The 229326-nt window shown below is 53.7% G+C and carries 222 protein-coding genes, 12 tRNA genes, 7 pseudogenes and 1 riboswitch (2 of these 242 cut by a window edge); of the genes and pseudogenes, 97 read left to right on the top strand and 144 right to left on the bottom strand.

Annotation, left to right across the window (positions count from 1 at the left end; translation table 11 throughout):
* A protein-coding gene (gene clsB, locus ACLHV8_RS05585) for a cardiolipin synthase ClsB (protein ID WP_208593800.1) crosses the window boundary here: on the top strand, nt 1-135 show its 3' end. The gene continues 1104 nt to the left of window position 1, outside the view; 135 of the gene's 1239 nt are visible here — the last part of the coding sequence; its start codon lies off the left edge, out of view; the stop codon is at nt 133-135.
* On the top strand, nt 135-1097 hold the full coding sequence (locus ACLHV8_RS05580) for a YbhN family protein (RefSeq protein ID WP_208593801.1): 963 nt from the start codon (nt 135-137) through the stop codon (nt 1095-1097). Before clsB ends, ACLHV8_RS05580 begins: the two co-directional genes overlap by 1 nt.
* A gap of 77 nt (nt 1098-1174) precedes the next feature.
* On the opposite strand, the gene ACLHV8_RS05575 is transcribed toward ACLHV8_RS05580, so the two are convergent.
* The 6 genes from ACLHV8_RS05575 to moaA all read right to left on the bottom strand — a co-directional run bounded on the left by ACLHV8_RS05575 (nt 1175) and on the right by moaA (nt 4654).
* The gene (locus ACLHV8_RS05575; RefSeq protein WP_028019386.1) at nt 1175-1882 is read right to left on the bottom strand and encodes a Bax inhibitor-1 family protein; all 708 of its coding nucleotides are present in this window, start codon (nt 1880-1882) and stop codon (nt 1175-1177) included.
* A 64-nt stretch (nt 1883-1946) separates the two neighbouring features.
* Nucleotides 1947-2399 (bottom strand): molybdopterin synthase catalytic subunit MoaE, encoded by a 453-nt coding sequence (gene moaE, locus ACLHV8_RS05570; protein ID WP_208593802.1) that lies wholly within the window; start codon nt 2397-2399, stop codon nt 1947-1949.
* 1 nt (nt 2400) lies between these two features.
* Nucleotides 2401-2646 (bottom strand): molybdopterin synthase sulfur carrier subunit, encoded by a 246-nt coding sequence (moaD, locus tag ACLHV8_RS05565; RefSeq protein WP_023310854.1) that lies wholly within the window; start codon nt 2644-2646, stop codon nt 2401-2403.
* Entirely contained in the window at nt 2639-3124 is a 486-nt protein-coding gene (gene moaC, locus ACLHV8_RS05560; protein ID WP_049008689.1) for a cyclic pyranopterin monophosphate synthase MoaC, read from the bottom strand. Before moaC ends, moaD begins: the two co-directional genes overlap by 8 nt.
* Nucleotides 3125-3127: 3 nt before the next feature.
* Nucleotides 3128-3640: a molybdenum cofactor biosynthesis protein B gene (gene moaB / locus ACLHV8_RS05555; protein WP_049008692.1), complete on the bottom strand. Its 513-nt coding sequence runs from the start codon at nt 3638-3640 to the stop codon at nt 3128-3130.
* 24 nt (nt 3641-3664) lie between these two features.
* Complete coding sequence (moaA, locus tag ACLHV8_RS05550; RefSeq protein WP_032667018.1) at nt 3665-4654, bottom strand: GTP 3',8-cyclase MoaA; 990 nt, start codon at nt 4652-4654, stop codon at nt 3665-3667.
* Nucleotides 4642-4776, bottom strand: a riboswitch (molybdenum cofactor riboswitch). Its footprint overlaps the gene before it by 13 nt.
* A 225-nt stretch (nt 4777-5001) precedes the next feature.
* On the opposite strand from moaA, the gene yvcK reads away from it, so the two are divergent.
* Nucleotides 5002-5910, top strand: a complete 909-nt coding sequence (gene yvcK, locus ACLHV8_RS05545; protein ID WP_028019391.1) for a uridine diphosphate-N-acetylglucosamine-binding protein YvcK — start codon at nt 5002-5004, stop codon at nt 5908-5910.
* A 72-nt stretch (nt 5911-5982) separates the two neighbouring features.
* Here yvcK and uvrB read toward each other — a convergent pair whose 3' ends face one another.
* Nucleotides 5983-7998 (bottom strand): excinuclease ABC subunit UvrB, encoded by a 2016-nt coding sequence (gene uvrB / locus ACLHV8_RS05540; protein WP_049006456.1) that lies wholly within the window; start codon nt 7996-7998, stop codon nt 5983-5985.
* 753 nt (nt 7999-8751) lie between these two features.
* On the opposite strand from uvrB, the gene ACLHV8_RS05535 reads away from it, so the two are divergent.
* Nucleotides 8752-9474 carry an ABC transporter ATP-binding protein gene (locus ACLHV8_RS05535; RefSeq protein ID WP_129996408.1) on the top strand — a complete coding sequence of 241 codons (723 nt, stop codon included), beginning with the start codon at nt 8752-8754 and terminating at the stop codon, nt 9472-9474.
* On the opposite strand, the gene bioD is transcribed toward ACLHV8_RS05535, so the two are convergent.
* Genes bioD through bioB form a run of 4 tightly spaced genes read right to left on the bottom strand, consistent with a single transcriptional unit; the run spans nt 9437 to nt 13064 of the window.
* The gene (gene bioD, locus ACLHV8_RS05530; protein ID WP_208593803.1) at nt 9437-10138 is read right to left on the bottom strand and encodes a dethiobiotin synthase; all 702 of its coding nucleotides are present in this window, start codon (nt 10136-10138) and stop codon (nt 9437-9439) included. The two genes, ACLHV8_RS05535 and bioD, sit on opposite strands and share 38 nt — an antisense overlap.
* A complete protein-coding gene (gene bioC / locus ACLHV8_RS05525; RefSeq protein WP_208593804.1) occupies nt 10131-10886 on the bottom strand; it encodes a malonyl-ACP O-methyltransferase BioC in 756 nt (251 codons plus the stop codon). Before bioC ends, bioD begins: the two co-directional genes overlap by 8 nt.
* Nucleotides 10870-12027 carry an 8-amino-7-oxononanoate synthase gene (bioF, locus tag ACLHV8_RS05520; RefSeq protein WP_208593805.1) on the bottom strand — a complete coding sequence of 386 codons (1158 nt, stop codon included), beginning with the start codon at nt 12025-12027 and terminating at the stop codon, nt 10870-10872. Before bioF ends, bioC begins: the two co-directional genes overlap by 17 nt.
* Nucleotides 12024-13064 (bottom strand): biotin synthase BioB, encoded by a 1041-nt coding sequence (bioB, locus tag ACLHV8_RS05515; RefSeq protein WP_108090558.1) that lies wholly within the window; start codon nt 13062-13064, stop codon nt 12024-12026. The genes bioF and bioB overlap by 4 nt, the downstream gene beginning before the upstream one ends.
* Nucleotides 13065-13132: 68 nt before the next feature.
* Between bioB and bioA the strand changes: the two genes are divergently transcribed.
* Nucleotides 13133-14440 carry an adenosylmethionine--8-amino-7-oxononanoate transaminase gene (bioA, locus tag ACLHV8_RS05510; protein WP_208593806.1) on the top strand — a complete coding sequence of 436 codons (1308 nt, stop codon included), beginning with the start codon at nt 13133-13135 and terminating at the stop codon, nt 14438-14440.
* Nucleotides 14441-14488: 48 nt separating this feature from the next.
* Nucleotides 14489-14965 (top strand): kinase inhibitor, encoded by a 477-nt coding sequence (locus ACLHV8_RS05505; RefSeq protein ID WP_108090560.1) that lies wholly within the window; start codon nt 14489-14491, stop codon nt 14963-14965.
* Between the two features lie 84 nt (nt 14966-15049).
* On the opposite strand, the gene hutH is transcribed toward ACLHV8_RS05505, so the two are convergent.
* The 5 genes from hutH to hutI all read right to left on the bottom strand — a co-directional run bounded on the left by hutH (nt 15050) and on the right by hutI (nt 21295).
* Entirely contained in the window at nt 15050-16570 is a 1521-nt protein-coding gene (gene hutH, locus ACLHV8_RS05500) for a histidine ammonia-lyase (protein WP_407220336.1), read from the bottom strand.
* Nucleotides 16567-18255 (bottom strand): urocanate hydratase, encoded by a 1689-nt coding sequence (gene hutU / locus ACLHV8_RS05495; RefSeq protein ID WP_049005771.1) that lies wholly within the window; start codon nt 18253-18255, stop codon nt 16567-16569. The genes hutH and hutU overlap by 4 nt, the downstream gene beginning before the upstream one ends.
* Nucleotides 18256-18382: 127 nt before the next feature.
* Nucleotides 18383-19117, bottom strand: coding sequence for a histidine utilization repressor (locus ACLHV8_RS05490; protein ID WP_028019402.1), 735 nt, complete (start codon nt 19115-19117; stop codon nt 18383-18385).
* 19 nt (nt 19118-19136) lie between these two features.
* Nucleotides 19137-20075, bottom strand: a complete 939-nt coding sequence (gene hutG / locus ACLHV8_RS05485) for a formimidoylglutamase (RefSeq protein WP_049005772.1) — start codon at nt 20073-20075, stop codon at nt 19137-19139.
* Nucleotides 20072-21295, bottom strand: coding sequence for an imidazolonepropionase (hutI, locus tag ACLHV8_RS05480; protein WP_208593808.1), 1224 nt, complete (start codon nt 21293-21295; stop codon nt 20072-20074). Before hutI ends, hutG begins: the two co-directional genes overlap by 4 nt.
* Nucleotides 21296-21519: 224 nt before the next feature.
* Here hutI and ACLHV8_RS05475 point away from each other — a divergent pair, with 224 nt between their 5' ends.
* Nucleotides 21520-22803 carry a putative acyl-CoA thioester hydrolase gene (locus ACLHV8_RS05475; protein ID WP_049005775.1) on the top strand — a complete coding sequence of 428 codons (1284 nt, stop codon included), beginning with the start codon at nt 21520-21522 and terminating at the stop codon, nt 22801-22803.
* An 87-nt stretch (nt 22804-22890) separates the two neighbouring features.
* Here the strand turns inward: ACLHV8_RS05475 and pgl are convergent, their stop codons facing one another.
* Complete coding sequence (pgl, locus tag ACLHV8_RS05470) at nt 22891-23886, bottom strand: 6-phosphogluconolactonase (protein ID WP_208593809.1); 996 nt, start codon at nt 23884-23886, stop codon at nt 22891-22893.
* 140 nt (nt 23887-24026) lie between these two features.
* Between pgl and ACLHV8_RS05465 the strand changes: the two genes are divergently transcribed.
* Nucleotides 24027-24845 carry a pyridoxal phosphatase gene (locus ACLHV8_RS05465; protein WP_049005776.1) on the top strand — a complete coding sequence of 273 codons (819 nt, stop codon included), beginning with the start codon at nt 24027-24029 and terminating at the stop codon, nt 24843-24845.
* On the opposite strand, the gene modC is transcribed toward ACLHV8_RS05465, so the two are convergent.
* The 4 genes from modC to ACLHV8_RS05445 all read right to left on the bottom strand — a co-directional run bounded on the left by modC (nt 24846) and on the right by ACLHV8_RS05445 (nt 27697).
* A complete protein-coding gene (gene modC / locus ACLHV8_RS05460) occupies nt 24846-25904 on the bottom strand; it encodes a molybdenum ABC transporter ATP-binding protein ModC (protein WP_208593810.1) in 1059 nt (352 codons plus the stop codon).
* Between the two features lie 2 nt (nt 25905-25906).
* Nucleotides 25907-26596, bottom strand: coding sequence for a molybdate ABC transporter permease subunit (gene modB, locus ACLHV8_RS05455; RefSeq protein ID WP_028019409.1), 690 nt, complete (start codon nt 26594-26596; stop codon nt 25907-25909).
* Nucleotides 26596-27369, bottom strand: coding sequence for a molybdate ABC transporter substrate-binding protein (gene modA / locus ACLHV8_RS05450; protein WP_208593811.1), 774 nt, complete (start codon nt 27367-27369; stop codon nt 26596-26598). Before modA ends, modB begins: the two co-directional genes overlap by 1 nt.
* A 178-nt stretch (nt 27370-27547) precedes the next feature.
* Nucleotides 27548-27697, bottom strand: a complete 150-nt coding sequence (locus tag ACLHV8_RS05445) for an AcrZ family multidrug efflux pump-associated protein (protein ID WP_008501118.1) — start codon at nt 27695-27697, stop codon at nt 27548-27550.
* A 127-nt stretch (nt 27698-27824) separates the two neighbouring features.
* Here ACLHV8_RS05445 and modE point away from each other — a divergent pair, with 127 nt between their 5' ends.
* The 7 genes and pseudogenes from modE to gpmA all read left to right on the top strand — a co-directional run bounded on the left by modE (nt 27825) and on the right by gpmA (nt 35575).
* Nucleotides 27825-28613: a molybdenum-dependent transcriptional regulator gene (gene modE, locus ACLHV8_RS05440; protein WP_208593812.1), complete on the top strand. Its 789-nt coding sequence runs from the start codon at nt 27825-27827 to the stop codon at nt 28611-28613.
* 67 nt (nt 28614-28680) lie between these two features.
* A complete protein-coding gene (modF, locus tag ACLHV8_RS05435) occupies nt 28681-30153 on the top strand; it encodes a molybdate ABC transporter ATP-binding protein ModF (protein WP_208593813.1) in 1473 nt (490 codons plus the stop codon).
* Nucleotides 30154-30354: 201 nt separating this feature from the next.
* Nucleotides 30355-31371: a UDP-glucose 4-epimerase GalE gene (gene galE, locus ACLHV8_RS05430; RefSeq protein ID WP_128347831.1), complete on the top strand. Its 1017-nt coding sequence runs from the start codon at nt 30355-30357 to the stop codon at nt 31369-31371.
* 9 nt (nt 31372-31380) lie between these two features.
* The gene (galT, locus tag ACLHV8_RS05425; RefSeq protein ID WP_208593814.1) at nt 31381-32427 is read left to right on the top strand and encodes a galactose-1-phosphate uridylyltransferase; all 1047 of its coding nucleotides are present in this window, start codon (nt 31381-31383) and stop codon (nt 32425-32427) included.
* Nucleotides 32428-32431: 4 nt separating this feature from the next.
* A pseudogene (galK, locus tag ACLHV8_RS05420) lies at nt 32432-33580 on the top strand (galactokinase).
* Nucleotide 33581: 1 nt separating this feature from the next.
* Nucleotides 33582-34616 (top strand): annotated as a pseudogene (gene galM, locus ACLHV8_RS05415) (galactose-1-epimerase); the annotation flags it as partial.
* A gap of 206 nt (nt 34617-34822) precedes the next feature.
* A complete protein-coding gene (gene gpmA / locus ACLHV8_RS05410; protein ID WP_028019417.1) occupies nt 34823-35575 on the top strand; it encodes a 2,3-diphosphoglycerate-dependent phosphoglycerate mutase in 753 nt (250 codons plus the stop codon).
* A gap of 61 nt (nt 35576-35636) precedes the next feature.
* On the opposite strand, the gene aroG is transcribed toward gpmA, so the two are convergent.
* Nucleotides 35637-36689, bottom strand: a complete 1053-nt coding sequence (aroG, locus tag ACLHV8_RS05405; protein WP_028019418.1) for a 3-deoxy-7-phosphoheptulonate synthase AroG — start codon at nt 36687-36689, stop codon at nt 35637-35639.
* 183 nt (nt 36690-36872) lie between these two features.
* Between aroG and zitB the strand changes: the two genes are divergently transcribed.
* The gene (zitB, locus tag ACLHV8_RS05400) at nt 36873-37802 is read left to right on the top strand and encodes a CDF family zinc transporter ZitB (protein WP_208593818.1); all 930 of its coding nucleotides are present in this window, start codon (nt 36873-36875) and stop codon (nt 37800-37802) included.
* Here zitB and pnuC read toward each other — a convergent pair.
* The 20 genes from pnuC to mngA all read right to left on the bottom strand — a co-directional run bounded on the left by pnuC (nt 37799) and on the right by mngA (nt 54572).
* A complete protein-coding gene (pnuC, locus tag ACLHV8_RS05395) occupies nt 37799-38518 on the bottom strand; it encodes a nicotinamide riboside transporter PnuC (RefSeq protein WP_028019420.1) in 720 nt (239 codons plus the stop codon). The genes zitB and pnuC overlap by 4 nt on opposite strands.
* Nucleotides 38519-38540: 22 nt before the next feature.
* The gene (nadA, locus tag ACLHV8_RS05390; RefSeq protein ID WP_049005800.1) at nt 38541-39584 is read right to left on the bottom strand and encodes a quinolinate synthase NadA; all 1044 of its coding nucleotides are present in this window, start codon (nt 39582-39584) and stop codon (nt 38541-38543) included.
* A gap of 163 nt (nt 39585-39747) precedes the next feature.
* Nucleotides 39748-39823, bottom strand: a tRNA-Lys gene (locus tag ACLHV8_RS05385).
* A gap of 24 nt (nt 39824-39847) precedes the next feature.
* Nucleotides 39848-39923, bottom strand: a tRNA-Lys gene (locus ACLHV8_RS05380).
* Nucleotides 39924-39969: 46 nt separating this feature from the next.
* Nucleotides 39970-40045, bottom strand: a tRNA-Lys gene (locus ACLHV8_RS05375).
* A gap of 3 nt (nt 40046-40048) precedes the next feature.
* Nucleotides 40049-40124 (bottom strand) — tRNA-Val (locus tag ACLHV8_RS05370).
* A gap of 27 nt (nt 40125-40151) precedes the next feature.
* A tRNA-Lys gene (locus ACLHV8_RS05365) sits at nt 40152-40227 on the bottom strand.
* A gap of 161 nt (nt 40228-40388) precedes the next feature.
* Entirely contained in the window at nt 40389-41186 is a 798-nt protein-coding gene (cpoB, locus tag ACLHV8_RS05360) for a cell division protein CpoB (protein WP_049005563.1), read from the bottom strand.
* Between the two features lie 9 nt (nt 41187-41195).
* Nucleotides 41196-41717 (bottom strand): peptidoglycan-associated lipoprotein Pal, encoded by a 522-nt coding sequence (pal, locus tag ACLHV8_RS05355; protein ID WP_003858578.1) that lies wholly within the window; start codon nt 41715-41717, stop codon nt 41196-41198.
* Nucleotides 41718-41752: 35 nt separating this feature from the next.
* Nucleotides 41753-43045 (bottom strand): Tol-Pal system beta propeller repeat protein TolB, encoded by a 1293-nt coding sequence (gene tolB, locus ACLHV8_RS05350; RefSeq protein WP_028019423.1) that lies wholly within the window; start codon nt 43043-43045, stop codon nt 41753-41755.
* Between the two features lie 134 nt (nt 43046-43179).
* Nucleotides 43180-44481, bottom strand: a complete 1302-nt coding sequence (tolA, locus tag ACLHV8_RS05345) for a cell envelope integrity protein TolA (RefSeq protein ID WP_028019424.1) — start codon at nt 44479-44481, stop codon at nt 43180-43182.
* Nucleotides 44482-44509: 28 nt separating this feature from the next.
* On the bottom strand, nt 44510-44938 hold the full coding sequence (gene tolR, locus ACLHV8_RS05340; protein ID WP_003858589.1) for a colicin uptake protein TolR: 429 nt from the start codon (nt 44936-44938) through the stop codon (nt 44510-44512).
* Nucleotides 44939-44941: 3 nt separating this feature from the next.
* On the bottom strand, nt 44942-45634 hold the full coding sequence (gene tolQ, locus ACLHV8_RS05335) for a Tol-Pal system protein TolQ (RefSeq protein WP_008501101.1): 693 nt from the start codon (nt 45632-45634) through the stop codon (nt 44942-44944).
* Nucleotides 45631-46035, bottom strand: a complete 405-nt coding sequence (ybgC, locus tag ACLHV8_RS05330; protein WP_003858593.1) for a tol-pal system-associated acyl-CoA thioesterase — start codon at nt 46033-46035, stop codon at nt 45631-45633. The genes tolQ and ybgC overlap by 4 nt, the downstream gene beginning before the upstream one ends.
* A gap of 148 nt (nt 46036-46183) precedes the next feature.
* Entirely contained in the window at nt 46184-46474 is a 291-nt protein-coding gene (ybgE, locus tag ACLHV8_RS05325) for a cyd operon protein YbgE (RefSeq protein WP_028019425.1), read from the bottom strand.
* Nucleotides 46474-46587, bottom strand: a complete 114-nt coding sequence (gene cydX / locus ACLHV8_RS05320; protein ID WP_003858598.1) for a cytochrome bd-I oxidase subunit CydX — start codon at nt 46585-46587, stop codon at nt 46474-46476. The genes ybgE and cydX overlap by 1 nt, the downstream gene beginning before the upstream one ends.
* Nucleotides 46588-46601: 14 nt before the next feature.
* On the bottom strand, nt 46602-47741 hold the full coding sequence (gene cydB, locus ACLHV8_RS05315; protein WP_028019426.1) for a cytochrome d ubiquinol oxidase subunit II: 1140 nt from the start codon (nt 47739-47741) through the stop codon (nt 46602-46604).
* A 15-nt stretch (nt 47742-47756) separates the two neighbouring features.
* On the bottom strand, nt 47757-49325 hold the full coding sequence (gene cydA, locus ACLHV8_RS05310) for a cytochrome ubiquinol oxidase subunit I (RefSeq protein WP_028019427.1): 1569 nt from the start codon (nt 49323-49325) through the stop codon (nt 47757-47759).
* 674 nt (nt 49326-49999) lie between these two features.
* Complete coding sequence (mngB, locus tag ACLHV8_RS05305; RefSeq protein ID WP_410376825.1) at nt 50000-52633, bottom strand: mannosylglycerate hydrolase; 2634 nt, start codon at nt 52631-52633, stop codon at nt 50000-50002.
* A 22-nt stretch (nt 52634-52655) separates the two neighbouring features.
* On the bottom strand, nt 52656-54572 hold the full coding sequence (mngA, locus tag ACLHV8_RS05300; RefSeq protein ID WP_208593820.1) for a PTS 2-O-a-mannosyl-D-glycerate transporter subunit IIABC: 1917 nt from the start codon (nt 54570-54572) through the stop codon (nt 52656-52658).
* Between the two features lie 171 nt (nt 54573-54743).
* Here mngA and ACLHV8_RS05295 point away from each other — a divergent pair, with 171 nt between their 5' ends.
* Nucleotides 54744-55460, top strand: a complete 717-nt coding sequence (locus ACLHV8_RS05295) for a GntR family transcriptional regulator (protein WP_028019430.1) — start codon at nt 54744-54746, stop codon at nt 55458-55460.
* Nucleotides 55461-55518: 58 nt separating this feature from the next.
* On the opposite strand, the gene ACLHV8_RS05290 is transcribed toward ACLHV8_RS05295, so the two are convergent.
* Nucleotides 55519-56274: an oligogalacturonate-specific porin KdgM family protein gene (locus tag ACLHV8_RS05290; protein ID WP_108090580.1), complete on the bottom strand. Its 756-nt coding sequence runs from the start codon at nt 56272-56274 to the stop codon at nt 55519-55521.
* 416 nt (nt 56275-56690) lie between these two features.
* Here ACLHV8_RS05290 and ACLHV8_RS05285 point away from each other — a divergent pair, with 416 nt between their 5' ends.
* Genes ACLHV8_RS05285 through ACLHV8_RS05270 form a run of 4 tightly spaced genes read left to right on the top strand, consistent with a single transcriptional unit; the run spans nt 56691 to nt 61544 of the window.
* The gene (locus ACLHV8_RS05285) at nt 56691-57947 is read left to right on the top strand and encodes an MFS transporter (protein WP_080351345.1); all 1257 of its coding nucleotides are present in this window, start codon (nt 56691-56693) and stop codon (nt 57945-57947) included.
* 30 nt (nt 57948-57977) lie between these two features.
* A complete protein-coding gene (locus ACLHV8_RS05280; RefSeq protein WP_208593822.1) occupies nt 57978-59210 on the top strand; it encodes an alginate lyase family protein in 1233 nt (410 codons plus the stop codon).
* Nucleotides 59211-59238: 28 nt separating this feature from the next.
* Complete coding sequence (locus tag ACLHV8_RS05275) at nt 59239-61173, top strand: heparinase II/III family protein (protein WP_208593823.1); 1935 nt, start codon at nt 59239-59241, stop codon at nt 61171-61173.
* A gap of 47 nt (nt 61174-61220) precedes the next feature.
* Entirely contained in the window at nt 61221-61544 is a 324-nt protein-coding gene (locus tag ACLHV8_RS05270) for a cupin domain-containing protein (RefSeq protein WP_208593824.1), read from the top strand.
* Between the two features lie 84 nt (nt 61545-61628).
* Here ACLHV8_RS05270 and sucD read toward each other — a convergent pair whose 3' ends face one another.
* The 8 genes from sucD to sdhC form a co-directional block, all read right to left on the bottom strand.
* Nucleotides 61629-62498: a succinate--CoA ligase subunit alpha gene (gene sucD, locus ACLHV8_RS05265; protein ID WP_008501094.1), complete on the bottom strand. Its 870-nt coding sequence runs from the start codon at nt 62496-62498 to the stop codon at nt 61629-61631.
* Entirely contained in the window at nt 62498-63664 is a 1167-nt protein-coding gene (gene sucC / locus ACLHV8_RS05260; protein WP_006809579.1) for an ADP-forming succinate--CoA ligase subunit beta, read from the bottom strand. The genes sucD and sucC overlap by 1 nt, the downstream gene beginning before the upstream one ends.
* A gap of 82 nt (nt 63665-63746) precedes the next feature.
* A complete protein-coding gene (gene odhB, locus ACLHV8_RS05255; RefSeq protein ID WP_028019435.1) occupies nt 63747-64967 on the bottom strand; it encodes a 2-oxoglutarate dehydrogenase complex dihydrolipoyllysine-residue succinyltransferase in 1221 nt (406 codons plus the stop codon).
* 14 nt (nt 64968-64981) lie between these two features.
* The gene (gene sucA / locus ACLHV8_RS05250; RefSeq protein ID WP_410376824.1) at nt 64982-67789 is read right to left on the bottom strand and encodes a 2-oxoglutarate dehydrogenase E1 component; all 2808 of its coding nucleotides are present in this window, start codon (nt 67787-67789) and stop codon (nt 64982-64984) included.
* Between the two features lie 233 nt (nt 67790-68022).
* Nucleotides 68023-68739 (bottom strand): succinate dehydrogenase iron-sulfur subunit SdhB, encoded by a 717-nt coding sequence (gene sdhB, locus ACLHV8_RS05245; RefSeq protein WP_008501090.1) that lies wholly within the window; start codon nt 68737-68739, stop codon nt 68023-68025.
* Nucleotides 68740-68754: 15 nt separating this feature from the next.
* A complete protein-coding gene (sdhA, locus tag ACLHV8_RS05240) occupies nt 68755-70521 on the bottom strand; it encodes a succinate dehydrogenase flavoprotein subunit (RefSeq protein WP_128347818.1) in 1767 nt (588 codons plus the stop codon).
* Nucleotides 70521-70868, bottom strand: coding sequence for a succinate dehydrogenase membrane anchor subunit (gene sdhD / locus ACLHV8_RS05235; RefSeq protein WP_008501088.1), 348 nt, complete (start codon nt 70866-70868; stop codon nt 70521-70523). The genes sdhA and sdhD overlap by 1 nt, the downstream gene beginning before the upstream one ends.
* Nucleotides 70862-71266 carry a succinate dehydrogenase cytochrome b556 subunit gene (sdhC, locus tag ACLHV8_RS05230; RefSeq protein ID WP_020684965.1) on the bottom strand — a complete coding sequence of 135 codons (405 nt, stop codon included), beginning with the start codon at nt 71264-71266 and terminating at the stop codon, nt 70862-70864. The genes sdhD and sdhC overlap by 7 nt, the downstream gene beginning before the upstream one ends.
* A 639-nt stretch (nt 71267-71905) precedes the next feature.
* Between sdhC and ACLHV8_RS05225 the strand changes: the two genes are divergently transcribed.
* Nucleotides 71906-73189 carry a citrate synthase gene (locus tag ACLHV8_RS05225; protein ID WP_028019438.1) on the top strand — a complete coding sequence of 428 codons (1284 nt, stop codon included), beginning with the start codon at nt 71906-71908 and terminating at the stop codon, nt 73187-73189.
* 85 nt (nt 73190-73274) lie between these two features.
* Here the strand turns inward: ACLHV8_RS05225 and nei are convergent, their stop codons facing one another.
* From nei to ACLHV8_RS05190, 7 genes are all read right to left on the bottom strand, one after another.
* Nucleotides 73275-74066, bottom strand: coding sequence for an endonuclease VIII (gene nei, locus ACLHV8_RS05220; RefSeq protein WP_208593826.1), 792 nt, complete (start codon nt 74064-74066; stop codon nt 73275-73277).
* An 18-nt stretch (nt 74067-74084) separates the two neighbouring features.
* Nucleotides 74085-74825, bottom strand: coding sequence for a 5-oxoprolinase subunit PxpA (pxpA, locus tag ACLHV8_RS05215; RefSeq protein WP_128347817.1), 741 nt, complete (start codon nt 74823-74825; stop codon nt 74085-74087).
* Nucleotides 74812-75744 carry a 5-oxoprolinase subunit PxpC gene (gene pxpC, locus ACLHV8_RS05210; protein ID WP_108090586.1) on the bottom strand — a complete coding sequence of 311 codons (933 nt, stop codon included), beginning with the start codon at nt 75742-75744 and terminating at the stop codon, nt 74812-74814. The genes pxpA and pxpC overlap by 14 nt, the downstream gene beginning before the upstream one ends.
* Nucleotides 75738-76394: a 5-oxoprolinase subunit PxpB gene (gene pxpB / locus ACLHV8_RS05205; RefSeq protein WP_028019442.1), complete on the bottom strand. Its 657-nt coding sequence runs from the start codon at nt 76392-76394 to the stop codon at nt 75738-75740. Before pxpB ends, pxpC begins: the two co-directional genes overlap by 7 nt.
* A 14-nt stretch (nt 76395-76408) precedes the next feature.
* Entirely contained in the window at nt 76409-77152 is a 744-nt protein-coding gene (locus tag ACLHV8_RS05200; RefSeq protein ID WP_208593846.1) for a type 2 GTP cyclohydrolase I, read from the bottom strand.
* 10 nt (nt 77153-77162) lie between these two features.
* On the bottom strand, nt 77163-78575 hold the full coding sequence (gene phrB, locus ACLHV8_RS05195) for a deoxyribodipyrimidine photo-lyase (protein ID WP_208593828.1): 1413 nt from the start codon (nt 78573-78575) through the stop codon (nt 77163-77165).
* 603 nt (nt 78576-79178) lie between these two features.
* Nucleotides 79179-79385, bottom strand: coding sequence for a YbfA family protein (locus ACLHV8_RS05190; RefSeq protein ID WP_028019445.1), 207 nt, complete (start codon nt 79383-79385; stop codon nt 79179-79181).
* 309 nt (nt 79386-79694) lie between these two features.
* Between ACLHV8_RS05190 and kdpF the strand changes: the two genes are divergently transcribed.
* The 9 genes from kdpF to potE all read left to right on the top strand — a co-directional run bounded on the left by kdpF (nt 79695) and on the right by potE (nt 91628).
* A complete protein-coding gene (kdpF, locus tag ACLHV8_RS05185; RefSeq protein ID WP_014069365.1) occupies nt 79695-79784 on the top strand; it encodes a K(+)-transporting ATPase subunit F in 90 nt (29 codons plus the stop codon).
* Nucleotides 79784-81463, top strand: a complete 1680-nt coding sequence (gene kdpA / locus ACLHV8_RS05180) for a potassium-transporting ATPase subunit KdpA (RefSeq protein ID WP_208593829.1) — start codon at nt 79784-79786, stop codon at nt 81461-81463. The genes kdpF and kdpA overlap by 1 nt, the downstream gene beginning before the upstream one ends.
* Nucleotides 81464-81481: 18 nt before the next feature.
* Nucleotides 81482-83530: a potassium-transporting ATPase subunit KdpB gene (gene kdpB / locus ACLHV8_RS05175; protein WP_208593830.1), complete on the top strand. Its 2049-nt coding sequence runs from the start codon at nt 81482-81484 to the stop codon at nt 83528-83530.
* Nucleotides 83531-83542: 12 nt separating this feature from the next.
* Nucleotides 83543-84118, top strand: coding sequence for a potassium-transporting ATPase subunit KdpC (gene kdpC / locus ACLHV8_RS05170; protein ID WP_049005343.1), 576 nt, complete (start codon nt 83543-83545; stop codon nt 84116-84118).
* A complete protein-coding gene (gene kdpD, locus ACLHV8_RS05165; RefSeq protein ID WP_049005344.1) occupies nt 84119-86806 on the top strand; it encodes a two-component system sensor histidine kinase KdpD in 2688 nt (895 codons plus the stop codon).
* Nucleotides 86803-87480, top strand: coding sequence for a two-component system response regulator KdpE (kdpE, locus tag ACLHV8_RS05160; protein WP_049005345.1), 678 nt, complete (start codon nt 86803-86805; stop codon nt 87478-87480). Before kdpD ends, kdpE begins: the two co-directional genes overlap by 4 nt.
* Before the next feature lie 280 nt (nt 87481-87760).
* Entirely contained in the window at nt 87761-87865 is a 105-nt protein-coding gene (speFL, locus tag ACLHV8_RS05155) for a leader peptide SpeFL (RefSeq protein WP_003858645.1), read from the top strand.
* Nucleotides 87866-88119: 254 nt separating this feature from the next.
* On the top strand, nt 88120-90318 hold the full coding sequence (gene speF / locus ACLHV8_RS05150; protein ID WP_208593831.1) for an ornithine decarboxylase SpeF: 2199 nt from the start codon (nt 88120-88122) through the stop codon (nt 90316-90318).
* Nucleotides 90315-91628, top strand: coding sequence for a putrescine-ornithine antiporter (gene potE, locus ACLHV8_RS05145; RefSeq protein WP_014831099.1), 1314 nt, complete (start codon nt 90315-90317; stop codon nt 91626-91628). Before speF ends, potE begins: the two co-directional genes overlap by 4 nt.
* A gap of 33 nt (nt 91629-91661) precedes the next feature.
* On the opposite strand, the gene pgm is transcribed toward potE, so the two are convergent.
* Both pgm and seqA read right to left on the bottom strand, forming a co-directional pair.
* The gene (gene pgm / locus ACLHV8_RS05140) at nt 91662-93302 is read right to left on the bottom strand and encodes a phosphoglucomutase (alpha-D-glucose-1,6-bisphosphate-dependent) (RefSeq protein WP_208593832.1); all 1641 of its coding nucleotides are present in this window, start codon (nt 93300-93302) and stop codon (nt 91662-91664) included.
* 24 nt (nt 93303-93326) lie between these two features.
* Nucleotides 93327-93875: a replication initiation negative regulator SeqA gene (gene seqA / locus ACLHV8_RS05135; protein ID WP_108090591.1), complete on the bottom strand. Its 549-nt coding sequence runs from the start codon at nt 93873-93875 to the stop codon at nt 93327-93329.
* Nucleotides 93876-94058: 183 nt separating this feature from the next.
* Here seqA and ybfF point away from each other — a divergent pair, with 183 nt between their 5' ends.
* The 4 genes from ybfF to fur all read left to right on the top strand — a co-directional run bounded on the left by ybfF (nt 94059) and on the right by fur (nt 96669).
* Nucleotides 94059-94832, top strand: coding sequence for an esterase (gene ybfF / locus ACLHV8_RS05130; protein ID WP_208593833.1), 774 nt, complete (start codon nt 94059-94061; stop codon nt 94830-94832).
* A gap of 128 nt (nt 94833-94960) precedes the next feature.
* Nucleotides 94961-95248 (top strand): LexA regulated protein, encoded by a 288-nt coding sequence (gene ybfE / locus ACLHV8_RS05125; RefSeq protein WP_028019455.1) that lies wholly within the window; start codon nt 94961-94963, stop codon nt 95246-95248.
* A 155-nt stretch (nt 95249-95403) separates the two neighbouring features.
* A complete protein-coding gene (gene fldA / locus ACLHV8_RS05120) occupies nt 95404-95934 on the top strand; it encodes a flavodoxin FldA (RefSeq protein ID WP_008501067.1) in 531 nt (176 codons plus the stop codon).
* A 288-nt stretch (nt 95935-96222) separates the two neighbouring features.
* Nucleotides 96223-96669 (top strand): ferric iron uptake transcriptional regulator, encoded by a 447-nt coding sequence (gene fur / locus ACLHV8_RS05115; RefSeq protein WP_014169146.1) that lies wholly within the window; start codon nt 96223-96225, stop codon nt 96667-96669.
* 107 nt (nt 96670-96776) lie between these two features.
* Here fur and chiQ read toward each other — a convergent pair whose 3' ends face one another.
* The 4 genes from chiQ to nagE all read right to left on the bottom strand — a co-directional run bounded on the left by chiQ (nt 96777) and on the right by nagE (nt 102826).
* Nucleotides 96777-97106, bottom strand: coding sequence for a ChiQ/YbfN family lipoprotein (gene chiQ / locus ACLHV8_RS05110; RefSeq protein ID WP_208593847.1), 330 nt, complete (start codon nt 97104-97106; stop codon nt 96777-96779).
* Between the two features lie 15 nt (nt 97107-97121).
* On the bottom strand, nt 97122-98519 hold the full coding sequence (gene chiP / locus ACLHV8_RS05105; protein WP_208593834.1) for a chitoporin ChiP: 1398 nt from the start codon (nt 98517-98519) through the stop codon (nt 97122-97124).
* Between the two features lie 448 nt (nt 98520-98967).
* A complete protein-coding gene (gene glnS, locus ACLHV8_RS05100) occupies nt 98968-100635 on the bottom strand; it encodes a glutamine--tRNA ligase (RefSeq protein WP_028019458.1) in 1668 nt (555 codons plus the stop codon).
* Between the two features lie 169 nt (nt 100636-100804).
* A complete protein-coding gene (gene nagE / locus ACLHV8_RS05095) occupies nt 100805-102826 on the bottom strand; it encodes an N-acetylglucosamine-specific PTS transporter subunit IIBC (RefSeq protein ID WP_028021393.1) in 2022 nt (673 codons plus the stop codon).
* A 326-nt stretch (nt 102827-103152) separates the two neighbouring features.
* Here nagE and nagB point away from each other — a divergent pair, with 326 nt between their 5' ends.
* The 12 genes from nagB (at nt 103153) to ACLHV8_RS05035 (ending at nt 110020) form a co-directional block, all read left to right on the top strand.
* Nucleotides 103153-103953 carry a glucosamine-6-phosphate deaminase gene (gene nagB / locus ACLHV8_RS05090; RefSeq protein WP_023310765.1) on the top strand — a complete coding sequence of 267 codons (801 nt, stop codon included), beginning with the start codon at nt 103153-103155 and terminating at the stop codon, nt 103951-103953.
* A gap of 55 nt (nt 103954-104008) precedes the next feature.
* Nucleotides 104009-105157: an N-acetylglucosamine-6-phosphate deacetylase gene (nagA, locus tag ACLHV8_RS05085; RefSeq protein ID WP_049005349.1), complete on the top strand. Its 1149-nt coding sequence runs from the start codon at nt 104009-104011 to the stop codon at nt 105155-105157.
* An 8-nt stretch (nt 105158-105165) separates the two neighbouring features.
* On the top strand, nt 105166-106386 hold the full coding sequence (locus ACLHV8_RS05080; RefSeq protein ID WP_021242995.1) for an N-acetylglucosamine repressor: 1221 nt from the start codon (nt 105166-105168) through the stop codon (nt 106384-106386).
* Nucleotides 106387-106431: 45 nt separating this feature from the next.
* The gene (nagD, locus tag ACLHV8_RS05075) at nt 106432-107184 is read left to right on the top strand and encodes a ribonucleotide monophosphatase NagD (RefSeq protein WP_208593835.1); all 753 of its coding nucleotides are present in this window, start codon (nt 106432-106434) and stop codon (nt 107182-107184) included.
* Between the two features lie 249 nt (nt 107185-107433).
* Nucleotides 107434-109098: an asparagine synthase B gene (gene asnB, locus ACLHV8_RS05070; RefSeq protein WP_208593836.1), complete on the top strand. Its 1665-nt coding sequence runs from the start codon at nt 107434-107436 to the stop codon at nt 109096-109098.
* Between the two features lie 227 nt (nt 109099-109325).
* Nucleotides 109326-109402: transfer RNA gene (locus ACLHV8_RS05065), tRNA-Met, on the top strand.
* A 9-nt stretch (nt 109403-109411) separates the two neighbouring features.
* Nucleotides 109412-109496, top strand: a tRNA-Leu gene (locus tag ACLHV8_RS05060).
* A gap of 23 nt (nt 109497-109519) precedes the next feature.
* Nucleotides 109520-109594, top strand: a tRNA-Gln gene (locus ACLHV8_RS05055).
* Between the two features lie 32 nt (nt 109595-109626).
* Nucleotides 109627-109701: transfer RNA gene (locus ACLHV8_RS05050), tRNA-Gln, on the top strand.
* 17 nt (nt 109702-109718) lie between these two features.
* Nucleotides 109719-109795 (top strand) — tRNA-Met (locus ACLHV8_RS05045).
* Nucleotides 109796-109835: 40 nt separating this feature from the next.
* A tRNA-Gln gene (locus tag ACLHV8_RS05040) sits at nt 109836-109910 on the top strand.
* A 35-nt stretch (nt 109911-109945) separates the two neighbouring features.
* Nucleotides 109946-110020, top strand: a tRNA-Gln gene (locus tag ACLHV8_RS05035).
* A gap of 108 nt (nt 110021-110128) precedes the next feature.
* On the opposite strand, the gene ubiF is transcribed toward ACLHV8_RS05035, so the two are convergent.
* On the bottom strand, nt 110129-111304 hold the full coding sequence (gene ubiF / locus ACLHV8_RS05030; RefSeq protein WP_208593837.1) for a 3-demethoxyubiquinol 3-hydroxylase: 1176 nt from the start codon (nt 111302-111304) through the stop codon (nt 110129-110131).
* A 135-nt stretch (nt 111305-111439) separates the two neighbouring features.
* Between ubiF and miaB the strand changes: the two genes are divergently transcribed.
* The 10 genes from miaB to rihA all read left to right on the top strand — a co-directional run bounded on the left by miaB (nt 111440) and on the right by rihA (nt 121688).
* Complete coding sequence (gene miaB / locus ACLHV8_RS05025; RefSeq protein ID WP_049007961.1) at nt 111440-112864, top strand: tRNA (N6-isopentenyl adenosine(37)-C2)-methylthiotransferase MiaB; 1425 nt, start codon at nt 111440-111442, stop codon at nt 112862-112864.
* Between the two features lie 154 nt (nt 112865-113018).
* Nucleotides 113019-114065: a PhoH family protein gene (locus tag ACLHV8_RS05020; RefSeq protein ID WP_028019464.1), complete on the top strand. Its 1047-nt coding sequence runs from the start codon at nt 113019-113021 to the stop codon at nt 114063-114065.
* The gene (gene ybeY / locus ACLHV8_RS05015; RefSeq protein ID WP_003858677.1) at nt 114062-114529 is read left to right on the top strand and encodes an rRNA maturation RNase YbeY; all 468 of its coding nucleotides are present in this window, start codon (nt 114062-114064) and stop codon (nt 114527-114529) included. Before ACLHV8_RS05020 ends, ybeY begins: the two co-directional genes overlap by 4 nt.
* An 89-nt stretch (nt 114530-114618) precedes the next feature.
* Complete coding sequence (gene corC, locus ACLHV8_RS05010) at nt 114619-115497, top strand: CNNM family magnesium/cobalt transport protein CorC (protein WP_028019465.1); 879 nt, start codon at nt 114619-114621, stop codon at nt 115495-115497.
* A 5-nt stretch (nt 115498-115502) separates the two neighbouring features.
* Complete coding sequence (gene lnt, locus ACLHV8_RS05005; RefSeq protein WP_049007959.1) at nt 115503-117041, top strand: apolipoprotein N-acyltransferase; 1539 nt, start codon at nt 115503-115505, stop codon at nt 117039-117041.
* Between the two features lie 384 nt (nt 117042-117425).
* Nucleotides 117426-118331: an amino acid ABC transporter substrate-binding protein gene (locus ACLHV8_RS05000; RefSeq protein WP_014069338.1), complete on the top strand. Its 906-nt coding sequence runs from the start codon at nt 117426-117428 to the stop codon at nt 118329-118331.
* Between the two features lie 155 nt (nt 118332-118486).
* Entirely contained in the window at nt 118487-119227 is a 741-nt protein-coding gene (gene gltJ / locus ACLHV8_RS04995; RefSeq protein WP_028019467.1) for a glutamate/aspartate ABC transporter permease GltJ, read from the top strand.
* On the top strand, nt 119227-119901 hold the full coding sequence (gltK, locus tag ACLHV8_RS04990; RefSeq protein ID WP_208593838.1) for a glutamate/aspartate ABC transporter permease GltK: 675 nt from the start codon (nt 119227-119229) through the stop codon (nt 119899-119901). The genes gltJ and gltK overlap by 1 nt, the downstream gene beginning before the upstream one ends.
* On the top strand, nt 119901-120626 hold the full coding sequence (locus tag ACLHV8_RS04985) for an amino acid ABC transporter ATP-binding protein (RefSeq protein WP_014883001.1): 726 nt from the start codon (nt 119901-119903) through the stop codon (nt 120624-120626). The genes gltK and ACLHV8_RS04985 overlap by 1 nt, the downstream gene beginning before the upstream one ends.
* Before the next feature lie 120 nt (nt 120627-120746).
* Complete coding sequence (gene rihA / locus ACLHV8_RS04980; RefSeq protein ID WP_208593839.1) at nt 120747-121688, top strand: pyrimidine-specific ribonucleoside hydrolase RihA; 942 nt, start codon at nt 120747-120749, stop codon at nt 121686-121688.
* Nucleotides 121689-121767: 79 nt separating this feature from the next.
* Here the strand turns inward: rihA and ACLHV8_RS04975 are convergent, their stop codons facing one another.
* Nucleotides 121768-122250: a zinc ribbon-containing protein gene (locus ACLHV8_RS04975; protein ID WP_028019469.1), complete on the bottom strand. Its 483-nt coding sequence runs from the start codon at nt 122248-122250 to the stop codon at nt 121768-121770.
* 214 nt (nt 122251-122464) lie between these two features.
* Between ACLHV8_RS04975 and leuS the strand changes: the two genes are divergently transcribed.
* The 14 genes from leuS (at nt 122465) to lipA (ending at nt 137427) form a co-directional block, all read left to right on the top strand.
* The gene (gene leuS / locus ACLHV8_RS04970) at nt 122465-125047 is read left to right on the top strand and encodes a leucine--tRNA ligase (RefSeq protein WP_208593840.1); all 2583 of its coding nucleotides are present in this window, start codon (nt 122465-122467) and stop codon (nt 125045-125047) included.
* Nucleotides 125048-125061: 14 nt separating this feature from the next.
* Complete coding sequence (gene lptE / locus ACLHV8_RS04965) at nt 125062-125631, top strand: LPS assembly lipoprotein LptE (protein ID WP_028019471.1); 570 nt, start codon at nt 125062-125064, stop codon at nt 125629-125631.
* Nucleotides 125631-126662: a DNA polymerase III subunit delta gene (holA, locus tag ACLHV8_RS04960; RefSeq protein ID WP_128347895.1), complete on the top strand. Its 1032-nt coding sequence runs from the start codon at nt 125631-125633 to the stop codon at nt 126660-126662. The genes lptE and holA overlap by 1 nt, the downstream gene beginning before the upstream one ends.
* Nucleotides 126655-127320, top strand: coding sequence for a nicotinate-nucleotide adenylyltransferase (gene nadD / locus ACLHV8_RS04955; protein WP_028019473.1), 666 nt, complete (start codon nt 126655-126657; stop codon nt 127318-127320). The genes holA and nadD overlap by 8 nt, the downstream gene beginning before the upstream one ends.
* 269 nt (nt 127321-127589) lie before the next feature.
* Nucleotides 127590-127907: a ribosome silencing factor gene (rsfS, locus tag ACLHV8_RS04950; RefSeq protein ID WP_003858696.1), complete on the top strand. Its 318-nt coding sequence runs from the start codon at nt 127590-127592 to the stop codon at nt 127905-127907.
* Nucleotides 127908-127910: 3 nt separating this feature from the next.
* Nucleotides 127911-128378: a 23S rRNA (pseudouridine(1915)-N(3))-methyltransferase RlmH gene (gene rlmH, locus ACLHV8_RS04945; RefSeq protein WP_003858701.1), complete on the top strand. Its 468-nt coding sequence runs from the start codon at nt 127911-127913 to the stop codon at nt 128376-128378.
* A 29-nt stretch (nt 128379-128407) separates the two neighbouring features.
* A complete protein-coding gene (gene mrdA / locus ACLHV8_RS04940) occupies nt 128408-130309 on the top strand; it encodes a peptidoglycan DD-transpeptidase MrdA (protein WP_049007948.1) in 1902 nt (633 codons plus the stop codon).
* 2 nt (nt 130310-130311) lie between these two features.
* The gene (gene mrdB / locus ACLHV8_RS04935; protein WP_028019475.1) at nt 130312-131424 is read left to right on the top strand and encodes a peptidoglycan glycosyltransferase MrdB; all 1113 of its coding nucleotides are present in this window, start codon (nt 130312-130314) and stop codon (nt 131422-131424) included.
* A gap of 16 nt (nt 131425-131440) precedes the next feature.
* Nucleotides 131441-132553, top strand: coding sequence for an endolytic peptidoglycan transglycosylase RlpA (rlpA, locus tag ACLHV8_RS04930; protein WP_049007946.1), 1113 nt, complete (start codon nt 131441-131443; stop codon nt 132551-132553).
* A 139-nt stretch (nt 132554-132692) separates the two neighbouring features.
* Complete coding sequence (gene dacA / locus ACLHV8_RS04925; RefSeq protein ID WP_028019477.1) at nt 132693-133904, top strand: D-alanyl-D-alanine carboxypeptidase DacA; 1212 nt, start codon at nt 132693-132695, stop codon at nt 133902-133904.
* 105 nt (nt 133905-134009) lie between these two features.
* Nucleotides 134010-134273, top strand: a complete 264-nt coding sequence (ybeD, locus tag ACLHV8_RS04920; RefSeq protein ID WP_003858718.1) for a DUF493 family protein YbeD — start codon at nt 134010-134012, stop codon at nt 134271-134273.
* 94 nt (nt 134274-134367) lie between these two features.
* Nucleotides 134368-135009, top strand: a complete 642-nt coding sequence (lipB, locus tag ACLHV8_RS04915; RefSeq protein ID WP_028019478.1) for a lipoyl(octanoyl) transferase LipB — start codon at nt 134368-134370, stop codon at nt 135007-135009.
* A gap of 291 nt (nt 135010-135300) precedes the next feature.
* Nucleotides 135301-136254, top strand: coding sequence for a YbeF family transcriptional regulator (locus ACLHV8_RS04910; protein WP_032667026.1), 954 nt, complete (start codon nt 135301-135303; stop codon nt 136252-136254).
* A gap of 207 nt (nt 136255-136461) precedes the next feature.
* Nucleotides 136462-137427: a lipoyl synthase gene (gene lipA, locus ACLHV8_RS04905; protein WP_028019480.1), complete on the top strand. Its 966-nt coding sequence runs from the start codon at nt 136462-136464 to the stop codon at nt 137425-137427.
* An 81-nt stretch (nt 137428-137508) separates the two neighbouring features.
* On the opposite strand, the gene tatE is transcribed toward lipA, so the two are convergent.
* Together tatE and ACLHV8_RS04895 are read right to left on the bottom strand one after the other, a co-directional pair.
* Nucleotides 137509-137712, bottom strand: a complete 204-nt coding sequence (tatE, locus tag ACLHV8_RS04900; protein WP_023310742.1) for a twin-arginine translocase subunit TatE — start codon at nt 137710-137712, stop codon at nt 137509-137511.
* Nucleotides 137713-137837: 125 nt separating this feature from the next.
* Nucleotides 137838-138626, bottom strand: a complete 789-nt coding sequence (locus tag ACLHV8_RS04895; RefSeq protein WP_208593841.1) for a deaminated glutathione amidase — start codon at nt 138624-138626, stop codon at nt 137838-137840.
* Between the two features lie 67 nt (nt 138627-138693).
* Here ACLHV8_RS04895 and crcB point away from each other — a divergent pair, with 67 nt between their 5' ends.
* Nucleotides 138694-139077 (top strand): fluoride efflux transporter CrcB, encoded by a 384-nt coding sequence (crcB, locus tag ACLHV8_RS04890; protein ID WP_028019482.1) that lies wholly within the window; start codon nt 138694-138696, stop codon nt 139075-139077.
* A 219-nt stretch (nt 139078-139296) separates the two neighbouring features.
* On the opposite strand, the gene cspE is transcribed toward crcB, so the two are convergent.
* On the bottom strand, nt 139297-139506 hold the full coding sequence (gene cspE / locus ACLHV8_RS04885; RefSeq protein WP_002439184.1) for a transcription antiterminator/RNA stability regulator CspE: 210 nt from the start codon (nt 139504-139506) through the stop codon (nt 139297-139299).
* Nucleotides 139507-139696: 190 nt separating this feature from the next.
* Nucleotides 139697-140314, bottom strand: coding sequence for a lipid IV(A) palmitoyltransferase PagP (pagP, locus tag ACLHV8_RS04880; RefSeq protein ID WP_164881335.1), 618 nt, complete (start codon nt 140312-140314; stop codon nt 139697-139699).
* 391 nt (nt 140315-140705) lie between these two features.
* Between pagP and dcuC the strand changes: the two genes are divergently transcribed.
* From dcuC to ACLHV8_RS04865, 3 genes and pseudogenes are all read left to right on the top strand, one after another.
* Complete coding sequence (dcuC, locus tag ACLHV8_RS04875; protein ID WP_208593842.1) at nt 140706-142073, top strand: anaerobic C4-dicarboxylate transporter DcuC; 1368 nt, start codon at nt 140706-140708, stop codon at nt 142071-142073.
* A gap of 98 nt (nt 142074-142171) precedes the next feature.
* Nucleotides 142172-142867: pseudogene (locus tag ACLHV8_RS04870) on the top strand (IS1 family transposase).
* A 17-nt stretch (nt 142868-142884) separates the two neighbouring features.
* Nucleotides 142885-143127 (top strand): annotated as a pseudogene (locus ACLHV8_RS04865) (ribonuclease I); the annotation flags it as partial.
* Here the strand turns inward: ACLHV8_RS04865 and ACLHV8_RS04860 are convergent.
* Nucleotides 143121-143738 carry a flavin reductase family protein gene (locus ACLHV8_RS04860; RefSeq protein WP_208595331.1) on the bottom strand — a complete coding sequence of 206 codons (618 nt, stop codon included), beginning with the start codon at nt 143736-143738 and terminating at the stop codon, nt 143121-143123. The pseudogene ACLHV8_RS04865 and the gene ACLHV8_RS04860 overlap by 7 nt on opposite strands.
* An 88-nt stretch (nt 143739-143826) precedes the next feature.
* Nucleotides 143827-144657, bottom strand: coding sequence for an alpha/beta fold hydrolase (locus ACLHV8_RS04855; RefSeq protein ID WP_208595332.1), 831 nt, complete (start codon nt 144655-144657; stop codon nt 143827-143829).
* A 254-nt stretch (nt 144658-144911) separates the two neighbouring features.
* Here ACLHV8_RS04855 and rnk point away from each other — a divergent pair, with 254 nt between their 5' ends.
* The 3 genes from rnk to uspG all read left to right on the top strand — a co-directional run bounded on the left by rnk (nt 144912) and on the right by uspG (nt 146106).
* Nucleotides 144912-145322, top strand: a complete 411-nt coding sequence (gene rnk, locus ACLHV8_RS04850; RefSeq protein ID WP_028019487.1) for a nucleoside diphosphate kinase regulator — start codon at nt 144912-144914, stop codon at nt 145320-145322.
* A 138-nt stretch (nt 145323-145460) separates the two neighbouring features.
* Nucleotides 145461-145550: a small membrane protein YldA gene (gene yldA / locus ACLHV8_RS04845; RefSeq protein ID WP_272910382.1), complete on the top strand. Its 90-nt coding sequence runs from the start codon at nt 145461-145463 to the stop codon at nt 145548-145550.
* A gap of 127 nt (nt 145551-145677) precedes the next feature.
* Nucleotides 145678-146106, top strand: coding sequence for a universal stress protein UspG (uspG, locus tag ACLHV8_RS04840; RefSeq protein ID WP_114980128.1), 429 nt, complete (start codon nt 145678-145680; stop codon nt 146104-146106).
* Between the two features lie 61 nt (nt 146107-146167).
* On the opposite strand, the gene ahpF is transcribed toward uspG, so the two are convergent.
* From ahpF to betT, 4 genes and pseudogenes are all read right to left on the bottom strand, one after another.
* Entirely contained in the window at nt 146168-147733 is a 1566-nt protein-coding gene (ahpF, locus tag ACLHV8_RS04835) for an alkyl hydroperoxide reductase subunit F (RefSeq protein ID WP_208595333.1), read from the bottom strand.
* A 120-nt stretch (nt 147734-147853) separates the two neighbouring features.
* Nucleotides 147854-148417 (bottom strand): alkyl hydroperoxide reductase subunit C, encoded by a 564-nt coding sequence (ahpC, locus tag ACLHV8_RS04830; RefSeq protein WP_008501015.1) that lies wholly within the window; start codon nt 148415-148417, stop codon nt 147854-147856.
* Between the two features lie 429 nt (nt 148418-148846).
* Nucleotides 148847-149544: pseudogene (locus tag ACLHV8_RS04825) on the bottom strand (IS1 family transposase).
* A 72-nt stretch (nt 149545-149616) separates the two neighbouring features.
* Nucleotides 149617-151650, bottom strand: coding sequence for a choline BCCT transporter BetT (betT, locus tag ACLHV8_RS04820; protein ID WP_049007986.1), 2034 nt, complete (start codon nt 151648-151650; stop codon nt 149617-149619).
* Nucleotides 151651-151778: 128 nt separating this feature from the next.
* Here betT and betI point away from each other — a divergent pair, with 128 nt between their 5' ends.
* From betI to betA, 3 genes are read left to right on the top strand one after another with little or no spacing between them, the layout of a single operon-like run.
* Nucleotides 151779-152366, top strand: coding sequence for a transcriptional regulator BetI (gene betI, locus ACLHV8_RS04815; protein ID WP_049007980.1), 588 nt, complete (start codon nt 151779-151781; stop codon nt 152364-152366).
* Between the two features lie 13 nt (nt 152367-152379).
* Nucleotides 152380-153852, top strand: coding sequence for a betaine-aldehyde dehydrogenase (betB, locus tag ACLHV8_RS04810; protein WP_049007978.1), 1473 nt, complete (start codon nt 152380-152382; stop codon nt 153850-153852).
* 13 nt (nt 153853-153865) lie between these two features.
* Nucleotides 153866-155530, top strand: coding sequence for a choline dehydrogenase (gene betA / locus ACLHV8_RS04805; protein ID WP_208595067.1), 1665 nt, complete (start codon nt 153866-153868; stop codon nt 155528-155530).
* A gap of 483 nt (nt 155531-156013) precedes the next feature.
* On the opposite strand, the gene ACLHV8_RS04800 is transcribed toward betA, so the two are convergent.
* The 5 genes from ACLHV8_RS04800 to budA form a co-directional block, all read right to left on the bottom strand.
* A complete protein-coding gene (locus ACLHV8_RS04800; protein ID WP_208595066.1) occupies nt 156014-156712 on the bottom strand; it encodes a GNAT family N-acetyltransferase in 699 nt (232 codons plus the stop codon).
* A gap of 104 nt (nt 156713-156816) precedes the next feature.
* Complete coding sequence (locus tag ACLHV8_RS04795; protein WP_028019531.1) at nt 156817-157290, bottom strand: cold-shock protein; 474 nt, start codon at nt 157288-157290, stop codon at nt 156817-156819.
* A gap of 131 nt (nt 157291-157421) precedes the next feature.
* On the bottom strand, nt 157422-158192 hold the full coding sequence (locus ACLHV8_RS04790; protein WP_028019532.1) for a (S)-acetoin forming diacetyl reductase: 771 nt from the start codon (nt 158190-158192) through the stop codon (nt 157422-157424).
* A 20-nt stretch (nt 158193-158212) separates the two neighbouring features.
* Complete coding sequence (alsS, locus tag ACLHV8_RS04785; RefSeq protein WP_407220292.1) at nt 158213-159934, bottom strand: acetolactate synthase AlsS; 1722 nt, start codon at nt 159932-159934, stop codon at nt 158213-158215.
* Nucleotides 159906-160685: an acetolactate decarboxylase gene (gene budA / locus ACLHV8_RS04780; RefSeq protein ID WP_208595065.1), complete on the bottom strand. Its 780-nt coding sequence runs from the start codon at nt 160683-160685 to the stop codon at nt 159906-159908. The genes alsS and budA overlap by 29 nt, the downstream gene beginning before the upstream one ends.
* Before the next feature lie 105 nt (nt 160686-160790).
* Between budA and ACLHV8_RS04775 the strand changes: the two genes are divergently transcribed.
* The 3 genes from ACLHV8_RS04775 to ACLHV8_RS04765 all read left to right on the top strand — a co-directional run bounded on the left by ACLHV8_RS04775 (nt 160791) and on the right by ACLHV8_RS04765 (nt 162505).
* Nucleotides 160791-161672: a LysR family transcriptional regulator gene (locus ACLHV8_RS04775; protein WP_208595064.1), complete on the top strand. Its 882-nt coding sequence runs from the start codon at nt 160791-160793 to the stop codon at nt 161670-161672.
* 243 nt (nt 161673-161915) lie between these two features.
* Nucleotides 161916-162023 carry an ash family protein gene (locus ACLHV8_RS04770; RefSeq protein WP_157843337.1) on the top strand — a complete coding sequence of 36 codons (108 nt, stop codon included), beginning with the start codon at nt 161916-161918 and terminating at the stop codon, nt 162021-162023.
* Between the two features lie 26 nt (nt 162024-162049).
* Nucleotides 162050-162505, top strand: coding sequence for a hypothetical protein (locus ACLHV8_RS04765; protein ID WP_208595063.1), 456 nt, complete (start codon nt 162050-162052; stop codon nt 162503-162505).
* Nucleotides 162506-163174: 669 nt separating this feature from the next.
* Here ACLHV8_RS04765 and ACLHV8_RS04760 read toward each other — a convergent pair.
* The 3 genes from ACLHV8_RS04760 to ACLHV8_RS04750 all read right to left on the bottom strand — a co-directional run bounded on the left by ACLHV8_RS04760 (nt 163175) and on the right by ACLHV8_RS04750 (nt 166124).
* Nucleotides 163175-164295 (bottom strand): IS3-like element ISSen4 family transposase gene (locus ACLHV8_RS04760; RefSeq protein ID WP_121528277.1). Its coding sequence is split into 2 segments (ribosomal slippage): nt 163175-164037 and nt 164037-164295, totalling 1122 coding nucleotides; the frame shifts between segments, so codons are not numbered across the junction.
* Between the two features lie 49 nt (nt 164296-164344).
* Nucleotides 164345-164941, bottom strand: a complete 597-nt coding sequence (locus ACLHV8_RS04755) for a HEPN domain-containing protein (protein ID WP_410376823.1) — start codon at nt 164939-164941, stop codon at nt 164345-164347.
* A gap of 4 nt (nt 164942-164945) precedes the next feature.
* On the bottom strand, nt 164946-166124 hold the full coding sequence (locus ACLHV8_RS04750; RefSeq protein ID WP_410376822.1) for a DUF262 domain-containing protein: 1179 nt from the start codon (nt 166122-166124) through the stop codon (nt 164946-164948).
* 537 nt (nt 166125-166661) lie between these two features.
* On the opposite strand from ACLHV8_RS04750, the pseudogene ACLHV8_RS04745 reads away from it, so the two are divergent.
* Nucleotides 166662-166972: pseudogene (locus tag ACLHV8_RS04745) on the top strand (type II toxin-antitoxin system HigB family toxin).
* Entirely contained in the window at nt 166969-167388 is a 420-nt protein-coding gene (locus tag ACLHV8_RS04740; protein WP_208595060.1) for a type II toxin-antitoxin system HigA family antitoxin, read from the top strand. The pseudogene ACLHV8_RS04745 and the gene ACLHV8_RS04740 overlap by 4 nt, the downstream one beginning before the upstream one ends.
* Before the next feature lie 67 nt (nt 167389-167455).
* Here the strand turns inward: ACLHV8_RS04740 and ACLHV8_RS04735 are convergent, their stop codons facing one another.
* From ACLHV8_RS04735 to ACLHV8_RS04720, 4 genes are all read right to left on the bottom strand, one after another.
* Nucleotides 167456-167833 carry a hypothetical protein gene (locus ACLHV8_RS04735; RefSeq protein WP_208595059.1) on the bottom strand — a complete coding sequence of 126 codons (378 nt, stop codon included), beginning with the start codon at nt 167831-167833 and terminating at the stop codon, nt 167456-167458.
* A gap of 257 nt (nt 167834-168090) precedes the next feature.
* Complete coding sequence (locus tag ACLHV8_RS04730) at nt 168091-168636, bottom strand: SMI1/KNR4 family protein (protein ID WP_208595058.1); 546 nt, start codon at nt 168634-168636, stop codon at nt 168091-168093.
* Nucleotides 168630-172847: an RHS repeat-associated core domain-containing protein gene (locus tag ACLHV8_RS04725; protein WP_244250142.1), complete on the bottom strand. Its 4218-nt coding sequence runs from the start codon at nt 172845-172847 to the stop codon at nt 168630-168632. The genes ACLHV8_RS04730 and ACLHV8_RS04725 overlap by 7 nt, the downstream gene beginning before the upstream one ends.
* 17 nt (nt 172848-172864) lie before the next feature.
* The gene (locus ACLHV8_RS04720; protein ID WP_108090653.1) at nt 172865-173302 is read right to left on the bottom strand and encodes a DcrB-related protein; all 438 of its coding nucleotides are present in this window, start codon (nt 173300-173302) and stop codon (nt 172865-172867) included.
* Between the two features lie 202 nt (nt 173303-173504).
* Here ACLHV8_RS04720 and ACLHV8_RS04715 point away from each other — a divergent pair, with 202 nt between their 5' ends.
* Both ACLHV8_RS04715 and catA read left to right on the top strand, forming a co-directional pair.
* Nucleotides 173505-173822: a hypothetical protein gene (locus ACLHV8_RS04715; RefSeq protein WP_323673942.1), complete on the top strand. Its 318-nt coding sequence runs from the start codon at nt 173505-173507 to the stop codon at nt 173820-173822.
* 99 nt (nt 173823-173921) lie between these two features.
* Nucleotides 173922-174581: a type A chloramphenicol O-acetyltransferase gene (gene catA / locus ACLHV8_RS04710; protein WP_049007426.1), complete on the top strand. Its 660-nt coding sequence runs from the start codon at nt 173922-173924 to the stop codon at nt 174579-174581.
* 98 nt (nt 174582-174679) lie between these two features.
* On the opposite strand, the gene ACLHV8_RS04705 is transcribed toward catA, so the two are convergent.
* Nucleotides 174680-175570 carry an oxidoreductase gene (locus ACLHV8_RS04705; protein ID WP_208595057.1) on the bottom strand — a complete coding sequence of 297 codons (891 nt, stop codon included), beginning with the start codon at nt 175568-175570 and terminating at the stop codon, nt 174680-174682.
* A gap of 105 nt (nt 175571-175675) precedes the next feature.
* Between ACLHV8_RS04705 and ACLHV8_RS04700 the strand changes: the two genes are divergently transcribed.
* On the top strand, nt 175676-176797 hold the full coding sequence (locus tag ACLHV8_RS04700) for a YbdK family carboxylate-amine ligase (protein WP_108090655.1): 1122 nt from the start codon (nt 175676-175678) through the stop codon (nt 176795-176797).
* A gap of 31 nt (nt 176798-176828) precedes the next feature.
* On the opposite strand, the gene ACLHV8_RS04695 is transcribed toward ACLHV8_RS04700, so the two are convergent.
* Nucleotides 176829-179537: a cation-transporting P-type ATPase gene (locus ACLHV8_RS04695; protein WP_208595056.1), complete on the bottom strand. Its 2709-nt coding sequence runs from the start codon at nt 179535-179537 to the stop codon at nt 176829-176831.
* Nucleotides 179538-180025: 488 nt separating this feature from the next.
* Between ACLHV8_RS04695 and ACLHV8_RS04690 the strand changes: the two genes are divergently transcribed.
* Nucleotides 180026-180274 (top strand): DUF1158 domain-containing protein, encoded by a 249-nt coding sequence (locus ACLHV8_RS04690; protein WP_028018441.1) that lies wholly within the window; start codon nt 180026-180028, stop codon nt 180272-180274.
* Between the two features lie 55 nt (nt 180275-180329).
* Here the strand turns inward: ACLHV8_RS04690 and ACLHV8_RS04685 are convergent, their stop codons facing one another.
* A complete protein-coding gene (locus ACLHV8_RS04685) occupies nt 180330-180671 on the bottom strand; it encodes a RamA family antibiotic efflux transcriptional regulator (protein WP_049007437.1) in 342 nt (113 codons plus the stop codon).
* Between the two features lie 32 nt (nt 180672-180703).
* A complete protein-coding gene (locus tag ACLHV8_RS04680) occupies nt 180704-181807 on the bottom strand; it encodes an MBL fold metallo-hydrolase (RefSeq protein ID WP_208595055.1) in 1104 nt (367 codons plus the stop codon).
* 190 nt (nt 181808-181997) lie between these two features.
* Between ACLHV8_RS04680 and ACLHV8_RS04675 the strand changes: the two genes are divergently transcribed.
* From ACLHV8_RS04675 to nfsB, 3 genes are all read left to right on the top strand, one after another.
* Nucleotides 181998-182588, top strand: a complete 591-nt coding sequence (locus tag ACLHV8_RS04675; RefSeq protein ID WP_028018444.1) for a TetR/AcrR family transcriptional regulator — start codon at nt 181998-182000, stop codon at nt 182586-182588.
* Nucleotides 182578-182946, top strand: a complete 369-nt coding sequence (locus ACLHV8_RS04670; protein WP_208595054.1) for an MmcQ/YjbR family DNA-binding protein — start codon at nt 182578-182580, stop codon at nt 182944-182946. Before ACLHV8_RS04675 ends, ACLHV8_RS04670 begins: the two co-directional genes overlap by 11 nt.
* A gap of 120 nt (nt 182947-183066) precedes the next feature.
* A complete protein-coding gene (gene nfsB, locus ACLHV8_RS04665; RefSeq protein ID WP_028018446.1) occupies nt 183067-183720 on the top strand; it encodes an oxygen-insensitive NAD(P)H nitroreductase in 654 nt (217 codons plus the stop codon).
* Nucleotides 183721-183754: 34 nt separating this feature from the next.
* Here the strand turns inward: nfsB and ACLHV8_RS04660 are convergent, their stop codons facing one another.
* Together ACLHV8_RS04660 and ACLHV8_RS04655 are read right to left on the bottom strand one after the other, a co-directional pair.
* Nucleotides 183755-184783: a DUF2157 domain-containing protein gene (locus ACLHV8_RS04660; protein WP_208595053.1), complete on the bottom strand. Its 1029-nt coding sequence runs from the start codon at nt 184781-184783 to the stop codon at nt 183755-183757.
* Nucleotides 184780-185649, bottom strand: a complete 870-nt coding sequence (locus ACLHV8_RS04655; RefSeq protein WP_028018448.1) for a helix-turn-helix transcriptional regulator — start codon at nt 185647-185649, stop codon at nt 184780-184782. Before ACLHV8_RS04655 ends, ACLHV8_RS04660 begins: the two co-directional genes overlap by 4 nt.
* 107 nt (nt 185650-185756) lie before the next feature.
* Here ACLHV8_RS04655 and ACLHV8_RS04650 point away from each other — a divergent pair, with 107 nt between their 5' ends.
* A complete protein-coding gene (locus ACLHV8_RS04650) occupies nt 185757-187193 on the top strand; it encodes an MFS transporter (protein WP_208595052.1) in 1437 nt (478 codons plus the stop codon).
* A 66-nt stretch (nt 187194-187259) separates the two neighbouring features.
* On the top strand, nt 187260-188504 hold the full coding sequence (locus tag ACLHV8_RS04645; protein ID WP_108090661.1) for a mechanosensitive ion channel family protein: 1245 nt from the start codon (nt 187260-187262) through the stop codon (nt 188502-188504).
* Between the two features lie 44 nt (nt 188505-188548).
* Here the strand turns inward: ACLHV8_RS04645 and pheP are convergent, their stop codons facing one another.
* From pheP to ACLHV8_RS04610, 7 genes are all read right to left on the bottom strand, one after another.
* Complete coding sequence (gene pheP, locus ACLHV8_RS04640; protein ID WP_134707246.1) at nt 188549-189937, bottom strand: phenylalanine transporter; 1389 nt, start codon at nt 189935-189937, stop codon at nt 188549-188551.
* A 117-nt stretch (nt 189938-190054) separates the two neighbouring features.
* On the bottom strand, nt 190055-190330 hold the full coding sequence (yahO, locus tag ACLHV8_RS04635; protein ID WP_024906894.1) for a DUF1471 family periplasmic protein YahO: 276 nt from the start codon (nt 190328-190330) through the stop codon (nt 190055-190057).
* 149 nt (nt 190331-190479) lie between these two features.
* The gene (locus tag ACLHV8_RS04630) at nt 190480-191511 is read right to left on the bottom strand and encodes an ABC transporter ATP-binding protein (protein WP_208595051.1); all 1032 of its coding nucleotides are present in this window, start codon (nt 191509-191511) and stop codon (nt 190480-190482) included.
* Between the two features lies 1 nt (nt 191512).
* Nucleotides 191513-193087: an ABC transporter permease gene (locus tag ACLHV8_RS04625; RefSeq protein ID WP_028018454.1), complete on the bottom strand. Its 1575-nt coding sequence runs from the start codon at nt 193085-193087 to the stop codon at nt 191513-191515.
* A 24-nt stretch (nt 193088-193111) separates the two neighbouring features.
* Nucleotides 193112-194128, bottom strand: coding sequence for an iron ABC transporter substrate-binding protein (locus tag ACLHV8_RS04620; RefSeq protein ID WP_028018455.1), 1017 nt, complete (start codon nt 194126-194128; stop codon nt 193112-193114).
* Between the two features lie 330 nt (nt 194129-194458).
* Complete coding sequence (locus ACLHV8_RS04615; protein WP_410376821.1) at nt 194459-195679, bottom strand: cytochrome P450; 1221 nt, start codon at nt 195677-195679, stop codon at nt 194459-194461.
* Between the two features lie 324 nt (nt 195680-196003).
* Nucleotides 196004-196393: a S24 family peptidase gene (locus ACLHV8_RS04610; protein ID WP_410376820.1), complete on the bottom strand. Its 390-nt coding sequence runs from the start codon at nt 196391-196393 to the stop codon at nt 196004-196006.
* 330 nt (nt 196394-196723) lie between these two features.
* On the opposite strand from ACLHV8_RS04610, the gene ACLHV8_RS04605 reads away from it, so the two are divergent.
* Nucleotides 196724-197851 (top strand): acyltransferase family protein, encoded by a 1128-nt coding sequence (locus tag ACLHV8_RS04605; RefSeq protein WP_410392115.1) that lies wholly within the window; start codon nt 196724-196726, stop codon nt 197849-197851.
* A 250-nt stretch (nt 197852-198101) separates the two neighbouring features.
* Here ACLHV8_RS04605 and ACLHV8_RS04600 read toward each other — a convergent pair whose 3' ends face one another.
* From ACLHV8_RS04600 to ACLHV8_RS04585, 4 genes are all read right to left on the bottom strand, one after another.
* Nucleotides 198102-198518 (bottom strand): tail assembly chaperone, encoded by a 417-nt coding sequence (locus ACLHV8_RS04600; protein WP_410376818.1) that lies wholly within the window; start codon nt 198516-198518, stop codon nt 198102-198104.
* Nucleotide 198519: 1 nt separating this feature from the next.
* On the bottom strand, nt 198520-199320 hold the full coding sequence (locus ACLHV8_RS04595; protein WP_410376817.1) for a hypothetical protein: 801 nt from the start codon (nt 199318-199320) through the stop codon (nt 198520-198522).
* 58 nt (nt 199321-199378) lie between these two features.
* Complete coding sequence (locus ACLHV8_RS04590) at nt 199379-200317, bottom strand: phage antirepressor N-terminal domain-containing protein (protein WP_220393251.1); 939 nt, start codon at nt 200315-200317, stop codon at nt 199379-199381.
* 106 nt (nt 200318-200423) lie between these two features.
* The gene (locus ACLHV8_RS04585) at nt 200424-200585 is read right to left on the bottom strand and encodes an Arc family DNA-binding protein (RefSeq protein WP_000551219.1); all 162 of its coding nucleotides are present in this window, start codon (nt 200583-200585) and stop codon (nt 200424-200426) included.
* 115 nt (nt 200586-200700) lie between these two features.
* Between ACLHV8_RS04585 and ACLHV8_RS04580 the strand changes: the two genes are divergently transcribed.
* On the top strand, nt 200701-201033 hold the full coding sequence (locus tag ACLHV8_RS04580) for an Arc family DNA-binding protein (protein ID WP_000675432.1): 333 nt from the start codon (nt 200701-200703) through the stop codon (nt 201031-201033).
* A 68-nt stretch (nt 201034-201101) separates the two neighbouring features.
* Here the strand turns inward: ACLHV8_RS04580 and ACLHV8_RS04575 are convergent, their stop codons facing one another.
* The 39 genes and pseudogenes from ACLHV8_RS04575 to ACLHV8_RS04385 form a co-directional block, all read right to left on the bottom strand.
* Nucleotides 201102-201521, bottom strand: coding sequence for a hypothetical protein (locus ACLHV8_RS04575; protein WP_410392114.1), 420 nt, complete (start codon nt 201519-201521; stop codon nt 201102-201104).
* A gap of 47 nt (nt 201522-201568) precedes the next feature.
* The gene (locus ACLHV8_RS04570) at nt 201569-202273 is read right to left on the bottom strand and encodes a hypothetical protein (RefSeq protein WP_410392113.1); all 705 of its coding nucleotides are present in this window, start codon (nt 202271-202273) and stop codon (nt 201569-201571) included.
* 1 nt (nt 202274) lies between these two features.
* Nucleotides 202275-203693, bottom strand: a complete 1419-nt coding sequence (locus ACLHV8_RS04565) for a ubiquitin-activating E1 FCCH domain-containing protein (protein ID WP_410376814.1) — start codon at nt 203691-203693, stop codon at nt 202275-202277.
* On the bottom strand, nt 203690-204022 hold the full coding sequence (locus ACLHV8_RS04560) for a hypothetical protein (protein ID WP_410376813.1): 333 nt from the start codon (nt 204020-204022) through the stop codon (nt 203690-203692). Before ACLHV8_RS04560 ends, ACLHV8_RS04565 begins: the two co-directional genes overlap by 4 nt.
* On the bottom strand, nt 204019-204735 hold the full coding sequence (locus ACLHV8_RS04555; protein WP_410376812.1) for a hypothetical protein: 717 nt from the start codon (nt 204733-204735) through the stop codon (nt 204019-204021). The genes ACLHV8_RS04560 and ACLHV8_RS04555 overlap by 4 nt, the downstream gene beginning before the upstream one ends.
* A complete protein-coding gene (locus ACLHV8_RS04550) occupies nt 204732-205751 on the bottom strand; it encodes a hypothetical protein (protein WP_410376811.1) in 1020 nt (339 codons plus the stop codon). Before ACLHV8_RS04550 ends, ACLHV8_RS04555 begins: the two co-directional genes overlap by 4 nt.
* A complete protein-coding gene (locus tag ACLHV8_RS04545; protein WP_047721645.1) occupies nt 205751-206026 on the bottom strand; it encodes a phage baseplate plug protein in 276 nt (91 codons plus the stop codon). The genes ACLHV8_RS04550 and ACLHV8_RS04545 overlap by 1 nt, the downstream gene beginning before the upstream one ends.
* The gene (locus tag ACLHV8_RS04540; protein ID WP_410376810.1) at nt 206023-206739 is read right to left on the bottom strand and encodes a hypothetical protein; all 717 of its coding nucleotides are present in this window, start codon (nt 206737-206739) and stop codon (nt 206023-206025) included. The genes ACLHV8_RS04545 and ACLHV8_RS04540 overlap by 4 nt, the downstream gene beginning before the upstream one ends.
* Before the next feature lie 2 nt (nt 206740-206741).
* On the bottom strand, nt 206742-208679 hold the full coding sequence (locus ACLHV8_RS04535; protein ID WP_410376809.1) for a lytic transglycosylase domain-containing protein: 1938 nt from the start codon (nt 208677-208679) through the stop codon (nt 206742-206744).
* Nucleotides 208680-208802: 123 nt separating this feature from the next.
* On the bottom strand, nt 208803-209396 hold the full coding sequence (locus ACLHV8_RS04530) for a hypothetical protein (RefSeq protein WP_410376808.1): 594 nt from the start codon (nt 209394-209396) through the stop codon (nt 208803-208805).
* Nucleotides 209397-209398: 2 nt separating this feature from the next.
* Nucleotides 209399-209836: a hypothetical protein gene (locus ACLHV8_RS04525; RefSeq protein ID WP_023327272.1), complete on the bottom strand. Its 438-nt coding sequence runs from the start codon at nt 209834-209836 to the stop codon at nt 209399-209401.
* A 3-nt stretch (nt 209837-209839) separates the two neighbouring features.
* Nucleotides 209840-211234, bottom strand: a complete 1395-nt coding sequence (locus tag ACLHV8_RS04520; RefSeq protein WP_410376807.1) for a hypothetical protein — start codon at nt 211232-211234, stop codon at nt 209840-209842.
* A 4-nt stretch (nt 211235-211238) separates the two neighbouring features.
* Nucleotides 211239-212180, bottom strand: coding sequence for a hypothetical protein (locus ACLHV8_RS04515; RefSeq protein ID WP_333487896.1), 942 nt, complete (start codon nt 212178-212180; stop codon nt 211239-211241).
* A complete protein-coding gene (locus tag ACLHV8_RS04510; protein ID WP_410376806.1) occupies nt 212164-212598 on the bottom strand; it encodes a hypothetical protein in 435 nt (144 codons plus the stop codon). Before ACLHV8_RS04510 ends, ACLHV8_RS04515 begins: the two co-directional genes overlap by 17 nt.
* Nucleotides 212595-213023 (bottom strand): hypothetical protein, encoded by a 429-nt coding sequence (locus ACLHV8_RS04505; protein ID WP_410376805.1) that lies wholly within the window; start codon nt 213021-213023, stop codon nt 212595-212597. Before ACLHV8_RS04505 ends, ACLHV8_RS04510 begins: the two co-directional genes overlap by 4 nt.
* Complete coding sequence (locus ACLHV8_RS04500) at nt 213020-213502, bottom strand: hypothetical protein (RefSeq protein WP_109536370.1); 483 nt, start codon at nt 213500-213502, stop codon at nt 213020-213022. Before ACLHV8_RS04500 ends, ACLHV8_RS04505 begins: the two co-directional genes overlap by 4 nt.
* A 68-nt stretch (nt 213503-213570) precedes the next feature.
* Nucleotides 213571-214602: a hypothetical protein gene (locus ACLHV8_RS04495; protein WP_045407450.1), complete on the bottom strand. Its 1032-nt coding sequence runs from the start codon at nt 214600-214602 to the stop codon at nt 213571-213573.
* A gap of 16 nt (nt 214603-214618) precedes the next feature.
* The gene (locus ACLHV8_RS04490) at nt 214619-215479 is read right to left on the bottom strand and encodes a hypothetical protein (RefSeq protein WP_410376804.1); all 861 of its coding nucleotides are present in this window, start codon (nt 215477-215479) and stop codon (nt 214619-214621) included.
* A 15-nt stretch (nt 215480-215494) separates the two neighbouring features.
* Nucleotides 215495-217114, bottom strand: a complete 1620-nt coding sequence (locus tag ACLHV8_RS04485) for an NUDIX domain-containing protein (RefSeq protein ID WP_410376803.1) — start codon at nt 217112-217114, stop codon at nt 215495-215497.
* 12 nt (nt 217115-217126) lie between these two features.
* Complete coding sequence (locus ACLHV8_RS04480) at nt 217127-217951, bottom strand: hypothetical protein (protein WP_152403234.1); 825 nt, start codon at nt 217949-217951, stop codon at nt 217127-217129.
* A complete protein-coding gene (locus ACLHV8_RS04475) occupies nt 217948-219369 on the bottom strand; it encodes an anti-CBASS protein Acb1 family protein (protein ID WP_277592289.1) in 1422 nt (473 codons plus the stop codon). The genes ACLHV8_RS04480 and ACLHV8_RS04475 overlap by 4 nt, the downstream gene beginning before the upstream one ends.
* 11 nt (nt 219370-219380) lie before the next feature.
* Nucleotides 219381-220712, bottom strand: a complete 1332-nt coding sequence (locus tag ACLHV8_RS04470) for a terminase large subunit domain-containing protein (protein WP_103142407.1) — start codon at nt 220710-220712, stop codon at nt 219381-219383.
* 1 nt (nt 220713) lies between these two features.
* Entirely contained in the window at nt 220714-221454 is a 741-nt protein-coding gene (locus ACLHV8_RS04465; RefSeq protein ID WP_410376802.1) for a hypothetical protein, read from the bottom strand.
* A gap of 62 nt (nt 221455-221516) precedes the next feature.
* Entirely contained in the window at nt 221517-222035 is a 519-nt protein-coding gene (locus ACLHV8_RS04460) for a Rha family transcriptional regulator (protein WP_001064347.1), read from the bottom strand.
* A 197-nt stretch (nt 222036-222232) separates the two neighbouring features.
* The gene (locus ACLHV8_RS04455; protein ID WP_045899734.1) at nt 222233-222706 is read right to left on the bottom strand and encodes a lysis protein; all 474 of its coding nucleotides are present in this window, start codon (nt 222704-222706) and stop codon (nt 222233-222235) included.
* On the bottom strand, nt 222703-223146 hold the full coding sequence (locus ACLHV8_RS04450; RefSeq protein ID WP_121528294.1) for a lysozyme: 444 nt from the start codon (nt 223144-223146) through the stop codon (nt 222703-222705). Before ACLHV8_RS04450 ends, ACLHV8_RS04455 begins: the two co-directional genes overlap by 4 nt.
* Entirely contained in the window at nt 223130-223471 is a 342-nt protein-coding gene (locus ACLHV8_RS04445) for a phage holin, lambda family (RefSeq protein WP_023311421.1), read from the bottom strand. Before ACLHV8_RS04445 ends, ACLHV8_RS04450 begins: the two co-directional genes overlap by 17 nt.
* 361 nt (nt 223472-223832) lie before the next feature.
* The gene (locus tag ACLHV8_RS04440; protein WP_410376770.1) at nt 223833-224642 is read right to left on the bottom strand and encodes an antitermination protein; all 810 of its coding nucleotides are present in this window, start codon (nt 224640-224642) and stop codon (nt 223833-223835) included.
* Nucleotides 224642-224758 (bottom strand): hypothetical protein, encoded by a 117-nt coding sequence (locus ACLHV8_RS04435; protein ID WP_410376769.1) that lies wholly within the window; start codon nt 224756-224758, stop codon nt 224642-224644. The genes ACLHV8_RS04440 and ACLHV8_RS04435 overlap by 1 nt, the downstream gene beginning before the upstream one ends.
* The gene (locus ACLHV8_RS04430; RefSeq protein ID WP_063139432.1) at nt 224755-225138 is read right to left on the bottom strand and encodes a hypothetical protein; all 384 of its coding nucleotides are present in this window, start codon (nt 225136-225138) and stop codon (nt 224755-224757) included. The genes ACLHV8_RS04435 and ACLHV8_RS04430 overlap by 4 nt, the downstream gene beginning before the upstream one ends.
* Nucleotides 225135-225776, bottom strand: coding sequence for a recombination protein NinG (locus tag ACLHV8_RS04425; RefSeq protein ID WP_410376768.1), 642 nt, complete (start codon nt 225774-225776; stop codon nt 225135-225137). The genes ACLHV8_RS04430 and ACLHV8_RS04425 overlap by 4 nt, the downstream gene beginning before the upstream one ends.
* Nucleotides 225769-225939 carry a NinE family protein gene (locus ACLHV8_RS04420; RefSeq protein ID WP_410376767.1) on the bottom strand — a complete coding sequence of 57 codons (171 nt, stop codon included), beginning with the start codon at nt 225937-225939 and terminating at the stop codon, nt 225769-225771. Before ACLHV8_RS04420 ends, ACLHV8_RS04425 begins: the two co-directional genes overlap by 8 nt.
* On the bottom strand, nt 225936-226373 hold the full coding sequence (locus ACLHV8_RS04415; protein ID WP_337276290.1) for a recombination protein NinB: 438 nt from the start codon (nt 226371-226373) through the stop codon (nt 225936-225938). Before ACLHV8_RS04415 ends, ACLHV8_RS04420 begins: the two co-directional genes overlap by 4 nt.
* 211 nt (nt 226374-226584) lie before the next feature.
* A complete protein-coding gene (locus tag ACLHV8_RS04410; protein WP_063926316.1) occupies nt 226585-226839 on the bottom strand; it encodes a hypothetical protein in 255 nt (84 codons plus the stop codon).
* Complete coding sequence (locus ACLHV8_RS04405) at nt 226839-227489, bottom strand: hypothetical protein (RefSeq protein WP_410376766.1); 651 nt, start codon at nt 227487-227489, stop codon at nt 226839-226841. Before ACLHV8_RS04405 ends, ACLHV8_RS04410 begins: the two co-directional genes overlap by 1 nt.
* Entirely contained in the window at nt 227486-227887 is a 402-nt protein-coding gene (locus tag ACLHV8_RS04400) for an ead/Ea22-like family protein (protein WP_410376765.1), read from the bottom strand. The genes ACLHV8_RS04405 and ACLHV8_RS04400 overlap by 4 nt, the downstream gene beginning before the upstream one ends.
* The gene (locus ACLHV8_RS04395) at nt 227884-228081 is read right to left on the bottom strand and encodes a hypothetical protein (RefSeq protein ID WP_410376764.1); all 198 of its coding nucleotides are present in this window, start codon (nt 228079-228081) and stop codon (nt 227884-227886) included. Before ACLHV8_RS04395 ends, ACLHV8_RS04400 begins: the two co-directional genes overlap by 4 nt.
* A 56-nt stretch (nt 228082-228137) precedes the next feature.
* Nucleotides 228138-228377 (bottom strand): annotated as a pseudogene (locus ACLHV8_RS04390) (protein ren).
* Nucleotides 228377-229326: the 3' portion of a DnaB-like helicase C-terminal domain-containing protein gene (locus tag ACLHV8_RS04385; protein WP_410377039.1), read on the bottom strand. The gene runs 463 nt beyond the window's last position; the window shows 950 of its 1413 coding nt (coding positions 464-1413); its start codon lies off the right edge, out of view; the stop codon is at nt 228377-228379. Before ACLHV8_RS04385 ends, ACLHV8_RS04390 begins: the two are co-directional and overlap by 1 nt.

Below are 229326 nucleotides of genomic sequence, written 5' to 3'. Positions count from 1 at the left end.
TTCCTGCGCCATTTCCCGGCGATGGTCGGCTGGCTGCCGGCACATACACCAAAACTGGCGCTCGTGGAGCCGCCTGTGCAACCTGAAATGGAAACCCAGGATCGCGTTGAAGCGCAAGACGGAGGGAAAACCTGATGTCAAAATCGCATCCGCGCTGGCGGCTGGCAAAAAAAATCCTCACCTGGATCTTCTTTATTGCAGTCGCCGTGTTGCTGGTGATTTACGCGCAGAAAGTTGACTGGGAAGAGGTGTGGAAAGTTATCCGCAACTACAATCGGCTGGTGCTGCTGGGTGCTGTTGGGTTGGTTATTATCAGCTATCTGATGTACGGCTGCTATGACCTGCTGGGGCGCGCCTATTGCGGCCACAAACTGGCTAAACGCCAGGTTATGCTGGTGTCGTTCATCTGCTATGCGTTTAACCTGACATTAAGCACCTGGGTCGGCGGGATTGGAATGCGCTATCGCCTCTACTCGCGGCTGGGACTACCGGGCGGAACCATCACGCGCATTTTCTCGCTCAGCATTACCACCAACTGGCTGGGGTACATTCTGCTCGGTGGGGTGATTTTTACCCTCGGCGTGGTGCAGTTGCCCGCGCACTGGTATATCGATGAGACCACGCTGCGTATTCTCGGCATCGTGTTGCTGCTGATTATCGCTTTTTATCTGTGGGCCTGCGCCTTCGCTAAACGCCGTCATATGACCATTAAAGGGCAAGAACTGGTATTACCTTCATGGCGCTTCGCGGTGTTGCAGATGGCGGTATCCAGCGCCAACTGGATGGCGATGGGGGCGATTATCTGGCTGTTGACTGGCGAAGATGTGAACTACTTCTTCGTGCTGGGCGTTCTGCTGGTGAGCAGTATTGCCGGGGTGATTGTCCATATTCCGGCAGGGATCGGCGTGCTGGAGGCGGTGTTTATCGCGCTGCTGGCCGGGGAACATGTCTCTCAGGGGACGATTATCGCTGCGCTGCTGGCCTACCGCATGCTGTATTACTTCCTGCCGCTGGCGCTGGCAACGGTCTGTTATCTGATGCTGGAGAGTCGGGCGAAAAAGCTGAGAGCGAAGAACGAGAAGGCGTTGGCAAAATAAAAGCAAAACGGCAACCAGGTTGCCGTTTTTAGTTTCGTATACCGGGTAAGGCGCAGCCGCCACCCGGCAAAACAACCTTAACGACGGTTGCCGAGGATACGCAGCAGCATCAGGAACAGGTTGATAAAGTCCAGATACAGCGTCAGCGCGCCCAGGATCGCGTATTTGCGCAGGTTCGAACTGTCGCGTACGTCGATCTGCTCACCGATGTTTTTCAGCTTCTGGGTGTCATAAGCCGTCAACCCAACAAAGATCACCACCCCGATATAGGTCACCGCCCACATCAGCGCTTCACTTTTCAGCCACAGGTTCACCAGAGACGCCAGCACAATCCCAATCAGCCCCATAAACAGCATACTGCCAAAACCGCTCAAATCGCGTTTGGTGGTGTAACCATAGAGGCTCATCGCCCCAAACATCCCGCCGGTCACCACAAAGGTACTGGCGATGGAAGAGTAAGTGTAAACGATGAAAATGCTGGAAAGCGTCAGCCCGGTCAGCGCCGAGTAGAGCATAAACAGCGTAGTCGCCATGCCGGCGCTGAGCTTTTGCACCAGGCCTGAAAGGACGAACACCAACGCTAGCTGGGCAATAATCAGCCCAAAGAAGGTGATTTTGCTGGAGAAGATAAACATCATCAGCTCCGGCGTATTGGCCGCATACCACGCGATAAACGCGGTCAGCAACAGGCCAACCGTCATCCAGCCATACACCTGAGCCATATACGTCTGCAGCCCACTACGGGTCTGCTGTACTATTGAATCGGAACGCGGAAATCGGTCCATGATTCACTCCTGATTAAGTTTAAGTAGACACACACGTTAAGATTAACACATCCACGTAAACCGACTACCAACGGCTGGCGGCGTGTTTGTCGCTATCACGAGATTCAACCCAGCGGTCACCTTCCGGGGTGGCTTCACGCTTCCAGAACGGCGCTCTGGTTTTGAGGTAGTCCATAATGAACTCCCCTGCCGCAAACGCGCTGCCGCGGTGTGCGCTGGTCACCCCGACGAAGACAATCTCCTCGCCAGGCCACATTTCGCCAATACGGTGGATAACTGTCACTCGTCCGAGCGGCCAGCGCCCGCGTGCTTCTTCCACAATCGCCGCCAGCGATTTTTCCGTCATGCCCGGATAGTGCTCCAGGGTCAGTGCTTTCACGCTGTCACCCAGGTTGTGGTTACGCACTTTGCCGGTGAAGGTCACCACCGCACCGTCTTCATCACGCTCCGCCAGCCAGCTATATTCTGTACCCACGCTGAAGCGCTCAGGACCTACCAGAATTCGTGTTTCCGCCATTTTAGCCCCCGGTCACCGGTGGGAAGAACGCCACTTCATCCCCTGCGTTCAGCGGATGGGTGAATTCAACCAGCGTCTGATTCACGGCGGCCAGCAGCTTGCCTTCGTCCAGCGCCAGCGCCCAGCGGTCGCTTTGTGCGGCAAGATGCGCGCGCAGGGCGGCAACGTTTTCGAAGGACGCATCCAGCGTCAGGCTGTCGGTATTCACCAGCTCGCGCACCTGGGCAAAAAAGAGCACCTTAATCATGGCTGTCCACCTTAAAATCGCCGGATTTGCCGCCGCTTTTCGCCAGCAGGCGAACCGGGCCAATCACCATATCTTTTTGCACCGCTTTGCACATGTCGTAGATGGTCAGCGCGGCAACGGAGGCCGCCGTCAGGGCTTCCATCTCCACGCCCGTTTTGCCGGTTAAGCGGCAGAGTGATTCAATGCGCACGCGGCTGTGCTCTGGCTGCGCCTGCAGATTCACTTCCACCTTGCTCAGCATCAGCGGATGGCACAGCGGGATAAGATCCCAGGTCCGTTTGGCGGCCTGAATCCCGGCGATGCGGGCGGTGGCAAAGACGTCGCCCTTATGGTGGCTACCGTCGATAATCATCGCCAGGGTCTCCGGCAGCATGGTGACGAACGCTTCCGCGCGCGCCTCGCGCACCGTTTCCGCTTTGGCGGAGACGTCGACCATATGCGCTTCGCCAGCGGCGTTAATGTGGGTCAGTTGTGACATAGCTTATTTCTTTAAATGAGGATGGAAATTACACGGACGGGTTCGGGCATCCAGCTGCGGGGCGATGATGTTTTCCCACGCGGTGCGGCAGGCTTTCGTCGAGCCGGGCATGGCGAAAATCAGGGTGTTGTTCGCGACACCCGCTACCGCGCGCGACTGCAGCGTGGAGGTACCAATCTCTTCAAACGAGAGCATACGGAACACTTCACCGAAGCCTTCCACTTCGCGATCGAACAGTGGGACCAGCGCCTCGGGGGCTTGATCGCCCGCCGTGAAACCCGTACCGCCGGTAACCAACACCACCTGCACGTCATCGCTGGCGATCCACTGAGAAACCTGCGCGCGAATGGCGTAGCGGTTCTCTTTCACAATCGCTTTATCAACAATCTTATGGCCCGCTTCGTGGGCTGCATCACGCAACCAGTGGCCGGAGGTATCATCCTCTTCGCCACGGCGGTCGGAAACGGTAAGAATGGCAATACGTGTCGGGATAAATTCTGCGCTAACCTGACTCATCTTCTTATTCCCTCTTAAGCCTGATTACCCGCCAATATAGGACAGGTTTTGAGTAATACCGGTGTTGCCCTGGTGCAGGAAGTGGGTCTGTTTTTTATGCGTCAGGGCTTCAGAGATGCGTGCTTCAAGCGCATCCTGCTGCGCATCGTCTTCCAGCAGATCGCGAAGGTCCACGCCGCCATCGCCGAACAGGCAGAGATGGAGTTTGCCCACGGAGGAGACGCGAAGACGGTTGCAGCTGGCGCAGAAGTCTTTCTCATAGGGCATGATAAGCCCAATCTCCCCTTCGTAATCCGGGTGACAGAAGACCTGCGCCGGGCCGTCGCTGCGCTGGCGGATCTGATGGAGCCAGCCGCGTTTCAGCAGCTCGTCGCGCAGCACCATGCCGGAGATGTGATGGCGACGGAACAGCTCGCTGCCCTCGCCGGTTTCCATCAGCTCGATAAAGCGCAGTTGAATGGGACGGGATTTGATCCACGCCAGGAAGGTGTCCAGCTGATGATGGTTTACATCGCGCATCAGCACCGTGTTGACTTTGACTTTTTCAAAGCCGGCCGTGAACGCGGCGTCGATACCGTCCATTACCTGCTGGAATTTATCCTGCCCGGTAATGGCGTGGAACTGACGGGCGTCCAGGCTATCGACGCTGACGTTAATTGCCGTCAGGCCAGCATCACGCCAGTTCGCCACATCGCGGGCCATGCGGTAGCCGTTGGTGGTGACTGCAATCTGGCGGATACGTTCGTTTTCACGCACGGCGGCAATGATGTCGGGGAAGTCGCGACGCAGCGAGGGCTCGCCCCCGGTCAGACGCACTTTTTCCGTGCCGAGTTCAGAGAATGCACGCGTCACGCGCCGCACTTCATCCACGGAAAGAAAGCCGTTATTGGTGACGCTGCCCGGTTTGTAGCCATCGGGCAGACAGTAGGTGCAACGGAAGTTGCACACGTCGGTAATCGACAGACGTAAGTAATAAAACTTACGCGCGAAAGCATCAGTAAGTTGTGAAGCCATGTACACCTTTCCAGATACGGGAGGCACAGTCATTTCTTTCTGTACCCTGGTGGCAAATTCGCCACGGCCAGAGCGCCATATCTTTCGACACAGGCACAAGGGCTAGAGTGTATGTTTTCAATTTTGAAAACGTGGTTATGGCGATAGTAGCGCGGAAATTCTGACTGCGCCATTATCGCTTTTCGCTATATAATCATCTATATAACGAATCAATCCTGCATTTTCACTACAGAATACCTAAAAACCGCACTTTCACATTGATATACGTCATTTTGCATCGGCTGAGGCATCGTCTTTTAGGGGTAGTTAGGTTACTGTTACGCGATCAAACGTGATAAGGAATACGTATGCGCAATCGCACTTTTGCGGATCTTGACCGGGTAGTCGCTCTTGGCGGAGGCCACGGTCTGGGTCGGGTGATGTCCTCTTTGTCGTCACTCGGCTCAAGGTTGACAGGGATAGTAACCACCACCGATAACGGTGGCTCAACCGGACGCATCCGTCGTGCCGAAGGCGGCATTGCCTGGGGAGACATGCGCAACTGTCTGAACCAGTTAATTACTGAACCGAGCGTTGCTTCGGCGATGTTTGAGTACCGTTTTGGCGGTAATGGCGAACTTTCCGGGCATAACCTCGGAAACTTAATGTTAAAGGCGCTTGATCACCTGAGCGTACGGCCTCTGGAAGCCATCAATTTAATCCGTAATCTGCTTAAAGTGGATGCATTCCTGATCCCTATGTCTGAACAACCGGTTGACTTGATGGCAATCGATGCCGAAGGACATGAAGTTTACGGCGAGGTGAATATTGACCAACTCGTCCTGCCGCCAACAGAGTTAATGACCTACCCGAGCGTACCCGCCACGCGAGAAGCGGTGGAGGCAATCGGAGAAGCGGATCTTATCCTGATCGGTCCGGGCAGTTTTTATACCAGCCTGATGCCAATTCTGCTGGTGAAAGAGCTGGCACAGGCGCTGCGACGCACCCCTGCCCCGATGGTTTACATCGGTAACCTGGGCCGTGAGCTGAGCCCGGCAGCGGCGAGCTTATCACTGCCGGACAAACTGAATTTAATGGAGCATTACGTCGGGAAGAAGATCATTGACGGCGTGGTGGTCGGGCCGAAGGTTGATGTATCCGGTATCGGCGATCGTCTGGTAGTGCAGGAGCCGCTGGAGGCCACAGACATCAAATACCGCCATGACCGCCACCTGCTGCGTGAGGCGCTGGAGAAAGCGATTCAGGCGCTGGGATAGATTCGTTTTGTGCGGCCTGATGCCCTCACCCCGGCCCTCTCCCACGGGGAGAGGGAGAAAACAACGCTTTACTCACGATGCCGCGATAAACAGATCCCGCAACTGATGCAACTGGTCGCGGATCTGCGCCGCCTCTTCGAACTCAAGATTCTGCGCGTGCTGCATCATCTGGCCTTCCAGCTCGTGGATTTTCTGCTGCAACGCTTTTGGCGTCAGCACGACGGTATCCTCTTCCACCACTGAACGCGCCTTGCCGCGACCTTTCGTTTTGGTCTTCGCAATGTTCTGACCCAGCGCCAGGATATCCACCACCTTCTTGTTCAGCCCCTGAGGGATGATGCCGTGCTCTTCGTTGTAGCGCTGCTGCTTCTCGCGGCGGCGCTCCGTTTCACCAATCGCTTTCGCCATCGACGGAGTAATTTTGTCGCCGTACAGAATCGCTTTACCGTTAACGTTACGCGCGGCGCGGCCAATCGTCTGGATCAGGGAGCGTTCAGAACGCAGGAAGCCTTCTTTGTCTGCATCCAGAATCGCCACCAGCGAGACTTCCGGCATGTCCAGACCTTCTCGCAACAGGTTGATCCCCACCAGCACGTCGAACTCACCCAGACGCAGATCGCGGATAATCTCCATACGCTCAACCGTATCAATATCCGAGTGCAGATAACGCACCTTCTCGCCGTGCTCTTCCAGATACTCGGTCAGGTCTTCTGCCATGCGCTTGGTGAGCGTGGTCACCAGCACGCGCTCATTAATGGCGGAACGGGCGCGGATCTCAGAAAGCAGGTCATCCACCTGCGTCGCCACCGGCCGGACTTCAATGACAGGATCCAGCAGCCCTGTTGGACGCACCACCTGATCAACCACCTCGTCGCCTGATTTCTCCAGCTCGTAGTTGCCTGGCGTTGCCGACACGTAAATGGTTTGCGGCGCTAGCGCCTCGAACTCTTCAAACTTCATCGGACGGTTATCCAGCGCCGATGGCAGTCGGAAACCATACTCCACCAGCGTCTCTTTACGCGCGCGATCACCGCGATACATCCCGCCGATCTGTGGGATAGTGACGTGGGATTCGTCGATCACCAGCAAACCGTCTGCCGGGAGGTAATCAAACAGCGTCGGCGGCGGCTCGCCCGGCCCGCGCCCGGAGAGGAAGCGCGAGTAGTTTTCAATGCCGGAGCAGTAGCCCAGCTCGTTCATCATCTCCAGATCAAACTGGGTTCGCTGGCTCAGACGTTGCTCTTCCAGCAGCTTATTGTTCGCCAGCAGCACCTTACGGCGCTCGGCCAGCTCCACTTTGATCTCCTCCATCGCCTGCACGATACGCTCGCGTGGCGTGACGTAGTGCGTTTTCGGGTAGATGGTGAAGCGCTGGATCACCGACTCGATGTGGCCGGTCAGCGGGTCAAATAGCGACAGGCGTTCAACCTCTTCGTCAAACAGCTCGACGCGCAGCGCCATGTCGTCCGATTCTGCCGGGAAGATGTCGATCACCTCGCCGCGTACGCGGAAGGTGCCACGCTGGAACGCCTGGTCGTTGCGGGTGTACTGCAGCTCTGCGAGACGGCGTAAAATCGCACGCTGATCGATGATCATCCCCTGCGTCAGGTGCAGCATCATCTTGAGATACAGATCCGGATCGCCCAGACCGTAGATCGCAGAAACAGACGCCACCACCACCACATCACGACGCTCAAGCAGCGCCTTCGTTGCGGAAAGACGCATCTGCTCAATGTGTTCGTTTACCGAGGCATCTTTCTCAATGAAGGTGTCAGAACTCGGCACATAGGCTTCAGGCTGGTAGTAATCGTAGTAGGAGACAAAATATTCCACCGCGTTGTCCGGGAAGAACTCTTTCATCTCGCCATAAAGCTGCGCGGCCAGGGTTTTGTTGGGGGCAAGCACCATTGTGGGACGCTGGAGGTCCGCGATAACGTTGGCAATGGTAAACGTTTTGCCCGAGCCGGTTACCCCCAGCAGCGTCTGGTGCGCCAGCCCATCTTCCAGCCCCTCCTCCAGACGACGGATCGCCTCAGGCTGATCGCCAGATGGACGGAAAGCAGAATTCAATTTGAACGGTTTACTCATGGGCGACAACCTGATGACGTTATAAGCGGCAGGTGAGTAATTTTACTCCTTGTTGCCAGGAATGCCAGTAAAAAACACTGGATGAAAAACCAGTAGCATGTCAGGATATTTAGAGTAGCGTCTGAATGATTAGCGCAATAGCGGTCAAAGTTTGGACTCTGACAACATAAAACACCACCCGGGCCAGGTTATCCCCAGAACTTTTTCTTTTTTAACATTTGTCAAGCCGGGTAATGATAGTTTTATGGCAACCGGTGACACTTTCATTACGGGAATTGCTTTTATCTAACCAATTAAATAATAAGCGATATTTCCTAAAGCCGCGTTTCGCGCCAATTTGGGCGTAAGCCGCGTCTTCTCTCGCTTATCGCGTGTTTTCTAACTCTAATGCACATGGTTATCCACAGGAATAGTGGATAACTGCTTCCAGCCCGTGCAGACTGCCGCTCAGCAAATTCCCGGATTTTCCCATGAGACAGCAACAAAAAATTTTTATAGCTATTTTTTGATGATTAACAGTTGCGTCATTCATAACCAACCGATGGGATCTTGCTCACATTTCCGTCATTTCCTGCCTTGCACCACAACTCAACATCTCCGGCACCGTCGATGTGCAAGTCGTCAATTTGTCATCCCGCAACGTTGAGGCTTACTCCTAAAAAAGCTCTTTTTTTAATCACTTTCAGGTTTCTGGCAGGAGTTTTGCACAATCAAAAACGAGCCTCACCTACACACATTTTTAAGGAGAGAAAGATGTTGAGTCTGCGTGCAGTGAATCAGTTTTACGGAAGCCAACATACGCTATGGAACGTGGATTTAGATTTTCCGCAGGGGATGTGTACAGGCGTAGTTGGCCTGCCGGGAATGGGAAAAACCACGCTCATGAATTGCATCGCCGGCAAATTGCCCGTCGAGAGCGGCACGATTATCTGGCATGAAGCAGGGGCCCCGCCATGTGATTTACTCAACCCGCCATCAGAACAACGTTCAGACCCGAAAATAGGCTATGTCCCGCAGGACAGGCGGATTTTCTCCCAGTTAACGATCGAGGAGAATCTGCATATTGCCATGCGGGCAACGGGAAAACCCGACCCGGAAGCAAAAAGCGATGTTTACGACCTTTTCCCGGAGCTCTACGCGCTGCGACAGACCCGTGCCAACACGCTCTCACCCGACGACCAGTATCAGTTGGCTCTGGCCAATGCGCTGGTGAATCGCCCTCAAATGCTGATTCTGGATGAACCCATGCATGGTGCAGGTCACGGCTTTGCACAGAAGCTGGGGCAGCTGCTGGCGCGCTTAAACCGGGAGTTAGGTATGACGGTGTTATTAGCTGAACAGCAGCTGTCGTTTATCCGCCGGGTTGCGGACCGTTTCTGTATGCTCTATCGCGGGCGTAACGTGGCGCAGGGCCACGTTAAGGAACTGGATGACGAGCTCATCGCTCACTGGATGTCGCGGGAAGCAAGACGCTGAGATCGAGATAATGACCCGTTTTGGCATTTTCCGCGCCGTCAGCAAGCCAGGGAATTTCCCCGAGGCACGGCGCGGGAAGGACACGCCTGAGCGTCGTCAGATACTCCTGGTGCCGTTTACCCGGTTCAACCACGTCGTTGGCAATCCAGCCCGCCAGACGCAGTCCAGCCTGCTGTACGGCCTGTGCGGTCAACATAGCGTGATTGATGCAGCCCAGCTTGACGCCGACAACAAGAATGACCGGAAGCTGCTCGGCCCGTACCCAGTCAGCAAACGTCTGTGTATCCGAGAGCGGCGTAAACCAGCCGCCTGCCCCCTCCACCAGCACCCAGTTTGCCTGATTTTCCAGTGTCCGCAATCCGGCAGACAGCACGGCGAAATCAATCGGCCGGCCTTCGTCGGCGCTGGTAATGTGCGGCGACGTCGGCTCGGCGAAGGTGTAGGGATTCACCGCTGAATAGTCGAGTTTAAGGGTGCTGTTACGCTGCAGCGCCAGCGCGTCGGTGTTGCGTAACCCTTCCGCAGTCATCTCGCTGCCGGAGGCAACAGGCTTATAGCCAGCAGTTGTTTTTCCCCTCTGACGCGCCGCCTGTAACAGTGCAGAACTGGCAACTGTTTTGCCCACTTCCGTATCCGTTCCGGTGACAAAATAACGTTCACTCACGTTCGATAATCCCATGAAAAAGTTGATAAGAGAGCGGGAAATGCCCCCGCTGCTGTGGCCAGGCCAGCTCCAGGTGTTGCAACTGCCCACGAGTGAGAGGCTTTTTCTCGCGTCCGGCATGCAGGTGCGTGGCACCAATGCCCTTGAGCGAGCGCATGGCACTGACGGCATCGCTGAAATTGAGGGTGATGACCTGCACCGTGCTTCGATAGCGCCAGCCTGCCAGCGCCTGCGTGACCTGATCATGCGATAAAAATCGGTTGGCATGCGGCTGTTCATCCACCGCTCGCCACGCCTGATCCAGCTCCGGTAGCGAGCTTTCCAGCAGCGTGGTAAAGGCCACCTTGCCACCCGGACGGGCCACGCGGTAAAGCTCGCTTAACGCCAGTGGCAGGCTGTTACACCATTGCACTGCCAGATGGCTCCAGACCAGATCAAATTGTGCCTCAGCCAACGGAATGGCCTCGATATCCGCCACCAGATAGTGATGCGCAGCCTGCTGATGACGCGCCTCATCAAGCATGTCTGATGACAGGTCAATGGCCGTAACGTGGCTTCCCGACTCGCGCCAGTATCGACTATTCCCGCCGGGACCACATCCGGCATCCAGCACCTGCGCAAAACGGTTCTCGCCGAGTAAAGCCAGTAACCCCCGTGCACTCTGGCGCTGGAGTTCATCATGCTGCGAATAGCTGCGTGCCGCCCGGCCAAACGCTGCCGCAATGGCCTGTTTATTGACTGGCGACATACAGAGCCTCCAGAAGTGCCGAAATGTCCTCTGCTTCGTGCGCCGCCGTCAGGGTCAGACGCAAACGCGCCGTGCCCGGTGGCACGGTGGGTGGACGAATGGCAGTGACCCACATTCCCTTCTCGCGCAGCGTCTCTGCCAGCGTGAGCGCCAGACTGTTTTCACCCACGATCACCGGCTGGATGGCGCTTTGCGAATCGGTACTGCGGAAAGGAAGATGGCACAACCCCTGACGAAAACGCTGAATATGCTCCGCCAGACGCGCACGACGTTCTTTGCCTTCCTGGCTGCGGATCACCGCCATTGACGCAGATAACGCCACGGCCTGGGCGGGTGGCATGCTGGTGCTGTAGATCAAATGCCGGGCGAACTGCAACAGATAGTCAGCAACGGACTCACTGCACAATACAGCGGCTCCGCTCACGCCAAAGCCTTTGCCGAAGGTCACAATCAGCAGTTCCGGCTTCACGCCTTGCTGGTGCGCGCTGCCGCGCCCTTCATCCCCCATCACACCAATACCGTGGGCATCGTCGACCAACAGCCAGGCGTTTTGCCTTTTTGCTGCCTCGTGCAGCGCGGCAAGCGGCGCACTGTCACCGTCCATGCTGAATACCCCTTCCGTGATCGCCAGCTGTTGCCCGTCGCAGGGTTTATCCAGCAGCATAGCAAGCTGTCCCGCATCGTTATGGGCAAAACGGCGCAGCTGAGCCGGGCTCAAATTTGCCGCCTCCAGCAGCGAGGCGTGGCTTAAACGGTCGGCGACAATGCGGTCATCTTTTCCCATCAGGGCAGCGATAACCGCCTGATTCGCGGCAAAACCCGAGATAAACAGCAATGCACGCGGGTAACCCAGCCAGTCCGCAAGCTCCTCCTCCAGCGCCTGATGAGCGGTAGTGTATCCGCTGACATGTCCCGAACCGCCGCTGCCCACGCCAAATCGCTCCGCCCCCTGCTGCCAGGCGCGGACGATGGCCGGATGCTGGCTCAGCCCGAGATAATCATTGCTGGAGAAATTACAAAACTGCCGGTTATCACGGGTAAGAAAACGGCCTGCACCGTTTTCAACCACCCTGCGGACGCGAAACGCCTCTGCCGCCCGGCGCTCTTCCAGCGCGGAATGGATACGTGCCTGCCAGGTCATACGGCTGCCGCGTTATAGAACTGGTCGGTGTCGGCGTTGAATATCTGCTGCTCCAGCTGCTGCTGTTGCTCGTTATCACCCGTCAGCACCTCGGTCTGATGCGGGTTAAGCCCCAGCTTACGGAACAGCTGAACGTCTTTATCCTCTTCCGGGTTCGGTGTGGTCAGCAGCTTGCAGCCGTAGAAGATGGAGTTGGCCCCGGCCATAAAGCACATCGCCTGGGTCTGTTCGTTCATCTGCTCGCGACCTGCGGAGAGGCGAACGAAAGAGGTCGGCATCATGATACGCGCCACCGCAATGGTGCGGATAAAGTCAAATGCATCCACGTCTTCGTTATCCGCCAGCGGCGTGCCTTTGACCTTCACCAGCATGTTGATCGGCACGCTTTCCGGCGGGGTCGGCAGGTTCGCCAGCTGCAGCAGCAGGCCCGCGCGGTCTTTCACCGTTTCGCCTAAGCCCACAATACCGCCTGAACAGACCTTAATACCGGCATCACGGACTTTATCCAGCGTGTCCAGACGCTCCTGGTAGGTTCGCGTGGTGATGATATTGCCGTAAAACTCTGGCGACGTGTCGAGGTTGTGGTTGTAGTAATCCAGCCCTGCCGCAGAGAGGCGCTGCGCCTGCTCTTCATTCAGCGTGCCAAGGGTCATACAGGCTTCGAGTCCCATCTCCTTAACGCCCTTTACCATCTGCTCCAGATACGGCATGTCGCGATCGTGCGGGTTTTTCCACGCGGCGCCCATGCAGAAGCGGGTCGAGCCAGCGTTTTTCGCCTTACGGGCGGAGTCGAGCACCTGCTCGACTTCCATCAGCCGTTCAGATTCCAGACCGGTTTTATAACGCGCGCTCTGTGGGCAATATTTGCAATCTTCAGGGCAGGCACCGGTCTTGATCGACAGCAGCGTACTGACCTGTACATGGCGGGGGTCGAAGTGCTGACGATGTACCTGCTGGGCTTCAAACATCAGCTCAAGGAAAGGCTTGTTAAATAATTCAGTGACTTGCGACATCGTCCAGCGTGCGTGGTGAGCCATTGGGCTTCTCCAAAGGGTTTTGTTAATTTTCGGTTCGGTTTATACTCGTAAACCTAAAACTTTTCAAAATGGTTTACAAGTCGATTATGACCCAGGACGATCTCGCCTTCGACAAGCAGCATATCTGGCACCCTTACACCTCCACCACCCGCCCCCTTCCCGTTTATCCGGTGGCTTCTGCTCACGGTTGCGAGCTACACCTCGCCAGCGGTGAGCCGCTGGTTGACGGGATGTCTTCCTGGTGGGCGGCCATTCACGGGTACAACCACCCGCGCCTGAATGCGGCGATGAAAGCGCAGATTGACCAGATGTCGCACGTGATGTTTGGCGGGATCACCCATCAGCCCGCGGTGGATTTATGCCGTCGCCTGGTGGCAATGACGCCTGAAGCCCTGGAGTGCGTGTTCCTGGCGGACTCCGGTTCTGTGGCGGTGGAAGTGGCGATGAAAATGGCGCTGCAGTACTGGCATGCCAGTGGGGAATCCCGTCAGCGGTTCCTGACCTTCCGCAACGGCTATCACGGCGATACCTTCGGGGCGATGTCGGTGTGTGATCCGGATAACTCTATGCACAGCCTGTGGAAGGGGTATCTGCCGGAAAACCTGTTTGCTCCGGCCCCGCAGAGCCGCTTCGACGGCGAGTGGAACGAGATGGATATGGTCGGTTTCGCCCGCCTGATGGCGGCGCATCGTCATGAAATCGCCGCGGTGATCCTGGAGCCTATTGTGCAGGGCGCCGGCGGGATGCGGATGTACCACCCGGAGTGGCTGAGGCGTATCCGCAAGATGTGCGATCGCGAGGGCATTCTGCTGATTGCCGATGAGATCGCCACCGGTTTTGGCCGTACGGGTAAGCTGTTTGCCTGTGAACATGCGGGCATCGCGCCAGATATTCTGTGTCTGGGTAAAGCGCTCACCGGCGGTACGATGACGCTTTCCGCCACACTCACCACCCGTCACGTTGCCGACACCATAAGCGACGGTGAAGCGGGCTGCTTTATGCACGGCCCGACGTTTATGGGTAATCCGCTGGCCTGCGCGGTGGCGAGCGAAAGCCTTGCCATTCTGGAAAGCGGCGAGTGGAAAACGCAGGTTGCGGCGATAGAGACGCAGTTGAAAGAAGAGCTGAGCGCCGCCTCGGGTGCGAATTTTGTGGCGGACGTACGCGTGCTGGGCGCGATTGGTGTGATTGAAACCACCCATCCGGTGAATATGGCCGCACTACAGCGCTTCTTTGTCGAACGTGGCGTCTGGGTTCGCCCCTTCGGTAAGCTTATCTACCTGATGCCGCCGTATATCATTACGCCCGTTCAGTTGCGGAAGCTCACCGACGCGGTCGTCGAAGCCGTTAACATTCCCGCGCATTTCGCGATTTAACCCTATGCATTACACTTTCTGCACGAGTGATTAACGAGGGTAAATCGTATGAAAATCATCAGTAAAGATCTGCGCGACGGTGAAAAACTGCCGGAGCGTCATGTTTTCAACGGCATGGGGTACCAGGGGGATAATATCTCCCCGCACCTTGCGTGGGACGAGGTTCCGGCCGGAACCAAAAGTTTTGTGGTCACCTGTTACGACCCGGATGCACCGACAGGCTCAGGCTGGTGGCACTGGATTGTGGCGAACCTGCCCGCCGACACACGCGTACTGCCACAGGGTTCCGGCTCAGGCCTGGTTGCTCTGCCTGAAGGCGCGATTCAGACCCGTACCGATTTTGGTAAAGCGGGTTACGGTGGCGCAGCGCCGCCAAAAGGGGAAACCCACCGCTATATCTTCACGGTGCATGCGCTGGATGTGGACAAGATTGAGGTGGATGAAGGGGCGAGCGGCGCGATGGTGGGGTTTAACGTACATTTCCATACGCTTGGCAGCGCGTCGATTACGGCGATGTATTCATAAAAAAAGCCGGGTGGCGGCTACGCCTTACCCGGCCTGGATTTCGCACTCGTAGGCCCGGTAAGCGCAGCGCCACCGGGCAAAAAATCACAGCACCGAAGGCAACAGCCCCACCAGCCGCCCTTCTTCCAGAAGCTGCATCGCTTTATCAATATCCGGCGCAAAGAAGCGGTCGTCGTCATAATGCGATACATGCTCGCGCAGCGTATGACGCGCCTGCTCCAGCAGCGGACTGGACTTCAGCCCTTCGCGCAGATCGATTCCCTGACACGCCGCCAGCCATTCCACCGCCAGCACGCCACGGGTGTTGGATGCCATCTCCCACAAACGACGCCCGGCAGCCGGAGCCATAGAAACGTGATCTTCCTGGTTTGCCGATGTTGGCAGGCTATCCACGCTATGCGGATGCGACAGGGCTTTGTTCTCGCTCGCCAGCGCCGCCGCCGTCACCTGGGCAATCATAAAGCCCGAGTTAACCCCGCCGTTACGTACCAGGAACGGTGGCAGCTGAGACATGTGCTTATCCATCATCAACGCAATGCGACGTTCAGACAACGCACCGACTTCAGCAATCGCCAGGGCAATGTTATCCGCCGCCATTGCCACCGGCTCGGCGTGGAAGTTGCCCCCGGACACCACTTCATTTTCTTGAGCGAATACCAGTGGGTTATCGGACACCGCGTTGGCTTCCACCAGCAATACCTCTGCCGCCTGGCGCAGTTGCGTCAGGCACGCGCCCATTACCTGCGGCTGGCAACGCAGGGAATATGGATCCTGCACCTTTTCACAGTTGTGGTGTGAATCTGCAATACCACTGGTTTCGGTGAGAACATGACGGTACATCGCGGCGGCATCAATTTGCCCACGCTGGCCGCGCACCTCGTGAATACGCGCGTCAAACGGGCGACGCGAGCCCAGTACGGCTTCAGTCGTCAGGGCACCGCACACCACTGCTGAGGCGAACAGATCTTCAGCCTCAAACAGGCCGCGTAAAGCGAATGCCGTCGACGCCTGAGTACCGTTCAGCAGCGCCAGCCCCTCTTTTGCCGCCAGGGTGATCGGGTTCAACCCGGCTTTTTTCAGCGCCTCTTTCGCAGGAAGCCACGCACCCTGCCAGCGCGCCTGCCCTTCACCGAGCAGCAGCAGCGACATGTGCGCCAGCGGCGCGAGATCGCCGGATGCACCGACAGAACCTTTTGCCGGGATCCACGGATAGACTTCTGCGTTCACCAGCGCCATCAACGCCTGGATCACGCTCAGGCGAATGCCCGAGAAACCGCGCGCCAGGCTGTTGATTTTTAGCACCATCATCAGGCGGACAATCTCATCATCCAGCGGCTGACCAACCCCCGCCGCGTGTGAAAGCACCAGCGAACGCTGTAAGTTCTCCAGATCGTGTGTCGCAATACGTGTCTGCGCCAGCAGCCCAAAACCAGTGTTAATCCCGTAGGCGGTGCGCCCTTCGGCAACAATGGCTTCGACGCAGGCAACGCTGTCGTTGATCGCGGCGTGGGCACTTTCATCAAGCGAGAGCGTGACCGGTTGACGCCAGACGCTACGCAGTTGTTTGAGCGTCAGTGAGCCGGGGGTGAGTGTTAAGGCGTTCATTCATGATTTCCTTGTGTGGCAGCGATCATCGGCAGGTTTAGCCCCTGCTCTTTGGCACATTCAATGGCAATCTCGTAACCAGCGTCTGCGTGACGCATCACGCCGGTTGCCGGGTCGTTGTGCAGCACGCGAGCGATACGCGCAGCAGCTTCATCCGTTCCATCACAGACAATGACCATCCCGGAATGCTGGGAGAAGCCCATCCCCACGCCGCCACCGTGGTGCAGCGATACCCAGGTCGCGCCGCTGGCGGTATTCAGTAAGGCGTTCAGCAAAGGCCAGTCGGAGACTGCATCCGAACCGTCGCGCATGGCTTCGGTTTCACGGTTAGGGCTGGCAACGGAACCGGAGTCCAGATGGTCACGACCAATCACAATCGGCGCGGAGACTTCGCCGCTGCGCACCATTTCGTTAAAGGCCAGACCCAGTTTTTGCCGCCACTCCAGCCCTACCCAGCAGATGCGCGCCGGTAAGCCCTGGAAGTTGATGCGCTCGCGGGCCATATCCAGCCAGTGGTGCAGGTGTTCGTCATCCGCGACAATCTCTTTCACTTTGGCGTCGGTTTTGTAGATATCCTCCGGGTCACCGGACAGGGCAACCCAGCGGAACGGACCGATACCGCGGCAGAACAGCGGGCGAATATAAGCAGGAACGAACCCCGGGAAGTCGAAGGCATTATTCACGCCCATCTCTTTCGCCATCTGACGGATGTTGTTGCCGTAATCAAAGGTAGGAATGCCCATCTTACTAAAGGCCAGCATGGCGGAGACGTGTTCTGCCATGGAACGTTTGGCAGCAAGAACCGTACCTTCCGGGTCGGTTTCCGCTTTTTGCTGGTAGGCTTCCCACGTCCAGCCTTTTGGCAGGTAACCGTGCAAAGGATCATGGGCGCTGGTCTGGTCGGTAACCAGATCCGGACGGACGCCGCGGGCGACGAGTTCAGGAAGAATATCTGCCGCGTTGCCGCACAGGGCAATCGACACCGCTTTGCCTTCAGACGTGTATTTTTTGATACGCGCCAGCGCATCGTCCAGGCTGGTTGCCTGTTCGTCGACGTAACGGGTACGCAGACGGAAATCAATGCGGCTCTGCTGGCACTCAATGTTGAGCGAGCACGCGCCGGCAAGCGTGGCGGCCAGCGGCTGCGCGCCGCCCATACCGCCCAGACCTGCGGTCAGCACCCAGCGGCCTTTCAGCGAGCCGTTATAGTGCTGGCGACCGGCTTCCACGAAGGTCTCGTAGGTACCCTGGACAATTCCCTGGCTGCCGATGTAGATCCAGCTCCCGGCGGTCATCTGGCCATACATCGCCAGCCCTTTAGCGTCCAGTTCGTTGAAGTGTTCCCAGGTGGCCCAGTGCGGCACGAGGTTAGAGTTAGCAATCAGCACGCGCGGCGCGTTCTTGTGCGTTTTGAATACGCCAACCGGTTTGCCGGACTGCACCAGCAGGGTTTCGTCGTGTTCGAGGTGAGTCAGAGATTTTACAATTGCGTCATAGCACTCCCAGTTGCGCGCGGCACGGCCTATGCCGCCGTAGACCACCAGCTCGTGGGGGTTCTCCGCGACCTCAGGATCAAGGTTGTTCATCAACATGCGCAGCGGGGCTTCGGTGAGCCAGCTTTTTGCGGTAAGGGTGGTGCCGCGCGGAGCGCGGACATCCTGCTGGCGGTATTTACCTGACGACATTGTGTGCTCCTCATACGGGACAGATGATGCATTTAGATATACTTGTATAGACAAGCACACACAAGGTCAGTTTTAACAAAAAAGATACAATTTTGTTATATTGCGTTAGCTATCACGCTTTTAAAACTTATGACATAAAGTGGCCCTGCAGCCGGTAACGGTTACCCGGGAAAAGCAGCCGGGCATGCGACACAATTTGCGATGACGACCATGTACGACGACGGATCAGCAGGCATGGATCGTGCTCTTTAATGCGCAGCCGTTCACACTCCTGCGGCGTGGCGCGCACGGCCTCCACAATATGCTCCCCTTCCGTCAGCGGTGCGACGAGCGAGAGATAGGCGTGCGGCGTGGTGTGGGTGTAATCCTGGTTCAGGTAGTCCGGTATCCGTTCGGCGTTAACGCAGCGATCTTCAATCTGCACCGGAATGTCGTTTTCGAAATGCACCATCACGGAGTGGAAGATCCGGCTCCCCTCTTTGACATTCAGCTCTACGGCCTGCTCGGCGCTGGCCTGGGTCTCTTCGAGCACCAGCACCTCACAGCGGTGCTGATGGTTACGCGCGGTGATCTCATCGGCAATACTGCGGATTTCAAACAGGGCAGATTGCCCTTTCGGTTCCGCCACAAACGTTCCGACCCCCTGCAAGCGCACCAGAAGACCGTCGTCGGTCAGTTCGCGCAGCGCCCGGTTGACGGTCATCCGGCTAAAACCAAACTGCGCCACCAGCTCGGCTTCCGAGGGAATACGGTCGTGCGGCCGCCAGACGCCGGTGGCGATTTTTTCGCTTATCGCCTGCTTCACCTTTTCGTAGAAAGGTGCGGGAGGGCTCGACTGCGGCAGAGGTGAGCGTGAAAACATCGTGACTCCTTGAATAGTGTTATGCCCACCAGTGAGCAATTTGCCAGGCCAGACGGGCGGCAAGCTTTGCGCCCTGTCCGTCCCGATCGTACTGCGGGTTAAACTCTACCAGATCGGCGGCCTGTAGCTTACCGCTGCGGCAGATTTGTTCGATAACCGGCAGAAGATCCAGCACCGGTATGCCTAACGCGGCCGGTGCGGACACGGCAGGCATTTCGCTCGCGGGGAGGACGTCCAGATCGATCGTCAGATAGATACGATCGGCCTGCGCCAGCACCTTTTCCAGTGCGGGTAGCGCATCGCGCCTGAAATGGAGATCATCCACCAGCGTGACGTTCAGGCGTTCGGCCTCATCCCACAGCGCCAGCGTGTTCGCCGCCCGGCTCACGCCAAAGCAGGCGTACTGAAACTCCCGCCCGCGCTCATCGCAGTAATGCGCCAGCTGGCGAAACGGGGTGCCGGACGTCGCCCGGTCGGCCTTGCGCAGGTCAAGATGGGCATCAAGATTGATCACCACCACGCGCTCGTTCGGGAACGCATCCAGAATGCCCCGACCGTGCGCCCACGCGGTCTCATGACCGCCGCCAAAGACCAGCGTGCGCATCCCGGACTGCTGGCAGGCCGTGACGGCATCGCTTAACGCCTGCTGGGCCGCTTCCAGCTCGTCGCCTTCAACGTAAAACGAGCCCATATCCGCCAGCCGTTCGTGCCCCTGATGGCTTGCCATATTCGCCAGCGCTTTCCGCAGAATATCCGGTGCCTGCACGGCGCCGGGCCTGCCATGATTGCGTTTAACCCCTTCATCACATTCAAAGCCTATCAGCGCGATGCCGGATGGAAGCGGCGTGAACTGCCCCTGCTGCTTTATCGTCTGGAAAATGCGCGTTGCATTGCTGGCCTCGGCGCTGTCGTCGCGCCCCTGCCAGACCGTTTCGGCTACCGGCCGCCATAACCTCATACTGCCTCCCCACGGAAAACACGCTGATACAGCGGATTGCGTCCCGGCTCGTAGACCATCTCAACCGGATGGCGAGCATCCCAGACGATAAAATCGGCGACAAACCCTGCCCGCAGCTGTCCGTGGGTTGCGCCACGACCCAGCGCCTGCGCGGCATTCCGCGTGACGCCAGCCCAGGCTTCTTCAGGGGTCAGACCAAACTGGACGCAGGCCATATTCATCGCCAGGTGCAGGCTGGCAAACGGGCTGGTGCCGGGGTTATAGTCGGTCGCGACCGCCATCGGTATCCCCTGTTTTCTGAGCTGTTCAACCGGCGGACGCTGGCGCTCCTGAAGAAAATAGAACGCGCCAGGCAGCAATACGGCAACGGTCCCGCTTTGTGCCATCGCCTGAACGCCTGCATCATCCAGGTATTCGATATGATCGGCCGACAGCCCCTTATATCGGCTGACCAGCGCCGCACCGCCCTGATTCGACAGCTGCTCGACATGCCCTTTTACCGGGATACCCAGCGCAGCGGCGGCCTTAAAGAGGCGCTCGGTTTGCGACGGGGTAAAGCCGACGTTTTCGCAAAATACGTCGACAGCTTCAAACAATTCTTTTTGCCACAGCACGGGCAATATCTGCTCACAGACCAGCGTGAGGTACGCATCCGGATCCTGTCGGAATTCCGGCGGAACCGCATGAGCCGCCAGCAGCGTTGGGCTTATATCAACCGGATTATTGAGGCTCAGTTGGCGTGCAACCTGCAGCATCTTCTCTTCGGCATCGGCGTTTAGCCCGTATCCGGACTTGATTTCAACCGTGGTGACACCTTCATTCATCAAACGCTGCAGCCGCTGTTGCGCCAGTTTCAGCAGGGTTTCCGGTGAACTGCTGCGCGTCGCCGTCACGGTAGCGTTAATCCCGCCTCCCTGGGCGCTGATTGTTTGATAAGAGACACCGTTCAGACGCTGCTCCCATTCTGCCGCGCGATCGCCGTCAAACACCAGGTGGGTATGGCAGTCAATCAGGCCTGGTGTAACCAGACGTCCCTGAAGATCGACGCTGTGACGGTGTCCTGAAGGTATTTCAGATTCAGGGATCACGGCCTGAATGGTTTGGCCGCGCACCACCAGAGCGTGTTGCTCTTTCAGGCCATACGGAGCGGTGCCTTCCGGATCCATCGTTGCCAGTCGCGCATTTCGCCATATTACATCGTCGGGATGAAGCTGCTGCATGGGTATTCCACTTGTCATGGGTTGTATAGACATTTATTTTCATCCACTGCCCGCTGTCAACCGTCCTGATGGAAAATGTTATTTATTTGTGATGACTTTCCCGCCCCCCGAGGGCAAAAAATGCAACTTTTACCCTTTTTAACTTCCCGTTTCGCTCAACTTAGTATAAAAAAGCAGGCTATTTCGTCTATCCCGTTAAGACTTGCATACCCAGGAGCTTTACCTTGAACATTTCCAGGATTTCCCGTCTGGCGTTAGCACTCGCCTTTGGCGTGACATTATCCGCATGCAGTTCAACACCACCGGATCAGCTGCCTTCTGAGCAGGTAGCACCGGGTACCGCCTCCCGCCCGATTTTGTCCGCTGATGAAGCGAAGAACTTCGACCGTGCACACTACTTCTCGGCGATGGAACCCAACGCTGCGCCGTGGACACCGTCTTCTATTAACCTGCCAAAACAGCCTGACTTCGTCGTTGGGCCGGCAGGTACGCAGGGTGTAACGCATACCTCTATTCAGGCTGCGGTTGATGCGGCCATCACGAAGCACAGCGCTTCTCGTCAGTACATCGCGATCCTGCCAGGCGAATATGAAGGCACCGTTTACGTTCCGGCGGCACCAGGCAGCATTACCCTTTACGGTCTGGGCGAAAAAGCGATCGATGTAAAAATTGGCCTGGCGATTGATTCAGAAATCGACAGCAACGCCTGGCGTCGCCTGGTGAACCCAGCCGGTAAATATATGCCGGGCAAACCTGCGTGGTACATGTTTGATAACTGCCAGAGCAAGCGTTCTGCCACCATTGGGGTGATGTGCTCAGCGGTATTCTGGTCTCAGAATAATGGCTTGCAGCTGCAAAACCTGACCATTCAGAACACCCTGGGTGACAGCGTCGATGCAGGTAACCATCAGGCCGTCGCGCTGCGTAGCGATGGTGATAAAGTACAGATCAACAACGTTAACATTCTCGGCCGTCAGAACACCTTCTTCGTGACCAACAGCGGTGTACAGAACACCCTGCAGAACAACCGCCTGACCCGTACGCTGGTGACTAACAGCTACGTCGAAGGTGATGTTGACCTGGTATCCGGTCGTGGCGCGGTGGTGTTTGATAACACCGACTTCCGCGTGGTGAACTCGCGTACTCAGCAGGAAGGCTATGTCTTTGCACCAGCGACGCAGTCTAACCTGTTCTTCGGTTTCCTGGCCGTAAACAGCCGCTTTAATGCTGCCGGTGACGGCGTGGCACAGCTGGGCCGCTCACTGGATGTGGACTCTGCAACCAACGGTCAGGTGGTGATCCGCGACAGCGTGATCAACGAAGGCTTTAACATGGCGAAGCCGTGGGCGGATGCCGCGATCTCCAAACGTCCGTTCTCCGGCAATACCGGTGCGGTGGACGATAAAGGAAACGTGCAGCGCAACCTGAACGACGCTAACTTCAACCGCATGTGGGAATACAACAACCGCGGTCTGGGTAGCAAAGTGGTTGCTGAGCCGAAGCAGTAAGATGTTTTGCCGGGTGGCGGCTTCGCCTTACCCGGCTTACAGAGATAAAAAAACCTCGCATTCGCGAGGTTTTTTGTTTTAAGCCGCTTAGTGGGCGTTAACCACCACCCACATAGGCCCCTGGCCTACCGCATAGCGCCCTTTCTCTTCCAGCAGGCCCTGCTCGCCTTTGATTTCATACAGCGCAATGTGGTGGGATTTCTGCCCTGCTGCGATCAGATATTTACCACTGTGGTCGATATTAAAACCGCGCGGCTGAGTTTCCGTTGGCTGGAAGCCTTCAATCGCCAGCACCCTGCCATCTTCCGAGACGCTAAACACGGTAATCAGGCTGGAGGTACGGTCACAGGCGTACAGATGGCGGCCATTTGGCGTAATGTGAATATCCGCAGCCCAACGGGTGTCAGAGAAGTCAGACGGCATCATATCCAGCGTCTGCACGCACTCAATCTGGCCGTTAGGATCTTTCAGTTCCCAGACGTCCACCGAGCTGTTCAGTTCATTGACCACATAGGCGTACTGCTGGTTCGGATGGAAAACCATATGACGGGGGCCCGCGCCTTCAACGGTAGTGACTTCAGCAGGAGTCTGCGCCACCAGGTGACCATCGTCGCTCAGGGTGAACAGGCAGATACGATCTTGCTTCAATGCAGGTACCCACAGTGTACGGTTATCCGGCGTGATATTCGCCGAGTGGCAACCTTCCAGCCCTTCCACCACATCGACAGTTTCAACCGGAATACCGTTTTCCAGACGCGTTACGCTGACACAGCCTGCGTTATACGAGCCACTAAAGACAAAATTGCCTTTACGATCGGTAGAGATATGGGTTGGGCTGCCCGGCAATGGCGCTTCGGCAGTGTAAGTCAGCGCGCCGTCGTCCGGAGAGATGCGGTAGGCCAGCACGCGAAACTCCGGGCGCACACCCACGTACAAGAAACGTTTATCCGGACTGATGACCATCGGCTGCACCTGCCCTGGGACATCAACAACCTGCACCAGCGTGAGTGACCCTTCGGTATTTAAACGCCAGACATGGATCTGCTGGCTCTCAGGACTGGCGGTATAAACGGTTTGTTTCATGAATATTCACTCCTCACTGCGCATGAAAGTAGTTAACTTTTGACGGTGAATGCTGAATTGTCGACAGGAATTTTGAAGCGTCCGCCTCTCGGTGTACCATCCCATCAATACGTAAATTCAATATTAACCCGGAAAAAAAAATGACCTCGCGTGTGATTGCTCTGGATTTAGACGGTACCTTACTGACGCCGCAAAAAACCCTCCTCCCCGCCTCCCTTGAAGCGCTTAAACGCGCGCAGGAAGTGGGATATCAACTCCTTATCGTAACGGGTCGACATCACGTTGCCATTCACCCTTTTTATCAGGCACTGGCGTTAGATACACCTGCAATTTGTTGTAATGGCACTTATTTGTATGATTATCAGGCGAAAAAGGTTCTGGCATCCGACCCGCTGCCGGTTCCTCAGGCGCTGCAATTAATTGATCTGCTGGATGAACACGCCGTACACGGCCTGATGTATGTGGATAACGCGATGGTCTATGAACGCCCGACCGGCCATGTGATCCGCACCAGCAACTGGGCGCAGTCCCTGCCTGAAGCCCAGCGTCCGGTCTTTACCCAGGTATCCTCCCTGCGCCAGGCAGCGCAGGATGTTGATGCTATCTGGAAATTCGCGCTGACGGATGAAGACACCACCAAACTGAATACCTTCGCAAAACACGTGGAAGAAACGCTGGGCCTGGAGTGTGAATGGTCCTGGCATGACCAGGTTGATATCGCCCGCAAAGGTAACAGCAAAGGCAAGCGTCTGACACAGTATGTGGAATCTCAGGGGTGGTCGATGCGTGACGTGATCGCCTTCGGCGATAACTACAACGACATCAGCATGCTGGAAGCCGCCGGTACCGGCGTGGCGATGGGCAATGCCGATGATGCAGTAAAAGCGCGCGCTAACGTGGTGATTGGCGATAACACCACTGACAGCATCGCGCAGTACATTTATACCCACCTGCTGTAATCAGGCGGTGATCGAGACGCTCTTAATTTGCGCGTAAAGCCACAGGCCGGGTTTGATCCCTAATTCATCTCTGGCCCACGGGCTGATACGCGCCCAGAGCGTCCTGCTGCCGACCTCAAGCTTTACTTCTACCTGGCCGTTATCATCAAAACACTCCGCCACTTTTGCACGCAGAATATTTCGGATACTGGTCTGCAACGGCGGTTGCAGCACCAGCGAGACATCCGACGCCTGAATGCGAATACGTAGCGCAGACTGCAGCGGTTTGTCGATTTTGTTGACCCACAGATGCTGATCGCCCAGTGCCAGCGCGGTCATTGCGTAATGCGGATGGTGTTCCAGCACGCTGACTTTGAGAATGCTGCTCTGCTGCTCCCGAGGTAACCAGGGGTGCATCACGCTGCTGCCCCACACCTCTTCAAGGTTGCCGAAGGCCTTAACACAACCCTCTTCCAGCACCAGCACTTTATCAGCCAGATGCAGGATCTCATCCAGCGAGTGGCTGACGTAGAGCATCGGAATATTAATTTCGCGCGTCAGGCGCTGCAGATACGGCAGGAGTTCACGTTTACGCGGAATATCCAGCGAGGCCAGCGGTTCATCGAGCAACAGCAACTCTGGCGCGGTCAGTAACGCGCGGCCAATCGCCACACGCTGTTTCTCACCGCCGGAAAGCGAGGATGGCAGCCTGTCGAGCAGCTGTTCAATCCCTAAAAGGGTCACCAGCTTATCAAACTGCCCGGCCATGCTTTTCGCCATGCCGTAACGCAGATTCCCGCGCACGCTGTAGTGCGGGAATAATCGTGCATCCTGAAAAACATAGCCGATACGGCGTTTATCCGGCGAAAGATATACCTTATTTTCCACGTCATTTAAGACGCGGTTATTTAATACAATGCGCCCTGATTGAGGGCGGGTCAGGCCGCTGATCGCATTAATCAACGACGTTTTCCCCGCGCCAGACACGCCAAAGATGGCGGTAATGCCGCTGGCTGGCAGCGTCTCGTTAATCGTCAGGGTATGATTTCCCAGCGTCTGGGTAAATTGAAGCTCCAGCATGACTATTTCCCCATCCGCTCACGGCTGAGTCGCGCTAGCCATTCCGACACCAGCAATGATACCAGCGCTAATACGATTGAGATGATGCACAGTCGCGCTGCGGCGTTTTCTCCACCTGGCGTCTGAATCAGGGTATACATGGCCGAGGGAATGGTTCGCGTCTCGCCGGGGATGTTCGACACAAACGTGATCGTCGCGCCAAACTCGCCCAGCGAGCGGGCAAAGGCCAGCACCGTACCGACAATAATACCGGGTAATGTTAGCGGCAGCGTAATGGTAAAGAAGACGCGCCAGCGCCCGGCGCCCAGCGTGCGGGCCGCCTGTTCCAGTTTGAGATCCACCCCCTCCAGCGCCAGACGGATAGCCCTGACCATCAGAGGGAATGACATCACAGCCGCCGCCAGCACCGCTCCGCGCCAGCTAAAAGCGAACGTCAGCCCAAACCAGTCATAGAGTTTCTCACCGATAAAACCGCGACGTCCCATTGAAATCAGTAACAGATAACCGACCACCACGGGCGGCAACACGAGGGGAAGATGAAGCACACTGTCCAGCAGGGCTTTGCCTGGAAACTTACAGCGGACCAGTAACCAGGCAAAGAAGATCCCAAAGGGCAAACTCAGCACGACTGCCAGGGAAGAGACTTTAAGGCTCAGCAGCACGGCCTGCCATTCAGGATCGGTCAATATCATCAGTGAGTTGTAAATCCATAACGTTTAAAGATTGCAGAGGCTTCTGGTCCTTTCAGATAATCATAAAAGGCAGAAACCGTCGCATTTTTATGTCCATCAACAATCGCAACAGGGTATTCCACTTTCTTGTGGGAGTCTTCCGGGAAGGTACCTACCACTTTGACACCTTTGCCGGCAACGGCATCGGAACCGTAGACAATACCCAGTGGAGCTTCGTTGCGTTCTACCAGCGCCAGCGCACCGCGGACATCTTCAGCCGGGGCCAGTTTCGGTGACAATGTCTCCCATGCGCCCAGTTTTTGCAGTGCTTCTTTGGCGTAGATCCCGGCCGGTACGTGCTCAGGATCCCCCACCGCCAGGCGGCCACCGTTTAGCAGGCTGATCCAGTTGGTCTCTTTGTTGATGGTGATGTCAGCCTGCGCGCTGGCTTTTGGCGCCACCACTACCAGGCTATTCCCCAGCAGCGTTTCGCGGGTCGCCGCATCAATCGCTTTCTTCTCCACCGCGTAATCCATCCACTTCTGGTCAGCCGAGATGAACAGATCCGCCGGCGCACCCGCTTCTATCTGACGTGCCAGCGTCGAGGAAGACGCAAAAGAGGAGACTACATCAACGTTCTTCTCTTTTTTATATGCCGCCGCGATATCCTGCAGCGCGTTGGTCAGCGACGCCGCCGCAAAGACCGTAATTTTACCGTCGTCCGCCAGCGCGTGGCCGGTAAGTGAAAGCGTCAGCGTTGCCCCTGCGAAAAGGCGTACCCAGGTACGTGCCATTTTTAACTCCTGTGAGTAGCGTTATATACACATTAATATAACGATAACGTCAGGGAGATCCCAGCGTTAAATCGTACCGCTGAAGAGGTAAACCAGTGTGATACGTTAAATATTATCGGCGAAAACGGGAAAATCTTGAGAGCAAAACGCCCGGACTAGCCGGGCGTTTTGTAGGGAATCAATGCTGCTTTTTAGCCTGGTCTCGGTGACCAATGTTCGAGAAGACGTTGAACACTTCACCCAGGCCGTAGATGGCACCGAGGATGATGGCCATCACTACTGGTACCATGATCACGGCGAATACCAGACTTTTTAACAACTCTAACATGGTTTTCTCCAGAGATTGTGAATAGCTTATTCTACCCTTTCAAGTGAGAAAAACATCCCCTTTTGTGCGGTACCCTTTGCGCCCTGCACCATTTGGGTCACAATACTCTTTTTGCCAGGATACTGTTATGCAGGCCGAAATTCTCCTCACCCTCCGACTTCAGCAAAAGCTTTTCGCCGATCCGCGTCGTATCACCCTGCTTAAACAGATAGAACAAACAGGCTCGATTAGCCAGGGGGCAAAAAACGCCAGTATCAGTTACAAAAGTGCCTGGGATGCCATCAACGAGATGAACACCCTGAGCGAGCAACCGCTGGTGGACAGAGCTACAGGCGGCAAAGGCGGCGGCGGTGCAGTGGTTACGCGTTTTGGGCAGCGTCTGATTCAACTTTACGATCTCCTGGCCCAGATCCAGCAAAAAGCGTTTGATGTGTTGAGTGATGACGACAATCTCCCGCTGGACAGTTTGCTGGCTGCCATATCCCGTTTCTCGTTACAAACCAGCGCCCGTAACCAGTGGTTTGGTACGGTAACGGCACGCGATAATCTCCAGGTGCAGCAGCATATCGAGATCCTGCTTGCCGATGGGACTACCCGCCTGAAAGCCGCAATAACGGCGCAGAGTGCAAAACGTCTTGAGCTGGATGAAGGTAAAGAGGTGCTGGTGTTACTGAAAGCGCCGTGGGTCAATATCACGAGCAATCCCGATACAGCTAAGGCAGCCGATAACCAGCTTCACGGTGCAATCACCCATATTGAACGCGGTGAGGAACAGTGTGAAGTGCTGATGACCCTGGCGGACGGACAAATGCTCTGCGCGACGGTACCGCTCAACGAGGCTGACGGATTAGAGGAAGGTGCTGTAGTCACCGCATATTTCAACGCAGACCGGGTGATTATCGCCACATTGTGCTGAGCACATTGACAATCGTACCGACAGTGAGTATCCCTGACATCTGTTGCTGCAAAAAATGGGATAAATCATGTCATCATTGCATATTTCGCAAGGCACGTTTCGTCTTAGCGATACCCGAACACTGACAATTGCCGATTTGGCAATTCGCGCAGGTGAAAGCTGGGCATTTGTCGGCACGAACGGGAGCGGTAAATCAGCCCTTGCCCGCGCGTTGGCCGGCGAGCTCCCTCTCCTCAAGGGTGAATATCAGCGCCATTTTACGCGCCTGACACGTCTGTCATTTGAACAACTTCAAAAGCTGGTCAGTGACGAATGGCAGCGTAACAACACCGATTTACTCAGCCCTGGCGAAGAAGATACCGGCCGTACGACGGCGGAAATTATTCAGGATGAGGTGAACGATCCCGCCCGTTGCCAGCACCTGGCAGAACAGTTCGGCATCACCGCCCTGCTGGACCGGCGCTTTAAATACCTTTCAACCGGCGAGACGCGGAAAACGCTGCTTTGTCAGGCTTTGATGAGCGAACCAGAGTTGTTGATCCTTGACGAACCGTTCGATGGTCTTGACGTGCAGTCTCGCGCCCAGCTGGCAACGCTGCTGGCTTCGCTTAACCAGCAGGGGTATACCGTTGTGCTGGTGCTTAACCGCTTCGATGAAATTCCGGATTTCATCCAGAATGCAGGTGTGCTGGCCGACTGTAATTTGACTGAAACAGGCGAAAAATCAGTGCTGCTTAAGCAGGCATTAATTGCGCAACTCGCACACAGTGAACAGCTTGATGGAATCACGCTTCCGGAACCCGACGCCCCTTCAGCTCGTCATGCGCTTGATCCCCACCAGCCGCGCATCGTGCTGTGTGATGGCCTTGTCTCTTATGACGATCGCCCGATCCTTAACCATCTCAGCTGGACGGTCAATCCAGGCGAGCACTGGCAGATTGTTGGCCCTAATGGTGCGGGTAAATCAACGCTACTGAGCCTGATCACCGGGGATCACCCGCAGGGTTACAGTAACGATCTCACGCTGTTTGGCCGGCGTCGCGGCAGCGGCGAAACCATCTGGGATATCAAAAAGCATATCGGGTATGTCAGCAGCAGCCTGCATCTCGATTACCGGGTCAGCACAACGGTGCGCAATGTGATCCTCTCCGGGTATTTTGATTCCATCGGCATTTATCAGGCGGTATCGGACAAACAGCACAAGCTGGCTCAGCAATGGCTGGATATTCTTGGAATGGATACCCGGGTCGCTGACGCGCCGTTTCATAGCCTGTCGTGGGGGCAGCAGCGGCTGGCGCTGATCGTTCGCGCCCTGGTGAAACATCCTACGCTTCTGATCCTCGATGAACCCCTGCAGGGACTGGACCCGCTGAACCGACAGTTAATCCGCCGCTTTGTGGATGTCCTCATTAGTGAAGGCGAAACGCAACTGCTGTTTGTTTCACACCATGCCGAAGATGCCCCCTCCTGCATCACACACCGCCTGGAGTTTGTGCCGGACGGTGAACGCTATGATTATCTGCTAAGCAAAATCGACTAAACTCCGGAGGGCGCCGCCCTCCGTTTTTCAGATAACCTGCACTAAGACATCGCTATCCCTTTGATCTACAATGCCACACGACATCAGAAAATCGGTATTTAAAAACAGTGTAAACGATTCCACTATTTTATCCCATGTCACACTTTTAGCGACTCTGTTATGCTATGGTTATTACATACCATAAGCCCAATGGAGCGAAATATGCGAGTTCTGGTAACAGGTGGTAGCGGTTACATAGGAAGTCATACCTGTGTGCAACTGCTGCAAAATGGTCATGATGTCATCATCCTCGACAACCTGTGCAATAGTAAGCGCAGCGTGCTGCCTGTGATTGAACGTCTTGGCGGGAAACAGCCAACGTTCGTGGAAGGCGACATCCGCAATGAAGCGCTGATGACCGAGATCCTTCACGACCACGCCATTGAAACGGTGATCCACTTCGCCGGTCTGAAAGCGGTCGGTGAATCCGTTGCGAAACCGCTGGAGTATTACGACAACAACGTCAACGGAACCTTGCGTCTCATCTCCGCCATGCGCGCGGCAAACGTTAAAAACTTTATCTTCAGCTCATCCGCCACCGTTTATGGTGACCAGCCAAAAATCCCTTACGTTGAAAGCTTCCCAACCGGTACGCCGCAAAGTCCGTATGGCAAAAGCAAACTGATGGTGGAACAGATCCTGACCGATCTGCAAAAAGCGCAGCCGGAATGGAGCATCGCGTTGCTGCGCTACTTCAATCCGGTCGGCGCCCATCCGTCAGGCGATATGGGTGAAGATCCACAGGGCATTCCGAATAACCTGATGCCGTATATCGCGCAGGTAGCGGTGGGCCGTCGTGACTCACTGGCGATTTTTGGTAACGACTATCCAACCGAAGATGGCACCGGCGTGCGTGATTACATCCACGTTATGGATCTGGCCGACGGGCACGTGGCGGCCATGCAGCAACTGGCAAATAAGCCAGGCGTGCATATTTACAACCTCGGCGCCGGTATTGGCAGCAGCGTGCTGGATGTGGTTAACGCCTTCAGCAAAGCCTGCGGTAAGCCGGTCAATTATCACTTCGCACCGCGTCGTGAGGGTGACCTCCCTGCTTACTGGGCCGATGCCACCAAAGCCGATAAAGAGCTTAACTGGCGTGTGACCCGCACGCTGGATGAAATGGCACAGGATACCTGGCACTGGCAGTCCCGCCACCCACAAGGTTATCCGGACTAAGGATCCGTCATGACTTCATTTAATCCCGTCGATCATCCGCATCGTCGTTTTAACCCGTTAAGCGGGCAATGGATTTTAGTTTCTCCGCATCGCGCCAAGCGCCCCTGGCAGGGGGCGCAAGAGACGCCTGCGAAACAGACGCTGCCGCAGCATGACCCGGACTGCTTCCTGTGTCCGGGCAACACCCGCGTCACCGGAGATAAAAACCCGGACTACAAAGGCACCTTCGTCTTTACCAACGATTTTGCCGCCCTGATGACCGACACGCCGGACGCGCCGGAAAGCCACGATCCGCTGATGCGCTGTGAAAGCGCTCGCGGAACCAGCCGCGTGATCTGCTTCTCGCCCGATCACAGCAAAACGCTGCCAGAACTGAGCGTGGACGCGCTGAAAGAGGTCGTCAGCACCTGGCAGGCGCAAACCGCCGAGCTGGGGCAGAGCTATCCGTGGGTGCAGGTGTTCGAAAATAAAGGCGCGGCCATGGGCTGCTCGAACCCCCATCCGCACGGCCAGGTCTGGGCGAACAGCTTCCTGCCTAACGAAGCCGAGCGTGAAGACCGCCTGCAAAAAGCCTATTACGCGGAAAACGGTTCCCCGATGCTGCTGGACTACACCCAACGTGAGTTGGCCGATGGCAGCCGCACCGTGGTGGAAACCGAACACTGGCTGGCCGTGGTGCCTTACTGGGCTGCCTGGCCCTTCGAAACGCTCTTGCTGCCAAAAGCTCACGTGCGGCGCATTACGGATCTTAGCGACGTGCAGCGCGACGACCTTGCCCTGGCGCTGAAAAAGCTGACCAGCCGTTATGACAATCTGTTCCAGTGCTCCTTCCCGTACTCCATGGGCTGGCACGGCGCACCGTTTAACGGAGAAGAGAATCAACACTGGCAGTTGCATGCCCATTTCTATCCGCCGCTGCTGCGTTCTGCGACGGTACGTAAATTTATGGTGGGCTATGAAATGCTGGCGGAAACGCAGCGTGACCTGGCGGCGGAACAGGCGGCAGAACGTCTGCGTGCCGTTAGCGACGTCCACTATCGCGAATCAGGAGTCTAAAAAAATGAGTCTGAAAGATAAAACACAATCCCTGTTTGCTGAGAAATTTGGCTACCCTGCCACCCACGTTATCCAGGCACCTGGCCGCGTTAACCTGATCGGTGAACACACCGACTATAACGACGGTTTCGTGCTGCCGTGCGCCATCGATTACCAGACCGTCATCAGCTGTGCAAAGCGTAACGACCGCAACGTCCGCGTGATTGCGGCGGATTATGGTAATGAGACGGACGAGTTTTCCCTCGATGCCCCGATTGTGACGACACGACAGCCAGCAATGGTCTAACTACGTGCGCGGCGTGGTAAAGCACCTGCAGAAACGTAACAAGAACTTTGGCGGCGCCGATCTCGTTATCAGTGGCAACGTACCACAGGGGGCAGGCTTAAGCTCCTCTGCCTCTCTGGAAGTCGCCGTGGGAACCGTGTTCCAGCAGCTTTATCATCTGCCGCTGGATGGCGCGCAAATCGCTCTGAACGGTCAGGAAGCAGAAAACCAGTTCGTGGGCTGCAACTGCGGCATTATGGATCAGTTGATCTCCGCGTTGGGCAAAAAAGAGCACGCGCTGCTGATCGACTGCCGCTCGCTTGGCACCAAAGCCGTTCCGCTGCCAAAAGGCGCCGCGGTCATTATTATCAATAGCAACTTTAAACGCACGCTGGTGGGGAGCGAGTACAATACCCGCCGCCAGCAGTGCGAAACCGGTGCGCGCTTCTTCCAGCAACCCGCCCTGCGCGACGTGACGCTTAATGAATTCAATAAGGTGGCCCACGAGCTGGATCCGGTCGTCACCAAACGCGTTCGTCACGTGCTGACGGAGAACGCCCGAACCGTCGAAGCCGCGTCCGCGCTGGCGAAGGCGATCTGAAACGTATGGGTGAGTTGATGGCGGAATCGCACGCCTCCATGCGCGATGATTTCGAGATCACCGTTCCGCAAATTGACACCCTGGTGGACATCGTCAAAGCCACCATCGGCGAGAAAGGTGGCGTGCGTATGACCGGCGGTGGCTTCGGTGGCTGCATTGTTGCCCTGGTGCCGGAAGAACTGGTTCCTGCCGTCCAGCAGGCGGTAGAGAAACAATACGAAGCGAAAACAGGTATTAAAGAAACGTTCTACGTGTGTAAAGCATCACAAGGAGCCGGACAGTGCTAAAAACGAAACACCTACCCTTGCACCGGATGGTCTGCCGTATCGCCTGTTAACCCTGCGCAACAGCGCGGGGATGGTGGTTACGCTGATGGACTGGGGTGCAACCCTTCTTTCTGCCCGCGTACCGATGCCGGACGGCAGCGTGCGCGAAACCCTGCTCGGCTGTGCCTCGCCTGAACAGTATGTCAATCAGTCCGCCTATCTGGGCGCGTCTGTAGGGCGCTACGCTAACCGCATCGCGAAGAGCCATTTTGAACTCGACGGCGTGGAGTATTCTCTGCTTCCAAGCCAGGGTGAGAACCAGCTGCACGGCGGTCCGGACGGGTTTGACAAACGCCGCTGGAAGATTGTTCGTCAAAACGATGGGGAAGTGTTGTTCTCACTGGATTCGCTTGATGGCGATCAGGGCTTCCCGGGGACCCTTATCGCCTCCGCGCGCTTTACGCTGACCGACGACAACCGTATCGCCATTGAATACCGTGCGACGGTCGACAAGCCGTGTCCGGTCAACCTGACCAATCACGCGTACTTTAATCTGGACGGTAACCAGTGCGACGTGCGTAACCACAAGCTGCAGATCCTGGCGGATGCGTATTTGCCGGTTGACGAGATGGGAATTCCTTATCAGGGCCTCAAAGACGTGAGCGGAACCAGCTTTGACTTCCGCAGCGCGAAGACTATCGCCCAGGATTTCCTGAGCGATGACGATCAGCGCAAGGTGAAAGGTTACGACCACGCTTTCCTGCTGCAGGCAAAAAGTGATATCAGCCAGCCTGCAGCACAAGTCTGGTCTGCGGATGAGAAGCTGCAGATGACGGTGTATACCACAGCCCCTGCACTGCAATTCTACTCAGGCAACTACCTTGGCGGCACGACGGCGCGCGAACACGATGAGTATAGCGACTGGCAAGGCCTGGCGCTGGAGAGCGAGTTCCTGCCGGACAGCCCCAATCATCCGGAATGGCCGCAGCCAGACTGTGTGCTGCGCCCGGGAGAAGAGTACGTCAGCGTGACGGAATACCATTTTATCCCGCATTGATTTCCAGCCCTCCTGTCGGAGGGCTTTTTTCTGCTCGCCTTGCTGAAAATAGCGCCGATCGCAGACAAAATCATAACCCTGGATTCACAAGCATCTTACACTCAGAGACTATTTTCGCTATGGTTAGGGTTAAGCGTTGCTGGTGGCACCGCCACGGCAATATAATGAGAATTGTTATCATTCTAAAAATGCTTGAGGAGTAAGAGATGGCTATTACTAAGCTGGTTCTGGTGCGTCACGGCGAAAGCCAGTGGAACAACGAAAACCGCTTTACCGGTTGGTACGACGTTGATCTGTCTGAGAAAGGCGTAAGCGAAGCAAAAGCAGCAGGTAAACTGCTGAAGGAAGAAGGCTTCAGCTTTGATTTTGCTTACACCTCTGTGCTGAAACGTGCCATCCACACCCTGTGGAACGTGCTGGACGAACTGGATCAGGCCTGGCTGCCGGTTGAGAAATCCTGGAAACTGAACGAGCGTCACTACGGTGCGCTGCAGGGCCTGAACAAAGCGGAAACCGCTGAGAAATATGGCGACGAGCAGGTTAAACAGTGGCGTCGTGGCTTCGCAATCACCCCACCAGAGCTGAGCAAAGATGACGAGCGTTACCCGGGTCACGACCCGCGTTATGCGAAACTGACCGACGCTGAGCTGCCAACCACCGAGAGCCTGGCGCTGACCATCGATCGCGTTGTGCCTTACTGGAACGAAACAATTCTGCCACGCCTGAAAAGCGGCGAGCGCGTGATCATCGCAGCTCACGGTAACTCCCTGCGTGCGCTGGTGAAATACCTGGATAACATGGGTGAAGACGAAATCCTCGAACTGAACATCCCGACTGGCGTACCGCTGGTGTATGAGTTCGACGAAAACTTCAAGCCAATCAAACACTACTATCTGGGTAACGCAGAAGAGATCGCGGCGAAAGCAGCGGCCGTTGCGAACCAGGGTAAAGCGAAGTAATTTTCGCCGGATATAAAAAAAGCGCGGAACCTTCCGCGCTTTTTTATTTGTGCCTGATTATTCAGCCGCGACGGGCTTTTACCGCATTCGCCAGCTGACGCAGGATCGTGTCGGTATCTTCCCAGCCGATGCAGGCATCCGTCACGCTCTTGCCATAGACAAGCGGCTCGCTGCCTTCCAGATTCTGGTTACCTTCAACCAGATGGCTTTCGATCATCACCCCAATCACCGCCTTCTCACCGCCAGCAATCTGCTGGCAGACATCTGCCCCCACTTCCATCTGCTTTTTAAACTGCTTGCTGGAGTTGGCGTGGCTGAAGTCGATCATCACCTGCGGTGGCAGCCCGGCTTTGTCCAGACCGACTTTCACTTCCGCCACATGTTTTGCACTGTAGTTTGGCTCTTTGCCGCCGCGCAGAATGATATGGCAATCACCGTTACCGCTGGTGTTAACGATGGCGGAGTGACCCCATTTGGTCACGGACAGGAAGCAGTGCGGCGCGCCCGCTGCGTTGATGGCGTCAATAGCTACCTTGATAGTGCCATCAGTCCCGTTTTTAAAGCCAACCGGGCAAGAGAGACCGGACGCCAGTTCGCGGTGAACCTGCGATTCCGTGGTACGTGCGCCAATTGCGCCCCAGCTCATCAGGTCTGCCAGGTATTGCGGCGTGATCATGTCCAGAAACTCACCGGCTGCCGGCAGGCCACTGTCGTTGATCTCCAGCAGCAGCTTGCGCGCAATGCGCAGACCGTCGTTAATCTGGAAGCTGTTGTCCATGTGCGGATCGTTAATCAGCCCTTTCCATCCCACGGTGGTACGCGGTTTTTCAAAGTAAACGCGCATGACGATTTCCAGCTCGTCTTTCAACTCTTCTCGCAAGGTGAGCAGACGGGCCGCGTACTCTTTCGCGGCTGCCGGGTCGTGAATAGAACAAGGACCAATCACCACCAGAAGACGATCGTCATTACCTTTCAGGATCTTATGGATCGCTTTACGAGCATGAGAAACCGTGTTTGCGGCATTTTCAGTGGCGGGGAATTTCTCAAGGAGTGCTACAGGAGGTAATAACTCGTTGATCTCTTTGATACGTAAATCGTCATTCTGATAATTCATTTTCTTTCCAGCTCTGCCATAACTCTAGTAGTGAATGCAATCCTTTCAATCTAACTTGCTCGCCGCTTAGTGTAAACCGCCTTTTACACTCTCTCCCGGATTTGCAGAAACAGACCCAAAAATAGGTTTGTCTAACACATTAAAAACTCTACACTTAACCTAAAATGAACCAGGAAAATAGATATGGCGCACTCTCATTCGCACGCTTCCGGGGACGAAAACGCTAAACGACTGATGCTAGCCTTTGGCGTCACCGCAACCTTCATGATTATCGAGGTCATTGGCGGCCTGGTTTCCGGCTCTCTGGCGCTTCTGGCCGATGCCGGACATATGCTGACCGATGCCGCCGCCCTGCTCTTCGCCCTGCTGGCCGTGCAGTTTGCTCGTCGTCCACCGAATGCGCGCCATACCTTCGGCTGGCTGAGGCTGACCACCCTCGCCGCGTTTGTTAACGCCATTGCACTGGTGGTCATTACCGTTCTTATCGTCTGGGAGGCCTTCCAGCGTTTCAGACACCCGCAACCCGTTGCGGGGATGACAATGATGGTCATCGCCGTGGCAGGGCTGTTGGCTAATATTCTGGCTTTCTGGATTTTGCACCGAGGAAGTACGGAAAAGAACCTCAACGTGCGTGCGGCGGCCCTGCATGTGCTGGGTGATTTGCTCGGTTCAGTGGGCGCGATTGTGGCCGCGCTGGTAATCCTCTATACCGGCTGGACGCCTGCCGACCCGATTCTTTCAGTGCTGGTGTCGTGTCTGGTGCTGCGTAGCGCCTGGCGACTGCTGAAGGAGAGCGTCAATGAACTGCTTGAAGGTGCACCAACATCAATAGATATTGCTGAGTTGAAACGTAACCTGCACCGCTCTGTCCCGGAAGTCCGCAATGTGCATCACGTGCACGTCTGGCTGGTGGGAGAGAAACCGGTTATGACATTGCACGTTCAGGTGATCCCACCTCATGACCATGATGCGCTGCTTGAACGGATCCAGCACTTTCTTGAACATCACTATGAGATTGGTCATGCGACCATCCAGATGGAGTATCAGCCATGTAACGGGCCGGACTGCCACCTGAATGAGGCGCAGTCCGGCCATTCACATCATCAACATTAGCTGGAAAGCGCGTGAGAGCCTCGCTCACGCGCGCTGTTAATCCACATCCGGCTACCGTTCAACGCAATGAAGGTCAGCAGCAGATATTCCAGTGACATCGCATAGACGCCCTGCAGGGCGAAGATCACCACGCTGATGACATTGATGATGACCCACAGCAGCCAGTTCTCAACGTATTTACGGGTCATCAGGATCATCGCGGCAATCGACAACACCATCATGCAGGAATCCCAGAACGGGAAAGCATCTGGCTGAAGCGAAGGCATAGCCACATTCAACCCCATACCAGACATCACCGACACCGCTATGCGGGTCAGGAAAGCAAATACCGGGTTGATATAGACAGTCATTAAACCAATGGCGACCACGCAGGCGACAAACCAGGCGATAGCTTTCGGCAGAGGCAGCCAGCGGATTTGCAGCTCGGCCTCCTGCTGGCTGTTTTGACGCGACCACGCGTACCAGCCGTAAATATTGGCAGCGAAGAAGAACAGCTGCAAAAGCAGGCTGGCGTATAGCTGGATCTGGAAGAAGATAATCGCAAACAGCGTAACGTTAATCAGCCCAAACGCGTAATTGCTGATCTTCTCAAGGCTCGCCAGCCAGATACAGAGTAAACCAGCCAGCGTGCCTACGGCCTCAATCCATGACAGGTCATAGCCACCTGCACCAATCGGTATATGAACCAGAATGTTCTGCGTGCTAAAAAAATCCATCTTTTCCCCAGGGCATTTTGAATTAAGTACGTAGTGTAGCCGCAAAATCCAGCATGCGGTTAAGCGGAATTAACGCACCTTCACGCAGAGCGGCATCCACATGGATTTCATGTGCAGCACCGCCTGTCTCGAGCCCTTCAGCAATCGCCTTCAGGCCATTCATCGCCATCCACGGGCAATGCGCGCAGCTGCGACACGTTGCCCCCTCACCCGCTGTAGGCGCTTCCAGAAGCTCTTTCTCCGGCACGGCCTGCTGCATCTTATAGAAGATACCGCGATCGGTTGCCACGATGAGCTGTTTATTGGGTAGCGTCCTGGCCGCGTTGATAAGCTGGCTGGTTGAGCCCACGGCATCCGCCATGTCGACAATAGACTGCGGTGATTCAGGGTGAACAAGAATGGCGGCGTCAGGATAAAGCGCCTTCATGCGCGCCAGTGCCTGGGTCTTGAATTCATCGTGCACAATGCAGGCGCCCTGCCAGCAAAGAACGTCTGCCCCCGTCTGCTTCTGGACATAATTTCCGAGATGGCGATCGGGCGCCCAGATAATTTTTTCGCCCAGACTGTCCAGATGTTCAATCAGCTCAACGGCGATACTTGACGTGACCACCCAGTCAGCCCGCGCTTTTACCGCCGCAGAGGTATTAGCGTAGACCACCACGGTCCGGTCAGGATGGGCGTCACAGAAGGCCGAGAATTCGTCAATCGGGCAGCCAAGATCGAGTGAGCACTCAGCATTAAGCGTCGGCATCAGAATGGTTTTTTCAGGGCTCAGGATCTTCGCCGTTTCGCCCATAAAACGTACGCCAGCAACCAGTAACGTCGAAGCGGGATGTTTTGCACCGAAGCGTGCCATTTCCAGTGAGTCAGAAATACAGCCTCCGGTCTCTTCCGCCAGCTGCTGAATTTCCGGGTCGGTGTAGTAATGCGCCACCATCACCGCGTCTCGCTCTTTGAGAAGTCGCTTGATCTTCTCACGGTAGAATTGCTTTTCATCCAGGCTCAGCGGGACAGGCTTTGGCGGAAACGGATAGATTGCGGCTTCAGGATCAAACATCACACTCATTATGGCTTCTCGTTTTACTGGCTTAACAATATTGCCTTTCTTTTGCATGACATAGCAAAACGGACGGCAATTGTGTTTTGTATACTAAACAAGATAGCGAATTTGAGAGGAAATGTCATCGGAATGGATAGCAAAAAGGCGCCTTTAGGGCGCCTTTTTACACTGGTGGGTCGTGCAGGATTCGAACCTGCGACCAATTGATTAAAAGTCAACTGCTCTACCAACTGAGCTAACGACCCCTTGCGGGAATTTTTTCTTCGAAGTGGTGGGTCGTGCAGGATTCGAACCTGCGACCAATTGATTAAAAGTCAACTGCTCTACCAACTGAGCTAACGACCCATTCGGGTGCTGACTTCGAAGATTTTTACTCGGTGCCACTTTAAAGTGGTGGGTCGTGCAGGATTCGAACCTGCGACCAATTGATTAAAAGTCAACTGCTCTACCAACTGAGCTAACGACCCGAGTGGTGGGTGATGACGGGCTCGAACCGCCGACCCCCTCCGTGTAAAGGAGATGCTCTACCAACTGAGCTAATCACCCACTCTGTACTGCCGGTAATGCGTTAAGTGGTGGGTCGTGCAGGATTCGAACCTGCGACCAATTGATTAAAAGTCAACTGCTCTACCAACTGAGCTAACGACCCACTTTTACGCTGTTTTCACGTTGTTTGATATCCCGTGGCAACGGCGGCATATATTACTGATTTAAGAATTCAGCGCAACAAAAATTTCGATGAAGATCACTTAACTGCTTAGTAATCATGCTGCACGACCAGAAATAACGCGATTTCTGGTCATGCGATAATCATCCCATCGAATTCAGACGTTTTTGCGCCTGCTTAGCACCTTCGGTACCCGGGAATTTTGAGACCACCTGCTGATAAACCGCTTTGGCTTTCGCAGTGTCGCCTTTGTCCTGCATGATCACGCCGACCTTATACATCGCATCTGGCGCTTTTGGCGATTTCGGGTAATTTTTCACCACAGAGGCAAAATAAAACGCCGCATCGTCCTTTTTACCCTTGTTGTAATTCAGCTGACCAAGCCAGTAGTTCGCATTTGGCTGATAAGTGGAATCAGGGTATTTCTTAACAAAGTTCTGAAACGCCGCAATCGCGTCATCCTGACGAGATTGATCCTGTACCAGGGCAATGGCCGCGTTATAGTCTGTATTCGCGTCACCGCTTTGTACAGGCGCTCCTGTTGAAGCAGAAGCATCAGCCGCCGGGGCTGGCGCAGAAGTCGCCGCTCCGCTCTGATCGCCTGCTGCCGGCTGTGCTTGTGCACCACCACCACTGCTCAGGCTATCAATCTGCAACAAGATTTGCTTCTGGCGTTCCACAACCTGATTAAGCTGATACTGGCTTTCCTGAATTTGGCCACGGAGAGAGTCAATATCGTTTTGGTTATCGGAAAGTTGTTGCTGGAGTTGGGTTAAAAGCTGGCTGTGAGCGTTAGAAATACGCTCGAGTTGAGTGACCCGGTCTTCTACCGAGCCTGAGCCGACACTACTGATTGGTGCCTGAGCAAAAGCGGCCCAGGGGGCCGCTATTCCAACCAGTAACGACAGACTCAACAGATGATGTCTGAAGTTACTGCTCATGCAATTCTCTTAGTAAACCAGTACGGCACGACGGTTTTTGGAGTAAGCCGCTTCGTCGTGACCCAGTACTGCAGGTTTTTCTTTACCGTAAGAAACGATGGAGATCTGGTCAGCAGAAACGCCTTTACCCTGCAGGTACATTTTAACAGCGTTAGCACGACGTTCACCCAGGGAGATGTTGTACTCAGGAGTACCACGTTCGTCCGCGTGACCTTCTACGGTGACTTTGTAAGATGGGTTGCTACGCAGGAAGTTAGCGTGCGCATCCAGCATCGCAGCGAAGTCAGAACGGATGTCGTATTTATCCAGATCGAAGTAAACGATGTTGTTCTGCTGCAGCTGCTGCATCTGAAGACGCGCTTGCTCTTCAGAAGACATGTTGCCATTGCCGTTCGCGTCCATACCGGTGCCGGCACCCATCATGCCTTCGCCGCTCTGGTCATTGCTTGCGTTCTTGTTGGAAGAACACGCTGCGATTGCCATTACAGGCAGAGCGATCATCAGCCCCTTCAGCACTTTGTTCAGTTGCATTTCTATGATTCCTTTAGTAATCAATTAATTATTATTTACAGATACGGCGACCAGGCAGGTGATTTTACCTGTCCATCAGTTGCCGGAATACGCGCTTTGAAACGCCCATCTGTAGAAACCAGATTCAGCACAGATCCCATCCCCTGAGAAGAGCTGTAGATTACCATCGTGCCGTTAGGTGCCAGACTTGGCGTTTCATCCAGGAACGTTGACGACAGAACTTGCACGCCACCCGCTACCAGATCTTGTTTGGCAATGTGCTGCTGCCCACCGTTGGAGCTCACCATTACCATAAACTTACCGTCGCTGCTCACGTCTGCGTTCTGGTTCTGTGTACCTTCCCAGGAAATACGCTGCGGAGCACCGCCGTTGACATTCACTTTATAGATTTGCGGACGGCCTGCCTGGTCAGAGGTAAATGCCAGATTTTGGCTGTCCGGGAACCATGAAGGTTCGGTATTGTTGCTACGACCATCAGTCACCTGGCGAATCTGGCCAGAACCAATGTCCATCACGTACAGGTTCAGGCTACCGGTTTTAGACAGCGCAAACGCCAGTTTAGACCCATCCGGAGAGAATGAAGGTGCACCGTTGTGACGTGGGAACGACGCCACCTGACGAACAGCACCGTTTGCCAGTGTCTGGATAACCAGCGCTGAACGGCCGCTTTCGAAGGTTACATACGCCAGCTTAGAACCGTCCGGAGACCATGCTGGAGACATCAGAGGCTGGGAAGAACGTTTCACCAGGAACTGGTTGTAACCGTCGTAGTCAGATACACGCAGTTCGTAAGGGAACTGACCACCGTTGGTCTGAACCACATAGGCAATACGGGTACGGAATGCACCTTTAATGCCTGTCAGTTTTTCGAATACCGCATCACTGGCAGCGTGAGCCGCGTAGCGCAGGTACTGCTTAGTGACCTTGTAGGAGTTCTGTGCCAGAACGGTACCCGGCGCACCACCGGTATCAACCAGTTGCCAGGCCACGTTGTAAGAGCCGTCCGGGTTAGGCGTAACCTGACCCACAACCACGGCATCAATTCCCAGAGCAGACCATGCAGCAGGCTGTACTTCCTGCGCACTGCCCGGCTGCTGAGGCAGACGAGAACGGTCTAACGGGTTGAATTTACCACTGTTACGCAGGTCAGCCGCCACGATGCCACCAGCATCTTCAGGCGCAGCGCCAGGACCGGCCCACTGGAACGGAACAACCCCGATTGGGCGTGCCGAGTCCACCCCCTGGGTGATCTCGATACGTACTTCTGCGTGCAGTACTGCTGCCCACAGCATTAAAAAACCAAATGCTACACGTAATGCCTGCTTCATCATATCTCCCTTATCCGGGTAACCTTACCCACGATAATTTAGCAGAATGTTAACAAACCCAAATAGACAAAACTACCTGAACCCTGTGACTAAACCTGGTCTATTTTTCCCCGTTTGCACGGGGAAAATGTAACTTAAGGTTTGAAGTCCAGCGGTGCATTTTTGAAGACTTCATAGACTGCCTGAGACGGCGGTTTAGGCATCTTCGCCTGACGCGCTGCAGCCAGGGCCGCAGTACATAAAGCCGGGTCGCCACCTTCAGACTTAATATCTAACAGCATGCCGTCTGGAGCCAGTTTTATACGCAACGTACAGGTTTTACCGGCATAAGACGACGCATCATAGAATCGGCTTTCAATAGCGGATTTAATCTGCGAGGCATAACCGTTGATTTCAGCTCCTGACGCGCCGTTACTCTTAGTGTTACCACTTCCCGTCGGTGCTGCGTTGTTTCCTTTCGCCCCACCACCAGTTTTCGGCGCATTCTTACCAGAACTGAGATCGCCCAGCAGGTCGTCAACGCCCGCAGCGGCAGCGGCTTTCTCCGCAGCAGCAGCCTTTTTCGCAGCCGCTTTTTCAGCCGCGGCTTTCTTATCGGCAGCAGCCTTCTCAGCTGCAGCTTTTTTGTCAGCTGCAGCCTTTTCAGCGGCTGCCGCTTTCTCTGCAGCGGCTTTCTCTGCGGCAGCGGCTTTCTTCGCGGCGTCAGCAGCAGCTTTTTTCTCTGCTTCCTGAGCAGCTTTCTTAGCGGCTTCGGCTTCAGCTTTCTTCTGAGCATCAGCAGCGGCTTTTTTCGCGGCTTCTGCTTCAGCTTTCTTCTGAGCATCAGCGGCGGCTTTCTTCGCGGCTTCCGCTTCAGCTTTCTTCTGGGCATCAGCGGCGGCTTTCTTCGCGGCTTCCGCTTCAGCTTTCTTCTGAGCATCAGCAGCGGCTTTCTTCGCCGCTTCGGCCGCTAATTTGGCCTGGGCATCAGCCTGCGCTTTGGCGTCCGCTGCGGCTTTTGCTGCCGCTTCTTCTGCCTGCTTTTGCTGTTCCTGGGCTTTCTTCGCAGCCTCTTCAGCTTGTTTCTGCTGCTGTGCCTGCTCTTTCGCCGCTTCCTGCGCCTGCAAACGTTCTTTCTCAAGCTGCTTCAAACGCTCCTGCTCTGCGGCCTGCTTTTCACGCAGTTCTTCCGCCTGCTGTTGCGCCTGTTTTTCACGCTGCTCTTCAGCCCGTTTGGCACTCGCCTTCTGCTGTTGTTGGCGATTATAGTTCTGTACTACCGCACCGGGATCCACCATCACGGCGTCAATGGAAGAGCCTCCACCGCCGCCGGCTGATGCATCAATATGCTCGTCGAACGAACTCCAGATCAGCGCTGCAAAGAGAATAACGTGCAGCACTGCGGAGACGATTATCGCTCGCTTAAGCTTGTCGTTCTGTTCGGTTGCCTTTGACACTATCGGTTCCCAAAAACTACGCGGATGATCAAATAGGTTGAGTCATTAAGCCAACTGACTTAACACCCGCACTATGTAGCAAGTTCAGCGCTTTAATAATTTCATCGTATGGTACGTCTTTCGCGCCACCGATTAAGAAGACCGTTTTCGGATTTGACTCCAGGCGACGCTGTGCTTCAGCAATAACCTGCTCAGGAGGTAACTGATCCATACGATCTTTTTCTACCACCACGCTGTATTGCCCTACGCCGGAAACCTCAATGATGACCGGAGGATCGTCATTGGTGCTCACCGCCTGTGATTCTGTCGCATCCGGCAGATCCACTTCCACGCTCTGGGTAATGATTGGCGCTGTCGCCATGAAGATCAGCAGCAGAACCAACAGCACGTCCAGCAATGGAACGATATTGATTTCGGACTTGAGCTCGCGACGACCTCGTCCACGCGATCTGGCCATGGTTTACCCCTTGTTACTCTCGGTGCTGGTAAACGCCTGACGGTGCAGAATCGCAGTGAACTCTTCCATAAAGTTGTCGTAGTTCAGTTCCAGTTTGTTCACGCGCTGGTTCAGACGGTTGTACGCCATAACCGCTGGGATTGCCGCAAACAGACCGATAGCGGTCGCAATCAGTGCTTCTGCAATACCCGGGGCAACCATCTGCAATGTCGCCTGCTTCACCGCACCGAGTGCGATGAAGGCGTGCATGATCCCCCACACCGTACCAAACAGACCGATATACGGGCTGATAGAACCTACAGTCCCCAGGAAAGGAATGTGCGTTTCAAGGTTTTCCAGTTCACGGTTCATGGAGATACGCATCGCACGCGAGGCACCTTCTACAACCGCTTCCGGCGCATGATTGTTTGCACGATGCAGACGCGCAAACTCTTTGAAACCGCTATAGAAAATTTGCTCGGAGCCTGTAAGGTTTTCACGGCGTCCCTGGCTTTCCTGGTACAGACGAGAAAGCTCGATACCCGACCAGAACTTATCTTCAAACGCTTCAGCTTCACGGCCAGCGGCATTGAGGATACGCGTTCTCTGGATAATGATGGCCCAGGATGCGATTGAAAAACCAATCAAAATCAACATGATAAGTTTAACCAGAAGGCTTGCCTTCAGGAACAAATCAAGGATATTCATGTCAGTCACTGCTTAAACTCCGCGACAATAGACTTAGGAAGCGCACGAGGCTTCATTATGGTTGGATCAACACAGACAATCAGTACCTCAGCTGAGTTCAGTACGGTGTTCTCTGCATTGACTATCCGCTGCGTGAAAACCAGTGAGGTCCCGCGCATTGATGTAATTTCAGTTTGGACTTCGAGCATATCGTCGAGTCTGGCAGGCGCAAAATACTCAAGCGTCATCTTGCGTACCACGAAGGCAACTCGCTCAGCCAACAGCACCTGTTGACTAAAGTGATGATGGCGCAGCATCTCTGTGCGTGCCCGTTCATAAAAAGCAACGTAGCTGGCGTGGTAAACCACACCACCGGCATCGGTATCTTCGTAGTAGACACGAACCGGCCATCGAAACAGCGTTGTATTCACTTTACATCCCGGTAATGCAATAAAAGTTAACTCTTTTAAACTTCGCTACTATACGCGCGGGAAAGGTGGTTTGGAATGGGAGAAAGTAAACGGAGAGTAAATTTTTATGGGCTCGGGTAAGCCCATATCGTTAACGGACATTTCTTATTCAGAAGAAGAAGAAAATCAATCCAGCAAGCAGAACGAGATCGGCAATCAGCGGACAGAAGATGCCCTGCCAGTGAACAGCTTTCGGACGAAAGCCCACGCCGTGAATCACACCTGCGCACACCGCCCACATAATGAGGAAACCGTGCCAGATTTCAAGCTCACTGGTTTTCGCTGCAAAGCGCGAAGGGTCCCAGAAAATACAACCTGCCAGCAGTAATGCCATCACTAAAGAAAGCGCCCGTAACGGGCGCTTATCCATTACCGCATATAACCTTGCGATAATGTTCATTAGTGTTTTTCTTCACCCGCTTTAGTCGCTTCAACGTGCTCAAGCGCCAGGGCAGTGATGACACCAAAAGCACAGGCAAGAAGCGTCCCTAAAATCCATGCGAAATACCACATATTCAGCTCCTTACTTAGTACATAGAGTGGGTGTTGCTTTCGATATGTTCTTTAGTAATACGTCCGAACATTTTCCAGTAACACCAGATGGTGTAGGCCAGAACAATCGGCACGAATACGCAAGCAACATAGGTCATTAAGTTCAGCGTCATATGGCTGGAAGTCGCATCCCACATGGTCAAGCTAGCATTCAGCATGGTGCTGGATGGCATGACGAATGGGAACATTGCAATACCTGCAGTCAGGATGATGCACGCCAGGGTCAGTGAAGAGAACACAAACGCCAGGGCACCTTTTTCCAGACGAGACGTCAGAACCGTCAGCAGCGGCAGCAGCACGCCCAGAGCCGGGATAGCCCACAGTGCAGGCGTCGTGTTGAAGTTCACCAGCCATGCACCGGCCTGACGCGCCACTTCTTTGGTCAGCGGGTTAGACGGTGCAGTATGGTTAATGGCAGATGTCACCACGTAACCATCAATACCGTATACTACCCACACACCAGCCAGTGCGAAGCAGACCAGCGTGACCAGCGCAGCAACCTGAGCCGTCGCGCGAGAACGCAGGTGCAATTCACCGACAGTACGCATCTGCAGATAGGTTGCCCCCTGAGTGATGATCATCGCTACGCTCACCACACCTGCCAGCAGACCAAACGGATTCAGCAGCTGGAAGAAGTTACCGGTGTAGTAAAGACGCATGTATTCGTCCAGGTGGAACGGTACGCCCTGCAACAGGTTACCGAACGCCACGCCGATCACCAGCGGTGGAACGAAGCTACCAATGAAGATGCCCCAGTCCCACATGTTGCGCCAGCGGGTGTCTTCAATCTTGGAACGGTAGTCGAAACCAACCGGACGGAAGAATAAAGATGCCAGCACCAGAATCATCGCCACATAGAAACCGGAGAACGCAGCCGCGTAGACCATCGGCCAGGCAGCGAACAGCGCGCCGCCTGCGGTGATCAGCCACACCTGGTTACCGTCCCAGTGCGGGGCGATGGAGTTGATCATGATTCGACGCTCGGTGTCATTACGACCGAGGAAACGGGTGAGCATCCCCACCCCCATGTCGAAACCATCCGTGACAGCGAAACCGATCAGCAGAACGCCGATCAACAGCCACCAGATAAAACGCAATACTTCATAATCGATCATTTGATGACTCCTGTCTTAGCGTGCCGGCTGAGTAGTCGCAGTGGACTGCTCGTAGTGATAGCGACCGGTTTTCAGGCTGCTTGGGCCAAGGCGCGCGAACTTGAACATCAGGAACAGTTCAGCCACCAGGAACAGGGTGTACAGACCACAAATCAGCAGCATGGAGAAGATCAGGTCGCCTGCTGTCAGGGAGGAGTTCGCTACCGCCGTTGGCAGCACCTCACCAATCGCCCATGGCTGACGGCCATATTCTGCAACGAACCAACCGGACTCAATTGCGATCCACGGCAGTGGAATACCGTACAGCGCGGTACGCAGCAGCCATTTCTTCTCGCCGATGCGGTTGCGGATAACAGACCAGAAGGACGCCGCGATGATCAGCAGCATGATGATGCCGCAGCCCACCATGATACGGAATGCGAAGTACAGCGGTGCAACACGCGGAATGGAGTCTTTGGTTGCCATCTGGATCTGTGCTTCCGTCGCATCAGACACGTTCGGGGTATAGCGCTTCAGCAGCAAACCGTAACCCAGATCTTTCTTCACGTCGTTGAACTGGTCACGGACGGCCTGATCGGTCGAGCCAGCACGCAGCTGTTCCAGCAGCGCGTAAGCTTTCATACCGTTACGGATACGGCCTTCATGCTGCACCATCAGCTCTTTCAGACCCGTCACCTGTTTGTCAACAGAACGGGTGGCGATGATACCCAGCGCGTAAGGAATTTGAATGGCGAAGTGGTTTTGCTGCGCATCCTGATCCGGGATACCGAACAGGGTAAAGGCAGCAGGGGCCGGTTGCGTTTCCCACTCAGCTTCGATAGCAGCCAGTTTGGTTTTCTGCACGTCACCCATTTCGTAACCGGATTCATCACCCAGGACGATAACAGAGAGGATTGCAGCCATACCGAAACTTGCAGCGATAGCGAAAGAGCGCTTTGCAAATGCAAAGTCACGACCACGCAGCATGTAGTAAGAACTGATACCCAGGATAAACATCGCGCCGCACACATAGCCAGATGCCACGGTGTGAACGAATTTAACCTGCGCAACCGGGTTCAGGACCAGCTCGGCAAAGCTGACCATCTCCATACGCATAGTTTCGAAGTTGAAATCAGACGCGATTGGGTTTTGCATCCAGCCGTTCGCCACCAGGATCCACAGCGCGGACAGGTTCGAACCTAATGCCACCAGCCAGGTCACTGCCATGTGCTGGACTTTACCCAGACGGTCCCAACCGAAGAAGAACAGACCTACAAAGGTGGATTCGAGGAAGAAGGCCATCAAACCTTCAATGGCCAGCGGCGCACCGAAGATATCCCCTACATAGTGGGAATAGTAAGACCAGTTAGTCCCGAACTGGAACTCCATGGTCAGACCGGTTGCCACGCCCAGTGCGAAGTTGATACCAAACAACTTGCCCCAGAACTTGGTCATATCTTTATAAATCTGTTTGCCGGAGAGAACGTATACCGTTTCCATGATGGCCAGCAGGAACGCCATACCAAGCGTCAGTGGCACAAACAGGAAGTGGTACATCGCGGTCAAGGCAAACTGTAAGCGCGACAGTTCGACTATATCTAACATCATGACTCCTTGCTCATCGCATGAAGACTCCGAGAGTGAACCCCGTCAGAGAGAGATCCACACGCATGCCCCAATACAAATTATTCGCATCCCTGTCGTCGTTATTACCCTGAGGAAGGATAAAAACGATGACGTCAGGTTACAAATACGTTAATAAAAAACTCAAATTGATCCCGCAAATATAATACGCTGCAAAACCCTTACAATAAACAGGTTTTTATTGAATCACATTTACGTTTTTCGACGGTGATCAATTTATAGCAAAATTACCACTTTTCGGCCATTTTGATCGGGGACAATTTAGCGCTTTTCATCGTCTTTTTCCAAGGATTAAACTTTGATTTAAATCAAAAACAAACCTCAATGTTAACCATGTTTAATCATGGTAAGAATGGTGAAATTCTTGTTAATGACATGTGCATTCAAAAGTGTAATTGGTTATCGAAGACGGGAAAAATATGAACAGAAGTGATTTTAATTAACGCAGCGGAACAATGCCATTTCACAAAGAGGCAAACACTAAAGGATAGTCTTCCCTAATTATTTTTCCATTTTTCTTCTGCAATACCGCAAAATTACATTTAATTCACTTTTATTACCCCATAAGTTAACACCGCACCGTAACTATTTAGTGTAAAAGGCCACATTACCTGTGGCCTTTTCAGGCATCACCGCTATCGGTCGACAAGGAAGCTAAAAGTGCGCGACTCTCCGGGTCTAAACGCCCCTACAATGCCCTGCTCCTCTTCCCTGCCCGTTATCCGTTCATTCATATCCGTCTCGCAGCACCGTTTCACCGTCGGGTTCACGGATAACGTCGTGTCACATGCGCTGAACGCCGAGGGGTTGAACAGGCGAAGAATAAGCTCGTCCCGATCTTCCGCCTTCTTGAGGGCACTGAGCACGCATCCCGTGGGCGAAAGAGCTAACAGACTGTAACTTTCCGGCGTGGTAAACGACGAACAATTCAGTTTCATCGCATCCCAGGGAATTTTGTTGTAGCACTGCACGGGCGTTAACCACGATTTGGCCTGCTGCGCGACACCCGCGTTTTCCGGCGTTCCACTGAAACTGAACAGGCTAAAACGACAGGTTAACCGGCCGCGCACCTGAGAGTCAGGAACGGGCAGTTTGATACCCGACGGCCTGCCTGGCCGCAACAACAGATCCTCCTTGCCGAGTAATCCCACGCCGCGCAGTAGGGTCAAGGCAAAGGCTTTTTTGTTCTCACCCACTACCTCAAATTCGCGCAGACCCTCAGTGAACAGCGCAAGTCCGTTTCGCCTTTCCCGAAGAACGGCGTAGTTCAGTAGATTCCAGACGGGCACCGGCGCTTCTTTCCAGCCCTCTTCCTGCCAGTTTTCCATCGCCGGGTCCTGTACCGGGCGGGTGATCGAACCAAACTGCGTATCAGACAGCACCTCTTGCGTGGTAAATGGCGTAGGGATGAGCACCCGTACACGGTGATCATCTGCCTGATTATCCAGACGCACGTCAACATCAATGCGCCTGCTGTTGTGCGTGAGAGTGACTTCAAACGCTACGTCAAGAGACCCCTTTCGCTGACGCGCCGAACGCTCGGCCAGATTTGCCGGAACGGCGAGCCGATGATGGATTATCGCCCTGCTCCGCCAACCCTCATGCACCACCTCAACTTCGTGCTCGCCCTGTGCTGAAGTGAGTCTCCACTCTTCCCGAGAAGGCGAGTAGTCGTATTCATCGCCATCATCAGAGCTCTCTTCGATTTCCAGTACGCGGTCATAAATAAGCCCGGTTTCTTTGTCGCGCAGGCGCAGCGTACCGTCGTCATTTAAGTCAATCTGCCAGAAGGCGTTTTCAAGCAGGGATTCGGTGTTTTCCATCGGAGAGAGCACCTTCCCCGCCACGTTAGGTTCGATAAACAGCGTACGGTAGCCCATCGACGGCAGTATCTGGCTAAGCTGAATATCAAACTCCATAAACGGTTCGTAATTGCCATAATGGACAATCTGCCGGTCAATAAGACCCGGGTCGAGCTCGCACGCGCTGCGGATGAAATAAGGGATCTCATTGCCTTTCTCATCAAGCAGACGGAACTGGCTGGCGCGCAGACGTATCATAGTGTTCATCACCTCTTCACGCGGCCAGGGCATCAGGTTGAACATGACCAGCTTATCGGTATCACTTTGCGGCATGTTGTCGACAATCTTGCGCATATAGAAACGCGACAGGTTATCGGCCATGTCTTCGGCCAGTTCGAACCGGGAGACAATCTCTCGATGCACCTTGTCGCTGCAGCAGCAGCCGATGCTATCGTGAGCGTGGTTTTTGAGGATCTCTTTCCACATTTTTTCCAGTAAACCGTGGTGATAGTCGAAGCCCAGCGCCCAGGCGAGCGTCGCCAGCGGCTCAAGGATGTTGACGATTTTGTTCTCAATGCGCGCATGGGCGATTTTGATGTCCATGCGTGTCGAGCCGATTGTCCGGTGCACGCGCATGTATTTCCCGTCAATAAACTCCCCTTTCAGCGTCGCCAACTCCCCACGGCGTGCCTCAATATGTTCAAAGACGTCCTCAAACCGACTCATTACAAATTGACGCTGCGGATAGATTTCACGAAGCTTATCCATCACCGCAAAAATATTCTGCTGTAATGGCATCTGGTCGTGACCGTTAGGCAGCAAAATCTCTTTGGTGACGGAGGCGTTTTCCAGCACCTCAAAATAGCTGTCGAGCCGTTTTCGCAGCCCGGCTTCGTCCTCCGGTAAGTACTTACCAATCGCGTAGCCCAACGGCAGCACCTGTGTCGTCACTTCACTGCCGTCTGTACTCTGCCATAAAAACTCGGTTTTATCGGTTCCGTGACGTTCAGAACACCCACGCCAGAACAGGGCACGGGTGATGCCAAACCCGTTGTAGATATGCGGAAGTTGCCCGGACATACCAAACGAGTCCGGCAGATAACCGATTTTCATCGGCTCGCCGAACGCCATACAGTCGCGAATGCCGTACATCAGGTTACGGACAATCGACTCACCGCTGACAATCGTGGTATCGGTCTGGGTATACCACGGACCGATAATCAGCTTTCCACGCTCGACCAGCGCCTTCACCCGTGGCCGGTTTTCAGGCACCACGGCGAAGTAATCCTCCAGTACCGCCGTCTGTCCATCAAGGACATAATATTTATATTCGTCATCCTGTTCGAGGCGGGTCAGGATCTCTTCCATATTATTGACCAGAAGAATACGCGACTCCTCGGTGGTGAAGTACCACTCACGGTCCCAGTGCATATGCGGCGTAATATGAACGCGAGATACAGCTTTCATCTTCGTTTCCTGTTAGTGAGTTTTAAGGCGTAACGTCTTCTGTTATGTATTTGCCCTTTCTGACGGCCTGACGTCGCCAGAACAGCAAAACGAGCGTAGAGAGGGTGGTACCTGCCAATGCCGCAGCGAACCAGCCTGCCGCAGCGGCCACACCACCCAGCCCTGCGTCATGAAGTAAAAAGAGGGAGAAAATACCCGCCCCTGGCGTAGACAACCCGATCCCCATCGCACCCACTATTGCGCCCGTTGCCATCGATCCAAGCACAAACGAACCAATAACCCGGACAGGATCTTCAATCGCCATTGGGATCGCCCCTTCTGTGATACCCGCCAGCCCGAGAAGCCACGTTGATTTACCGGTTTCGATTTCAAACTGTTTGAAGAGGTGCGGGGCCAGCATCGTTGACGCCGTGACGGTAAAGGCCGATACCATTTTTACAGAGGCAAAAATGGCGTAAGGGCCATATACACCGTTGGTCATTGCCCCCAGACAGAATGCGTACGCTGCTTTATTGACAGGCCCGCCCAGATCGAACGAACACATAAAACCGAGGAGCGTACCGAGCAATAGCGCATTGGCGCCGGATAGACCGTTAAGCCAGGCCGTCAGAGAGTTGTTCAGCCATGCCACCGGCTCGCCAATCACAAACAGCATCAGGCTGCCCGCGCCCAGCACACCGAGAACCGGGTAGAGGTAATAGGTTAAGAAACCGTTGTAGCGATTATTGAGACGAATATGGTTCTTCACCCAACGCATCAGATAACCCGCAATCAAACCACCTGCAATCGCCCCCAAAAAACCTGAACCGATCATGTTGGCAGCAAGACCGGCAGCGAAGCCTGGAGCCAGCGCGGGTTTATCCGCAAGCGAGTACGCGGTGTAGGCTGCCAGCACAGGCACCATCAAAATGCCGAGCATGCCGCCGCCGAGTTTGCGGTACATCCACAGCCACGAATTTTCCTGATCGAACAGATGCTGCAGTCCAAAGATCTGCGCCAGTAACACTGCGACGGCCAGCACAGTGCCCCCGGCGACAATAAGCGGCACTGCAAAGGAGATCCCGCTGAGAAGCGCCTGCTTGAGTTCCGTTTTAACGCTCTTTCTCGCCTCAGTTTCTGTTTGCACAGGGCGCGCCACCGGTGAGGGCTGTAATGCGAGCGCGCGCTCAATCAACGCCTCAGCATGTCGCAGCGGTTCCGCGACAGGCACTGATAGCGAGGGAATCCCCTGAAAACGCTCACTTTCCTTGATAGCCACCTCTGTCGCAAAAATACAGGCGCGAGCCTCCTGCAGTTGCTCAGGGGTAAGGCGTCCTTCAATGCCGTTCGCCCCCTGTTTTTCAACCACCACGTTCACGCCGAGTTTGCGCCCGGCTTTTTCAAGGTACTCAGCAGCCATGTAGGTGTGCGCAATCCCGGCCGGACACGCCGTCACACAGACAACAGTGGGCGCATCTTCTGACGCGATAACGTCTTCATCCTGTGGCGCATCATTTAACGCGGCAAGCAGCGCTTCTGCCGTGGTTGCCGCCATCACCCGCGCCCGGAGGGCATCATCCGCCAGGCGAGACGTCAGCTCGGTTAACACCTGAATATGCGTTGAGCTCGCCTCAGCCGGGGGAATGGCGAGCAGGACAATCAGCTCGACGTTTTCCGGGCCATCAACGCCTTCCCAGGCCAGCGGCTCCCGTAATGTTGCCACCGCAAAAGCGGCGTCTTTCACTGCGCCAGATTTGCCATGCGGTACCGCCAGGCCTTCTCCCAGCGCGGTAGGGCCAAGTGATTCCCGATGAAAGACGTCGGTCAAAAATGTCTCGCCGTCCGCAATTTTGCCCAGTGCCACCAGCCGCTGAGTGAGCTGGCGTATTGCCTCATCACGGCTGGTATACCGCGCCAGCACGCAGACTGCGCTGGGGTGGGTCAGGGTCGTCAGGTCCATAAAGATCCTCACACTCAATGGTTATTGTTCGGGATCGAGTGTGGCAGACAAAATAATACATTTATGTGATCACTTTCACCTAAAAAACATTATTTGTATTTAATTTGTATTGTTTACAAATTTTAGTCTGAGGGCATAATTCCGTTAAAAGGTATTAGAAAGGCAGATGATATGGGCAACAAACCGATGTACCGACAGATAGCCGATGCGCTTCGCGAGCAAATCAACGCCGGTGAGTTAAAACCTGGTGATGCGTTACCAACGGAATCCAGTCTGCAGGACGCCTTTAGCGTGAGTCGGGTAACGGTGAGACAGGCGCTGAAACTGCTCACCGAAGAGCACATTATCGAGAGCATTCAGGGCAGCGGCTCCTACGTCAAAGAGGAGCGCGTTAATTACGACATTTATCAACTCACCGGATTTTACGAAAAACTGGCGGATCGAAATGTTGATACCCATAGCGACGTAAAAACATTCGAAGTGATCAAAGCGGATGAGAAACTCGCGGAAAAGCTGAACATTCGCCCTGATGACAACGTCTGGCATATCAAACGCGTGCGTTTTATTAAGCAAAAACCTGTGAATCTGGAAGAGACATGGATGCCGCTGGCGATGTTCGACGACCTCACCTGGGCCGTGATGGAAAACTCCAAATATCATTACATCGAACAGATTAAAAAGATGGTTATCGACCGCAGTGAGCAGGAGGTCATTCCCGTGATGCCCTCTGCCGAGGTCGTGAATGCACTGGGGATCGATGCGGCAAAACCTGTCCTCGAAAAAATCTCCCGCGGCTATCTCAGTGATGGACGCGTATTTGAATACAGCCGTAATACCTTCAAAAGTGATGACTACAAATTTACGCTAGTAGCGAAACGTAGACACTAAACGTACATGAATGACAAAAACCCGGTGCTAAACCGGGTTTTCAGGGTAATAATCGCGTTTAAAGCGTAAACGTCATACCAATGCGATAGCGCGACTCAGAGACATTATCCTCACCTTCGTAGTAGCCCTGCTGATCTAAATAGTCGTATTCAACATAGGGACTAAACCATTCGTTCCACTTATACCGCAGTGTAAATGCATTCTCAGTTGCCCAGGTTTTATTATTTTTATAGGTGTAATCCTCATTGGCATGCTTATATGCTGTGCCCTGATATAAGAAACTCCATTCGCGATTAAATTTATAACCCACAAAGATGTCGAGACGATTAACGCTGTCGCGATGTGACTCTCCCTCATCGTTAACAGTCTCATAAGTATTATAATCGTATCGGTAACGCAAACCGAGACTCCAGTCAGCTCCGGGTAGATAGTTGACCCTGATATAGGGACGAATCTGAGTGCCTTTACTGCTCCAGTGGTAAATCCCCCCGGGTTGTAGATTCCACTTATCGGCAAACCGCCAGGTATAATTAGTCTCTATCTCGTTATAGTCAGTTGTGCTGTCACCAAAAGAGTGAGCACTGTCGGACTTATCGGAACCATTTGTACCCTTTCCGTTATTTTTATTGTTTTTATTATCCATCTCCGCGCTTGCCCACCAGCCGTTAGCCCAGCTCTCACTGATCTTATACCGCGACTCATAGGAGTGGCTCCCGGTTTTATAGCCGCCCCGGACATCAAACGTTAGCGCATGGCTCGCCAGCGGCAGCCCGGCAGCGAAGAGAATCAGAAAACGTAATGGATTTTTTTGCATAACAGACCTTCATCCTTTTAAGAAAAGAAAACTCATTGCCATAAACAAATAAAATCAACAGCCATCAACCCGCAATTTTCGAGAATCATATTTATCTACAAATTAAAATCACGAACATTTTTTCATAAACAAGATCGTGATCGTAAAAATTATCAAAACATAGTTTTAATAATTGAAATTGTAAAATAAAAACCTCCCATGAATTATTCATCACATAAATTTAAGATTTATTTACTTATAAAACAGTTAATAAAAACAAACAGAATCCTCTTCCAATCACCTAAACCAAACAAAATGAAATATTGTTTCAAAACTGAGATCAAGATCATAAACACCTCCATCACCAGTCCATAAAATGAAATGAAACATTGTTTTATTTTAACCAAAGCTAATTATCAACGGACAAGGTGAATGTTGTGAAGATCAAAAAACTGCGCTGGTACATTATCTCACTCGTCATGTTAGGTACGATTATCAACTACTTAGCCAGGAGCACGCTCGGCGTCGCAGCACCAGAAATGATGAAAACGCTGAATCTCTCCAGCGAGCAATACTCATGGATTGTGTCGGTCTTTCCATTCACCTATGCCATCGGCGGGATCGCCTGCGGTTTTGTGATCGATAAATTCGGCTTGCGAGTCAGTTTTGCTGTACTGGCCGCGCTGTGGTCTTTGTGCAACATGCTGACGGCATTATTTAGCACATGGTTCCCCATTGCCGCATTGCGCGGGGGCCTGGGCCTGACCGAAGCCGCCTTCAACCCTGCGGGTATGAAAGTCACCGCCGAGTGGTTTCCGGCAAAGGAGCGCGGCTTAGCCTGCGGCGTTTACAGCCTCGGTACCTCCGTCGGTGCCATGCTGGCCCCGCCACTGGTTGTCTGGGCGATTGTTAACTACAACTGGGAAATGTCTTTTGTTGTCACCGGCGCCATCGGCGTTGTTTGGGCCATTCTGTGGGCGGTGTTTTATCGCTCCCCGGAGTCGCATCCTGCGCTGCTGAAAGAAGAGCACGAAGAGGTCATGGCCGATCAAATAGAAGTGGTTAAAGAGAAAGCCTCCCTGATGTCCATGATCAAGGATAAAAGCTTGTGGGCCATCTCCTTACCGCGTTTTATGGCCGATCCGGCATGGGGGACGCTGCACTACTGGATGCCGCTCTACCTGGTGACGGTGCGCCACATGAACATGAAAGAAATCGCCATGTTTGCCTGGCTCCCCTTCCTGACCGCTGACCTGGGTTGCCTGGCTGCGGGTTACATTTCGAAGTTTCTGAATAACCGCGGCGTGCATATTGTTAACGCCAAACGCATCACTTTTACGTTTGCCGCCCTGCTGATGCTGTCGATGGCTGGCGTTGGTTTCGTCAGTAATGTCTATGTGGCCATTGCGCTGTTCTGTATTGCCGGGTTCGCCCATCAGTGTCTGTCCGTAACGGTGATCAGCATGTCATCCGACCTGTTCCCAAGACAAAAAGTCGCCACCGCGACCGGTTTCGCCGCCTTCACCGGCAGCATGGGGAACTTCCTGTTCAGTATTTTCCTTGGCGCGATGGTCGCTGTTGTGGGTTACGACATCTTCTTTATCGGTCTGGGCGTCTTCGATTTGATTGGCGCCCTGTTCCTGTGGATGCTGATTAAGCTCCCTTCTGAAAAAGTCACACCGGTAATCGCCTGAATGACGGGTATAAATGTAAGGAATATACCGATGAATTATCGCAACATTGCGTTTATCAGCGCGCTGTTCTCAACCTCCGCGTTAGCAGCGAGTGGGAATACACAGCCTCAGGGCTCGAATGACGACTGCCTGACGTACGATTGCAGGCAGATGCTTGAGATAAAAGAAAGTATTCAGCGCGGAGATCAAACCTACGCTCCCGCCTGGAAAAATCTGCTGCAGAAAGCAGACCAGGCGCTGGAACATAAACCCTGGAGTGTGACCGATAAAAAATTGTTACCGGCGTCCGGGAATAAGCATGACTATTACAGTTTTGGTCCCTACTGGTGGCCAAACCCGGATACCAAAGACCATCTTCCCTGGATTCGTAAAGACGGCCAGATAAACCCGTCATCTAAGACAGACGATACGGACAGCAAACGCCTGGTGCAGTTCTCTGACGACGTCCGAGCGCTCTCACTGGCCGCATTTTATAGCGCAGACGCCCGCTATGCGCAAAAAGCGGAAATCATGTTGGACACCTGGTTTCTGAACAAGCAAACCCGAATGAATCCTGACCTCAGTTACGCCCAGGCAATTCCGGGCATAGTGAATGGCCGGGGGATTGGCATTATTGATACGCGCGTGTTGATCGACGTCGCTGACAGCATCATCCTGCTGCAACATGCGGGCTTCCTCTCGGATAAAGCGGTTCAGGGTTACAAAAGCTGGTATTCGGACTATGCCACATGGCTGTTATCCAGTGCTAACGGCCAGGAAGAGGGAAACTGGTATAACAATCACGGCGCCTGGTATGACGCGCAGGTTACCGCCTTTTCGTTGTTCTCCGGTGACGTCAAACAGGCTCGTCGGCAAATCGATATTTTCAAAAATCGCCACCTTGCTGCTCAGGTGAACGTCAAAGGCGAACTACCGGCCGAGCTTGAACGAACTCGCTCCTTCCATTACACCAATTTTGCTCTGGCAGCCTACGCCAGAATGGGGCGCTACGGTGAAATAACCGGTGATGATGTCTGGAATTATGCACTGGATGGGCGAACCATGAAAAAAGCCTTTTCCTTCGTCAGCCAGCAAACCGGCAAAGACGCCAGCGACTGGCCGTATCAGGAAATAAAATACAACCCTGAAGAGGCTACTGGTCCGTTACTCGCCGCAGCGAGAGTCTGGAAAGACAATGACTTCAGCAAAAATGCCGCGCTATTGACGCAGGCAAATGACACCGATATCAACATCCTGACCCCGGGCTCTGTATTGGTGAAGTAAGCGCCACGTCAACGCATACAGGTAGATAATGAAACAGTTTACAGAAGCACAGATTGCCGCTGCAAAAGCCCGGGTAACGCCGGAGATCCTTCGCCGCCTGGAGGAAAACAACCGCGACGTCCTTAACCACGACACGCTGGTTCCGCAAACGGGCTGCGCCACCTGGAACCACTATTTTTACTGCCCGGAACACAGCGTGCGGCTGTTCTGGGACCGGAAATCGCCCAATAAGCACCGTTGCCCGGTTGATGGAGCCGTCTTTACCGGTGAACCTTACTATGGTGCCTGGTGGCGCTGGCTTAACGGGCTCAATGCTAAAGCGTGCTATGAGCTGGGCATCCTCTGGCTGCTAACGGACGATAATAAATACCTCAATAAAATTACCGATATCCTGATGCAGTACGCAAAATACTACCCTGACTACGAAGAACACGGCGGTATTCCTTATAACGGTCCCGGTAAAGCCAACGCGCAGACGCTGTGTGAAGCCAACTGTCATGCCGATTTTGCCCGTGGATTCGATATCGTCAGCGCCGCGCTGACGACAGAACAGTATGAGTATATTTCCCGACGCCTGCTGCGCAGCGGAGCCGATTTTCTGATGCAGCACCGTAGCAATCAAATCCACAACCACGAGGTGAAGATCAGCGCGACCATCGGCATTATCGGCGCGATTCTCGACGACGATCGCTATCTGACGTTTGCCGTTAACAGCCCTTACGGCCTGCGGTATCAGCTGGAACATGCCCTGCTGCCCGGCGGCTTATGGTTCGAAGGTTCGCTGCATTACCACTATTACGCGCTTGAGGCGTTCATGGGCTTTGAGAAATTCGCCCAACATGGTCCGTTCAGCCTGCTGGATAAGCCCTGGTATACGAACATGCTGTCGCTGCCATTGGCGCTGCTGATGCCGAATATGACCCTGCCTAAAGTAAACGACTGCGTGAACGGCCAGGAGAGACTCGGCCACGCCGATATCTATGAATTTGCGTTCAACTATTATGGCAACCCGCAATATGGCGAGCTGTTAGCCTGGCTATACACCGCTGGACCGCGCGACAACATTGATGCCCTTTTCTATGGGCAACCGCTGCCGGCGCAGGCGTTAAGCGCCCCGGAGGGTAATGAGCATAATCCTGACGCCGGATTTACGATAATCCGCAACGCGCCAGGCCGCGCCGTATGCATTAAACATGGCCCTTATGGCGGCGAGCACGATCACTACGACAGACTCAACCTTATCGTCTTCAATAACTACAGCGCGCTGTTCCCCGATCTGGGCACAACCGGCTATGGCGCACCGCTGCACTATGGCTACTACAAAAATACGTTTTCGCACAATACGCTGTGCGTCAACGGACTCAACCAGCCCCCTGCACTACCCAAGGTTCTCGATTACCAGCAGCAGGAGGGAGAATCGCGGCTGATCGCCGAAGTGGACTGGTGCAGCGCCGCTGTGTTACCCGACAGCAAAACTCACGTGGAGTGGGATGATGAGTCCTACCGGGATATCGTTTTTCGCCGTAGCATCGTCGTGACGGAAAACCTGCTGATTGATAAATGGGACGTCGATAATCCTCACTACCAGTGCGTCGATGCGGTTTACCACATCAACGCCTCAACAACACCGACGGCGCCACAGAATGGCGTCCGGATCTGCTACCCCTACGTTAAGCAGGCAACTGAACAGCCGCTGAAGGGTAAAATGGAGGTTCACTTCCAGGCCGACGCCCCGGTTTCTGTCACCTGCTTTTCGACCAACAATACGGCGTTAATCAAAGCTCAGGGACCGAATAACCCTTCGACATCGATGATCGACTACCTGCTATTACGCAGCCGAGATAAGCGCATTTCCTTCGTGTTTGTCACAGATTTCACGGGCACCGGGAAAGTCGATATCGTGAAGAGCGACGATACAATAACCGTGATTGACATGACGTTAAACCGCACATACCGCCTCTGACAGCTCGGTCAGAAGTCACTCATTCACTATACAACTGAGGTAATACGATGTTTGTTTTTCACAATCAGACCCAGCTGGAAGAGGCTGGGAATGGCGTAACCCGCCGGATCCTCGCCCATGCCGGCAATATGATGGCGGTTGAAGTACATTTCGCGCAGGGTGCCATCGGCCCCATGCACAGCCATCCCCACGAGCAGTTGACGTATGTTCTCTCCGGTGAGTTTGAATTTACCATTGGCGACGAAACGCATATCGTCAGAGCAGGCGATACGCTGTACAAACAACCCAATGTTATGCACGGCTGCGTCTGTCACAAGGCGGGAACCCTGCTGGATACCTTTACGCCGATACGTGAGGATTTTCTGCAATAAAAAAAGGCCGCTTTACAGCGGCCAACCATGTCGAAACGGACATTTTTTTATTTCAACGCTCTCCTTGCAGAGAGCAGAGAGGATTTACTTAATGATGGATTTCAGTGCTTCGCCGATATCCGCCAGGCTGCGAACGGTTTTCACGCCTGCGGCTTCCAGCGCTGCGAATTTCTCATCAGCCGTACCTTTACCACCCGCGATAATCGCACCTGCGTGACCCATACGCTTGCCTTTCGGCGCAGTCACACCCGCGATGTAACCGACAACCGGCTTGGTCACGTGTTCTTTGATGTAAGCAGCCGCTTCTTCTTCAGCGCTACCACCGATCTCACCGATCATCACGATCGCTTCGGTCTGTGGATCTTCCTGGAACAGCTTCAGGATGTCGATGAAGTTAGAGCCCGGGATCGGGTCACCGCCGATGCCCACACAGGTGGACTGGCCGAAGCCGTAATCGGTGGTCTGTTTGACCGCTTCATAGGTCAGCGTACCGGAGCGGGAAACGATACCCACTTTGCCCGGCTTGTGAATGTGGCCTGGCATGATACCGATTTTGCATTCGCCTGGAGTGATAACGCCTGGGCAGTTCGGGCCGATCATACGCACGCCAGCTTCATCCAGCTTAACCTTCACGGTCAGCATATCCAGCGTCGGGATGCCTTCAGTGATGGTGATGATCAGTTTAATACCTGCATCGATCGCTTCCAGAATGGAGTCTTTGCAGAACGGTGCCGGAACGTAGATGACGGTCGCGGTTGCGCCAGTGGCTTCTACGGCTTCACGCACGGTGTTAAACACCGGCAGACCCAGGTGCGTAGTACCGCCTTTACCTGGCGTTACGCCGCCAACCATTTGCGTACCGTAGGCAATCGCCTGTTCGGAGTGGAAAGTCCCCTGGCTACCGGTGAAGCCCTGGCAGATAACCTTGGTATCTTTATTAATTAAAACGGACATTATTTCCCCTCCACTGCGGCAACAACCTGCTGAGCTGCATCCGTCAGACTTTTCGCTGCAATAATATTCAGGCCGCTGTCAGCCAGTTTTTTCGCGCCGAGTTCAGCGTTGTTACCTTCCAGACGCACAACCACCGGAACGTTAACACCCACTTCTTCCACTGCACCGATGATACCGTCGGCGATCAGGTCACAACGCACGATACCGCCGAAGATGTTAACCAGAACGGCCTTCACGTTGTCGTCAGACAGGATGATTTTGAACGCTTCGGTTACGCGCTCTTTGGTTGCGCCACCGCCTACGTCGAGGAAGTTTGCTGGCTCACCGCCGTGCAGCTTAACGATGTCCATGGTACCCATTGCCAGGCCCGCACCGTTAACCATGCAGCCGATGTTGCCATCCAGCGCCACATAGTTCAGTTCCCACTGTGCAGCCTGCGCTTCACGCGGGTCTTCCTGAGACTGGTCACGCATTTCGCGCAGATCCGGCTGGCGGAACAGTGCGTTGCCGTCAGCGCCCAGTTTACCGTCGAGGCAGATCAGATCGCCCTGAGTGGTGATCACCAGCGGGTTGATCTCGATCAGCGCCAGGTCACGCTCCAGGAAGATGGTCGCCAGACCCATGAAGATCTTGGTGAACTGTTGAACCAGTTTACCTTCCAGACCCAGTTTGAACGCCAGCTCACGACCCTGGTAAGGCATTGGGCCTGCCAGCGGATCGATAGCCACTTTGTGGATCAGATGAGGGGTTTCTTCTGCCACTTTTTCGATTTCCACGCCGCCTTCGGTAGACGCCATGAACACCACGCGACGGGAACTACGGTCAACAACCGCACCCAGGTACAGTTCTTTCGCGATGTCGGTCGCGGCTTCTACCAGGATCTGGTTAACCGGCTGGCCGTTCGCATCTGTCTGGTAGGTCACCAGACGCTTGCCGAGCCAATGTTCAGCAAACGCACGAATCTCTTCTTTGCTCTTAACAACCTTCACACCGCCCGCTTTACCACGGCCACCAGCGTGAACCTGACACTTAACTACCCAAGGGCCGGAACCGATTTTAGATGCGGCTTCTTCTGCTTCACGCGGGGTAGTACAGGCATAACCCACCGGAGCCGGTAAGCCATACCGGGCAAACAGCTGTTTGGCCTGATATTCATGTAAGTTCATGTGTTCTATCCATCCTTCAGGTAATCGTTAGGTCGTGCTTTTATAGGCCCGGCAGCTATATGCCGCCGGGCAAGACTGCAAACTAGACGTCGAGCAGCAGACGCGTTGGATCTTCCAGCAGCTCTTTAATCGCCACCAGGAAGCCAACGGACTCGCGGCCATCGATCAGACGGTGATCGTAAGACAGTGCCAGGTACATCATCGGCAGGATCTCAACTTTACCGTCTACCGCCATAGGACGATCTTTAATGGCATGCATACCCAGGATCGCGCTCTGCGGCGGGTTAATGATTGGGGTAGACATCAGCGAACCGAATACGCCGCCGTTGGTAATGGTGAAGTTACCGCCGGTCAGGTCATCTACGGTCAGCTTGCCGTCGCGGCCTTTCACAGCCAGCTCTTTAATATTTTTCTCGATATCAGCCATACCCAGGGTATCCACGTCACGCAGTACTGGGGTCACCAGGCCACGCGGAGTAGATACCGCCATGCTGACGTCGAAGTAGTTGTGGTAAACCACGTCATCACCGTCGATGGACGCGTTCACTTCCGGGTAGCGTTTCAGCGCTTCAACCACCGCTTTCACGTAGAAGGACATAAAGCCCAGACGGATACCGTGACGTTTTTCAAACGCGTCACCGTACTGCTTACGCAGGTCCATGATTGGCTTCATGTTCACTTCGTTGAAGGTGGTCAGCATCGCGGTGGAGTTTTTCGCTTCCAGCAGACGCTCAGCCACACGCTTACGCAGGCGAGTCATTGGCACACGTTTTTCGCTGCGGGCACCCAGAGCAGGCTGCGCTGCTGGCGCTGCCGCAGGGGCTTTTGCTTCTGCTTTCGCAGGCGCTTTCGCCAGGTGCTTCTCGATATCTTCGCGGGTCAGACGACCACCCACACCGGTGCCTTTAATAGCAGCCGCATCCAGGTTGTGCTCAGCCAGCAGGCGACGAATCGCCGGGCTGAGCGCATCGTTGGTCTGCTCTTCCAGAGAAGCCTGCTGGCGTTGAGCCGGCGTAGAGGCTTTCTCTTCAGATTTCGCGCTGGACTCTTTGCCCGCGCTGTTGCCTTCGCGCAGGCGACCCAGGATCTGACGAGAGGTTACGGTTGTGCCTTCATCTTCCAGCACAGCATCCAGAACACCATCCGCCGAAGCCGGTACTTCCAGTACCACTTTGTCAGTTTCGATTTCTACCAGCACTTCATCGCGCTTAACGGCATCGCCTGGTTTTTTGTGCCAGGTAGCGACGGTCGCATCTGCTACAGATTCAGGCAGGTCGGGAACAAGAATATCTACGCTACTCATTATGTATCCTTTAATTAATCGACGTTCAGCGCGTCATTGACCAGATCTTGTTGCTGCTTCTGGTGAACGGACATATACCCTACCGCCGGTGAGGCGGAGGCCGGGCGACCTGCATAACGCAGGGCTGACCCAAATGGAATCACTTCACGGAAATGATGCTGGCTGCAGTACCATGCGCCCTGGTTGAGCGGCTCTTCCTGGCACCAGACAAAATCATGTACGTGAGCGTAAGGTTTCAGCGCTTCCTGCACCGCCTGGTGCGGGAACGGATAAAGCTGTTCGATACGCACGATGGCGACATCTTTCTGATCGTTCTTACGGCGCTGTTCCAGCAGGTCGTAATAAACCTTACCAGAACACATCACCACACGCTTCACAGCCTGCGGATCCAGTTCATCAATCTCACCGATGGCTGGCAGGAAGGTGCCATTCGCCAGTTCGTCCAGGCTGGACACGGCCAGCGGATGACGCAGCAGGGATTTCGGCGACATCACCACCAGCGGACGGCGCATACCGCGCAGCGCCTGACGACGCAGCATGTGGTACACCTGAGCCGGGGTGGACGGCACGCAGACCTGCATATTCTGCTCAGCGCAGAGCTGCAGATAACGTTCCAGACGCGCGGAGGAGTGCTCCGGCCCCTGGCCTTCATAGCCGTGCGGCAGCAGCATCACCAGGCCACACATACGGCCCCATTTCTGCTCGCCGGAGGAGATGAACTGGTCGATCACAACCTGCGCACCGTTGGCGAAGTCACCGAACTGCGCTTCCCAGATAGTCAGGGGGCGAGGTTCTGCGGTGGCGTAACCGTATTCGAATGCCAGCACCGCTTCTTCAGACAGCACGGAGTCCCAGACCTTGAACTGGCCCTGACCGTTGTGCACGTGCTGCAGCGGAGTGTAGGTTGAACCGTTGGACTGGTTGTGAACAACTGCGTGACGGTGGAAGAAGGTGCCACGGCCCGCATCTTCACCGGACAGACGAACAGGAATACCCTCGTCAACCAGCGTTGCGTAAGCCAGGGTTTCCGCGCCACCCCAGTCAAACAGCTTCTCGCCTGCTGCCATGGACTGACGGTCAGCGTAGATTTTCTGCACGCGAGACTGCATCTCAATGGCGTCAGGCACAGTGCTGATGCGTTTAGCCAGCTCCTGCAGGCGCTTCATTTCGACCTTGTTCGGGTAGCTCTCATCCCACTCGTGGTTGAGGTACGGCGACCAGGTAAAGGAGTGCATGTTCATTGGGCGCAGCTCTTTCACCACGCATTCACCCGCATCCAGCGCGTCGCGGTAGAGGTTGACCATTTCGGTCGCATCTTCCAGCGTCGCCACTTTGTCGCTCTCCAGCTTGTCAGCATAGATTTTGCGCGGGGTCGGGTGTTTTTTGATTTTCTGGTACATCAGCGGCTGGGTTGCACTTGGCTCATCCGCTTCGTTGTGGCCGTGACGACGGTAGCAGAAGAGGTCAATGAACACATCGCGCTTGAAGGTGTTACGGAAGTCCAGCGCCAGACGGGTAACAAAAGCAACGGCTTCCGGGTCATCCGCGTTAACGTGGAAGATCGGCGCCTGTACCATTTTACCGATGTCGGTGCAGTACGGGGTAGAACGTGCATCCAGCGGGTTAGAGGTGGTGAAGCCCACCTGGTTGTTAATCACGATGCGAACGGTACCGCCCACTTCGTAACCACGCGCTTTGGACATGTTCAGGGTTTCCTGAACCACGCCCTGCCCTGTTACCGCCGCATCACCGTGGATGGTGATTGGCAGTACTTTATTGCTGCTAGGCTCGTCCAGACGATCCAGACGCGCACGCACGGAACCGATAACCACCGGGCTGACGATTTCCAGGTGCGACGGGTTAAACGCCAGCGCCAGGTGAACCAGACCACCTTCGGTTTCGATATCAGACGAGAAGCCCATGTGGTACTTCACGTCGCCGGTGCCGAGGTGTTCTTTATGTTTGCCCGCGAATTCGTCGAACAGATCCTGCGGTTTTTTACCCAGCACGTTGACCAGTACGTTCAGACGACCACGGTGCGCCATGCCCAGCACCACTTCACGGGTGCCGCTCTTGCCGGCGTGACGAATCAGCTCTTTCAGCATCGGCACCAGCGCATCACCGCCTTCCAGCGAGAAGCGTTTTGCGCCCGGGAATTTCGCGCCAAGATAGCGCTCAAGACCCTCGGCAGCGGTCAGTTCGTTCAGGAAGCGTTTTTTCTCGTCAGCCGAGAAGGTCGCGTGGCCCGCTACGGATTCGATACGCTGCTGGATCCAGCGTTTCTCTTCGGTAGAGGTAATGTGCATGTATTCCGCGCCGATGGAGCCGCAGTAGGTTTGCTTGAGCGCGTCAATCAGATCGCCCAGCTTCATCGTGTCTTTGCCGATGGCAAAGGAACCTACGTTAAAGCTTTCCTGGAAATCGGCCTCGGTCAGATCGTGATACGCCGGATCGAGATCCGCCACACGGTCTTGCTGCCACAGTCCCAGCGGATCGAGATTCGCATGCTGGTGACCACGGAAGCGATAAGCGTTGATAAGCTGCAGGACTTTAACCTGCTTCGCATTGGTGTCAGGGTCGGAAATCGCAGAAGAGTAACGTGAGGCATCCTTCGCCAGACGACGGAAATAATCACGTGTTTTGGAATGGAATTGATCCGGTTTGACTCCCGTGCCAGGCAACTGCTGGAACATGGAACGCCAGTTTGCGTCCACTGAGTCAGGATCGGTTAAGAAGTCTTCATAGAGCTGTTCTATCCAGCTCTGGTTGGCACCAGAGAGGTAAGAAGAGTCCAGCCAGGCTTTCATTGCGCCGTTCTGCATCGTGATCCCTTAAGCATTTTTATGCTTACTTTCGCCGTAGAAACTACCACGCACACCACGTGTACGTGCCGGGGTTCACCTGCGAGCTCTTTTCATTTGGCCCGCGAAGGAACCTTTAGAAACTGTCTGGACTTCAGGGTAGTACAGGGCAGTTTTTAAAGGTTTCTGCAATCTGTCCCCTCTCCCACGGGGAGAGGGTCAGGGTGAGGGGAACAGCGCTCCCCTCTCACTACTTACGCACTGCGCTGCAACAACATCGACTTAATATGGCCGATGGCGCGCGTCGGGTTCAGCCCCTTCGGACACACACTGACGCAGTTCATGATGCTATGGCAGCGGAATACGCTGAAAGCGTCACTCAGTCCTTCCAGACGGCTATCGGTTTCGGTGTCGCGGCTATCGATCAGGAAGCGATAGGCAGCCAGCAGACCCGCCGGGCCGATAAACTTGTCCGGGTTCCACCAGAACGATGGGCAGGACGTCGAACAACATGCACAGAGAATACACTCGTACAGCCCATCGAGTTTTTCACGCTGCTCAGGAGACTGTAAGTGCTCGCGAGCGGGCGGATTTTGCCCATTATTCAACAAGTAAGGCTTAATCTTCTCATATTGTGCATAGAATTGCCCCATGTCCACCACCAAATCACGCACGACCGGCAGGCCAGGCAGAGGACGGATAACAATTTTCTGACCTGGACGCTGCAACGCGGAAATTGGCGTGATGCAGGCCAGGCCATTTTTGCCGTTCATGTTCACGCCGTCAGAGCCACACACCCCTTCACGGCAGGAACGACGAAACGACAGCGTCGGATCTTTTTCTTTCAGCTGGATTAAGGCATCCAGCAGCATCATGTCACGACCTTCTTCCGCTTCCAGGGTGTAATCCTGCATACGCGGAGCATCATCAACATCCGGGTTATAACGATAAACTGAGAATTCGAGTTTCATTATCCTGTCTCCGCATTAGTAAGTACGAATCTTCGGCGGGAACGCCGGACGCAGTTTCGGTTCCATGTTCACCTGACGGCGCGTCATGGTTTCCGATTCTGGCAGATACAGGGAATGGCACAGCCAGTTTTCATCGTCACGCTCCGGGAAGTCGAAGCGGCTATGCGCGCCACGGCTTTCGGTACGGAAGTTTGCCGACATCGCGGTGGCAAATGCAGTTTCCATCAGGTTATCCAGCTCCAGGCACTCAACGCGCTGGGTGTTGAACTCGCTGGAAGTGTCGTCCAAACGGGCATTTTTCAGACGCTCGCGGATCGCTTTCAGCTGCTCAAGACCTTTGGCCATCGCGTCACCTTCACGGAATACCGAGAAGTTGTGCTGCATACATTCCTGAAGCGCTTTACGGATTTCCACCGGATCTTCGCCGTTACGGTTGCCGTTCCAGCGGTTGAGGCGCTCAAGAGAGGCACCAATTTCGTCGTCGGTCGCGTCACGCAGGTCGCCCTGCTCGGCAATGGATTCCTGCAGATGCAGACCCACCGCACGACCAAACACCACCAGGTCCAGCAGGGAGTTGCCGCCCAGACGGTTGGCACCGTGTACGGATACGCAGGCGATTTCACCTACTGCGAACAGGCCAGGGATGACCACGTCTTCGCCCTGCTCGTTCACGGTCAGCGCCTGACCGGTCACTTTGGTCGGAATACCGCCCATCATATAGTGGCAGGTTGGGATTACCGGAATTGGCTCTTTTACAGGGTCAACGTGAGCGAAGGTACGGGACAGTTCCAGGATGCCTGGCAGACGGGACTCCAGTACTTCTTTACCCAGATGGTCGAGTTTCAGCTTGGCGTGTGGACCCCATGGGCCGTCGCAGCCGCGGCCTTCACGGATTTCGATCATGATGGAGCGCGCCACCACGTCACGACCCGCCAGGTCTTTCGCATTCGGGGCGTAACGCTCCATGAAGCGCTCGCCGTGTTTATTCAGCAGATAACCACCTTCACCGCGGCAGCCTTCTGTTACCAGAACGCCCGCACCAGCGATACCGGTTGGGTGGAACTGCCACATCTCCATATCCTGCACCGGCACGCCCGCGCGGATAGCCATACCGACGCCGTCACCGGTGTTGATGTGGGCGTTAGTGGTGGACTGATAGATACGGCCTGCACCGCCGGTTGCCAGCACGGTTGCACGTGCTTTGAAGTAGACCACTTCACCGGTTTCGATGCACAGCGCGGTACAACCCACAATTGCGCCATCGGCGTTTTTCACCAGATCCAGCGCGTACCACTCGGAGAAGATGGTGGTGTGGTTTTTCAGGTTCTGCTGGTACAGGGTGTGCAGCAGCGCGTGGCCGGTACGGTCAGCCGCCGCCGCAGTACGTGCCGCCTGCTCGCCGCCGAAGTTTTTCGACTGGCCGCCAAACGGACGCTGATAGATGGTGCCATTTTCCAGACGGGAGAACGGCAGACCCATATGGTCCAGCTCCAGAATCGCTTCCGGGCCAGTCTTACACATATATTCGATGGCATCCTGGTCGCCGATGTAGTCGGAACCTTTTACCGTGTCGTACATGTGCCATTCCCAGTTATCTTCATGGGAGTTACCCAGCGCAACGGTGATACCGCCCTGCGCAGACACAGTGTGGGAACGGGTTGGGAATACTTTTGAGAGCAGCGCACAGGTCTGGCCGCTCTGGGAAATTTGCAGTGCGGCACGCATACCTGCGCCACCCGCACCAATCACGACAGCATCAAATTCTCTGACTGGCAGTTTCATTACACACCCCACACCACAACGAATCCATAAATAACGTAAACCACCAGAGCAACGACGATTGCCAGCTGCAGAGGAAGGCGAATAGCCAGTGGTTTAACGTAATCGGTCAACACCTGCCACATGCCAATCCAGGCATGAATAAGGATGGAGAACAGCGCCAGCAGGGTGAACACTTTGGTGAAGGCAGATCCGAAAAACCCACTCCAGATTTCCCACGTCAGCGTGCCGCTGGTCGCGAAGAAACCGATCATATAGATAATGTAAAGGGTGAGAACGATAGCGGTAGCACGGACCAGAATGAAGTCATGTACGCCGTTGCGTCCTAATGCGGAGGCGTTGCTTACCATACGAGAACTCCTGCGAGAAGTGAAAGCACGACTGTAATCACAAATGAAATGTTAGCGGAGCGTTTCCCGGCTTCGAAGGTTTCTTCCAGGTAGCCAAAGTCCATCAGCATATGGCGAACACCCACCACAACGTGGTACGCCAGCGCGGTCAGAATGCCCCACATGATAAATTTCACGAAGAAGCTGTTCATGATGGCAGAGGCCTGGAGGAATCCTTCAGGAGAAGAGAGGCTGGTGCCCAGTAACCACAGCAGAATACCGACCGCCACAAACGTAATCACACCAGAAACGCGGTGCAAAATGGACGCTATTGCTGTTACAGGGAACCGGATCGTTTTGAGATCCAGATTGACAGGTCTTTGTTTTTTCACATTTCTTATCATGAATAACGCCCACATGCTGTTCTTATTGTTTCCTTCCTCCGGACTGCGATGCGGGTCAAGCAGCGTTCCTTTTCTATAACTGCGCGTCATGCAAAACATTGCTTCCAGATGCTTAAACGACACGTTACAACGCTGGGTGGCTCGGGATTGCAGGGTGTTCCGGAGACCTGGCGGCAGTATAGGCCGTTCACAAAATCATTACAATTAACCTACATACAGTTTGTCGGGTTTTCTCTGGAACAGTGATCAGGGTCACGATAACAACATCTTTTTAAATTTTAATCATCTGATTTGACAAATGTTAAACAATATTGTTACAAACGTCAGCAGAAAAGGCATATAATGCGCAAAAGTTATGAGGTCTCTCTTTCACCTGACAAATAGTTATGTAACAGTGTGATGGTATTGACCGAAGTTATCAGGACAGTTATTAGTGATATACAGGTTTGAATAATTCGGACTGCAAAAACGCTGATTTGCTGTTGTTTCACTGATATTTCATTCGTTTACCTGCAAGGCGCCATAGCTCTGTACCCTGGTTTGTCCTCGTGAGCTGAGCGGTAAGCCAAATAACAATCTGGTAACGGTGATTAACAGCTGAAAGCAAATCCGGTAAAGCGCAGTCTTAAGCATAAGGCGCTAAGGAGACCGTAAATGGCTGATACGAAGGCAACGCTCACCCTAAATGGTGACACTGCTATTGAACTGGATGTGCTAAAAGGCACGCTCGGTCAGGATGTTATTGATATCCGTACGCTGGGTTCTAAAGGAGTTTTCACCTTTGACCCTGGATTCACCTCTACCGCATCTTGCGAATCCAAAATCACCTACATTGACGGTGACGAAGGTATCCTGCTCCATCGCGGCTTCCCCATCGATCAATTAGCCACTGAATCCAACTACCTGGAAGTGTGCTACATCCTGCTGAACGGCGAAAAACCGACGCAGGCACAATACGATGAATTCAAAACCACCGTGACCCGTCACACCATGATCCATGAACAGATTACTCGTCTGTTCCATGCGTTCCGTCGTGACTCTCACCCGATGGCGGTGATGTGCGGGATTACCGGTGCGCTGGCGGCGTTCTACCACGATTCTCTGGACGTGAATAACCCACGCCACCGTGATATCGCGGCGTTCCGTCTGCTGTCCAAAATGCCAACCATGGCAGCGATGTGCTACAAATACTCCATCGGTCAGCCGTTTGTGTATCCACGTAACGACCTCTCCTATGCCGGCAACTTCCTGCGCATGATGTTCTCCACGCCGTGCGAAGAGTACGAAGTGAACCCGGTTCTGGAACGCGCGATGGACCGTATTCTGATCCTGCACGCTGACCACGAACAGAACGCCTCTACCTCCACCGTACGTACCGCAGGCTCTTCAGGCGCGAACCCGTTTGCCTGTATCGCTGCGGGCATCGCCTCCCTGTGGGGACCGGCGCACGGCGGCGCGAACGAAGCGGCGCTGAAGATGCTGGAAGAGATCAGCTCTGTGGAACACATTCCTGAGTTCGTGCGTCGCGCGAAAGACAAGAATGACTCCTTCCGCCTGATGGGCTTTGGTCACCGTGTTTACAAAAACTACGACCCACGCGCCACCGTGATGCGTGAGACCTGCCACGAAGTGCTTAAAGAGCTGGGCACCAAAGATGATCTGCTGGAAGTGGCGATGGAGCTGGAACACATCGCGCTGAACGACCCGTACTTCATCGAGAAGAAACTCTACCCGAACGTCGATTTCTACTCCGGTATCATCCTGAAAGCGATGGGTATTCCGTCTTCCATGTTCACCGTGATCTTCGCTATGGCGCGTACCGTCGGCTGGATTGCGCACTGGAACGAAATGCACAGCGAAGGCATGAAAATCGCCCGTCCTCGTCAGCTGTATACCGGCTACGAGCAGCGTGATTTTAAGTCCGATCTGAAGCGCTAAAAGACAAGCCCGGTGGCGCTAACGCTTACCGGGCATACAAGTGCGAAACGTAGGCCGGGTAAGGCGTAGCCACCACCCGGCTTTTTTATTTCTGACAGTGTGGACACCAGTAAAACGGTCTTGAAGAAAGCATCATCCTGTCGATAATCCCGCCGCACCGCTCGCACTTCTGCCCCGCCCGATGAAACACCTTGAACCGGAACAGCGCCCCGTGATGCTTATTGTCATCCACCACTCCGCGCGTGTTGTACGACAGTCGCGGGATGTCCAGCAGCGCGTGGGACAGCGCCTCCAGCCGTTCATCGCTCAGCTGAGAGGCTTTATGCTGCGGCGCCAGCCCGACTTCCCAGAGGATTTCCACCCGCAGGTAGTTGCCAAGCCCGGCCAGAAACGCCTGGTCAAGGAACAGGCCGGAAAACTGCCGGTTACGGAATTTGGGCGATAACAGTCGGGCCTTCACATCGCTCGCCGTCAGACGCATATCCAGTACGTCCGGTCCCACTCGCTGTAGAAACTGGTGTGCGAGCAGTTGCTCCGGCGTTAACATTTCGATATCAGAGGCGCTATAGAGCAGGATCGCCTTATCGGCAGTTTGCAGCCTGACGCGCAGCACGCGGGTAGTCTGCGGCTGTTCACCCGCCTCCACCACTCGCCAGACGCCGTAAAGCTGGTTATGGCTATATAACGTCAGGTTATGGGAAAAATGCGTGAGCAACGCTTTGCCGCGCGTTTCAATATGGGTTACCGTCTGCCCCACCAGCTGTGATTCAAACGGTTTCAGTTGAGGAAAAGCAAACCAGACCTCCGTCAGATGTTTGCCCTTTATCGCCGCCTCGAGGCTATCCGCCGCGCGGCGGATCTCCGGGCCTTCTGGCATTTTTCTGTCCTTTCATGATTAGTCTGCGCTGACAAGGATGCCCTCCTCAGAGAACGCTGCCCGCAAGCGGCGCGCGAACTGGAGCGCATGCTCGCCATCACCATGTAAACATACCGTATCAGCCTGAACGTGCGCCGATGTGCCATCCACGGCGGTGACCCGCCCGGCGCGCACCATCTCCAGCGTCTGGGCCAACGCTTTACCTTCGTCCGTTATCAGCGCACCGGCTTGCGTACGCGGTACAAGACTGCCGTCGGGTTGATAACCCCGGTCGGCAAAGACCTCCTGCCGCGTGGTTAACCCCAGACGCTCGCCGGCGCGAATAAGCTCGCTGCCTGCCAGACCCACCAGGATCAGCTGTGAATTGCAGTCTCTTACCGCACGGGCAATAGCATCTGCCAGCGCCGGATCTTTTGCCGCCTGGTTATAGAGCATGCCGTGCGGCTTCACGTGGCGCAGCGCGCCCTTCTCGGCGCGAACCATCGCCTCCAGCGCGCCAATCTGGTAGAGCACCTGAGCGTAGACCGTCTCAGGTGGCAGGCTCATCGCGGTGCGACCAAAGTTCTCCCGGTCAGGGAAGCTCGGGTGAGCGCCAATCGCCACGCCATTTTTGATGGCTCGACGCACGCTTGCGAGCATGATTTGCGCATCGCCCGCATGAAAGCCGCAGGCGATATTGACCGAAGAGACCAGTGTCATCAGCTCCGCGTCGGCACTCCCGCCCTCGCCCAGATCGGCGTTTAAATCAATCTTTGCCATCAAGCCTCCACGCCAGTTGTTCCAGATAACGCTGCTGATCCTGACGCGCTTTTAGCGCTTCCTCCAGCGAACATTGCACAAAATGAATCGGCTGCCCGAGAGGGATTTGTGCCAGATGGTAGCGATCGGCTTCAATAATGCAGGCAATTCGCGGGTATCCCCCCGTCGTCTGCGCATCGTTCATCAGTACGATGGGTTGACCGTTACCCGGTACCTGAATGACACCGGGCAATAAACCGTGGGAAAGCAATTCCCGGTCGGTGGTACGGGTCAGCGGTTGCCCCTGAAGACGATAGCCCATGCGGTTACTTTGCGGACTTATTTTCCACGGTGAACGCCAGAAAGACTCCTGAGAAACCTCATCAAACTCCTGATATTCCGGTCCGGGCAACGCGCGGATTTGATTTCCCCACAACAGCTGTTTTACGCCCAGCGTCGTAGAGAAATGGCGGGCTGAAGGTTTAATCGCAAGACGATCTCCGTCGCGCAACAAACGTCCTTCGTGCCCACCGATACCCGCTTTTTGATCGGTACTGGAAGACCCCATGACCTCCGGTACATCAATGCCGCCCGCGACCGCAAGATAGCTCCGGACGCCGTGCAGAGGTCGTTTAAGCGTCAAACGCTGCCCGGCTTTCGCCCGCAGTCTCCAGCCCGTCCAGACGGCTTTGCCATCCAGCGTAGCGTCACACCCCGCTCCGGTTAAGGCAAACCATGTCTCCTGAGCAAACTCAATGACACATTGACCGAGCGTAATTTCAAGCGCAGCCGTATTGCCGGGGTTGCCCACCAGCACGTTAGCAATCTCCAGTGCAGGCCTGTCCAGCGCACCACAATAGCTGACGCCAGACTGGCGCAAACCAAAGCGGCCTGCATCCTGAACGGAGGTGTAAAGCCCGGCGCGAATAAGCGTTAACATACCCCCTCCTTCTGCGGGATAAAGCGAAGGGTATCGCCTGGACGCAAGAGAACCGGCGATTCCTGCCCGGGTTCAAATAACGGCGTGGACGTGTGTCCAATAAGCTGCCAGCCACCCGGTGATGCCAGTGGATAAATGCCGGTCTGCTCACCGCCAATCGCAACAGTACCTGCTGGCACACTCAGGCGAGGCTCGGCGCGACGCGGCGTATACAGCCTTGAAGAGAGCCCTCCCAGATACGGAAAGCCCGGTTGAAATCCTAAAAACCAGACAACGTAATCAACGGAGGCGTGCAGCTCAACGACCTGCTTTTCCGTTAAGCCGCAGTGTTCAGCCACCACAGAGAGATCGGGCCCCTGCGCACCACCATAAACGACCGGGATCTCAATCGTTCTGGAGTCAGGCTCCAGCGCCTCACTCTCTTCCCACCAGCGCTGCAAACGTTCGATGGCATCGAGGGCCAGAGTATGCGGATTACGCAGTACCACGGTGATGTTATTCATACCTGGAATGGTTTCCACCACTTCAGGGATCTCGGCCAGACGCTGCGTCAGCCGCCAGATACGCTTTTGTGTGGCTAGCGTGATCGGGGGTTCAAGCTCCAGTACGACTGCGGTTTCCCCCAGAAGATAACAACGCGCTCGCTGCACTTAATCACCTCTCATCAGGCCGGGTTGGGGATATCAATAAAGGACACATCCAGCTCGGTATTTTCCGTCAGCCATTCACTGAGGGCACGAATGCCACCGCGCTCAGTGGCATGGTGGCCTGCCGCGTAAAAGTGCAGACCCTGCTCACGAGCAGAGTGAACCGTCTGCTCTGAGACTTCGCCGGTGATGAACGCATCGACGCCGAAGCGGGCAGCGCTGTCGATAAAGCCCTGTCCGCCACCGGTACACCAGGCAACACGTTTAACCAGATCCGGTCCGGTATCACCGCACCACAATGGGCGACGCCCCAGACGCGCTTCAATCCAGGAGGCCAGCTCCAGACCCGGAACCGGCATCGCCAGTTCGCCCCACGGCACCAGAGGTTCAATCTCACCCATCACGGTAATTCCCAGAAGCTGTGCGAGCTGGACGTTGTTTCCCAGTTCCGGGTGTGCATCCAGTGGCAGGTGATAGCCGTACAGGTTGATGTCATTTGCCAGCAGCGTTTTCAGGCGGTTGCGCTTCATTCCGCGAATAATCGGCGATTCGTTTTTCCAGAAATAACCGTGATGGACAATCACCGCGTCTGCGTCCTGACGGACAGCTTCATCCAGCAGCGCCTGGCTTGCCGTCACACCGGTGATAATTTTCTGTACCGTTTCACGTCCTTCAACCTGAAGCCCATTCGGGCCATAATCGCTGAAGGAGGCACTGTTCAGTTTTTCGTTAATCAGGCTTTCCAGTTCGCTATTTTTCATCATGATTCTCTTAAGCTTTACGGGCGGCTTCGTACGCCGCCAGCGTGGCGACGCGCGCCTGTTTATGGTCAACAATCGGACGAGGATAATCCAGCGTGACGCGCTGTTTATCCGCCCAGACCCACGGTTCGTGAATCGCTTTGGCGGGAACATCCTTCAGTTCAGGTACCCAGGCGCGAATAAACGCACCTTCAGCATCAAATTTTTGCCCCTGGGTGGTTGGATTAAAAATCCGGAAATAGGGAGCCGCATCGGTGCCGGTAGAGGCCGCCCACTGCCAGCCACCGTTGTTCGCCGCCAGATCGCCATCGATCAACTGAGAGATAAAATAGCGCTCCCCGATACGCCAGTCGATAAGCAGATCTTTCACCAGGAAGCTGGCGGCGATCATCCGCAGACGGTTGTGCATCCACCCGGTTTCATTCAGTTGGCGCATCGCGGCATCAACAATTGGGTAGCCCGTTTCTCCCTTCTGCCAGGCCTGTAAAAGCGTCTCGCTATACTGCCATTTTACGTTATCGGTCCAGGGAATGAATGGCCGATGCTTACATAAATCAGGGTGATACGTCATCAAATGGCGATAGAATTCGCGCCAGATAAGTTCGTTAAGCCAGACCGAGCCCACGCCTCCGTCCAGCGCCTGAGGTTGTTCGGCCAGAAGGCGGTGCAAACACTGGCGCGGAGAAAGGACACCCAGCGCTAAACAGGCCGATAAACGGCTGGTTCCTTCAATAGCGGGAAAATCCCTGCGCGTGTCATATTCGCCCGCGCCCTGTTTGCAAAACTGGCGCAGTTTCGCGATAGCAGATTTCTCGTTTTCGGGGATCAGAAGTGCATTGAACGCCTGCTGGGGATAGTTAAATGTCAGCTCAGGCAGATCCGCTATCACGTCGCCCCGGACAGCAGGAGCGACCACGCACTCCGGCAGTGCCTCTTTAAGACGTTTAACAAAGGCATTTTTAAAGGGCGTAAACACTTTATACATTTCATGACCACCGGTCATGACGCTGCCCGGTGCCAGCATCACGCTGTCATCAAATCCCTGGCACTGAACATCCTTCAGGATTGACTCCAGCTGGCGATCTCGCTGACGTTCGTTCAGCTCGTACTGATAGTTATAAAAAAGATGTGTGACTTCGTTCTGCTGACAGATCTCCTGTACCGTCTGAAGCTGTGCGGCAAAGTCACTCACCTCTCTATAAATCAGGGGAATGCCTTTTTCGGCCAGCGAGTGCTGCAGATCGTTCAGCCAGGCACGGAGCAAGGCCGCCTGGCGGGGAGCCATATCATGCTGCCGCCACTGCTCGGGCGTGGCAATAAACAGAGCCAGTACGTTAGCGTCTTTGGCGCGACAGGCCGCCGCGAGTGCGATGTTGTCATGTACGCGCAGGTCCGCGCGAAACCAAACCAGATGGGTGGGCATAAAACTCCAGGCAAATATCCATTATGTCCGTAAGGCCATGCCACCAAAGAGAAAATGGTGCAGGCTTTTATGTACTTTGCCATGAAGTGTAGACGCGATGAAATAAAAAAGGCCGCCCGGGGCGGCCTTAACGCTACTTGTCCTGCGCTATGGAGGAAAATGCAATAAACCCGTTCGGTTCATCACTTTTTACAACGAGTACGCTGGCGACAATGAACGCGATGCAAAAATAGCGTTTCATTATGCGGTCCCTGCTGCTAACCGCTCCACCGTTCACCACCGGTGATAAGTCGGTGGACACAAGCTCTGACGAAAGCCTGACTTACGGTTGTGGTGACGCCTTTCCCGGGACCGGTGCCCATGTGCAAGATGGCGGAAAGGGACGCTGCATACTAGTTGGCCGTGGCGTAAAACGTAACCCATGGAAGTGATTTCTAAGAATATATTTAGGGAGTTGCAGTTTGATTACATAAGGACCTGAGATATTCTTGTAAGCCTCTGACGAGAGCTTGAAAACCACCCAACGGACCGCGAATCCCGAGGGACAAAAAAACCGCCACATTGCTGTTGGCGGTTTTTTTATTGCTGTGTGGAATCTTTGTATCAGTAGAAATCGCAGGTCGCTTTCTCGGCCTGATCCATCCACACCGGCTTCTCGCTGGTTTTCGCCCAGACGCGGTGCAGATAGCTGTAAAAACGTGCACGATCTTTCCAGAACAGCATCACCGGCAGCGCCAGCACACCAGCCACTACGGCGAAAGTGCGACGCATGAAAACGATATGAGCCGGAAACTCTTTATAAAGATCCATATTTTTCTCCCCTATAGTTGGCCGGAAACGTCATCCGGAAAATTCAAAATCTGTGACCTGGCTAAAATAATATCGCTTTGTTTGTAATTTTACTACTCATCCGACCACTTATTTTTGTCCGTTTAGTGAAAATTTACACTCGCGCCGTAATTAAGTTACAAAAAAGTTAACAGTTTACTTATCAATAGTTAAATTGTGGGCTTTGTCATTTTTATACTTTTTTTACACCCGCCCTCCCCATTTTTGCGAAATCTTTGCGCCAGAAATCCTACCGTTAACACAACAACAAAAGTCACCCGGAGGTGGATTGTGAGTGCAGGTCTTATTGCCGGCATCGTGCTGGTGTTCCTGTTATTGGGTTATCTGGTCTATGCCCTGATTAATGCGGAGGCATTCTGATGGCTGCTCAGGCGTTTTTGCTTATTGCCAGCTTCTTAGTGGTATTGTTCGTTCTGGCAAGGCCACTGGGAACAGGACTGGCACGGCTGATCAACAACGTACCTTTGCCGGGCACGGGAAGCGTTGAAAAAGGGATCTGGCGTGTACTGGGAGTTCGTGATCAGGAAATGAACTGGCGTCAATATCTGACAGCCATTCTGCTGCTGAATATCGTTGGCCTTATTGCGCTTTTTGCCATGTTGATGTTGCAGGGTATTCTGCCGCTCAATCCACAGCAGTTACCGGGTCTGTCCTGGCACCTTGCGTTGAACACGGCAGTCAGCTTTGTCACCAACACCAACTGGCAGTCCTATTCCGGTGAAACCACGCTCAGCTACTTCAGCCAGATGGTCGGTTTAACCGTGCAGAACTTCCTCTCGGCCGCCACTGGTATCGCCGTTATCTTCGCGCTGACGCGTGCTTTTGCACGCCAAAAAATCAGTACGCTGGGAAATGCCTGGGTGGATCTGACGCGCATCACGCTGTGGATCCTGCTGCCCATTGCGCTGCTGATCGCGCTGTTCTTTATTCAGCAAGGCACCCTGCAAAACCTGCTGCCTTATGCATCTTATACCTCGCTGGAAGGTGCAAAACAGCTCCTGCCGATGGGTCCGGTGGCATCACAGGAAGCCATCAAGATGCTCGGAACGAACGGTGGTGGCTTCTTTAACGCCAACTCGTCTCATCCGTTTGAAAACCCTACCACCTTGACCAATTACGTGCAGATGCTGGCAATCTTCCTGATTCCTGCCGCACTCTGCTTTGCCTTTGGCGACGTGGTCAACGATCGCCGTCAGGGACGCACACTGCTGTGGACTATGTCGCTGATCTTCGTGGTCTGCGTTGCGCTGGTCATGTGGGCAGAATGGCAGGGTAATCCGCATTTCCTCTCACTGGGTGCTGATAGCGCAATCAACATGGAAGGTAAAGAGAGCCGCTTTGGCATTCTCGCCAGCAGCCTGTATGCCGTCGTCACCACGGCGGCATCCTGCGGGGCGGTAAATGCTATGCATGACTCCTTTACGGCACTGGGTGGCATGATCCCAATGTGGCTGATGCAGATTGGCGAAGTGGTGTTTGGTGGCGTGGGCTCAGGTCTTTACGGCATGCTGCTGTTTGTGCTGCTGGCGGTGTTTATTGCCGGTCTGATGATTGGCCGCACCCCGGAATACCTCGGTAAAAAAATCGACGTTCGCGAGATGAAATTAACCGCGCTGGCGATTCTGGTCACCCCTGCCCTCGTGCTGCTCGGCACCGCGCTGGCGCTGATGACCGAAGCCGGACGCAGCGGCATCTTTAACCCGGGTATCCATGGCTTCAGTGAAGTGCTGTATGCCGTCTCGTCTGCGGCTAACAACAACGGTAGCGCCTTTGCCGGCTTAAGCGCCAACTCGCCTTTCTGGAACTGCCTGCTGGCGTTCTGCATGTTCTTTGGTCGCTTTGGCGTCATTGTGCCGGTCATGGCCATTGCCGGATCGCTGGTGAGTAAAAAAATTCAACCGACCACCACTGGCACATTACCGACCCACGGCGCGCTGTTTATCGGCCTGTTGACAGGCACCGTGTTGCTGGTCGGCGCCCTGACCTTTATCCCCGCCCTCGCGTTAGGCCCGGTCGCGGAATTCCTCTCTTTACGCTGATTTTGCGGAGAAATTGTCATGAGTCGTAAACAACTGGCCCTGCTCGAACCGTCATTAGTTCGCCAGGCGCTTATGGATGCGGTGAAAAAGTTGAGTCCGCGCGTCCAGTGGCACAACCCGGTGATGTTTATTGTCTGGGCGGGCAGTGTTCTGACCACCGCCCTGGCGATTGCCATGGGAACGGGCCACATGCCGGGAAATACGATGTTTACCGGCGCCATCAGCCTGTGGCTGTGGTTTACCGTGCTGTTTGCCAACTTTGCAGAAGCACTGGCAGAAGGCCGGAGTAAAGCCCAGGCCAACAGCCTGAAAGGGGTAAAAAAGACTGCCTTCGCGCGCAAGTTGCGTGAACCGAGATACGGTGCGCAGATGGATCACGTTCCGGCGGATGAACTGCGTAAGGGCGATGTGGTACTGGTGGAAGCCGGCGACATTATCCCTTGTGATGGTGAAGTGATTGAAGGCGGCGCATCGGTGGATGAAAGCGCCATCACCGGTGAATCCGCGCCGGTGATCCGTGAGTCCGGCGGCGATTTCGCCTCCGTGACGGGCGGGACGCGCATTCTCTCCGACTGGCTGGTGATCCAGTGTAGCGTTAACCCGGGGGAAACGTTCCTCGACCGGATGATCGCCATGGTGGAAGGCGCGCAGCGTCGTAAAACACCTAACGAAATCGCACTGACCATTCTGCTCGTGGCCTTGACGATCGTCTTCCTGCTGGCAACCGCGACGCTGTGGCCATTCTCCGCCTACGGTGGCACTGCAGTGACCATTACCGTTCTGGTGGCGTTGCTGGTCTGCTTGATCCCAACCACGATTGGCGGCCTGTTGTCGGCTATCGGCGTGGCCGGCATGAGCCGTATGCTCGGTGCCAACGTCATCGCTACCAGTGGACGTGCCGTTGAAGCCGCCGGCGACGTGGATGTGTTGCTGCTGGATAAAACCGGGACCATCACCCTCGGCAACCGCCAGGCGTCAGATTTCTTACCCGCTCCAGGCGTGGATGAAAAAACGCTGGCAGATGCCGCGCAACTCTCTTCCCTTGCCGATGAAACGCCGGAAGGCCGCAGTATTGTGATTCTTGCTAAGCAGCGCTTTAACCTGCGCCAGCGCGACGTTCAGAACCTGCATGCCACTTTCGTGCCCTTCACGGCGCAAACCCGCATGAGTGGGATTAACATTCAGGATCGCATGATCCGTAAAGGTTCCGTTGATGCGATTCGTCGCCACATTGAAGCCAACAACGGTCATTTCCCACCGGAAGTAGACAACCTGGTTGAGAGCGTTGCCCGTCAGGGTGCCACACCGCTGGTGGTAGCTGAGGGGGCTCATGTTCTGGGGGTGATTGCCCTGAAGGACATCGTCAAAGGCGGCATCAAAGAACGTTTTGCCCAGTTGCGTAAAATGGGGATCAAAACGGTGATGATCACCGGGGACAACCGTCTTACTGCCGCGGCGATTGCCGCCGAAGCGGGCGTCGATGATTTTCTTTCCGAAGCCACACCGGAAGCCAAACTGGCGTTGATCCGCCAGTATCAGGCGGAAGGTCGTCTGGTGGCGATGACCGGGGACGGTACCAACGATGCCCCTGCCCTGGCGCAGGCCGACGTGGCAGTGGCGATGAACTCCGGTACCCAGGCAGCCAAAGAGGCGGGCAACATGGTTGATCTCGACTCTAACCCGACCAAGCTGATTGAAGTGGTGCACATCGGCAAACAGATGCTAATGACGCGCGGTTCGCTAACCACGTTCAGTATCGCCAATGACGTGGCAAAGTATTTCGCCATTATTCCGGCCGCGTTTGCCGCGACCTATCCACAACTGAATGCACTTAATGTGATGCACCTGCACTCTCCGGCCTCGGCCATTCTGAGCGCAGTGATCTTTAACGCCCTGATTATTGTCTTCCTGATCCCGCTGGCGCTGAAAGGCGTGATCTATAAACCACTCACTGCGGCCGCCATGCTGCGCCGCAACCTGTGGATTTACGGCCTGGGTGGACTTGTGGTGCCCTTCATCGGCATCAAGGTTATCGACTTGCTGTTGACGCTGTTCGGCCTGGTTTAAAAGGTGAATCAAATGACGATGTTACGCCCCGCTATACTTCTGTTTATTCTGCTGTCTCTGATTACTGGCGGGCTGTATCCGCTGGTGACCACCGCGCTGGGCCAGTGGTGGTTTAAGGATCAGGCCAATGGCTCGCTGATTATGCAAAACGGTGAAAACCGCGGTTCGCGCCTGATTGGACAGAACTTTACGGATGCCCGTTACTTCCAGGGACGCCCTTCCGCCACTGCCGAAAGCCCGTATAATCCGATGGCTTCCGGTGGCAGCAACCTGGCAGGCAGCAACCCAGAGCTGGACAAAGCCGTCGCTGAACGCGTGGCAGCTCTGCGCAGCGCCAATCCTCAGGCCAGCCGCGAGGTTCCCGTGGAACTGGTGACGGCCTCTGCCAGCGGGCTGGACTACAGCCTGACGCCAGCAGCAGTGGCATGGCAGATCCCGCGCGTCGCCGCCGCCCGTCAGTTGACCGTCGAGCAGGTCAGCCAGCTGGTTGCAGAGCACACGCAAAAGCCGCTGGTCGGCTTCATCGGCATGCCTGTGGTAAATATTGTTGAGCTGAATCTGGCGCTGGACGCGCTAAGGAAAAACTAAATGACCGACGAGCCCATGCGCCCGGATCCGGACAGGCTGCTAGAACAGACGGCTGAAGCCCATCGTGGCAAATTGAAAATCTTCTTCGGCGCCTGCGCGGGCGTCGGGAAAACCTTCGCCATGCTGACAGAAGCCCAGCGGCTTCGGGCGCAGGGGCTCGATATACTGATCGGCGTGGTAGAAACCCACGGACGTAAAGAGACGGCGTCGCTGCTGAAGGGGCTGGCCACGCAGCCGCCCCGACGCATCAGCCATCGTGGTCGGTTAGTCACCGAATTCGATCTCGATGCCGCCCTCGCCCGTCGTCCCGCGCTTATCCTGATGGACGAACTGGCGCACAGCAATGCGCCAGGCTCACGCCATCCAAAACGCTGGCAGGACGTTGAAGAGTTACTTGAAGCCGGTATTGACGTTTTCACGACGGTTAACGTTCAGCATCTCGAAAGCCTGAACGACGTAGTGAGCGGCGTGACCGGCATTCAGGTGCGCGAGACGGTGCCTGACCCCTTCTTCGATTCCGCGGACGAGGTGGTGCTGGTCGACCTTCCGCCTGATGATTTGCGCCAGCGTCTGCACGAAGGCAAAGTCTATATCGCCGGCCAGGCCGAGCGCGCCATCGAACATTTCTTTCGCAAAGGCAACCTGATTGCCCTGCGCGAACTGGCTTTACGCCGAACTGCTGACCGTGTTGACGATCAGATGCGTGCCTGGCGTGATCTGCAAGGCCAGGAACGCGTCTGGCATACGCGGGATGCCATCCTCCTGTGTATTGGTCACGGCAGCGGCAATGAAAAACTTGTCCGCACCGCCGCTCGCCTTGCGGCCAAATTTGGCAGCGTCTGGCATGCGGTGTATGTCGAAACGCCGCAGCTACACGCGCTACCAGAAAACCAACGCCGGGCAATTCTGAGTTCGCTGCGCCTGGCCCAGGAGCTGGGCGCGGAAACGGCGACCCTTTCCGATCCTCAGGAAGATAAAGCTATTCTGCGCTACGCGCGCGAACATAACCTGGGGAAGATTGTGATTGGTCGTCGCCAGCACCGTCGCTGGTTTAGCCGCGAATCTTTTGCTGACAAACTGGCTCGCCGCGCGCCTGATTTGGATCTGGTGATCGTTGCACTGGATGACAAACCCACCCCCTTACCGACTCGCGCGCCAGACAGCCGCACCTTTAGCGATAAATGGCGCATTCAGCTTCGCGGTTGCTTTGTCGCCGTCGTGCTTTGCGCCCTGATTACCGTGATTGCCAGCCAGTGGCTGATTGCGTTTGATGCCGCCAACCTGGTGATGGTCTACCTCCTTGGCGTGGTGGTTGTGGCACTCTTTTACGGACGCTGGCCGTCGGTACTGGCGACGGTTATCAACGTTATCAGCTTCGATCTGTTCTTTATTGCCCCCCGCGGAACGCTTGCCGTTTCGGACGTACAGTACATACTCACCTTCGCCGTGATGCTCACCGTCGGGCTGGTGATCGGTAATCTGACGGCGGGCGTGCGCTATCAGGCGCGTATTGCCCGTTATCGCGAACAACGCACGCGTCATCTCTATGAGATGTCGAAATCGCTGGCGGTGGGTCGCACGCCGCTGGATATCGTGCAGACCAGCGAGCAGTTTATCCGCTCGACGTTTCATGCCAGCAACCTGATTTTACTCCCGGACGAACACGGCAAGCTGCGCCCACTGACGTCGGCCACAGGCATGACGCCCTGGGACGAAGCCATCGCGCGCTGGAGCTTTGACAAGGGTTTACCGGCGGGCGCGGGGACAGACACCCTGCCCGGCGTGCCTTATCAAATTTTGCCGCTGCGCAGTGCAGATAAAAACCAGGGGCTGGTTATCGTTGAGCCGTCAAATCTGCGTCAACTGATGATCCCTGAGCAGCAACGACTGCTGGAAACCTTTACGCTGCTGGTTGCCAGCGCGCTCGAACGGCTGGCGCTGACTGCCAGCGAAGAACAGGCGCGTCTGGCAAGCGAGCGTGAGAGTATTCGTAACTCATTGCTTGCGGCGCTCTCTCACGATCTGCGGACCCCACTCACCGTCCTGTTTGGTCAGTCAGAAATCCTGACCCTGGATTTGGCGGCAGAAGGCTCTAAACATGCTCTTCAGGCCAGCGAGATCCGCCAGCATGTACTGAATACCACGCGCCTGGTGAATAATCTGCTTGATATGGCGCGTATTCAGTCAGGCGGATTTAACCTCAAAAAAGAGTGGCTCACGCTCGAAGAGGTAGTTGGCAGCGCGCTGAAAATGCTGGAGCCAGGCCTTGGCGGGCGCCATATTGCGTTGAACATGCCTGAACCGCTTACCTTAATTCACGTTGATGGTCCGCTGTTTGAACGGGTGCTGATCAACCTGCTGGAAAATGCCGGTAAGTATGCAGGATCCAGCGCCCAGATTGGGGTCGATGCAACGGTGGAAGATCAGACGCTTCGCCTTGAAGTCTGGGATACCGGGCCAGGTATTCCTGCCGGACAAGAGCTGGCCATTTTCGAAAAATTCGCGCGTGGCAATAAGGAGTCGGCCATTCCGGGGGTTGGGCTGGGTCTGGCCATTTGCCAGGCGATTATTGATGTCCATGGCGGGACCATTTCCGCAGAGAACCGTCCGGATGGAGGCGCGCGTTTTTGTGTTACACTTCCTCTGGAAACCCCGCCGGAACTTAATGAATTACCAGAGGATTTGTGATCAACGTTCTGATTGTTGAAGATGAGATCGCCATTAGCCGCTTTCTGCGCGCTGCGCTGGAAGGAGATGGCCTGCGCGTTCATGATGCGGGTACGCTCCAACGGGGTTTAATTGAAGCCGCCACACGCAAGCCGGACCTGGTGATCCTCGACCTTGGTCTGCCGGATGGTGACGGTATTGATTTTATCCGTGAAGTCCGCCAGTGGAGCCAGATGCCGATTCTGGTGCTTTCAGCACGTACTGAAGAGACGGATAAAATCGCGGCGCTGGACGCCGGAGCGGATGACTATCTGATTAAACCTTTCGGCATTGGCGAGCTACAGGCTCGCCTTCGCGTGGCGCTGCGTCGTCACAGCGCCACCACGCCCGCCGATCCCACGTACACGTTTGGTGATATCCAGGTTGACCTTGCCGCCCGGCGCATTGTGCGTGGTGAGGAGGAGATCCATCTCACCCCAATAGAATTTCGACTGCTTGCCGTGTTGCTCAATAACCACGGGAAGGTGCTCACCCAACGCCAGCTACTGAACCAGGTATGGGGGCCAAATGCCGTGGAGCATAGTCACTATTTACGCATATATATGGGACACCTTCGTCAGAAACTCGAAGTCGACCCCGCTCGCCCTCGTCATTTATTAACTGAAACCGGTATCGGTTATCGGTTTATGCTTTGAATAACTATTCATTTTTATTTATAAATAAAACTAAGCTCACTTATTAAATATTCTGAAAATAACCCGATGGTTATTTTTCCGTCTTATTTTTGCCCATTCAAAACATTAATAACACAACCCATTAACGCATCACCAACAAATCAGCATTTTGATCTGCGATATTCATCAAAAACGAATATTTATTTCTGATTTGATCGGTTAATGGTGATCTTCTTCACAGTTCATAGCCCTTTCCTGGATAAAATGACCATGCTTTCAATTACTGAAAGGAAAATGAAACATGGAAAACAACAATCGTTTAATGCCCCATATAAGGCGGACAACACATATCATGATGTTTGCCCACCGAAACTGCTTTGACTTTCATCTCTTTAATGCCCGGTAGTCCTTCGACTTCTGGCGCACCCGCTTACAGGTCATCCTGAAACTCATTTATTTACAGGCAATTGCCTGTGAACCCGTGCGCTTATTCATCTTAATTCAGACGCATCTGCAACCGGGCAGACTGAATTTCAATCATCAAAAAGCAACTCACTGATTTTAATCAGCGGTCACCCTTTGCTTTTTTTCCGGGAAATTATCGATTTCTTTTTTACAAAGAATCGAGGGACTTCTATTACCTAAAATAAAGAGATAAAGATGAAAAATTTAAAAATCGCAGCCAGCCGTGCATGCCCTGATTGCTTTACCACTCAGCGTGAACTCGTGGATGTCAGAGCCTCTGATTATATTGATGTTGCCGCTATTGTTCTGGCGGTCAGCGATATTTCCAGCGGCATTCTGGAAGAAATAGAAGCCACCGGGTTTGGCATTCCTGTTTTTGTCGCAACGCACAAAGAAGAGATCATCCCGGCAGACTACTTATCGCGCATTCACGGCGTTTTCGAACACTCAGACACCAGCAACGACTTTTATGGACGTCAACTGGAAGCGGCGGCCCAGAAGTATGAAACCCAGTTGCGACCGCCGTTTTTCCGCGCCCTGGTCGACTACGTGAAACAGGGTAACAGCGCCTTTGACTGCCCGGGGCATCAGGGCGGCCAGTTCTTCCGCCGCCATCCTGCCGGTAATCAGTTTGTCGATTTCTTTGGTGAAACGCTCTTCCGTTCCGATCTGTGCAACGCCGACGTGGCGATGGGCGATCTGCTGATCCATGAAGGTGCGCCGTGCATTGCGCAGCAACATGCGGCGAAAGTCTTTAATGCCGATAAGACCTACTTCGTGCTGAATGGAACGTCATCATCCAACAAAGTAGTGCTTAACGCCCTGCTCACTCCTGGCGACCTGGTCCTGTTTGACCGTAACAACCATAAATCGAACCATCACGGTGCCCTCCTCCAGGCAGGTGCAACACCGGTCTATCTGGAAACCGCGCGTAACCCGTACGGCTTTATCGGGGGTATTGACGCCCACTGCTTTGAAGAGAGTTATCTGCGCGAGCTGGTATCAGAAGTCGCACCAGGCAGAGCGCGTGATGCACGTCCGTTCCGCCTGGCGGTAATCCAGCTAGGTACTTACGATGGCACCATTTATAACGCTCGTCAGGTGGTAGATAAGATTGGCCCTCTGTGTGACTACATCCTGTTTGACTCAGCCTGGGTAGGTTACGAGCAGTTTATTCCGATGATGGCCGACTGCTCTCCACTGCTGCTGGAACTGAACGAAAACGACCCGGGCATTCTGGTGACCCAGTCCGTGCATAAACAACAGGCTGGCTTCTCGCAAACCTCGCAGATCCACAAGAAAGACAGCCACATTAAAGGTCAACAGCGCTATGTGCCCCACAAGCGTCTGAATAATGCCTTTATGATGCACGCCTCCACCAGCCCGTTCTATCCGCTGTTTGCCGCACTGGATATCAACGCCCGCATGCATGAAGGCCAGAGTGGCCGCAACATGTGGATGGACTGCGTGGTCACCGGTATCGAAGCGCGTAAGCTGATCCTGCAGAATTGCCAGTATCTGCGTCCATTCGTGCCAGATATGGTGGATGGTCGTCCGTGGGAAAGCTGGGAGACGTCGGAAATCGCTACCGATCTGCGCTTCTTCCATTTTGTTCCCGGTGAGAACTGGCATGCTTTTGAGGGCTACGCCGAACATCAATATTTTATCGACCCGTGCAAACTGCTGCTGACCACGCCAGGCATTAACGCGCGTACCGGCGAGTATGAGGATTTCGGGGTACCTGCCACAATCCTTGCCAACTTCCTGCGTGAAAACGGCATTGTGCCGGAGAAATGTGACCTCAACTCGATCCTGTTCCTGCTCACCCCAGCAGAGGATATGGGCAAACTGCAACAACTGGTGGCACAGCTGGTGCGCTTCGAAAAACTGCTCGAGAGCGATGTTCCGCTGAAAGACGTCCTGCCTTCTCTTTACAAACAACATCCTGAGCGTTACGCAGATTACACCCTGCGCCAGATTTGCCAGGAGATGCATGACCTGTATGCCCGTCACAACGTGAAACAGCTGCAAAAAGAGATGTTCCGCAAATCCCACTTCCCACGCGTGATGATGAATCCACAAGATGCGAACTACGCCTATCTGCGCGGTGAAGTTGAACTGGTGTCCCTGCGCGACGCGGAAGGTCGCATCGCTGCCGAAGGCGCACTCCCTTATCCACCAGGAGTGTTGTGTGTTGTCCCAGGGGAAGTCTGGGGCGGTTCCGTACTGCGCTACTTTGCCGCACTGGAAGAAGGCATCAACCTTCTGCCTGGCTTCGCACCGGAACTGCAGGGCGTGTATGTCGAGGAGTGTGAAGGGCGCAAAGAGGTTCGCTGCAACGTCATCAAACAACCCACCGCTCAGCCTGCACTGCTGAAAGGAGAGAAATTATGAGTAAATCCAACAAAATGGGCGTGGTGCAGCTGACCATCCTCACCATGGTTAACATGATGGGGTCAGGGATCATCATGCTGCCGACCAAGCTTGCAGAAGTGGGAACCATTTCGATTATCTCCTGGCTGGTGACCGCCGTAGGGTCAATGGCCCTGGCATGGGCCTTTGCCAAATGCGGGATGTTCAGCCGCAAGTCAGGCGGGATGGGGGGCTATGCAGAATACGCCTTTGGTAAGTCAGGCAACTTTATGGCCAACTATACCTATGGTGTGTCATTGCTGATCGCTAACGTGGCGATTGCCATTTCCGCCGTGGGTTACGGTACGGAGCTGTTTGGTGCCACGCTGAGCCCGGTACAAATTGGGCTGGCGACCATCGGTGTGCTGTGGATCTGCACCGTGGCTAACTTTGGCGGCGCGCGTATCACCGGACAGCTCAGCAGCATCACCGTCTGGGGCGTGATTATCCCGGTTGTTGGCCTGTGCATCATCGGCTGGTTCTGGTTCAGCCCGACCTTGTACGCGAACTCCTGGAACCCTCACCATGTACCGTTCTTTACCGCAGTGGGTTCTTCCATTGCCATGACGCTTTGGGCCTTCCTCGGTCTGGAATCTGCCTGCGCGAATGCGGAAGTGGTTGAGAACCCTGAGAAAAACGTCCCGATTGCGGTCCTCGGCGGAACGCTGGGCGCGGCGGTGATCTATATCGTCTCGACTAACGTGATTGCCGGGATTGTGCCAAACATGGATCTGGCTAACTCTACGGCGCCGTTTGGTCTGGCCTTTGCGCAGATGTTCACCCCGGAAGTCGGGAAAGTGATCATGGGCCTGATGGTGATGTCCTGCTGCGGTTCACTCCTCGGCTGGCAGTTCACCATCGCTCAGGTCTTTAAATCCTCGGCTGACGAAGGGTACTTCCCGAAAATCTTCTCCCGCGTCACCAAAGCGGATGCACCGGTGCAGGGCATGCTGGCGATTGTCATCTTCCAGAGTGGATTATCGCTGATGACCATTAGCCCGTCGCTGAACAGCCAGTTCAACGTGCTGGTTAACCTGGCGGTCGTGACGAACATCATTCCGTATATTCTGTCGATGGCGGCGCTGGTGATTATTCAGAAGGTGGCGAAGGTGGACCCACGCAAAGCGCGGGCGGCCAATATCGTGGCGCTGATTGGGGCAATCTACAGCTTCTATGCGCTCTACTCATCCGGCCAGGAAGCGATGCTTTACGGCGCAATGGTCACCTTTATGGGCTGGACGCTGTACGGTCTGGTGTCACCACGGTTCGAGTTAAAGAATAAGCACAGCTAAAAAAAAGGAGCCATTCGGCTCCCTTTTTCATTCTTACGCGTTTTTCAACACTTCACTGACAATCTCTACCGCTTCTTTCTCAATCTGCTGACGATGTTCAGCGCCGAGGAAGCTTTCGCAATAGATCTTGTACGCATCTTCGGTACCGGATGGACGCGCGGCGAACCAGCCGTTTTCAGTCATCACTTTCAGGCCGCCAATAGAGGCTCCATTACCCGGTGCAGCCGTCAGGCGTGCAGTGATCGGGTCGCCAGCCAGCGTGCTCGCACTGACCATCTCCGGAGAGAGTTTGGACAGGGCGGCTTTCTGAGCTGAAGTCGCCGATGCCTGAATACGGTTATAGCTTGGTGCACCAAAGCGTGCAGCCAGCTCATTGTAGTGTTCCTGCGGGTTTTTACCGGTGACAGCGGTAATTTCCGCCGCCAGCAGGCACATAATGATGCCGTCTTTATCGGTTGACCATGGCGTGCCGTCGAAACGCAGGAAAGATGCCCCGGCGCTCTCTTCACCGCCAAAACCGAAGCTGCCGTCGTGCAGACCGTCAACGAACCATTTGAAGCCCACCGGCACTTCCACCAGCTTGCGGCCCAGCGCGTCGACCACACGGTCGATCATCGCAGAGGAGACCAGCGTTTTGCCCACAGCAACCTCTTTGCCCCACTGCGGACGGTGCTGGAACAGGTAGTTAATCGCTACCGCCAGGTAATGGTTCGGGTTCATCAGCCCTGCCGGGGTGACGATACCATGACGGTCGTAATCCGGGTCGTTGGCAAATGCCAGATCGAATTTGTCGCGCAGCGCCAGCAGGCCCGCCATCGCACATTCAGAGGAGCAGTCCATACGGATTGCGCCGTCTTTATCCAGGTGCATGAAGCGGAAGGTCTGATCGACGTGATCGTTCACGATGGTCAGATCCAGCTTGTAATGCTCAGCAATGCGTTTCCAGTATTCAATACCGGAGCCACCGAGCGGATCCACACCCAGCTTCAGACCGGCTTTCTGAATCGCCGCCATGTCGACGATATCCGCCAGCCCTTCAATAAACGGCTGCACCAGATCCAGCTCTTTCACATGACCAGATGCCATCGCAGCATCCAGAGAAATACGTTTCACACCTTTCAGGCCATCGGCTAACAGGGCGTTAGCACGATCTTCCACCACTTTGGTGACGTTAGTATCAGCCGGGCCGCCATTAGGCGGGTTGTATTTGATACCACCATCTTCCGGCGGGTTGTGGGATGGCGTGATAACGATCCCGTCAGCCAGCGCGCCCCCTTTCTTGTTGTGCACAAGAATGGCGTTAGACACCGCAGGCGTTGGCGTGAATCCGTTATTCTCCTGAATAATCACATCAACGCCGTTTGCGGCCAGCACTTCCAGGACAGAAATGAATGCCGGCTCAGACAAAGCATGGGTATCTTTTCCCACATAGCATAGACCAGTAACGCCATTTTTGGCGCGCTCTTCCGCAATGGCCTGAGCAATGGCCAGAATGTGCGGTTCGTTAAAGCTATGGCGCGCCGCGCTACCGCGGTGACCAGATGTACCAAACTTCACGGCGTGTTCTGCATTGCCCACAACCGGCTTCAGAACGTAATACTGCGCGGTCAGCTGAGCGACATTAATCAAATCGCTTTGTTGTGCAGGTTGGCCTGCACGGCTGTGATTTGCCATTACCGGGTCCTTCTGATGCAAGGGTTAAATTGTACCGCAAACCTTTTCAATCAATTCCGCCGGGAACTGCATAGACTGCATGATGTGTTCAATCATGCTGCACTTGCGGCCCGTATTGGTATTGGTGATCACCCAGTACGGAGTGCCAGGGACATGTTTGGGTTTGGTTTGATTGCCATTTTGCAGCAGCGTTTGCTCGTCACCCGCGAAATAGACGCGAGTACGACCGTGCAGCGACTCGGTCGCTTCAGCAAACGCTTTGTTATCCAGTGAGTAGAGTGTAGACAGCACCAGCATAAAGCGGTTAACCGCCTTTTTTTGCTCCGCATATTCATCGGACAGCAGCAGCTCGCGCATCGCCCGTACTTTATCTTTTGCCGGTGTCACGGCAGGTTTTGCTTGTGCAACAACGCTCTGCTGAGACACGACATCTTTGGTAACTGGGGTGACAGGCTGTGAAGCGGCGGAAATTTTAAGCATGCGCCGTAAAATGTCGGACGCACTCTCCCCGATATGCCGCGTCTGGCTGGCAATATACTGATAGAGTTCGTCATCAACTTCGATTGTTTTCATCTTAATCCAGTGCGATATCTTATCTGAATACAAGTCATTGGGATTATAAGGTCAAATCCCAACAGCGGATAGCGTCAAACCAGGTTGGCGGCAAAAGTCAGATTAAACTGGAACCTTGCAGCCGGGCGGCAGAATGGTCAACATGATACCCTAACCTGACATACGTAAAAAAAGAACTTTGCCATGAAATTGAATACCCGAGCGCAAACTGCACAATCGACGAACAATAATTCTCCCATCGTACTGGTTCACGGACTTTTTGGCAGCCTGGATAACCTGGGCGTGCTGGCGCGCGATCTGGTTATCGATCACGACATTTTGCAAGTCGACATGCGCAATCACGGTCTTTCAGGGCGCTCAGAAGAGATGACCTACGCGGCAATGGCGCAGGATCTGCTGGATACGCTGGATGCCAACAACCTGCAAAAGGTCACCCTCATCGGGCATTCAATGGGCGGCAAAGCGGTAATGGCCCTGACGGCGCTGGCACCTGAGAGAATTCAGGGTCTGGTGGTAATCGATGTTGCTCCGGTGGATTACGACGTTCGACGCCATGACGAAATTTTCGCGGCGATCAACGCGGTAACAAAGGCAAGAGCCACGACTCGTCAACAAGCGGCTGCCGTCATGCGTGAGCATCTTGATGAAGAAGGTGTCGTGCAGTTCCTGCTGAAGTCATTCGTTGACGGACAATGGCGTTTTAACGTGCCGGTGCTCTGGGAGCAGTACAACAATATCGTAGGCTGGGAAACGGTACCTGCCTGGCCACACCCTACCCTCTTTATTCGTGGCGTCAACTCGCCTTACGTCACCGACGCGTACCGCGACGCATTGCTGGCGCAATTCCCGCAGGCTCGTGCTCATGTTATCGCCGGGGCCGGACACTGGGTTCACGCGGAAAAACCTGACGCCGTATTGCGCGCCATTCACCGCTATCTTGCTGATACTGCAAATTGATTAAAAAGAGAGCGACTGGAAGGCTGCAGGCTTCCAGTCGTTGGCGTGCCGTTTTTGGTGATGTATGATGGCGCGCTTATCGCCCGGGCATTAGCAGGGCGGCGTGTTTCCCCCGAAGTCTCAGAATCATGGCCAAAGAACAAACGGACCGTACGACACTAGATCTGTTCGCGAATGAGCGTCGCCCGGGACGACCGAAAACGAATCCGCTTTCGCGCGATGAACAGCTGCGTATCAATAAACGCAATCAGCTTAAACGCGATAAAAATCGTGGGCTTAAGCGTGTCGAACTGAAGCTCAACGCCGACGCCGTCGATGCGCTTAACGAGCTGGCTGACGCGCGAAATATTAGCCGCAGCGAACTCATTGAAGAGATGTTGCTCGTCCAGCTTGAGACGTTACGCAGCCAGGCATAAGTCTGAAAATCCCCTTTATCGCCCTTTTCATGTAGCACAGAGTGCAGTCCTGCGCGATAGCTGTTTCCGCAGGGTTGCCAGTTCTGCTATTATTGCCCTTATCCGTGGCCGAATTGCGCCACCATACTATTAAGTTTCAAGAGGTTATTTTACTCATGGCAATCATCGGCATTTTCTTCGGCAGTGATACCGGCAATACCGAAAATATCGCAAAAAACATTCAAAAACAGCTCGGTAAAGACGTTGCTGATGTGCATGACATCGCCAAGAGCAGCAAAGAAGATCTCGAAGGCTATGACATTCTGCTGCTAGGTATTCCAACCTGGTACTACGGTGAAGCCCAGTGTGACTGGGATGATTTCTTCCCGACGCTGGAAGAAGTTGATTTCAACGGCAAGCTGGTTGCCCTTTTTGGCTGTGGCGATCAGGAAGACTACGCAGAATATTTCTGTGATGCGCTGGGTACCATCCGCGACATCATTGAGCCAAATGGCGCGGTTATCGTAGGCCACTGGCCAACGGCGGGTTACCACTTCGAAGCCTCTAAAGGCCTGGCTGATGACGATCACTTCGTGGGTCTGGCCATCGACGAAGACCGCCAGCCTGAACTGACCGCAGAGCGTGTTGAGAAGTGGGTTAAGCAGATCCGTGAAGAACTGCACCTGGATGATATTCTGAACGCCTGATTTTTATCGTGGCGCAACTGCGGTTGCGCCACGCCCCAGGTCAAACCGATTAAATTAATTGCTACAATCTTTTAACTTTTTCGCCCAGACCTGTACAATGTCTCCCTGAAAAATGTGGTTTCCATTGAGCAAGTTTGTTGGTGATACCCCATTTTTATAAGCATATTTTGCCTGAGACTTGCTGTTTTCATTTAGACATGGCAGTTCTATAATGAGACGCATTATCCAAGGTGCATTTTCTGTCACTTCCTACAGAAGTGAATCGTTTAGCAACAGGACAGATTCCGCATGACTGACAACAATACCGCATTAAAGAAGGCTGGCCTGAAAGTTACGCTTCCTCGGTTAAAAATCCTTGAAGTGCTTCAGGGTCCAGACAATCACCATGTCAGTGCGGAAGACCTTTATAAACGTCTTATTGACATGGGCGAAGAAATTGGGCTCGCTACCGTCTATCGCGTGCTGAACCAGTTTGATGACGCGGGCATTGTTACCCGTCATAATTTCGAAGGCGGTAAATCTGTATTCGAACTGACCCAGCAACAGCACCACGATCACCTGATCTGCCTCGACTGTGGCAAGGTCATTGAATTTAGCGATGACTCCATCGAAGCGCGCCAGCGTGAAATCGCGGCTCGTCATGGCATCCGCCTGACCAACCACAGCCTGTACCTGTATGGTCACTGTGCTGAAGGTGATTGCCGCGAAGACGATCACGCGCACGACGCTAAATAACTCAAGCTTTCATACTCTGAGCCAGCCGCGAGGTTGGCTTTTTTTTGCCTGTTATTTGACGCAAAAAAGCCCGGTAGCGCTGTGCTACCGGGCATGATGACAGAGAATTATTTGCTGTTGTTACTGCGAATCTCTTTCCAGATCTGGTCGCAACGCTTCGCCACTTCCTGATCGTTTCCGGTTTTACGTGCCTGAATACAGGCCTGGTAATCCATCACGCGAACGTTTTCCTGTGTGGCGAACTGCTCATGTGCCTTCTCTTTCTTCAGCACATTCAGCACGCTCTGACAGGCTTCGATCTTCTCCGGTGAACCTTCCGCTGTGTTAATGCAGGCGCTATACGCCTCTTTAAGACGCGAGTCCTCTTTCGGTGCCAGCTCCTGCGCACACCCCGCCAGCCCCGCAGCCAGCAACGCGACGATTACGATGTTTTTCATCATGTTCTGTCTCCATTAGAAGATAGTGAATGGAGCGATAACCATGAATTTCACGTCACGCTCATCCTGGAAGATGTTGCCGTAACCGCCTGCGTAGCTCGGAATGTCGGAGTGGTTGTCATACTGGGTGAAGTGCAGTTTGAACATCGTGCCTTTCGCGCGGCCGTCCTGCAGGGTGTAGATAGCATCCAGGCTGTAAGAAGACTCTTTCAGGCGATAGTTTGGATCGTAGTAAGCGTCCGGTGTAGCCATATCTGCAGGTTTTGCATCCCAGGCATAAGCGTAAGATGCACCCACCGCCCAGCCAGGCAGGTTCCAGTTTTTCAGGTCATACATCGCGCCGAAGAACACCGCTTTTTCGCCGTCGGCGTTGAAGTCAGAGCGGTTATCCCACCAGATATCAAGACGACCGTTAGACGATGCATAGGTTGGGGTCATACGCTGCAGGAAGTACCCCTGCTGCCCTTCCGCCTTCACCCATGTGCCTTCCAGACGCAAATCAACCTGTCCGACTTTGTAGCCGAAGGTGAGAGCCTGCAACCACGCGGTGCCGTCATAGATATCGTTGACGCCACCATTACTGACTTTGTCGCGCGTACCGTAGAACTGGTAGCTGGTGCTCAACGGACTGCCCGCGATATCAAATTTATAGCTGGCCTTGGCAAAGTACTGATCGACGTAACCTTGAGCCTGGCCAAATGCCGCCTCAAGTACCAGGTCGTTTTTAAAGTCGTATTTAGCACCCAGTGAATGGAGATAATCTACTTTGGTTTTCTTATCGTTCTGGTAGAACTTGTCCATTTCAATGTGCCATGGTGCTTTGTACTCGTTGGTCCACATATAGGAGAAGCTCAACGCACCTGCATCACCGTAATCAAAGTTGGCACCCGCTTCCGCGCCCTGGTAAGTACCCGGCATAAAGCTCCAGTGTGGTGCTAACAGAGTCTGACCGGTTGGCTGAATATAACCGCCGCGCGCCCATACCGGACCGTATTTGAATTTCGCTGCTGCCTTGTACAGGCTGATACCGCTTTTATCTCCGGACCAGTCTTCTTTATAGGCTTTATTACTGGAGGAGAATGCGATTTCGTTCGGGTGGGCGCTGTCGCCGTTTTCCGCCATTTCAATTGCCGTGAATGCCGCAATATCCAGACCGAACATATCGGCAGCATAACCAGACTGGAAATCCAGATTGGCGTTCCAGGTGGAGTGAGAAAGGTTGGTTTTGTATTTGTCTTCAGTGACGTCTTTACGGTCACGTTCACGCTGCCAGTAGTAAATCCCCCCCGTGAGGGTTGAATCATCAATAAAACCTGCTGCCTTCGCCTCTGGTGCAATCACCAGGCCCGACATTGCTGTCACACCGGCAATAGCCAGCGCCAGCGCACTACGTTTGCCACTGAACGTACGCATAGATTATTCCTCTTTGACGAATTAAAACGCCTTAAACGGCGAAAAATATAAAAGACCTAATGGTCAGGGGTAGTTAGAAATACCCTCGAATTAACTACCGCCTTTAGGTTATTTTTCGCGACGCGAATTATCAATGCTTTTCAGCGAGCAAAAGTCAGGATTATGACGAAGTGCACATAATTGGTAGTGATTTGTAACATCTGTGCCAATGCGAGGATTTACAGGGAATAACGCGTATTTTGAGGGAGTACCGACCGTTTATTCTGCGTATTTTTTGTCCTTAAGGTTATTAGTAAATATTGAAACTTTTTTTGAGTAAAATAAGTAGCACCTCATTGACCTCAATTTCACGAACATCTTATTTGTGCTGTGCCTTAATAGTCTGATCGTTAAATAAAAAAACGCCGCTTATCGCGGCGTTTGTCTCTCATTGACCAGAATGGCAATATTATTCGCCGATCTTAGCCCAGGTGTCACGCAGACCAACGGTACGGTTAAACACCGGTTTTTCCGCCGTGCTGTAACGGCTATCCAGGCAGAAGTAACCTTCGCGTTCGAACTGGAACGCTTTACCCGCTTCGGCCGCTTTTAAAGACGGCTCGGCATAACCCTGTTTAATTACCAGAGATTCCGGGTTGATCGTCGCCAGGAAGTCTTCGGCAGCACCAGGGTTAGGGACACTGAACAGACGATCGTACAGGCGAATTTCAACAGGCAGCGCGTGTGCAGCACTTACCCAATGGATAACGCCTTTCACTTTACGGCCATCAGCCGGATCTTTGCTCAGGGTTTCAGCATCATAAGAACAGAAGATGGTGGTGATATTGCCTTCAGCATCTTTCTCTACGCGCTCAGCCTTGATGACGTAAGCATTACGCAGACGCACCTCTTTACCCAATACCAGACGCTTGTACTGCTTGTTCGCTTCTTCGCGGAAGTCAGCACGATCGATCCAGATTTCAGCGCTGAACGGTACGTCGCGGCTACCCATTTCCGGTTTATTCGGATGGTTAGGCATGGACACCAGCTCGCTTTCACCCTGCGGGTAGTTTTCGATAACCAGTTTCACTGGATCGATGACTGCCATTGCGCGCGGTGCGTTTTCGTTGAGATCTTCACGAATGCAGGATTCCAGAGACGCCATTTCAATGGTGTTATCCTGCTTAGTCACACCGATGCGTTTGCAGAACTCACGAATAGAAGCGGCGGTGTAACCACGACGACGCAGACCAGAGATAGTCGGCATACGCGGATCGTCCCAGCCTTCAACGTGCTTGTCGGTCACCAGCAGGTTCAGCTTACGCTTGGACATCACGGTGTATTCCAGATTCAGACGAGAGAACTCGTACTGACGTGGATGCACAGGGATAGTGATGTTATCCAGTACCCAGTCGTACAGACGACGGTTGTCCTGGAACTCCAGCGTACACAGAGAGTGAGTAATGCCTTCCAGCGCATCGCTGATGCAGTGGGTGAAGTCGTACATCGGGTAGATGCACCACTTGTTACCCGTCTGGTGGTGTTCCGCAAACTTAATGCGGTACAGCACCGGGTCACGCATCACGATGAACGGAGATGCCATGTCAATTTTGGCACGCAGACAGGCTTTGCCTTCTTCGAAGCCACCGGCACGCATTTTTTCAAACAGCGCCAGGTTCTCTTCCACGCTGCGATCGCGGTACGGGCTGTTTTTACCAGGCGCGGTCAGCGAGCCGCGGTATTCACGGATCTCATCGGCAGACAGCTCGTCGACGTACGCCAGACCTTTGTTAATCAGCTCTACCGCATAGGCATACAGCTGATCAAAATAGTCAGAGGAGTAGCAGATGTCGCCAGACCAGTTAAAGCCCAGCCATTGCACGTCGTTCTTGATGGACTCAACGTATTCGATGTCTTCTTTTACTGGGTTGGTGTCATCGAAACGCAGGTTGCACTGCCCCTGGTAGTCCTGGGCAATGCCAAAGTTCAGGCAGATAGATTTCGCGTGACCAATATGCAGGTAACCATTCGGCTCCGGCGGGAAACGCGTATGAATTGTGGTGTGCTTACCACTGGCCAGATCTTCATCGATGATCTGACGAATAAAGTTACTCGGGCGGGCTTCTGCCTCACTCATCGTGGATTCCTCAAAGCGTAAACAACGTATAACGGCATATGATCTTATAAGCCGGACGTAGTGACAACCCTTAAAACGGCTCTGAAGAAAATAATGGGGGCATTTGCTGCAAAAAAAAGCGGCGAGGGATATCCCCCGCCGCTTAAGGCATGACTCTACTCAGGAGCGATTACTTGCCTTTAATCTCATACAGTGGCGTTTGACCCGCAACCACTTGACCTTTCGCCTGAATGACCAGGCCACTAAAGTCATCAATGTTGCTGCAAACGACCGGACTAATCATTGAGCGCGCGTTGGCGTTCAGGAAGTCCAGATCCATTTCCAGGATTGGCTGCCCTGCGACCACTTCAGCACCCTCTTCCACCAGGCGAGTAAAGCCCTGGCCGTTCAGCGCAACGGTATCAATACCCATGTGGACAACGATCTCAGCACCATTCTCGGTTTCGAGGCAGAACGCATGGTTGGTATTGAAGATTTTTACGATGGTACCGGCTGCTGGTGACACCACGGTTTTTTCCGTTGGTTTTACCGCGACACCGTCACCGACCGCTTTGCTGGCGAAGGCTTCGTCAGGCACCTGCTCAATGGCAACGACTTCACCCGTCACTGGGGAAACCAGTGCGGCAATCGTTTTAGCATTTGGTACTGCCTGCGGTTTTGCGGCAGCTGGCGCAGCGGCTGGAGCTGCAGACGTTTCCGCTGCGGCTACCGGACCTGTCGTTTTCATGGCATTGGCAATTTTTTCTGCCACGAACCCAACGATAATCTGCACGCTGGTTTTGTTCAGACGGATAACACCGGATGCACCCAGGCGTTTAGCCAGCGCTTCGTTCACCAGAGAAGAGTCTTTTACGTTCAGACGCAGACGGGTGATACATGCGTCGATACCGGTCAGGTTGTCAGAACCGCCGACAGCGGCGATGTACTGACGCGCCAGACCTGCAACATCCTGGTCTTTGTCCGCGCTCACATTCACGTCCTGACCATCCGCTTCGCTACCGGCAACAGCCAGTTCACGACCTGGGGTCATCAGGTTGAATTTGGTGATAGTGAAACGGAACACCACGTAGTAGATAGCAAAGAACACCAGACCCTGTGGGATCAGCATCCACCAGTGGGTTGCCAGCGGGTTACGGGAAGAAAGCACCATATCCACCAGACCCGCACTGAAGCCGAAACCGGCAATCCACTGCATACTTGCGGCGATGAACACAGAGATACCGGTCAGCACAGCGTGGATCACATACAGCACAGGAGCCACGAACATGAAGGAGAATTCCAGCGGTTCAGTGATACCGGTGAAGAAGGCTGCAAATGCACCCGCCATCATGATACCCAGGACTTTCGCTTTGTTCTCTGGACGTGCGCAGTGGTAGATAGCCAGCGCTGCACCTGGCAGGCCGAACATCATGATTGGGAAGAAGCCCGCCTGGTAACGACCAGTGATACCGACAACCGCTTTACCTGCTTCGATGGACTGTGCGCCACCCAGGAAGTTAGGAATATCGTTAATACCGGCAACATCGAACCAGAATACGGAGTTCAGCGCGTGGTGCAAACCGACCGGGATCAACAGACGGTTGAAGAACGCGTATACGCCCGCACCGACGGAACCCAGCTTCTGAATGTGCTCACCGAAGTTCACCAGACCGTCAAAGATAACCGGCCAGATGTACATCATGATGAATGCAACAACGATCATCAGGAAGGAAGTCAGAATAGGCACCAGACGACGACCGCTGAAGAAGGACAGCGCTTTTGGCAGCTCTACGCCGCTGAAGCGGTTGTACAGTTCAGCAGAGATGATACCGACGAGGATACCAACGAACTGGTTTTCAATTTTCCCGAATGCGGCAGGAACTTGATCCGCTGGGATTTTTTGAATCATAGACACCGCTGCTGGGGAGCAGAGGGTAGTTAATACCAGGAAACCGACAAAGCCGGTCAGCGCCGCTGCGCCGTCTTTATCTTTGGACATACCATAAGCCACACCAATCGCGAACAGGACTGACATGTGATCGATAATGGCGGAGCCCGATTTAATAAACAGTGCCGCCAGAGCGTTATCGCCGCCCCAACTTACCGGGTCAATCCAGTAACCGACACCCATTAATATCGCTGCGGCTGGCAGCGTGGCGACCGGCACCATAAGTGCGCGACCAACCTTTTGTAAATAACCTAGAATACTCACTTTCTTCCCCCTATGAGACCCCGTTTAAGGCATGTTCTCAGCTCTGTTTTTTATTGTGTCACGAACTATAAATACAGTTGATGATTCACTGGCATTGTGAGTGTGTGAAAAATTAATTCGTATCGCAAATTAAACACGTATTTTTTGTGATTTTTGTCACCAAATATCGTTATTAACCCTCCCTTATGCTGGCTAACTGCGAAAACTTATTTTATCATTCAAAAAATCAAGACGGATTGATCCGGCCTGAAAGATTCCAGGTTACGCTTAATTCAGGTTCCGATAGCCATCCGCCCACTCTTCTACTTTAACTCTTGAGGTGAACAATGAGACTGATTCCCCTGGCAACTGCTGAACAAGTTGGTAAATGGGCCGCTCGCCATATCGTTAACCGTATTAACGCATTTAAACCTACTGCCGATCGTCCTTTCGTTCTTGGTCTTCCAACAGGCGGCACACCCCTAACCGCGTATAAGGCACTGGTTGAGATGCATAAAGCAGGCCAGGTTAGCTTTAAACATGTTGTGACCTTCAATATGGACGAATATGTTGGCTTACCGAAGGATCACCCGGAAAGCTACCATAGCTTTATGCACCGCAACTTCTTTGATCACGTTGATATTCCATCTGAAAATATTAACCTGCTGAATGGAAACGCGCCTGATATTGACGCAGAATGTCGTCAGTATGAAGAAAAAATCCGTTCCTACGGTAAAATCCACCTGTTTATGGGTGGTGTAGGTAATGATGGTCATATCGCGTTTAACGAACCGGCGTCTTCTCTGGCTTCCCGTACCCGTATTAAAACGCTGACCCATGACACACGCGTGGCAAACTCCCGCTTCTTTGACGGTGACGTTAACCAGGTTCCAAAATACGCCCTGACCGTAGGTGTAGGCACCCTTTTGGATGCCGAAGAAGTGATGATTCTGGTCCTGGGCGGCGTGAAAGCGCAGGCGCTCCAGGCTGCCGTTGAAGGCAACGTTAACCACATGTGGACCATCAGCTGCCTGCAGCTGCATCCGAAATCAGTCATCGTTTGTGACGAACCGTCCACGATGGAGCTGAAAGTGAAAACGCTGAAATACTTCAACGAATTAGAAGCAGAGAACATCAAAGGTCTGTAATTGAATAACCGCCTCTTCATCAAGAGGCGGCCGCTTTTTTTAACCGGGGGTCGTTATGTACGCTTTAACCCACGGTCGGATTTATACCGGCCATGATATTCTGGATGACCATGCGATTGTTATCGCTAATGGCCTGATTGAACGTGTTTGCCCGCTGGCAGAACTGCCGCCGGAGATTGAACAGCGCTCACTCAATGGAGCAGTAATCTCCCCCGGTTTCATCGACGTACAGCTCAACGGCTGTGGCGGTGTGCAATTCAATGACACTGCGGATGCGGTGACGGTAGAAACGCTGGAGATCATGCAAAAAGCCAACGAGAAATCGGGCTGCACCAGCTATCTGCCAACGCTCATCACCAGCAGTGATGACCTTATGAAACAGGGCATCCGCGTGATGCGTGAATACCTGGCAAAACACCCGAATCAGGCGCTGGGTCTGCACCTTGAAGGGCCATGGCTGAATATGGTCAAAAAAGGGACGCATAACCCGAATTACGTGCGTAAACCTGATGCGGAGCTGGTTGACTACATGTGTGCTAACGCCGATGTGATCACCAAAGTGACGCTGGCGCCTGAAATGACAGGTACGGATGTCATCAGCAAACTGGCTGCCGCAGGGATTATCGTTTCAGCGGGTCATTCAAACGCGACGCTGAAAGAAGCCAAAGCGGGTTTCCGCGCAGGCATTACCTTCGCCACGCACCTCTACAACGCAATGCCGTATATAACCGGTCGTGAACCGGGTCTGGTCGGAGCGATTCTGGATGAGCCAGACGTCTACTGCGGTATTATTGCTGACGGCTTACATGTCGATTACACCAACATTCGTAATGCCAAGCGGCTGAAAGGTGACAAGCTTTGTCTGGTCACCGATGCCACCGCGCCAGCAGGTGCAAATATTGAGCAGTTCATTTTTGCCGGTAAAACAATATACTACCGCAATGGACTGTGTGTGGATGAGAACGGCACGCTGAGTGGTTCTGCCCTGACCATGATTGAAGGGGTACGCAACCTGGTTGAGCATTGCGGTATTGCCCTCGATGAAGTGCTGCGTATGGCGACGCTTTATCCGGCGCGCGCAATGGGCGTCGATAAACAGCTTGGCGGAATTGCACCAGGTATGGTTGCAAACCTGACGGCATTCACACACGATTATAAAATTATTAAGACCATCGTTAATGGTAACGAGGTCGTCACTGAGTAAGTAAAAGTATGACACCAGGCGGACAAGCTCAAATAGGTAATGTCGATCTCGTTAAACAACTTAACAGTGCGGCGGTTTATCGTCTGATTGACCAGCACGGGCCTATCTCGCGAATTCAGATAGCCGAACAAAGCCAGCTTGCTCCCGCCAGCGTGACAAAAATTACCCGCCAGCTCATCGAGCGCGGTTTGATCAAAGAAGTCGATCAACAGGCCTCCACCGGAGGCCGCCGCGCTATCTCTATTATTACCGAAACCCGTAATTTTCAGGCCATTGGCGTCCGCCTTGGCCGTCATGACACCACGCTTACGCTCTACGATCTGAGCAGCAAAGCCATTGCGGAAGAGCACTACCCCCTTCCTGAACGCACTCAGGAGACCCTGGAACACGCGCTGCTGAATACCATCGCGCAGTTTATTGAAAGCTGTCAGCGTAAAATCCGTGAACTCATCGCCATCTCCGTGATTCTGCCTGGTCTGGTCGACCCGGAAAGCGGCGTGATCCGCTATATGCCGCACATCCAGGTTGAAAACTGGGGGCTGGTCGATGCGCTGGAAAAGCGCTTTAAAGTGACCTGTTTTGTAGGCCATGACATTCGCTCTCTGGCGCTGGCGGAGCACTATTTTGGTGCCAGTCAGGACTGCGAAGACTCTATTCTGGTGCGCGTTCACCGCGGTACAGGTGCAGGCATTATCTCTAATGGGCGTATTTTTATTGGTCGCAACGGTAATGTCGGTGAGATCGGCCATATTCAGGTCGAGCCGCTTGGCGAACGTTGCCACTGCGGAAACTTTGGTTGTCTTGAGACCATTGCCGCCAACACGGCCATTGAGCAGCGTGTTCGCCATTTGCTTGAACAGGGTTATCAAAGCCGCGTCACGCTGGACGATTGCAAGATAGGAACTATCTGTAAAGCCGCCAATAAAGGCGACGCGCTGGCCTGTGAGGTGATCGAGCAGGTTGGACGCCACCTGGGTAAAACCATTGCTATCGCGATTAACCTGTTTAACCCGCAAAAAGTGGTGATCGCCGGTGAAATTGTTGAGGCGGAAAAGGTACTGCTGCCCGCCATTGAAGGCTGTATTAATACCCAGGCGCTGAAAGCATTCCGCCAGAATCTCCCGGTTGTTCGTTCAAAGCTTGACCATCGTTCAGCGATTGGCGCATTCGCGCTGGTAAAACGTGCGATGCTCAACGGCATTCTGTTGCAGCATTTGCTGGAAAGTTGATCGAACCTTATAGTAACGCCTTCTTTTTTTGATGTCGGACTGTCCATGACCATTAAGAATGTAATTTGTGATATCGACGGCGTGCTGATGCACGACAACGTTGCTGTGCCGGGTGCTGCGGAGTTTCTTCACCGCATCATCGACAAAGGAATGCCTCTGGTTCTTCTCACGAACTACCCTTCTCAGACCGGTCAGGATCTGGCGAACCGTTTTGCCACAGCCGGTGTCGACGTGCCGGACAGCGTGTTTTATACCTCGGCGATGGCAACGGCTGATTTTCTGAAACGTCAGGAAGGGAAAAAAGCCTATGTGGTGGGTGAAGGTGCGCTGATCCATGAGCTGTACAAAGCCGGTTTTACCATCACCGATGTGAACCCGGACTTTGTGATCGTGGGTGAAACGCGCTCCTTTAACTGGGAGATGATGCATAAAGCGGCATACTTTGTCGCCAGCGGCGCGCGTTTTATCGCCACCAACCCGGATACGCACGGCCGTGGCTTTTATCCGGCATGTGGTGCGCTCTGCGCCGGTATCGAGAAAATCTCTTGTCGTAAGCCGTTTGTGGTCGGGAAACCTAGCCCGTGGATCATCCGTGCCGCACTGAACAAAATGCAGGCTCACTCTGAAGAAACCGTCATTGTCGGCGACAACCTCCGCACCGATATTCTGGCCGGTTTCCAGGCGGGTCTTGAAACTATTCTGGTGCTCTCTGGCGTCTCTCAGCTTGATGACATTGATTCGATGCCGTTCCGGCCGAGCTGGATTTACCCCTCCGTTGATGAAATTGACATTATCTGATACCAAACCACGCCTCAGGGCGTGGTTTTTCATTTTCAGCCCAGCCAAATAAAAGCCCATCTAACAAAAACCACGTTTTATTGAATAATCATCAATAAAAGCATGCATGACATACTCGTTTTTCACTATTCAGCAATTACCATTGCACTATTTCCGTTTTAGCCCGTAAAACGCTTGCGCACCCTGTCCCTTTGCGGCATTTTCATAAGCAAGCAACATCACAATGCAACAGGGTTAACGGAGAAGGTTATGTGTTCTATTTTTGGCGTACTGGATATTAAAACTGACGCGGGCGAACTGCGTAAAAAAGCACTCGAATTGTCCCGCCTGATGCGCCATCGCGGCCCGGACTGGTCCGGCGTTTACGCCAGCGATAAAGCTATTCTGGCTCACGAACGTCTGTCGATCGTAGACGTCAACGCTGGTGCTCAGCCGCTGTATAACGAGAAAAAAACGCACGCGCTGGCTGTCAACGGTGAAATCTACAACCATCAGGCACTGCGTGCCGAGTACGGCGACCGCTACGCATTCCAGACCGGTTCTGACTGTGAAGTGATCCTCGCGCTGTATCAGGAGAAAGGCCCGGCGTTCCTGGACGACCTGCAGGGCATGTTTGCCTTCGCACTGTACGACAGCGAAAAAGACGCCTACCTGATCGGCCGTGACCACATCGGCATTATCCCGCTGTATATGGGTCACGATGAACACGGCAACTTCTATGTTGCCTCTGAAATGAAAGCCCTGGTACCGGTTTGCCGCACCATTAAAGAGTTCCCTGCAGGCAGCTACCTGTGGAGCAAAGACGGCGAGATCCGTCAGTATTATCAGCGCGATTGGTTCGACTATGATGCGGTAAAAGACAACGTCACGGACAAAGCCGAGCTGCGTCAGGCGCTGGAAGACTCCGTTAAAAGCCACCTGATGTCAGACGTGCCATACGGCGTGCTGCTCTCCGGCGGTCTGGATTCCTCCGTGATCTCCGCGATCACCAAGAAATTTGCCGCCCGTCGCGTGGAAGATCAGGAACGCTCTGAAGCCTGGTGGCCACAGTTACACTCCTTTGCCGTGGGCCTGGAAGGCGCGCCGGATCTGAAAGCCGCACAGGAAGTGGCAAACCATCTTGGTACCGTGCACCACGAAATTCATTTCACCGTGCAGGAAGGTCTGGATGCGATCCGCGATGTTATCTATCACATCGAAACTTATGATGTGACGACCATCCGCGCCTCTACGCCTATGTATCTGATGTCCCGTAAGATCAAAGCGATGGGCATTAAGATGGTACTGTCTGGCGAAGGTTCTGACGAAGTATTCGGTGGCTACCTGTATTTCCACAAAGCGCCGAATGCCAAAGAGTTGCATGAAGAGACAGTGCGCAAACTTCAGGCGCTGCATATGTTTGACTGTGCGCGTGCCAACAAAGCGATGTCGGCCTGGGGTGTGGAAGCGCGTGTCCCGTTCCTGGATAAGAAATTCCTCGACGTCGCGATGCGTATCAACCCGCAGGACAAGATGTGCGGCAACGGCAAAATGGAAAAACATATCCTGCGCGAATGTTTTGAATCCTACCTGCCGGCAAGCGTGGCATGGCGTCAGAAAGAGCAGTTCTCTGACGGTGTAGGTTACAGCTGGATCGACACCCTGAAAGAGGTGGCGGCAAAACAGGTTTCCGACCAACAACTGGAAACAGCGAGCTTCCGCTTCCCGTACAACACGCCAGGTTCCAAAGAAGCCTATCTGTACCGTGAAATTTTTGAAGAACTGTTCCCGGTTCCAAGTGCTGCGGAATGTGTGCCGGGTGGCCCGTCCGTCGCCTGCTCTTCAGCAAAAGCGATTGAATGGGATGAATCTTTCAAATCCATGAACGATCCATCAGGACGCGCGGTAGGCGTTCACCAGTCAGCCTACAAATAAACGCTCAGATCGCAATCAGGCCCCTCAGGGGCCTGATTTTTTTGCCTCACATTTCACCACCTAAATCTGATTAATAACCAATAATTGCCGAATATTCGGTCACGCTGTTCGCAACCTAACCAAACAGTCACATTCCGGCCATTTTCGTTGAAAAAGGTGTTGACGCTGCAAGGGTCTATACGCATAATGCGCCCCGCAACGCCGATAAGGTAACGCGAAAAAAAGATGGCTACGTAGCTCAGTTGGTTAGAGCACATCACTCATAATGATGGGGTCACAGGTTCGAATCCCGTCGTAGCCACCATCTTTTTTTGCGGGAGTGGCGAAATTGGTAGACGCACCAGATTTAGGTTCTGGCGCCGCAAGGTGTGCGAGTTCAAGTCTCGCCTCCCGCACCATTCCCAGGTAAGCGTTGCACGGATGGGGTATCGCCAAGCGGTAAGGCACCGGTTTTTGATACCGGCATTCCCTGGTTCGAATCCAGGTACCCCAGCCATATTTCTTCGATTTTGCGGTTCTCCGCGGTATTGGGGTATCGCCAAGCGGTAAGGCACCGGTTTTTGATACCGGCATTCCCTGGTTCGAATCCAGGTACCCCAGCCATCGAAGATTGCAGTACTGGCTACGTAGCTCAGTTGGTTAGAGCACATCACTCATAATGATGGGGTCACAGGTTCGAATCCCGTCGTAGCCACCATATTTAGATTGTCGATTTTTCGGTAATCAAGACAAATTGTTGGGGTATCGCCAAGCGGTAAGGCACCGGATTCTGATTCCGGCATTCCGAGGTTCGAATCCTCGTACCCCAGCCAATTTAAAAAAGTCGTTAAACACTGTTTAACGCAATTGGGGTGTCGCCAAGCGGTAAGGCTCTGGTTTCTGATACCAGCATTCCGGGGTTCGAATCCCTGCACCCCAGCCACTTAGTAACAAAAAAGCCCGCTCTGCGGGCTTTTTTGTTTTTGTTGCTAGTATTGTGCGGCCTGATGCCCTCACCCTGGCCCTCTCCCACCGGGAGAGGGAATAAAGTTTAGAGTCCGAGGGCGTATTTCAACGCCTGACGCTTCAGACCTCCGGCACGCTCAGCCGCCATCAATCCAATATTACGCAGAATACGCACCGGCCCTACGTCATTGCTGAACCCGGCATAGAACAGATCCATCCCTGACTGCATGATGAAGTTATCCGCCATACGCCGCGTCTGGTAACGCTTAAGTACCTGATGGCTTGACCAGTCCTCCGCATGCCCGCGTGCACTACCCAGCACATCCAGTAATGCATCAACATCACGATACCCCAGGTTTACCCCCTGCCCTGCCAGCGGGTGAATGGTATGTGCCGCATCTCCTACCAGAGCCAGCCCTTCGCGGGCATATTGCAACGCGTGTCGACGAGTCAGCGGGAATGCTCCTGCCGCAACCGGCGTCACATATCCCAGTCGGCTCGGGAAGTGGCGCATAATTTCGTCTTGCAGTTGCGCCATCGAAAGCCCCTGTAACTGACGAATACGCGCCGGTTTGTCGTACCACACCAGCGATGCCCAGTTATCGAACAACGGTAAAAACGCGTGCGGACCATTCGGCGTAAAGTGCTGCCAGGTGCTCTCTCCTGGCGCATTCTCACACTGGACAGTAATCAACATACAAGACTGTTGATACTGCCAGGCATGAACCCCAATCCCCGCCATCTCTCTGACCTGAGAGTTGGCGCCATCAGCGCCCACCACCAGCTTCACGGCTAATTCATCATCATTATCAAGCGTCAGGCGATATCCGTTGTCATGACGATGCAAGGCTTTGAGTGACGATGGGACACGCAGCGTCACCTTCGGGTGTGCCTCCAGCGCCTGCCAGAGCGCCTGCTGGAGGACGTTGTTTTCCACCATATAGCCCAGACGGGGCAGCTTGAGTTCAGCGGCATCAAACGCGACGTGGGCATTTTCCCACTCCCACGTTTCGAGGCGGCTGTAAGGGTGAGCACGCATCGTCAGCACCGCGTCCCAAACGCCCAGCCCGCGCAGTAGATCAACTGAGGCGGCACCGATCGCGGAAATACGCACATCCGGCTTTGCCGTCGGGTCAAACGTAGCAGGAGCAGCCTGCTCGATAACCGTCACCTCAAATCCCTGCTGCGCCAGCCCCAGCGCCAGTGCGCCGCCGACCATACCGCCGCCGACAACGGCGATTTCGGTTTGTTGGAGTGTCATGGTCAATTTTCCTTATTGCAGAATCCCTTAAGTTTACCGGATTTTTGGGGTCAGGAGGTTGACAACCTTCATACTGGTCACAACCGCACCAAAGCATTACAATACGCGGCTTGCAATCCTGAGCTGAGCAAGTCGATGACTAAAAAACTCCATATAAAAACCTGGGGCTGTCAGATGAACGAATACGATTCATCCAAGATGGCCGATCTGCTGGATACAACCCACGGATACCAGCTGACTGAAAATGCGAAAGAAGCCGATGTGCTGCTGCTAAACACCTGTTCTATTCGTGAAAAAGCGCAGGAAAAAGTCTTTCATGTGTTAGGTCGCTGGAAACTTCTCAAACGAAAAAATCCGGACTTGATCATTGGTGTTGGCGGTTGTGTTGCGTCGCAGGAAGGGAAACTGATCCGCCAGAGAGCCCCGTATGTGGATATTGTCTTTGGCCCTCAGACCCTGCACCGCCTGCCTGAGATGATCAATCAGGTTCGCGGTAATCGTAGCCCGGTTGTTGACGTCAGCTTCCCGGAGATTGAAAAATTTGACCGTCTGCCAGAGCCGCGCGCGGATGGCCCGACCGCTTTTGTCTCTATCATGGAAGGCTGCAACAAATACTGCACTTACTGCGTGGTGCCTTACACGCGCGGTGAAGAGGTCAGCCGTCCGGCGGATGACATTCTGTTTGAAATCGCCCAGCTTGCCGCGCAGGGCGTACGCGAAGTGAACCTGCTGGGCCAGAACGTTAACGCCTGGCGCGGCGAGAACTATGACGGCAGCACCGGCAGCTTTGCTGAACTGCTGCGTCTGGTCGCAGCCATTGACGGTATCGACCGCATTCGCTTCACCACCAGCCACCCGATGGAATTTACCGATGACATCATCGATGTTTATCGCGACACGCCGGAACTGGTGAGCTTCCTGCACCTGCCGATTCAGTGTGGTTCTGACCGTGTGCTGAACCTGATGGGGCGCCCGCATACGGTGCTGGAGTACAAATCCACCATCCGTAAACTGCGTGAAGCCCGTCCTGATATCCAGATTAGCTCGGACTTTATCGTCGGCTTCCCAGGCGAAACTGCCGACGACTTTGAGCGCACCATGAAGCTCATCGGCGACGTGAATTTTGACGTTAGCTACAGCTTCATCTTCTCTGCACGTCCTGGAACCCCTGCGGCAGATATGGTTGACGATGTGCCGGAAGAAGAGAAAAAGCAGCGTCTGTATATTCTGCAGGAGCGTATCAACCAGCAGGCCAATGCCTGGAGCCGTCGTATGCTTGGTACTGTCCAGCGTATTCTGGTTGAAGGCACCTCGCGCAAGAGCATTATGGAACTCTCCGGTCGTACCGAAAATAACCGCGTGGTGAACTTCGAAGGCACCCCGGATATGATCGGTAAATTCGTGGACGTCGAGATTGTGGAAGTGTTGACCAACTCGCTGCGAGCGAAGGTGGTACGTACCGAGGATGAAATGGGTCTGCGCATTGCAGAATCTCCGGAATCCGTCATTTCCCGAACCCGAAAAGAAAACGATTCTGGTGTGGGTATCTATCAGCCGTAATGCGTCCAGGCCTGCCTTTCTGGCAGGCCTTGTAATTCCCCTCTTCGCCCCCAATATCCATCGCAATGCTTGCGCCTTTATTCTGTGGCGTGAATAATTTCGGTAATGACAGTTTTATGATACCAGCCCTACTAAACACTCAAAGAGGAACGGTTTGAATATAGACACGCGTGAAATTAGCCTTGAGCCAGCAGACAACGCTCGCCTGCTGAGCCTGTGCGGGCCGTTTGATGACAACATCAAGCAACTGGAGCGACGTCTGGGTATCGAAATCAATCGTCGCGATAATCATTTCAAACTGACCGGACGCCCTATCTGCGTCAACGCCGCTGCAGATATTCTGCGTAGCCTGTATGTGGATACCTCCCCAATGCGTGGCGAAATTCAGGATATCGAGCCAGAACAGATCCACCTCGCCATTAAAGAAGCGCGAGTGCTCGAGCAGAGCGCGGAAAGTGTGCCTGACTACGGCAAGGCAATTAACATCAAAACCAAACGTGGCGTGATTAAACCGCGTACGCCAAACCAGGCACAGTACATCGCGAATATCCTCGACCATGACATCACCTTCGGCGTCGGACCGGCCGGTACCGGTAAAACCTATCTGGCGGTAGCAGCAGCAGTGGATGCGCTGGAGCGTCAGGAGATCCGCCGTATTCTGCTGACTCGCCCAGCGGTTGAAGCGGGCGAGAAACTGGGCTTCTTGCCAGGCGACCTGAGCCAGAAAGTCGACCCATACCTGCGTCCCTTATACGACGCGCTGTTTGAAATGCTCGGTTTTGAAAAAGTTGAGAAACTTATTGAGCGTAACGTTATCGAAGTTGCTCCGCTCGCTTATATGCGAGGCCGTACGCTGAACGATGCGTTTATCATTCTCGATGAAAGTCAGAACACCACCATCGAACAGATGAAGATGTTCCTGACGCGTATCGGCTTTAACTCGAAAGCGGTCATTACCGGTGACGTCACCCAGATCGACCTGCCGCGCAGCACCAAATCTGGCCTGCGTCACGCCATTGAGGTGCTGGCCGAGGTCGAAGAAATCAGTTTTAACTTCTTCCACAGTGAAGACGTGGTACGCCACCCGGTCGTCGCGCGTATTGTTAACGCCTACGAGGCCTGGGAAGAAGCCGATCAGAAGCGTAAGGCCGAACTGGCAGCAGAACGTAAGCGCGAAGCGCAGGAGCAAGAACAGAAATGAGTCAGGTGATCCTCGATTTACAGCTGGCCTGTGAAGATAATTCCGGTATGCCAGAAGAGGCGCAGTTTCAGAAATGGCTGGATGCCGTTATCCCCCAGTTTCAGGAAGAATCAGAAGTCACGATTCGCCTGGTGGATGAAGCTGAAAGCCATGAGCTTAACCTGACCTATCGCGGGAAAGATAAGCCTACCAATGTGCTCTCTTTCCCGTTCGAAGCCCCACCGGGCATCGAGATGCCGCTGCTGGGCGATCTGATCATCTGTCGCCAGGTGGTTGAGCAGGAAGCCAAAGAGCAGCAAAAACCCCTTGAAGCCCACTGGGCGCATATGGTGGTACATGGCAGCCTGCATCTGCTCGGCTACGATCATATAGAAGATGACGAAGCAGAAGAGATGGAGTCCCTCGAGACAGAGATAATGCTTGCTCTGGGCTATGAGGATCCGTACATTGCCGAGAAAGAATAGTCAGTCTCCCCACTGACTAACATGCCGCCACGAAAGGAAATCGCGTGGCGGTAAACATTGAACTAACAAGAGAACCCTTAACAAACGCCATGAGCGACGACAATTCACACAGTAGCGACACGACAAACGGTAAAAAGGGATTTTTCTCCCTCATTCTGAACCAGCTTTTCCACGGCGAACCGAAAAACCGTGATGAACTGCTGGAGCTGATTCGTGATTCCGGGCAAAACGACCTTATCGATGAAGATACGCGCGAAATGCTCGAAGGGGTCATGGACATCGCCGACCAGCGTGTTCGCGATATCATGATCCCCCGTTCGCAAATGATCACCCTGAAACGTAACCAGACACTGGACGAGTGCCTCGATGTGATTATCGAATCCGCTCACTCACGTTTCCCGGTCATCAGCGAAGACAAAGATCACATTGAAGGGATTTTGATGGCGAAAGATCTGCTGCCGTTTATGCGCAGCGATTCTGACGCTTTCAGCATGGAAAAAGTGTTACGCCAGGCCGTGGTTGTGCCGGAAAGTAAACGTGTGGATCGGATGCTGAAAGAGTTTCGCTCTCAGCGTTACCACATGGCGATTGTTATTGATGAATTTGGCGGTGTGTCGGGTCTTGTCACGATCGAAGATATTCTTGAGCTGATCGTGGGAGAAATCGAAGATGAGTATGACGAAGAAGAAGATATCGACTTCCGTCAACTGAGCCGCCACACCTGGACTGTGCGTGCGCTGGCCTCGATTGAAGACTTTAACGACGCTTTCGGCACCCACTTCAGCGATGAAGAGGTTGATACCATTGGCGGTCTGGTGATGCAGGCCTTTGGCCACCTCCCGGCGCGCGGTGAAACCGTTGACATCGACGGTTACCAGTTCAAGGTAGCGATGGCCGACAGCCGACGTATTATACAGGTTCATGTCAGAACGCCGGATGACTCACCGGTGCCAAAACTGGAAGATTAATGTAAATGGCATTTGCCCCACTGCTTGAACGCCAGCGCGTCCGTTTGCTGCTGGCGCTGTTACTCGGAGCCAGCGGTACGCTGGCTTTTTCTCCTTACGATATCTGGCCCGCCGCCATTCTCTCCCTGATGGGGCTTCAGGGCCTGACCCTGAATCGTCGTCCGGTACAGGCTGCGGCTATCGGTTACTTCTGGGGACTGGGGCTGTTTGGCTCAGGCATCAACTGGGTCTATGTTAGCATCGCCCAGTTTGGCGGAATGCCTGGCCCGGTTAACGTCTTCCTGGTGGTATTGCTCGCCGCGTATCTCTCGCTCTATACCGGTCTGTTCGCCGGCATCCTTTCTCGCCTGTGGCCAAAAACCACCTGGCTGCGCGTCGCCATTGCGGCGCCGGTTGTCTGGCAAATTACCGAGTTCCTGCGTGGCTGGGTATTGACCGGTTTTCCATGGTTGCAGTTCGGCTACAGCCAGATTGACGGGCCGCTGAAAGGCCTGGCACCGGTGATGGGCGTTGAGGCGATTAACTTCCTGCTGATGGTTGTCAGCGGCCTGCTGGTACTGGCGTTGGCCAAGCGCTGCTGGAAGCCGCTGGTTGCGGCACTGGTATTGTTCGCACTGCCCTTCCCGCTGCGCTATATCCAGTGGTATACCCTGGAGCCAGAACGCGCTACGCAGGTTTCCATGGTGCAGGGTGATATCCCGCAGGCCATGAAGTGGGATGAAAAGCAGCTTCTGAATACGCTGAAGATCTACGCCAACGCGACCGAAGAGGTCATGGGCAAATCACAGCTGATTATCTGGCCGGAATCTGCGATCCCGGACCTGGAAATAAACCAGCAGCCGTTCCTGAACATGATGAACGATCTGCTGCTCGCGCGCGGCAGCACGCTGATTACCGGTATTGTTGATGCGCGTCTGAATCAGCAGAACCGTTATGACACCTATAACACCATCATTACCCTCGGCAAAGATAGCGAATACAGCTACAACTCCACTGACAGGTACAACAAAAATCACCTGGTTCCGTTTGGTGAATTTGTCCCGCTGGAGTCCATTCTGCGCCCGCTGGCACCGTTCTTTGACCTGCCGATGTCCTCTTTCAGCCGCGGCCCATACGTTCAGCCGCAGCTGCATGCGCACGGTTTTGCCCTGACCGCAGCCATTTGCTACGAAATTATCCTCGGCGAGCAGGTACGCGATAACTTCCGCCCGGACACGGACTTCCTTCTGACCATCTCCAATGACGCGTGGTTTGGTAAGTCGATTGGCCCATGGCAACACTTCCAGATGGCGCGAATGCGTTCCCTGGAGTTGGCGCGTCCACTGCTGCGTAGCACCAACAACGGCATCACCGCCGTAATTGGCCCACAGGGTGAAATTCAGGCCATGATCCCGCAGTTTACCCGTGAGGTGCTGACCACCAACGTCACGCCAACCACGGGACTGACGCCGTACGCCCGCACCGGCAACTGGCCGCTGTGGATCCTGACCGCGCTGTTTGGTTTTGGTGCGGTGTTGATGAGTCTTCGTCAGCGTCGTAAATAACCTTACCTTATGTTGCCGGGTGGCGTTGACGCTTACCCGGTCAACTTTTCCATACTGTTGCTACCATCCTACCATTCCCTCCAGACTCCAATTCTGGCACGCCTATTGCTTTGTTTATTCAGGTAAACGCAGTTTGGCTTAACGCGCAACCTGGTCGCACCAGCGTAGATCATCGGTAGCACCGAAACGGTGCAACGAGAGATTTTTGCCTCTGAATGGTGCGGCGCACTTCGCAAAAATAAACAATAACGCAGCAAAATCTTTACATTAAGCCAGACTAAATGTTAACAAGCTTGCATAACACTGCACTCGCATAGCGCGAGATATAACAACATCACAATGGGTATCAATGCGTCTCTGGCGCTGATAAAAAAGGAGTTGGGTATGCAATTACGTAAACTGGCCACAGCAATGCTGGTTATGGGGATGTCTGCAGGCGTGGTTCACGCTGAAGACGCTCCGGCTGCCGGAAGCACTCTCGACAAGATTGCCAAAAACGGCGTGATCGTGGTCGGCCACCGTGAATCTTCTGTTCCGTTCTCTTACTACGACAACACGCAAAAAGTCGTGGGTTATTCACAGGATTACTCCAACGCCATCGTTGAAGCCGTGAAGAAAAAGCTGAACAAACCTGACCTGCAGGTGAAGCTGATCCCAATCACTTCACAAAACCGTATTCCACTGCTGCAAAACGGCACCTTTGATTTTGAGTGTGGCTCCACCACCAACAACCTTGAGCGTCAGAAACAGGCTGCTTTCTCTGACACCATCTTCGTGGTAGGTACCCGCCTGCTGACCAAAAAAGGCGGCGAGATTAAAGATTTTGCTGACCTGAAAGGCAAAGCGGTCGTTGTCACCTCCGGTACCACCTCAGAAGTGCTGCTGCACAAACTGAATGATGAGAAGAAAATGGATATGCGCATCATCAGCGCGAAAGACCATGGCGACTCCTTCCGTACCCTGGAAAGTGGCCGTGCCGTCGCGTTTATGATGGATGACGCCCTGCTGGCGGGCGAACGCGCGAAAGCGAAGAAACCGGACAACTGGGAAATCGTCGGAACTGCACAGTCAAAAGAAGCTTATGGCTGCATGCTGCGTAAAGACGACGCTGAGTTCAAAAAACTGATCGATGACACCATCGCCCAGGCACAAACTTCCGGCGAAGCGGAAAAATGGTTCGACAAGTGGTTCAAGAACCCAATTCCACCAAAAAACCTGAACATGAACTTTGAACTGTCTGACGACATGAAAGCGCTGTTCAAATCACCAAATGACAAGGCTCTTAACTAATTAGAACAACAGGGGCGGGATCTCCTGCCCTCTCGATTGTCGGGAAGCATGGACAGACTATACGTTGAGTGGTCGTTCCCCACTCAGCGCGAAAAATGAGCTTCTCACCAATCTTCGAGGGTAGCGCTGCTACCCTTTTTTTTCTGGAGTTTATTATGTCAATAGACTGGAACTGGGGCATCTTTCTGCAACAAGCCCCGTTCGGCAACACCACCTATCTTGGCTGGTTATGGAGCGGCTTTCAGGTCACTGTCGCTTTATCCATAACGGCATGGATCATCGCATTTCTTGTCGGCTCGCTGTTCGGTATTTTGCGTACCGTCCCTAACCGCTTTCTTTCAACCCTCGGCACCTTGTACGTTGAACTGTTTCGTAACGTTCCGCTGATTGTGCAGTTCTTTACCTGGTATCTGGTGATTCCTGAACTGCTGCCGGAAAATATTGGCATGTGGTTCAAGTCGGAACTGGATCCTAACGTTCAGTTCTTTGTCTCCTCGATGCTCTGTCTGGGGCTGTTTACCGCTGCGCGCGTGTGCGAGCAGGTGCGAGCCGCCATTCAGTCATTGCCACGTGGACAAAAAAATGCAGGTCTGGCGATGGGATTAACGCTGCCACAAACCTACCGTTATGTTCTGCTGCCTAACGCCTACCGCGTTATCGTTCCACCGATGACCTCTGAGATGATGAACCTGGTGAAAAACTCGGCCATCGCCTCGACCATCGGCCTGGTGGATATGGCTGCGCAGGCGGGCAAGCTGCTGGATTATTCCGCTCATGCGTGGGAATCCTTCACCGCAATCACGCTCGCCTATGTTCTGATTAACGCTTTCATCATGCTGGTGATGAACCTGGTTGAACGCAAAATTCGCCTGCCGGGCAATCTGGGAGGTAAATAATGTACGATTTTGACTGGAGTTCTATCGTCCCATCCATGCCTTACCTGCTTGATGGCCTGGTGATTACCTTAAAAATCACCGTTATTGCCATCATCATTGGTATCGTCTGGGGAACCCTGCTTGCGGTCATGCGCCTGTCGAGCTTTAAGCCGCTCGCCTGGTTCGCAACGGCCTACGTTAACGTTTTCCGTTCCATTCCGCTGGTGATGGTGCTGCTGTGGTTTTACCTGATTGTTCCCGGTTTCCTGCAAAACGTACTGGGGCTGTCACCGAAAACCGATATCCGCCTGATCTCGGCGATGGTGGCGTTCTCCATGTTCGAGGCTGCTTATTACTCTGAGATTATCCGTGCGGGTATCCAGAGTATTTCTCGTGGACAATCCAGTGCCGCCCTGGCGCTGGGGATGACACACTGGCAGTCCATGCAGCTCATCATTCTGCCGCAGGCGTTTCGCGCCATGGTTCCACTCCTGCTGACTCAGGGTATCGTGCTGTTCCAGGATACCTCTCTGGTATATGTACTCAGCCTGGCAGACTTCTTCCGTACCGCCTCCACCATCGGTGAGCGTGATGGTACGCAGGTCGAGATGGTGCTCTTTGCGGGTGCGGTCTATTTTGTGATTAGTTTAAGCGCGTCGCTGTTGGTCAGTTGGCTGAAGAAAAGGACGGTATAATGATTTCCCTGAAAAATGTTTCTAAATGGTATGGGCACTTTCAGGTGCTGACCGACTGCTCCACCGAAGTGAAAAAAGGCGATGTGGTGGTAGTGTGCGGACCGTCAGGTTCCGGTAAATCCACACTGATCAAAACCGTCAACGGACTAGAGCCGGTGCAGCAGGGTGAGATCGTCGTCAATGGCACTAAAGTCAATGACAAAAAAACCAATCTCGCCCAGCTTCGCTCTCACGTTGGCATGGTGTTCCAGCATTTTGAGCTGTTCCCTCACCTCTCCATTATTGAGAACCTGACGCTGGCGCAGGTAAAAGTGCTTAAGCGCGATAAAAAAGCGTCGCGCGAGAAAGGGCTGAAACTCCTGGAACGCGTTGGGCTCTCTGCGCATGCCGATAAGTTTCCGGCACAGCTATCTGGCGGCCAACAGCAGCGTGTGGCGATCGCCCGCGCGCTGTGCATGGATCCGGTGGCGATGCTGTTTGATGAGCCAACGTCGGCGCTCGATCCAGAGATGATCAACGAAGTGCTGGACGTGATGGTCGAGCTGGCGCACGAAGGGATGACCATGATGGTGGTGACCCACGAAATGGGCTTCGCCCGCAAAGTAGCAAACCGCGTGATCTTTATGGACGAAGGGAAGATCGTGGAAGACTCACCGAAAGAAGAGTTTTTCGCTAACCCGAAATCAGAACGTGCAAAAGACTTCCTTGCCAAAATTCTGCATTAATCTTCTCAGTGCGCAATCTGCGGATTGCGCACTGCTTCACGCTTTCACTCACTTCCTCTCGTCGGCGTCACATTGCAGCGTTAACCTTGTCACAAAATAACGCTACGTATGGAGAACGCTATGGCACAGCCTATTATTCTCGATTGCGATCCGGGTCATGATGACGCGATCGCGCTCGTCCTCGCTCTTGCCTCCCCTGAACTTGACGTGAAAGCCGTCACCTCGTCCGCCGGAAACCAGACGCCTGAAAAAACCTTGCGTAACGTCCTGCGCATGCTAACACTGCTCAGACGCACTGATATTCCTGTCGCTGGCGGGGCCGTGAAACCGCTGATGCGGGAGCTGATCATTGCCGACAACGTTCACGGTGAGAGCGGGCTGGACGGCCCGGCACTGCCGGAGCCGGGTTTCGCACCGCAACACTGCACTGCCGTGGAGCTGATGGCGAAGGTGCTGCGTGAAAGTGCCGAGCCGGTAACGCTGGTGGCAACCGGTCCGCAAACCAACGTTGCGTTGCTGCTTAACAGTCATCCGGAGCTGCACAGTAAAATTTCCCGTATCGTGATAATGGGTGGCGCAATGGGGCTGGGTAACTGGACGCCTGCGGCGGAGTTCAACATCTTTGTCGACCCGGAAGCCGCTGAGATTGTCTTCCAGTCCGGCTTGCCGGTTGTGATGGCGGGACTGGACGTTACCCATCGAGCGCAGATTATGGCGGACGATATTGAGCGTTTCCGCTCGGTGGGCAACCCGGTTGCGACAACTGTGGCCGAACTGCTCGACTTCTTTATGGAATATCACAAAGCCGAGAAGTGGGGCTTCCACGGCGCGCCCCTGCATGATCCATGCACCATTGCCTGGCTACTGAAGCCGGAGATGTTTACCACAGTGGAACGCTGGGTCGGTGTGGAGACGCAGGGGAAATATACCCAGGGGATGACTGTAGTGGATTACTACTCACTGACGGGGAATGCGCCGAATACCACGGTGATGGTGGATATCGATCGGCAGGCGTTTGTGGATTTGCTGGCGAAGAGGCTCAAGTACTACGCTGCGGCCTGATGCCCTCACCCTACACCTCTCCCAAGGTGAGAGGGGGCAGACACTAAAAACGGCAACATAGTTGCCGTTTTACTTTTATTTATGGCTCAAACGGTCGACGCTGAAACTGATCGTGCCCACATTTCGGACATAACGGCAGCACTTCCGGCGTATACACTGCAATATGGTGATGGCATTTCTCGCAGACCAGATTCCCCAGGCCAACCACTTCGCCGCTGTGGTAGACACCATGATGGTTCAGATCCTGAAACACCTCGCGCCACTCCAGCTGCGTTTTATCGGTGATATCCACCAGTTCCTGCCACAGGCTCTCTTTAATCACCCGCATAAATACGCTGTCAGTGACCTCATCCTGGCTCTCCTGGTAGCTGCGCGCGAATTCTTCCAGGTCACGGCGTACCGCGCGGGTGACCTCTTCCACTTCGGTACGCGTTAACTCACCCGTTTGCGTCACGCGGGCACGAGCCTGCTCCACCAGCGCGTCAATATCGCGCTCGCCGTTACGCAGCCGTTCCGTCAGTGTCGCCACCAGTTCGCGGTAAAATTGAGCAACCTTGTTCATCATTTTGCCTCCCGGGTAAGTAACTATTTCTAATAATAGACCTTATTTCGTCGCCGCTTTGTCAGGTGAAGCACAGACCCGGTAAATTCCTGCAATGTGCATTTGTGCGAAAGGCTGTTTTGACGCGGACGTTTGGGCTATGCTATGCGGATCTGAAATACCACATCCATTGGCTACATTTGTAGCTGTATTGAAAACAGGACCACTGGCTGCCATGCAAGAGCAATACCGCCCGGAAGAGATAGAATCAAAAGTCCAGCAACACTGGGACGAGAAGCGCACCTTTGAAGTAACCGAAGACGAGAGCAAAGAGAAGTATTACTGCCTGTCGATGCTTCCCTATCCTTCTGGTCGACTACACATGGGCCACGTGCGTAACTACACCATTGGTGATGTGATCGCCCGCTACCAGCGTATGCTGGGCAAAAACGTTCTGCAGCCAATCGGCTGGGATGCGTTCGGTCTGCCTGCTGAAGGCGCTGCGGTAAAAAACAACACCGCACCTGCCCCATGGACGTATGACAACATCGCGTACATGAAAAACCAGCTTAAAATGCTGGGCTTTGGCTATGACTGGAGCCGCGAGCTGGCAACCTGCACCCCGGAATACTATCGCTGGGAACAGAAATTCTTCACCGAGCTGTACAAAAAAGGCCTGGTGTATAAGAAGACCTCTGCTGTTAACTGGTGTCCAAATGACCAGACTGTTCTCGCGAACGAACAGGTTATTGATGGCTGCTGCTGGCGTTGTGATACCAAAGTTGAGCGTAAAGAGATCCCACAGTGGTTTATCAAAATCACAGCCTATGCTGACGAACTGCTGAACGATCTGGATACGCTGGATCACTGGCCAGATACCGTTAAAACCATGCAGCGCAACTGGATCGGCCGTTCTGAAGGCGTGGAGATCACCTTCAACGTTGAGAACTACGACCAGACCCTGACCGTCTACACCACCCGTCCAGACACCTTCATGGGCGCGACCTACCTGGCCGTGGCTGCGGGTCACCCTCTGGCGCAGAAAGCGGCGGAGAACAATCCAGAACTGGCCACCTTCATCGACGAATGCCGCAACACCAAAGTGGCCGAAGCCGACATGGCGACGATGGAGAAAAAAGGTGTAGCGACAGGCTTCTATGCTAAGCACCCACTGACAGGCGAAGCGATCCCTGTCTGGGCCGCAAACTTCGTTCTGATGGAATACGGTACAGGTGCAGTCATGGCTGTTCCAGGCCACGATCAGCGCGACTACGAGTTTGCGACCAAATACAACCTGCCGATTAAAGCCGTTATCCTGGCCGCCGATGGTTCTGAACCAGACCTGTCCGCGCAAGCGCTGACTGAAAAAGGCACCCTGTTTAACTCCGGTGAATTCAGCGGCCTGAGCTTCGAAGACGGTTTTAATGCCATTGCAGACAAACTGGCCTCTCTGGGCATGGGCGAGCGTAAAGTTAACTTCCGTCTGCGCGACTGGGGCGTTTCCCGCCAGCGTTACTGGGGTGCTCCAATTCCAATGGTGACGCTGGAAGACGGCACCGTGATGCCAACGCCGGAAGATCAACTGCCGGTGATCCTGCCTGAAGACGTGGTTATGGACGGCATTACCAGCCCGATCAAAGCCGATCCTGAGTGGGCAAAAACCACCGTCAACGGCCAGCCTGCGCTGCGTGAAACCGACACCTTCGACACCTTTATGGAGTCCTCCTGGTACTATGCGCGTTACACCTGCCCGCAGTATAAAGAGGGTATGCTGGACTCTGATGCAGCGAACTACTGGCTGCCGGTAGACATTTACATCGGTGGTATCGAACATGCCATCATGCACCTGCTCTACTTCCGCTTCTTCCACAAACTGATGCGTGATGCCGGCATGGTGAACTCTGACGAACCGGCAAAACAGCTGCTGTGTCAGGGTATGGTACTGGCTGATGCCTTCTACTACGTGGGTGCTAACGGCGAGCGTAACTGGGTGTCTCCGGTTGATGCTATCGTTGAGCGTGACGAGAAAGGCCGCATTGTGAAGGCGAAAGACGCCGAAGGTCATGAACTGGTCTATACCGGCATGAGCAAGATGTCTAAATCCAAAAACAACGGCATCGACCCACAGGTGATGGTTGAACGTTACGGCGCGGATACCGTGCGTCTGTTCATGATGTTTGCTTCTCCGGCGGACATGACCCTGGAGTGGCAGGAATCGGGTGTGGAAGGTGCAAACCGCTTCCTGAAACGCGTCTGGAAACTGGTTTACGAACACACTGCACAGGGTGATGCTCCGGCACTGAACGCCGCGGCACTGACTGAAGATCAGCAAGCGCTGCGTCGTGATGTTCATAAAACGATTGCGAAAGTGACCGATGATATTGGTCGTCGTCAGACCTTTAACACTGCAATTGCAGCTATTATGGAACTGATGAATAAGCTGGCGAAAGCCCCGCAGGACGGCGAGCAGGATCGTGCCTTAATGCGTGAAGCATTGCTGGCCGTCGTTCGCATGCTGAACCCGTTCACTCCGCACGTTAGCTTCACCCTGTGGCAGGAGCTGAAAGGCGAAGGCGATATCGACAATGCGCCATGGCCACAGGCCGACGAAGCCGCGATGGTGGAAAACACTACGCTGGTTGTCGTTCAGGTAAACGGCAAAGTACGCGGTAAAATTACCGTGGCGGTCGATGCAACCGAAGAACAGGTTCGCGAACGCGCGGGCCAGGAACCTCTGGTCGCAAAATATCTTGAGGGCGTTACCGTACGTAAAGTGATCTACGTACCGGGTAAATTGCTGAATCTGGTCGTTGGCTAAGCGCGGGAGGAAACGTGCGACAACTGGCAACAATACTCTTATCTCTGGCGGTGCTTGTCACCGCTGGCTGTGGCTGGCACCTGCGCAATACCACGGCGGTGCCTGCTCAGATGAAAACGATGATCTTTGATTCCGGGGATCCGAATGGCCCACTCAGCCGGGCAATTCGTAACCAGCTGCGTCTGAACGGTGTTGAAATTGTTGAGAAACAAACGCTTCGCCAGGATGTACCGTCTCTGCGTGTGATAGGAGGCGGTCTGTCGAGAGATACAGCCTCTATCTTCCAGGATGGCCGCACCGCAGAGTATCAGATGGTGTTAACGGTCGATGCGGCAGTTCTGATCCCGGGTAAAGATATTTATCCGATCAGCACGAAAGTGTACCGTTCGTTCTTCGATAATCCGCAGACGGCGCTGGCAAAAGATGCCGAACAGCAGATTATTATCAACGAAATGTACGACAAGGCAGCGGAACAGCTGATCCGTAAACTGCCAAGTGTTGCAGCGTCAACCAAGCAAGGTTCTGACATTGTTGAAAAACCGGTTGCTGGCACGCTTCCCGCTGCTAACTCTCTGGGTAAATGATGATCAGGCTGTATCCTGAACAACTTCGCGCGCAGCTCAATGAAGGGCTGCGCGCGGCGTATTTGCTTCTTGGAAACGATCCGCTATTACTTCAGGAAAGCCTGGATGCCGTGCGCCATGCGGCGGCGGCTCAGGGATTTGATGAACATCACACCGTTCAACTGGATAACAACACCGACTGGAACGCCCTCTTCTCGCTTTGCCAGGCGATGAGTCTTTTCGCGTCGCGCCAGACTATCCAGATCCTGCTGCCGGAAAATGGTCCTAACGCGGCCATGAATGAACAACTCGCTACGCTGGTTAGCCTGTTGCACAGCGATCTGCTCTTCATCGTGCGCGGCAACAAGCTCACTAAAGCACAGGAAAATGCAGCCTGGTTTACCCAGCTCGCAACTCACGCAGTGCTGGTCACCTGTCAGACGCCTGAGCAAACGCATCTACCCAAATGGGTGGCGGCGAGAGCGAAGCAAAACAACCTTCAACTGGATGACGCCGCGAATCAACTGCTTTGCTACTGCTATGAAGGAAATCTGCTGGCCCTGGCTCAGGCGCTTGACAGACTCTCCCTGCTCTGGCCGGATGGTAAACTCACCCTACCGCGTGTCGAACAGGCCGTTAACGATGCCGCGCACTTCACGCCATTCCACTGGGTGGATGCGTTGTTGGCGGCGAAAAGCAAACGCGCCCTGCATATTCTGCAACAACTGCGCCTCGAAGGGAGCGAACCCGTTATTCTGCTACGTACTCTGCAGCGCGAATTACTGCTGCTGATTACGCTAAAGCGTCAGTCTGCCCATACGCCGTTGCGTTCGCTGTTTGATAAACACCGCGTATGGCAAAATCGCCGGGCTATGACGACAGAGGCCATTAACCGCCTGAGTCATGAACAGCTGCGACAGGCTGTTCAGCTGCTGATGCGCGCTGAGCTCACGTTAAAACAAGATTACGGCCAGTCGGTCTGGGCAGAGCTGGAAAGCCTTTCTCTGCTGCTCTGCCACAAGGCGCTCGCAGACGTATTTATTGATGGATAGCATGCATTCTTTACAGGCCCTGTATGGTGGCACCTTCGACCCGGTACATTACGGGCATCTGAAGCCAGTCGAAATTCTGGCGAATCTGATCGGGCTTCAGTGCGTCACCATTATGCCCAATAATGTTCCGCCACACCGTCCCCAGCCTGAGGCGACCAGCGAGCAACGCAAAGAGATGCTGGCCCTGGCCATTGCGGATAAACCGCTTTTCAAACTTGATGAACGGGAGCTACGTCGCGATACTCCCTCCTGGACGTCACAGACGCTGCAGGAGTGGCGGACTGAACAAGGCCCTGACAAGCCGCTGGCCTTCATTATTGGCCAGGATTCACTGCTAAATCTCCCCACATGGCATCAGTATGAAACCATTCTGGAGAACAGCCACCTGCTTGTCTGCCGCCGTCCGGGTTATCCGCTGACGATGCGCGAAGAGCAGTATCAGCAATGGCTGGAAGACCATCTCACCGATAATGTTGAAGATCTCCACAATCAGCCTGCCGGGAAAATTTATCTGGCAGAAACACCGTGGTTCGATATCTCTGCGACCCTCATTCGTGAGCGCCTGCAACAGGGCTTAGCGTGTGACGATCTGCTGCCCGCATCGGTACTGGCGTATATTCACGCACACGGGTTGTATCAGAAAAGTGCAGATGCCTGACCCGGGACCATAAAAAGTGGCTTATTGATTATCCTGCCTTGACAGAGTAAGCCATACTGTTATCCTCCGCTGCCAGACTTTCCCGCCGATCATTGCTTTACAGAAATTGTTTTACAAAAATGGCGATGCAATCTCAGGCGGAGGGTGGGATGATACCCGCCTTCAAAAGCCCGGCCGGAGACATTTGTCCCGACACAGGCGCTAGTTCAGGTATACTGTCTGGCCACGAATTCATAGTTATACAATCTCGTTCACCCCAGGGGGAAAACTTGCAGGGTAAAGCACTCCAGGATTTTGTTATTGACAAAATTGATGACCTGAAAGGTCAGGACATCATCGCTATCGACGTTAAGGGTAAATCCAGTATTACCGACTGCATGATTATCTGCACCGGTACTTCTACGCGTCATGTTGTTTCGATTGCCGATCACGTGGTTCAGGAATCACGTGCAGCAGGGCTGTTGCCGCTTGGTGTTGAAGGTGAAGCGACGGCTGACTGGGTGGTTGTCGACCTCGGCGATGTGATTGTCCATGTCATGCAGGAAGAGAGCCGTCGCCTGTATGAGCTGGAAAAACTCTGGGGTTAATGCGTGAAGTTGCAACTGGTCGCCGTCGGCACCAAAATGCCGGACTGGGTACAAACCGGTTTTACTGAGTATCTGCGTCGTTTCCCAAAAGACATGCCGTTCGAACTGGTGGAGATCCCCGCCGGAAAGCGCGGCAAGAACGCCGATATCAAACGTATTCTTGATAAAGAGGGCGAACTGATGCTGGCTGCCGCAGGCAAAAACCGCATCGTCACCCTCGATATTCCAGGAAAACCCTGGGATACGCCGCAGCTGGCGCACGAACTGGAGCGCTGGAAGCAGGATGGCCGTGACGTCAGTCTGTTGATTGGCGGGCCAGAAGGGTTATCCCCTGCCTGCAAAGCGGCAGCAGAACAAAGTTGGTCTCTCTCCGCGCTGACGCTTCCCCATCCGCTCGTTCGGGTACTGGTGGCAGAAAGCCTGTATCGCGCGTGGAGCATTACGACCAACCACCCCTATCACCGCGAATAGTGACTTGACCAGGGTAGATTAAGCAGCGGATGAAACTACAGAATTCTTTTCGCGACTATACGGCTGAGTCCGCGCTGTTTGTGCGCCGGGCGCTGGTCGCCTTTACGGGGATTTTGCTGCTTACCGGCGTGCTGATCGCCAACCTTTATAATCTGCAAATTGTCCGCTTTACCGATTACCAGACGCGTTCAAACGAAAACCGTATTAAGCTGGTGCCAATCGCCCCCAGCCGCGGCATCATCTACGACCGTAACGGCACACCGCTGGCGTTAAACCGCACCATCTATCAAATAGAGATGATGCCGGAAAAGGTCGATAATGTTCAGGATACGCTGGAAGCGCTGAGAAGCGTTGTCGATCTTAACGATGACGATATCGCCGCTTTCAAAAAAGAACGGGCCCGCTCTCACCGTTTCACCTCCATTCCGGTAAAAACCAATCTGACGGAAGTCCAGGTTGCCCGCTTTGCGGTAAACCAGTACCGTTTCCCCGGCGTGGAAGTGAAGGGTTACAAACGTCGCTACTACCCTTATGGCTCTGCGCTGACGCATGTGATTGGCTACGTTTCCAAAATTAACGATAAAGACGTCGATCGTCTCGATAAAGACGGCAAACTGGCGAACTACGCCGCGACGCACGATATCGGTAAGCTGGGGATTGAACGTTATTACGAAGATGTTCTGCACGGACAGACTGGCTATGAAGAGGTTGAGGTTAACAACCGTGGCCGCGTTATTCGCCAGCTTAAAGAAGTGCCGCCTCAGGCGGGACATGATGTGTATCTGACGCTCGATCTTAAGCTTCAGCAGTATATTGAAACCCTGCTGGCAGGCAGCCGAGCAGCCGTTGTGGTCACCGATCCGCGTACCGGTGGCATTCTGGCAATGGTTTCAATGCCAAGTTATGACCCGAACCTGTTTGTCGATGGCATCTCCAGTAAGGACTATTCCGGTCTGCTGAATGACCCTAATACGCCGCTGGTGAACCGCGCGACACAGGGTGTTTACCCGCCAGCGTCAACGGTTAAACCGTACGTGGCGGTTTCTGCATTGAGTGCCGGTGTTATCAACCGTAATACCAGCCTGTTTGACCCGGGCTGGTGGCAGTTGCCTGGTTCTGAAAAACGCTACCGTGACTGGAAAAAATGGGGCCACGGTCATCTGAACGTCACCAAATCGCTGGAGGAGTCTGCGGATACCTTCTTCTATCAGGTGGCGTATGACATGGGGATTGACCGCCTCTCAGAGTGGATGAGCAAATTCGGTTATGGGCACTACACCGGCGTTGACCTTGCAGAAGAACGTTCCGGTAATATGCCAACGCGTGAATGGAAGCTGAAACGCTTTAAAAAACCATGGTATCAGGGCGATACCATTCCGGTGGGTATCGGACAGGGTTACTGGACAGCAACACCGCTTCAGATGAACAAAGCCATGATGATCCTCATCAATGACGGTGTCGTGAAAGTTCCACACCTGCTACTAAGTACGGTTGAAGACGGTAAAAAAGTGCCCTGGAACCAGCCGCATGAAGCGCCTGTGGGGGATATTCACTCCGGCTTCTGGGAAATCGCTAAAGACGGTATGTACGGCGTAGCAAACCGTCCTAACGGTACCGCGCATAAGTATTTCGCTGGTACGCCGTATAAAGTGGCCGCGAAATCAGGTACTGCGCAGGTGTTTGGTCTGAAAGCCAATGAAACCTATAACGCGCACCGCATTGCCGAAAGACTGCGTGACCATAAACTGATGACGGCATTTGCCCCTTATGATAACCCGCAGGTGGCGGTGGCAATGATTCTGGAGAACGGCGGTGCCGGACCAGCAGTCGGGACCATCATGCGCCAGATCCTTGACCACATTATGCTGGGTGATAACAACACCGAACTGCCGGCTGAAAACCCGGCCGCCGCTGCGGCGGAGGACCAATAATCATGACGGATAATCCAAATAAGAAATCGCTGTGGGATAAAATCCACATCGACCCAGCCATGCTGCTGATCCTGCTGGCTCTGCTGGTTTACAGCGCCCTGGTTATCTGGAGCGCCAGTGGCCAGGACATCGGCATGATGGAGCGCAAAATCGGCCAGATCGCGATGGGGCTGGTCATTATGGTGGTCATGGCGCAGATCCCGCCGCGCGTCTATGAAGGCTGGGCACCGTACCTGTATATATTCTGTATTGTGTTGCTGGTTGCGGTTGACGCCTTCGGCGCTATCTCTAAAGGCGCACAGCGCTGGCTGGATCTGGGTGTGGTTCGCTTCCAGCCTTCTGAAATTGCCAAAATTGCCGTTCCATTGATGGTCGCGCGCTTTATCAACCGTGACGTCTGCCCGCCGTCGCTAAAAAATACCGCCATCGCGCTGGTGCTGATTTTCCTGCCGACACTGCTGGTTGCCGCGCAGCCTGACCTTGGCACCTCAATCTTAATCGCCCTCTCCGGCCTGTTTGTTCTCTTCCTGTCGGGCTTAAGCTGGCGTCTGATTGGTATCGCGGTGGTGCTGATTGCGGCTTTCATCCCCATTCTCTGGTTCTTCCTGATGCATGATTACCAGCGCCAGCGCGTAATGATGTTGCTCGATCCAGAAACCGATCCGCTTGGTGCGGGCTATCATATTATTCAGTCCAAGATTGCGATTGGCTCTGGTGGGCTACGCGGTAAAGGCTGGCTACACGGCACCCAGTCTCAGCTGGAATTTTTACCGGAACGCCACACTGACTTTATCTTTGCGGTACTGGCGGAAGAGCTGGGACTGGTTGGCATCTTGATATTGCTGGCGCTCTACGTGCTGCTAATCATGCGCGGATTGTGGATTGCCGCTCGTGCGCAAACCACCTTTGGTCGCGTCATGGCTGGCGGGTTAATGTTGATTTTATTCGTTTATGTCTTCGTAAATATTGGTATGGTGAGTGGTATTCTGCCTGTAGTAGGCGTACCGCTACCGCTGGTGAGTTACGGAGGCTCGGCACTGATCGTGTTGATGGCCGGGTTTGGTATCGTAATGTCGATCCATACCCACAGAAAAATGTTGTCAAAAAGCGTATAAAAATAAGGGGATCGGAATGCGTAAGCAGTGGCTGGGGATCTGCATCGCGGCAAGTTTACTTGCGGCCTGCACAAGTGATGATGGTCAGCAACAGGCAACCGTCGCGCCACCGCAGCCTGCGGTTTGTAATGGCCCGATCGTTGAAATCAGCGGTGCCGATCCCGTTTATGAACCGCTAAATGCCAGCGCGAATCAGGATTACGAGCGCGACGGCAAAAGCTACAAAATTGTTCAGGATCCTTCTCGTTTCAGTCAGGCAGGCTTTGCCGCCATTTATGATGCTGAACCCGGTAGTAACCTGACTGCATCAGGCGAAGCCTTTGACCCAATGCAGCTTACCGCAGCGCACCCAACGCTGCCGATCCCAAGCTATGCTCGTATAACGAACCTGGCGAATGGGCGAATGATCGTCGTGAAAATTAACGATCGCGGCCCGTACGGTAATGACCGGGTGATCTCTCTGTCCCGCGCATCCGCTGACCGCCTGAACACCTCAAACAATACCAAAGTCCGTATTGATCCGATTATTGTAGCGCAGGATGGTTCGCTGTCCGGCCCAGGCACAGCATGTACCACGGTGGCTAAACAGACTTATGCCCTTCCTGACCGCCCAAATCTTGACGGTGGAATGGGGAGCGCCTCTTCACCGGCAGAGCCTGCTCAGCCAGGTGGGGAGATCCGCGCCATCAGCAATGATACCCTGCAAAGCGATGACTCGACCGGCGCGCCGGTAAAGAGTAGCGGCTTCCTTGGCGCACCAACGACCTTAGCCGCAGGCGTGCTGGAAGGCAGTGAACCTACACCAGCACCCGCTCCTGTTACCGCTCCGGCTACCCAGCCAGCTCCTGTAACAGCCCCAGCCGTGACGCAAAGTGCGCCAGTTGCTGCTCCAGCAGCGGCCAGTGGCAGTTATGTGGTTCAGGTAGGCGCAGTGAGCGATCAGGCCCGAGCCAAACAGTATCAGCAGCGTCTGAGCCAGCAGTTTGGCGTACCAGGACGCGTTGAGCAGAATGGCGCGGTCTGGCGTATTCAAATGGGGCCGTTTGCCAGCAAATCGCAGGCAGCGTCCTTGCAGCAGCGTCTGCAGAATGAAGCTCAACTTCAGTCATTTATCGCTGTTGCGAAATAATGAACCGGCGGTATCCGAATTGTCAGTTTGTGTAAAACACATTCACAAACTCATGCTTAAAGTCGGATGCCTGCCTGAATAGCATTTGCTATAGTAGGGCACTTTTTTTAATTCCATCACGGATGTCGTAGTTCTGACCATGAAGACCACTTTTTCCGCTCGTTTTGTGCAGCGCATGGCGCTGACCACGGCCCTTTGCGCTACTGCACTCTCTGCAGCTCACGCCGATGACCTGAATATCAAGACCATGATCCCTGGCGTTCCGCAAATTGATGCTGAATCCTACATCCTGATCGACTACAACTCTGGCAAAGTGCTGGCGGAACAGAACGCCGATGCTCGCCGTGACCCGGCTAGCCTGACCAAAATGATGACCAGCTACGTTATCGGCCAGGCGATGAAAGCAGGTAAATTCAAAGAATCAGACCTGGTCACCATCGGTAACGATGCGTGGGCAACCGGGAACCCTGTTTTCAAAGGTTCCTCGCTGATGTTCCTGAAACCAGGTATGCAGGTTCCTGTTTCTCAGTTGATCCGTGGTATCAACCTGCAGTCTGGTAACGATGCCTGCGTAGCCATGGCCGATTTCGCCGCCGGTAGTCAGGATGCCTTCGTAGGTCTGATGAACAGCTATGTTACCGCGCTGGGTCTGAAAAACAGCCATTTCCAGACCGTGCATGGCCTGGACGCCGATGGCCAGTACAGCTCCGCACGTGATATGGCGCTGATTGGTCAGGCACTGATCCGCGACGTACCTAATGAGTACTCCATCTATAAAGAGAAAGAGTTCACCTTCAACGGTATTCGTCAGACCAACCGTAACGGCTTGCTGTGGGATAACAGCCTGAACGTTGACGGCATCAAAACCGGTCACACCGACAAAGCCGGCTACAACCTGGTGGCCTCTGCGACAGAAGGCCAGATGCGTCTGATCTCCGCCGTGATGGGCGGTCGCACCTTTAAAGGCCGTGAAACAGAAAGCAAAAAACTGCTGACCTGGGGCTTCCGTTTCTTCGAAACCGTAAACCCACTGAAAGCAGGTAAAGAGTTTGCTTCTGAACCTGTCTGGTTCGGCGATAACGACCGTGCTTCCCTCGGCGTTGATAAAGACCTGTACCTGACCATTCCACGCGGTCGAATGAAAGATCTGAAAGCCAGCTATGTACTGAACAGCACCGAACTGCATGCGCCACTGCAGAAAAACCAGGTGGTGGGCACGATCAACTTCCAGCTGGATGGCAAGACTATCGATCAGCGTCCACTGGTTGTCCTGCAAGAAATTCCTGAAGGCAATTTCTTCGGCAAAATCATTGATTACATTAAATTGATGTTCCATCACTGGTTTGGTTAAAAATCGAACACTTGAAAGTGTGATTTTGATCCCCATATACTAAGTATCCTGATAACTCCCACCTGACGTGGGAGTTATTCTTTTTGACGTTACGCCGGAGCTGACATGAAAACCAAACTTAACGAACTGCTTGAATTCCCTACCCCGTTTACCTACAAAGTAATGGGTCTGGCGAAACCTGAGCTGGTTGATCAGGTGGTTGAAGTGGTACAGCGCCATGCGCCGGGTGACTACTCTCCGTCAGTAAAACCAAGCAGCAAGGGCAACTACCACTCGGTTTCTATTACCATCACTGCGACTCACATTGAGCAGGTTGAGACGCTGTACGAAGAACTCGGCAATATCGAAATTGTTCGTATGGTGCTGTAGTCCCTTTGAGGTTACCCGCTTTGCCGGGTAACCCCTCTCCCCGCTGTGATATACTCCCTCTCATCTTATGTCCTTCGTCTTCGGAGACGCAGTTTTGTATCAGGATAAAATTCTGGTCCGTCACCTCGGGCTGCAACCTTATGAGCCTGTCTCCCAGGCTATGCATGACTTCACCGATTCACGCGATGACAGCACCCCTGATGAAATCTGGCTGGTCGAACACCTGCCGGTATTTACACAGGGCCAGGCGGGAAAAGCAGAACACTTATTAATGACGGGTGATATCCCGGTTATTCAGAGCGACCGCGGCGGACAGGTAACGTATCACGGGCCGGGGCAGCAGGTGATGTACGTCCTGCTGAATCTGAAGCGCAGAAAGCTGGGTGTGCGTGAACTGGTGACCTTACTGGAACACACTGTCGTCAATACGCTGGCGGAATACGGTATTGACGCTCACCCGCGTGCCGATGCACCTGGTGTCTACGTCGGCGAAATGAAGATCTGCTCTCTGGGACTGCGTATTCGAAAAGGTTGTTCATTTCACGGTCTGGCGTTGAATATTAATATGGATCTTACGCCTTTCCAGCGCATAAACCCCTGTGGCTACGCCGGTATGGAAATGACACAAATGTGCCAGTGGGTCGACACGGCTGCGCCAGAAAATATTCGTCCTGTCCTTTTGAAGCACATGTTAGCGCTACTTAACAATCCTCCGCACGAATATATCCCTGCTTAATATATTATACAACATGGCTCGATAATTTGACGGGCCAGTGTTTATTTACCGCTTTTACGCTTTACAATAAACCATAGATTCTATATTTTCGAAGCGCCCGAATATTACCGTTACATATTATTTAGCCTCCAGCAAGCGCGATACGCAGGATCTAAGTAACTTGAGTGATAATCACACAACTGTTTGTTTTTGATAGACAAGTAAAACAAAACCAACACTTTACGAATCTCTACAGGCATAATAAATAAATTCAACTATCATTCATAATGTGAATGTATACGGAGTAAAAGCGTGGAGTCTACTAATTTACCAGCTAAACGCCTGAATGAACCTGGTGGCGAAGACAAGCCGCAAATTTTTCGGACTTTACGTAATATTGATCTCAATTTACTGACTATTTTTGAGGCAGTATATGTCCATAAGGGTATCGTTAATGCTGCGAAAATTCTTAATCTCACGCCATCAGCAATAAGTCAGTCAATCCAAAAGCTACGCGCTATATTTCCCGACCCGTTATTTATCCGTAAGGGTCAGGGGGTGACGCCAACGGCTTACGCCACACACCTCCACGAGTACATCAGCCAGGGGCTGGAGTCGATCCTGGGCGCACTGGATTTAACCGGGAGCTACGATAAGCAGAGAACCATCACCATCGGCTGCTCCCCTTCTGTGGGTGTACTGGTGATGCCTGCGATCTTCCAGGCCGTGAAAGAGCAAGTGCCGCAGCTCCTGCTTCGCAATGTGCCTCTCAATGAACCTGATATTCAGCTTGCTCAGTTTCAGACAGACCTGATTATTGATAGCGGCAGCTTTAGCGCCAGAGCACTCGGGCAAAATGTGCTTTATGCAGATAACCTGGTTCTGGTGTGCCGCCAACATCATCCTGCTCTTAGCGAGCCATTGGCCATCGAAAACTTGCGTAACTATGATCATTCATCATTCATGACCGATGGGCAGTCTAATCATGCCCTGCGCCAGCGGATTGATGAAATCTTCCCGGAACGTCAGATCAGTTTCAGCAGTTACAATATGTTTACCACCGCATCCCTGATTGGCAGCAGTGACATGCTCTGTATCATGCCTTCACGCCTGTACAGCCTGCTCCGAAAATGCTGGCCGCTGGAGAGTATTCCTCTCAGTCAACTTAATGCGGAATCTATCGAGATTTCACTGCATTACAACAAACTGAGTTTGCGCGATCCGGTACTGGAAAACGTCATCCGCATTATCCGCCAGGCCTTCTGACAGGCTCAGACAGCACAAGCCCCTGCTACAGGCAGGGCAAAAGGCACAAAACAACAACTATTTTACAAATTGGCGACCTGGCAGGCTGCTTTAACGACCGTTTCAATGATATACTGCCTGTCGTTCGTTCAAAAATAGTTGATAAATACAACATTCCCTTGAATTGAAACGCTTTCCTTCGATATTCGCAACTGGAACACGCACGCTATGAGTAAACCCATTGTGATGGAACGCGGTGTTAAATACCGCGATGCCGATAAAATGGCCCTTATCCCGGTTAAAAACGTGGCTACAGAGCGCGAGGCGCTGTTAAGAAAACCGGAATGGATGAAAATCAAACTTCCGGCCGACTCTTCGCGTATCCAGGGGATCAAAGCGGCGATGCGCAAGAATGGCCTTCACTCCGTCTGTGAAGAAGCCTCTTGTCCGAACCTTGCTGAATGTTTCAATCACGGCACCGCGACGTTTATGATTCTGGGTGCCATCTGTACCCGCCGCTGCCCGTTCTGCGATGTTGCCCATGGCCGTCCGGTAGCGCCCGACGCTAACGAGCCTCAAAAACTGGCACAGACCATCGCCGACATGGCGCTGCGTTATGTCGTCATCACATCTGTTGACCGTGACGACCTGCGTGATGGGGGTGCTCAGCACTTTGCTGACTGTATTACTGCCATTCGTGAGAAAAGCCCGAACATCAAAATCGAGACGCTGGTTCCTGACTTCCGCGGCCGTATGGACCGTGCGCTGGACATCCTGACCGCGACGCCGCCAGATGTGTTTAACCACAATCTGGAGAACGTACCACGTATCTACCGCCAGGTACGTCCAGGTGCAGATTATAACTGGTCCCTGAAGCTGCTGGAGCGCTTCAAAGAGGCGCATCCGCATATTCCAACCAAGTCTGGCCTGATGGTTGGCCTGGGTGAAACCAATGATGAAATCATTGAGGTAATGCGCGATCTGCGTCGCCACGGCGTCACTATGCTGACGTTGGGACAATATCTGCAACCAAGCCGCCACCACCTTCCGGTACAGCGCTACGTAAGCCCGGACGAGTTTGATGAGATGAAAGCCGAAGCGATGGCGATGGGCTTTACCCACGCAGCATGCGGCCCATTTGTTCGCTCCTCATACCATGCCGATATGCAGGCGAAAGGCGAAGAAGTTAAATAATTCTGTAATATTCATTTACAGTAATACGAAAAAACCGGCCTCATGAGCCGGTTTTTTTTCGCAAGCCCTCAGGCATTGCTATCACTCTTTGTGAGAAAGCTTGTCTGCCGGGACGTCATCCTCAGCGCTTTTCTTGGCCGCCGCATCATCGTCGTTCATTGCTTTTTTAAAGCCTTTGATGGCAGCCCCCAGGTCACCACCCAGCGTGCGTAACTTCTTGGTACCAAACAGCAGGACGACCAGTGCGGCAACCACCAGCAGTTTGGTAATACTAATCTCACCCATAGATACCTTCTTTACTTAAAACAGGCTGCATTCAGCGCCAAAACCTGATTGTATTAACGGTCATTTGACGCGTGCACACAATAGCAATCTGTAACAAGGTGAATCAAGCATTGTTGAAAAAAACATCACAATAATTGCGGTGGCGCAAACCGACGGTTATGAAGAACAGGTAATTGCTGACGTGCAAGCGCAATCCGTTCTAAATTAATCTCCGCGACCAGCAACACAGGGGTTTCCGCTGCAGCAGCAATCGTCACCCCCAGCGGATCGACCACCCTGCTTTGCCCGATGTTTTTATTACCGCACTCCCCTGCGGCAACGACATAACAAGTGGTATCAAGTGCGCGCGCCGCAAGCAATGTTCCCCAATGATGCTCTTTTAACGGCCCTTTCACCCAAGCCGCAGGCAATACCAGAATGTCCGCCCCTTGTAGCGCCAAATTGAGCGCCAGCTCCGGAAAACGTAAATCGTAGCACGTCATCAACCCAACCTTAAACCCGTCAATATCCAGTAGCGGCGGAACACAGTCACCGGGATCAACAAGCCGTGACTCCTGAATGCTGAACGCATCATAGAGATGAAGTTTGGCGTAACGTGCGACAATGGCGCCGCCACGGATAGCCACAAGCGTATTGACTGCTCGACCCGGCGTTGAGGGAACATGGATCGTTAATATCGTCGTCATCGTATTACCCGCGCTCTGGGCGAGCAATTGCTGTAAAAATTCACCGTCCAGCAACTGCGCGGACTTCACGGATAAATCCGGGTCATTATCATCCCTGGCCAGCAGCGCCTCAGGGAGCACCAGCAACGACGCGCCTTTCTGCCAGGCCTGCTTCATCAGGTTGACGCACGTGAGCGCATTTTTGTGCCAGTCTGGCGTGACCGCAAACTGTCCAACTGCAACATACATATTTGTCCCCTCATCATAAACAGCGTTAAACTCGCTACTCTTACACATCAAATAGCAGGTATTTAGCGTGTTACAACTACTTTTAGCCGTTTTTATTGGTGGGGGAACGGGTAGCGTTGCTCGATGGTTTCTGAGTATGCGGTTTAACCCCCTTCATCAGGCTATACCCATGGGAACACTTGCCGCAAACCTGATTGGTGCTTTCATTATTGGTATGGGGCTGGCCTGGTTTAACCGAATGACACACATCGACCCGATGTGGAAAGTCCTGATTACGACAGGTTTCTGCGGCGGGTTAACCACCTTCTCGACGTTCTCTGCAGAAGTGGTGTTTCTCTTTCAGGAAGGCCGTATCGGCTGGGCGCTGACGAATATCGCGATTAACATGCTCGGCTCCTTTGCGATGACGGGGATCGCATTCTGGCTATTTTCCTCTGCAAGTACGCATTAACTGTCGAACCGTTAATGTTGCCTTAATTTTTCTCTGTCACTCTGGCTCCAGTGCTGAACGAGGGTGACAGAATGAAACAGAGTCTGATGAGCGCAGGAATGGTGTTGTTAAGCGTGCTGATCGTTGCCAGCTTCCTGAAAATGTATCTGATTGGCTGATTCAAAACGAAAAAAACCCGCTCTGTGAGCGGGTTTTGAAATTCTTGCTGACGCGTCTGAATTACAGAGCGATTACGTTAGCAGCAGAAGGGCCTTTGGCACCGTTAGTGATTTCGAACTCTACACGCTGACCTTCAGCCAGAGTTTTGAAACCATTAGACTGGATTGCAGAGAAGTGTACGAACACGTCTTTGCTGCCATCTTCAGGAGTAATGAAACCGAATCCTTTGGACTCATTAAACCACTTAACGTTACCTTTAATCTTAGACATCAAAATTACCTTTACATTAAAAAACGACACAAATGCTGTGTCGGTTACCAGTACATCAATTGTGAGACCTTTTGTCCAGCGGATCTTTGATAAAAAGTGACTAAAGTCGCGTTAATTTTCACTGACAGATTTTTATCGTTTATGAATCAACGTCTGCGCGTTTTTTCACCATCATGTAACGTTTTGTCAGTTAAAACTGAAAACGCATCCAGGCGAAGTAAACGTTTCCGTTGTTGTAAGTCCCCGGGATGTAGGTCATCTGGAACGTTGCGGGGCCATAGCCAATAGAGGCAAGTGGAAGCAGCACCGGGATCGGGATGTAGTTCCAGTTGTCACGTGCAGTGACGCCGGCGGTATAACCTAAACCAACGTGGAAGTTCTCGTCCGCTAACGGACGCCAGGTTTTCTCCCAGCCATAACCCCCAATCGGTTCCCATTTATTAAACGAATCTTTAAAGGCCATCAGATAGATGCCATGCCAGTTGCCCTTTTCATCCCAGCGCGACTGACCAAAACCAGCCCCCCACGGGCGCTCGTTGTATTTATCTGTCTTCTCTTTGTCATAAGCAAAACGTGCATGCCACGTTATTGCCGGAACATAGAGATCATAATGTTCAGGCGCGGTCCAGGTCTGAGAAACATTATCCGTGAAGGTAGAGAACCAGCCTTTATCCTTTGCGTTGTCCTCTGCCTGTGCAACGGAGGAGAACGTTAACTGCCCAAAAATAAACAACAAAATAGAGAAAAATGTATTACGTACGATCACAATGCAATTACCATTCTTAGTATTCGAGGCAAAGTTTACCATAAATTAGTTTAATCAACGCTTAACAGCATCAGTATTATTCCTAATTATTCGCACTTCTGAGGGAATATTCTTAAAATAGTCCACCTGCAAGCGCGAATAATCACACTAAGGGTGTGCCATTAGCGAATTTATTCCCTGGCAATACAAACACTCAGCAACTTACAAAAAATTAACATTTCATTATCATTGTAAAGACAATTTGCGGTGTTACTACTGGTCAAGCCCCTCATGATATAAATGTATAAGCCGTGGCAAAAACACTGTCTGACTGCTCTTTAGTCATCTATTTATTGATTTTAATCAGCAAGAACAGGCCATTAATTCGGCACATTTTCATCCTTCTTTTTTTTGATTATTTGTGCTCAAGGGCAGCAGAGATACAGGGGAAATCATGCTTACGTTAATCGAACTCCTTATTGGGGTCGTCGTCATTGTCGGTGTAGCTCGCTACATCATTAAGGGATACTCGGCAACAGGCGTATTATTTGTCGGTGGTTTAATACTGCTGATTATCAGCGCCATAATGGGTCATCAGGTGTTACCGGCCAGCGCAAGCAGCACGGGTTACACTGCTACCGATATTGTTGAATACATTAAAATATTACTCATGAGCCGCGGCGGCGACCTGGGTATGATGATCATGATGCTGTGCGGGTTTGCGGCCTACATGACCCATATCGGCGCCAACGACATGGTCGTTAAGCTTGCCTCTAAACCCCTGCAATATATTAACTCTCCGTATCTGCTGATGGTCGCAGCCTATTTCCTCGCCTGCCTGATGTCACTGGCCGTTTCGTCGGCAACCGGACTTGGCGTCCTGCTAATGGCCACGCTGTTCCCGGTGATGGTGAATGTCGGTATTAGCCGTGGTGCGGCGGCGGCAATTTGCGCGTCTCCGGCAGCTATTATTCTCTCCCCTACTTCTGGCGACGTCGTGCTGGCGGCAAAGGCAGCGGAAATGTCGCTCATCGACTTCGCCTTTAAAACCACGCTACCGATCTCGATAGTTGCAATTGTGGGAATGGGTATCGCGCATTTCTTCTGGCAACGCTATCTCGATAAGAAAGAAAACATCAGCCATGAAATGATGGATGTAAGTGAAATCACCACGACAGCGCCAGCGTTTTACGCCATTCTGCCGTTCACGCCGATTATAGGTGTATTGATTTTTGACGGTAAATGGGGCCCTCAGCTACATATCATTACCATTCTGGTCATCTGTATGCTGCTGGCTGCAGTGCTGGAATTTGTACGCGGCTTTAACACACAAAAAGTCTTCTCTGGCCTGGAAGTTGCGTATCGCGGTATGGCAGATGCGTTTGCTGGCGTTGTCATGCTGTTGGTTGCAGCAGGCGTCTTTGCTCAGGGGCTGAGCACTATCGGCTTTATCCAGAGCCTGATCTCCATCGCGACCTCATTCGGCTCCGCCAGTATTATCCTGATGCTGGTGCTGGTGGTGCTCACCATGCTGGCGGCCATGACAACGGGTTCCGGTAACGCGCCTTTCTACGCCTTCGTTGAGATGATCCCGAAACTGGCTCACTCTTCCGGGATTAATCCAGCGTATCTTTCCATTCCGATGCTGCAGGCGTCGAACCTGGGTCGTACCATTTCCCCTGTATCCGGCGTCGTCGTCGCCGTTGCCGGGATGGCAAAAATTTCGCCATTCGAAGTGGTAAAACGTACCTCCGTACCGGTTATTGTTGGCCTGATTATCGTGATTATTGCCACGGAGGTGCTGGTTCCCGGTGCCGCTTAAGTTAAATTACTGATATCCAGAAAGCGCCTGCGGGCGCTTTTTGGGTAATGGTGCCAACTTACTGATTTAGTGTATGATGGTGTTTTTGAGGTGCTCCAGTGGCTTCTGTTTCTATCAGCTGTCCCTCCTGTTCAGCTACTGAAGGCGTGGTGCGTAACGGTAAAAGTACTGCCGGACATCGCGCTATCTCTGCTCTCACTGCCGTAAAACATGGCAGCTACAGTTCACTTACACCGCTTCTCAACCCGGTACGCATCAGAAAATCATTGATATGGCCATGAATGGCGTCGGATGTCGCGCCAGTGCACGCATTATGGGCGTTGGCCTCAACACGATTTTACGACACTTAAAAACTCAGGCCGCAGTCGGTAAACTCACGCATACAACCGGGCAGTGACGTCATTGTTTGCGCGGAAATGGACGAACAGTGGGGTTACGTCGGCGCTAAATCACGCCAGCGCTGGTTGTTTTACGCGTATGACGGGATACGGAGGACGGTTGTGGCGCACGTATTCGGTGAACGCACGTTGGCCACGCTGGAGCGTCTTCTGGGCCTGCTGTCGGCCTTTGAGGTCGTGGTATGGATGACGGATGGCTGGCCGCTGTATGAATCACGCCTGAAGGGAGAACTGCACGTTATCAGCAAGCGATATACGCAGCGCATTGAGCGGCATAACCTGAATCTGAGGCAGCATCTGGCAAGGCTGGGCAGGAAGTCACTGTCGTTCTCAAAATCGGTGGAGCTGCATGACAAAGTCATCGGGCATTATCTGAACATAAAACACTATCAGTAAGTTGGAGTCATTACCCGGATAACTACGGTAAAACCGTTACTCGCAGCGATTTTGACAATGCCGTTGCTAAAAGCTGGAGCAAGGAGAATATCAAAGCGTTCAAGCTGACCTGCAATGGTAATCCGGCTTATCTGACCGAAATGCAGGTTTCGCTGAAGGCTGACACCATTAATAATCCACTTTCTGCGACATCATTTGCACCGCAGCCACATCCTGGTAACTGCGGAACACAGTTCATCATTGATAAAGCGGGTTACTGACTTACTACCGGTCGCACCATATCAAACCGGTTTTCATCACTGATGCCATAGTACGCCGTCGGCCCACCCGCACGCAGGATGGGCTGCGCTTTCGCCGTCTGGTATATCCCCTCTTCCAGCAGCGTCTCGTCAATATGGACGCCGACCACTTCTCCTAACACCAGCCAGGTATCTACAGGTGTGCCGTCAGCCCCGGTAAGCTGAATGCATTGCGACAGGCGGCATTCAAAGTTCACAGGGCTCTGCGCGACACGCGGGGCGTTAACCAGCTGGCTGGCCGCAGGCGTCAACCCGGCAAAGGTAAATTCATCTTCCCCATGAGGAAGTGTGGCGGAGGTTTCATTCATTGCTTCGGCTAAATCGCGCGTCGCCAGGTTCCAGACAAACTCTTTTGTTTCAGTAATATTACGTACGCTGTCCTTCCAGCCATTGCTGGAAAACCCGATGATCGGCGGGCGATAGTTAAAACAGTTAAAGAAGCTATAGGGTGCGAGGTTCAACTGACCAGCATGGTCGCAGGAGGAGATCCAGCCAATCGGACGTGGGCCAATAATGGCGTTCAGCGGGTCATGCGGCAAGCCGTGCCCCTGAGACGGTTGGTAGAAGTACATAGTTCTCTCTCAATGGAGGGCAGACACGAATTACGTTTCGCTCAATGCCCTGGTTCAGGACGCTCAGCGTAACGCAATCCGCCAGGAATTAAGACTGAATAAATTTCAGCAAATCTTCATTGATCTGGTGCTTATGCGTGGTGCAAATACCGTGAGAGCCACCGGCATAGACTTTCAGCTCTGCATTCGGCAGGATCTCCGCCGCTACCCGACCACAGGTATCAATGGGGACAATCTGGTCATCATCACCGTGGATCACCAGCGTCGGAATGGTCATCCTTTTCAGATCTTCACGCAGGTCCGTTTCCGAAAACGCTTTCACACAGTCGTAAAGCGCCTTGATTGACCCCTGAAGCCCCTGTTCAACAAAACTTTCACACACCGCTTTGGACTCTTTCGCGCCCGGGCGGTTGTAGCCATAAAACGCGGCGGTCAGCTCATAGAAGAATGCCGCCCGATCGTTGACGACACCTTCCCGAATACCATCAAACACCTCTTTCGGCACCCCGTTCGGGTTGAAATCGGTTTTGATCATAATCGGCGTTACGGCGCCAATCAGCACCGCTTTGACCACGCGCTGCGTACCGTGACGCCCAATGTAGCGCGCCACTTCGCCTCCCCCTGTGGAATGCCCCACGTGAACAGCATCTTTCAGGTTAAGATGCGCCGTCAGTTGTGCCAGGTCATCAGCGTACTGATCCATATTATGGCCGTCCCACGGCTGCGCGGAACGACCATGTCCGCGGCGGTCGTGCGCAATTACGCGAAATCCTTTTGACCCCAGGTATAACATCTGATCTTCAAAGGCATCTGCCGTCAGCGGCCAGCCGTGGCTGAAAACCACCGGTTGCCCGCTTCCCCAGTCTTTAAAATGCAAATAGCTACCGTCTTTCAAGGTAATTTTATCGTAATCGCTCATGAGATCTCCTGCTAAGGAACACTGAATGCGGATAGTCGCCTGCAAGGGGCGCTTAAAAAGGATAATGCAAATTTGCGAGGGATCACGTTTTTCGCCGAAAATTCATATGGACCATGAATGTGACTTTCATCACTTCAAACTTGCACGTTCAGCCAGTATCATCGGGAGAGTTAAACCCTCGCTGCCAGACGGCGAGGGTTTTCTTTTGGATTGGTTTCTGCGTTACACGCAGTATTAACGACATGGAGTAAAAAATGTCCAGACCTACAATTATCATCAATGAACTCGACGCAGAACGTATCGACAGACTGCTGGAAAAAGCAGAATTCGCCTCACTTCCGGTGGCCGACGCCCTGAATGAGGAGCTCGACCGGGCGCAGATGTGCACCCCTGAGTCGATGCCGCATGACGTCGTCACCATGAACAGCCAGGTAAAATTCCGCAATCTGACTACTGGTGAAGAGTTGACCCGTACGCTGGTTTACCCGGCGCAGATGACAGACAGCAGCACTCAGCTTTCCGTTCTGGCACCGGTGGGTGCCGCACTGTTGGGGCTACGCACAGGGGATACCATCCACTGGGAGTTACCGGGAGGTACCTCTACCCACCTGGAAGTGCTGGCATTGATCTACCAGCCAGAAGCCGCTGGTGATTACCTGCGTTAACCCCTTCTGAACAAGCGCCCACCGCTTTGCACAGAGGATGCAGCCGCATCCTCTTTCCGCAAATTCACCCGAAATGCTTATATCGCGCGAAAAGGCCTTAATCCACGCTTAATCTGTTTTGGTGCCGTGGGGACGGTCATGAGTGAGATACTGGCTATCACACTTATTTTTCTGATTTTTGTGGCGATCATTGTCACGGCAGTGCTCTATCTTGAGCGCTACTGGTAACGTGTTTTTCTCCTGCTTCTCAACAGTAAAATGTTCCATGGCATGAAAAAGTGCCAGACAGCTATCAGAAACCGGAATCATTTTGTGCTTGAATGGTTTTAGCGTTTATAAACAAGGAGAAACGGGTATGTATCAGAGAATCATTATGCCGGTTGATGTTTTTGAGATGGAGCTGAGCGACAAAGCGGTACGCCATGCGGAGTTTCTGGCGCAAGAGGACGGTGTTATCCATCTTTTGCACGTATTGCCGGGTTCCGCCAGCCTGAGCTTGCATCGCTTTGCAGCTGATGTGCGTCGCTTCGAAGAGCATCTGCAGCACGAAGCTGAAAATCGCCTGCAAACCATGGTCAGCCATTTCAGCATCGATCCTTCGCGCATCAAAACGCATGTCAGGTTCGGCAGCGTGCGTGATGCCGTTAACGAACTGGCGAACGAACTGAAAGCAGACGTGGTGGTCATCGGTTCGCGCAATCCTTCCATCACCACGCATTTGCTGGGATCAAACGCCTCCAGCGTGATTCGTCACACGCATATTCCGGTGATGGTGGTGAGATAAAAAAAAGAGGCCACCTTTGGGTGGCCTCTTGCTATTGCAGGTGTAATCTTACTTTCTTTTGTTATGCGGTTTTGGTGCGGATCAGATAGTCAAACGAACTCAGCGACGCCTTCGCCCCTTCGCCAGTGGCGATGATGATCTGTTTGTACGGTACGGTCGTACAGTCACCCGCCGCAAACACGCCTTTTACGCTGGTTTCACACTTCGCATCAATGATGATTTCACCCATGCGGTTGCGCTCAATCGCACCTTCCAGCCAGGTGGTGTTCGGCAGCAGACCAATCTGTACGAAGATCCCGGAAAGCTGAACGTTATGCACATCGCCACTCACACGGTCACGGTATTCCAGGCCGGTCACTTTACTGCCGTCACCCTTCACTTCCGTGGTCTGAGCATTCAGTACGATGTCGACGTTTTTCAGGCTGCGCACTTTATCCTGCAGCACCTGGTCCGCTTTCATTTCTGGCGCGAACTCAAGCAGAGTCACATGTTCAACAATACCGGCCAGGTCAATAGCCGCTTCCACACCCGAGTTCCCGCCGCCGATCACCGCCACGCGTTTACCTTTGAACAGTGGGCCGTCGCAGTGAGGACAATAGGTCACGCCTTTGGTGCGATACTGATCTTCTCCCGGGACGTTCATATTGCGCCATTTTGCACCGGTGGCAATGATGATGCTGCGTGCCTTCAATACCGCGCCGGAGGCCGTTTCAATCTGGTGTAAACCGCCTTCTATTGCAGACGGCACCAGTTTGCTGGCGCTCTGGCTGTCGATAACGTCAACCTCATAATCGCTAACGTGCGCCTTCAGAGCACCGGCCAGCTTCTGGCCTTCAGTTTTCGGTACGGAGATGTAGTTTTCGATGTCCACAGTATCCAGTACCTGGCCGCCAAAGCGCTCGCCCATCAGACCGGTACGAATCCCTTTACGGGCAGAGTAAACCGCCGCTGCCGCGCCCGCCGGACCGGAACCGACGATCAGCACGTCGTAAGCATCGCGTTTGTTCAGCTCTTCCGCCGCACGTTTTTCAGCGCCAGTGTCCACTTTGGCAACGATTTCGGTGAGCGTCATGCGGCCCTGGCCAAATTCTTTACCGTTCATGTATACAGCCGGAACCCCCATCACGTTGCGATCGGTGATTTCGTTCTGGAACGTACCACCGTCAATCGCCGTGTGTTTGATGCGCGGGTTCAAAACCGACATCAGGTTCAGCGCCTGCACCACATCCGGGCAGTTGTGGCAGGAGAGTGAATAATAAGTTTCAAACTCAAAATCACCGTCGATATCACGGATCTGTTCCAGCAGCGCCTGCGCTTCTTTTGACGGATGACCGCCAGTCCACAGCAGTGCCAGCACCAGCGACGTAAATTCATGCCCCAGCGGAGAACCGGCAAAGCGCGGCCCCTGGTCAGAACCCGGGTTGGTAATCAGGAAAGACGGCTTGCGGACGGCACGCGCATTATCTTCTTTGAAGGTCACTTTCGGTGACAGTTCAGCGATCTCTGTCAGCAGTTCCTTGATCTCTGCCGATTTCGCGCTGTCATCCAGCGTGGCAATCAGCTCAACAGGTTTAGTCAGTTTCTCAAGATAGGCCTTGAGCTGGGTTTTCATGTTAGTGTCGAGCATTCTTCTTCCCTCTCTTAAAACGTCATCATGCAAGCTGCCTTATACAGGCGGCCTGAACGCAACTTGCATCATGGTGCTGGAATGAAATGGGCGCGGATGCGCCCATTGGGTGGACAAGACTTAGATTTTACCGACCAGGTCCAGGGATGGAGCCAGCGTCGCTTCGCCTTCTTTCCATTTTGCCGGGCACACTTCGCCTGGGTGAGACGCTACGTACTGAGCAGCTTTCACTTTACGCAGCAGGTCAGAAGCATCACGGCCGATACCTTCAGCGGTAACTTCGATAGCCTGAATAATGCCCTGCGGGTCAACGACGAAGGTCGCACGATCAGCCAGGCCTTCATCTTCACGCATGTTGTCGAAGTTACGGGTCAGGGCGCCAGTCGGGTCGCCGATCATCGCGTATTTGATTTTCGCGATGGTTTCAGAGCTGCTGTGCCATGCTTTGTGGGTGAAGTGAGTGTCGGTAGAGACAGAGTAAACGTCTACGCCCAGCTTCTGCAGTTCGTCGTAATGGTCTGCCACGTCACCCAGTTCGGTCGGGCAAACGAAGGTAAAATCTGCCGGATAGAAGAAGAACACGCTCCAGCGACCTTCGGTATCTTTCTCAGTGACTTCAATGAATTCACCGTTTTTGAACGCCTGGTTTTTGAAAGGTTTAATTTTGGTATTAATCAAAGACATCTGTACTTCCTCCGTGTTTTCGTTGAGAAGTAAGGTAACCAACTTTGCTCATCGGGGCTAATGCGTTTGCGTTATCAAATCAATCAGCGATACCTAACAACACCAACAAGACAATAAGGTGAACCTTTTAAAGGAAACGCCAAAAGTAAAAAGGCCGCCTCAACGGGCGGCCCTGATACCTGAATTCCCCGCGGGTACATTCAGTGCCAGCCGAAACTGGCGTTGCGTTGCGCTCTACAACCCTTTATATCAAGGCAGTGACAGCGGTTTGATTACACCACCCGTGCAGGTATTGGGCAATCCATAAGAGCGACATTCCTGTCTATGGCTGCAATAGGTTACGCCTAACACCATTCCGGCGCGCTATACATTTATTTTCGTGATAAAAATACCATCATATATAAATGACAATTGGGTAATGACTCCAACTTACTGATAGTGTTTTATGTTCAGATAATGCCCGATGACTTTGTCATGCAGCTCCACCGATTTTGAGAACGACAGTGACTTCCTGCCCAGCCTTGCCAGATGCTGCCTCAGATTCAGGTTATGCCGCTCAATGCGCTGCGTATATCGCTTGCTGATAACGTGCAGTTCTCCCTTCAGGCGTGATTCATACAGCGGCCAGCCATCCGTCATCCATACCACGACCTCAAAGGCCGACAGCAGGCCCAGAAGACGCTCCAGCGTGGCCAACGTGCGTTCACCGAATACGTGCGCCACAACCGTCCTCCGTATCCCTGTCATACGCGTAAAACAACCAGCGCTGGCGTGATTTAGCGCCGACGTAACCCCACTGTTCGTCCATTTCCGCGCAAACAATGACGTCACTGCCCGGTTGTATGCGTGAGTTTACCGACTGCGGCCTGAGTTTTTAAGTGTCGTAAAATCGTGTTGAGGCCAACGCCCATAATGCGTGCACTGGCGCGACATCCGACGCCATTCATGGCCATATCAATGATTTTCTGATGCGTACCGGGTTGAGAAGCGGTGTAAGTGAACTGTAGCTGCCATGTTTTACGGCAGTGAGAGCAGAGATAGCGCTGATGTCCGGCAGTACTTTTACCGTTACGCACCACGCCTTCAGTAGCTGAACAGGAGGGACAGCTGATAGAAACAGAAGCCACTGGAGCACCTCAAAAACACCATCATACACTAAATCAGTAAGTTGGCACCATTACCCGATGCTCAGCTAGACATCAAACATCCGGGAACATCACGCTATTCCCCGGCGCTTCCCTGTGCAGATGGATAAAGTTCAGGTGCCGTTCATACTGGTCCAGAATGTCCGTGATCACCTGCTCCTTGCTGTAATCCATCAAATCATTCCCCTGGCTACCCTCCAGTAAGAAGGTTTCCAGCCGGTAGTAGGTCGACTTCCCGCTGCGCGCCCGGTAGGTAAAACCGGGCACCGAGTACTGCTGCGGCCAGATCTGGTAGACAAAGTTCTGCTCGTCGCCCATATGCACCAGCAGATTCAGATGCCCTAACGTCTCTCCCTCCTCCGGCGGCAGGTTTTTCAGCTCCACGTAGGCACCACGCAGCTTCAGTTCCTGCGCCACCTCTTCCATCGCCGGGAAGCAGACCGTCTCCATCATCTGTTTGGTGTAGCGCGTGCCCGGGTAGTTCATCAGGCGCGACAGGCGTTTCTTCCAGCTCAGCCTATCCTGTGCGCCCATCGGGCGCGGCGCGGTGTCACGGCTGGCGCTTTCGCGGCGGTAATCTTCCACCTTGAGGGACTTATAGAGCCCGGCCATCACGAAGAAGATAACGAAGCTGAACGGCAGCCCCATGATCACCGTGGTGTTCTGCAGCGCCGAGATGCCGTTGGTCATCAACATGCCGAGCGTCAGCAGGCCGATGGCGACGGACCAGAAGATGCGCAGCCAGTTCGGCGCATCGCTGTTGATATCTTTCAGCTTCGAAGTGAAGTTGCCCAGCACCAGCGCACCGGAATCCGCAGAGGTAACGTAGAACAGCAGGCCGGTAATGGTTGCCACGGAGGCGCTAAAGGTGAACGCAGGGTACTGCGCCAGCAGGCTGTAGAAGCCGCGCTCCGGGTGCGCCATCGCTTCCTGCGCGAAGGTTGCATTGCCGTGGATGATCTCATGGAGCGCGCTGTTGCCGAACACCGACAGCCACAGCAGGGTAAAGGTGAACGGGATAATCAGCGTGCCCATCACAAACTGGCGGATGGTGCGGCCACGTGAAATACGTGCCAGGAACAGGCCAACAAACGGCGACCACGCCACCCACCACGCCCAGAAGAACAGCGTCCAGTTGTTCATCCATTCGACCGGGCGATCAAAGGCGAAACTGTTCAGAGTCATCCCCATAAAACGGTTCACGTAGTCGCCGACGTTAAGCACTAACGCATTGAGCAGGAATGAAGTGTCCCCCATAAACAGCACGAACAGAATTAGGCCAAGCGCCAGGGCCACGTTCAGCTCGGAGAGCACGCGAATGCCTTTATCTACCCCCGACGTCACCGAAATGGTGGCGATAATCACCGACAGCGCAATCAACGCCGCCTTGGCAGCCATCGAATCCGGAATATCAAACAGCACGCTCAGGCCGTAGTTGAGTTGCACCACACCGATCCCGAGCGTCGTCGCGATACCAAAGATGGTACCAATCACCGCCGCAATGTCGACGCTGTGACCAATCGGCCCATTTATCTTTTTCCCGAAAATTGGGTACAGCGCAGAGCGGATGGTGAGGGGTAAATTATAACGATAGCTAAAGTATCCGAGCGCCATCCCCATCAGGGCGTACATCGACCAGCCGGTTAAGCCGTAGTGGAACAGCGTCCAGACCATCGCCTGACGCGCGGCCTCCATCGTCTGCCCAGCCCCTTCCGGCGGCTGCATATATTGCGTGACCGGTTCCGCCACGGAGAAGAACATCAGGTCGATGCCAATGCCCGCGGCAAACAGCATCGCGGCCCAACTCAGCAGACTGAACTCGGGTTTTGACTGCTCTGGCCCAAGCTTCACCGAACCGAAGCGCGAGCAGGCAATACAGACGACAAAGACAATATAGAGCGTCGCCGCCAGTAAGTAGTACCAGCCGAAGGTCTTCGACACCCAGTCAAGAGTGCGCCCAATCCACTCGGCAGAAAAACCGCTAAAGAAGATCGTCATCAGGGAAAACAACAAAATCAGCCCGGCGGAAGTATAAAAAACGACCGGGTTGATTTTGTCTTTTTCTCTGTCTTGTGAAAGGTCTGTCATCCAGTATCCTCACTGTTTTTGTAACTATTAAAATCCAAATCCGCAACAATTAAGACACATTTTATATTGAACGTCCAATCAAAAACCGCTTTAATGTATAACCAACGCTGATGAATGGAGTGGCAAAAATGCCCAAAGTGGGGATGCAGCCGATCCGGCGCAGGCAGCTTATCGACGCCACGCTGGAAGCAATAAATGAAGTGGGAATGCATGACGCGACCATCGCGCAGATCGCCCGTCGGGCGGGCGTGTCCACGGGGATCATCAGTCACTATTTCAAAGATAAAAATGGTCTGCTGGAAGCGACCATGCGCGACATCACCGGCCAGCTTCGCGACGCGGTTTTAAGCCGTTTACGCGCTCTGCCGGACGGCAGCGCGGAGCAGCGCCTGCAGGCCATTGTCGGCGGCAATTTTGATGAAACACAGACCAGCAGCGCAGCAATGAAGGCCTGGCTGGCCTTTTGGGCGAGCAGCATGCATCAGCCGATGCTCTACCGCCTGCAGCAGGTGAGTAGCCGCCGTCTGCTTTCGAACCTGGTGTACGAGTTCCGCCGCGAACTGCCGCGCGAGCAGGCCCAGGAGGCGGGCTATGGCCTGGCGGCGCTGATCGACGGGCTGTGGCTGCGCGCCGCGCTGAGCGGCAAGCCTCTGGATAAGACCCTGGCGCAATCGCTCACCAGCCACTTTATCAGCCAGCATTTACCGACCGAATAACCGAGGAGAATTTATGTCCCGAATGGCAGAACAGCAGCTTTATATCAATGGTGGTTATACATCCGCCACCAGCGGTCGCACCTTCGAGACCATCAACCCGGCCAACGGTGAAGTCCTGGCAAGCGTTCAGGCGGCCGGGCGTGAAGATGTCGACCGCGCCGTGGAAAGCGCAAAACGCGGGCAAAAAATCTGGGCAGCGATGACCGCAATGGCGCGCTCGCGCATTCTGCGCCGAGCTGTCGACATCCTCCGCGAACGTAATGACGAACTGGCGAAGCTGGAAACCCTCGACACCGGTAAAGCGTATTCCGAAACCTCAACCGTCGACATCGTCACCGGCGCGGACGTGCTGGAGTACTACGCGGGGCTGATCCCGGCGCTGGAAGGCAGCCAGATCCCCCTGCGTGACAGTTCGTTCGTCTACACCCGTCGCGAACCTCTGGGCGTGGTGGCGGGCATCGGCGCGTGGAACTACCCGATCCAGATCGCCCTGTGGAAATCTGCTCCGGCGCTGGCGGCAGGCAATGCGATGATCTTCAAGCCGAGCGAAGTGACGCCGCTTACCGCGCTCAAGCTTGCCGAGATCTACACCGAAGCGGGCCTGCCGGACGGTGTGTTTAACGTCCTGCCGGGCGTGGGTGCGGAGACCGGTCAGTACCTGACCGAGCATCCGGGCATCGCGAAAGTCTCCTTTACCGGGGGCGTCGCCAGCGGCAAAAAAGTGATGGCCAACTCGGCGGCCTCGTCCCTGAAAGAGGTGACGATGGAGCTGGGCGGCAAATCCCCGCTGATTATTTTTGACGACGCGGATCTCGATCTCGCGGCAGACATCGCCATGATGGCCAACTTCTTCAGCTCCGGCCAGGTATGTACCAACGGCACCCGCGTGTTCGTGCCTGCGAAGTTTAAAGCCGCGTTTGAGCAGAAAATCGTTGAACGCGTGGGCCGTATCCGCGCGGGCGATCTGTTCGATGAACGCACCAACTTTGGCCCGATGGTCAGCTTTCCGCACCGCGACAGCGTGCTGCGCTACATCGCCAAAGGCAAAGAGGAAGGCGCGCGCGTGCTGTGCGGCGGCGACGTGCTGAAGGGTGAAGGCTTCGATAACGGCGCGTGGGTTGCCCCGACCGTGTTCACCAACTGCACCGACGAGATGACCATCGTGCGCGAAGAGATCTTCGGCCCGGTGATGTCCATCCTCACCTATGAAAGCGAAGAAGAAGCGATCCGCCGCGCCAACGATACCGACTACGGGCTGGCGGCAGGCATCGTCACGGCCGACCTGAACCGCGCGCACGGCGCCATTCATCAGCTCGAAGCGGGCATCTGCTGGATCAACACCTGGGGTGAATCCGCCGCAGAGATGCCGGTCGGCGGCTACAAACACTCCGGCATTGGCCGTGAGAACGGCGTGATGACGCTGCAGAGCTACACCCAGGTGAAGTCCATCCAGGTTGAGATGGGTAAATTCCAGTCCATATTTTAACCGGGAGGTTTATTTGCAATTTGACTACATCATTATCGGGGCCGGCTCTGCCGGCAACGTACTGGCAACGCGACTGACCGAAGATCCAAACACCACCGTGCTGCTGCTTGAGGCGGGCGGGCCGGATTACCGCTTTGACTTCCGCACCCAGATGCCCGCCGCGCTGGCGTTTCCGCTGCAGGGCAAGCGCTACAACTGGGCGTACGAAACCGAGCCAGAACCCTTCATGAACAACCGCCGCATGGAGTGCGGGCGCGGCAAAGGGCTGGGCGGCTCGTCGCTGATCAACGGTATGTGCTACATCCGCGGTAACGCGATGGATCTGGACAACTGGGCTAAAGAGCCGGGCCTTGAGCACTGGAGCTACCTCAACTGCCTGCCCTACTACCGTAAAGCAGAAACCCGCGACGTAGGGCCGAACGACTATCACGGCGGCGACGGTCCTGTCAGCGTCACCACTTCCAAACCTGGCGTGAACCCGCTGTTTGAGGCGATGGTGGAAGCGGGCGTGCAGGCGGGCTACCCGCGCACGGACGATCTCAACGGCTATCAGCAGGAAGGCTTCGGCCCGATGGACCGCACGGTGACGCCGCAGGGCCGACGCGCCAGCACCGCGCGTGGTTATCTGGATCAGGCAAAACCGCGTCCGAACCTGACCATCCGCACCCACGCCATGACCGATCGCATCCTCTTTGAGGGCAAGCGAGCGGTGGGCGTCGAATGGCTGGAGGGCGAAAGCACCATCCCGTCGAAAGCCACCGCTAACAGGGAAGTGCTGCTGTGCGCCGGAGCCATTGCTTCTCCGCAGATCCTCCAGCGCTCCGGCGTGGGCAACGCGGAGCTGCTGAAACAGTTCGATATCCCGCTGGTGCATGATTTACCCGGCGTGGGTGAAAACCTGCAGGATCACCTGGAGATGTACCTGCAGTATGAATGCAAAGAGCCCGTTTCCCTCTACCCTGCCCTGCAGTGGTGGAACCAGCCGAAGATTGGTGCCGAGTGGCTGTTTAACGGCACCGGCGTGGGCGCGAGCAACCACTTCGAGGCGGGCGGGTTTATCCGCAGCCGCGAAGAGTTTGAGTGGCCGAACATTCAGTACCACTTCCTGCCGGTGGCGATTAACTACAACGGTTCGAACGCAGTAAAAGAGCACGGCTTCCAGTGCCACGTTGGCTCCATGCGCTCACCGAGCCGTGGGCACGTGCGCATCAAATCGCGCGATCCGCACCAGCATCCGGCGATCCTGTTCAACTATATGTCCCACGAGCAGGACTGGCAGGAGTTCCGCGACGCGATCCGCATCACCCGCGAGATCATGCACCAGCCGGCGCTGGACAAATACCGTGGCCGCGAAATCAGCCCGGGTATCGAATGCCAGACCGATGAACAGCTGGACGAGTTCGTGCGCAACCACGCCGAAACTGCCTTCCATCCGTGCGGCACCTGCAAGATGGGCTATGACGAGATGGCGGTGGTCGACGGTGAAGGCCGCGTTCACGGCCTGGAAGGGTTACGCGTGATAGATGCGTCGATTATGCCGCAGATCATCACCGGCAACCTGAACGCCACCACCATTATGATTGGCGAGAAGGTTGCCGATGCCATTCGCGGTCGCGAGCCGCTGGCGAAGAGCACGGCGGCGTATTATGTGGCGAACGAGGCGCCGGTTCGCCGCTGAGAATATTTCCCCTCACTCTAACCCTCTCCCATACGGGCTGAGGGATCCCCACAAAATAATACCAGCACGGACGACCCCCTCTCCCTTGAGGGAGAGGGCGGGGTGAGGGGGAACATACGGCAGCGGAGGTTATTCCGTTCACTTTATGTACTTTGCTACTCTGTAAGGACAGCACCTGTGAACGTGCCATGGCGGCTCAATCGCCGCCGCCCTGGCGACCCGGGCTCCCGGCGGTAAATCGCCGCTTCGCGGTACCTTCGGCTTATTCCTTCCGGCTTGTCGGGGACGGGCGGAGGAAACATCCATGTAAAGCCCGCCCTCTCGGCGCATCCCTGCGCCTCGCCCCGGCCTGCAGGAAACACCTCAGCGATTTACAGCCGGACCAGGGCATCGCTGTAAGCCATTAATTTTCCTGAAGCAATATTCTTCGCTTTTGGTTAAAAAATTACTGGGGATCCCTCACCCCATACGGGAGAGGGAAAATTACTTCCGAAACGCCTCAAGCCGCTTAATCTGCCGCCCTTCCCCGTCAAAATTCTCCGCCGCCAGCCAGGCGCGCAGCTCCGCGTCTCTCTGCGGCCATTCGCCGTCAATAATAGAAAGCATATCGCTGTCGCGGTTGCGCCCTTTGCGCACCAGCTTCTGGCGCAGGCGTCCTTCCCAGACAAAACCCAGCCGCTCCGCCGCCCTGCGCGACGCCACGTTCATGGAATCGCACTTCCACTCCAGCCGCCGGTAGCGGTGCTCAAACGCATTTTTCAGCAGCAGCCACACCGCTTCCGTGCCGATGCGCGTACCTTTCATTTTGCGCGACCAGGTCACGTGACCGATTTCGACCGACCCCAGCAGCCGCTCGTTAGCCATATAGCTCACCAGCCCCACCGCTCGCTCAGTGCGTAAATCAATGACGGCAAACGGTACTAGCTCGTCATCCAGCACCTTTCCCAGCACCCAGTGTGCGGTGGCTTCCACGCTTTCAGGCTGCGTGCTGGCAAGCCATGTCCAGTCGCTGTCATCTCCCAGCGCGTAGGCTTCATAGAGATCGGCTGCATGGCGATCGACATCCAGCGGCTCAAGACGGCAGTACTGGCCGAACAGCGGCGTGCGGGTTAATACGCGCGCGCCTTTCCAGTCCGGGACGATATCGTTAACGGTTTGACCATGTTGGTTGATTTCGGGCACGGCGGTGACTCCCTGAAAGGTAAGGAGTTTGTTATAGCAGGTTAAAAAGTGGACGAAAAGAGAGGATTAGCAGGCCGGGTAGCGCAGAACCACCCGGCACAAAATTACTTCAGCAGCTTAACCGTAGCGTCGATGTCGATCTCATCTTCGGTGAAGATCAGCGTCGTGTTCTGGAAGGTGGTGATCGCCAGCTTCTTCACCGTGCGCATTTCGCCCGGCTTTTTCTCGGACTTCGGCTTAATGCTGTTCATCAGCAGCCCCACCGACAGCACCGCGTTCTCTTTGTCGATTTTAGTATCAACCGGTTCTTCTTCGTTAAACACCACGAAGGATTTGATCGAGGTGAGCTTCACGCGCTCGCCGGCAATATAGAGGTGTTTACTTTCCGGGATCACCTTCACCGCATAGGCGGAAAGGCCTTTGTTGTTGGTGGTTGGCTCGAAGGTCACCGCCGCATCTTTCTTAATCAGATCAGGGTTCGCGACCTTAATCACATGAAAATAGCGGTTGTCGCCGTTTTCATCTTTGATAAATCCAAAGCCTTTATCTTTAAACCACGTTGTGATTGTACCGTTCATCGCTGTTACCGCCTGTCAGATCGTAATGACTAAAGTTTTGCAGCGCGCAGTGTAATGCACAATGGCGGAGGAGACAAAAAAAAGCCCCTGCACGGGTGCAGGGGAAAACTCATGTCAGAGCTTATTAGTATTTAGTTAAACACCATCCCACCATCAATTAAGAGCGACTGGCCGGTCATATAGTCGGAATCTGGCCCGGCGAGGTATGAAACGCAGGCAGCGACGTCTTCTGGTTCAGACAAACGGCCAAGCGTAATGCGTTTGGCAAAGGTTTCAGTCCCGTAGCCGAGCGGTTTACCCGCCGCCTCGGACACCTGACGGTCGATCTCCGCCCACATTGGCGTTTTAACGATCCCCGGACAATAGGCATTAACGGTGATCCCCAGCGGCGCGAGATCCCGTGCTGCCGTCTGGGTTAAGCCGCGCACCGCGAACTTGCTGGAACTGTACACCGCCAGTTCCGGGTTGCCGGTATGGCCCGCCTGAGAGCAGGCGTTGATGATCTTGCCACCGTGCCCCTCTTTACGGAAAGCATCGATCGCGGCCTGGATGCCCCAGATCACCCCTTTCACGTTAATGTTGTAAACCTTGTCGACAATCTCCGGTGTAATCGACTCGATTGGCGTGGAAGGCGCGATCCCGGCGTTATTCACGATCACATTGAAACCGCCCAGTGCGGTACGCGCTTTCTCCACCGCCGCAAACACCTGATCGCGGTTCGAAACATCCACCTTCACGGCGACAGCACGACCGCCGTTACGGGTAATTTCATCGGCAACCGCTTTCGCCGTTTCCTCGTTGTAATCCGCAATGGCGACGGCAAAGCCATCTTTCACCAGGCGCAGCGCAATCGCTTTACCAATCCCCTGGCCTGAGCCTGTTACGAGAGCAACTTTTTGCATTTCTCTGTCCTTATATTGAGTCACAAAATCTGGCTGAGATGGAGCTGGCCCATCAGCAGCGGGTTATCGCTATAGTCAACGGGAATGGCCACCACGGCGGGGCCATCGACATCCATTGCTGCACGCAGCGTCGGTTCAAGCGCATCGGCGCTCTCCACGGCAAAACCTTTCGCACCAAAGGCGTCGGCATACACTTTGAAATCGACCGGGCCAAACTCCACGCCGGAAAGACGCTGGTATTTTTTCTCTTCCTGAATGGCGACCATGTTGTAGCCGTTATCCACCCAGATGATGTGCAGCACGTTGGCGTTGAGGCGCACCGCGGTTTCCAGCTCCATGCTCGACTGCAGGAAACCGCCGTCACCGGAGACCGAAACCACTTTGCGCCCCGGGTTCACCAGCCATGCGCCAATGGCCCACGGCAGCGCGACGCCCATGGTCTGTTGACCGTTGGAGATCATCACCTGACGCGCCCGGAAGCTGTAGAGATAACGGGCGATCCAGATGTGGAAGCTGCCCATGTCGACGGTGAGCGTTACGTCGCTGTTTACGATGTCCTGCATGGCACGCACGATGCGCAGCGGATGCAGGGCAAACTGGTTAAGCGATGCGCCACGACGATCGAGCAGATCGCGCTGATGCTGACGATCGACCAGGATTTCAGAGGCGCGTGGACTCAGCTCCAGCTTATGATCGATCCGGCTGGAGAGCAGATTGAGCGTTTCGGCGATGTCTCCCACCAGCTCAAGATCCGGCACATAGTTACGTTCTTCATAGGCAGGCAGCACATCAATGTGCACCAGCGTGGCGTCGCCGCTGTTCCACATAGACGGCTCGTACTCCACCGGGCTGTAGCCGATGCAGATGATCAGATCCGCCAGATGGAGCAGCCTGTCGCCCGCCTGGTTATTGAACAGACCGACGCGTCCGGCAAAGCGGGTGAAGTGCTCCTGGTTAACCGCCCCGGCAGCCTGATAGGTGCTGGTGACCGGAATGCGACTTTTCTCCAGCAGCTTACGTAGTGCGTCACTGTTAGCGGGCTGGCTGGCCATCAGGCCAAGCAGGATGACCGGGTTTTTGGCTTTTTCAATTAGCTTTGCCACGTCGTTAACCGCTGACTCCGGTGCCGGGCCCATTCGTGCCGCGCCGCTGGCGGGTAAAATTGCGCCCGTCGCGGGCTGGTCGACAATATCCTGCGGCAGGCTGACGAACGCGCCCCCCGGTCTGCCGTGCTCGGCGGCACGGAATGCATTCGATACCACTTCGGCAATCGCATCCGGAGAGCTGACTTCCACCGAATATTTGGTGACAGGGCTGAACATGGCGACCGTGTCCATGCTCTGGTGCACCAGCTTAGCTTTATCCGCTCGCTTGACCGCCCCGCCTAGCGCTACCACCGGGTCGCCTTCGCTGTTGGCGGTGGCAATGCCGGTGATCAGGTTGGAACAACCCGGCCCGGAGGTGACCAGCGCTACCCCGGCTTTGCCGGTCAGGCGCCCTACCGCCGCCGCCATAAACGCCGCATTCGCTTCGTGACGCACCGGAATAATCTCGATGGAAGAATCCAGCAGGGAATCAAAGACTTTGTCGATTTTCGCCCCCGGAATACCGAACACCTGCTTCACGCCCTGCGCTTCCAGCTGGCCGACAACCATATCGGCGCCATGCGCCCACTGACGTGACTGTTTCTCACTGTTCACGGTAGTTCTCCTGTTAGTTTTCGACGGAACGGATCGCTGCATCAAGATCGCTGGGGTGCAGGTTGGCCTGCAAAAACGCACTGTCGGCGGGCAGGTCAATCATCAGCTTGTGAATTTCACCGAAGGTCAGCACGCCGCTCTCCAGCTGGTAGTCGAGCAGATGGCCCCCACCCTGACGGTCGTCGGTGATGAAATGTTCGTGGTAGCCCGCCACGTTAATACCCTGCATATGCTGTGGCGTGCGGAACCCGACCAGTACACCTTTCCGCTGGTTGAAGCGGAACACTGGCTGGTCGTCCAGCACGTCTGTCATCGCCCGGTACGGCGGCTTCTGACGTGGTACCGTGCGGGTATGGGCATGGCGGAAGTTACCGTCGATACGCAGCGCGCAGAACAGGTTATCGGAGGGGATTTGCTGGTCGATCGCGTCGTGGATCTGCTGACGGCTGACCGGGCCATTGAAGGTTATCCGGTACTGCGGCTGGAACCAGGTCATCACCGCGAACGGCGTTTTCTGCTCTGGCTTCGCGGCCCGGGCGCTGCCGTCGGCGCGCAGCTGGTACACCTTGCTGCTGAAGGCAATCATTTCGCCGTCCAGCTCGTTGAAGGTGCCCAGCCCAAAATCACCGTGCGCCAGCAGATCGGCGATGGTGGTCTCCCCCTCGTACACGCCGCTTAGCAGGGCGCTCATTAGCGATGTTTGATAGATCACGCTGTCAGGATGCTGAGCAGAGAACCCGCGCAGGGTCTCGCACAGGCTGGCTTCACAGTCGCAGGCAGATGAATGCATCATCGTGCTCGTCCTCTTCAACTTTATTTAGAAAGGTTAAATAAATGTTGACCCGATTCAGCAGAGAGTTCCAATATAGAATCCATGGTGGTTTGAGACGTTTTTGATATGGAACTTCGTTATCTGCGGTATTTTGTCGCGGTTGCACGCGAGCGACACTTCACCAGGGCGGCCGAAGCGCTGGGTATTTCACAGCCTCCTCTGAGTCAGCAGATCAAACGGCTCGAAGAGGAAGTAGGCACGCCGCTGTTCAGGCGTCTGACGCGGGGCGTGGAGCTGACCGAGGCGGGAGAAGCCTTCTATGAGGACGCCTGCAAGATCCTGGCGCTGAGCGACGCCGCGCTGGAGAAAGCCCGCGGCATCGCGCGCGGGCTGAACGGCAGCCTGTCGATTGGCATCACCAGCTCCGACGCTTTTCATCCCAAAATTTTCGCGCTGATCCGTCAGTACCAAGTGCAGAACATGGCGGTACAGGTTCACCAGGTGGAAGCCAATATGTCTTCGCTGACGACGATGCTGGCGGAGGGTGAGCTGGATATCGCCTTCGTGCGTCTGCCGTGCGAGAGCAGCAAGGCATTCGAGTTAAAAATCCTCGACCGGGAGCCGATGGTGGTGGCACTGCATCGCGACCATTCGCTGGCGGCGTGCGGCGATCTGGCGCTGGATCAACTCCGGGATACGCCAGTGGTGCTGTTCCCGCAGGAGGTCGCGCCCGGCCTGTACGACCGGGTTTACGGCTGCTGCGAACGGGCCGGGATCGACGTGCAGCACGCGCTGCAGTCATCACAGCTTTCGTCCTCTCTGAGCATGGTTTCCGCCGGCGGCGGCTTCGCGCTGGTACCGAAATCCATGGCGGCCATTTCTCCGCCGAATGTTACCTACCACGTACTGAGATCACCGGCGCTTTACACCGATATCGCGCTCTGCTGGCGACGCTTTGAACGCTCGCGAACGGTGAAGCGGTTTCTGGCGATGATGAGTGAGGGGTAGCAGCCGGTTTGGTTGGTGGCTTTTGTAGGCCGGGTAAGGCGCAGCCGCCACCCGGCAATGCCCTTCTGGAAGCCGCCTCGCAAACCTGCAAGCAACCTTATGTAATTCAGGGGCATCCCTTTTCATCCCTTCTTCACGGTCGTAAAGTGCCTGCGTTGCGGTACATCCGTAACCGGGCGTAGGAACCCGTTAGCATAAAGCGATATTTTTTGTCGCGACAGCGCATATCCCGTTAGAATCACGGTGGCGCTGACGGAGCAGTCGAAAGGCTGGCCGTTTTTCTTTATGCACGGTATTCCTACCTCCGTCAGCGCTACCCCCTCTGAGCGTAGGAACTCATCGGGCGGTTAACATTTTTTGCATAAAGAGGATGCCTTATGGCTACTATCCCTGGATTTTCTTACGCGCTTACTGAAGAAAGTGCTGTTTATCACCTTCTCCACGTACAACTTCCCGATTCTGCGGATCTCTTTGAACTGGCTGACGCCTGCACTGCGTATGTGAGCGTATTGGTGGAAACTGATGACGCGGTGACGTTTGCCACGCTCTGCAAGCGATTGCTGGCTGCGCTGAAGCGGCTGCGTGAGTGCTGCGATGATGAACTTCCGCAGTATCTGGTTGAACAGCTGATTGCGGGGGAAAAGATTACTTCCTGCGTGCCGGACTGCTGGCAGGAGACGACGCTGCAAGTGGATTATGCTGTGGCGTTAACGCTGGCGGTGATGGGTGGGACACTGCCTACAAGCGTGGCGAAAGAACTCACCGGGCTACTGCATGATATGGTCTGGCTGCTGGCGGAGTTTGTGAAGGAGCCTTATATAACGGCGCACTGAGGCTGGTAATGGGAGGCCGGAGTTCTGCTAGGTAAGAAGCAGGATTTCGGCCTTACGCAAAGTACAATGCTGTCTGTTGAATGTCCGTTAAGAGCGACCAGGGGACATTGATTACAGCATTCTGTGTGAATAAACAGGGGCTGGTCACAATGACCGCCTGAGCGATCACCTTTCATACGGTGTCAGCTATACAGAATTATTCTAACGCGTTATGAGAACAGCCCTTAACAAGAAGGGCTTTTATCTGATACTTTCTAGTCTAGTCTCTGTGGAAAGAGCGCAAGATGTAGTTCACCATACTTATCAGGATTTGAATTTATATGCGTCAGTAAAACATCCAACTGATTTGTTAAATATATATTCCTTTCTCTTTTTTCTTTATCCTTAATCTCCTTGAGCTTTTTCTTTTCTTCGTTTTCAAGGTCTTCCCTCTCCTTTTCAGCTTTTTTCTTAACGTTTTCATCTGCCAGTTTTTTAGCTTTATCTGTTCTGACCTTAATTAAATCATCAACAACACTCTTGACATATTGTTTACCAGAAAGTATTCGCTTCGCTTCTTCGATAATAGTAATACTATAATCAACGCACTCATTCCCATATTTAAAAGCGTACTCTGGGGATAATTCTTTTATAGCTGAGGTGACCTGCCCCCACGATTAGATACAACACTCAGTTAGTAACGTCGGAATCTTCATTCTCAGAATGACCCTTTCTCCAGCCCGCTGCAAATTCAGACGGTGTCTGATAATTCAGCGTGGAGTGCGGGCGGCATTCGTTATAATCCTGCCGCCAGTCATTAATAATTTTCCTGGCATGAACGATATCGCTGAACCAGTGCTCATTCAAACATTCATCGCGAAATCGTCCGTTAAAGCTCTCAATAAATCCGTTCTGCGTTGGCTTGCCCGGCTGGATTAAGCGCAACTCAACACCATGCTCAAAGGCCCATTGATCCAGTGCACGGCAAGTGAACTCCGGCCCCTGGTCAGTTCTTATCGTCGCCGGATAGCCTCGAAACAGTGCAATGCTGTCCAGAATACGCGTGACCTGAACGCCTGAAATCCCAAAGGCAACAGTGACCGTCAGGCATTCCTTTGTGAAATCATCGACGCAGGTAAGACACTTGATCCTGCGACCGGTGGAAAGTGCGTCCATGACGAAATCCATCGACCAGGTCAGATTGGGCGCCGCCGGACGGAGCAGCGGCAGACGTTCTGTTGCCAGCCCTTTACGACGTCTTCTGCGTTTTACGCCCAGGCCACTGAGGTGATAAAGCCGGTACACGCGCTTATGATTAACATGAAGCCCTTCACGGCGCAGCAACTGCCAAATACGACGGTAGCCAAAACGCCTGCGCTCCAGTGCCAGCTCAGTGATGCGCCCTGATAAATGCGCATCAGCAGCCGGACGGTGAGCCTCATAGCGGCAGGTCGACAGGGATAAACCTGTAAGCCTGCAGGCACGACGTTGCGACAGACCGGTCGCATCACACATCAACATCACGGCTTCCCGCTTCTGGTCTGTCGTCAGTACTTTCGCCCAAGAGCCACCTGAAGCGCCTCTTTATCCAGCATGGCTTCGGCAAGCAGCTTCTTGAGTCTGGCGTTCTCTTCCTCAAGCGACTTCAGGCGCTTAACTTCAGGCACCGCCATACCGCCATACTTCTTACGCCAGGTGTAAAACGTGGCATCGGAAATGGCATGCTTGCGGCAGAGTTCACGGGCGGGTACCCCAGCTTCGGCTTCGCGGAGAATACTGATGATCTGTTCGTCGGAAAAACGCTTCTTCATGGGGATGTCCTCATGTGGCTTATGAAGACATTACTAACATCGGGGTGTACTAATCAACGGGGAGCAGGTCAGAGGAACTAGAATCATCAGACAGATACGGCTCACTCAAATGAGCGAAAGATCCCCTATACGAGGAGAAATTTTTCCATGACGAAAAGTTTGCATCTTCCACATCACAATGAATACCTACAGATTGAAGAACAGAATTTAAATGCTTTGTTTTTATTCCATGATTGGAAGTGATGACATTCTTCCATTTCATGATAGTCTTCATTTCACAATCAACAATGAACTCAACAACATGTTGTTTTATATGATAACTATCATCATCGCTGTCATCAGCATCGCCCTTAGTAACAAATCTGTCATCATAACTTTTCGTCCCATTTAATAAAAACATCAGTGGTATAGTGACTTCCCCACATTCCTTGAACAGGAAAAACGAATAGTTAGCGACAAAAAGGCTGACATCCTCAACAAAATTTTCAAGAGCCGCATGTAATAGAACGCAATAACTTCTTGTATCTAATTTAAATTCTTCAACACTACCAGTACCGTTCATGTGTTTTTTAAGAAAGCGCTCATACAAGGCATCATTTGCGGTATACAGAGTGTAATACATATCATCTAATAAGGTGATCTCCATTTTTTCACCTTAAGGTTGATGGGATCTCATTACTCAATCCCATTGAAGAATTTAATCTTTCGTAAGCCAGTCTAAATCTTCTTACATGCTGTTCTTTACCTGTTGTAGTTGACTCAATTGCCACAACAAACTCAGCATTATCAAAAAGAGATTTTATAGAATCAATAAATTCGTATTTTTTCCCTATTAAGTCATCTACCTTGTTATTCTGTACCGTACTAGCAATATAGTTAACTAAAACCTCAAAAAATGTACGGTTAAATCTTGATTCCCATCGTTCCTCAATCGGAAGCCATTTTCTACCTACTTTTGTTTCTTCACCATCAAAAAGGTTGACCAGTACCTCACATGATTCATTAAAAAGGTTAAGATAGTTACATACACCTGCTTCTTTGGATGCAAAATTATCATTCATGAATTTAGTGAAGTTATCTAAGTAGACCCTAAGAGAACCATTGTATTTTTCTGGGTTAAGGTTTAATGCTAGAAACTTCAATAAAATCTCAACATCCCGATACCTTTTATCAGATGATTTAAGCTTCATTATTTTATGCAGATGCAAATCGTTATCTGTATGCCTTGTAATGAAATTACTAAAATCCCCCTTGTAAATCGAGTTCCTCAGCTCCTGCATAGACAATGGTGAAGATCCAGTATTTAGTCTGTAAAATATATCATATAGGACACTGTAATCCTTAAAACCTGAAAGTATAGTGCAGCGTAGATCAGCATTGAGTAAGAATCTAGCATCGTCTTTAGAAAATTCTGAAAATTTCAATCCTTCAATCGATTTTTTAATTGTTAGATTTCTTAACTTAGCATTACCATCCCATGTATTAAAACCAGGATCGATGAAACCATTTATAGCTAACAGTCTCTGTTTCCCATCGATGACCATGTATTTTTTCTTTTCGCCTATAACTTCAGCTAATACTACTTCGGGCACCGGGTACCCCACAAGCAACGACTCTATAAGCTTTGATCTTTTATCGTTGTCCCATACATTTCGTCGTTGAAAGTCGGGATTCAAATCAATGTTCCCTTCCTCAATTTGATGAAGAATTGTCTGAACCGTCCAGTCTCTGGAATAAACAACAAGCTCACCGACGTCTATATCGTTACCAGCGCTTTCGACTTGTTCTTTATTACTTTCAATAATCAAATCATCTAATTCATCAATCATTGCATTCACCTTGTTTACTATGTTAAGTAGAAAGAGTAATAGCAAGACTCAACTATAACTCATCTTAAACTTTAGCCTTCCTTTCTTTGTCTAGCACGGAAAGACTAATGCCTCACAGTAATTTTTTACTGTACTCTCGTCTCGAAAACTAAAAGTAGTTAGCTTTGCCATTCTACTGCTAGGTTCAAGGACAATTATCTGGGTCCACTTTTGCAACATCTACTCTATTTTTGTGACGACTTACTGTATAAGCTACAGCTATATAGCTGAAGCACACTTTATAACGCTATCTTCCCTTTTCGTCTATGGTTCGAACCTGATAAACATTGAATTTACTGTTATAAGGTGTTTTTTTGCCACGTCCGCTCCTGACACAAAGCGGACATTTCTTTCACAGTCACCTCATAAAGTGTTCGCACACATTAAATGAGCGCTTTCATCACGAGCATATGAACACTGCACTCCATCAATGTTTCCACATTGTCAACCCACCAACCATCACCTATAATGTTTCCTGTCTGGGAACAAGGAGCAAGGATGCACGTAGTATCAAGAGCGCCTTTCGACGCGGCCACCAGACAATTTCCAAATCAAGCACTTGCCCTAGACGAGCTTTACCGGGTACTAAAAAAAGAGCACTACCCATCACCAGACGACGTGCGAAAGTGCTTCCCCAGCCGGGACAGGATGAAATACCGGGAAAATGGTGAGTCATTGATGTGGGTGGCGGGCATTTAAAAGTGATGTTTCTTGCAGATTTAGAGCGTGGAAAGATCTTCATCAAACACATCAGCACTCACGCAGAGTATGACAAGCTCACGGACCTCTACCGGAGAACGAAAGAATGAACTATGCAGCAGCCATCAAAGCGGCAAACGATCTAACAAGCGAGCTCCCTTTCTTGGGCTCAAGCCCGTCGCGACAAGATTACGAGGATGCTCTGGGGTTGGTGGAGTATCTGATTGAATATGACCCCGATAGCCCGCTGGTAGAGATGCTCACTACGAAGATCGATAAATACGAAAACGAGTCTCAGGAGTTTGCAGAATTCAACGCGCGTGTTGCCAGCATTCCGTCAGGCGTTGCGTTATTGCGAACGCTTATGGACCAGTACCATCTCACTCAGAGCGATTTCGAGAACGAGATAGGCAAGAAGTCTCTGGTGAGTCGGATCCTTAACGGACAGCGCACGTTAACGCTGGATCATATGCGCGCGCTGGCGAAGCGTTTTGGCGTGCCGGTGAGTGCATTTGTGGGGAATTGATGAGGATAATTTTTTTATATTAAGAAAAAGTAACGCAGCCAAGCTGGCCATGTCGCGGCTAAAACTCCTATGGTAATTGTAGAGGCACGTCACTGCCTTCAAACACTTCTCTCAAACACTTTCCAAGCGATTTAGAGTCTTTTGCTGCAGGAATGACCACATGATATTCCCTGATACCAATCATTTTTACAGCATTTTCATTAAGCACGATCACAAGTTTGTCTTCAGTGAGCTGAACAGAACGAATAGAGTCTGTTAACTCATATTCCGTTGACTCACTCTGGAATCCAATACATTCATTAACGGGTAATTCATCTTCGTCGAATCGTCCGATAATGATAAAATTTTTTGGATCATGATTGTAATCCCCTATTCCGATGATGAAGACATCATTTTCTTCATAGCAGTTAATACACGCTGCAATAAGATTTTTAACATTACTCATCACTTCTCCTTATCTTGCGCCATTTTGCTCCTGACAGATTTTATCGGAAGTCTAGCGTTCATTAAGATGGCTTGTATCCTAAGAGGATACCTAAGATAGTACCCGCTCCAATTTTTTATAGATTGCTATTTTTAAAAGGTAAAGTATATATTTCCGGCATAGCGAAGCGGCTGTTGATGCTGTAATCTGCTGCACCAGCTACACCCACCTTACAGCAATAGATGGGCTTCGCCAGGATCACCGCAAGTACACTTTTATTAAAAATCAAGATCGACTTTAACTACCCCTGATGCATCTATTTTATCATCCTGAGCAGTAAGCATATCAACAAACTCATCGAAGGAGTTTGCTATTTTCGTCAGCCCGGAGGTCACTACTGAATCATTGAATATTGGATCAGATTCGTGATCCCAAAACCAGATCTCTCCCGACATACCTCCCTTGAGGCAAAGACAGATTTGATTATCACCAGACGAGGCTCCTATCGGTAACCATTGATCGCGAAAATCATTCCGGTATGTATCAGCCATTTCAAAGACAGTATATTCTTTACCCGATTCTGCAAGGCCGTACAAAGACTCAAGCGTATCGTTTCCTTGCTCATCAGACCACGGAGATGGTTGTAACGCCTTGAAAACAACATTTACATCAAAAAGAACAGAAACGCCAAAATGAAGTAAATAGGCACGATAACTTTCAGGAATTGGCCCTATTGATGTTTCTAATGTATTTAAACTCTTTTTCAGTTCATCTAATGGTAATGGTGTCGGTTTCGCTCCAAAGCGCTCTAATTTTTTCAACATTTTCCTTTCCTCCTCATATCTGATGCGGAGCCAATATGTGGCACATTGCCATGAAGATCTCTTGGGACAAGAATTATAGTATTCGCACTCAGATGATGTGGAGTAAGCATTTTTTCCCTTAACAAATTCTGAGCCGCTTTCTGTGTAATGCCTTTTTTCTCTGCAATGGCACTATATACTTTTGAAAAATCTTTATCCGTCCCATTCAGCACACCATCTTCGAAAGTAAGTGTACCTTTTGACCACGCAGAAAAATCAGGCCTTCCTTCACTGAAAGGTATAGGCTGGTTCGATGTAACTGCATTAACTTTGTCATTATATGAATACCAGTTACTTTCTCCTGGTATTCCGTCCCAATGGCCATTATTTCTTGGGAGCCTGACACCTGCTAACCCCCACGGATCAATCCACCCCAACGGGTTCGGCGCATACTGATAAAGGTTCCACCCACCGTTCAACCCAATCGGATCCTGCACAATAAACCGCCCGACCTGCGGGTCGTAGTAGCGGAACAGGTTATAGTGCAGCCCCGTTTCACCGTCAGCGTACTGCCCGGCATAGCGAAGCGGCTGGTGTGCCATCGCCGAGCGATTCACAAGCCGTGAGAACCCTTCGCTCTGATGGCGCACTTCGCCAAAGCTGCCGTACTGGCCGCTCCAGCGCACCGCGCCGCGCTCGTCAGTGACCTCCAGCGGCGCGCCGTTCAGATCGGTGTTGAACCAGTAAATCTCACCGCTGCTCTGGTCACGTAGGTGATCCACACGCGCCAGCGGGCTCCAGGCTTCATTCGGGTCGTAAATATAGGTGCTGCACTGCCCGGCGTTCTGCTGTTCCTGCAGCAGGCGATAGCCCTGCCACAGGAAGCGGGTGTCGGTGGTGCCATGCGCGGTGGTGACGATTTTGCGCGTGCGGCGACCCAGCGCGTCATAGTGATAGCGCGCCTCAAAGCGCCCTTCCGGCCCGGTTCCGCGGGCGGATACCAGACGGTTCTCGGCGTCATAGACATAATGCTGCTCATACAGCCCGTTGCGGCGGCTGACCAGGTTGCCCCAGTGGTCGTATTTCATAAACAGCGCCTGCCAGTGCTGCAGGCGGTTATCCGTGACCGGTACCGCGTCGTCATTGGCGGCGAGGTTATCCGCGGCATCATAGCTGAACTGCGCACGGCTGTGCCCCAGCCGGGCCTCGTAGTGCTTCAGCAGACGCCCTTCGGCATCGTAACCGTAATCCACCTCTCCGCGCAGGGTGTCGCTGACGCCGGAAAGCTCGCCGCGCGCGGTGTAGCGATACAGGCGTTCCAGTAGCGTCTGCTCCGGCAGGGTCACGTTCGTGCTCAGTTCGCTGCGCTGCAGGGTGCGTCTGCCGAGGCTGTCATACTGGCGGAGCTGCTCGCGCGCGCCCTGAGTGCGGCGAACCTCACGGTGCAGGCGGTCGCGGGTGAACTCGGTCACCAGCTGCTGTCCGAAGCGGATAGCGCTGACGTGGCCGGAGCCGTAGTGCAGCCAGGCCAGCTTTTGCTCGCCGGGCAGCGTCAGGCCGGTCAGGTTGCTCAGGGCATCCCATTCGTAACCGACCGCGCCGTTAATGCCGGATTCGCTCAGCACGCGCCCGGCGGTATCGTGGCGGTAAACGATCTCATCGCTTTCGATACCCAGGGCAACGCCCTCAGCTGTCGGCGTACGGCGGATGCGGGTGATCTGGCCGCTCAGGTCGCGGAAGTAGCGGTACTCAGCATGGCGCTGAGTGCGTCCAATCAGCAGCCCGCTGTCGTCATAGCTGAACTGCTGGACGCGACGAGCGATACCACCGTCGGCGGCAGGCCGTCCGTTTTCTTCGAGCGCGCAGAGGAACCCTCGCGCGTCCCATTCCATATGGCGCACGGTCTCGTCCGGGCGCGTTTCGCTGAGCGGGCGACCCACGGCGTCGTAGGTGAAGCGGTATTCCGCCCCGTTGCCGTTATCGAGTCGCAGCAGGTTACCACGCGGGTCGTAGCGCCACTGGCGCACGCGGCCAATACGGTCGGTAAGGCTGACCGGGAGACCGAGGGCGTTGTAGGCCCAGCTCACCTCGCTTTCCAGCGGGTCGCGCCAGCCCGTGAGCTGGCCGCGCTCGTTCCACACCAGCGACTCGCGGCTGCCGTCCGGGTGGATCACGGCGCTCAGCAGCCCGGCACGGCTCCACTCCCGGCGCGTGGTATTCCCTTCGGCATCCTCGCTGGCAATCAGCTGCCCGAAGCGGTCGTAGGTGAAGCGGGTGACGCTGCCGGAGCAGTCGGTGCGCTGCGTCAGCAGCCCCTGGTGGTTCCAGACCAGGCGCACCACGCCGCCAATGGCGTCGGTAATGCTCTCCGGCAGGTTTTCTTCATCGTCGGGATAGCGATACGCGGTGGTGTTACCGGCCGGATCCGTTTCCGACAGCAGGCGACCGCGAAGGTCGTACATGGCCTGCGATGACGTGCCGTCCGGGTACACCGTGCGGGTGATGCGGTCGGTCAGACGATGCCAGTGATACTCCGTATGGCGGCCAGCCGGGTCCGTCTCGCTGGTCATACGGCCGTATTTGTCCCACGTGCTGCGGCGCATCGCCCCGCCGGGAAGTATGACGTCGCAGAGCTCGCCGTCGCGGTAAACAAACGTCGTCTGGCGACCGTCGTAATCCGTGAAGCGCGCGACGTTGTCATCGTCGTCCACCAGCCAGTGCGCCTGCGCGCCGTCTTCGCGGGTCGCGCGGCGGGTGCCGTTATCAAAATCGTATTCGAACGTCAGCTGTTCGCCGCCGCTGTGGCGGAACCCGACCACGCGAGGCAGGCCGTCAATCTCGCGCCAGCGGTATTCACTCAGCAGGCCATTGGCGTCCTCGTGGGCGCTCATTAGCCCGTCCTGCCAGCTGAAGCGTCGGCGCACGCTACCGCCCCGGCCGGTCACACAGACCAGCCGGCGCTGTTCATCATAAGCGTAACTGACCAGGCAGATCTCGTCATCCAGCCAGGCGCTGGCGAGTCTGTCACGGTCGTAGCGGCAGACAACGCGCTGACCCGCGCTTTCGGTCAGGGCATGCAGGGTATTATCCGCATTCCACTCGAAGAGAATATCGTTGCCGCAGGGTTCAGAGAGGCGCTGGAGCAGTGACGGAGCATCATCCTGCAGCGGTGCATAATGCCAACGCTCGCCGCTGACGTCATACACCGACCAGCTGTCGTCAGAGTGATGTTCAAGCCATTTTTTTTCGCTTTCACAGTAGGTGCGCAGCCCTTTCGGGACCTTCGGGAAGGCGACGTAATCGCCAGACGGTGCGCGCCACACCAGGCCGTCCTGATAAGGTTCAAGGCGGCTTTCCCAGAACAGGCTCCAGCCGCGGCCCAGTGCGCTGTCGCCGGGGTTGCCGCTGCGCCAGTAGCGCTGCCAGCGCACCGGCAGACGGGAAGGCAGGACGAAATCCAGCTCGTCATCCCCGCTGAGAAACTTCTGTCCGCTGACAATATCCACCGGGCGGGCAATGATCCCCGCCGCCGCCACGCCGGTCATCAGCGTGCCGGCGCGGCAGGCGATACGGGCCAGCTTATTAATGCCAGGGATTTTGCCCAGCAGCTTAGACAGCGCCCCGACTTTGCCGGCCGCACCGCCCCAGCCGCCGATAAGCCCGGCGAACAGCAGGGTAAGATCGGAGACTTTGTAGAGCCACTCCGGGACTTCAGACTGAATGGGCAGGGTTTGCTGCGGATCGCCGCCGATGATGACGTTGTCCGAACCGGTCATCACCTTCGCGTCGCAGGTGGTTCGATCCCCGATGCGAGCCGCAGGCAGACCGTTAATAGAGACCCGCGAGGAGCCTTCGGCCATCTGCTGCGAGCCGTCGTCAGAGCACTTCACCGCGCTGTCCGTGGCCATGGCGGCAGGTTTACCGTTGATAAACACATTGGGCGAGCCGGAGGTGATGACGCCTTTCTTCGTCATGCTGGATGCCCCGGCGTCTGCGATGCTGTCCCGGGCGGCGGTCGCCAGCTCCCCGGTGTAATACCCCACGGCCAGGCTGGCGCCGACGAGCAGAACGCCCACACCAAGACAGGATGCGCCAAGGCCGGCAATAAACATGGCCCCCGCCAGAATCCCCCCGGCGGCGGCAATCAGACCACCGACAATCGTTCCGGCAATCATCCCGGCCAGCGCACCGGAGTGGCCGATATCATCACCAACGCGTGCTGCTTCAAACATAACAACGGTCCCTGAAGTTACTGGTGGAAGCGGAAGCTCCTGAGAAGTTCGCCAAACAGCGCGCTGTCGGCATCGTCCAGCACGCGAGTGCAGGTCATGGTGAACACCAGAATTTTATGGCTGTCGACAGTAAACACGGCCTGCTGCTGCCAGACGCGTTTCCCGTCGCGCAGGTAGCTGGCATGGACAATTTCACCCTGCAAAAGGCTGTCGCCAAGCGTCGCGTCGCTACGCTCACCCTGCTTCCAGCCTTTGATGTGTTTTTCCATCAGGGCGAGCTGGCGATCGATATACGCGGCAAGCGTTTCGCCGGGGTTGAGGGCATCGCGGGAGATATTAAACGCTGGTGCATCCGCCGCGGGCGGCGCGAATACGTTTACGGTACGATCCTGATAGCCATCAGGAAAGTTGATCAGTCCTTCACTGAAAAGGCACTGCGAAGATGGTTCTGACATTGAGCGGGTCCCACCACATTTTTTCAGAAGCGGTAAGTTTCGCATATGTGTTTAAGGCTGAAAAGATGCTGGTCCGGCGATCTCTCTGCTGACCGAAGGTCATTTCTGGCTTCACCGCAAATACAACTCTATTTTCCTGGTAATTGCCTGTGGTAAGCCATCTGTTACTCTGGCTGTGCTTAAGGGATGACAAGGAAAAGAGATGCTGAATCCAGGATTCGTTACCCGCCCTGACGCTATTCTGCCGTTAATTGCCAGTTTTGATATCCAGCAAGATGCCGTTATTCGGCGCTTAATGGCATTAAGGAAAATTCCACTAAAAATCCTGCGCAATCAGCAGGCTCAGGCAGCCGGTGATTTTGGCTTGCACAGTTTTATCCTGTTGAAAAGCTCGGCATCAGAGCTCTGCTATGGCTTAAGAGGACAATTCTGGCGGGCAGATTTCGGTTTGGAAAACGTGCCGGATGCCAGTGCATATCAGGCGCCAGTTTCGCCGGGCAGCAGAGCGGATATGCTCTGACATCTCCTTTCTTCCCGTATAAGGATGCGCTACTCTCACCAGTGCGTTCTCGACCAGCACGGTTCGGAACCTGTCGGCTTGCCAGCAAAAGGATAAAAAATGAAAAAAATAATTCCAGAATATACACCCGTTGATTTATCGCGTTGGGCAAGAAAAGAGCATTTTGAGGTATTTCAGGGATTTGCTCAAAGTACATTTAACCAAACGGTTCTGATAGACATTACCGCGCTGCTGAAACATATAAAAGAGGTTGGCTGGAAATTCTACCCTACGATGATTTTCCTCCTTGCTAAAATTGTCAACAGGCATACGGAGTTTCGTATGGCCATAAAGCACAATGAGCTTGTCATTTGGAATGAAATTCATCCCAACTATACTATTTTCCATAATGAAACAGAGACCTTTTCATCAATGTGGAGCCATTACGATGGCAATATTCAACACTTCCAGAATACTTATTCAGAAGACGTTGCACGCTATGGTAATAACCTTGCATATTGGCCTAAGGAAGAGTCTCGGGAAAATATATTTTTCGTATCGGCTATTCCCTGGGTGAGTTTTACCAGTTTTAATGTCAACGTTGCTAATATGCAGAACTTTTTTGCTCCGATGTTCACTCTCGCAAAATATTACGAACAAGATGGGAAAGTACTGTTACCTCTCGCCGTTCAGGTACACCATTCCGTGTGCGACGGTTTCCATGTGGCAAGACTGTTCAATGAATTACAAGAACTCTGTAATGACTTGCCACATCAATAGAAGGAAATAGGGGGCATATTAATCAGACATCAACGATCGATTCTGAATGTCCCGCAATGGATGCCAGCGCTCCCCTCTCTCGAAGACCGCTTTCTCCTTTATCCCGGGCCTTCACTCCCTGCCGCCAGCAGTGGCACTACCACGTCGCTAATGGGAACCGGGATACCGTGCGCGCGACCATAACGTTGAATAACACCGTTACGAATATCCCACTCCAGGGGCCGGTTGGCCTGACGATCTGCGAGGATCGATGTGCCTAAATCGGCAGGTGCATGCTGGAAGTTTGTCAGGATCTCTTGTGCCACCTCATCGTCCAGGTTTGCCCCCTCGGCACGAGCGACGGCCAGCCCTTCACGCAAATACGCAAGCGCCAGCTCGCTAATATCCTCGCGAGAGAACATCCCGGCGCGACGATTGGCCAGCACCATCAGGCCAGCCACCGCATTTTGCAGCAGTTTGCGCCATGCCACACTGGAGAAATCTGCCGACAGTTCAACCGCACAGCGTGTGCCACGCAGGGCATCGACCACTCGTTGTGCCTGCGGGACATCCGGCAATGTCAGACGCGGTTTGGCGCGCAGCCATACTGAAGCATCCGGCTCACGCTGCGCCGGGAACCAGACCACCGACGGCAGTACCGTTGCGCCGTTGACCCACGGCGCAAGCTGGGCTTTTTGCTCAACGCCATTTTGCAGGGCGCAGACCACGGTGTTTTCGTCACACAGCACGCGCAGCCATCCGGCGCTGTCGGCATTTTGCGTCGTTTTTACCGCCACAAAAACGAGATCAACGGGGCGCGTGATGATACTCGGATCCGTTAATACCGGACCGGGCACCACCGTTTCTCCCTCATCGTGACGCAAACGCAATTCCGGGTGCGCGGTGCGTCCGCACAACAACGGCGTGCGGCCAGCGTCATGCAGCACTGCGGCAATGGTGGTCCCAATCGCACCGGGTCCAATCAGCGCAATGGTTGGATAGTCAGACATGAGTCACTCCCCTTTTGCTAAGCCTGCTAACAGTTATACCACCCTGAGACGAGCGCGCCACCCTCGTTGTCTATACTCAACACATAACAGACAACGGAGTGCGCCATGCCTTTACCCGATTTCCATTCCTCCGAACCTTTCACTCTTGGCATCGAACTCGAACTGCAGGTGGTGAACCCGCCTGGATACGATCTCAGCCAGGACTCCTCAGCCCTTATCGCCGCCGTTAAAAACGACATCAAAGGCGGTGAAGTCAAACACGACATCACCGAAAGCATGCTCGAAATCGCTACTGGGGTGTGTCAGAACATCGACCAGGCGGCAGCACAGCTCTCTGTGATTCAGCAAAGCATCCTGCGAGCGGCAGCGGATCAGCATATTCAGATTTGCGGCGGCGGAACGCATCCGTTCCAGAAATGGCAGCGTCAGGAAGTGTGCGACGACGAGCGCTATAACATCACGCTGGAGCGCTTTGGCTACCTGATTTTGCAGGCGACGGTGTTCGGCCAGCATGTGCATATCGGTTGCCGGACCGGGGATGACGCCATTTATCTGCTGCACGGCCTGTCACGTTTTGTGCCGCACTTCATTGCCCTGGCGGCGGCATCGCCGTACATGCAGGGTACAGACACGAAGTTTGCCTCGTCGCGGCTTAATATCTTTTCCGGATTCCCGGATAACGGCCAAATGCCGTGGGTTAACAACTGGCAGGAGTTTGAAGGGCTGTTCCGCCGTTTGAGTGCCACCAGCATGGTCGACAGCATTAAAGATCTGCACTGGGATATTCGTCCCAGCCCACATTTTGGCACCGTGGAGGTGCGGGTGATGGATACCCCGCTGACGCTCGGCCACGCGATCAATATTGCCGGGTTAATTCAGGCTACGTCACACTGGCTATTGACCGCGCGGCCCTATAAGCATCAGGAGCGGGATTTTCTGCTGTATCGTTTTAACCGTTTTCAGGCATGCCGTTACGGATTAGAGGGCATTCTGACGGACGTTTACACCGGCGAGCAGAAGACTGTTGCAGAAGAGATCGACTGGCTGCTGGAGCAGGTTGCACCGTCGGCCGAGAAACTCGGCGCGACAAGTGCGATAACGGAAATTGCCCTGCTGTTAAAGCAGGGCAAGAGCGAGGCGCAACGCATGCGGGACTTTATTGCCGACGGCGGCTCGCTTATTTCTCTGGTGCAAAAACATTGTGAACTATGGGCAACCGCTCCGTAATCCTCTCCCCACCTGGGGAGAGGTGTTTTCGCTATGCAGACTTACGGAACCTGCGGGTCAGCCGCTTCTCGATTTCGACGACGAAGAACATCACGCCTGCAACGGCCAGGGTCACAAACCAGTAGCGCAGCGGAAGGGCTTCCGTACCAAACAGCATCTGCATAAATGGCAGGTAGATAATCGCCGCCTGAAGCAGGAACAGCACACCCGTCACCAGCCAGATCCCTTTGTTCGCCAGCAGGCCGCTGTTCAGGGAGAATGATTCCGTGTTGCGGCAGTTAATCATGTAGACCCACTGGGCACAGACCAGCATCTGTAGCAGCACGGTGCGGATGAACTCCGCGCTGTGGCCGCGCGGGGCCAGCCAGGCTTCAAGTGCAAAGGCCGCAATGGCAATCATGGTGCCGACGAAGGCCACGCGCCACACGGCGTAGGCATCCATCACGTGCTGTCCGGTCTTACGTGGTGGACGACGCATGATGTTGCGTTCGGCGGCCTCAAAGGCCAGGCCGAAGGAGAGCGTGGCGGAAGTGGCCATGTTCATCCACAAAATCAGCACCGGGGTCAGCGGAATGATATTTCCTGCCAGCAGCGCAATGACAATCAGCAACCCCTGCGCGAGGTTGGTCGGCATAATGAAGAGGATGGTCTTCTTCAGGTTGTCGTAAACGCGACGCCCCTCTTTCACCGCGCTGGCGATGGTGGCGAAGTTATCGTCCGTCAGGACCATGTCCGCAGCCTCTTTGGTCACTTCCGTGCCTTTGATGCCCATCGCGATGCCCACATCCGCCTGACGCAGCGCCGGGGCATCATTAACACCGTCACCGGTCATGCCGACGATTTCACCTTTGTCCTGCAACGCTTTCACCAGGCGCAGCTTATGCTCCGGGCTGGTACGGGCGAAGATGTCATACTTCACCGCGGCTTCAGCCAGCCCGGCGTCGTCCATTTTCTCCAGCTGATAACCCGTTACGGCCTGCTCGCTGTTACTGATCCCCAACATCTGGCCGATGCTCATTGCCGTCTGCGGGTGATCGCCGGTGATCATCTTCACGCGGATCCCCGCCTGCTGACAGGCGTTTATCGCCGCAATGGCTTCCGGACGCGGTGGGTCCATCATCCCGGCAATACCGAGGAAGATTAGACCGTGCTTCAGCGCATCGTGGGTTAACGCCTGCTCGCCGCTCGTCGGTTTGAACGCTGCTGCCACCATACGCAGCCCCTGGCGCGCATAGCGCTCCATCTCGGTTTCCCAGTACGCGCGGTCGAAATCTTGTGTACCGTTACGGCTCTGCTGCTGCGCGCACAGGGCGAAAATCACATCTGGCGCGCCGGTAATTAAAATCTGCTCCTCACTGCCGACCTGGTAGTGGGTGCTCATGTACTTATACTGCGAGTCAAACGGGATCTTGTTAACCAGCGTGGTCATGACCGGCTCAAGATGAGCTTTCGCTGCCAGTACCTTTAGCGCGCCTTCGGTCGGCCCGCCGGTAATCCCCCACAGACCGCGCTCGTCCTGAATCAGCTGGCTGTCATTACACAGGTCAATGGTCCGCAGGTACTGCTCCAGCATGGTGCCAGGCTGGATTTGTATGGGCTCGTCGCTCCCCTCCAGGTAAATATTGCCCACCGGCTCGTAGCTGTTACCATCTACACGATAGCAGCTGTCAGCGGTGATGATGGCTTTTACCGTCATCTCGTTCATGGTCAGGGTGCCGGTTTTGTCCGAGCAGACCACGGTCATTGCTCCCAGAGTTTCCACCGTCGGCAGTTTGCGGATAATGGCCCGCTTACGCGCCATCGCCTGCACGCCCAGAGAAAGGATGATGGAGATAATCGCCGGCAGGCCTTCCGGTACGGATGCTACCGCCAGGCTAATCAGGGAGAGCAGTAACTCGCCCATCGGGATCTCACGAAATACCAGGCTGAAAACAAACAGCGCAGCCATCATTGCCAGAATAATGACGAAGATCGCTTTACCCAGCTTGTCCATTTGTACCAGCAGCGGCGTGCGGTGCTTTTCGATGCCCGCCATCATCTGGTTGATGTGGCCGAGTTCCGTATCCTTACCGGTCGCGGTGACCACGCCAACGCCGCCGCCCGCACTTACGGTCGTTCCGGAGAAGACCATGTTGGTACGATCGCCCAACGGTAATTCACCGTTCAGCGGATAAATGTGTTTATCCACAACCGTGGATTCACCGGTCAAAATCGCTTCTTCTACCCGTAAATTATGCGCTTCGATGAGACGCATATCCGCCGGAATACGATCTCCCGCACGTAATACGATAATATCGCCCGGGACTATTTCAGTTGTCCGTATAGTTTCATGATTGCCGTTGCGAATAACGCGCGCCTCGCTGGAGAGCATATTACGAATACTCTTCAGGGATTTTTCCGCATTACTTTCCTGAACATGACCAATTAACGCATTAATGACTGCGACACCCAAAATAACCAGCGTATCGACCCAGTGGCCCATCACTGCCGTTAATACGGCGGCGGCCAGCAGGACATAAATCAGCACATCATTAAAATGGGCCAAAAAACGCAGCCAGGCGGGTTTACCTTTTTTCTCCGGCAGCGCGTTCGGACCAGATTTTTGCAGACGCGCCTGCGCCTCTGCACGGTCCAGACCGCTGGCCTGGCTCTGCGTGTGGGTAAGCACCTGCTCGACGGTCTGCTGATATGCCAGCCCGCCGGAAGGCGGCACGTTTGGGGACAATTTTTTTTCAGTCATCGTATTTTTCCTTCAATATCCGGTGAAGAGAAGCCTGAATTCCTTTCTGGCTTAAATAAATTCATTTTAAAGTCTTGCGGGTAAAATTGATCTACCGCAATATAATTGCGTCTCGGTTATTCAAAACTGCTTAAAACTATTTCGATGAGCTAATTTTTACAAAATGTTTCTAAACCAAATCTAAACGAGGAGGATCCATGTTTGGTATTTATCGCGGGCGCCGCCTGGCGTTATATATTATCGCAGCCATTGTTATTGCCACGTTAATTGGTTTTAGCACCTATACATTTGTAAAATTATTTTCGTAACGCAGACATTTATTGACATAACGCGATATTAATTTAATTATCTGCCGGGTAATATTTTATTCCTGTGATTGACACACAGATTACGGCGATTATTTTCTTGAAATCGAGTAGGCGGGTTTATATTGCTTTACGTTCCGGGATGCCGGACAATGACATTTTTAACTGACGATTAACATTAAGATGAAACACCCGTTAGAATCGCTGCTCACAGCAGGAGGCATTTTATTGCTGGCCCTGCTTTCGTGCCTGCTGCTTCCTGCGCCCTCGCCTGGGCTGGTGCTGGCGGAGAAACTGGTTACCACCTTCCATATGGTCGATCTTAACCAGCTTTACACCATTTTGTTCTGCCTGTGGTTTTTACTGCTTGGGGTTATCGAATTCTTCGTGTTGCGTTTCGTCTGGCGTCGCTGGTTTTCGCTGGCGTCGTAAGCCATAAAAAAGCCGGGTAATGGCTACGCCTTACCCGGCCTGAATTTCGATATGTTCAATGCGCCTGGCTATGATTCTCTTTGCGGTATGCTCCGGGCGGCTGGTTGAACGTGCGGGTAAAGATGCGCGTAAACGTCTGCTGCGAGTCATACCCGTAGCGCAGGCAGATTTCATAGACGCGCTCGTCTGATTCGCGCAAATCGCGCGCCGCCAGCAGCAGCTTGCGTTCACGGATATAACGTCCCAGACTCTCCCCTTTGTACTGCATAAAGAGTCTCTGCAGGTGCCATTTCGAGTAACCCGCGTGGCGAGCAATCTCGTCAATACGTAATGGCTGATGCAGGTTGTCGTCGATCCACTCGACGATGGTATCAATGACTTGAGCGGAAATGGTCATACTGCTCTCCCCTTCAGCTTCTCGCTTAAACATTATTCCCACCACTCGCGAAATGTTTGCGTGGTATCGCTCACCCGAACAGGCTCACCCAACTCCGGTGTCAGCAGCCGATAGTTTTTGTCCTTGCTGGCTTTTGCCAGCTGGATCAGCGGGTCGTTCCATGTGTGCTTCGCCAGTACGAAGCGCCCGTTATGCCCGGGCACGACGGCTTTTGCATTAAGATCGGCTGAAGCCTGCGCCGTTTCATCCGGCAGCATGTGGATGTACTTCCAGTCCTGGTCGTACTGGCCGTTTTCCATAATGGCTAAATCCACCTCGCCAAACTGTTCGCCGATAGCCCTGAAGTGCGGGCCGTACCCGGAGTCACCGCTGTAGTAAACCTTCTGCTCTGGCGTAACGAACATAAAACTGCCCCACAAGGTTTGATCGCGTTTGATACCGCGTCCGGAGAAGTGACGCGCCGGCAGTACATGCACCGTCAATTCATCACTGATGTGCACCGACTGGTTCCAGTCTCGCTCGTCGATAATCTCTGGTTTCATCCCCCAGTAACGCAGGTGAGATCCGACACCCAGCGGTGTCACCACACGCTTCACCTTCGGCAGTAATGCCCTGATGGTGGCGTAATCAAGATGATCGTAGTGATCGTGCGAGATAATCAGCAGGTCGATTTCCGGCATGCTCTCAGCGCGCCATGGATACTCGCCGACGAAGGCTTTATTCAGGAACGAGAACGGCGCGGCATAGTTACCCAGCACCGGATCGATCAGAATGCGTTTGCCCGCCAGCTGGAGATACCAGGAAGAGTGACCAAGCCACACCAGGGTGTCCTGCTCCAGCGGCAGGCTCGCAAGATCGGTTTTCACCATCGGCAGCGGCTGAGCCGGGCGTGCGTTTTCCGTTTTTTGGGTCAGAAACTCCCACATCGCCACCAGCATATTCTTGTCACCGTTATAACCCGGTGTCGGCAACGTATTGTGGAATTTCCCGTCACGATGCTGTGGGGAAGCCTCGACTTCCGTGAGCTGAGCCCCCTGCGGGGACTGGCCAAATCCGGCATTCAGGACAAACGGTAAACTTGCAGCTGAAGCAATAATCATGACAAACACCACGCAGATGAATTGAGGCTTTTTCATATCCTGACCCGAAAACGCGCCCCATCCGATGGTTTGCGCGGGGTAAACTTGATTATGAGTGAGTAAGCACACATTATAGATGTGATGATAAAGTCGTCAAGACGTTTTCGATCTTTGACATTCCGCGTTGCAGCGTGTCAAAGCACGTGTTTCAATCAGGGTTTTTATAATTGACAGGGGGAAAAATTTAGTGGCACGTCCGAAGAGTGAAGATAAAAAACAGGCCTTGCTGGAAGCCGCAACGGTGGCGTTTGCACAGTCAGGTATTGCCGCCTCAACGGCACTCATCGCCCGAAACGCGGGCGTCGCCGAAGGGACTCTGTTTCGCTACTTTGCTACCAAAGACGATCTGCTGAATGCCCTCTATTTGCACCTGAAGCAGGATCTCTGTCAGGCAATGCTGTCCAACCTGGATCGCAGCCTTACCACGCCAAAAGAGCACACGCGAAACATCTGGAACAGCTACGTTGACTGGGGGATCAAAAACCCTCTCGCTCACGCCGCGATTCGCCAGCTTGGCGTGAGTGAAAAGATCAACGCTGAAACTGAGCAGGCTGTGAAAGAGATGTTCCCCGAGCTGCATGAACTCTGCCGCCGCTCGGTGCGTCATGTATTTATGTCTGATGAATTTAAAACGTTCGGCGATGCGCTGTTTTTATCGCTGGCCGAAGCGACGATGGAATTTGCCACCCGCGATCCTTCCCGCGCCGTTGATTTTAAAGCGCTCGGCTTTGAGGTGATGTGGCGCGGGCTTGCCCAGGAGGAGAGCGATGGAGAGTAAGGCATTGCAGGAGCACGCAAAACGCGTGGCGCTGGAGCTGCCGTTCACCGAACACTGCTGGCCGTTTGGGCCGGGGTTTGACGTGTTTAAAGTAGGCGGAAAAATTTTCATGATTGTGGCGGTTGCCCACAGGCGCCCGCACGTTAGCCTGAAATCAGACCCGGAGAAATCCCTGCTTAATCAGCAGATCTATCGCGGGATAGAGCCGGGCTACCATCTGAGTAAAAAGCACTGGATTTCCCTTTACGGCACTGACGATGTGACACCGGAACTGGTTACCGACCTCATCAATGATTCCTGGCATCTGGTGGTGGATAAGCTACCGAAAAAAGACCAGAAGTGGATCCGTCCGGCTTGATTGTTCGTCTGAGACGAACAGATTAAGCGCTCGAATTGCACTTATCTTTTTCCGCGTCGCGCTGTAATCTGCTCACCTTTCGCGCCCGCACACGGGCGAATTTCATCACCAGGAGTTGTTATGGATATCATTTCTGTCGCCCTGAAACGCCACTCCACCAAGGCGTTCGACGCAAGCAAAAAACTGACCGCTGAAGAAGCGGAAAAAATCAAAACCCTGCTGCAGTACAGCCCGTCCAGCACCAACTCCCAGCCGTGGCACTTTATTGTTGCCAGCACCGAGGAAGGTAAAGCACGCGTGGCGAAGTCTGCTGCGGGCACCTATGTCTTCAACGAACGCAAAATGCTGGATGCTTCTCACGTGGTAGTGTTCTGCGCGAAAACGGCGATGGATGATGCCTGGCTGGAACGCGTCGTGGATCAGGAAGAAGCTGATGGCCGCTTTGCGACACCAGAAGCGAAAGCCGCGAACCACAAAGGCCGCACCTATTTTGCTGACATGCACCGCGTGGATCTGAAAGATGACGACCAGTGGATGGCGAAACAGGTTTATCTGAACGTCGGTAACTTCCTGCTGGGTGTGGGGGCGATGGGTCTGGATGCGGTACCGATTGAAGGTTTCGACGCCGCGATCCTCGACGAAGAATTTGGTCTGAAAGAGAAAGGCTTTACCAGCCTGGTGGTGGTGCCTGTTGGCCACCACAGCGTGGAAGATTTCAATGCCACGCTGCCGAAATCTCGCCTGCCGCTGAGCACGGTTGTGACCGAGTGCTAAACAAAACGGGCCGCTCAGTGCGGCCCGTTACGTTTTACCGGCCGCCAGCATGCCAAATTCTCTCCGCATACCGCCCTATCACCGCCAGCGACGCCGCCAGAATCAGGAAGAACACCACCTTATTCATGCCGTCCCAGAAGTACTCGAAATAGCGGGTATAAAGGTTGATGGCAAGAAACGTCAGGCCAAAGCCGCGTAGCATACCGTCGTCGGTTTTCAGGCTGATATAAATACAGATTACCGCAGCCACCGCAAACAGCAGCGCCCACGGCAGAAGCGATGCCTGCGTCACGCTGTACCAGTTATCAATATCGTAATTGCCAAATATCGACATGATCCACAGGGCAACAAACAGGTACGTTAACCCCATCGCTTTGCTGGTCGTGTAGAGCTGTCGCGCCTGCAATAACGCCCGCAGAACCCAGCACAACGCCAGCAGCCCGCCGCCAAAGAAGATAAACCGTACCGGGTAGTTCATCCCCAGCCAGTACGCGCCCCAGCCGGATACATAGCCCGTCTCAGCACCAAACCAGTTGCCAAGTGAGAGCAGGAAAAACAGCCACACCAGCCCCGAGCGACCAAAAAAGCCCACCAGTCCGTAAATCACACAGCCTGCCAGGAACAACGGCGCCACGTGGCCGCTGCCGTTATCGAGCCGTTCACCAAGCTGCCAGAGCGCGATGGCGGTAAAGAAGACCCCGAGGAACAGGATCGCCTCAGTACTGTAGTGCCACTGGGTTTCCCGCCGCTGTCGGCTGAATCCCCACAGATAAAACAGCACCGCAATCACCGCCGGTAACCCGATGCGGGCGAAAGAAGAGAAAGCGAAGAATTCGATAATACGCGCCATCAACTCACTGTCGGAGAACAGGCTGCCAATGGCGATGATCACGCAGGCGAGTGCCGTCCAGAAGGCGTAGCGGCTGAGGCGCTGCCAGTCCATGGTGACGCGTTTCAGGGTCCCGGTTAGCCGTTGATGTTCCTCGGGGGTTAATACGCCGTCCTGTTGCCACTCATCGAGTGCGCGACGTAAAAGCCGCTCCTGTTTTCGGGTAACGTTCATTTTGCCTGCTCCGCCAGCCATTCCATTGCTTTCTCCCCCGCGTCATCCACTGGCAGATAAACCAGCAGTCGCGAACCGTTGCGAGGAGCAGAGTACCAGTACATTTGTTGCAGGGTAAACTCCCCAAGTTCAGGATGGGTGAATAGCTTGAGCTGGTTTTCCACGCCGCGCACGTCGTTGCGCTGGTGCCACAGGGTTTTAAACTCGTCAGATACCGCGAAGAAGCGTGCCAGTTTAGCTTCCCAGAGCGGGTCACCCCGGTGCTCGGCCATCGCCGCCCGGAAATAGGAGACAAATATCGGCAGCACATCGTCGCGCCGGCCAAGACGAGCACGCCACGCAGGATGCGTGAGGAACAGATAAATACAGTTGCGATCTTCCGGTGGGATAGCATTGAAATCGACCCCCATCAGATGACCAAAGCTGTCGTTCCACGCCACGATGTCGAAATTCGGTTTCTGAATACTGGCCGGTTTTGGCATCAGCGTATCCAGCAGGCGGCGCGTACCTTCGCTGATCCCCTCGCAGCAGGTCGCCTGCGGTGCTTCACCCGGCGGTAATCCGGCCAACACAAACAGGTGCCGTGCTTCAGTCGGGGTACATTGCAGTGCTTTTGCGACGGCGGCCATGACCGCGCTGGAAGGATTAACATCCCGGCCCTGCTCAAGCCAGGTGTACCAGGTCACACCCACGTCAGCCAACAGAGCGACCTCTTCCCGGCGCAACCCTGGCGTGCGTCGACGACCACTGCGCGGAAGGCCGAGACGCTGCGGATCAAGGCTTTCGCGACGGGCACGCAGAAATGCCCCCAGCTGTTTTCGGGTGTCATCCTGAAGTGAGACGACAGGTTCAGACATCAGCGCCATAAATCCCCCTGCATGGTAGTGCCAGTACCAGTATAAGCAAGAACTGGTACCCGTTTATCAGATAGTTGATGCTACGACCATCTGATGAATGACGCAATGGAGTTACCATGAATACGTCAGTTGTTTCACCGGGTCGCGCAGGCCTGATATTGCTGTTAACCGGCCAGATGCTGCCCATGATTGATACCTCAATCACCAACGTGGCGCTGGACGCCATCACCCATTCTCTGCATGCCACCGCCACCGAGCTGGAGCTGATTGTCGCCCTATACGGCGTGGCCTTCGCCGTCTGTCTCGCGCTCGGCAGCAAGCTGGGGGACAACCTTGGCCGTCGTCGTCTGTTTATGTGGGGAGTGGCAATCTTTGGCCTGGCCTCGCTGCTGTGCGGGATTTCGGGGAATATTGAACAACTGCTTGCCGCGCGCATTGTGCAGGGTGCTGGCGCGGCGTTGATCATGCCGCAAATACTCGCCACGCTGCATATCACCTTAAAAGGTACGGCCCACGCCAAAGCGATAAGCCTCTTTGGCGGGATCGGCGGGATCGCGTTTATCGTCGGGCAGATGGGTGGCGGCTGGCTGGTATCGGCGGATATCGCCGGGCTGGGCTGGCGTAACGCGTTCTTTATCAACGTGCCAATCTGTCTGGTGGTTCTGGCGTTGAGCCGTCGCTATGTGCCGGAAACCCGTCGCGAAACGCCGTCGCGCATTGACTGGGCGGGCACCGTCCTGCTGGCAGTGATCCTCTGCTGTCTGCTGTTCCCGATGGCCCTCGGCCCGCAGTGGCACTGGTCATGGCCGCTGAAGGCCGCGCTGATTGCGATTATCCCGCTGGGATATCTGATGGTATTGAATGCCCGTAAAAAAGAGCGTGAGGATGCCCATCCGCTGATCCCACCGCGTCTGATACAGCTTCGCAGCATTCGCTTTGGCGTGCTGATTGCGATGCTCTTTTTCAGCGTCTGGTCCGGGTTTATGTTCTGTATGGCGCTGACCATGCAAACCGGTCTCGGGATGGCGCCGTGGCAATCGGGGAACAGTTTTATCGCCCTGGGTGTGACCTACTTTATTTCAGCATGGTTTGCCCCGCGTATGATCGCCCGCTACAGCACCAGCACGATCCTGCTGACCGGGCTGGCGATCCAGATTATCGGCCTGCTGGCGTTGATCGCCACATTCCGCCTCTGGGGCATGAACAACACAACGCTGACCCTGGTTCCGGCGACCGGCCTGGTTGGCTATGGACAGGCGCTGATCGTCAACAGCTTCTACCGCATCGGGATGCGCGACATCCAGCCTGATGATGCCGGTGCCGCGAGTGCGATCCTGAGTACGCTTCAGCAGGCGGCACTCGGTCTTGGTCCGGCCATTTTCGGCGCAATTTTGCTGCACGGGCTGAGGAATCATCACGGGGATTATACTCAGGCGATAAACCTCTTCCTGGCCGTCGAAACAGGTTTGATGCTTATCCTTGCGCTGGCGACATTACGTATGCGTCATCGTCTGTGTCTGCCCGTGGTGAAGACCTGCCACGTCACTAAATAAGCCAGGCAGATTTGCATAACAGGTTTGCAGCCGCCATTATGGGGCTGCATCAATACAGGAGACGTTATGCAGGAATTAATTGCTCAGGTTGAAGAGTTAGGCATTGAAATTAATCACACCACTTCTTTAGTGATTATCTTTGGTATTATTTTTCTTACTGCCCTTATCGTTCATTTTATTCTGCACAAAGGGGTACTGCGTGTTTTTGAGAAACGCGCGCAGGCCAGTAGCCATTTGTGGTTACAGATCATTACCCAGAATAAGTTATTTCACCGTCTGGCCTTTACCCTTCAGGGGATAATCGTTAACGTTCAGGCGGTTTTGTGGCTGCAAAAAGGCAGCGAAGCGGCTGAAATACTCACCACCTGCGCGAAGCTGTGGGTAATGGTCTATGCGCTTCTCTCCTTCTTCTCCCTGCTGGATGTGATTTTCAATCTGTCGCAGAAAATGGCCACCGCGTCACAGCTGCCGCTAAAGGGGATATTCCAGGGAATCAAGCTGGTGAGTGCGATTCTGGTTGGCATCTTAATTATCTCCCTGCTGATTGGACAATCCCCCGCCATTCTGATTAGCGGGCTGGGTGCGATGGCCGCAGTCCTCATGCTGGTATTTAAAGATCCGATTCTGGGGCTGGTCGCCGGAATACAGCTGTCCGCCAACGATATGCTCAAGCTGGGCGACTGGCTGGAAATGCCTAAATTCGGCGCGAACGGCACGGTGACGGATATTGGCCTGACCACCGTGAAAGTAAGAAACTTCGATAACACCATCACAACGATCCCAACATGGGCGCTGGTGTCCGATGCCTTTATCAACTGGAGCGGAATGTCGGCTTCAGGCGGGCGACGTATTAAGCGCAGTCTGAATATTGATACCACCAGCATTCATTTTCTCAACGAGCAGGAACAGCAGCACCTGATTCAGGCGAAGCTGCTTAAGCCCTATATGGCCGCGCGGCACGAGGAAATAAACCTGTGGAATCAGGAGAACGGTGAAGGGGAGTCGGTATTAAACCTGCGTAAGATGACCAATATTGGCACCTTCCGCGCCTACCTGAATGAATATCTGCGCAATCACCCGCGTATTCGCAAAGATATGACGCTGATGGTGCGCCAGTTAGCGCCTGACGCGAATGGTCTGCCGATTGAAATATATGCCTTCACCAACACGGTGATCTGGGCAGAATATGAGGAGATTCAGGCCGACATCTTCGACCATATTTTCGCGGTGGTGGATGAATTTGGGCTGCGTATTCACCAGTCCCCCACCGGAAACGACATTCGATCTCTGGCAGGTGTTATCGCGAAATAAGCATTTAAGCCCGGTAAGCGCAACGCTACCGGGCGAAAACTGCACTATTTCTTGCGGGAAAGCTTAAACGCCGCAAACAGGAAAATCACCCACACTGGCAGCAGCATCGCCGACAGGCGCATCTCATCCATCGTGCACATCAGCACCAGAATCAGCCCCAGGAAAGCGATACAGAGATAGTTACCTGCCGGATAGAGCAGCGCCTTAAACTGTGTTTCACGCCCCTTGCGGCGCATCGCCGCGCGAAAACGCAGGTGCGCCAGGCAGATCATGATCCAGTTCAGGAGCAACGTGGCAACCACCAGCGCCATCAGCAGGCCAAAGGCCTCTTTCGGTAACAGATAGTTAATCAACACCACCAGCGACGTGATAGCGCCAGAAAGCAACAGCGAATTCACCGGCACGCCACGACGGCTGACGCGGGTTAGAAACCTCGGCGCGTTGCCCTGCACAGAGAGGCCAAACAGCATGCGACTGTTGGAGTAGACACCGCTGTTATAGACCGAGAGTGATGCAACCAGAATGACGAAGTTCAGCGCAGAGGCCACCACGTTGCTGTTCAAATCGTGGAAAATCATCACAAATGGACTGCTGTCAGACTTCACCTCAACCCACGGGTAGAGCGCAAGCAGCACCACCAGCGAACCGATATAGAACAGCAGAATACGGTACACCACCTGGTTGACCGCTTTAGGAATGCTTTTATGCGGATCGCGCGCTTCAGCAGCGGTGATGCCAATCAACTCCAGGCCGCCAAAGGAGAACATAATCACGGCAAGAGAGAGAATAAGCCCCTTCCAGCCCGTTGCCAGGAAACCGCCGTGTTGCCACAGGTTGTCGATAGTGGCACGCTCGCCACCGTGACCTGAGAACAGCAGCCAGAGGCCAAAGCCGATCATACCGATAATCGCCAGCACTTTAATCAGCGCGAACCAGAACTCGGTTTCACCATACAGGCGCACATTCACGAGGTTAACGGCGTTAATGATAATGAAGAAGGCCGCCGCCCAAATCCACGTCGGAACGTCCGGCAGCCAGTACTGCATATAGATGCCAGCCGCCGTCAGCTCAGCCATCCCCACCAGCACGAACATCACCCAGTAGTTCCAGCCGGACAGGAAGCCTGCAAACGGGCCCCAGTATTTATAAGCAAAGTGTGCGAAGGAGCCTGAAACCGGCTCTTCAACGACCATCTCACCGAGCTGGCGCATGATCAGGAAGGCGATAACCCCGGCGATACCGTAGCCCAGCAGAACCGCCGGGCCAGCCATCTGAATCGCAGGACCGATACCGAGAAACAACCCGGTACCAATTGCGCCGCCGAGGGCAATTAACTGAATATGTCGATTTTGCAAACCACGTTGCAGCGTCGGATTCTGTTCCGACGAAGCTTCAGTACTACCGTTGCCTGAAGCGGATGACGCGTCTTTCACGTCCTACCCCTGTCTCTTTTTTAGAAGGGGCACGTTTTAACACTTCATGCTGGAGGTAGCAAGGGATTGGGTGGCACCTCGGGCAGCCACCCCGATACCGGAGTGGCTGTGGTGTCATTATTTTTTCTTGTAAATATTCGCCGTACCGTGAATTTTATTGTTGGTGTTACCTGAAGTGAGCACCAGCACATCCGCGCCTTTCTTATCCGCTTTTTCAATCAGCTCTTTTTTTGCGTCATCCACCGATACTTCATTCGAGGTGCTTACCGTACCGATTTTTTGATACTGAGACGCAACTTTCTTGAACTCATTTTTTGTCAGCAGTTGGGCAGCAAACGCATTGGTCGTAAACAGTAACGCAGTTCCCAACAAAATAGCTGTTGTCTTTTTCATAACCTTTTTCCTTGAGATTAATCAGCAACTACGAAAAACCTCACACATTATGGTGAGGTTTTATGAGCATGGTAGAGAATCTCAGGAAATGCCATACGTCCTGGAAAATTCTTTTATAACAACCCGTTGCATGAAATTACTAACGACTATTAAGAATATTCAAAAACACGCGCCGTGCCAGCAATATCAATGCGTACCGACGTCCCAGGGTTCCACCCAGGCTGGCTTACCGTCTTCAGAATCACAGGCTGCTGTTGCCCGGCTAATCCCAGGGTGAGCGTCGACAGCTGACCGGTGAAATCCACATCAAGAATCGAGATCGGGCTTTCATGCGCTGCACATGCCGTTACGCGCAGCTGTTCGGGGCGCATCATTACCCTGCCCTCTCCTGTCGCATGCGCGTTGTCCGTCGGCACCTCACCCAGCGCGCACAGGGCACTCCCGGCATTGAGCTGAGCTGGCAGGATCACCGCATCTCCAAGAAACAGCGCCGTTTCTTCGTCAACAGGCTGCGTGTAGACTTCATAAGGCGTACCAACCTGGGTAAAACGTCCGGCACGCATGACGGCAACCTGGGTGGCAAACGACAACGCTTCGTTCTGATCGTGGGTGACCAGAATGGAGGCAACGCCCGCTTCGGCCAGCAGATCGGCCGTTGCTTTGCGCGTCATCGCGCGCAGGCCCGTATCCAGAGCCGAGAAAGGTTCATCCAGCAGCATCAATGAAGGACGTTGGGCCAGCGCACGGGCCAGCGCCACACGCTGCTGCTGCCCACCGGAAATCTCATGCGGCCAGTGTGTCGCAAGCTGCCTGTCCAGCGAAACCATATCCATCAGCGCTTCAATACGCTGACGCTTCTCATGACGGGTACCGTCCAGCCCCCAGGCAATGTTATCTGCCACATTAAGATGCGGGAACAATGCGCCCTCCTGAGGAACAAAACCGATCCCGCGCAGGTGGGCGGGGACAAAACTGTTCTCATCGAACAGCGTTCGCCCCTGCATGACAATACGCCCGGTGTCCGGTGTTTCAAACCCGGCAAGAATTCGCAGCAGCGTGGTTTTACCTGACCCGGATGGCCCGACAATTGCCGTCCGGCTCCCGGGGGCAACGCTCAGGTTTAAGCTGTCGAGCACCTGCACATCAGAGAATGTTTTAGAAATGGAGGTTAATTCAAGCATGTCAAAGCCCTGCAATTTTTTTCGACTGCATATAGAGAATGGCGGTCAGCGGGAGTGAAATCAGGATCATCAGCATTGCGTAAGGCGCTGCGGCCACATAGTCAATTTCACTGGTCAGCGCCCAGAACCCGGTGGAGAGCGTGCGCGTGCCCAGCGGAGAGAGCAGCAGAGTCGCAGTCAGCTCGTTGCTGACACCGAGGAAAACAAGTGCCGCCCCCGCTGCCGCACCTGGCGCAGCCAGCCGCATCGTGACGCTCCATAGTGCCTTCGCCGGCGTACTGCCAAGACTGCGCGCCACGTTTTCCAGTTCCACCGGTGCCTGTGCTATCCCGGCACGCAGGTTAATGAGCGCGCGGGGCATAAACATCAGCAGATAGGCAAGGAACAGGGTAATTTCCGTCTGGTAAATGGGACGGGCGTAATGAATGGTGACAGTGACCAGCGCAAGCGCGGTGACAATCCCCGGCAGCGAACTGGTGATGTAGATGCAGCCTTCCAGCATACGAAAAACGCGGTGGGGGTAGCGAATTCCGAGCCAGGCGATGGGGATCACACACGCTGTCGTCAACAGAGCACCACCCACACCAAGCATCAGCGTCTGGCGCAGTGAGTGCCAGAGATCGGCGCTCATCCAGTTTTGCACACCGCCGAGCCAAATCCAGCGACACAGAACAATTAATGGCACGCCCAGTGCCAGAACAATCAGCACGATGAAAAACAGCTGACCCAGCGCAGCCGCAGCGGGTTTCAGCGGCCAGCGCTTCTGTTCACGTGCGGCACCAGCACCAATGCGCGCGTAGCGTGCTTTTCCGCGCGTCACGCCTTCCAGCACTAAGATAGCCAGACAGCACAGGGCCAGTACACCCGCCAGCATGTTTGCGGCAGGACCGCTGAAGGTAGACTGAAACTGGTCATAAATCGCCGTGGTGAAGGTATCAAAACGGATCATCACGTACAGGCCATATTCCGCCAGCAGGTGCAGCGCCACCAGCAGCGCGCCGCCGCAGATAGCCAGCTTGAGTTGTGGCAGCACCACGCGGAAAAAGACCCGCCACGGCGGCGTGCCGAGCGAAGCGGCCACATCTTCCAGCGTCGGGTCAAGGCGGCGCAGCACCGCCGCTACCGGCATATAGATAAAGGGATAGTAGGCAAGCACGGAGAGGAACACGCCTGCAGAAAGTCCATGCATCGACGGGACAACACTTACCCACGCATAACTTTGTACAAACGCGGGGATAGCCAGCGGAGCCACCGCCAGCGCAGACCAGATCCCTCGTCCGGCAAGCTGCGTGCGCTCTGTGAGCCAGGCGATTGCTACGCCTGTCACAATACAAAGCGGAACCGCTAACGCCGTCAGCCACAGCGTGTTGCTGAGCAACTCAGCAACACGCGGGCGGAACACCAGCGCCTTAATCGTCTCCCAGCCCGTCTCAATGCCAATGGCAATGATAAAACCTAAAGGCAGAAGCGCCATTAATGAAAACAGGACAGCTAACGCAACCATCGGCAGTGCAGGACGCCTGCGAGCAGGCTCCTGCACTCTGTTTTTGCCGATGTCGAGACTTAGACCAGACATAAGACGTTCACTTTACTCTCAGGATCACAGCAGACCGGCTTGTGTCATCAGCTCGATAACTTTTTTACTGTTGAGCGTTGAAGGTTCAACTTTCGGCGCATCGAGATCTTTCAGCGGAACAAGTTTCGGGTTAGAGGCAGCATTTACACCCACAGCATATTCAAAGGCATTGTTGGTACGCAGGCTTTCCTGGCCTTCTTTACCCGTGATGTATTTGATGAACGCCTGTGCTTGCTCTTTGTGTTTGCTGGATGCCAGTACACCACCGCCGGAGAGGCTCACAAACGCGCCCGGATCCTGGTGTTTGAAGTAGTAGAGCTGGGTGTTTTTGCTGTTTTCACCCGTTTTGGACTGGTCGACAAAACGGTAGTAGTGATAAATCACGCCGCCATCAATCTGACCGGCATTGACGGCCTTCATGACGGTGCTGTTACCTTTGTAGGCAACAAAATTGGTTTTCATCGCTTTAAGCCATTCCAGAGTCGCCTTCTCGCCTTTCAGGGCCAGCATTGCGCTCACGATGGCCTGGAAATCTGCGCCTGACGGTGATGCCGCCCAACGGCCTTTCCACTCAGGTTTCGCCAGATCCATCAGCGATTTTGGCAGCTGCTGTTCGGTCAGTTTTTCCGGGTTATACACGAACACCGTGCTGCGGGCAGCAATCCCGATCCAGCGACCGTGCGCCGGACGATATTCTGCTGGTACCTGCTTCAGGGTATCTGCATTCAGCGGCGCGAACAGGTTGGCATTATCCACCAGAACCATGGACGGCGAGTTTTCCGTCAGGAATACGTCTGCTGGCGATGCGCTGCCTTCCTGAACCAGCTGGTTACCCAGCTCGCTGTCATCACCGTTACGCAGAGTCACTTTAATACCGGTTTCTTTAGTAAAACCGTCAACCCACGACTTAACCAGGTTTTCGTGCTGCGCGTTGTAGACAACGATACCCTCGTTGTTATCGGCCGCAACTGATTGTGTAGAAAGTAAAAGTGATGAAGACAACAAGGCAAGGGAGAAACATGACAGCAGACGAGAATTCATGAACATATCCTTAATTGACCAACGTGATTAACAACGCATAGCTTTGTGGGACAGGATTAAAGCATACAAAAACGCTAATGATAATTAGTATCAATCCAGTTTTAGCGTAAAAGTGTAAAATTTCATTATAGAGGTGTTTAAAGTGATAAAAATCCAGATTTAAGAATGGAGAAAAATAAAGATTAAGAAATCCTTAAGGACTGCCCTAATAAAAGATAATTAGCACTCTATTTATTAAGCCGTTATTTAACCGAAAAGAAAAGAATAAAAATTCGACCACAGGGCATTAGAAAAAAATGACTCCCTTCATGTCATTGTCCTGTTATCGCATTAGTCGATCTTAAGCGGAAGTGTCTCCAGCGTTCTCAGGATCAGACTTCGATTCGACCATTTCGCCTCACCGTCCAAAGCGGTAATCCCTCGCTTGCTCAGGGCCGTCGCCAGATTTTCAGCCTGAAACTGCGCCAGCAACTGCCCGATGCACTGGTGCACACCTGCTCCAAACCCTAGCTGTCGCTGTGCATTCTTTCTGCCCGGAATAAAGCGCGACGCCTCTTCAAAAACGCGTTCATCCCGGTTAGCGGAGCCAAGGCACAGTAACACGTTATCGCCAGCCTTCAGTTCACGCCCCAGAAAATGCACAGGAGCCGCAACATTCCGCCTACCCATCTGAAGCGGGGATTCAAAGCGCATCGTTTCGCTTACTATCTCTTTCATCCGCAGCGTGTTATTTCTGACCCCATCCTGCAATTCCGGATGCAATGCCAGCATATAGAGCAGATTTCCGGTTAGCGCTTCGCTGGTTTCACTGCCGCCAATAAGCATCGTGATGCAGTCCGTGCTAAACCGCTCATAAAGCGCATTCCCATCTCCGCCATATCCTTTCAGCAGGCTGCGATAAAACAGCGAATCGTAACCTTCTCTGTGCGCCTGTGCGAGCTGGAGAAAGCTATCATCCAGACGGGAGAGCGCTTTTATCAGCCTCTGAAGCCCCTCACGGTCAATGGCGCTGGGATCCAGCAATAGCCTGATGGCACTTTTCTCTTGCTCCACCACCTCCTGTTGCGCCTGCGGCAGGTTAAGCCATACGGTGAAAAGCTTCCCCCATAGCGGCGCTGCAATCTGCCGAACTCCGTCAAACGGGCGAGCTGTGGGTAAAGCGGCTACCACTGAATGTGATTCGTGTGAGATGAGATGGGTTAATGCCCTCCAGGATTCGCCGGTAAACAGAGCTTGCAGAGCCTGACGGTGAGCGCGATGAACACTTCCCTCCTCAAAAAGGACAATGCCGTAGAGAAGATCCCGCAGCCGGGGCGGAAGGTTAAAACACTCTTTTTCCAGTACAGCATGCACGTCTTCAGGGATACCTGAAGAGACGAATGCACGCTCTTTCATTGCCTGATACACGTCCTGATAGCGGGTAAGCACCCATGTTTTCCCGATTCGCGTCACCGGCTGATGGTTTCGCATATGGTGATAGACGTCGTGAAGATTCTCCTGAAAGACAGGAGAGGCAGGATTAAACCGAAGCGCTTTGTCGACATATGCCATGGCTGAGTCCTCATCACAGGATTAATCACCATTGAGTTAAGCAGGGATATGTTTCAGTTCAAGTATGGCGATGGAGTCTGGGGGATTACGGGGATCAAATGGCACGCCCTGTAGGATTCGAACCTACGACCTACGGCTTAGAAGAACGTAGAGTACTATGTAACGCACTGTAATGTCATTAGTTTTTCCGCGCTCGCGCCGGATTTGTGTCATTACGTGTCGTTGTATGCTTCAGCGTTTCGTTATGTGGCATCCATGTATGACACATCTGTGACACAGAGAATGCACAGCCATGCCTGAGGGCATAGCTATGCCTTTTCCCCATCAGATCACCGGACAATCATCAAACTCGCCAGAACGTGCATCGTTGATGCTGTAGGTGATCACACCAAACACCGGCCGCGACGTATCCGATACCTCATCCTTCGAGGGTAATGTCTCCCTCCTTCCATTTTCAGGGTTTTCCAGATAAGGCTGAGGATGCGTCCTGTAGCGCATTATCCTGAACTCGCCATCAAGTGTGCACACCAGAAGAGAACCGTCTTTCGGCGTCAGCGACGAGTCGACAATAAGCATAGCGCCCTTCATGATCCCGGCGCGCAGATATGTCGCGCCAGAAATCATCATGTACGTGGCTGCCGGATGCGCGATAAGGCGCTTGTCGAGCGATATGCGCTCTTCAACGTAGTCTGCTGCAGGACTCGGGAACCCCATAATGCACCTCCGATAGTTACTGTATATGTATACAGTATTATCGATCGGTGGTGTCGATCAAGAGCAACTAGTGAGAAAAGGCTTAAGTGAATATAAATGCTGCAAATTTAATCCTCAAAATCCCTAGCTATGCTGAATGCTACGCTTGTCTGAGCATTTACCCCAACAATCCATCGTCCACTCCGCAGTGGGGGGTTGCTCCCGAATCTTGATAGCGTGTGCTCTATACACTAGGTTCTTTCAGAACGGTAATTTACAAAAACCAGCTTTATGGACTAATTGTCAATAGCAAAGCTATAATGTATCTTTATGATTTCACAGGGCAGTCTAATGGTTGAGCACCAATATTTATACATTTTCGGCATAACCATAATTATAGGCGTTGTTTTTTCTTTGCCTATATTCAAATATCTTGATGATGAAGTACACGCCAAGAGAAACACTGGCATGGATGGGTTGAGATATTTTCTTGCTTCATTTGTTGCTATTTTTCATTCTGACTATTTCGTAAGGTATATCACTACCGGAAAGTGGGAAACAATATACAACGACATAAGCTACATAGCTCAGTTTGCGGTATCGATATTCTTTATGATAACTGCATTTTTATTCTGGGGAAAAATTTCTAAAAAGGAAGACGTTGACTGGGTCAACCTATACAAAGATCGATTATTTAGGATAGCCCCAGCTACAATATTCACCGCACTGATTTCTATAGTCATAATATTGTATTTAACAAACTACCCAACCCCATCAAATTACCTACATGCAAAGGACGTATTTAGATGGATGGATATGGGTTTATTCTATAATTATCCACCAATGAACTACTTCAAGGACTCTTGGATTTTTCTTGGTGTCTTTTGGACGCTGCAATGGGAATGGGGATTCTATTTTTCTCTGCCGTTACTATATCTTTTCAGAAAAAATGGAACAGCTTTTGTTCTGGCTCTGATGTTTATATTTGTTTACTTAATTGGATTCATACCTGCACTTAACAATATCAAAGCAGGAATATGCATATTATTTGTTGCTGGGATGTTGTGTTATGAACTGATTGGTAAGATTAGGCTAAACAAGATAACATGCGAGATTATTCTATTGGTCAGTTTAGTTGGGATCTTCACTTATCAACCAGAGCTATACTCGACCACTATGCTTCCATGGTATTTTTGCATGCTATTTGCAATCTGCAAAGGAGCCAATTTATTTGGTGTACTATCATTTAATGGTTTCGTAAGGCTTGGAAATGCCAGCTTTAGCATTTATGTTTTGCACAGTGTTATACTGTACACGCTTTTCACCTGGATGCATACGAACAATATAATAAATGAGCCTGCAGATTTTAAGTTAGTTTATTTACTTGGTGGGTTTGGCGTGGTTTGTGTGATTTCATCTTTGTGTTACGCGATGATAGAAAGACCATTCATCAATTTAGGCAGGAAAATAAAACTATAAAAAAGGGGCTGAATGCCCCTTCTTTTTGATGAATAATGGCAACCATAATATCTGTGGCTACCATAACAAGTTAACAGTTACACAGGTTCATCAAAGTCACACTCTGGGCAAATCCAGCACAGGAATCCATAGCGCATCCCTTGATACATTTGCGTCCCGCAGATGGGGCAGAATCTTACTGCAGAAGAATCTGTAGAGGCCTGGTCTTCGTTTGATTGTGTCGTGTCTTTATCTGACATGTTGCTCTCCGTCAATCAGGATATTGGGCGATAATTGCTGCCCTATCAATTGCATATTGTGTTTTGCGGTTATTAATCTGAGCCAGAACTACATCTTTTTTAGCTATTTCATTGACTCCGTCATTAACACCGGCGGCAACCCATGCCATATTTAAATTAAATATATCATCTTGATATATCTTACTAAGGGAGGTCAGTGCTGCCTTTCTTAGCTCAGAGTTGGGTGGCAATGGCTTCTCAACCCATGCTGGCATTCCATTAACGACACCTAGTTGCTTACCTTCTGGTGGTGCTGATGTGAATGTCTGAAATACCAGATCATCAATTTCTGTGATATCCGAGAGATCCCATCCAGCATTTTCATAATCATTAAGCATAACCTTTGGGAAAAAAGCTAAATGCATTGTTGACCAAACATAATTAGACATATCAACTCCCCATCGCTACCCAAAAAATACCATAAGTGCCGATTGTAAGGTTTGTGTATACATTTACTGCCGAGTTACCAACAAAGTCACCCATCAGAATGGGTACGTTAGTCGTTACCTGACTTCCATTTCGATATGTCAAGGAGATAGAGTAGCCAGAGCTAGGGAATGGAATTGGCAGGTTTATTCTAGTTCCCGATACCCCACCAGAAAGATTCGTTGAGCCGAATTGAAGTATATCCCCACCGGGGAGCTTGAACCAACCAGTTCCACTACCATATGAATTTGGGAAAAAAGACATGTCTGGTATTTGAGGGCTCGGAGTACCGAAACCTCCATTCCCCACGTTTCTTGCCGATGCCGTTCCAAGGCTTAGTGCTGTAATAGCAGCCCTTACAAAGGCAGTTGTTGCAAGTTGCGTTGTGTTTGTGCCAGGGGCAGGTGTAGGTCCAGCTGGCGTACCTGTAAATGATGGGCTCTCCAGTTGAGCCAACAACTGGATTGTTCCTGCGGTAAGCATATTGGCGGCAATGTCGTTAGCAGACCATGCCCGAGCGGATGTGCCCTCCTGGCCGCGAACTATCGTAAGCACATCACCTGACTTTGCTGTTACGTGAACAATTTCATTGAGCTGTCCTGTTGCAGCATCAATCAACGTCAACTTAAAAAAGCTTGTGCCGGATACCGGAGAAGGGAAAAGAGCCCCCGTTCCGGTATTAAGTGTCAATGATGTTGCTGAGGCGCTTATGCCCGCCGCCAGAACGCTCTGGGCATTGTTAGCAGCTAAAAGTTGAAGTGCCATTTATCCTCCGGGATTCGGGCAATAAAAAACCCGCCGAAGCGGGTTTGGTTAACGATTTTTAGTTAATTACGAATTCTGCTTTAGCGCCGCGGAAGGAGATAGTTTTATTTCCTGCCCGACGGCAAGCATCAGAAATAGCTTTCATACCATATTCAACATTTGCCAGGTGACTGCGCATGCCTACAATTTCAGCCTTAGGTGCCGACACGTCAAATCCGGCCTCCTCAAGGATATTGATCAAGCGAATGGCTGGCGATGTTGAATTGTCGCCACAGAGCATAGGCATAGTGACGTCCAGGGCAGGTGCACACATTGACTTTCCGAATGACAGGTTGCCGCTGCGTACCACTGGATTATTGTCGATCCACCACTGGAGGGGCAGGTTAACGTCAAGATTCGGTGTAGGGATCGCCTCTTGCTTTCCAAGAAACTCGCCTTCAATCGGTACGCGCGCCGCAATAGAGAGCGCTTCGGTAAACTGGTCGTCACTGATTTCTTTGTAACTGCAACCAAAGTGGGATTTCAGTGATGACCACATAGTGATCATTGCCTTGGCCTGACAATCTTTCGGCAGTGCTTTACCACGGGTCATTACCAGTTGTTTGATCGCCTCCTGCTGCTCGGGAGTGATTTTACCTGGTAATGCCTTTTTCGCCTTGCGTGGGTTTTTGACCTCGCCTTTAGTCCAGTATTCGTAAAGCACATCGTCGCACTCCTCCTGATAGCGAATGACGTTATCGCGAATTCCTGGCCGTACTTTGTTAGGGCTGATGGTTTGGAGCCAGCCATTCAGTTTGCGTAACGCAAGGCAAAGCATGGTTTGTTTACCCCCTTTCGTAGGGATCATGATTTCCATGACCCCTTTAGCAAACCGTGATTTCAGCTTATCGACCTGACCTTGATAGGTTAATCCCATGCCATCAATAATTGGGCGCATTGGGGTATAAGCCTCACCGTTGTGCTCTACCACGAAAAGAGAATTTCCATAGAAAGGCACGTTGATTGTACGATCTGCAATTGCTAAACTATTCATTGTTAGTTCCTTGGTAGTTACTGACAAATTTGAAGCCCTGACTGTTGCTGCAGTTGGGGCTTCGTCGTTTCTATGCCTTAATAAATCCATCTTCTTTCAAGCTCCTTTCTATACGTTTAATCACCTCACTGTTTACCGAGCGCCCCTCTTCTTTTGCTGCTTTCTTCAGGATTTCCTTCAGTGCATCAGGGAACCGAATGCCTGTTGGCGGGATGTTTCTTGCGTTGTGCATATCATTCTCCTACTCAAAAAAACTACATTATGTAGATTTATAATTACAGCATGTGTCTATTGCGTCAAGCACTTTTCGACTACATTATGTAGATTGTTGATTCTGAGGATGTAGCATGAAAGGTGCCAGCTTGATAGCCCCGCTCGGGGTGAGGATCCCTGAAGATTTAAAGGAAAAAATCCAAGCCCAAGCAAAGGAAAACGGACGGTCGACTAACGCTGAAATCGTTCAAATACTCGAAAGTTCGTTTTCAAAGCTTGATGAAGGTGAAAACAATCGTTCGAATGAAACTTCAGGCCATTATCAATACTTACTGAGTATGAAGGATGAAATTATTGAGGCACAAAAGGAAACTATATCTCACATGGAAAACACTATAAATAGCCTCAGCGAGCACATTAACATTCTGAAAGATCATGTTGAGTTTTTGAAGAATAAGTACAAATAGCAAAAAGCCCACTGAAGTGGGCTTTGCGATTTACTACCATTGTTTTTTTAAATCGTCTTCTGTCATTTTTAATCTAAAAATATCTTTATATTTTTTATGTAAACTTCAGGGGATGCCCTGCACTTCATTTGAAAGTTTTTATCAAAATACTCCGTATTTCTTTTTATTCCTTCAACGGCGTCATTTTTTATCAACTCTTTAACAATCATTCTGTATTCATCATGTGGGATAAGTAATATGTCACCAATCATATGGTCTCCTGAATACTGACCACTTACAGCATCATTTGCTGCATTGATGATAAGCAAGGATGATGCAAAGCACATATTGTAAATATTTAGATCCGTTGGTTTCAACCCTGATTTTTTAATTTCATTTAACATCATTGAGTATTCTTCTTGATCATTGGTTGGTAATGGAGCCGCCAACCCAACATGAACAGTTGAGAAAAAACACAAAAAACATGTTATTCCTATTTTTTTTATCATGCCCACTAACCCAGGTTATAAATGACTCGGAAGATAAGCATAACAATTCAACCAATGATAGTCACGCTCACTGGTTGATAAAACGGCATGTGTAGCAACCCGCTGTCAAAGGCCTGCTTGAATAGAGCGGCATATTCATAATTGTCGCTCTTTATAAGCAGGCTATTCTTCTGATTGTATGACCGTGTATTGAAAGAAAATCCATTAAAAAGGGTTGCGTCGGTTAGTTTTCTGTACCCCTTGATTATTGATATGCTCGCGCCAGCCCCAGAGAATAGAACTGAAATACTCCACCGCTGATCGTTAACGACATCTACACCATCAATTCCGGTCAAGAATCTCATGATTCGGCGCTTTAACCAGGGGATGGTGAAATAATACCCATCACCCTTGTAAAAATTCCATGTCATTATACGTTTGAACAGGTCATCGGAAACGACGACCTGCTCGGACTGATTGACAACCCTGCGCCCATTGAATGGAAGCTGGTTAAACAGGACGGAGTTGTAAGGTCCGAACACGCTTCGCTTCCCACTTATAAGCACTGGCGGCTTTACGCCATAAATCCCTCTGGCTATCCATTTTAGCTGATCGCCAGCGTTATACCCTCCAACAAATATTGGAAGATTGGCGTTAATCATCCATGAATAAATTTCCTGCGCCATGGTGTTATACGCAGTGACGAACGCCTGAAGATCATCATCGTCGTTATACTGCGTATACAGGTATGATTTAATGATATCTTCCAGCATGTTATATCCCGTCGACAATCACCCCATCTGAGGCAATGTACCAGTAGCTGTATGGGTCACCGCTGATGATATTCGTCCCGGCGTCCACGTTTGTGATAATTCCATTCACAGTAACAATAACGTTCAAAGTCGAGATTAGGCTCATATCCAGCGTGCTGTTAATCGCCTGAAGAAAGACATCTTTGACGTTATTTATATTCATTGGCTTTCCAGCGAATATTCCGTTTACATAATTGATAACCGGTTGCGTCACCAGAGAGGCTATTGTCGCGTCTGTCAGGTAGTTCGCGCTTTCGGTTGCCCACTGAAACTTGATAGTCACCAGTTGCTGAAATGGTATAACAAACGGTATCAGGTAGTTATCTGGCCAGTCGTTGACCGTAACCACATTATTCCTCAGGTTCGGCGTAACTATTCCGCCACCAGTCCATGCGCCTGACGAGGTGGTATTGATGCCTATTGAGAAAGTGTGTGGACTTAACACGGTTATCGTGAGAGGGAAGTTATTAATCCCGCTCATGCCGGTAACACCTGCGATGTTAATTACCTGGCCCGAGCTGAATCCGTGCGTGATGTCGGTCGTTACTACTCCTGGGTTCGCATTGGTGATCCCGGTGACGTTCAGGTCAGTCCCTTTTAGCCTACTGATGTCGCCGGCTGACTTATAAATGGCCCCGGCCATCTCATAGATATCGCCGCCGCCACACATAACAATCCAGGCATTACCGCTCTGAACAACGGAAACCAGACGAGCCTGGACATTACTCAGGTCTGTCAATTTCTGGCGGATAAAGCCGGGATACCCCTGAACAGTCGACATCTGAGATTCCCAGACGCGCTCGCGAAATTCGAAGTTAGTTTCAGGCGCACCACCTGGGGTACCGGCAACCGGGTTGGTGCAGGTCAGAGTAATGCCAGAAGGCAGGCTGGTCAGTATCTGGTTAACCGATCCTACCGGTACAGCCCACGAGCCGGTGTTTGTTGCAATGGCTGTTACCATCGCGCTGACCCCTGAAGACAGAATTACTGTAGCGTCGGCGATCTGGTAGGTATAAGTGCCGTCGCTGACCAGAAAACCCTGCGGGATAACGAATCCAGCCGGGCCAGAAAACGTAACCGGAACGGTAGTTTCTCCTTGAGTTTTTTGTGGGCTGATACCTGACTGCTGAGCCAGAAGGTTCAGCATGTACATATTCGCCTTCAGCGGACCTACGGAGTTGATTAGGTCAACGCGGATCTGATCGGCAATGAGCAGCGCGCCAACGTCGGTACCAACGATATCCTCAATCAGAGAGCCAGGGAGATCTGTCGTGATGCCTGGTGATAATTCTGTGGCTCTTGAAACTAAGTCGGCGCGCAGCTCTTCGGATGTTTTCGGCACTGGCCCGGCTGCGTCATAGCTAACGGACAAATCACTCATACGTTCACCGTTGTGATAATTTTAGAACCGGCGTTCGTAATCGCCGAAATGTTGTATACAGGCGGGTCATCACTCACAAGGGAAATCTGCAGCGATGAAAAATACGGACTAAATTGCCGCTGAAGCCTGTCAACGTAGTAGGTTGGCAGCACCTGCTGAATGACCGAGCTCTGGGATGGTATGCCGTTGTTTGCAAAAAATGGTGATTCCTGCGGCGCCAGCTTGAGGTTCTGGATCAGCGTCGTCAGATAGATAGAGTCGTTGAAGCCATTTTCATCCGGTACCACCAGCACCCACTTGCCATTTGCATCTCTCCCGTAGGTTCTCATTGCGTGATATTCCCGTTGAAAGTAGTTGTCGGCGCGCCGGTGTTTGAACCGCCATTACCGTTTGTATGAGCATGCGCATTTAGCCATGCCACCAGGGCGGCCCAGCCAGTGTGCATAATCGCCGGGCTGGTGCTGGCGGTTGAGTCCTGCAACTTCCCGGCAGTCCCCGTGATGCTCCACATGCCCTGTGTAAGGGTTAGCACCGTGCTGCCGACTGTTACCTTAAACAAATCGACGGCCGCAATCGTCACGCTTTCAGGCGTTAACAGAAACGTCGTGTTGCTTCCCTGATCCCGGATGGTTACGCCCTCGGGCCCGTAGATGGTGACAACGTTCCCGTCGACAGCCTCCCATTCCGTATTGCTGATCGGCAGGTACACCAGGGCGCTCAGGTTGGCGGGAGGGGTTAGGTCGGCCACGCCCCCGCCCTGCCCGCTGACGCCGCCGAGATAGGTGTCGGCAGGAATAACAATGCCTTTATCACCCGGCTGCATCGGATAGCGGATGTACTGTGGACCAAAAAGCGGTATGGTGACATTCGGGAAAACATATGGGGTGTCGTGCAACTCGAAGGCCACGGTGACCATATTGCCATTCTGCTCAACAATGCTGGCGGGCAGGATTTTCCCGGCAGCCTGGAACGCCTCATTAAATTTCTGCTCCGCGAACCGGTTCATGTTCCGGCCGAAATTAAGCTTCTGGTCAACACTCATTTTGTCTTAACCGCCTCCGCCGGGTATGCCTCAATCACCGTGATCCACGCCTCTGCTGTCGGCTGCCTGCTGTTACCCAGCAACCTCACCGACTGAACGACAAATTCGCCGTTAAACGCTGAGTCATCGCGAAACTGCGAGTAAGAGGATGCCTGAATCATCGGCCTGGCCTTCTCCGGCATCAGGATGTGGTCGCCAGTCTGCAGGTCAGCGCGCATAACGCAGATGACGCTGACGACACCAAAGCTGATCCACGTTGGCTGGCCGATCAGGTCATTGAACTTAATCTTGACAGGGTTTTTGCTTCTTTCTGTAGCGCTTGTTTTCGAATTCTGGTCTGGATGGTTGGCGTAATCGTTATCCCATACCCGTATTTCGTTGCCGTTGACCACGGCAATTTCCACGCCCGTGTAGCCTGGGTCTTTGATGCGTGACAGCGAAAACGCCCTCAGGTTCTTTGCCAACTCAGTGAGGGAGCCACAGAATATTGGGCGATCGTAATTCAGGATTAGCCTGTCGCTGATGCTGATGTTCGGCCTAAACCCGCCCATCGTCATGACGCATTGTGTCAGCGCAACGGAGAGTTTCTGCCCCATGGACCATGGCATGGTAACCTGTAGCGGGACCATCTCACCTCTGGCCGTTGTGTTAACTGGGCCAGAAACAATGATGAAGTCCAGTCGTAATTCTGTGCCCTGCCAGTTGCCGAACACCTGAAAAATATAACCTTCAATAGCTAGCTTTTTATCCCATACGCCCGCAAGCGGCAGGCCTTTCGACATACCGGCAAAGATTTGAATTCGCTTACCGTAGAGGTTCTGTCTGGCCTGCTGCATGTCTTTAGGGCCTATACCCCATACAGTGAGATGGGTTTCCCCTGCTGGCGTGGATTCGCCAAATCGCATAATGTCGAACTCGACCATCAGCGCGCCAGGGTTATAGACTCCATTCTTCAGGCTGGAATATTGCTGGATTAAGGTGTCGCCATCAAGAATGTTAATTTCGTAATAGCGCATCAGCTCGTTACCTCAATCTGCCCGTTCTTTTCATGCCAGATCATGGTTGTCGATGTGAATACCCCATTCAGAAGGTTTATCCCTCCGGTAGACGTCGAGCCTACAACGGCAGTATTCAGTACCGGATTGCCGGCACTGTTGGTGATCAAGAGATACCAGCGCTGTGCGGCTATGTTCCATTTCATCTGGCAGGTATAGACCGTCCCGTCGAGAACCGGCGAGAACGTCATGCTCTTCATTTCAAGCCCGGTAAATGGGTAATTGACGGTGCTCATATGCCAAATACCCCCTGAAGCTTGCCGATCACGCCAGTTATCGCTTCAGTCACCGATCCACCAAGCGATGTATTGCCGAGTGCACTGACTGTGTTCGTCCAGGCGCTGCTTGGATTCTTATGTCCTGCATCAATTTTACTGAGGAAGCTGTTAACGGCCTGGTCAGCAGCGGTTTCGGTAATCAGTGGCTGCTCGAAATCCCATAGCCACGACCGCTGAGGAAGCGGATCATTACCGGATGAGCTGTCCTTAACCGTTTTCAGGATGCAGTTATTGTAGATGATGGACGGAGTGGCCACGATGTAAGTCCCGCCCAGGTTGGCATGCGCCTGAAGCACCGCCTGCAGCGCGCTCAGCGTTACCAGCTTGGTCATGGCTCCGGTATTCTCGTTCACTGGCGCATCCATCATCAGGCTGACCCTCAGTGGCTGTGCAAGAAGCGCGTTAGCTGCGACAGTCTGGTTAGCGAACGGATAGCGAGCGATGTCATAGTCAACCATCGTTGCGCCCTGAACAGGCCGCCAGTGACAGAAATATTTATCAAGATCGGTAAGGTTGATTGCCCCACCAATCAGCCCGGTCACAAAGCTGGCGCTCTGGGTGAGCGCGACTATCGGCAGCATGCCGCCGGGTATAGCATCCGCAACTCCATTGCAGAGGATAACTGGGGATATTTCAAAGCCAAGACGGTACAGCTCGCGAGTAAATGCCATTATTATCGAACTCCGAGTTGAGAGCTGGAAACAACGGCATTTCCGCCAGTGTTGTTATAAACGACCATCCCAGAGCCGTTCCCAGTAAGCCCTCTGTCAACAATCTGTTGCAGCAGTTGGTTGGTCTTGTTCGTGTTTTTGGCAACCTCTGAATTGTCGCTGCCGTTTTCTATTGCTGGGGTTTTACGTGAACCCTGCATTTCCGCGTACTGCTCTTTAGCGCTTAGCGCAGGAACTCCGTAAATCTGCTGGTATTTTTCATTAACCCTTCCTGGATATGCGATGTTCTCGGCACTACCACGCCTGACTCCGCCGTTGTAATACCGCAATGCTTCCTCCAGATCACCACCAGCATTTTTGTTAGCCCAGTTCATCCCGTCACGCAGAACTCTTGCCCCAGCCATGATGTTATCGTGAGGATCGAATGGCTTTTCTCCCGGCTTGAAGTTGTCTGGCATAACTTGCATTAACCCTTGCGCGCCAGCCTTGGAAACTGCGTTTTGGTCCCATGATGACTCAGCCGCAGCCAGGGCCTTTAATAGCTTCGGATCAACGTTGTATTTTTTAGCCGCCTCTTCGAAATACTCATCGTATTGAACCGGAGCAACTCCCGAAGCCAGTTTTAACTTTTTCAACCAACCGGGAACGTTCGGATCGCTCTCACTTCCAGGAACATAATCAGGGCCGCCGTTCGGGTCGTGGACAGTCTGGTTGTTAAGCATTGGCGAGGAGGCCGCCATAAACTCACTCACGCTGGCTTTGCCAGTGAATAGGTCAATTACTCTACCTATCGACTGACCTAGCCTACGCAGGCCATCCATAAAATCATCAACATCTTTGGCGAAATCAGGGGATGCGAGATAATTTCCAAATTTCTCAATCCCCACCGCCAGGCTATCAATCCATTTACCCAGTTCAGGTGACTGCAACACGGTATCAATGGCGCCAGCCAGCGCATCAGAGAGTTTGCTCAGCTGCGGGGTGAGCGGGCCGAGCCCGCGCACAAACGCATTTCGAATACTCTGGCTACTGTAATCCAGTTGGACGTTGAAATCCTGCCACTGCCGCGCCTGCTGATCGGTGATCTGCAGTAACTTCGCATCCTTCTGCGCCCGGCGTTCCATCGCATCGATTTCTTCATCGCTCATGTTTTTAAAGCGATTCAGGTCATCCAGGCTGAAAAAGTTCGTCAGCCCGTAAGCGTTAGCTCCCTGCAGGGTGCTGCCGTTTTTGACAAAAATGTCTCGCGCATTGCGAATCATCTGCGGCAGGAGTTTGGCCGGGTCCTGGTCTGGGTTGTTGATGCCCATAGCCTGGAATGTCCAGCGCTTTGACAGATCCATCTGGCTGTCACGGATAGCGCCCAGCGTTGCTGTCGGGTTACCGAGTGCCTTCTGGTAGTTAATGGCTGTGGAGTCCAGCGCGCCGATACTCGTCCCGATCCCGAGAGAGGTGAAGCGCTGTGAACCGGTTGTGGCCGCCAGGCGGTTAAGCCCGAAAAGACCGCCTACGCCCAGCACGCCGGTGAACAGGCCGACGATACCACCCCACGACAGCAGGCTTGTGGTTGCATCCCTGATGTGCCCGGCCAGCGATTTCGCATCCTTCGAGGCGTCACTCAAAAACCCCTTTGATGAACGAGTTTTCTTGTTGAAGTCTTCCTGACTTTTATTCGCACGGTCGAGGCTGTCGGTAAGCCGCTCAAGCCCGCTATTTATCGACAGAATCGCGCTTGCCCCCTCAGAAAAAGCCTTAGCCAGAAGGTCACCCTCTGTTTTTGCTTTCGCCGTCTCTTTAGTGGCATCCGTGGCGCCATGCGCCAGCACGCGCCATGCTTCAGGGAGTTCCTCTAATGCGGCCTGATATTCTTTAAACTTCTCCAGAAACGCGACAAACTTGTCGTCATTTACGTCAATATCGACAATAGACTTAGCCACCATTGAAGGAACCCCTGTCTTTTAGCGCGGAAATAATGTAACGCTGGCGGTACTGCGCCGGGCTGGCGAACTCTTCGCCGGTAATTTCCCTGATCACCCGCCAGAAACCCTCGTTAGACGCCCAGTCTAGGAGGGTATGTATGACGTTTCCGGCTGGGCACTCGGGGTCTGGATATCGGTAGGCGGATTCGACGTCAGCAACGAATCGCGGAACGCCGTAACGCTCAATGATTCGAGTTGCCCACCGAACATGCCGATCACTGATCCCACTGTCGGCGCTATCAGCTGTGCTTTCTGAATGGCAGAGGAAACCATAAAAAAAACCACCTCACCTTCAACTTCGCGATATTCGTCAGGTGAGATGATCCCCTGCTTCATCGCGGCGTCGAATGATGTTGTTTTCCAGGTGCCGCTGTCATTCCAGACCACCGAAGTAAGGCGCTGGATCTCGTCAACGATGGTTGGAGCCTGCTGGGTCTGCTGGTTAGCTTCGTCCCTTAGTTCCTGCTCGCGCTGGAGCTTTTTACGGAGCATCATCGCGGCGACACGCGCCGCGCCCAGGCCGCCCACCTGTGAGATGAAGTTGGTGAACAGGTTGCCCAGCAGCAGACAGTGCTCTTCCACCACCTCATATGGGAACGGGGTCACATGCAGGTACACGATTGACCCGTCGTCCCGGGTGATGTTTGTTACCAGGTTGAGCTTTTTGTCTATTTTCACAATCAGACCCACATGTTGTCGTTAGCCAGGATATAACCGCTGATGGTCACCACGTACCCGGCATCCATACCGGTAAAAGGCAGCTCGTTGAAGTTCACCAGGTAAGCGTTAAGCACGGTGAAATTGCTGAGCGTGTTCGCATCCGGGGTGATCACCACCTCGCCCAGTGCCGTATCGGTGGCGAAGCGGTTTTTGTAGCTGTCGCTCAGGCCCTGCGTGCGCAGCAGATGGACGGTGACAGTCACCTGCTGATATGGCGCCTGACTGCCTACGGTGCCGGTCAGCGTCGGGATAATGTCCGTCGCCGGGCCATCAGGACGCATGCTGATGGCGTCCTTGCCAAGGTAAGAGGCGGTGATGTTCAGCGCCGGAACGTCAGTTACTGACACCGCGCCGCGTACACGATTGAGGAATCCCTGCGGTACTAATGGGTTTGCCATTTTTTACGCCCCTACAAAGTTGGTTACGTTCACGTTAAACGTGATGGATTCGAAGCCGCGGCGCGGCGTCATTACGGCGCTCAGGCCAGCGTATTTGCCAGCGGCGTAATCGGACGGATTCAGGCTGGTGTAATTCGCGAACGGAACGGCGTTAATCACCGCGTTACCGGCATACGTGCCTTTCTCGTATTCGGTGTTGAAGTCCTGCTGCGTCAGTGCGGTACCAATCACGCGGCCGAGGATCAGACCGTAACTGATGCCGTTGCGCAGCGTCTTCAGCGCGCGACGCTGCAGGCGGTCGATGCCGTTCTGCTCGTAGTACAGCGGGTTAACAGTTGTGTTTGACCCGTTGATGATTTCGTTGGCCAGGTCGAGCTCGAGGTTGATTGCAGTCCACGCCACGGAATACCAGTAGTTGAACGGATTGCCGTCCAGCATGTGGCCTGCCACCAGCATTTTGTTGCTCAGCCCACCTTCCGCGGCGGTGCCGACATAGTTGATGCTGTTGTCCTGGAGCTGCTTCAGCAGCGTGCCATTGCCTTCTACCGGGTACTCGGTTACGCCGTAGCCAAAGCGGTACGCCATTGGCGGTACCATGTTTGATGAGCCAGGATCGTTTGCCAGAGATGACTGGAACGGGAACGCCATGGAAAACTCACCAGCGGGGATGTTTGTTGACTCCACGCCTGCAAGAACAGATTTGTTTTTGGTGGCGACCCACGCCGGATAGGTGGCAATCGTGGTGGTAACGAAGAAATAAACCAGTGACGCCGGACTGGTATACAGACCTGTCAGGGTTTTAAACGTCGGCTCGCCATCCCACTCGCGCGGCACCAGGTACGAGAAGAATTTCTGGTAAGTGTTACCCAGAGAGATATCCTCATCGATGAAGTCGGCCAGTGCAGCCACAGCAGCAGCGACGGACACATCACCCAGCTCCAGCACGTAGACCGAACGGGTTGTGCCCTGCGCCCAGAACGTGGTGTTCATCTCGATGATTTCGTTTGCTGCTACGGTTTTCACCGTACCCATAACTGTTGCCGTGCCCGGGTCTGTTGCCAGTGGGTAAGTGAAGGCGGTAGAAGTGGTCACAGTGGCTGTTACGGCGCGGTTATACGATGCCGGGGTAACGCCAGAGACAACCAGCGGGATAGTATCGCCAACGTTCCATCCATGCGCCGCCGAGAGGGTCACCGTAACCACGCCAGTTGCCCAGGTGATCGTTGAAATGGTTTTTGCTGGTGAGGTAATGGCCTTCAGATCGTCTTTGGTCGTCAGGAGCTGATACTCACCTGCTGCCAGGGTTGTTCCGCCCATTGAGATCATCGCGCCGGATTTAAGCAGCTGAGAGGGCTTCGGTGGGTTGGTCACCGAGACGTTAATGTTAACAATTGCCATTTATTTATTTCTCCGGGTAAATGGACGGAATCGCTGACGTGATCAGCTTGCGCGCGACGTTCCGCATGCGCTGCTGGTAATAGTTGACTTTGAATTTGATGGTTTTTCTCATGGCGATGATGTTCAGCTCGTTCTGCGTTACGCGCTCGTCCTGAACGACAGGGATATTCATCACACCCATTTCCGCGTCATCGCCGAGCGTGTACTGCTGCACGTACCTGAGGAAATCCTCAACCCCGGCATTACGCAGGCCAGTGACGGAGATCGTCACATCCTCGGAAACCAGCTGATACTGATTTTGCTGCTCATCGAGGTAAAAGGCCCCGGCGATCGGCGCGGTGTTGCTGCACTTCACCGTTGCATACGGCGGTGACAGGTTCTGCGTCGACAGCATGGCCGGGAACATCGGCATGTACTGGCTCAGCGCCAGCCATACCGGCAATGAGCTCGAAACCACCACATCAGACAGGTCGATATCGTCGGCAGAGTTGATGATCTGCGATCGCATGTAGGGGAAGATTGCCTCCCCTGTGTAGTGGTAGAGGTTGGCCGGTTCGTTCAGCCCGGTGCGCCGGGAGAAGGAAAACTGGATACCGAAGAACTCGCCGATATACAGGACATCAGATCCGATATCGTTGAACGGGTCGATATCCGCCTGAGCGGTAAACGTCACGACGTTCCGGTCATAGAGCTGCTCATCGTCCTGGATGGTTTCGGTCGTCAGGTGCAGATAGCCCTTAACGTCAACCGTATCCGGCTCGCTGCTGGGGTCGTCCGACAGAACAGACGCTTTCACCCAGAAGACGAAACCATCGAGGGGCAGCACCTTGCGGATATACTTCGTGAACGTGACCACCTGAAAGCGGCTCAGGTCATCAAGACCCTGCGTCAGGGTGGCGTTAAGCTCTGTTTTTGCAGTTTGCTGCAACTCACTCAGGGAAGGCATTCAGCACCCCGCTTACCCAGGCGCGCATCGCGGCCTGATAGGTTCCGGTATCGATGAATGACGGGCGCGGTGGGCCCTTTTTGTTCTTGAATCGCCGGGAGATACCGTCCAGCGCGCGGCGCGTAGGCACTCCCGGCAATCCGTTCATTTCGGTGTTGTCGAGGAATCCGACGAACAGGTCATGGATCTGTGACATTGATTGTCGAAAAGGGTCACTCTGTGGCGGGAAGCCTGCAATCAAGTTTTCCAGTTGTTCCGCCATGTCCTTTGCCATCAAATCAGCGATGTCGTTGCTGTACCTGTCGAAAAACGTCTGCATGATCTGGTACTTTTCCTCCAGATACTCGGCGACGTCTCCTGTTGTGGTGTTCTCGTCCTCATACGGGACGTCAATCACTCCAAGGTGGAAGGTGATCATGACAGCCCCCACAGGCTGCCGAACTGCTGGGCAATCATCAGGTACCGGCGGCCCCATGGGTCCTGCAACATCTGCAGGTCAGCCAGCGACAGGTCTTTGAAGAAGTCCGGAACCAGGCGCTGAGCGCTGGTTGAGTTATCCCCTGCACCAGTAATCACGCCAGCCTTGAAATCGTTCAGGCCATACGTTTTCCTGAACTCGGCGAATACCGATTCCGTGCCATAGTTGACCAGGAAAGACGCGCCCAGGTTGTACACCGCAACGGTGTACAGGTTCGGCGTGACGCACGCGATATCAGGGTTTACCCACTCAACCGCGCCGCCATATGCCAGGTTGAAAGACGGCGAGTCGTCGGGAACCTGCTCGGCGGTCACGCCCATGTCAGTTCGAACGAATTCGATGAATCCCGACAGGCTCGTTGTCATTTTTTCTTGCTCCCGGATTTTTCAGTCACGATTGTTTCGTTAACCGTTGGGGTGTCTTCGCTGTCTTCGCGGCCTTTCGCCTGCTCAGCGCTGACTTCCATTTCGCCGGAATAGCCGGTACCGCTTTCGCGCAGAGAACTATCCAGAGCCGCTACGGATGCCTGGCGGCGGCCGTGGGCGCCACGGGTCAGGTGAATATCGTTATCGCGGATTGCTTTTTCGATTACCGACGCTGATACAGGCTTGTTCAGGCTGTAGCACAAGCCGACAAACGCCTGGCTCTGGTCGATTTTCGTCGAGTCAACCAGACCGTAAACCTGGTGATGCTGCACCACTGCGTCAACTTCTTCAGTTGAGCCATCCAGCACCATCATCTGATCGCCGTGGTTAATCGGGATCTGAATAAGGCGGCCGGTCTCCAGCTTGCGATAGGCGAAAATCTGGCGCTGCTTGGTGGTGTTAGCGATATAGAGTTTCATTGGTTACCCTCGTAAAAAAGCCCCTGCTGAGTTTCCCCGGCAGAGGCTTAACCACTTCAAAGAATGAATCAGGCGCTGTACGCCATGGACAGGATGGTGATTGCTTCCGGACGAACTGCCCAGCCTGCGGTAGAACGCATTTCGGACAGAACATCGATGGCACCACCAGCGATCGGCGTCGGAATCTCACGCGGCGCGGCCATGTCGGTAAACATCAGCGCGTTCGCGGCAAGAGACGGGGTCAGCTTGGCGAATTCGTTGGTGTTCACAGTCGAGTTGACCATTGGCACTTCGACCTCAGGGATGGTGATTACCACCGCGTCGGTACCGCCAGCGCCTGCGCCGATAAGGGTATCGTCATACACCCAGTCAACCTGGACGTTTGCGCCTTTCAGCACTTCTTTCACCGTGCCGCCGACGGTGTCAGTACCACCACCAGGACGCTGGTAAGAAGTCAGTTGAACGATCTGCTGAATCTCCATAGCACCGAGGACGCGCTGCGGCCCCAGGATAACGACACGCTGCTGGCGGCCCAGTTGCATGGTACGGGTCAGTGCTGCCTGTACGTGGCCCAGCAGATATACCGCCATCTGGCCGTGGTCATAGGTCAGCACAGTGGTGTTGCCGTTGCTGTCCGGAGGCAGGGACTCGGTCGTCGCGCCAGCAGTGTTCAGCAGGCCTTCACCGCCAGCTGGGTTCATGCCGTACAGCAGAGCAGAACGCAGCTGTTGGAAAATGCCCTGACGCATGCCCAGGCGCTGAGCTTCCGGCAGTGCAAAGTTCCAGTTACCGGCAGCGGCCATGTCATGGTGATCGTAGATACCACGGCAGCGGAACAGGTAGGTTGGGGTTGAAATCATCTTCGCATCCAGCGCCACGCTCGGCAGCTGGTTACCGTTACCGGACTGGCTGGAAGTGGTCTGGGTGCGAATATCCAGGCGGCGCATGTAGACGTACTGGTCGCCCACGCCGAGACGGACTTGCGGGTTACCGCTGGCGATGGTTTCAAACGCACCTGACGCCTGCTGATAACCAATGATCATCTCCGGCGCGATGTACGACGGATTGACGATGGTGTAGCTGGGGGTAATTGCAGCCATTTAATTCAGCTCCCGATTAAAGTAAGACCAGCGCGCAGCTGTCGGTGTTATTCCAGGTCAGGAAACCAGTCGCGCTGTCATAGCTGACAGTCTTGGAGTTGCCTGATTCGATGGCGAGCACTTTTACCGGCAGCGTGATGTCGGAAAGCGTAACTGCGCCGATGGTGCCCTGCGTGGTTGCAGCGCCGCCTGGTGCAGTTGCCGGGGCATAGGTGAAGGTCGTTGTGTTCACGACTGAAAGCACGACCACAGTGCCGTTGTACGCCGCAGGGGCGACGCCGCTGATTTTCACGTACTGACCAGCAGTCAGGCCATGAGCTGAAGCGGTTACCGCTGTCGCCACGCCATTGGCATAGGTCACTGCAGTTGTCTCAATATCAGAACCGGAGAAACCGGCCGCCGCCGCGGTGGTGATCTGGTTGTTCACAAAATCCCAGGCCAGCGGCGTTTTCACCGACGCACCGGAAGTGCCCAGCGCAACAACCTGTGCAGAGGCTTTCAGCGGCACGCGCATGTTGGATCCCAGACGATAGTACGAAACGCTCATGCCTGATGCGTACAGCGGTACCGGTGACTGAGGAGTGGTCAGGCCGTTGTGAGCCTGATTGAAGACAGTGAAGCCTTCCAGCTCGGCAACAGACACAGCGCGACGGATGTAAGAACCGCGTGGGCTTGAACTGGTGCCAGGCAGAAGCTCAGCAACCGGCAGACCGCCCCACAGTGGTTTGGTTTCCGTTGCCGCCACGGTGCCCGCTGCCAGGTTGAAGCGGTTGGCCGGGTCATCCAGCGCCACGCCCTGAATATAACCGTCGGACTGCACACCGAAGGAGCCCAGCGCGTTCGTGGTTGCCATCGGGTTAAGAGATAAGTTAGCCATGCTTGAGAGCTCCCGTTAAGCCTGGTTGTTGAAACTGGTGACCTGACGCTTGCCGGACTGGAACGGAGCCCAGGTGGCAGCAGGATCGCCTTCGAAGGTGCTGATCTGGCGACCGGTCGCATCAGCGCGTTTAATTTCGCGCAGCATGCCAGGGCCAACAGACAGGCTTGCCGATTTCTGCGCGTCGGCGTAGATCGTCTTCTCGGCTACGCTCAGCAGGGCTGAGTCAGCGATAGAAGACAGGTCGACGGATTTGAAGTCAGGCGAATGCTCCTGCAACTGGATCATCAGGCGGCGGCGATATGCCAGCGGCTTTTCACCAGACAGCGGCACCGGCGCGCGCTTGCCGAAGCAGGAGAACACGCTATCGGCCTTCACCTGTGCGTCGGCGACTTCGTTGCGCTCTTCATCGCTCAACTCGGTTGGGATGCGGGAGCGCAGGTCGGCGATCTGCTGACGCAGTTCAGAATCAGCCTTTTCTTTCGCCATACATTCCGCCTCTTCCGCGTCGGCCTTCTCTTTGGCTTCAGCGTCTGATTTTTCTTTCGCGGCTTTCTCTTCCGCGTCAGCTTTGGCTTTCGCCTCTTCGGCCTCTTTTGCCTCAGCATCAGCCTTTTCTTTCTTGGCTGCTTCTTCGGCATCGGCCTTGGCTTTCAGGTCTGCTGCTTCTGAGTCAGCCTTAGCCATGCGTGCGTCAATCGCCTTATTGATTAGCGCTACGATTTTTTCCTCGTCCATCTTTTCAGCCTCGTTTGGAATGGAATCAGATTTAACACCAGTAGGGGCAAGGAGCTTGTCCCATACGCCCTGTTCACAAATTGCAACGTGGTCGAGCAATACCGGGGAACCTTCCACCAATAGAGGCTGACCGTCGATTTTGATGATTGAGTCCTGCGCTTCGCTGTAGGTGACGGTTGGCGAGGTACTCAGCTGCCGTGTCGCCATAATTTCGGCGGCTTCAGCGTCGTACACCCGGCCAATAGCCCAGACCTCGCCATTATCAGCAACCCAACTGTTCGTCAGGGTGCCGATAACACGCTTCGCAAATTCATCGCTATCGAGCTTGTTTTTCTCCGGGTGCAGCCAGATAAGCGGTACACCGGCAACTCTCTGGAGAAACTCTGGGGTGAGATAGTCGTCCGGGTTACGGAAGGCCATCTGTTGATCTGCAGAGCGCCAGGTAACCCCTGTTCCGGTTACCCGGATGGCGAACATCCACATGTTGATAAAGAATTGCGGGCTGCTTAGCGTCCCGTCAGCGATGAGCGCGGCCACCTCGGTTTCATTGAGCGCCTGCTGCGCCAGCATCTCAGCGAATGGCTGATGAAGCGGTTTGGGCAGATCGTCAATGTGAAACCATCCAGCGGCCAGCGATTCGTCGTTAAGCTTCGCCTCGAACCTCTCCGGCACCTCGGCGCGAAACGTCAGATAATCGCCGTATACGCTGTGCGGAGTCAGCGGGCCATCGTACTGATAGCCCACCTCTTCCAGCACCTCGCGGCGCGCGGTATCAATAGCCAGCTCGCCCGGCTCTACCGTTCCGCCAGGCTGGCACCACGTGCCATCATCCGAGCGCTGGATCAGGAAGACAAACTTACCCTGACGGAACATTATCCCGCTGCCAAAAATAGCCACGTTTTAATGCTCCTATGCTGCTTTCTTCATCGACTCCATGAACTTCTGCCCCTTCTGGGTCAGCATGTATTCAGGAATGCTTCGGAGGTTGTAGATGTATGTCACGTAGCACTGGCAAAAAACCTCTTCGCCAGGCTGAGTGATTTCATCCAGGTAACCGGCTGGCCCGGCTTTCACGTACCCGTTTTTTTGCGCCCAGTTCCCGCGAATCAGGTAATACAGCTGATCGCGTTCCTTGTGGTCTTCCCGGAAGTCATAACCCGGCCGCCGCCAGTGGCTGTGCCATATCGCTGCAATCGCGTTATTGCTGGTTGCGATCACGTTGTCGATGTTGGCTATCAGCTTATGGTTCTGGTCGATCATCACCCGGCGCGCTTCATAGTCGACCTTCTCGGCGGCCTTCTGAATGTGCGCTGCCGTCTCCCGCATCGTTCCCTGAATGCCGGTCAGCGCAATGCTGTCTGCTGAGGGAATGCTGCTGGCCCAGCCGCTAAACCGCGACAACGTGGTGTCGATGGCTTTTTTGCGGTTGAGCTGGATTAGGTCAGCGCTGGCGAGGATCCGCCTGTCGAGCTCCGTCCTCAGCTTCGGCTCAAGGTAGTTGAGCGTGAACCGGGATATGCCCTGATGGCGCTTCAGCGCGCCAGCGCGGCCCACCTGCAGGTCGTATGCCTTCGTCAGGTTGCGGGTGACCATCGCCATGTAGTCATCGGCGGTTTCGCTTTCGGCGGCCTGGCGGATAATCGCCTGCCAGCGCTCCAGCTCTTCACGGGATGAGTAGCCGTTGCGGAGAAAGAACTTCACCGCGTCTCTCACTGTTCTGGTGAAAGTGTTCATAGCATCATCCCGCCGCCAGGCTCTTCAGCTTTCGGCGGCTCTGGCGGTGGGTTTTCCTTCAGCGAGTCGTAATCGAGATTAAGCCGCTGAGGGAATAGGTTCTCGTTGGCGTTGGCGTTTTCACACGCCCACTCGATCAGCGTCGCGCGGTTTTCCGGGTCAGCCGTGAGCTGCGGCAGCACCACTTCCAGCATGCTGACGATAGCCTTAAAGCGCGTTTCGTCGACCTTCACCTTCTCGCTTTCCGGCTCTTTCAGGGAGGACGGCCAGCGATATTCGAAGTTGTTTATCCAGCTCGCGAAATAGACGCTGTAGGTGTTTTTCAGCTCCGGGAAGTCAGCGCGCAGCGACTGGAAGAACTCAATGCTCCAGGCGCGGTACTGGCAAACGCGAATGAAGAACGCATAAAGCGGGTCCAGCCACTCGCGGATGTTGTCGATGTATACCGCCACGGCGCGGGCATCTTCTGTTCCTTCACCAAATCCCTGAGCGAACGTCTCAGAGTTGAGGATGATCGCCGGCATGTCTGCGGCGGCGGCCACGTTCTCCAGGATGTGTTTACGCGCAGAGTCGAGAGGTTTTTCCAGGTTGCTCAGGTCGATTGACTCGATGTTGTCGCTCTCGCCGATCTGCAGGACCTCTCCCGTCTTCCCGCGCTTCAGCATCATGCGCTTGATTCCGCTGAGCTTCTGCATCATGTTGTTGACGACGGAGCTTGGCCCCTTAATTTTCGTCACCAGCAGGCCGCCTTTCACCGCAACCATATCGTCTGTGCGCATGGTCTGGATGAAAGACTTCAGCGGGTAGAGCGCGCGCTGGTACACGCTGCGACCGGTGAAGCCGAACGCCGCAGGGTTGTAAGCGAGGTAAATTGGATCCTCGTTCTGCACGACGACACAGCGCGATTTGTGATACGGCTTGCCAGCAACCCGGATGCCGTCGACTTTCTGGAAGTCTTGGGCGTTCGGGTCCTGATTCAGCACGATACTGCCGGCGGTGTTCAGCGGGTCCAGGATGTTAAAGCTGACGTTGTGCTTGTACAGCGTGCGGTAGTCCAGAGATTCGTTCGGCTCCTGGTTATCCACCAGCATGGCGATCGCTGATACGCCGTAAATTCGGGCGATGCGCGCGGCGTTGGCGATGTGCTGGTTCGCACCCATCGCTTTCCATTCGCGCTCGAACGCGTCACGAAGGCGCTGCTCAAGTCCATAGGACTGGGCAACATGCACGGTGCGCGGCTCATTCATCGCCATTTTAATCGGGCGATCCACCATCTTCCCGCCCAGCGGGTGGTAGAGGTAAACCGTTTTGCAGGTCTGATAGCCAGCCGTGGAACCTGGCTGGATGTCGTCGCTGTCCAGCAATGCCATCAACTCTGAGTGAGAGCAGCTGCCGATTTCGAAATCGTCTTCGTTCATTGGTTCTCTCGTCAGATTGCGTCGCCGCTGCCGAAGGCGATGATCAGCCCGTAGGTGTAATCATCGAGCAGGTCATCGGCGCGCTTATGCGCTTTCTTGTCGGCAAGGTGGAATCGGGAAACCTGCTTGTGCAGATGGTTTGCTGTCTCGCCCTTGAAGACGGCTGTCTTCTCGTAAGCGTGTCTGGATATTTTCGCCAGGCCGCGGTAGTGATAACCGGAGGCCATAATGGCGCGCTCGTCCTTTCCTTTGCTGGTCAGGGCGGATTCGATTTTGTTTACCGGCCATCCCAGGCTTTCGCCTTTCTGCAGGAGGATGCTGCCCATGCTGGCGTCTTCGATGAACACGCCGAGGCTGCCGTTGATGGCTACACACTGGCCGGAAAGCTCGTTGAGGCGGTCGAACACCGACGGCATCCACGTTTCCAGCAGCGCGCCGTCAATCTGCACGACGTCCCAGTCCAGAATGGTGAGGCGCTGAATGCCGGGCCGGGTGTCGACGGCGTAATACACCACCGCCGTACCATCATGCTCGGATCCGCCTTTTACGGCGGTGTCCATGACAGCGAAGACGGCCTGGCACATTTCAGGGTAATCGACAGGCTGATCCTGATTCTCACCCTCAAACCATTTGCGGACGTCGAACAGCGAAGCGGCTGACCAGTCGACGAACTCGGCCAGAAACTCCTGGCGGAACACGCGCGGGTCGTTGTTGGCCTTCTCCTTCTCCAGTTCTTCCGGCGGAACGAACGGGTTGGAGGATGTCGGCGCGTGATGCTCGATAAAGCCAAGGTTCTTGTCGTGGCAGATGGCGTAGAAGAAGTTCTCTTCGTCCACCCCGTCCGGCGTTGAAAATACGTAGGCACGGCCTTTCGTCGTCAGCAGAGTTGGCTTAATCGACTTCGGCCAGATCTCCCTCAGCATCTCCGGCGACTTGGTAAATGCCGCCTCGTCTATCAGGATGATTTCGTACTCACGGCCACGGCCAGCCAGTTTGTTGTCGTTGGTGACCCAGAAGTCGATCTTCCCGCCGTTCTTCAGCAGCAGGCGCTTCTCCTGGCGGCTGAAGCTTTTCTTCAGCGGCAGCAGGATTTCTTCGAGCTTGTCGTAGATCTCCTGATACTGGCGATACTCAGCTGTAAAGATACCGACGCGGCCGCCGAGCTCAATGTCCATGCCAGGGCGCTTAAAAGGCGCTGTTGCGTAAGTAACCGCGGCGCTGGACAGCATGAAAGTCTTACCCCAGCGTCGGCCACACCGGACAGCATGCAGCTGACCTTCCCAGGAATCGGACCAGACCTTTAACTGCCCGTCATGCAGCGTCGGGAGGTAAATGTCGGCCATATCATCTTCCAGGTATCGGCAGGGTATTGTGTACGACGATCGCGTTGTCGCTGTCGCCGTCCTTCATGATGTCGATTTCCATTTCCACTTTTTCAGTGGCGCGTTCGCGGTAGGCAGCATCGACCCGGAGCTTCTCTATCGAGCCTTTGGTGTACTCCAGCGACTCGATACGCTGCGTGTTCCGGTGCATAGCCTTTTCAGCAGAGGAAATCAGCGAGTGGAGTTCCTTCGCCTTCTCGTCCGTTGCCAGCTCCAGCTCAGCCTGCCAGCGCCCGATGTTCTCCGCCGCCGTCAGATTCGCCGCGCGCAGCCAGAACAACTCATCGTCTAGCGTGAGCAGCTTCGCGTCTTCGGTGATTGCGTCAGAGAGAAGCATCCTGCGACCGTAGCCGCCGTGCTTCAGTGCATTCTGGTTGCCAGGCTGGAAGGCGTTCGTGGGCGGCGCTGTGCGTGACCCGCGTATCGGTTTCGCGTCTCGGGAATTTTTGGTGCTGCCTGTTTCACGGGTGGATTTTTTCACCTCCCCGGATTTACTTGCCTCGCCCCTTCCCTTTTGCGAATTCGCATTTTTTTTCGCAGACTCTTTCTGCGATTTCGCACCATACGAAGTTACTTTGATGTAGCGTTTCGCAGATGCGTAATTCAGTCCCTGAGCCTGGCACCAGTCTTTAGGGGAAATACCTGTTTTGGCATGCTCGGCGAGGAACTGGTCTTGCAGTGCTCCCCAGTCCGGTTTTGCCATAATACTTACCTCACGTTGACATTATCGAAGCCCCTCAGTGAAGAGCTTCTGTAATGCCGAGATCAGCCAATAAGTAATTCCGGCTGCGTTACCTGCATGATGTGCTCATGTTCGAGCTCCAGGACGCGCTTCTCTTTCTTCCGCTCGTTCATCAAACGGCTTCCGATCGTGCCTTTCAGCTTTGAGCGCGTTTCTTTGATCGCGTAGCGATGCTGCAATTCCTCACCCATCGCCATGCGCCGGTTTAGCTGCTCGGCCATCCAGTTGAAGGCATTGATGTAACACTCCTTCACTGCGGCAGCTGTTTTGCCAGTGAATCCCATCACTAGCATCATGCATCCGTCGCGGGTGATGTTATACATAGGCTGAACATCGCCATTTTTATCAATGAAATCAATGGGCGCAAAATTGCGCTGGGTGAAGTCATCGGAGCATTTCAGGTTACGTATGGCACGCAAAACGTCTTTGTGTCGCTTGCCAAAGTAATCCGCCACCTTGAGTGATGTGGTGATTATCTTGTTGTCGAGGGTCGTGACCATTTCGCGGAAGTCGAAGGCCGGAATAACTGACGGATTATTCATAGCGTGTACCTTTCTTTGAGATGAACCTTTGCCGCATAGGAAATCAGCCCGTCGAGGCTCGCCAGCACTAACTGACTTCCTCAAAGGCTCATTTCAAAGGGTATGGTTCGACGTGGGTTGAATGCGCTGCGGTGCGCGGTGAAATTCGGGCATAAAAAAGCCCGACCGAAGTCAGGCTCTGTTATTTGGGTGACGAATCACTTAAGACACTGCTCTTTGATGTAGTCCTGCATGCCGCGAATCATTTTGTCAGCGGTTGCGATTCCGTCCCGGTGATCGAAATAATTCCGTCGAGCGTCTGGAGTAAGTTCGGGGGCTCCTGCATCATCCACGCCGGGGGCGGAGGTGGCTTTTGACACTCCAGGGCAGGTTGCGGCGATGCGCAGCCGTTTAGCGCCAGAATCGACATCCCGACGCAAATCGTTAATGGTTTTTTTCGCATCGGACAGTTCCTTCGTGTATTTGGCATCCAGTGCAGCAACATCGCTCTGGCGGGTCTGCATGTCTTTGATGGTGGCGTTTGCCAGGCTGAGTTTACGAGTCGCCTTATCGCGCTGGTCTTTGTAGGTGATGGCATTGTCGCGGTAGTGGTTCACGAGGAGCGCCAGCACGCCGATTAACACCAGCACCAGCAGCTGTAACCAGTAACGCTTAACCAGCGCGCCAATCATGACAGGAACAGAGCCCGCTCTGCCTCCCGGCGACGGGTCAGCCCGTTCAGGACTTTGCCTCCAGCTTTATTCCAGCGCAGGAACTCATCGGATGCACCAGCGTAATCACCGGCGTTGAGTTTTCGCAGAAGGGTCGATGTCGACAGTGACCGGGCGCCGAGGTTGTAAGTGAACGACACCAGAGCATCGAATTGCCCCTGAGTCAGGTCAACTTTGACCAGGCGGGACACGTCGTTTTCATAGCTGACCAGCCCGGTCTTCAGCAGGCGTTCTGCAGTTTCCTGCTTAATCGTCATCCCGGCTCGGATCGGTTTGCCGTCGACAGGCTTGGTCCAGCCATAGCCGATCGTCCACACTCCGACGCTGTCCTGGTACGCGGTGAGTTTGCAGCCTTCGAATTGCTTGATCAGGGCAATGCCTTTATCACTGATTTGCATCACCGCCTCCAAAGCGAGAATTAAACACCCGGGAAGCCATAACCTTAACCTGCTCTACGCCAACAAACCCTAGCGCGCCGCCGATAGCTATCGACAGAGACTGTGGAAGGTTAAAGTAATCAAGAGCTGACACAGCAGTAAGGGTCAGAGCCCCACAGATTGCCCCCTCAAGGAGCATTTTCTTCCAGCCGCCACCGCCGTAAGCGATTCGCAATGCGGCCATGGCAACCGATAGCAAGACGGCACCCATCGGCGTTTCGCCACGCCACCAGCTGTGGAGTAGTTCGATAAACTCCGTCCAGGAGTGGGGATCGTTATGCATTTTCATAGTCTCTAACCTCCGGCTTAAAAGCGGGGGCTGTGTGTTTAAAAGGGGTCAGGCCCTCGGGACGATTTAACAAGAAGGCATGTCGAGGATGGTTCCCGGAGCCTGAAAATAAAAAAGCCCGCGACAGGCGGGCAATATGGGGGTAAGGCAATGCCGGCTCTATGGCCGAAGGGTCCCAGGCAGTGGGTTCTGTGTGCGGCGTACCGCAAATAAAAAAGCCCAAGGCGTTAACCTCGGGCTTGAATTTTTTTGCTTCGGAACGACTGAACGGATTCCCAGCGTTAGAGATGAATCTATCCAGTTTTTCCGCGAAATGCAATACCCTTTTCCTATATATTTTCAATATTAGGGAAAAATATTTTCATCTCGTTACTTTTGAGAGAATGGAATCAGCCATAGACTCCTGCCTGTGGCATTCGGCGACGAGATCCTCAAAGAGCGGCTGAAGTTGGTCATAGGCCGCCGTTTTCTTTATCTCCGCAACAGTATTAATTCCCTCTATCACCGTTGAGAACTTCAGTCTGGCGTAACCTCTTCCACCGCAGCGGTCACAGGCTTTCATCACCGGAACGCCCTGGCGTTCGCTTTCTGCTTTGTCCAGCACCTTGCCTTTGCCATGGCAGCGACACGAATTGCTGATAACGCCTTTTCCGTTACACGGCTTGCATTTAACTCGCACCACCTCACGCGCCTGTGTCCAGCTCTCCCAGTCGCTTGGGCGAACGGCACGCGACATTTTCGACCAGTAAGGCGGTTTCCCCCATGGGTATGAGACCTTGTTGGTAAACACTTGCGCCTCTGTAAATCCGCCACCATCACAGCAATCACATTTTCGAGTGCTGGCAGCACTTCTTGAATAATCCTGGTATGCAAAAGCGCAGAGAACCTTAAGCACGCCTGACCGAGCTGATTCATCGAGTTCAGACAGTGCTCTGAATTTACCTGATAACTTACGTGCCTGCTCATAGAGTCTCTCCAGTGCTATATCTGGGCTGCTAATGCCGATTTTCGAGAGGTAAAGATCGAAACCAAACCCGCACTTGTGACCAGCAAGGCCAAGCGCCGCCATAACGTCAGTGCCGGTGAGACTGTCTGATGCGGTTGCGCGAGGAGAGTCACTGAACATCGGTGATTTAGGCGCAAAGTATTTAGCGATTGATTCGAGGTTCATTATGCGGCTTCCTTCTGTGGCTGGTTGGTTTTGTTCTGGCTGTGCTTTGCTACTGGCGGCATGCTGGCGCGCTTAACGCTTTCTACCTGGTATCGGATAATCTGGTCACGCGTCATTCGTCCACCCTCTCGTTCTGCCACAGAGGAAGTGGAGACTTATCACCGGCGCGGCGAATGCGGGACTTGGCGTTCTTCTCAATCTGAATGAGCTTCTCGATGTTCTGGCGACGCTGTTTTTCCTCGCGGCGAAGATACTTAACGTTTTCCCAGTAGCGAGACTCCTGGTCGCAGAGCGTCATCAGGTAGTCGAATGGATCGATTAGCGTTTCGCATTTCCGGCAGCGTAGCGTTCGCTCTTTTCCGTTTATCGATACAGCCGAGTGCAGACACATGACCTTTTGGCCTTCTCGCTGAATGACCAGCCCATCCTGCATGTCTTTATTCTTTGACGGGAAAGCGACAACCTTGCCCAGTTCAATTTCGGTTTCTGTGCTCATGCGGCCTCCTGCTGTTTCAGTGCTTTGAGCTTGGCGCGGTACTCATCGCGGATCCGGATGAAGTCTTCCCGGCGGTAGTTGGTCATTTCGTGGGGGCCGTTGAGCCAGTCGACGTATTCCTGCCCGTAACGAGCGACCAGGCCCGCTTCGTAGCGCTGCGCGACAGTGGCCTCCTTGGCGGTGTACTTGCCAGCTCCGGCATTACAGGATTTGCACTGCTTATGGGCGTTGCGTTCTTCAAAGCGCAGTTCAGGGTAAGCACCTACTGTCTTGAAATGGCCGCAATCCCACTGTCCGCCGTGTAGATCGGGTGGATTGAGCTCTCCGCAGCTGATGCATGGCAAATCGGCGTCTCGCGCACGGATAAAGGCGTTGAAAGCTTTCTGAGCCTGAGCCTTGTAGTATCCGTCAGGCCTGAGTTCTGCCAGCCTTGCCTTTCGGCGCTGACGCCCAGCCTTCTCTTCGGTGCGCTGACGCTGCGCTTCCTTCTGCTTAGCGGCTTCGCGGGCTTTTGCGGTCTGTTCTTTGCCGATCGCGCTGGCGCACTCGAATGAGCAAACTACCTGCCCGTCGCGGACCGGGTGGAACCACTGGCGACAAGCTTTATGGTCGCACTTGCGGCGCGGTAACTTAGCCATGCGACCTCCGTGCCGCGAGACGCAGCCATTTCTGATCCACCAGACTGGCGGTGTAGTCTTTCAGGGTCGGGATGTCGGACGGCTTAACCGCGGGCTTACGCTGGCGGCGCGCCGGGACGCGGAAGATTTCGTTTGTGATGACGCGTGCGAGAGGGTTATTCATGCAAGCCTCCCAAAGTAATCGCCACGATAACGGACATCGCGAAGTTGGATGTTCTGGCTGACGGCGAAAGCCTGGGTGTACTCAATCAGGCTGTTCATCCGTTTGATCCCCATCGATGAGGTGCTTTCGCGAATTGCCACCAATTCGCCCTCAAGCCCGGCGATAACCTTCCCCTGCCCGCCAGTGGCAATGGAGTGACCGGAAACCAGAATTGACTTCCATGACGGAAGCGACCACGCAGAGCCAGCCCACTGAATGCGATGCTTTGCCAGGTCGCCGCAAAGCGCGTGGAACAGTGAATTCTGAGGAAGGGTGCGCTTAGGGTCGGCAAAACTCACAACAAGGGGGAACTCTGCGTTTACAGGCTGCTTGTTGATGTAGTCGATGAGGTTGCGGCGAACCTGCTCGTCGCGGAGGTAGAATTTGATACTCATACGCCACCTCCGAGAGGTAACGCAGAATGCAGGAAATCGCAGGTGCATTTCTGCATCTGTGACAAGGTGAGGAGTTCAGATTGTGGTCGCATTTAAGTCCCCTTAAATGCGCAGAAGTCACCGGAGTTGTTCAGGCTCCGATGACTTAATTATGGCTGGGTGATAATGAATAATCAAACGTTGCTTGACGTTTAGTTATGCGTCGAATGGGTCAGGCATTATGCGATACCACTGATGGCGAACTTAGTGGGCAGGCGACACCGATAGGATGCTTACCATTGCAGATAAAGCACCGCATCTCACTAAGCACCTGAGGATGGGTAGTGATCGTCTGCGTAGGATTACCCTCGCTCAATGCATCCCGGAACGCGACCGCTACAACCTTCCCGCCCAAAGCTTCCATATGGGCATGTACTGGCGGCTCCTTGCCGTCTTCGAACTCAATGACGAAAGTAAACTTGCCCATCACTTCACCTCCTGCTGCGGCGCTGCTGGTGCGGCGGCGAGCATTTTCGAGTAGCAATGCACTGTATTCAGCCAGAACCCAACCACCGATTGTCCAGCACGCAACATATCTTTTGTTGGGTCAATCGGAACAAGTTTCCAACCATCCGGAATAACCGGAGAGTTGAGAGCATCACGCTCTGCAAATATTTTCTCATCGTCGATTGCTATGCCAGAGTTGCGAATTGCTGCCACCCCTTCGCGTAACGTGCAAGGCTGGCTTACAGGCTCGGCACCCTGAAGCATGGCGGCGCGGCAGGCGTTCCAGCCAGCAGCTTTTCCGTGTTCAAACGCGCTGTCAAAGTCATCATCCATTTCCATCTCATCAGGCACAGATACCGGCGCTGGCGGGGCGGTGTAAAACTTCGTGCCAAGCGGCAACCGCTTCATCTTGCTCGCTCCCTTAATAATTCGGTGAGTTGATGCTCCACCGAGGTCTACCGTGCCGTCCATAACCAGTCCATCACGCTGCTCGGAAACCTCACCCACAGGCACCGCTTCGAGCGATGCCAGCGCGATACGCGCCAGCTCTGCAATTTCTTCGCCGAGAATAGCCCCGACATTTTCACGTCTGGATAATTCCGTCAGTCTCTCTTTGGTAATTGTGCTCATGATGCCTCTCCTTTACCGGCTGCGGCGGCCGTTAGTTTGGTATTCACGTCGCCTTCAAAAATAGGCAGCACACCAATGGCTGCAGCCCAGTTTTTAGCTAACTCAGGATCAGATGTCTCGTCGGTGTAATCTGAAGCCCGCCAACCAATAAGCCGCTTCTGCCCCTGGACGTCAGAATTTCTCTTCTCTGATGCTCGCTCTAACGTATTAAGAAGCATTCGTATTTCATGCTGCTGAGTGGCTATGGTTGAGTCCTTGGCATCCAGCTCATCCAGCAGCGCCAGCACGGTTTCTGGAGTTGAGCAGCGCAGATAGTGGAACCATTCATCCTGGGTATGGTTATCTGTGCTGGCCTTCTCCGCCGCTTCCCGTAATGCCTGTTTGTCGATGTTGCTCATTGGGCGGCCTCCTGCATAGCTGGGTCTGCTGGTAAAGTCATGTGCGGCACTTCAATCAGTTCTGCTCGAGCATCAGCCGTGTTCAGCGCCATCAATGCGATGATCCGCTTCTGCTCAGCATCCATTCGTAACGCTACTGTCTTGCCGTCCAAATTGAAGAACACCGCTACGTTTTTGATATCTTCGATTTTCATACCCCTACCCTCCCCCAAACCATCAATACCCTTCTCATCGCCGCGCTGTTACGGCATTACTGAAATATTCCGTTGGTGCAACTGCGCGCGGTGCCGTCCTGCTCTTACGGCGTCGCCAGGCGATAAGTCACCGTTCGCCAGACCTTGCTTACCCGGACAATCTTGCGGGCCCGCTCCAGATCGATAGCGTTCTTCGTGATGCAGTTGATGGTCATGCCGCACTCTGTGGCCACATCCTTCGCGGTAAAGGTCCTGTGCGTTTCGAGATAACGCAGAATTGCCTGTTTGCCTTTCATCAGAATCCACCTCGCTGTGCAGGCTTCGCTTCTTTCTCGCGACGGCGCTGACTAGCAGCTTCCTGGTCGCAGTCATAAATCGCGCCGTGGCGCTGTTGGCAGTACACAACACCAGTTTCGCCATGACGGTTCAGGCGCAGAAGAAGCTCTGTTTCGCTCTGGTTTGCTGTTTCGTCGTAGGCGCCTTCCCGGTAGATGGCCAGCCAGTAATCGCAGTCTTGTTCGATCTGCCCGGTATCGCGGGAGTCGCTCGGGAGCGGGCGCTTGTTGGTGCGCTTTTCCAGATCTCGGTTAAGCTGGGTCAGCAGCACGACAACGCAGTCCAGCTCCTTGGCCAGCATCTTCAGGCCTTTGGTGATCAGCCCATACGCCAGGTCGTTACGCTCAGCCTTATCGGCGGTCATCAGTGTCAGGTAGTCGACCAGCACCATGCCAACCTTGCCTCGCTCGCGCTTAATACGGCGTGCCTCAGCCACGATGTGTGCCAGCCCAATGCCGGGAGTGTCGTCAATCATCAGGTTGTTGGTGTCAATCAGTGCGCTCATCACTCCGGTCGCTTTCTGGATGTCCCCATCCCAGTCGCCGAGGTAACCGAAATCTTCTTTGGTCATGTCCGGGTAGAACAGGTTTGGCGTAAGGCGGCTCTGCTGGGCTGTGATCTTCTCGACCATCTGCCCTTCAGGCATTTCCAGCGAAAACATCAATGCTGGCTCGTTCTCCACGGTGGCGCAGTTAACGGCCATCTGCGTGTACAGCGTGGTTTTCCCCATCTTCGGGCGCGCACCGATAACAAACAGACTGCCCCGCACGATGCGCTTTACGCCCAGCAAATCGTCAAGTGACGGAAGCCCGGAGGACAGGCCCCGGCTTCGGCCGTTCGGCTTGCAGCGCTCGTCGAATTCTTCAGTCCAGTCCGATACCGCGTCATGGAATGAGCGGAGCCCGGTCT

This window comes from Enterobacter sp. CPE_E863 (assembly GCF_046521465.1).
Taxonomy (GTDB): Bacteria; Pseudomonadota; Gammaproteobacteria; order Enterobacterales; family Enterobacteriaceae; genus Enterobacter; species Enterobacter adelaidei.
The sequence above is the reverse complement of the archived record's forward strand: the minus strand, read 5'-3'. Positions and strand labels throughout refer to the sequence as shown.

Excerpts from the sequence above, each read along its gene's own strand:
- budA (WP_208595065.1), bottom strand. The coding sequence starts at position 160,685 with ATGATGCATTCATCTGCCTGCGACTGTGAAGCCAGCCTGTGCGAGACC.
- tolB (WP_028019423.1), bottom strand. The coding sequence starts at position 43,045 with ATGAAGCAGGCATTACGTGTAGCATTTGGTTTTTTAATGCTGTGGGCA.
- ACLHV8_RS04460 (WP_001064347.1), bottom strand. The coding sequence starts at position 222,035 with ATGAATAATCCGTCAGTTATTCCGGCCTTCGACTTCCGCGAAATGGTC.
- pagP (WP_164881335.1), bottom strand. The coding sequence starts at position 140,314 with ATGGTAAACTTTGCCTCGAATACTAAGAATGGTAATTGCATTGTGATC.
- cspE (WP_002439184.1), bottom strand. The coding sequence starts at position 139,506 with ATGTCTAAGATTAAAGGTAACGTTAAGTGGTTTAATGAGTCCAAAGGA.
- ybeY (WP_003858677.1), top strand. The coding sequence starts at position 114,062 with ATGAGTCAGGTGATCCTCGATTTACAGCTGGCCTGTGAAGATAATTCC.
- leuS (WP_208593840.1), top strand. The coding sequence starts at position 122,465 with ATGCAAGAGCAATACCGCCCGGAAGAGATAGAATCAAAAGTCCAGCAA.
- seqA (WP_108090591.1), bottom strand. The coding sequence starts at position 93,875 with ATGAAAACAATCGAAGTTGATGACGAACTCTATCAGTATATTGCCAGC.
- ACLHV8_RS04700 (WP_108090655.1), top strand. The coding sequence starts at position 175,676 with ATGCCTTTACCCGATTTCCATTCCTCCGAACCTTTCACTCTTGGCATC.
- ACLHV8_RS04750 (WP_410376822.1), bottom strand. The coding sequence starts at position 166,124 with ATGATTGATGAATTAGATGATTTGATTATTGAAAGTAATAAAGAACAA.
- fur (WP_014169146.1), top strand. The coding sequence starts at position 96,223 with ATGACTGACAACAATACCGCATTAAAGAAGGCTGGCCTGAAAGTTACG.
- ubiF (WP_208593837.1), bottom strand. The coding sequence starts at position 111,304 with ATGACACTCCAACAAACCGAAATCGCCGTTGTCGGCGGCGGTATGGTC.
- ACLHV8_RS04795 (WP_028019531.1), bottom strand. The coding sequence starts at position 157,290 with ATGAACGGTACAATCACAACGTGGTTTAAAGATAAAGGCTTTGGATTT.
- nagA (WP_049005349.1), top strand. The coding sequence starts at position 104,009 with ATGTACGCTTTAACCCACGGTCGGATTTATACCGGCCATGATATTCTG.
- ACLHV8_RS04695 (WP_208595056.1), bottom strand. The coding sequence starts at position 179,537 with ATGACTGAAAAAAAATTGTCCCCAAACGTGCCGCCTTCCGGCGGGCTG.
- cydX (WP_003858598.1), bottom strand. The coding sequence starts at position 46,587 with ATGTGGTATTTCGCATGGATTTTAGGGACGCTTCTTGCCTGTGCTTTT.
- lipA (WP_028019480.1), top strand. The coding sequence starts at position 136,462 with ATGAGTAAACCCATTGTGATGGAACGCGGTGTTAAATACCGCGATGCC.
- yvcK (WP_028019391.1), top strand. The coding sequence starts at position 5,002 with ATGCGCAATCGCACTTTTGCGGATCTTGACCGGGTAGTCGCTCTTGGC.
- bioC (WP_208593804.1), bottom strand. The coding sequence starts at position 10,886 with ATGTCGCCAGTCAATAAACAGGCCATTGCGGCAGCGTTTGGCCGGGCG.
- ACLHV8_RS05290 (WP_108090580.1), bottom strand. The coding sequence starts at position 56,274 with ATGCAAAAAAATCCATTACGTTTTCTGATTCTCTTCGCTGCCGGGCTG.
- mngB (WP_410376825.1), bottom strand. The coding sequence starts at position 52,633 with ATGAAAGCTGTATCTCGCGTTCATATTACGCCGCATATGCACTGGGAC.
- alsS (WP_407220292.1), bottom strand. The coding sequence starts at position 159,934 with ATGCAGCGATCCGTTCCGTCGAAAACTAACAGGAGAACTACCGTGAAC.
- modB (WP_028019409.1), bottom strand. The coding sequence starts at position 26,596 with ATGATATTGACCGATCCTGAATGGCAGGCCGTGCTGCTGAGCCTTAAA.
- ybfE (WP_028019455.1), top strand. The coding sequence starts at position 94,961 with ATGGCCAAAGAACAAACGGACCGTACGACACTAGATCTGTTCGCGAAT.
- sdhC (WP_020684965.1), bottom strand. The coding sequence starts at position 71,266 with ATGTGGGCGTTATTCATGATAAGAAATGTGAAAAAACAAAGACCTGTC.
- tatE (WP_023310742.1), bottom strand. The coding sequence starts at position 137,712 with ATGGGTGAGATTAGTATTACCAAACTGCTGGTGGTTGCCGCACTGGTC.
- ACLHV8_RS04395 (WP_410376764.1), bottom strand. The coding sequence starts at position 228,081 with ATGAAAATCGAAGATATCAAAAACGTAGCGGTGTTCTTCAATTTGGAC.
- ACLHV8_RS05225 (WP_028019438.1), top strand. The coding sequence starts at position 71,906 with ATGGCTGATACGAAGGCAACGCTCACCCTAAATGGTGACACTGCTATT.
- sdhD (WP_008501088.1), bottom strand. The coding sequence starts at position 70,868 with ATGGTAAGCAACGCCTCCGCATTAGGACGCAACGGCGTACATGACTTC.
- speF (WP_208593831.1), top strand. The coding sequence starts at position 88,120 with ATGAAAAATTTAAAAATCGCAGCCAGCCGTGCATGCCCTGATTGCTTT.
- sdhB (WP_008501090.1), bottom strand. The coding sequence starts at position 68,739 with ATGAAACTCGAATTCTCAGTTTATCGTTATAACCCGGATGTTGATGAT.
- ACLHV8_RS04685 (WP_049007437.1), bottom strand. The coding sequence starts at position 180,671 with ATGACCATTTCCGCTCAAGTCATTGATACCATCGTCGAGTGGATCGAC.
- hutI (WP_208593808.1), bottom strand. The coding sequence starts at position 21,295 with ATGCAGCAGCTTCATCCCGACGATGTAATATGGCGAAATGCGCGACTG.
- ACLHV8_RS04690 (WP_028018441.1), top strand. The coding sequence starts at position 180,026 with ATGAAACACCCGTTAGAATCGCTGCTCACAGCAGGAGGCATTTTATTG.
- nfsB (WP_028018446.1), top strand. The coding sequence starts at position 183,067 with ATGGATATCATTTCTGTCGCCCTGAAACGCCACTCCACCAAGGCGTTC.
- gltJ (WP_028019467.1), top strand. The coding sequence starts at position 118,487 with ATGTCAATAGACTGGAACTGGGGCATCTTTCTGCAACAAGCCCCGTTC.
- ACLHV8_RS04490 (WP_410376804.1), bottom strand. The coding sequence starts at position 215,479 with ATGGCTAACTTATCTCTTAACCCGATGGCAACCACGAACGCGCTGGGC.
- betT (WP_049007986.1), bottom strand. The coding sequence starts at position 151,650 with ATGACAGACCTTTCACAAGACAGAGAAAAAGACAAAATCAACCCGGTC.
- ACLHV8_RS04570 (WP_410392113.1), bottom strand. The coding sequence starts at position 202,273 with ATGCTGGAAGATATCATTAAATCATACCTGTATACGCAGTATAACGAC.
- ACLHV8_RS05270 (WP_208593824.1), top strand. The coding sequence starts at position 61,221 with ATGTTTGTTTTTCACAATCAGACCCAGCTGGAAGAGGCTGGGAATGGC.
- ACLHV8_RS04500 (WP_109536370.1), bottom strand. The coding sequence starts at position 213,502 with ATGAAACTCTATATCGCTAACACCACCAAGCAGCGCCAGATTTTCGCC.
- modF (WP_208593813.1), top strand. The coding sequence starts at position 28,681 with ATGTCATCATTGCATATTTCGCAAGGCACGTTTCGTCTTAGCGATACC.
- ACLHV8_RS05000 (WP_014069338.1), top strand. The coding sequence starts at position 117,426 with ATGCAATTACGTAAACTGGCCACAGCAATGCTGGTTATGGGGATGTCT.
- ACLHV8_RS04985 (WP_014883001.1), top strand. The coding sequence starts at position 119,901 with ATGATTTCCCTGAAAAATGTTTCTAAATGGTATGGGCACTTTCAGGTG.
- moaE (WP_208593802.1), bottom strand. The coding sequence starts at position 2,399 with ATGGCGGAAACACGAATTCTGGTAGGTCCTGAGCGCTTCAGCGTGGGT.
- hutG (WP_049005772.1), bottom strand. The coding sequence starts at position 20,075 with ATGAGGTTATGGCGGCCGGTAGCCGAAACGGTCTGGCAGGGGCGCGAC.
- pnuC (WP_028019420.1), bottom strand. The coding sequence starts at position 38,518 with ATGGATTTTTTTAGCACGCAGAACATTCTGGTTCATATACCGATTGGT.
- ACLHV8_RS05575 (WP_028019386.1), bottom strand. The coding sequence starts at position 1,882 with ATGGACCGATTTCCGCGTTCCGATTCAATAGTACAGCAGACCCGTAGT.
- holA (WP_128347895.1), top strand. The coding sequence starts at position 125,631 with ATGATCAGGCTGTATCCTGAACAACTTCGCGCGCAGCTCAATGAAGGG.
- galE (WP_128347831.1), top strand. The coding sequence starts at position 30,355 with ATGCGAGTTCTGGTAACAGGTGGTAGCGGTTACATAGGAAGTCATACC.
- phrB (WP_208593828.1), bottom strand. The coding sequence starts at position 78,575 with ATGCCCACCCATCTGGTTTGGTTTCGCGCGGACCTGCGCGTACATGAC.
- ACLHV8_RS04860 (WP_208595331.1), bottom strand. The coding sequence starts at position 143,738 with ATGTACTTCTACCAACCGTCTCAGGGGCACGGCTTGCCGCATGACCCG.
- ACLHV8_RS04655 (WP_028018448.1), bottom strand. The coding sequence starts at position 185,649 with ATGGCGCTGATGTCTGAACCTGTCGTCTCACTTCAGGATGACACCCGA.
- nadA (WP_049005800.1), bottom strand. The coding sequence starts at position 39,584 with ATGAGTGTGATGTTTGATCCTGAAGCCGCAATCTATCCGTTTCCGCCA.
- ACLHV8_RS04535 (WP_410376809.1), bottom strand. The coding sequence starts at position 208,679 with ATGGTGGCTAAGTCTATTGTCGATATTGACGTAAATGACGACAAGTTT.
- modC (WP_208593810.1), bottom strand. The coding sequence starts at position 25,904 with ATGCTGGAGCTTCAATTTACCCAGACGCTGGGAAATCATACCCTGACG.
- ACLHV8_RS04720 (WP_108090653.1), bottom strand. The coding sequence starts at position 173,302 with ATGTCAGAACCATCTTCGCAGTGCCTTTTCAGTGAAGGACTGATCAAC.
- ACLHV8_RS04610 (WP_410376820.1), bottom strand. The coding sequence starts at position 196,393 with ATGGGGTTCCCGAGTCCTGCAGCAGACTACGTTGAAGAGCGCATATCG.
- ACLHV8_RS04670 (WP_208595054.1), top strand. The coding sequence starts at position 182,578 with ATGGAGAGTAAGGCATTGCAGGAGCACGCAAAACGCGTGGCGCTGGAG.
- ACLHV8_RS04740 (WP_208595060.1), top strand. The coding sequence starts at position 166,969 with ATGAACTATGCAGCAGCCATCAAAGCGGCAAACGATCTAACAAGCGAG.
- chiQ (WP_208593847.1), bottom strand. The coding sequence starts at position 97,106 with ATGAAAAACATCGTAATCGTCGCGTTGCTGGCTGCGGGGCTGGCGGGG.
- ahpF (WP_208595333.1), bottom strand. The coding sequence starts at position 147,733 with ATGCTCGACACTAACATGAAAACCCAGCTCAAGGCCTATCTTGAGAAA.
- ACLHV8_RS05280 (WP_208593822.1), top strand. The coding sequence starts at position 57,978 with ATGAATTATCGCAACATTGCGTTTATCAGCGCGCTGTTCTCAACCTCC.
- ACLHV8_RS04855 (WP_208595332.1), bottom strand. The coding sequence starts at position 144,657 with ATGAGCGATTACGATAAAATTACCTTGAAAGACGGTAGCTATTTGCAT.
- ACLHV8_RS04520 (WP_410376807.1), bottom strand. The coding sequence starts at position 211,234 with ATGGCAATTGTTAACATTAACGTCTCGGTGACCAACCCACCGAAGCCC.
- speFL (WP_003858645.1), top strand. The coding sequence starts at position 87,761 with ATGGAAAACAACAATCGTTTAATGCCCCATATAAGGCGGACAACACAT.
- ACLHV8_RS04600 (WP_410376818.1), bottom strand. The coding sequence starts at position 198,518 with ATGTCTAATTATGTTTGGTCAACAATGCATTTAGCTTTTTTCCCAAAG.
- mrdB (WP_028019475.1), top strand. The coding sequence starts at position 130,312 with ATGACGGATAATCCAAATAAGAAATCGCTGTGGGATAAAATCCACATC.
- asnB (WP_208593836.1), top strand. The coding sequence starts at position 107,434 with ATGTGTTCTATTTTTGGCGTACTGGATATTAAAACTGACGCGGGCGAA.
- mrdA (WP_049007948.1), top strand. The coding sequence starts at position 128,408 with ATGAAACTACAGAATTCTTTTCGCGACTATACGGCTGAGTCCGCGCTG.
- ACLHV8_RS05080 (WP_021242995.1), top strand. The coding sequence starts at position 105,166 with ATGACACCAGGCGGACAAGCTCAAATAGGTAATGTCGATCTCGTTAAA.
- ACLHV8_RS05445 (WP_008501118.1), bottom strand. The coding sequence starts at position 27,697 with ATGTTAGAGTTGTTAAAAAGTCTGGTATTCGCCGTGATCATGGTACCA.
- ACLHV8_RS04455 (WP_045899734.1), bottom strand. The coding sequence starts at position 222,706 with ATGATTGGCGCGCTGGTTAAGCGTTACTGGTTACAGCTGCTGGTGCTG.
- ACLHV8_RS05465 (WP_049005776.1), top strand. The coding sequence starts at position 24,027 with ATGACCTCGCGTGTGATTGCTCTGGATTTAGACGGTACCTTACTGACG.
- galT (WP_208593814.1), top strand. The coding sequence starts at position 31,381 with ATGACTTCATTTAATCCCGTCGATCATCCGCATCGTCGTTTTAACCCG.
- gpmA (WP_028019417.1), top strand. The coding sequence starts at position 34,823 with ATGGCTATTACTAAGCTGGTTCTGGTGCGTCACGGCGAAAGCCAGTGG.
- ACLHV8_RS04435 (WP_410376769.1), bottom strand. The coding sequence starts at position 224,758 with ATGACGCGTGACCAGATTATCCGATACCAGGTAGAAAGCGTTAAGCGC.
- ACLHV8_RS04790 (WP_028019532.1), bottom strand. The coding sequence starts at position 158,192 with ATGCAAAAAGTTGCTCTCGTAACAGGCTCAGGCCAGGGGATTGGTAAA.
- lnt (WP_049007959.1), top strand. The coding sequence starts at position 115,503 with ATGGCATTTGCCCCACTGCTTGAACGCCAGCGCGTCCGTTTGCTGCTG.
- ACLHV8_RS04705 (WP_208595057.1), bottom strand. The coding sequence starts at position 175,570 with ATGTCTGACTATCCAACCATTGCGCTGATTGGACCCGGTGCGATTGGG.
- ACLHV8_RS04445 (WP_023311421.1), bottom strand. The coding sequence starts at position 223,471 with ATGAAAATGCATAACGATCCCCACTCCTGGACGGAGTTTATCGAACTA.
- ybeD (WP_003858718.1), top strand. The coding sequence starts at position 134,010 with ATGAAAACCAAACTTAACGAACTGCTTGAATTCCCTACCCCGTTTACC.
- ACLHV8_RS04410 (WP_063926316.1), bottom strand. The coding sequence starts at position 226,839 with ATGGGCAAGTTTACTTTCGTCATTGAGTTCGAAGACGGCAAGGAGCCG.
- ACLHV8_RS04650 (WP_208595052.1), top strand. The coding sequence starts at position 185,757 with ATGAATACGTCAGTTGTTTCACCGGGTCGCGCAGGCCTGATATTGCTG.
- tolR (WP_003858589.1), bottom strand. The coding sequence starts at position 44,938 with ATGGCCAGATCGCGTGGACGAGGTCGTCGCGAGCTCAAGTCCGAAATC.
- pgm (WP_208593832.1), bottom strand. The coding sequence starts at position 93,302 with ATGGCAAATCACAGCCGTGCAGGCCAACCTGCACAACAAAGCGATTTG.
- aroG (WP_028019418.1), bottom strand. The coding sequence starts at position 36,689 with ATGAATTATCAGAATGACGATTTACGTATCAAAGAGATCAACGAGTTA.
- ACLHV8_RS04525 (WP_023327272.1), bottom strand. The coding sequence starts at position 209,836 with ATGGCAAACCCATTAGTACCGCAGGGATTCCTCAATCGTGTACGCGGC.
- uvrB (WP_049006456.1), bottom strand. The coding sequence starts at position 7,998 with ATGAGTAAACCGTTCAAATTGAATTCTGCTTTCCGTCCATCTGGCGAT.
- rlpA (WP_049007946.1), top strand. The coding sequence starts at position 131,441 with ATGCGTAAGCAGTGGCTGGGGATCTGCATCGCGGCAAGTTTACTTGCG.
- ACLHV8_RS04645 (WP_108090661.1), top strand. The coding sequence starts at position 187,260 with ATGCAGGAATTAATTGCTCAGGTTGAAGAGTTAGGCATTGAAATTAAT.
- ACLHV8_RS04540 (WP_410376810.1), bottom strand. The coding sequence starts at position 206,739 with ATGGCATTTACTCGCGAGCTGTACCGTCTTGGCTTTGAAATATCCCCA.
- ACLHV8_RS04755 (WP_410376823.1), bottom strand. The coding sequence starts at position 164,941 with ATGGAGATCACCTTATTAGATGATATGTATTACACTCTGTATACCGCA.
- ACLHV8_RS04735 (WP_208595059.1), bottom strand. The coding sequence starts at position 167,833 with ATGAGTAATGTTAAAAATCTTATTGCAGCGTGTATTAACTGCTATGAA.
- ACLHV8_RS04605 (WP_410392115.1), top strand. The coding sequence starts at position 196,724 with ATGGTTGAGCACCAATATTTATACATTTTCGGCATAACCATAATTATA.
- chiP (WP_208593834.1), bottom strand. The coding sequence starts at position 98,519 with ATGCGTACGTTCAGTGGCAAACGTAGTGCGCTGGCGCTGGCTATTGCC.
- ACLHV8_RS04615 (WP_410376821.1), bottom strand. The coding sequence starts at position 195,679 with ATGGCATATGTCGACAAAGCGCTTCGGTTTAATCCTGCCTCTCCTGTC.
- uspG (WP_114980128.1), top strand. The coding sequence starts at position 145,678 with ATGTATCAGAGAATCATTATGCCGGTTGATGTTTTTGAGATGGAGCTG.
- sucD (WP_008501094.1), bottom strand. The coding sequence starts at position 62,498 with ATGTCCGTTTTAATTAATAAAGATACCAAGGTTATCTGCCAGGGCTTC.
- moaC (WP_049008689.1), bottom strand. The coding sequence starts at position 3,124 with ATGTCACAACTGACCCACATTAACGCCGCTGGCGAAGCGCATATGGTC.
- yahO (WP_024906894.1), bottom strand. The coding sequence starts at position 190,330 with ATGAAAAAGACAACAGCTATTTTGTTGGGAACTGCGTTACTGTTTACG.
- dacA (WP_028019477.1), top strand. The coding sequence starts at position 132,693 with ATGAAGACCACTTTTTCCGCTCGTTTTGTGCAGCGCATGGCGCTGACC.
- moaA (WP_032667018.1), bottom strand. The coding sequence starts at position 4,654 with ATGGCTTCACAACTTACTGATGCTTTCGCGCGTAAGTTTTATTACTTA.
- betI (WP_049007980.1), top strand. The coding sequence starts at position 151,779 with ATGCCCAAAGTGGGGATGCAGCCGATCCGGCGCAGGCAGCTTATCGAC.
- ACLHV8_RS04775 (WP_208595064.1), top strand. The coding sequence starts at position 160,791 with ATGGAACTTCGTTATCTGCGGTATTTTGTCGCGGTTGCACGCGAGCGA.
- nagD (WP_208593835.1), top strand. The coding sequence starts at position 106,432 with ATGACCATTAAGAATGTAATTTGTGATATCGACGGCGTGCTGATGCAC.
- cydB (WP_028019426.1), bottom strand. The coding sequence starts at position 47,741 with ATGATCGATTATGAAGTATTGCGTTTTATCTGGTGGCTGTTGATCGGC.
- ACLHV8_RS04495 (WP_045407450.1), bottom strand. The coding sequence starts at position 214,602 with ATGGCTGCAATTACCCCCAGCTACACCATCGTCAATCCGTCGTACATC.
- sdhA (WP_128347818.1), bottom strand. The coding sequence starts at position 70,521 with ATGAAACTGCCAGTCAGAGAATTTGATGCTGTCGTGATTGGTGCGGGT.
- ACLHV8_RS04630 (WP_208595051.1), bottom strand. The coding sequence starts at position 191,511 with ATGCTTGAATTAACCTCCATTTCTAAAACATTCTCTGATGTGCAGGTG.
- rnk (WP_028019487.1), top strand. The coding sequence starts at position 144,912 with ATGTCCAGACCTACAATTATCATCAATGAACTCGACGCAGAACGTATC.
- ACLHV8_RS04480 (WP_152403234.1), bottom strand. The coding sequence starts at position 217,951 with ATGAACACTTTCACCAGAACAGTGAGAGACGCGGTGAAGTTCTTTCTC.
- ACLHV8_RS04425 (WP_410376768.1), bottom strand. The coding sequence starts at position 225,776 with ATGGCTAAGTTACCGCGCCGCAAGTGCGACCATAAAGCTTGTCGCCAG.
- bioF (WP_208593805.1), bottom strand. The coding sequence starts at position 12,027 with ATGACCTGGCAGGCACGTATCCATTCCGCGCTGGAAGAGCGCCGGGCG.
- glnS (WP_028019458.1), bottom strand. The coding sequence starts at position 100,635 with ATGAGTGAGGCAGAAGCCCGCCCGAGTAACTTTATTCGTCAGATCATC.
- potE (WP_014831099.1), top strand. The coding sequence starts at position 90,315 with ATGAGTAAATCCAACAAAATGGGCGTGGTGCAGCTGACCATCCTCACC.
- ACLHV8_RS04560 (WP_410376813.1), bottom strand. The coding sequence starts at position 204,022 with ATGAGAACCTACGGGAGAGATGCAAATGGCAAGTGGGTGCTGGTGGTA.
- corC (WP_028019465.1), top strand. The coding sequence starts at position 114,619 with ATGAGCGACGACAATTCACACAGTAGCGACACGACAAACGGTAAAAAG.
- sucC (WP_006809579.1), bottom strand. The coding sequence starts at position 63,664 with ATGAACTTACATGAATATCAGGCCAAACAGCTGTTTGCCCGGTATGGC.
- zitB (WP_208593818.1), top strand. The coding sequence starts at position 36,873 with ATGGCGCACTCTCATTCGCACGCTTCCGGGGACGAAAACGCTAAACGA.
- pxpC (WP_108090586.1), bottom strand. The coding sequence starts at position 75,744 with ATGTTAACGCTTATTCGCGCCGGGCTTTACACCTCCGTTCAGGATGCA.
- ACLHV8_RS04515 (WP_333487896.1), bottom strand. The coding sequence starts at position 212,180 with ATGCCTTCCCTGAGTGAGTTGCAGCAAACTGCAAAAACAGAGCTTAAC.
- modE (WP_208593812.1), top strand. The coding sequence starts at position 27,825 with ATGCAGGCCGAAATTCTCCTCACCCTCCGACTTCAGCAAAAGCTTTTC.
- ACLHV8_RS05295 (WP_028019430.1), top strand. The coding sequence starts at position 54,744 with ATGGGCAACAAACCGATGTACCGACAGATAGCCGATGCGCTTCGCGAG.
- ACLHV8_RS04470 (WP_103142407.1), bottom strand. The coding sequence starts at position 220,712 with ATGGCCGACATTTACCTCCCGACGCTGCATGACGGGCAGTTAAAGGTC.
- catA (WP_049007426.1), top strand. The coding sequence starts at position 173,922 with ATGAAAAAAATAATTCCAGAATATACACCCGTTGATTTATCGCGTTGG.
- pgl (WP_208593809.1), bottom strand. The coding sequence starts at position 23,886 with ATGAAACAAACCGTTTATACCGCCAGTCCTGAGAGCCAGCAGATCCAT.
- nagB (WP_023310765.1), top strand. The coding sequence starts at position 103,153 with ATGAGACTGATTCCCCTGGCAACTGCTGAACAAGTTGGTAAATGGGCC.
- ACLHV8_RS04510 (WP_410376806.1), bottom strand. The coding sequence starts at position 212,598 with ATGATCACCTTCCACCTTGGAGTGATTGACGTCCCGTATGAGGACGAG.
- ACLHV8_RS05535 (WP_129996408.1), top strand. The coding sequence starts at position 8,752 with ATGTTGAGTCTGCGTGCAGTGAATCAGTTTTACGGAAGCCAACATACG.
- nadD (WP_028019473.1), top strand. The coding sequence starts at position 126,655 with ATGGATAGCATGCATTCTTTACAGGCCCTGTATGGTGGCACCTTCGAC.
- hutU (WP_049005771.1), bottom strand. The coding sequence starts at position 18,255 with ATGTCGTCAGGTAAATACCGCCAGCAGGATGTCCGCGCTCCGCGCGGC.
- fldA (WP_008501067.1), top strand. The coding sequence starts at position 95,404 with ATGGCAATCATCGGCATTTTCTTCGGCAGTGATACCGGCAATACCGAA.
- ACLHV8_RS04475 (WP_277592289.1), bottom strand. The coding sequence starts at position 219,369 with ATGAACGAAGACGATTTCGAAATCGGCAGCTGCTCTCACTCAGAGTTG.
- ACLHV8_RS05200 (WP_208593846.1), bottom strand. The coding sequence starts at position 77,152 with ATGAAAAATAGCGAACTGGAAAGCCTGATTAACGAAAAACTGAACAGT.
- gltK (WP_208593838.1), top strand. The coding sequence starts at position 119,227 with ATGTACGATTTTGACTGGAGTTCTATCGTCCCATCCATGCCTTACCTG.
- ACLHV8_RS05580 (WP_208593801.1), top strand. The coding sequence starts at position 135 with ATGTCAAAATCGCATCCGCGCTGGCGGCTGGCAAAAAAAATCCTCACC.
- ACLHV8_RS04730 (WP_208595058.1), bottom strand. The coding sequence starts at position 168,636 with ATGTTGAAAAAATTAGAGCGCTTTGGAGCGAAACCGACACCATTACCA.
- ACLHV8_RS04415 (WP_337276290.1), bottom strand. The coding sequence starts at position 226,373 with ATGAGTATCAAATTCTACCTCCGCGACGAGCAGGTTCGCCGCAACCTC.
- moaB (WP_049008692.1), bottom strand. The coding sequence starts at position 3,640 with ATGAGTCAGGTTAGCGCAGAATTTATCCCGACACGTATTGCCATTCTT.
- miaB (WP_049007961.1), top strand. The coding sequence starts at position 111,440 with ATGACTAAAAAACTCCATATAAAAACCTGGGGCTGTCAGATGAACGAA.
- ahpC (WP_008501015.1), bottom strand. The coding sequence starts at position 148,417 with ATGTCTTTGATTAATACCAAAATTAAACCTTTCAAAAACCAGGCGTTC.
- ACLHV8_RS05275 (WP_208593823.1), top strand. The coding sequence starts at position 59,239 with ATGAAACAGTTTACAGAAGCACAGATTGCCGCTGCAAAAGCCCGGGTA.
- ACLHV8_RS04440 (WP_410376770.1), bottom strand. The coding sequence starts at position 224,642 with ATGAACCTCGAATCAATCGCTAAATACTTTGCGCCTAAATCACCGATG.
- ACLHV8_RS04550 (WP_410376811.1), bottom strand. The coding sequence starts at position 205,751 with ATGCGCTATTACGAAATTAACATTCTTGATGGCGACACCTTAATCCAG.
- ACLHV8_RS04975 (WP_028019469.1), bottom strand. The coding sequence starts at position 122,250 with ATGAACAAGGTTGCTCAATTTTACCGCGAACTGGTGGCGACACTGACG.
- ACLHV8_RS04575 (WP_410392114.1), bottom strand. The coding sequence starts at position 201,521 with ATGATAAAAAAAATAGGAATAACATGTTTTTTGTGTTTTTTCTCAACT.
- ACLHV8_RS04585 (WP_000551219.1), bottom strand. The coding sequence starts at position 200,585 with ATGCACAACGCAAGAAACATCCCGCCAACAGGCATTCGGTTCCCTGAT.
- ACLHV8_RS04765 (WP_208595063.1), top strand. The coding sequence starts at position 162,050 with ATGGCTACTATCCCTGGATTTTCTTACGCGCTTACTGAAGAAAGTGCT.
- ACLHV8_RS04625 (WP_028018454.1), bottom strand. The coding sequence starts at position 193,087 with ATGTCTGGTCTAAGTCTCGACATCGGCAAAAACAGAGTGCAGGAGCCT.
- ACLHV8_RS04565 (WP_410376814.1), bottom strand. The coding sequence starts at position 203,693 with ATGAGTGATTTGTCCGTTAGCTATGACGCAGCCGGGCCAGTGCCGAAA.
- modA (WP_208593811.1), bottom strand. The coding sequence starts at position 27,369 with ATGGCACGTACCTGGGTACGCCTTTTCGCAGGGGCAACGCTGACGCTT.
- mngA (WP_208593820.1), bottom strand. The coding sequence starts at position 54,572 with ATGGACCTGACGACCCTGACCCACCCCAGCGCAGTCTGCGTGCTGGCG.
- bioA (WP_208593806.1), top strand. The coding sequence starts at position 13,133 with ATGGTTTACAAGTCGATTATGACCCAGGACGATCTCGCCTTCGACAAG.
- bioB (WP_108090558.1), bottom strand. The coding sequence starts at position 13,064 with ATGGCTCACCACGCACGCTGGACGATGTCGCAAGTCACTGAATTATTT.
- ybfF (WP_208593833.1), top strand. The coding sequence starts at position 94,059 with ATGAAATTGAATACCCGAGCGCAAACTGCACAATCGACGAACAATAAT.
- ACLHV8_RS04725 (WP_244250142.1), bottom strand. The coding sequence starts at position 172,847 with ATGTTTGAAGCAGCACGCGTTGGTGATGATATCGGCCACTCCGGTGCG.
- ybgE (WP_028019425.1), bottom strand. The coding sequence starts at position 46,474 with ATGAACATTATCGCAAGGTTATATGCGGTAATGGATAAGCGCCCGTTA.
- odhB (WP_028019435.1), bottom strand. The coding sequence starts at position 64,967 with ATGAGTAGCGTAGATATTCTTGTTCCCGACCTGCCTGAATCTGTAGCA.
- ACLHV8_RS04595 (WP_410376817.1), bottom strand. The coding sequence starts at position 199,320 with ATGGCACTTCAACTTTTAGCTGCTAACAATGCCCAGAGCGTTCTGGCG.
- ACLHV8_RS04505 (WP_410376805.1), bottom strand. The coding sequence starts at position 213,023 with ATGACAACGAGCCTGTCGGGATTCATCGAATTCGTTCGAACTGACATG.
- rihA (WP_208593839.1), top strand. The coding sequence starts at position 120,747 with ATGGCACAGCCTATTATTCTCGATTGCGATCCGGGTCATGATGACGCG.
- ACLHV8_RS05490 (WP_028019402.1), bottom strand. The coding sequence starts at position 19,117 with ATGTTTTCACGCTCACCTCTGCCGCAGTCGAGCCCTCCCGCACCTTTC.
- ACLHV8_RS04620 (WP_028018455.1), bottom strand. The coding sequence starts at position 194,128 with ATGAATTCTCGTCTGCTGTCATGTTTCTCCCTTGCCTTGTTGTCTTCA.
- ACLHV8_RS04715 (WP_323673942.1), top strand. The coding sequence starts at position 173,505 with ATGCTGAATCCAGGATTCGTTACCCGCCCTGACGCTATTCTGCCGTTA.
- ACLHV8_RS04545 (WP_047721645.1), bottom strand. The coding sequence starts at position 206,026 with ATGAGCACCGTCAATTACCCATTTACCGGGCTTGAAATGAAGAGCATG.
- ACLHV8_RS04420 (WP_410376767.1), bottom strand. The coding sequence starts at position 225,939 with ATGAATAACCCTCTCGCACGCGTCATCACAAACGAAATCTTCCGCGTC.
- nei (WP_208593826.1), bottom strand. The coding sequence starts at position 74,066 with ATGCCAGAAGGCCCGGAGATCCGCCGCGCGGCGGATAGCCTCGAGGCG.
- ACLHV8_RS04895 (WP_208593841.1), bottom strand. The coding sequence starts at position 138,626 with ATGTATGTTGCAGTTGGACAGTTTGCGGTCACGCCAGACTGGCACAAA.
- hutH (WP_407220336.1), bottom strand. The coding sequence starts at position 16,570 with ATGAACGCCTTAACACTCACCCCCGGCTCACTGACGCTCAAACAACTG.
- kdpC (WP_049005343.1), top strand. The coding sequence starts at position 83,543 with ATGACGATGTTACGCCCCGCTATACTTCTGTTTATTCTGCTGTCTCTG.
- ACLHV8_RS04580 (WP_000675432.1), top strand. The coding sequence starts at position 200,701 with ATGAAAGGTGCCAGCTTGATAGCCCCGCTCGGGGTGAGGATCCCTGAA.
- ACLHV8_RS05505 (WP_108090560.1), top strand. The coding sequence starts at position 14,489 with ATGAAAATCATCAGTAAAGATCTGCGCGACGGTGAAAAACTGCCGGAG.
- pal (WP_003858578.1), bottom strand. The coding sequence starts at position 41,717 with ATGCAACTGAACAAAGTGCTGAAGGGGCTGATGATCGCTCTGCCTGTA.
- cydA (WP_028019427.1), bottom strand. The coding sequence starts at position 49,325 with ATGTTAGATATAGTCGAACTGTCGCGCTTACAGTTTGCCTTGACCGCG.
- ACLHV8_RS04430 (WP_063139432.1), bottom strand. The coding sequence starts at position 225,138 with ATGAGCACAGAAACCGAAATTGAACTGGGCAAGGTTGTCGCTTTCCCG.
- yldA (WP_272910382.1), top strand. The coding sequence starts at position 145,461 with ATGAGTGAGATACTGGCTATCACACTTATTTTTCTGATTTTTGTGGCG.
- ACLHV8_RS04405 (WP_410376766.1), bottom strand. The coding sequence starts at position 227,489 with ATGAGCACAATTACCAAAGAGAGACTGACGGAATTATCCAGACGTGAA.
- ACLHV8_RS04680 (WP_208595055.1), bottom strand. The coding sequence starts at position 181,807 with ATGAAAAAGCCTCAATTCATCTGCGTGGTGTTTGTCATGATTATTGCT.
- betB (WP_049007978.1), top strand. The coding sequence starts at position 152,380 with ATGTCCCGAATGGCAGAACAGCAGCTTTATATCAATGGTGGTTATACA.
- sucA (WP_410376824.1), bottom strand. The coding sequence starts at position 67,789 with ATGCAGAACGGCGCAATGAAAGCCTGGCTGGACTCTTCTTACCTCTCT.
- dcuC (WP_208593842.1), top strand. The coding sequence starts at position 140,706 with ATGCTTACGTTAATCGAACTCCTTATTGGGGTCGTCGTCATTGTCGGT.
- kdpB (WP_208593830.1), top strand. The coding sequence starts at position 81,482 with ATGAGTCGTAAACAACTGGCCCTGCTCGAACCGTCATTAGTTCGCCAG.
- ACLHV8_RS04555 (WP_410376812.1), bottom strand. The coding sequence starts at position 204,735 with ATGAGTGTTGACCAGAAGCTTAATTTCGGCCGGAACATGAACCGGTTC.
- ACLHV8_RS04400 (WP_410376765.1), bottom strand. The coding sequence starts at position 227,887 with ATGAGCAACATCGACAAACAGGCATTACGGGAAGCGGCGGAGAAGGCC.
- kdpD (WP_049005344.1), top strand. The coding sequence starts at position 84,119 with ATGACCGACGAGCCCATGCGCCCGGATCCGGACAGGCTGCTAGAACAG.
- moaD (WP_023310854.1), bottom strand. The coding sequence starts at position 2,646 with ATGATTAAGGTGCTCTTTTTTGCCCAGGTGCGCGAGCTGGTGAATACC.
- ACLHV8_RS05190 (WP_028019445.1), bottom strand. The coding sequence starts at position 79,385 with ATGGATCTTTATAAAGAGTTTCCGGCTCATATCGTTTTCATGCGTCGC.
- kdpA (WP_208593829.1), top strand. The coding sequence starts at position 79,784 with ATGGCTGCTCAGGCGTTTTTGCTTATTGCCAGCTTCTTAGTGGTATTG.
- ACLHV8_RS04660 (WP_208595053.1), bottom strand. The coding sequence starts at position 184,783 with ATGAACGTTACCCGAAAACAGGAGCGGCTTTTACGTCGCGCACTCGAT.
- cpoB (WP_049005563.1), bottom strand. The coding sequence starts at position 41,186 with ATGAGCAGTAACTTCAGACATCATCTGTTGAGTCTGTCGTTACTGGTT.
- pxpA (WP_128347817.1), bottom strand. The coding sequence starts at position 74,825 with ATGGCAAAGATTGATTTAAACGCCGATCTGGGCGAGGGCGGGAGTGCC.
- ACLHV8_RS04465 (WP_410376802.1), bottom strand. The coding sequence starts at position 221,454 with ATGGCAAAACCGGACTGGGGAGCACTGCAAGACCAGTTCCTCGCCGAG.